Here is a 228,346-nt window from a genome sequence, read left to right on the forward strand (position 1 = left end):
GTCCATCGAGATGCGCGACACCGACGAGGACGTCTTCCGCGCCGCGGAGGAGCTCGGCATCGACCTCTCCCGCCGTCCGAACGAGGGCGCGATGAGCGTCGACGAGGTCTGAGAACTCAAGGGGAAAACAGTTGCTTGACGTCAACTTCTTCGACGAGCTTCGCATCGGTCTGGCGACCGCCGACGACATCCGCCAGTGGTCGCACGGCGAGGTGAAGAAGCCGGAGACGATCAACTACCGGACCCTGAAGCCGGAGAAGGACGGGCTCTTCTGCGAGAAGATCTTCGGTCCTACCCGCGACTGGGAGTGCTACTGCGGCAAGTACAAGCGCGTCCGGTTCAAGGGCATCATCTGTGAGCGCTGCGGCGTCGAGGTGACCCGCGCCAAGGTGCGCCGTGAGCGGATGGGCCACATCGAGCTGGCCGCGCCCGTCACGCACATCTGGTACTTCAAGGGCGTCCCGTCCCGGCTCGGCTACCTGCTGGACCTGGCCCCGAAGGATCTCGAGAAGATCATCTACTTCGCGGCCTACATGATCACCAGCGTGGACGCCGAGCGGCGCGACCGCGACCTGCCGACGCTGGAGGCCCACATCTCCGTGGAGCGCCAGCAGATCGAGCAGGCCCGCGACGCGCAGGTCGAGGCCCGCCAGCAGAAGCTGGAGGGCGACCTGGCGGAGCTGGAGGAGGCCGGCGCGAAGGCCGACCAGAAGCGCAAGGTGCGCGACGGCGCCGAGCGGGAGATGAAGCAGCTGCGCGACCGCGCGCAGCGCGAACTCGACCGCCTCGACGAGGTCTGGAGCCGCTTCAAGAACCTCAAGGTCCAGGACCTCGAGGGCGACGAGCTGCTCTACCGCGAGATGCGCGACCGCTTCGGCAAGTACTTCGAGGGCGGCATGGGCGCCGCGGCCATCCAGGCGCGGCTGCAGAACTTCGACCTCGACGCCGAGGCCGAGAAGCTGCGCGACATCATCCGCACCGGCAAGGGCCAGAAGAAGGCCCGCGCCCTCAAGCGGCTGAAGGTCGTCTCGGCGTTCCTCAACACCCGCAACAGCCCGCTCGGCATGGTGCTGGACTGCATCCCGGTCATCCCGCCGGACCTGCGTCCCATGGTCCAGCTGGACGGCGGCCGGTTCGCCACGTCCGACCTGAACGACCTGTACCGCCGGGTGATCAACCGCAACAACCGGCTCAAGCGCCTGCTCGACCTCGGCGCGCCCGAGATCATCGTCAACAACGAGAAGCGGATGCTGCAGGAGGCCGTCGACGCGCTGTTCGACAACGGCCGCCGCGGCCGCCCGGTCACCGGGCCCGGCAACCGTCCGCTGAAGTCGCTGTCCGACATGCTCAAGGGCAAGCAGGGCCGGTTCCGGCAGAACCTGCTGGGCAAGCGCGTCGACTACTCCGGCCGCTCGGTCATCGTCGTCGGCCCGCAGCTGAAGCTGCACCAGTGCGGCCTGCCCAAGCAGATGGCGCTGGAGCTGTTCAAGCCGTTCGTCATGAAGCGGCTGGTCGACCTCAACCACGCGCAGAACATCAAGTCCGCCAAGCGGATGGTCGAGCGGGCCCGCCCGGTCGTGTGGGACGTGCTGGAAGAGGTCATCACCGAGCACCCGGTGCTGCTGAACCGGGCGCCGACCCTGCACCGGCTCGGCATCCAGGCGTTCGAGCCGCAGCTGGTCGAGGGCAAGGCCATCCAGATCCACCCGCTGGTCTGCACCGCGTTCAACGCGGACTTCGACGGCGACCAGATGGCGGTGCACCTGCCGCTGTCCGCCGAGGCGCAGGCCGAGGCGCGGATCCTGATGCTGTCCACCAACAACATCCTGAAGCCGTCGGACGGCAAGCCCGTCACCATGCCCACCCAGGACATGGTCATCGGCCTGTACTGGCTGACGACGCAGAAGGACGGCGCCACGGGCGAGGGCCGCGCGTTCGGCTCGATCGGCGAGGCGATCATGGCCTACGACCGGCACGAGCTGGACCTGCAGGCCAAGATCCAGATCCGGCTCAAGGACGTCCCGCCGCCGCGCGGCTGGAAGGCGCCCGAGGGCTACGAGCCCGGCCAGCCCTACCGGCTGGAGACGACGCTCGGCCGCGCCATGTTCAACGAGACGCTGCCGGACGACTTCCCGTTCGTGGACGACGAGATCGGCAAGAAGCAGCTCTCGGCGATCGTCAACGAGCTGGCGGAGACCTACCCGAAGGTGGCCGTCGCCAACGCGCTCGACGCGCTCAAGAGCACCGGGTTCCACTGGGCGACCAGGTCCGGTGTCACGATCGCGATCGACGACGTCATCACGCCGCCCAACAAGGCGGAGATCCTGGGCGGTTACGAGCAGCGCGCCGAGAAGGTGCAGCGGGAGTTCAACCGCGGCCTGATCACCGACGACGAGCGCAAGCAGGAGCTCATCGAGATCTGGAACAAGGCCACCGCGGACGTCGCGGTGGACATGGAGAAGGCGTTCCAGAAGGACAACCCGATCTGGATGATGATCCAGTCGGGCGCCCGAGGCAACCCGCTCCAGCTCCGCCAGATCGCCGGTATGCGCGGCCTGGTCTCCAACCCCAAGGGCGAGACCATTCCGCGTCCGATCAAGTCGTCCTTCCGCGAGGGCCTGTCGGTCGTCGAGTACTTCATCTCGACGCACGGCGCCCGCAAGGGCCTGGCCGACACCGCGCTGCGCACCGCCGACTCGGGTTACCTGACCCGGCGCCTGGTGGACGTCGCGCAGGACGTCATCGTCCGCGAGGAGGACTGCGGCACCGACCGCACGATCCCCTTCGAGGTCGCCGACCGCCTGCAGGACGGCACCCTGGTCAAGCTCGCCACCTCGGAGACGAGCCTGGTCGGCCGCACCATCGCCGAGGACGTCGTGGTCGACGGGACGGTCATCTTCCCGGCCGACACCGACCTGTCGGACGCGGTCGTGACGCGCCTGGTCGAGGCCGGGGTCGAGAAGGTCCGCACCCGCAGCGCCCTGGTCTGCGAGGCCAAGATCGGTGTCTGCGCCGCCTGCTACGGCCGCTCGCTGGCCACCGGCAAGCGGGTGGACGTCGGCGAGGCCGTCGGCATCATCGCCGCGCAGTCCATCGGTGAGCCCGGCACGCAGCTGACGATGCGCACCTTCCACACCGGCGGTGTGGCGGGCGGCGACATCACGCACGGTCTGCCGCGTGTCCAGGAGCTGTTCGAGGCCCGCATCCCCAAGGGTGTGGCCCCGATCAGCGAGGTCGCCGGCCGCGTCAAGATCGACGAGACGGAGAAGGCCCGCAAGGTCGTCATCGTCCCGGACGACGGCTCCGACGAGATCGCCTACCCGGTGCCGATGCGGTCCCGCCTCCTGGTCAAGGAGGGCGAGCCCGTGGGCGTCGGCCAGCAGCTCATCGCGGGTGCGATCAACCCGCACGAGGTGCTGCGCATCCTCGGCCCCCGCGCGGTGCAGCTGCACCTCGTCCAGGAGGTCCAGGAGGTCTACCGGTCGCAGGGCGTGTCGATCCACGACAAGCACATCGAGATCATCGTGCGCCAGATGCTGAAGCGGGTGAACATCCTGGAGTCGGGCGACACCGACCTGCTCCCGGGTGACCTCGTCGAGCGTCCGATCTTCGAGGAGACGAACCGGAACGTCGTGGCCGAGGGCGGCACGCCCGCCGCCGGCCGCCCCGTCCTGATGGGCATCACCAAGGCCTCGCTCGCGACCGAGTCGTGGCTGTCGGCGGCGTCCTTCCAGGAGACGACCCGGGTGCTCACCGAGGCCGCGATGCACGCCAAGAGCGACCCGCTGCTCGGCCTCAAGGAGAACGTCATCATCGGTAAGCTCATCCCGGCCGGTACCGGCATGCCGCAGTACCGCAACGTCCGGGTCGAGCCGACCGAGGAGGCGAAGGCGGCGGTGTACTCCGTCGGCTCCTACGACGACGGCGCCGAGTACGCCTTCGGCCAGGGCTCCGGCGAGGCCGTCCCGCTGGAGGAGTACGACTTCGGCCAGTACAACCGGTAAGCAGTACAACCGGTAAGCAGTACGACCGGTAAGCAGTACGACCGGTAAGCAGTACGACCGGTAAGGGCACAGAGGGCACGCACGGAAGGCCGCCTCCCGCACCACGCGGGGGGCGGCCTTCCGCATGTCCGGCACGAGCGGGATTCCGCATGTCCGGGACGAGCGGGATCAGGTGATCGACGCCAGGTCGGCGATGACCTCGGATGCGGTGACCTCGTCCAGCTCGGCGAACCGGTGCTGGGAGCCGGTGTTCCAGTGCAGGAAGTCGCCGGGCTCGTCGGCGAGCCACACCGTGCGGAGATTCTGGTCCTCGTTGCCGTCGGCCCAGCCGACCTGGATCCCGGGATCGAGTTCGACCACGACATGCAGGCCGCCAGGGACGGCACGGGAGATCCAACGTTCGGTGCCGTTGTCCATGGGGGTGCCGCGCCGCCAGCCGCGCCGCTCCAGCCCGACCACCTTGCCCCAGGGGGCGGTGAGGCCCTCGAACCGCGCGAGCCGGACGTCCTGCCGCTCCTCTTCGGTGAGCCGGTGGACGTCCCTGCCGAGCTGCGGGAAAGGCTGCATGATCTCGTAGTCGGCGAAGACCTCCGACCAGGCGGCGAGCGCGTCGCCGAGCGCCAGGGGATGCGCCACCCCGACCCGGGCGCCGTCCGGCAGGACGAAATCGCCGTCGTCGACATCGGCGAAGGATCGGTCCTCCGCAAGCCGGAACGCGATGACTGGGACGTTCGTCTCCGTGTCCGCGCTGGGTTCCGCGAGCCAGAGGAGGCGTCGAGTGATGTGCCACATCAGCGGGTGGTCGACCAGCAGCGTGCGGAACTCGGCCGGCGCCCACCGGCGGCCGGTCACCATCGCCAGCTCCAGCCGCCGGACCTGGTTCGGCATGGTCGCCCGGACGTCCTTCTTGAACTGCGTGAATGCGGCGTAGGCGGCGGGGGCGAGGTCCGGGTCGTCCTTCGCGCCGGGCTTGGGGAGCGCGGCGCGGCGGCGGCCGTCCTCGTCCGACACGACCGGTTTGAGCTGCTCGTCGAACCCGACCACGAAGCGCCGGGGACCGTAGTCGAGCGTCATGCCCCCGTCCGCGTCGAGGCCGATACCGGGGACGAGCCTGTCGGCGAGCTGCTCGCCGCTCAGCCCGAGCCGCGCGGCGACCTCCTGGATCTTCTCCTCGGCCCGCTTCTTGATCGCCTTGAACGGGGCCCGGTGCGAGATGCCGTCGAGCAGCATCAGCGAGGTCTCGGTGCCGATCATCGCCAGCACGTCCAGGCCCTTGACCGCCTTGTGGTGGCCGTTCTCGCCCGGCCAGGCGCGGATGGCGGGGGTGAGGCGCCGCGCGGCCTCGTCGTCGCCGAACCACCCGACGGCCGTCAGCGCCCACGCGTCCTCGGCCCGTTCACCGAACCGGCGCCACCGCTCGAACAGCGCCCAGGCGAACACGGTCAGCGAATCGGCGTCGCACGCGTCCCGCACGGCTTCCAGGCCGGGGTGGGGGTCGTCCGGCGGCGACATCGCCAGGATCGTGAGCAGATGCCGGACGGCGGTGACCGGCAGCGCGCGTCCGCCGTCCGCCAGCCGCACCCGGGGCAGGACGGCCGGGTCGGCGAACGGCCCGATCTCCGGGATCTTCCGCGGGACGAGCTGCTCGGGGTCGTGGTCGAGCGTCATGTCCAGTGCCGCGCCCGCTTCGGGACGCTGGTCGCGGGCGATCTCGACCACGGTGTCGCGTCCCAGGTCCCGGGCGAGGAAGGTCAGGGCGTACTCGGCCGCGTCACGCCGCTTGCCCGGCTTGCCGAACGCGGCCGGGAGCAGCAGCCGCACCGCCTGGGGGCCGTGCCTCCGCAGCCACGCCTCCGCGTGCTCTTTGCCGGTCCTGCCGCGCAGCAGCCAGCCGGCGACCAGTTCGGCGACCGGCTCGGCGGCATACGGGACGACCACGTGCCCGCAGCTCCCGGGCTTGCTCCGGGCGCCCTTCACGACGGCGGTCAGCGCGTCCAGGCCGAACCGCTCGGCCAGAACCGGCACCCACCTTTCGGGCTCCTGGTAGGTGTCGTAGCCGTCCTTCCGCAAAGCCCAGCCGGCGACGAGGTGCCGGACCTGCTCGGCGGGACCGAAGCAGAGCAAGGCCACCTGTTCGAAGCCCCTGAGCCGGCCCGTTTCGAAATCGGCGATCCGCTGGTCCCACGGCCCGCGCACCTCGCCGTCGTGACTCCACCCATAGGGGACGGGGAGCGCCAACTCGCAAAGGGTGTCGCGCCCGTCCTCGGCCCAGACGATCGACGGTTCGGGCGCGGACAGCCCCGTGATGACCACCGGCTCCGGCCGCTCCCGCTTGCGGGCCCACGGCGGGTCCACCAGGACGACCGGCAGGTCCGCGGGGTCGGCGTCGGCAATCGTGTCGAGCCCTGCCGCGATCTTTTCGACCGCCGTCCGGACCTCTTCAGGAAGCATCGGCAGGGCCGCCTTGACCATGTCGAGATTGCCGCGCACGTGCTCGTCGAGCAGCTCCGCGACCCCTGCCGTGTTCGCTTCTGCGGCCAACTCCCGCACCGCCCGGACCGGGAACCGCTTCATCGCCTTCATCAGCTCACCGCTGACGTGCGGGTTGGAACGCCTCTGGAGCAGCGCGCGGAAGGCCTCATCGGACGGCAGGACGCCCAGCACGTCCAGCAGCGCGTCCCGCCGCTGCGAGGAGTCGAGGTACTCGTCCAGCGCGGGGACCAGGAGCGGAACGGCGGCCGGCCCGAGACCGTCGGCGAGCGCGTGCAGGTTCTCCGGCTCGTAGCAGTCGGCTGCGGTCAGCCAAGCCCGGGCGCCGAGCAGCTCAAGGTGTGCGGACGTCCCCAGGCACCGGAGGAGCACATGACGGGGGACCCCGTCAGGGTGCCGGCACAGCTCGCTCACCCAGTCGTCGCGCGTCGGGACCAGGTAGGCGGTCAGGAGCCGCTGCCGGACCGAGACCCGCCGCTCGGCGAGCCTCTCGACGGCCTCGGCGTACTGCTCCTCGGTCACGGCGGCCAGCAGGGAGCGCACGCGCAGCGCTCCGTCCGGCAGGCCTCGGACAGGGCGCACGCCCGGCGCGACCGCGCGCACGATCCTGCCCCGCCGTCCGTCCAGCATCTCCCCGTCCGGGCTCGACTCCAGTCCCCATCGGTCGGCGAGCGCGCACGCGGCGAACGCGACGCCGTGCTCGAAGGCCCACGCGTCCACGTACCGCTGGTGCTCGCGCCCCCAGACCGACTCGCCCGCCGTGATCAGCGACAGGACGGCCGCGCCGCACGGGTCGGGCTCCCCGCCGAGATGGGCCCGCGCCGCGGCGGCGAGCTCCGGCGCGGTTCCCGGGTCGCCCAGGGTCCGCTCGATCTCGTCCCGCGCCTCGTCCACCGCCCGCGCGACGGCCTTGCTCGCCGCCGCATCGAGCGTGATCCCCGGACCTGGCGCCCCATCGCGCCGCGGATGCAGACCGCCGCGCCAGCGCTCCGGCATGATCAGGACATCTTCGTCGGGGAGAGCCGCATGCGGCTTGTCGATCACGGCTGCCTTGTCGATCATGGCCGCGACGCTAACAGCGACGCCCGACACCGGCGGTGCGCTCAAGCGGTTCGCCGGCGCGAGCCGACCGCAGGGATGACGCCGAGGACAGCGAGGACGACCCCGACCGCCGCAGCCGCACACCCGGCGATCCTTCCCCGGCGATGAAGGCATCGGGTACCCAGGCCAGCAGCGGTCGCAGCTGACCCGGGCCGCCCAGCGGCACGCGAGCGAGAAGGGGGGAGCACCCGCCGCCACCCAACCGCCGGTCACTGCGAGGTGGACCAGCGCGGCGGCGGACCAGCGCCTCCATCCGGGTCAGGGCCGACGCCCGGATCCAGGCCCGGATCCAGGCCCGGATCCAGGCCCGGATCCAGGCCCGGATCCAGGCCCGGGTCCAGGCCCGGGTCTAGTGCGGGGTCCAGGCCGGGGTCCAGGGCGGGCCCCAGGGCGGGGGTCCAGGCCGGGCCCCAGGGCGGGGGTCCAGGCCGGGGTCCAGGCCGGGCCCCAGGGCGGGGGTCCAGGCCGGGGTCCAGGCCGGGCCCCAGGGCGGGGGTCCAGGCCGGGGTCCAGGGCGGGGGTCCAGGCCGGGATCCAGCGCCGGAGGCCCATCGCACGGGTCCTGGCGGAGGCGCTGGCCGAGTTCCTCCCCCTGGACGCATGCCCAGGCGGGCGCCGCGACGGCGGCGGCCGGTGCGGGGGGCCTGGACGACCTAGTTCCGCCCCGGCGTGCCTGCCCGCCGAGCCAGCGCGCCAGCCGCGCGGTGGTGCGGGCAGCGTCCCCACCGGACGGGCGCGGGCGCCGGCGAGCGACGCGCCGGGCCGAGTCCCGGGTCGCCAAGGCCTTCGCCGGGCGCGCACTCGACGCCCCGGCCCTCGCCGAGGTAGACGCCGCGACCGCCCGCGCGCCGCGCGCCGAGATCGCCTAGGCCGTCCACAACGGCAAGGAGTGCGAGGATGCCGAGGCAGACCGGGACCCGGGGCCAACTGCCGTCCGATTCGCCGCCGTCACCGAAGGGCTCGCGACGAAGCTTTGCCCGCGACCCGGACGCGCTGGACGGCGCCCGTACGCCCAACCACGCCGCGGCGAGCCTGGACCCGGGGGCCGACCGCCGTCCGCCCTGCCCCGTCTGCTTCGCCGCCGTCTGCTTCGCCACCGTCGTCGACGGGCTCGCGACGAAGCTTTGCCCGCGACCCGGACGCGCTGGACGGCGCCCGTACGCCCGACCTCGCCACGGCGGTCAGCGCCGTGTTGGTCAGCGCCGCGTCGGTCAGCGTCGCGTTGGACCTCGTAACCGATCTGGCCACCGTCTTCACCGGCGAGTGCCGGCGGTACGCCGACCGCCGACCGGCGCGCGGCCTATGCGGGGGCTCCGCTTTCCTCCGCCCTCGCCGCGGCGGTGCCGTGCCGGTGCTGCGGGCCGAGGAGGCGCAGCATGTCCAGCGGCTCGGTGCCGCCGGGCGGCGGGGTGAAGATCCGCAGGCGCTGGTCCGCCGCGGGTGTCGCCAGCAGTTCGCAGTCGAACTCGATCCTGCCGAGCTCGGGATGCAGCAGCCGCCACGGGTGCGACCTGCGCACCGCGACCTCGTGCCGGTCCCAGAGCGCCGCGAACTCCTCGCTGGCCGCGCGGAGCCGGGTGACCAGCGCGCGGGACGCGGCGTCGTTTCCGCGGCGGGCCACCGCGGCGCGCAGGTCGGCGACGAGCTGCCGGGCCTGCTCCTCGCGATCCTCGTCCGCGAAGTGGCCTCGGACGTCCGGCTCGGTGAACCAGCGCAGCACGACGTTGCGGTCCTCGGCCGCTACCGTGCACACGCATCCGAACAGCGCCTGCGCCATGTCGTTCTGCGCCAGCAGGTCGCCGAGATCGCTCAGGACCTGGACCGGCACGTTCTCCAGTCGGTCGAGCAGGTACAGCAGGCTCGGCCGCAGGTACTCCCCGGCGCGCGCTCCCTCCGGGGGACGGTGCCCCGCGAGCAGGTACAGGTGGTCCCGCTCGTCGGTCGTCAGCCGCAGCGCGTGCGTCAGCGCGGCCAGGATCTGGACCGAGGGTTGCGGGCTCCTGGCCTGTTCGAGCCGCATGTAGTAGTCGACCGACATCCCGGCGAGCGCCGCGACCTCCTCGCGGCGCAGGCCCGGCGTGCGCCGCCTCGTCCCCTCGACCAGCCCGACGTCCCGTGGAGTCAGCCGCCCCCGCGCCTGGCGCAGGAAATCGGCGAGGTCGTCGCGGTGCATCCCCATATCGGCAGTGATACCACTGTTCGTCCACCACATCCTCGGACCGTTGATCCTAGGGAAACCGCTCCGTTCCTCCGCCGCCGGGACGAAGGCACGCTTCAAGGCGCGGCCATCCGGCATGTCGAACGAGGAAGAGCGGTGATCACGCGATGAAGGCGGTGCGGTTCCACGAGTACGGCGGGATCGATGTCCTGCGGGTGGAGGAGGTGGAGCGTCCGGTGCCCGGTCCCGACCAGGTTCTGGTCGAGGTCCGCGCGGCGGGGATCCAGCCCGGCGAGGCCATGATCCGCTCGGGCGGGCTGCATGAGCGCTGGCCGGCGACCTTCCCTTCCGGACAGGGCAGCGACCTTGCCGGAGTCATCGTGGAGGTCGGATCGCATGTGCGCGGCTTCGCGGTGGGCGATGAGGTCCTCGGCTTCACCCACGACAGGGCGAGCCACGCGGAGTTCGTCGCGGTGGACGACGTCCGCTTGACCCCGCGTCCGAAGGGCCTGTCTTGGGACGTGGCCGGATCGCTGCACGTGGCCGGTGCCACCGCCTACGCCTGCGTATTCGCCGTCGACCCCGGCCCCTCCGACACGGTCGTGGTCTCCGGCGCGGCCGGCGGCGTCGGCTCCCTCGCCGTCCAGCTAGCGCGGCGGCGCGGTGCCACGGTGATCGGCCTGGCGAGCGAACCGAACCACGCGTGGCTGAAGGAGCACGGCGTCATCCCGGTCGAGTACGGGGACGGCGTGGCCGAACGAATCCGGCAGGCCAGCGGCGGGAACGTCGACGCGTTCATCGACACGTTCGGGATCGGCTACGTCGAACTGGCGGTGGAACTGGGCGTGCGGCCCGAGCGGATCAACACGATCCGCGACTGGGCGACAGCGGCCAAGGTCGGCGCGCAGACCGTCGGAGAAAGCGGCGCGGCGTGCGCGGTCGTCCTGGGCGAACTGGCCCGGCTGGCCGCCCGCGGTGAACTTGAGGTGCCGATAGCCCGCGTCTACCCCCTGGACCAGGTGCAGGACGCCTTCCGCGAGTTGGAGCAACGCCGCACCCACGGCAAGATCGTCCTGCGCCCCTGAGTAATCAGGTCAAAGGGTGAAAGCGCTAGGACGGCGGGACCGGATGGCCTGGCAGCCCTATGATCGAGCGGATCAGAGCCGCAGGAGCCGCGACATGGGCGATGAGCGCTTCGAGTTTGGCGATGACCGACAGGGATCGACAGCACGAGGACAGTCAGGCTGCTCCATGTGCCGATGAACTGGGCAAAGCAGTGCGTGAGCGGCGCCTAGAGCTTGGGATGACTCTGCTGGAACCGGCGTGCCGGGACGCATGATGCCGTCCGCCCTATCGCGATGTGAGGCGGTCGGTGCAGAGCCCGTCCTCCGACTTGTCGACCGATTGGCGCATGCCTTGGACACCACCGTTGCGGTGCCCTCCGTCCCGGATATGGCGTGAAGCCCCTTGATGCGGCTGGCGGCGGCCCGAAGGACTTGGCCGCCGCCGCGCGGGATGACGCTGGTTCTCGCCAAGTGGTGAGAGAGATTCAGCGTCTGGCGATGAGACTCGCAGACGGGGAGCCCGACGTCCGTGAACTGGCGGCCGCCCATCTCGGGGACCTGCTAATCGGCGCGTGCAAGACCGGCCGGGACGCGTCCTCGATAGTGCTCCCGCTCATGGAAGCGCTCGTAAGAGAGAACGATTCGCTGGTCCAAGAGGAGATCGCCCATTCCTTGGGACATCTCGTCGAGTACGGCACCGTCCCCCAAGCCCTCGTGGAGCCCCTCCAGGAGTGCTTGCCAGGCCTCTCCAGAGAAGCCGCCGCCTACCTCGCCGACCTTCTCGAAGCCGCCCGCTGGGATGTCTAATCAGACTAGCCGTTTCAGAAATGTGGATCCCTTTCGCAAGGTGTGGCAGCTCACCAAAGTGGACGTGCACATCTGGTCTCTGAGAAGGTCGCCGACCACCTTGGCGGCACCATCGGTGCCGTCACACAGATGCAGCCAGCAGCGCCGTCCGAGCCGGGCGCCGTGGTAGGCCCATGCGCTGCCCGACACCGGCAGCGCGCTCACCGCGATGCTGACCTCCTCGGTCCCATCCCCGTAGACCTGCAGAAGCGGGACGGGCGCGGGCCGGTAGAGCTTCACGAATCTCCAGCCCCGGCTTGAGCGCCAGCCCCGCGCGCCGAGCGCCAGCCCCGGCTTGAGCACCAGCCCCGCGCGCCGTGGGCCCGCCCCGCGGTCTGAGGTTCAGCCCTGGGGCCTGCCCAGCCTCGCGGCCTTCTGAGGCCAGTCCTGAGGCCTGACGCAGCCAAGGGGCCCTTAGCGCCAGCGCGAGCAACTCCAGGTAGGGGCACGCGCTCTTCCGCCCCCGCCGCGTTCGCTCCCGTCACAGGAAGTGCTCAAGGTGCGCATTCAGTAGTTCGCCCAAGTGGCCTACCTCCTCCACCAGCAGCGGCGTCTCCCACCCGACGGCGAGTGATGAGACGAGGTCCCCCACCTGCCCTTGGCCGCAATACCCGGGTTGAGTGGCCGGGTGGGGATGCTGGGTAGGGCCCATGGGGTAGGGCCCATCGGGTAGGGCCCATCGGGTAGGGCCCATCGGGTAGGGCCCATCGGGTAGGGCCCATCGGGTAGGGCCCATCGGGTAGGGCCCATCGGGTAGGGACACCGGATGGGGACACCGGATGGGGACACCGGGTGGGGACACCGGGTGGGGTGGCGCTGCGTACGGGGCCGCCCCTCCAAAATCAAGGGCGCCTTCGGCGTCGCTTCGCGATGGGACTTCGTCCCACCCTCGACTTCGGAGCCTCTGCGGCCCCTGGTGCAGGTTTCGTCGGGCAGGCTCCGCCTGCCCCGCCCGACGCGCCACCCCACTCCTCCAAGAGCCACTTCACCGACAAGGGAATCCGCTCTCCAAAGCAAGGCAGCCCATAAAGTAAACCCGCCCATCAAAGGAACCTCGCCCGCTTGAGGGAGTCGGCTCGGCGCGAGGGCGACCCCTGGTACAGGTTGAGCAGCGCACTGGCAGCCAGGAAGTGCATCGGTGGTCCGGAAACCCACCGGCGATCAAGAACAGGGTGCAATTCATGCCAGGGCGTGCACGGCCTAGGTCAGAGGCGGTGCCCGACAGTGCCCCAAGGTGCCGGGTCTCGACATAGAAAGAGTTGGTTCGCTAGGAAAAACCAGCCCATCAGGGGGATAACTGCTGGCAGAGGTCAACGGCTGGCGCAGGCTAACCACCAGGCACTTCTCGATGGGTAAGCGATCCGAGTCGGGTGCAGCCGCCAACTGACAGGCGCCATCTGCCGGTCCGCTGAAGCAGGAGGAGTCACCGTTAAGGGTGCGGGTCGCCTGCTGACAGCGAACTCGCCAATTATCTGGAGAAATCCTGAACGTAGGTTCCATGCGACATGGCGAAGCCGCTGACCAGATTGGTCCCCTTGATGGCATTCGCAAAGTTGGTGAACTGGGCGTTACGGGGGATATGTCTGACTCTTCTGGTAACGCGAAATATGATTCCAGTCCCAAGCTGCACCTATCTCTGCGGTGACAGTAATCAGTCTCCAATCCCGCACTAGTTCGTCCACCAGTTCGATATACTCTGTGTATGTGTTCGGTCACGGATATGGATCTCGGTGTGGCGTCCACCCAGGAGTTGGTGGACGCCGCCGCCGCGATCGCCGCCGAACTCGCCACCCGCCCCGCTCCCGAATCCCCAGCGGCCTGCATGGAACTCGCCGAGACGCTAGCCGCCGCCTCCGACGCCCATGAGGCCGCGCTGGCCGGGTTCGTCGCCCGTGTGGACGCGGCGGGTGAGACGCGCCGGTGGGGGTTGCCGTCCACGCAGGCGTGGCTGCGGTCGCGGCTGGGCATGCGCGACGCGCGCGCCAAGGAGCGCGTCACCCTAGCCCGCCACCGCCACCGGCTCCCTGTGGTCGCCGAGCTCCTGGCCAGAGGCGAGTTGTCCTACGGCTACGCCACCACGGTCGCCGACGCCGTCGCCCGACTGGACGATGACGACTGCGCGAAGGCCGAGACGCTGCTGCTGGACATGATCGGCCAGGGGTTCTCGCCCGGGAAGGTGGCGGCGTTGGGCCGCCGCATCCGGGAGGTGATCGCCGAACGCGACGGACACGAGACGGCCCCCGTGGACGTGCAGCGCGGCTACGAGCGGTCTTGGATCGACTCCACCCGCTCGCTGGAGGGCGGCCGCTACATCAAGGGCTGGCTGAACGCCGAGGACGCCGCCGTCTGGGACGGCACCCTCGCACCCCTGGCAAAGCCGGCCGGGCCCGACGACCACCGCGACCTGCCCGAGCGCACCGCCGCCGCACTGTCGAGCGTGCTGTCGGGCGGGCACAAGGCCACCAAGGTCACCGTCATCTGCGACCTGGACACCCTCACCGGCGGCCACGCACCCGCCCGCCTCACCGACGGCACACCGATCCCCGCGCCCCAGGCCCGCCGCATCGCGCTGGCCGCCGGGGTCTCACCCCTGCTGCTGGGCACCGGGAACACGCCTCTGTACCTGGGGCACAAGGTCCGGTTCGCCACCGCCGCCCAGCGCCAGGTTCTGGAGACGCTGTATCCCACGTGCGCGGTGCAGGGCTGCGAGGTGCCCGGGACGCTGTGCGAGGTCGACCACGTCAACGGATGGGCCCTCGGCAACAGCCCCACCGACATCGACAAACTCGCCCTGTGCTGCGGATGGCACAACCGCTACAAACACACCAACCTCCAACACATCCACACCACCCACGACCCCGCCACCGGCCGCTACACCTACCGACTCCACCCACCCGGCACACCAACCAACCACCCACAAAACACCAACCCACCAACAGCCGAGCCACCAACAGCCGAGCCACCAACAGCCGAGCCACGAACAGCCGAGCCATGGACGGCCGAGCCATGGACAGCCGAGCCATGGATGGTCGAGCCTTCGACGGAGGAGCCGCGACCAAGCGAGCGGCGAATAGCTGAGCCGCAGACCGCCGAGCCGCGAGCCACCGCGCCGGGGTCGGTCGAGCCGCGAGCCACCGAGGCGCGGACCACCGAGGCGCGGACCGCCGAGCCGCGGACCGTCGAGGCGCGGACCGTCGAGGCGCGGACCGTCGAGGCGCGGACCGTCGAGGCGCGGACCGTCGAGCTGCGGACCGCCGAGCTGCGAGCCACCGCGCCGGGGTCGGTCGAGGCGCGGACCGTCGAGGCGCGGACCGTCGAGGCGCGGACCGTCGAGGCGCGGACCGTCGAGGCGCGGACCGTCGAGGCGCGGACCGTCGAGGCGCGGACCGCCGAGCCGCGGACCGCCGAGCCGCGGACCACCGAGCCGCAGACAGTCGAGCCGCGAACACCCCACCCACGAACCGAGCTGCAAACAACCGAGCCACCCAACACCATCCACTGGGCCGCTTAGATGGTCGTTTCGTTTGGTGTGCTTGATGGTGCTTCGTCGTAACGATGATGGAGCGCTCAGGGCAGGGGAGTTTGTGGAAGTCGTTTCAGCGGGCGGTGCCACCTGCGCCGACGCCTCCGCAGGGTGATGGGCGGAGCCACGCTGCTGATCGAGAGGTGTTGGTGGAGAGGGTGTTCGGGCCCCCCACCGGTTGTGCCTAGCGGTAGGTCCCTTCGGTGTTGGCGCCTCCTGGTAGAGCCTCTGCCGGCGCTTCGCCGAATGGAGAAGCGCCCCGGGCGCGAAGCGAATTGCACCGAGTCATGCAGGACCAACTTGGCACCCCCAGGGGAACCGGACTGTTGCGGTGCGCGATCGACCCAGGAAGTGTCCGCGCCGCGAAGGGGAGGAAGTCGCCAGGTCCCGATTCCTGTCGATCGCGGTAGGGGTAGCTGCGGCCGTCACCGCCGACCCCCGCACGTCAACTCCACCGCTGACGGCCGGCCCGGCCTCTCTGTCGCTACTGGCCGTTCCGGTCCTCCTCAGAATCCGAGATGCCTGCACATCGTGTCGGCTCACAGCCTGAAGGCTCCGGTACGGCCAGTCCCTCCGCCAGTCCCTCGGCCTGTGCCTCCATAGCGGCCCAACCAGCGCTCCTTAGCTCATGGCCGAGGGCGGCACGCCCGCCGCTGGCCGACCTGTTCTGATGGGCATCACCGCGCCGGCATCCCGGACGCAAGGGTTTCCTTCGCCAACTCCGGAACGGAAGCCAACGAGACGGCACTGCTGCTGGCTGACTACGCGCGCGGCGCATCGAAGCCCTACTCGCCGAGCGGACTGGATTGTTCGGCGGATGCCCGACGCCTCCTCTCACTCGCGCCGACCAGGGCGTTGGCAGGCACTTGGAGCGCGCACTGGGCGCTGCTGGCTTTGGACGACCTCGTGCGGACGACGGGCCGTCCGGGCGGCCCCGCTGCAGGTCGGCCCGCGTGCCGGGCCGACTCTGCATCCCGGCACGTCCAGCCAATTTCAGTTGGAGGTCTTCGCGGCCAATAGACCGCGACAGCTACTGGGGCGGAACCGCTGGTGCGCACCATCCCGCCGATCCCTGACAACGCGAACCGCGCGGTCGCCGTTCTTGCGGGGTGCATGGTGGCAGGGGCTCCGACTCCCCACACCTGCGCAGCTGGCTACGTTCACGCCGCAGCGTGTTAGGCATCTCCCGCCCATCCAGCGGCTCAAGCATTCCGGTGGAGTTGACGTCATTCGCGCGGCCAGCCCGGTCGTGGGCTGGCCGATCTGACGAGCTCCGCCGCCGGAGTCCCTGTAATTGCGGCCGATCTGGGGATGCGACGCCGACAGTTGGGTGGGTGCCGTTCATGGGGAGCCGGCCACGTGAGAGTAGGCGGCCGGATGGGCCGAGCTGCTCGTGGAGCTGCGGGTGTTTGCGGTGCTCATGGCTGGGCTCGCGCGATAGCGTCGTTGGGTGATGAAGGTTCAGGGCCGGGCGGGGGCGGCGCGTGGCGAGTCGGAGGGGTGACCTGGCCGCGGCTGTCCGGGATGTGGTGGCTGCGCATATGCCGGGCTATCGCGTTGACTCCGTGGTGTTGCTGGGGGAGGGCGAGGACAACGTCGCCTTTCAGGTCAATGACGAGTTGATCGTCCGGTTCGGTAAGGAGTCCGATCCTGCGGAGCGGGCTGGGCGCGTTCGCGATGAGGGTCGCCTTCTTGCCGCCGTTGCGGATGTGTCGCCGCTGGCTGTGCCCAAGCCCACCTTCACGGTCGTCGAGCAGGGGTGCCTGGCCTATTTCAAGCTGCCTGGCCTTCCGTTGATCGACGCGGATCCGCGACAACGGGCGGTCCACATCGACTCGGTCGCCGCCGAGCTCGGGGGGTTCCTCGGGGCGCTGCATGCTGTTCCGGTCGGCCGGATGGTGGACCTGGCGGATACCGACGACGAGCCGATGACCGTGTGGCTGGAGGAGACCGCGCAGATCTACGCCACGATCATCGAGACGGTGCCGCCGGTGCACCGTCCCGCGGTGGAGGCGTTCCTCGACACCTCGCCCCCGGACGGCCCGCGTGAGCTGGTGTTCTCCCACAACGACCTGGGAATCGAGCACGTCCTCATCGACCCGGACGCGTGGGTCGTGACCGGGGTCATCGACTGGAGCGACGCCGCGATCACCGACCCGGCCCGTGACTTCGGTCTGCTCTACCGCGATCTCGGGCCCGCCGCTCTTGACCGGGCCCTGGACGCGTATCTGCCCGGCGTCGGCGTCGGGGAGATCAAGCTGCGCTCAGGCTTCTACGCCAGGTGCGGCGTACTGGAGGACATGGCCTACGGGCTTGAGACCGGCTTCAGCGCGTACCTCGGCAAGTCCCTGGCCGCACTGGAGTGGCTCTTTCCAGAAGGCGATCGCCACTAGACGAGCAGGCATGATCACGCAGGCCGCAGGGTGTCCGACGTGTCTGGCTAGGGGAGCCAGCGGCCGTCGCGCATCAGGTCGCGGTCGGAGAGTTCGTTCTCCTCGCGCCATGCCTGGACGCGGCGCGGGGTGACGCGGAACCAGCGGTACGGCGTGGTCAGGGTGCGCGGGTCGAAGCCGGTGCGCTCGGCGAAGCGGTCGCCCTGCTCCTGGGGCAGCGCGTCCGTGTCGAGCACCTCGACCGTGCCCTCGATCATGACCACGTCGCGGGTGAGGCCCAGTCCCAGCCGGGTGGATCGGGTGGCGGCCAGGTTCCTGCCGGTCGGGCTGTCCGCCCGCGTGGAGAGCAGCGGCGCCTCGCCGTCCCAATCGAAGGACAGCGGGACCAGGTAGGGCGCACCGTCCGGCGACGCGCTGGCCACCCAGACGTCGACGTCGTGGGTGAGCCGGTGCTCGGTGTCGCGGCGTCGCTCGGCGCGCGTGCGGGACGGGGCGCTCATCGCTCCCTCGGCGGAGGATCGGACGGTGCCTCTCGCCCTACTTCGGGCTGGACGCCCGGGGCTCGCATCAGTTCCTCGGTGACTGGAAGAGCGGGTCGAGGAAGGCGTCGACCTGGGCGCGGTCGTAACCGCGCATCACGACCACGAAGGCCGGCGGCTCGATCTCGGGCGGGCTTTCGGTGCCGGCCAGTTCGGCGAGCTTGCGGAAGAACGCCTCGACCTGGAGGCGGTGGTAGCCGCGCATCTTCAGGCGGAACGGCAGCGGAGAGCCGGACTCGAACGCCTTCAGTAGACCCACTCGCTCAGGTCCGAACTCTTGCCATGTCATGGCGGCAAGTTAGCAGCAGGCGGAGACAGGGCCCGTCGAATTGAACGGCGACAGGGACGCGCCGGGAGCACGGTGGGGACGGGTTCGCGTCCGGTCCATAGGGATGTATTCGTGCTGGTGAGGGGACAATGGGGGTGTGGGTCGGTGGGTCCTGCACGTTGATCTGGACCAGTTCATCGCGGCCGTCGAGGTGCTTCGCCGTCCGGAGCTTCGCGGGCGGCCGGTGGTCGTCGGCGGCGACGGCGATCCCACGAAGCGGGGCGTGGTCAGCACGGCCTCGTATGAGGCGCGCGAGTACGGCGTCCAGTCCGGCCTTCCGCTGCGCACGGCGGCGCGCCGCTGCCCGGACGCCGTGTTCCTGCCCGTCGACCGGGAGCTCTACGAGTCCGTCTCGGAGCGGGTCATGGCGACGTTGCGCGGCCTCGGCCTCGTGGTCGAGGTCCTCGGGTGGGACGAGGCGTTCCTGGCGGTCGACGGCGACGATCCAGAGGCGACGGCCAGGGAGATCCGGGATCGGGTCCGGGCGGCGACGGGGCTCGAATGCACGGTGGGCATCGGGGAGAACAAGCTCCAGGCGAAGCTGGCAACGGGGTTCGGCAAACCGGCCGGGGTCTTCCGGCTCACCGGGGCGACCTGGTTCGAGGTGCTCGGCGACCGGCCGGTCGACGCACTGTGGGGTATCGGGGCCAAGACCGCCAAGCGGTTGAAGGCGTTCGGCATCGCCACGGTGGCCGACCTCGCGGCGGCGGATCCCGACGTCCTGGCCGGGGAGATCGGCCCCACGACCGGGCCGTGGCTGGTGCGGCTCGCACAGGGACGGGACGGCTCACAGGTGAGCGACGCACCGTACGTCCCGCGTTCGTGCGGGCGGGAGACGACGTACCAGCAGGATCTGGACGACTGGGAGGACGTGCGCCGGGAGGTCGTCCGGCTGGCGCGGCGGGTCGCCGACGATGTGGCCGCGGACGGCAGGGACGTCGCCCGCGTCGTCGTCAAGGTCAGGTACGCGCCGTTCATCACCCAGACCCACGGCCGGACGCTGGAGACGCCGACGATCGAGCCGTCCCGTATCGAGGAGGGCGCCCTCGCCGCGCTCGCCCGCTTCACCGGGCGGCGTCCTGTGCGGTTGCTGGGGGTGCGCGCCGAGTTCGTCCGCTGACCTGGGCCGATTCCTGGAAGATGGTCGTCGTTTTTTACTCTTTTGTCGGGTTTTGGGGTGAAGGGGGCCGGGGAGGAACGCTCTCGTTGCTTGAAGGACGCGACGGGGAGAGAAGCTGATGAAGAGGGTCATGACCGGTGCACTGATCGCCGCTGTGGTCGGAATCGGGGGACTGGGCAGCGCGGCCGCCGCCCAGGCGTCCCATTCCGGGGACCAGAACACGCGCCAGGGCTGCCGCACCTACTCCAGCGTTGAGCAGTGCGGCCAGCCGAAGCTGAACGAGAAGCAGCGCGCGTGCGTGGACTCGGCGGTCCAGCAGGGCATGACCGAACGCCGCGCCACGGTGGAGTGCCACGCGTTCGCATAGCCCCAGGGCACGCGGCACGCCGATGGGACCGGTGAGCCGAGTGACCCAATGCGCTGGGGCCGGTGCGCTGGAGGGGGTCCAGTGCGCTGGGGGGATCCGGCGCTATGAGGGGCCCGTCTCGCATGGGACGGGCCCCTCGTCATGCCCCTCGTCATGCCCCTCGTCATGTGAGGGACGCTCAGCGCGGCGGCTCCGCGTCGGTCCACTCGGTGATCTCGAACGCCCGGTAGGCGGCCGTCTCTCCGGGCCTGTGGAAGCGGTCGGGCATGTCCTGCGCCCTCAGCGCGCGCGGCTTGCCGTCGTCTCCCGGGGGCAGCGGCCGGCTGCCGTGCGGCGGCGTGGCCACGAGGTCGCGGATGGCCAGCAGGGAACCGGTGGCGGGGTCGACGATGAACTGGCGCCGGTAGGTTCCGAGCTGCTTGGGGGCGGTGAACATGCCGAGGGGCGTGGTGGTCTTCAGCGGGAGCGACACCACCGTTCCGACGCGGCCGAGCGGATCGGTCGTCCGGCCCTCGGGCTTGACGCCTGGCATGTCGGACAGCATCCGGAAGACCGCTGCCCGCACCTTGGGCGGCGCCGGTTCGGTGGACAGCAGCTCCCCGGCGACATCGCTGAGAGCCCGAACACGCTCCTGCCCCCGCAAGGCGCGGATCGGCTCCTCCTTCTCACCGTCCGTTGAGACCGCGTGCCAATGCCCCTTGAGGCCCAGCAAGACCTTCTTCAGTGCCTCCGGCTCCGTGGGCAGCGCGGCGATCTGTCCCGGTGTCATGCCGTAGAACCGTTCGACGGACGCCGGCCACGGGGCTCCCCCGCCCGTCTTCGGGGACATGTCCAGGTTGACCTGTCCGCCTCCCCCCTCGGGATTCGGCACGTGGACCCAGGACGGTGACCCTGCCGCCTGCCACTTCTGCTTGTCCTGCGGGGTGACGGGGAGACCCTGGAGATCGAAGTGGGTGCCGCGGCGCAGACCGGTCCGGTCTGTCCACATCTCGTTCCCCTGCCTCGAATCGACCTTGTAGTGGTTCTCGGCGCTCTTGCCGACCGCGTAGATCTCGCCCATGACGGTCTTGGTGTGCCAGTACTTCCCCGCCGGCGCCTTCGCGGCGTTGGTCGCGGCCACCAGGAGCACGTTGCCGTTCAGGGGGACGGTGTTCTCCACGCGGGGCTTGCCGGTCGGGTCGCCGTCCCCCGTGGAGACCACGACGGCCACGGTCCCGGCGGCGACGGCGACCGTGGCGGCCGCGCTCACCAGCTGGATCCGCATACGGCGTCGGTTGCGGGGGCGGGGGCGGGGCCGGGGGCGGGGGCGGGGCCGCGGACGAGCTCCGCCGCCGTCCTGCCAGTCAATGCGCTGGGCGAGCCGCTCCGGGGGCTCCTCCACCGCGAGACCGGTCCGCATCTGCCGCAGGGCATCGATTTCGTCCATGCTCTACTCCTCGGAGAGGGCGTGTGTGGGGAGGGCCTTGCGCAGCTTGGCGCGGCTTCGGTGGATCTTGGCCTTGACGGTGCCGAGGGGCAGGCCGAGCGCCACCGCGATCTCGGCGTAGGACATCTCGCCCCACGCCAGCAGCAGGACGGCGTTGCGGTCCTGCGCGCCCAGCGAGGCCAGCGCCCGTGCCAGGCCGGGTCCGCACGCCGCCGCGGAGGCGCGCTCGCTCGCCCTGTCGGCGACACCGTCCTCGGCGGGGTCGGCGCCGGTCCGGGCGAACGCCCGGTACATGCGGGTCTCGTGGCGGTGGTGCTTGGCGATCAGATTGCTGGCGATGCCCCACAGCCAGGCGCCGAACTCGGCGCGGCCGTCGAACCTGTCGCGGCGCCGGAACGCGGTCGAGAACGCCTCGGAGACCACGTCGTCGGCCATGGCGGTCCCGAGCCGCCGCCTGGCGTAGGCGTGGAGCCGCGGCGCGTGCCGGCGGAACAGCTCACCGAACGCCTCGGGTTCGTCCAGCGAGGCGGCGACGAGCGCCGCGTCGTCGAGCTCGTCGCGGGCGTGGCTCAACACGGCCATGGGCGTCTCTTCATAGAGGGCGTCTCCGTGTCTGGGGGAGTGCTGACATCCCCTCTATCCCGAAGCCCGCGCCGCGGTTGCGTCTCCCGACGATCTTTTAGGCGCGCCCCGGCCGACCGAGCCCTGTCAGCCGAGCCCTGTCAGCCAAGCCCTGGCAGACAGGGCCCCTCCCGGCCGAGGTCCCTGTCAGGCGAGAGGGAGGGGACGGCGGGGGACCGGGGACGACTGGAGGATCGACGTCGTCGTCTTCGCGTACGGGGTGAAGCGGTCGAGGATCGGTTCGAGTTCCTCGACGGCGCGCAGGTGCGCGATGAAGTAGAAGCAGTCGTCACCCGTGATGCGATGGCATTCGACGATCTGCGGGATCTCGTCTGCGATCTTTGGGATGCGGCTCAGCTCACGCGGGCTCGGGCTCACCCGGACGAGGACGGCGATCGGGAAGCCGAGCGCGACGGGGTCGACGGTGGCGTGGTAGCCCGTGATGACGCCGGTGTCCTCCAGGCGCTGGACGCGCTCGGCGACGGCCGGGGCGGACAGGGCGACGCGGCGGCCCAGTTCGGCGAGGGACGCCCGGCCGTCCCGCTGCAGCTCCGTGAGGATCCGTAGGTCGATCGGGTCGAGCGGTTTGGGTTCGTAGGCGCGGCCCGGTCGGCCCCTTCGGTTCGCCATTCCTCCAACTTACGGACCGGCCGACGATACGACCATGCGCTTTCCGCCCTGGTCGTACTTTGTCGGAAGTGCGGTCTTCCACTACCTGGGTCCCTCGTTCGCCGTGCTGCTGTTCCCCCGCATCGGCCCTCTGGGCGTTGCCGGGATCAGGATCTGGAGCGCCGCCCTCGTCTTCGCTGTCTGGCGCAGACCCTGGCAGACGCTCACGCGCCACACCTGGCGGACGATGCTGGTGTGGGGCGCTGTGCTCGCGGCGATGAACTCGTCCTTCTATATGGCGATCGCACGGTTGCCCCTGGCGACCGTGGCGGCGATCGAGTTCCTGCCCGTCGTCGTCCTGGCCGCCCTAGGTATAAGGACAAGACGCAACATCGCCGCTCTCGTCGCGGCGGTCGGCGGCGTGTACGTCCTGACGGAGGTGCGGATAGAAGGGGAGCCGCTCGGGTTCGTCTTCGCTTTCACCAATGCCGCACTGTTCGCGCTGTACATCGTCGTCGCCCACAAGGCCGCCCAGTCGGGGGGTGGGGGGATCGACGGGTTGGCCATGGCGATGGTCGTCGCGAGTGTGCTCGTCCTTCCCATTGGCGGCGTGCAGGCCGTGCCCGCACTGGGCGATCCGGTTGCGCTCGCGGCGGGGGTCGGTGTCGGGATCTCCTCGTCCGTCATCCCGTACGTCTGCGACCAGCTTGCGATGGCGCGGCTCAGTCGCGCCACCTACGCGCTGATGGTGTCGCTGCTTCCGGCGACCGCCGCCGTGACCGGACTGGTGGTGCTGCGGCAGGCGCCCGCCCCGGCGGAGATCGCCGGAGTGGGGTTGGTGATCGCCGGGGTGGCGGTGCACCGTGGAGACCGTTGAAAGGAGAACCCCCATGGAACAGGTACGTCTCGGAAAGACCGGTGTGAAGGTCTCGCGGATCTGCCTCGGCATGATGAGCTACGGCGACCCGGCGGTTCGGCCGTGGGCCCTGGACGAGGACGCCGCGGAGCCGATCGTCCGGCGGGCGGTGGAGGGCGGCGTGACGTTCTTCGACACCGCCGACGTGTACTCGATGGGCGTCAGTGAGGAGATCACCGGACGGCTCCTGCCGAAGCTGTTCCCCCGCAGGGACGACTACGTGCTGGCGACCAAGGTGTGCCTCCCCATGGGAGACGGCCCGAACGACAAGGGCCTGTCGCGCAAGCACATCATGGCGAGCATCGACGCCTCCCTCGCCCGGCTCGGCACCGACTACGTCGACCTCTACCAGATCCACCGCTGGGACTACGGGACGCCCATCGAGGAGACCATGGAGGCCCTGCACGACGTCGTGAAGGCGGGCAAGGCGCGGTACATCGGAGCGTCCAGCATGTACGCCTGGCAGTTCGCCAAGGCGCAGCACGTCGCCGACAAGCACGGCTGGACGAAGTTCGTCTCCATGCAGAACCACTACAAATAGTACTTCACTTCATGCAGGTTTGATCAGACTTGATCCCGACCACGCAGAGTCATCGCGGTCGGAACGCCCCCCGACGAGTTGAACAGCCCCAGGGCCCGCACTTGGAGCGCCAACCTAGTGTGATGTGCGCCACTTTAGGGCGCCAGACAGCCGTACGTCAGCAGTCACCACCGGACACCACCGGACGCCAGCGGTTACTCACGGACAACCCCACACAGTCCGGAAGGCCCGCAGGCCCGGATTTGTCGAGGTTTGGTCGGCACCTGGACGTGGCAATCTTGATCACGGAGTCGCGCGAGCGTCTTCGTGACAGGCGAGTGGCACGCCGGGTCGGCACCGGCACCGAGACCTCGTGAGGGGACCTCAGACAAACAGGCAGCCGTACAACACGACATCACTTACGCACGGGCAGTTGCCCGCCGGGGTGGGCTCCCGGCACCGGAGATAGGCGCCAGGCGGAAGGCGTTCCGCTGAACAAGCCTCACACACCGATCGCCCTTACCAACTTCTCTCAGATACGCCACTCGCCGAAAGCATCTGACCACCGGGTTGGCGTCAGCATGCCCGCAGTCAGGTGCCCACGGTCGCGGAGCACACCGCGCACTCCTTCCACCGAGAGAAGGAGCGACCAGGGTTGGAACCCAGTCCGGAAGCCATCGCATGGGGCAAGCGCCAGGCCGAGCGTTCCCCGCGCTGGACAGACGCCAAATGGCGTCAGGTCGGGACGATCTTCGGAGTTGCGCTGTCCCCGGAAGGAGTCCTCACCGAGCAGGACCAGGCCGCCAACGGCCAGGACGACGAGACCCTGTGGGACGCGGCATGAGCGGCCCGCAGATGCCCGACCTACCGCCCGAGCTGGCGGCCGCCGTCCAGCGCGCGGCGATGCCCGACTTCGACCGCTGGCACCAGATGATCCGGTCCGCCGGAGGGTGCGAGCAGCCCGTACGCCTACGCGGCGAGCGGATCACGCTGGACGGTGAGACCGGCGAGTTGATCGAGTCCTACTCGACCGCCGACGAGCCGACCGGCTTCTTGATCACCGCGTGCGGCAACCGCCGCGCGTCCCGCTGCGCCGCGTGCGCCGAGGTCTACCGGGACGACACCTACCACCTGATCATCTCCGGACTGACCGGGGGCAAGGGCGTCCCCGAGGCGGTCAGCGACCATCCCCGCGTGTTCCTCACCCTCACCGCCCCCTCGTTCGGTGCCGTCCACGCCCACCGGGCCAAGGTCGGGAAGACCCAGCCGTGCCGACCCCGCCGAGACGACCCCGTGTGTGAGCACGGCCGCCCCGAAGGGTGCCTGGCGCGGCACCAGGCCGACGACCCGCAGGTAGGGCAACCGATCTGCGTCGACTGCTACGACTACCGTGCCGCCGTGCTGTGGAACGCCCATGCCCCCGAGCTGTGGCGACGCCTCACCCTCACCGTCCCCCGGCTGATCACGGCCGAGCTGGGCATTACCCACAAGGCCCTCCGCGAGCAGGCCCGCGTGTCGTATGCCCGCGTGATCGAGTACCAGCGACGCGGCCTCATTCACTTCCACGCCGTCGTCCGCTTGGACGGGCCAGACGGCCCCGACCAGCCCCCGCCCCCATGGGCCACCGCCGAACTCCTTGAGCGGACGCTGCGCACCGCCGCCGCACAGGTCGAGGTACCGGCCCCGCATCGGGAGGGGACGGGCCCGCCGCTCCTCTTGCGGTGGGGCCGTCAACTCGACACTCAGGCCATCCAGGTAGCCGCCGAGTTGGACGGGATCGCAGACAAGCACGTAGCCCGCTACATCGCCAAGTACGCCACCAAGGGCGCCGAAGACTCCGGCACCGTAGACCGCCCCATCCGCTTCGCAACCCAGATCAATTCGCTGAAGGTGTCCGAACACGCCCGCCGCATGATCTGGACGTGCTTCGCCCTTGCCGACCTGCCCGAGTACCACGACCTACGGCTACGCAACTGGGCCCACATGCTTGGCTACGGCGGGCACTTCTCCTCCAAGTCCCGCCGCTACTCAGTGACCCTCTCCGAGCTACGCCAGGCCCGAGCCGACCACGCCACCCAGGCAGCCCGTCAGGCCGAAGGCCGACCCGAGCCCGACCCGAACCGCGCCACGGTGACCACCGGCCAGTGGGAGTACCTCGGAAGCGGCCTCATGCACGGCGAACACTTCTGGGCCGAGCAAGCCCGCAACCGCATCCAGGAGGCAAGAGCCATCCGCCGAGGGCTCACCGAGCGTGACGAGGAGCGGAAGGCGAGCTAGCCCAGACCCCCCGACGTCGAGGAGTTTCATTACAGGGTCAAGGCGGCCCTACGGGCCGCGCACGGGGCCGGGCACAGGTGCCGCTGGCCGGTTCCGTACTTGCGCGGGGACCCCTCGCGGGGCCTCGCGACGGGCCATTGCGGGCAGGCAGGTGCTGCCCGTCCGCCGGTCGAGGCTACGAGGCCCCGCCCCCGCGCAAGTCCGGAACCGTCCAGCTTCAACTGCGGCATAGCCGATGCTCAGGGACTGACCTCGTCACAGGTGGGCGCGGGGCCGGGTGCGGGGTTGGGCCCGCCCACCGCAGGGCGGGACCGTGGACGGCCGCCGCGCCTTGCGCGTGCGGCCTTGGGGGCCGTTCGCGGCGCGGCCCCGACCACCGCCCCGCCCCACCGTGGACGGCCCGCCCGTGCCGCACCGCGCAAGCCGAGGCAGGCCCCGCGCGAAGGCTTGTCGCACAGGTGCCGGGCAGCGGCTTCCAGGCCGGGCGCCGCTTGAGACGGAATTGCCGCAACGGCGCCGGCTGACTCCCTTCGGTCGCCCCTACGGGGTGGCCTACGGCCATCGACCGGCCCCGACCCTGTCAGCGCGCAAGGGAAGCCGCGGCCCTCACGTCGTCACCGGCCGGGCGGACGAGCCAGGAACTTGCGTTGGGGCCATGGCCAGGTCGACGGATTCTCGATCGCTTCCCGCAGTTCACGAGGGTTGGCCGCTTCCACCAGCCGTGGCCCGTTCGACGAGGGGACCATGGCCCACCATGCCCCCGTGGCCCGTCCGTACCAGGTGACTACTTCGGCCGACGAGTGCCTACCCATCGGCCTGCGCGGCGAGCTTGCCCTTAACCGCCACCACCACATCGGCCATGTGCGCGTCGTCGGCCGGAGCGATGGCGCCACCGCCACCGAAGACGAACCACAACTCACCACCGCAGACCGCCCGCTGATCACAGCGCACGGCCACCGGTTCCCCGAAGGAAGCCGGGACCGCCAGCAGTGGGAGAGACTCGGCCACCTCCACCGCGTACCCGTGGGACTTGAGCGCCCGCGCCAGCGCCCAGACACGCAGCCGCCGCGCCTCCGTCACCTCAGTTGCCTCCGTTGCCATGGACCGTCCTTTCAACGAGCGCCGGGGGATGGACCGGAGCGGCGGCGGCAGACACGATCTCGGTTGACCGGCGCCGCACGCCGCGTTTCCATGGCTCTGAGCTTGTCTTTCGCGCTGGATCTCCTAGAGGCACCAGACAGGGGGCCAGGGAGGGGCCAGACTTGAGGGAGAGAGGGGGCCAGCGTGGGCGATGCGAAACGCAAGCGGTTCGGGGCGTACCTCGCACGGATGCGCCGAGACGCGGGCAAGAGCCAGCGGCAGTTAGCGGAGGCGCTTTGCCGCATCTCTGGCACTGCGTCAGTGACGCGCCACGAGATCAGCCGATGGGAGCGAGGCGAGCGCGTTCCCGATGTGTGGCTCCCCGCCCTGGGGACGGCCCTCAGCGTGCCGCACGACACCCTTGAACGAGCAGCAGCCCACGCGCGAGGTGAGGACATCGGCACCGAGATGCGTAGTCCGGCCGAGGCACTCGCTTACTTCCTGCCCGACAGTGTCGACCTTGGGCCCTTGGAGAGCAGCGCAGGCCGCCGGGTCGGAGCCACCACAGCCGCCGCTCTCGCCGACCGTGCGCACGGCCTACGGCTCGCCGACGACGTGATAGCAGGTGGTGACCTACTCGCCCCCGCGCTCAGGGAGTTGGACGGAGCCGTCCGGCTTTACCGCGAGACCACGCATTCCGAGGACACCGGCCGCTCGCTTCTCAGCAGCATCGGAGAGATAGCCCAGATCACGGGATGGATCGCCAGCGACGCAGGCGAGCACGACCAGGCCGCACGCGCCTACCGGCTCGGAGTCTCGGCCGCCCGAGAGGCCGGAGACCTCGCCCTTGTGGGCAACCTCGCCGGGAGTCTGGCCTATCAACTCTCCAACACCGACCACGAGGACGACGGCGTCAGTCTCGCCCATGCTGCGCTAGAGGAGGCAGGGCCGGACGCGCCAGCCAAGGCCCGCGCGCTCTACCTTGACCGCGTCGCATGGGCACATGCCAAGGCAGGTGACGCCCAACCAGCGATGCGCGCTCTCGTGGAGGCCCACGAGGCGATGGCTAGCGAGGACTCGCAGGAGTCGCCCGAGTGGGCGTATTGGGTCTCTCCGGAGGAACTCGACGTGATGGACGCCCGCGTCTACACGGAACTTCGCAAGCCGCTGCGCGCCGTGCCTCTCCTGCAAGAGGTGCTCGGACGGTACGACTCGACACACACTCGTGAGTTGGCGCTGTACCTCTCATGGCTCGCCGTGGCCTTGGTGGACGCGAACGAGCCCGAGGAGGCCGCCAGGACCGCCCGCCGGATGCTCGACCTCTCGGCCGACTTCGCGAGCGACAGGACAGCCCAACGGAACCGTGTCGTCCTCACCAAGCTAGAGCCGTACGGCGACGTTCCCGAGGTCCGCGAAGTGCTGAACACCTACGCCGCCTGACACGAGTCGAGCCCCGCGCCGATGATGACGCGGGGCCCGCTCTCAGGCGTCGACGGACCGTCAGTCCTCGCGCCAGACCGGGTCGAGTAGGTCAGGGTCGAACTTCTTGTTGCCCTTGCCAGCCGGGTACATGATCACCGCGTGCAGGGCCGACCGTATATAGGTCCGCTTCACCGAGATCGGGAACCCGCCCTCCGTCTCTGGCAGGTACCAACGGCGCCGCACCTCGGAGGCGCTCGTCTCCTGTTGCGCCGCTTTCGCCGCCACGGCGGCCTCATGCTTGTTCTTCCCCGCGCGGAGGCCGCTGATCTGCTGTTCCAGCCCAGGGACCAGCTTGAAGAACAGATCGTTGGTGATCTGCCGCGCGTTCCACTGCCGGGTCAGCTCCGCCAACTGCTCCTCCACCTCCTTGAGATCGGACTCCTTGGGCCACGCCGCGTCGTCAGCGCCAGAGGAGAACGACGCCTCTTCGAGCTTCGCCAACACCGCCTCTGAGACGAACATGTCCACCAGGTCACCGCGCCGGGAGACGCCACCGCAGCCACCTTCGGAGCGGCTCAGGCAGGTGTAGGTGTGTCGCCCATCCTTCTGCGGGTTGGCGCGAAGAGGCGTGTTGCAGAGCGTCCCGTCCGGGAGTCGCCGCCCGCAGCGCAGGATGCCCGACAGTAGATAGGTGTGGTCCCGGTAGTCCGTAGGGTGCGGACGTCCGATCTTCATGTCACGTCCGACGAAGTGTCCCTTGCGGCTCTCGAAGACCGCCCGGACGGCCGACCACTGCTCAGGGTCAACGATCGGTTCCCACTGACCTTGAACGGGTGCGCCGTCCGCCCCGCGAACCAACTCGCCGTGGATCTCCCGCCATCCGCAGATGCGGGGACTGCACATCGCGACCTTGAGGGACCGGACGCTCCACTCGTTGCCGCGCGCCGTCTTCACTCCTCTGTCCTGCCAGTCCCTGACGATCGAGTGCACAGACCGGCCGCTCAGGAAGTCCTTGACTGCCTGGGCCAGTAGTTCGGCCTCACGCGGGTCGAGGCTCAGCCGGTCTTCCTTCCAGCCGAAGGGACGAGGCCCGCCGACCGGACGCCCCTCCTCCGCACGAGCCCGATGCGACCGCCGCATACGACGCTGCATCTTGCGCACCTCCATCTTGGAGATGACCGCTCCGAACAGACCCATGCTCTCTACGTCTTCGCTGTAGAGGTCCTTCGGCCCGCGCTGGTCCGCGAAGACTCGGTTGTCCTGATAGGTGAACGCCTCCACGAAGCGCTCGTAGTCGCCAGGCCGACGCGCCAGACGATCCTCAGCGAGGATCACCACACCTTCTATATAGGTGCCGTCCGGGAGACGGCCCGTCCGCAGCGCGGTCAACATCGCCTCGAAGTCGTCGCGGACCACCTCGAACTTGGCCGCCGACTTGTCGTTGTCCGTGAACTCGTGGACCACCGTCCAGCCGTAGCGCGCCGCCGTCTCCCGGTTGGCCTTGTGCTGATCCTTGACGCCGTGGGAATCCCGCCGGATGTCGGCAGAGATACGCGCGTAGGAGACGACCGGGATCAGGGAGCCGGACGAGGACATGTACTACCTCCGCAGTAGTTCCCGCATGAAGTGAACCACTACAACCTCATCTATAGAGAAGAGGAGCGGGAGATGATCCCGCTCTGCGTGGACCAGGGGGTCGGCGTCATCCCGTGGAGCCCGCTCGCGCGGGGGATGCTCGCGGGGAACCGGGAGAGGGGCGGCGAGCGCAAGACCGTCCGGTCCCAGAACGACTCCTTCGGCGACAGCCTGTACACGGAATCGGACTTCGACGTCGTCGACGCCGTCCGCGAGGTCGCGTCGGGACGGGGTGTCCCGCCGGCGCAGGCGGCGCTCGCTTGGCTGCTCGCCAAGCCGGGGGTGACCGCGCCGATCGTGGGAGCGACAAAACTCACTCACGTGGACGATGCGATCGCCGCGGCGGACCTCCGGCTGGAGGAGAAGGAGATAGAGCGGATGGAAGCCCCGTACCGCCCCCACGGGGTTATCGGGCATTCCTGACGATCCCGGCGGAGGACGCCTCCGGGGCGGAACGCGCCGGGGGCGTCCCGCGTCTATCAGGGGTGGTGATTTGCGATACCACCGGCGATCGGGGCAGGCTGGGGGCGAGAACGCCCACGCATGGCAAGACCGCCACGTGGGGACATGGGTGACAAGGTTCGGAGGCCGCGTTATGCGCCGCGCGCCTCCGGACTTCCGGGAGCTGAGGAGCCCCGGGACGACGGCGCTGAAGGAGCCCGACGATGACCGAGAACGACGGCACGCAGGGACCGCAGCGGCCGATGCCGGAGGAGGAGGGGCAGCCCAGGCCGCCGGAGGGCCAGGAGCCCCCCGCCCGGCCGCTGGGAGACCGCACCGTGGTGTTCGGTGCTCCGCAGTTGGGTGGCCGTCCCCCGGCTCAGCCGGCGCAGCCCCGCGACGAGGAACGGCAGGCGCCGCCTCCGCCGCCCCCCACGATGGTCGAGCAGCCGATGCAGCAGTTCGGCGAGCAGCCCCCGCCCCCGCCCCCCTTCGGAACTCCGCAGGACCAGCAGCCCCAGTACGGCCAGCCCGCCGGGCAGATGCCCTACGGCGCGCCCCCCGGGCCTGGCGGATTCCCGCCCCCGCAGGAGCAGCCCCAGTACGAGCAGCCCCAGTACGGCCAGCCGCAGTATGGCCAGCAGCCGGAACAGCCCTCGTACGGCCAGCAGCCTGAGCAGCCGCAGTACGGACAGCAGCCCCCGCAGCAGCAGACCGGGTACCCGCAGCAGCCGATGCACGGTGCGCCGCAGGAGCAGCCCCAGTACGAGCAGCCCCAGTACGGCCAGCCTGAGTACGGACAGCCTGAGTACGGTCAGCCCCAGTACGGCGGGTTCGCGTCGCCCGAGGCCGGCGCGCCCGGCGAGCAGGCGCCGCAGGCCGAGCAGCAGGAGTCCGCGGCGGACCGGACGATGATCGTCCCCGGTCCGGCCGCCGGCGAGCCCGAGCAGCAGCAGCGCCCCGTGGTGGACGACCAGGCGACGCTGCACTGGTCGCCCGGCACCGACATCCCGGTCGCGACCGGACCCGAGCGCAAGCACGACGCCCCGGCCGAGCCGTGGCAGGCCCCGACCCCGCCGTCCACGCCGGAGCCCTGGACGCCCGAGCCGGGCCAGCCCGGCGCCGGTCAGCCCCAGCCCGGTGCAGGTCAGCAGGGCGGTCAGCAGGGGCAGGCCGACCACGAGCGGACCATGATGGTGCCGCCGCCCGACTCCGGTTACGGCGCGGGTTCGCAGCAGACCGGTCCCTCGGTGGACGACCTGTACCGCCCGCCCGGCGAGAGCAACGTGGAGGACGCGCGCCCGACCGAGGCGTTCGACCCGTCCGCCGCCTCCCAGGGCCGGCACGCCGCCGAGTCGTCCGGGATGGCCGAGCACACCCGGCTCGACATCGGCCAGCAGCAGTGGGGCCAGCAGCAGGGGCAGCAGCAGGGCCAGCAGTTCGGCCAGCAGCCCGGCTTCGGTCAGCCCGAGCAGCAGCAGGGCTACGGCGAGCAGCAGGGCTTCGGCCAGCCCGCCGGCCAGGGCGAGCAGCAGGGCTACGGCCAGCAGCAGTACGGCGGCCAGCAGGGCGAGCAGCAGCAGTTCGGCCAGCAGGCGTACGGCCAGCAGCAGGAGTTCGGTCAGCAGGCCCAGCAGGGCTACGGCCAGCAGTTCGGCCAGCCCGGCGGCGAGCAGCAGCAGGGCCAGCAGTTCGGCCAGCCGCAGGCATACGGCCAGCCAGGCCAGCCCGGCCAGCACCCGCAGTACGGACAGCAGGGCCAATACGGTCAGCCGTCCACCTACGGGGCCGAAGAGGGCAAGGGCAACAAGAACACCCTCCTGCTGGTCGGCGGCGCCGTCGCCGCCGTGGTGATCATCGTGGTGCTGGTGGTCGCTTTCGTCCTGTAGGACGCGACACGCCCAGAACGCGAGACGGCCGGGAACGCACAAAAGCTGCTCCACGACTTCCCCAAGTGCGGGGATGTGGGTAACAATGCAGCAGAGGCGCCCCCGGCCGTCGCATACCCCGGCTCTTGCGATCGCGTGCGAAGCCAGGTTCGAGCGAAGCGAGAACCTGATCGCGCAGCGAGCCGCAAGGCGAGCCGGAGCGATGCCAGCGATCGCAGCAGTGCTCGACGATGGAGGGCCGCCAGGCCCGAAGAAGGAGAGCGCTGCGATGAGCACGCCTCCCTTCCCCGCTTTGCACTTTGGCTGAGTGGTCGGTAACCTCTTCACTTGTGCCCGCTGTGTGCGGGCCGCTATGCGTGCGCGTCGGCGAGGCCGGGAGGCCAGCCCCAGCGCCGCATCTACTCCCCGGCTTGATTCGGCCCAGTTAAGGGCCGGGCGGTCTGTGTCGGTTTCGCGCGGTTGTATTTCCGTGGGGTGGCGACACGCCCGACCGCGTGGGTCGGAGAGGTCGGGAAACCGGCAGGTCACAGCCTCACCTGAGGTGGTGATTGCAGCAATAGGACTTACCGGCTCGGTACGAGGAAGACGGAGACGCGGTGCCCACGATCCAGCAGCTGGTCCGCAAGGGCCGCCAGGACAAGGTGACCAAGAACAAGACGCCCGCGCTCAAGGGCAGCCCCCAGCGCCGGGGCGTCTGCACGCGCGTCTACACGACGACGCCAAAGAAGCCGAACTCCGCGCTCCGGAAGGTCGCCCGTGTCCGGCTGACCAGCGGGATCGAGGTCACGGCCTACATCCCCGGCGTCGGCCACAACCTGCAGGAGCACTCGATCGTGCTCGTGCGCGGCGGCCGTGTGAAGGACCTCCCCGGCGTTCGGTACAAGATCATTCGCGGTTCCCTCGACACCCAGGGCGTCCGGAACCGCAAGCAAGGGCGCAGCCACTACGGCGCGAAGAAGGAGAAGAGCTGATGCCGCGCAAGGGCCCCGCTGGCAAGCGCCAGCTGATCGCTGACCCGGTGTACAACTCGCCGCTGGTCACCGCGCTCATCAACAAGGTTCTCCTGGACGGCAAGCGCTCCATCGCGCAGAGCATCGTGTACGACGCCCTGGAGGGCGCCCGCGAGAAGACGGGCAACGACCCGGTCGTCACGCTGAAGCGCGCGCTCGACAACGTCAAGCCCACGCTGGAGGTCCGCAGCCGCCGCGTCGGTGGCGCGACCTACCAGGTCCCCGTCGAGGTGCGGCCGGCCCGCAGCACGACCCTCGCCCTGCGCTGGCTGGTGCTCTACGCCCGGCAGCGCCGTGAGAAGACCATGACCGAGCGGCTGATGAACGAGCTGCTCGACGCGAGCAACGGTCTCGGCGCGTCTGTCAAGAAGCGCGAGGACACGCACAAGATGGCGGAGTCCAACAAGGCCTTCGCCCACTACCGCTGGTAATCCCGGCGGATCTGCAACGACGAGAGACGACGCGAGGACGACAGTGGCTACCAAAACCGGTGTAGACCTGGCCAAGGTCCGCAACATCGGGATCATGGCCCATATCGACGCGGGCAAGACCACGACGACCGAGCGCATCCTGTACTACACGGGGATGAGCTACAAGATCGGCGAGGTGCACGACGGCGCCGCCACCATGGACTGGATGGAGCAGGAGCAGGAGCGGGGGATCACCATCACCTCCGCCGCCACCACCTGCGAATGGCCCGTCGACGACGTCAAGCACACGATCAACATCATCGACACCCCCGGCCACGTCGACTTCACCATCGAGGTGGAGCGCAACCTGCGGGTGCTCGACGGTGCGGTCGCGGTCTTCGACGGCGTCGCCGGTGTGGAGCCCCAGTCCGAGACCGTGTGGCGCCAGGCCGACCGGTACGGCGTGCCGCGCATGTGCTTCGTCAACAAGCTCGACCGGGTCGGCGCGGAGTTCCACCGCTGCGTCGACATGATCGAGAACCGGCTCAGCGCGACGCCGCTGGTGCTGCAGCTCCCGATCGGCGCCGAGGCCGACTTCAAGGGCGTCGTCGACCTCGTCCGTATGAAGGCCCTCGTGTGGAACGAGGAGGCCAAGCTCGGCGAGATGTACGACGTCGTCGACATCCCCGAGTCGCACGCCGAGACGGCCCGCGAGTGGCACGACAAGCTCGTCGAGACCCTCGCGGAGAACGACGACGAGATCATGGAGCTGTACCTGGAGGGCGAGGAGCCCACCGTGGAGCAGCTGCACGACGGCATCCGCCGCGCGACGATCGCCGCGAAGCTCACCCCGGTGACCTGCGGCACGGCCTTCAAGAACAAGGGCGTGCAGCCGCTGCTGGACGCGATCGTCCGCTACCTGCCCTCGCCGCTGGACGTGGAGGCCATCGAGGGCCACGCGGTCCGCGACGAGGAGAAGGTCCTCACCCGCAAGCCGAGCGAGGACGAGCCGTTCTCCGCGCTGGCGTTCAAGATCGCGAGCGACCCGCACCTGGGCAAGCTCACCTTCGTGCGCGTCTACTCCGGGGTGATGGAGTCGGGCGCGAACGTGATGAACTCCGTCAAGGAGCGCAAGGAGCGCATCGGCAAGATCTACCGGATGCACGCCAACAAGCGCACCGAGATCGAGCGCGCGGGCGCCGGCGACATCGTCGCGGTGATGGGTCTCAAGCAGACCACCACCGGTGAGACGCTGTCCGACGACAAGAACCCGATCGTGCTGGAGTCGATGAACTTCCCGGCGCCGGTCATCCACGTCGCGATCGAGCCGAAGACCAAGGCCGACCAGCAGAAGCTGGGCACCGCGATCCAGCGGCTGGCCGAGGAGGACCCGTCCTTCCAGGTCCGCACCGAAGAGGACACGGGCCAGACCGTCATCTCCGGCATGGGCGAGCTCCACCTGGAGATCCTCGTCGACCGGATGAAGCGGGAGTTCAAGGTCGACGCCAACGTCGGCAAGCCGCAGGTGGCCTACCGGGAGACGATCACCCGCAAGGTCGAGAAGGTCGAGTACACCCACAAGAAGCAGACGGGTGGCTCCGGCCAGTTCGGCCGCGTGATCATCGACCTGGAGCCGCTGGGCGGCGGGTCCGACGGGTACGAGTTCGAGAACAAGGTCACCGGTGGCCGCATCCCGCGGGAGTACATCCCGTCGGTCGACGCGGGCTGCCAGGAGGCCGCAGAGTTCGGTGTCCTCGCCGGCTACCCGATGGTGGGCGTCAAGGTCACCCTGCAGGACGGCGCCTACCACGAGGTCGACTCCTCGGAGATGGCGTTCAAGGTCGCCGGTTCCATGGCGTTCAAGGAGGCCGCCCGCAAGGCGTCCCCCACGCTGCTGGAGCCGATGATGTCCGTCGAGGTCACCACGCCCGAAGAGAACATGGGCGACGTGATCGGCGACCTCAACAGCCGCCGCGGCCAGGTCCAGTCCATGGACGAGCGGCATGGCATGCGCGTCATCAAGGCGCTCGTGCCTCTGTCCGAGATGTTCGGCTACGTGGGTGATCTGCGCAGCAAGACCCAGGGCCGGGCTGTCTTCACCATGCAGTTCGACTCCTACGCCGAGGTTCCCGGGAACGTCGCGCAGGAGATCATCGCCAAGGCGCGGGGCGAGTAGTACCGGGCCTGCCCACAGATCACCAAGGACGTACATCGAAGCGGTCGTCTAGGCGGCCGAGGATCGCAACAAGGAGCAACCAGTGGCGAAGGCCAAGTTCGAGCGGACGAAGCCGCACGTGAACATCGGCACCATTGGACACATCGACCACGGTAAGACCACGCTTACCGCGGCGATCACCAAGGTGCTCCACGACAAGTACCCGGACCTCAACCCCTTCACGCCGTTCGAGGACATCGACAAGGCGCCGGAGGAGCGCGAGCGCGGTATCACCATCTCGATCGCGCACGTCGAGTACCAGACCGAGGCGCGGCACTACGCGCACGTCGACTGCCCGGGTCACGCGGACTACATCAAGAACATGATCACCGGTGCGGCGCAGATGGACGGCGCCATCCTGGTGGTCGCCGCCACCGACGGCCCGATGCCGCAGACCAAGGAGCACGTGCTCCTGGCCCGCCAGGTCGGCGTCCCCTACATCGTCGTGGCGCTGAACAAGTGCGACATGGTGGACGACGAGGAGATCCTGGAGCTCGTCGAGCTCGAGGTCCGCGAGCTGCTGTCGGAGTACGAGTTCCCGGGCGACGACGTCCCGGTCGTGCGCGTGTCCGCCTTCCAGGCGCTGCAGGGCGACGAGAAGTGGTCCGAGTCGATCGTCGAGCTGATGGCCGCCGTCGACGAGAACGTGCCGGAGCCGGTGCGTGACACCGAGAAGCCGTTCCTGATGCCGATCGAGGACGTCTTCTCGATCACCGGCCGCGGCACCGTCGTGACCGGCCGCATCGAGCGCGGTGTCGTGAACGTCAACGAGACCGTCGACATCATCGGCATCAAGCCGGAGTCCACCTCGACCACCGTCACCGGTGTCGAGATGTTCCGCAAGCTCCTCGACCAGGGCCAGGCGGGCGACAACGTCGGCCTGCTCCTGCGCGGCATCAAGCGCGAGGAGGTCGAGCGCGGCCAGTGTGTCATCAAGCCGGGCACGAACACCCCGCACACCGAGTTCGAGGCGCAGGTCTACATCCTGTCCAAGGACGAGGGCGGCCGGCACACGCCGTTCTTCAACAACTACCGTCCGCAGTTCTACTTCCGGACCACGGACGTCACCGGCGTGGTGAACCTCCCCGAGGGCACCGAGATGGTCATGCCGGGCGACAACACCGAGATGCGCGTCGAGCTGATCCAGCCCGTCGCCATGGAGGAGGGCCTGAAGTTCGCCATCCGTGAGGGTGGCCGGACGGTCGGCGCCGGTCGCGTCACCAAGGTCATCAAGTAACACCCCTCGTCACGCGGCGGCCCGGTTCGCGGGCAACCCCAACCGGGCCGCCGCGTCACGAACAGTGAAGTAAACAGCGGCACTACAGCAAAGGACACCGAGGCCACCATGGCGGGACAGAAGATCCGCATCCGGCTCAAGGCCTACGACCACGAGGTCATCGACACCTCCGCGAAGAAGATCGTTGAGACGGTGACGCGGACGGGCGCCAAGGTCGCGGGCCCGGTGCCGCTGCCGACCGAGAAGAACGTGTACTGCGTCATCCGCTCGCCGCACAAGTACAAGGACAGCCGCGAGCACTTCGAGATGCGCACGCACAAGCGGTTGATCGACATCATCGACCCGACGCCCAAGACGGTCGACTCGCTGATGCGACTCGACCTTCCGGCCGGCGTTGACATCGAGATCAAGCTCTAAGGGACGCACCGAGAGATGAGTACGCAGAGGAAGGGCGTCCTGGGCGAGAAGCTCGGCATGACCCAGGTCTTCGACGATGAGGGCCGGATCGTTCCGGTGACCGTCGTCCAGGCCGGGCCGTGTGTCGTCACCCAGCTCAAGAGCCAGGAGAAGGACGGCTACAGCGCCGTCCAGATCGGGTTCGGGCAGATCGACCCGCGCAAGGTGAACAAGCCGAGCACGGGTCACTTCGAGAAGGCCGGCGTCACGCCGCGCCGCTACCTCGTCGAACTGCGGGCCGACGACACCACCGGGTACGAACTCGGCCAGGAGATCACCGCCAGCGTCTTCGAGGCCGGCCAGAAGATCGACGTTACCGGCACGAGCAAGGGCAAGGGCACCGCCGGTGTCATGAAGCGCCACGGCTTCAAGGGCCTCGGCGCCTCGCACGGCACCCAGCGCAAGCACCGCTCGCCGGGTTCGATCGGCGGCTGCGCGACCCCTGGTCGCGTCTTCAAGGGCCTCCGCATGGCGGGACGGCACGGCAACGCCCGTACCACCGTGCAGAACCTGACCGTCCACGCCATCGACGCGGAGAAGAACCTGCTGCTCATCAAGGGCGCGGTTCCCGGTCCCAACGGCGGCGTGGTGCTGGTCCGCGACGCAGTGAAGGGAGCGGGCAAGTGACTTCCAAGCTCGACATCGACCTGCCCGCCGAGGTCTTCGACGCGAAGACCAGCGTGCCGCTGATCCACCAGGTCGTGGTGGCGCAGCTGGCCGCGGCGCGCCAGGGCACGCACGCCACCAAGACCCGGGGCGACGTCTCCGGCGGTGGCAAGAAGCCGTACCGGCAGAAGGGCACCGGCCGCGCCCGCCAGGGCTCGACCCGCGCGCCCCAGTTCGCCGGCGGCGGCGTCGTGCACGGCCCGCAGCCGCGGGACTACTCGCAGCGGACGCCCAAGAAGATGAAGGCCGCCGCGCTGCGCGGCGCCCTGTCCGACCGCGCCCGGTTCGGCCGGGTGCACGTGGTCGACAACCTCATCGAGGGCGACACCCCGAAGACGAAGACGGCGCTGAAGGCGCTGCGCGACGTCACGGGCGCCAAGCGGGTCCTGCTGGTCCTGGACCGCGAGGACGACGTGACCTGGAAGAGCCTGCGCAACGAGCCGAGCGTGCACGTGATCGTCTCCGACCAGCTCAACACCTACGACGTGCTGGTGAACGACGACGTCGTCTTCACGAAGACGGCGTACGACGAGTTCATCTCGCGCGCGAAGAAGAAGTAAGGAGGGTCGCACATGAACAAGATCGCTGACCCCCGCGACATCATCATCGCGCCGGTCGTCTCGGAGAAGAGCTACGGGCTGCTGGACGAGAACAAGTACACGTTCGTCGTCCGCCCGGACGCCAACAAGACGCAGATCAAGCAGGCCGTCGAGTCGGTGTTCGGCGTCAAGGTGACGAGCGTGAACACGCTCAACCGGCAGGGCAAGCGCAAGCGCACGCGGTTCGGCTACGGCAAGCGCAAGGACACCAAGCGCGCCATCGTCAGCCTCGCCGAGGGCGAGCGGATCGACATCTTCGGCGGCCCGGCCTAAGCAGGCCGGTCGTCCCGAAGACTGACAAGGGATGAACGAAAAAGATGGGCATCCGTAATTACAAGCCGACGACTCCGGGTCGTCGCGGGTCCAGCGTGGCCGACTTCGTCGAGGTCACGCGCCGCGAGCCCGAGAAGTCGCTGCTGCGTCCGCTCCCCAAGAAGGGCGGCCGCAACAACCACGGCCGCATCACGACCCGGCACCAGGGCGGCGGGCACAAGCGCGCGTACCGCGTGATCGACTTCCGTCGGCACGACAAGGACGGCGTCCCGGCCAAGGTCGCGCACATCGAGTACGACCCGAACCGCACCGCGCGGATCGCGCTGCTGCACTACGTGGACGGCGAGAAGCGCTACATCCTCGCCCCGCGCGGTCTGCGCCAGGGCGACCGGGTGGAGAACGGGCCGGGCGCGGACATCAAGCCGGGCAACTGCCTGCCGCTGCGCAACATCCCGACCGGTACGGTCGTGCACGCCATCGAGCTCCGCCCCGGCGGCGGCGCCAAGATCGCCCGCAGTGCGGGCGCTGGCGTCCAGCTGCTGGCCAAGGAGGGCAAGTACGCCACGCTGCGCATGCCCTCCGGGGAGATGCGGATGGTGGACGTGCGCTGCCGCGCGACGGTCGGCGAGGTCGGCAACGCCGAGCAGTCGAACATCAACTGGGGCAAGGCCGGCCGCATGCGGTGGAAGGGCAAGCGCCCGACCGTCCGCGGCGTGGCCATGAACCCGATCGACCACCCGCACGGTGGTGGTGAGGGCAAGACCTCCGGTGGCCGGCACCCGGTGAACCCGGCCGGTAAGAAGGAAGGCCGCACTCGCCAGGCGAACAAGTCGAGCGACCGGCTGATCGTCCGTCGTCGCAGCAAGAAGAAGCGGTAGGAGTCGCTCGTCATGCCACGTAGCCTGAAGAAGGGCCCGTTCGTGGACGACCACCTCATGAAGAAGGTGGACGCGCAGAACGAGAAGGGCACCAAGAACGTCATCAAGACGTGGTCGCGGCGCTCCATGATCGTGCCGGACATGATCGGTCACACGATCGCCGTGCACGACGGCCGCAAGCACGTCCCGGTGTTCGTCACCGACGCGATGGTGGGACACAAGCTCGGCGAGTTCGCGCCGACGCGCACGTTCCGCAGCCACGTCAAGGAAGACCGCCGCAGCCGCCGAGGCTGAGCAGGCAGAGCAGTTAGCACGTAGGAGAGAGGGAACAGCGATGGAAGCCAGGGCCCAGGCGCGGTTCATCCGCGTCACGCCCAGGAAGGCCCGCCGCGTGGTGGACCTCATCCGCGGCCTGCCTGCCGCGGAGGCTCAGGCGGTGCTGCGGTTCGCCCCCCAGGCAGCGAGTGAGCCGGTGGGCAAGGTGCTGGCGAGTGCCATCGCCAACGCCGAGCACAACTTCAAGCTCGACTCGGGCACGCTCGTCGTCAGCCGTGCGTGGGTGGACGAGGGGCCGACGCTCAAGCGTTTCCGCCCCCGCGCCCAGGGCCGGGCTTACCGCATCAACAAGCGCACGAGCCACATCACCGTGGTCGTGGAGTCGCGCGAGGAAGCCTCGAGCGGGGCGTCCGGCGGCGGTAAGAAGACGAGGAGGGCCCGGTAGTGGGTCAGAAGATCAACCCGCACGGGTTCCGGCTCGGCATCACCACCGACCACAAGTCCGTGTGGTTCGCCGACAAGCTCTACAAGGACTACGTCAAGGAAGACGTCCAGATCCGGCGCATGCTGCAGAAGGGCATGGACCGGGCGGGCATCTCCAAGGTGGAGATCGAGCGGACCCGTGACCGCGTAGAGGTCAACATCCACACCGCCCGGCCGGGCATCGTCATCGGCCGCCGCGGCGCGGAGGCCGAGCGCCTGCGCGGCGACCTGGAGAAGCTGACCGGCAAGCAGGTCCGGCTGAACATCCTCGAGGTCAAGAACCCCGAGATCGACGCGCAGCTCGTCGCGCAGGGCGTGGCCGAGCAGCTGTCCAGCCGCGTCGCGTTCCGCCGCGCCATGCGCAAGGCGATCCAGTCCGCGATGAAGTCCGGCGCCAAGGGCATCAAGGTCCAGTGCGGCGGCCGTCTCGGCGGCGCCGAGATGTCGCGGTCGGAGTTCTACCGCGAGGGCCAGGTCCCGCTGCACACGCTGCGCGCCGACATCGACTACGGGTTCTACGAGGCCCGTACGACGTTCGGCCGCATCGGCGTCAAGGTGTGGATCTACAAGGGCGAGGCCGCGGCGACGCGCGCCGAGCGCGAGCAGAAGGCCGCGCAGCAGCGCGCCACCGGTGGCGGCGGCGGTGGCCGTGAGCGCCGCGGTGGCGACCGCCGTGGCGGTGGCCGCGGTGGCCGTGGCGGCCGTGGCGGTGCCGGCGGCGGTGGCGGCCGCGGCGGCGAGCAGAAGCAGCAGCAGGGTTCCGAGCAGCCGGCGCCGACGGCCGAGGCTGCTCCGCAGGGTGAGGGGAGCTGAATAACCGATGCTGATCCCTCGCAAGGTCAAGCACCGCAAGCAGCACCACCCGAAGCGCCGCGGCATGGCCAAGGGCGGCACGAGGGTGACGTTCGGCGAGTACGGCATCCAGGCCGTCGAGAGCGCGTACGTGACCAACCGGCAGATCGAGGCCGCGCGTATCGCCATGACCCGCCACATCAAGCGCGGCGGCAAGGTCTGGATCAACATCTTCCCGGACCGGCCGCTGACCAAGAAGCCCGCCGAGACCCGCATGGGCTCCGGAAAGGGCTCCGTGGAGTGGTGGGTGGCGAACGTCAAGCCGGGCCGCGTGCTGTTCGAGATCTCCTACCCGAACGAGGAGATCGCCCGGGAGGCGCTCACCCGCGCGATCCACAAGCTGCCCATGAAGTGCAAGATTGTTAAGCGAGAGGTGGGTGAGTCCTGATGGCCAAGGGTCTTACCGCCGACGAGCTGCGGACCGAGCCCGAGGACGTCCTGGTCACCAAGCTCAAGGAGGCCAAGGAGGAGCTGTTCAACCTCCGCTTCCAGGCCGCCACCGGCCAGCTTGAAAGCCACGGGCGGCTGCGCACCGTGAAGCGCGAGATCGCCCGCATCTACACCGTGATGCGGGAGCGCGAGCTCGGCATCGTCACGGTCGAGGACGCCGCGGAGGGCAACGAATGACCGAGCAGCAGACCGAGCAGCGGAGCAGCCGCAAGATCCTTGAGGGTCTCGTGGTCAGCGACAAGATGGACAAGACCGTGGTCGTGTCCGTCGAGGACCGCGTGAAGCACCCCAAGTACCACAAGGTGATCCGCCGCACGAAGAACTACAAGGCGCACGACGAGGCCAACGAGTGCGGCGTCGGCGACCGCGTCCGTCTCATGGAGACCCGCCCGCTGTCCGCCACCAAGCGGTGGCGCGTGGTGGAGATCCTCGAGAAGGCCAAGTAGGGCCCCTGGGCCCGTGGGACGCAGTCCCGCCATTGACCACAGTCTGGTTCCACCAGGCTCGGCCCCGGAGAAGCCGGCGCCGAGAACCGGTGTGACGAACAGGAGTTAGACGTGATCCAGCAGGAGTCGCGACTCAAGGTCGCCGACAACACGGGTGCGAAGGAGATCCTTTGCATCCGGGTTCTCGGCGGCTCGGGTCGGCGCTACGCGGGAGTCGGCGACATCATCGTCGCGACGGTGAAGGACGCCCTTCCCGGCGCCGGCGTGAAGAAGGGTGACGTCGTCAAGGCGGTCGTCGTGCGCACCCGCAAGGAGCGCCGGCGCCCGGACGGCTCCTACATCCGCTTCGACGAGAACGCCGCCGTCCTGATCAAGGACGGCGGCGACCCCCGCGGCACCCGTATCTTCGGCCCGGTGGGCCGCGAACTGCGCGAGAAGAAGTTCATGCGCATCATCTCGCTCGCGCCGGAGGTGCTCTGATGAAGATCCGCAAGGGCGACGAGGTCATCGTCATCGCCGGCAAGGACAAGGGCGCGACGGGCAAGGTCCTGCGCGTCATCCCCCGCGAGGAGCGGGTCGTCGTCGAGGGCGTCAACCTCATCACCAAGAACATCAAGGCCGACCAGCAGCGTGCCGGCAAGGAGAGCGGTCGCGTCACGGTCGAGGCGCCGCTGCACGTCAGCAACGTCGCGATCGTCGAGGACGGCAAGCCGGCCCGGGTCGGTTACCGCACGAACGACGACGGCACGAAGGTTCGGATCTCGCGCCGTAGCGGTAAGGAGATCTGAGACCGATGACCGAGACCACCGAGCGTCCCGTCCCGGCGCCGAGGCTGAAGCTGCGCTACCGCGAGGAGATCGCGGGCAAGATGCGCGAGCAGTTCGGCTACGACAACGTCATGCAGATCCCCTCGCTGACCAAGATCGTGGTCAACATGGGGGTCGGCGACGCGGCCAAGGACGCCAAGCTGATCGAGGGTGCCGTCCGCGACCTGGCGGCGATCACCGGGCAGAAGCCCGCCGTGAACCGGGCCCGCAAGTCCATCGCGCAGTTCAAGCTGCGCGAGGGCATGCCGATCGGCGCGCACGCCACGCTGCGCGGCGACCGGATGTGGGAGTTCCTGGACCGCCTGCTCGCCACGGCGCTGCCCCGCATCCGCGACTTCCGCGGGCTGTCGCCGAAGCAGTTCGACGGCAACGGCAACTACACCTTCGGGCTGACCGAGCAGGTCATGTTCCACGAGGTCGACCCCGACAAGATCGACCGCTCGCGGGGCATGGACATCACGGTCGTGACGTCCGCGAAGACCGATGACGAGGGCCGGGCGCTGCTCAAGCTCCTGGGCTTCCCCTTCAAGGAGAGCTGAGCATGGCGAAGAAGTCGATGATCGCCAAGGCGGCGCGGAAGCCGAAGTTCGGCGTGCGCGCGTACACTCGGTGCTCGCGCTGCGGGCGTCCGCGCTCCGTCTACCGGAAGTTCGGCCTGTGCCGCGTTTGCTTCCGGGAGATGGCCCACCGCGGCGAGCTGCCTGGCATCACGAAGTCCAGCTGGTGACCGCGTCCCCGGAGCGCCGCTCCGGGGGCGGCGGAAGCCGGCCTGTAATGACCAACCGGGCGCCTGAGAGGGCGCCCACGACCGCGCCAAAGGTCCACGGGCCGCATCAACCCGAGGAAACCGTGGCGAGGGAGGGCCAGTAGGCCATGACGATGACCGACCCGATCGCAGACATGCTGACGCGTCTGCGCAACGCGAATTCGGCGTACCACGACTCCGTGGCCATGCCGTACTCGAAGATCAAGGCGCACATCGCCGAGATCCTCCAGCAGGAGGGGTACATCTCGGGCTGGACCGTGGAGGACGCCGAGGTCGGCAAGAAGCTCGTGATCGAGCTGAAGTTCGGCCCGACCCGCGAGCGTTCGATCGCCGGCATCAAGCGCGTCTCGAAGCCGGGTCTGCGCGTGTACGCGAAGAAGGACAACCTGCCGAAGGTCCTGGGCGGACTGGGCGTCGCGATCATCTCGACGTCCTCCGGTCTCATGACGGACCGCCAGGCGGGCAAGCGCGGAGTGGGCGGGGAAGTCCTCGCCTACGTTTGGTGAGGGGAGGGCACTTTAAATGTCTCGTATCGGACGTCTCCCCATCTCCGTCCCCAGCGGTGTCGAGGTGAAGCTCGAGGGCCGCGAGGTCACCGTCAAGGGGCCGAAGGGCACGCTCTCGCACACCGTCGCCGAGCCCATCGAGGTCAGCCAGGAGGACGGCAAGCTCGTCGTCTCCCGGCCCAATGACGTCAACAAGGTGCGCGGCCTGCACGGGCTCACCCGGACGCTGATCAACAACATGGTCGTCGGGGTCACCGAGGGCTACAAGAAGACCCTGGTCATCCAGGGCGTCGGCTACCGGGTGGTGGCCAAGGGCAAGAACGTAGAGTTCTCGCTCGGCTACAGCCACCCGATCCCGTTCGAGGCGCCGGAGGGCATCACCTTCACGGTGGAGCGGCCGACGCAGCTCGTCGTCGAGGGCATCGACAAGCAGCTCGTCGGTGAGATCGCCGCCCGCATCCGCAAGCTGCGCAAGCCCGACCCGTACAAGGGCAAGGGCGTGCGCTACGAGGGCGAGCAGATCCGCCGCAAGGTCGGAAAGGCTGGTAAGTAGTCATGGCAGGCACCAAGACCCTGGCCGGCAAGGCCACGAGCGGTCGCCAGCTTGCTCGCAAGCGTCGGCACCTGCGGGTCCGCAAGAAGGTCGTGGGCAGCGCCGCGCGGCCGCGCCTGGTCGTGACCCGCTCCAGCCGGCACGTGTTCGTCCAGGTCATCGACGACGAGAAGGGCCACACGCTGGCCAGCGCGTCGACGATGGAAGCGGACCTGCGCGCCGACTCCGGCGACAAGACGGCCAAGTCCCGCAAGGTCGGCGAGCTCGTCGCCGAGCGGGCCAAGCAGGCCGGCGTCCACGCGGTCGTGTTCGACCGCGGCGGCAACAAGTACCACGGTCGCATCGCCGCGGTCGCGGACGGTGCGCGTGAGGGGGGCCTCGAGCTCTGATGGCCCTTTACAAGGTGAACGAGAGGAACCACTGATGGCAGCGCAGAGGCGTGGTGGCGGTCAGGGTGGCGACCGTCGCGACCGCCGCGACGACCGCCGCGGTGGCGCCGACAAGGGCCAGTCGTACATCGAGAAGGTCGTGGCGATCAACCGTGTCGCCAAGGTCGTCAAGGGCGGGCGTCGCTTCAGCTTCACCGCCCTGGTGATCGTCGGTGACGGCAACGGCACCGTCGGCGTCGGCTACGGCAAGGCCAAGGAGGTGCCCGCGGCGATCGCCAAGGGCGTCGAAGAGGCCAAGAAGCACTTCTTCAAGGTGCCGCGGATCCAGGGCACCATCCCGCACCTGGTGCAGGCGCGCGACGCGGCGGGCGAGGTCCTGCTGCGCCCGGCCAGCCCCGGTACCGGCGTCATCGCCGGTGGTCCGGTGCGCGCGGTGCTGGAGTGCGCCGGCATCCACGACGTGCTGAGCAAGTCGCTGGGCAGCGACAACGCGATCAACATCGTGCACGCCACGATCGCGGGTCTGAAGTCGCTGAAGCGTCCGGAGGAGATCGCGGCCAAGCGCGGCCTGCCGATCGAGGACGTCGCCCCGGCGGCCATGCTGCGCGCGCGCGCCGCGGGCAGCGAGCCGAGGGCGGAGGTCGCGTCGTCATGACGAACCTGAAGATCACGCAGACCAAGTCCGTGATCAGCGAGAAGCAGAACCAGCGTGACACGCTGCGCACCCTGGGCCTGAAGAAGATCGGGCAGAGCGTGGTCCGCGAGGACCGCCCCGAGGTGCTCGGCATGATCCGGACGGTGGCGCACCTGGTCACCGTCGAGGAGGTCGACTGACATGGCGGCTGATCTCGGTAAGGACTCCGCCGCGGAGACCGAGGGCACCCCGCTCAAGGTGCACGACCTGCGTCCGGCCCCCGGCGCCAACAAGGCCAAGACCCGCAAGGGCCGCGGCGAGGCGTCCAAGGGCAAGACCGCCGGCCGCGGCACCAAGGGCACGAAGGCCCGCAGCACGGTCCCCGTCGGGTTCGAGGGCGGCCAGATGCCCCTGATCCGCCGGGTGCCGAAGCTCAAGGGCTTCAAGAACCCGAACCGGGTCGAGTTCCAGGTCGTGAACCTGGACAAGCTCGCCGCGCTCTACCCCGAGGGCGGCGAGGTCACGGCCGAGGACCTGGCGGCCAAGGGCGCGGTGCGCCGCGGCCGTCCGGTCAAGATCCTCGGTACCGGCGACATCTCCGTGGCGGTCCAGGTGAAGGCGCACGCCTTCTCCGGCGCCGCCAAGGAGAAGATCGCCGCCGCCGGCGGATCCGCCGACGAGCTGTAAGGAAACACCTCTGATGCCGGGGCCGTGCCCGCGTGAGGTCCGGGGCCTTGAGGCCGCCGGGCCCGGCGGGGCGGCCCCGGTGTCATCTGCTGTTAGAGTCACACGAGCGAAGGTGCCCTGCGTGAGATTGCGCACTCTGCCGTCACACCGGGTATTCTCCGCCCGAACTCATGGACCTGAAACCGCCCCCTCGGCGGCCATGAACCCGCCAGTCGCGCAGGAGGAATGGTGCTGACCGCGTTCGCTCGGGCTTTCCGTACGCCTGACCTGCGTAAGAAAATCCTTTTCACGTTGTTCATGATCGTGGTGTTCCGGATCGGATCGATCCTGCCCACGCCGAACGTGAACGTGAAGGTGCTGAGGGAGACCGCCAACGCGGCCAAGGACAGCAACAACCTCTACGGCCTGGTCGACCTGTTCAGCGGCGGCGCGCTGCTGAAGCTCTCGGTCTTCGCGCTCGGCATCATGCCGTACATCACGGCCAGCATCATCTTGCAGCTGCTGACGGTGGTGATCCCGCGGCTGGAGGCCCTGAAGAAGGAGGGCCAGGCCGGCACGACGAAGATCACCCAGTACACGCGGTACCTGACGGTCGGGTTGGCGATCCTGCAGGCGACGGGCATCGTCGCGATGGCGAGCACCGGTCAGCTGTTCCAGGGCATCTCCGGCAGCGGCGACATCCTGTACGACACGGGCATTTTCCCGATCATCACCATGGTGATCATCATGGTGGCGGGCACGACCGTCATCATGTGGCTGGGCGAGCTGGTCACCGACCGCGGCGTCGGCAACGGCATGTCCATCCTGATCTTCACCCAGGTGGTGGCGGTCTTCCCCGCCCAGTTCTGGAGCATCTACAAGAGCAAGGGCGGCTTCGTCTTCGCGATCGTGGTCCTGGTGGGCCTGGCGATCATGGCCGGCGTGGTGTTCGTCGAGCAGGCGCAGCGGCGCATCCCGGTCCAGTACGCCAAGCGCATGGTGGGCCGCCGCATGTACGGCGGCACTTCGACCTACATCCCGCTGAAGGTCAACCAGGCCGGCATCATCCCGATCATCTTCGCCTCGTCGCTGCTCTACCTGCCGGTTCTGGCCACCCAGTTGTGGCCGAACACCAAGTGGCTGCAAAAGGTCCAGCCGTATCTCCAGCAGGACAACGCCTGGCACATGGGGATCTTCTTCGTCTTCATCATCTTCTTCACGTACTTCTACGTCGCGATCACCTTCAACCCCACTGAAGTGGCCGACAACATGAAGAAGTATGGTGGATTCATCCCAGGTATCCGTCCTGGTCGGCCGACCGCCGAGTACCTCGACTTCGTGCTGACCCGGATCACCACACCCGGTGCGCTCTACCTGGGGCTCGTGTCCCTCATCCCGATGGTCGCCTTCGCACTCATGAAGGCGAGTTCGGACTTCCCGTTCGGCGGCACGAGCATCCTCATCGTCGTCGGCGTCGGACTGGATACCGTGAAGCAGATCGAGAGTCAGCTCCAGCAGCGCAACTACGAGGGCTTCCTCCGGTAGTGCGTATCGTCCTGGTGGGCCCCCCGGGTGCGGGCAAGGGGACGCAGGCCCAGTTCATCGCATCTCACCTGTCCGTCCCGAAGATCTCGACAGGTGACATCTTCCGCGCGAACGTCAGCGGCGGGACGCCGCTCGGCCGGCAGGCCAAGCAGTACATGGACCGCGGTGACCTCGTCCCCGACGAGGTCACCATCGCGATGGTGCGCGACCGCCTCGGCGAGGACGACGCCCGCGACGGCTTCCTGCTGGACGGGTTTCCGCGCAACGTCCCGCAGGCCGAGACGCTGAAGAAGATCCTCGCCGAGTGGGACACCCGCCTCGACATCGTCCTCGAACTCGTCGTCGACGAGGACGAGGTCGTCCGGCGGCTGTCGGGCCGGCGCACGTGCGACAAGTGCGGCCGGATCTGGCACGTCGACTTCGACGACAAGCAGGACGACATCTGCGACGACTGCGGCGGGCACCTGTTCCAGCGGGACGACGACAAGGAAGAGGTCGTCATGCACCGCCTGGAGGTGTACCGGCACGACACGGCTCCGCTGGTGCAGTTCTACGCCGACGAGAACATCCTCGTCGGCATCGACGCCACGGGCCCGGTCGAAGAGGTCACCAAACGCGCCCTCACCGCGCTGCGTCCGCTGGAGAAGTAGAGCCACCGGAAGGCAGTGCCGCCGGAAAGCAGTGCCGCCGAAAGATGGTTGCCGCCGTAAGGCGGTGCCACCCGGACGGCAGGGTCGCCGGGAAGCAGGGCCACTGGAGAAGTGACGGGTCCGTCGACGAGTGCGGCGGGCCCGGCGGACGGACGCCGGCGCGGACGCGGGGATCCCGCGTCCGCGCGGCCGTTCCGGAACCGGGCGGCCGTCCCGGAACCGAAACGACCGGCCCGATACCGGAGCGGCCGGCTCGGTACGAGAAGCGACTGGCCCGATACCGGGGCGACCGGCCCGGTGCGGGGACGGGTGCAAGGGGAGAGATGTTCAAACGGCGCAGGCTCACGATCCAGATGAAGACCGCGGAGCAGATCGAGCTGATGCGCGCGGCGGGGCTGCTCGTCGGCCGGACGCTGGAGCTGCTGCGCGAGGCCGCCAAGCCCGGCATGAGCACGCTGGACCTGGACGCGCTCGCCGAGGAGCACATCCGCGACAACGGCGGCGTCCCCTCGTTCAAGGGCTACCACGGCTTCACCGGGACGATCTGCGCGTCGGTCAACGAGGAGATCGTGCACGGCATCCCGCGGGCCGACAAGATCCTCCGCGAGGGCGACGTGCTGTCCATCGACTGCGGCGCGATCGTGGAGGGCTGGCACGGTGACGCGGCCGTCACGGTCCCGCTCGGGGAGATCACCGACGAGCAGCGGCGGCTGCTGGAGGTCACCGAGGAGTCCCTGTGGCGCGGTCTCGCGGCCGGACGCGCGGGGGCCCACCTGACGGACATCTCCCACGCGATCGAGGCTCACATCCGCTCTCAGGGCGCCTACGGGATCGTCGAGGGCTACGGCGGGCACGGCATCGGCACCGAGATGCACATGGACCCGCTCATCCCCAACCACGGGGCGCCCGGCCACGGGCCCGTCCTGGAGCCCGGGATGTGCTTCGCGGTGGAGCCGATGGTGAACCTCGGCACCAAGGACACCGCCGAACTCGACGACGGCTGGACGGTCGTGACGACCGACGGCCGCACCTCGGCGCACTTCGAGCACACGTTCGCGGTAACGCCGGACGGCCCCCGCGTCCTGACCGCGCTCGACGAGGGCCGCGAGTGGTTCGCGAAGCTCGGATCCGCGCCGCAGAATGGATAGAGGGCCCATCAGGACCCGAGGCCACGGCCCGGCCGACAGCCGCGGCCTGGAGCAAGGACGCGGTCTGAGCAAGGACGCGGCCTGGAGCAAGGACGCGGTCTGAGCAAGGACGCGGCCTGGAGCAAGGACGCGGTCTGAGCAAGGACGCGGTCTGAGCAAGGACGCGGTCTGAGCAAGGGCGCGGTCTGAGCGAGGGCGCGGTCTGAGCGAAAGGCACGGCCTGATCGAGAGACGCGGTCTGGTCGGAAGGCGCAGTATGGCCGTAGGACGCGGTATGGATGGAGAGGGCAGGCCCTTCCGACGGGGCAGGTCCTGAGGAGCGGAGGAACGATGGCGCCGAACCCTGAGATCCGGGCGTCGGACGCCGACCGCGACCGGGTGGCCGCGAGCCTGCGCGAGCACTGCGCCGAGGGCCGGATCACGATGGACGAGCTGCAGGAGCGGCTGGACGCGGTCTACGCGGCGAAGACGCTCGGGCAGCTCCAGGAGGTCACCTCCGACCTGCCGGAAGAGGACCTCTACCAGCTCCCGGTGCCGGCGCGGAGCAAGGGCACCGCGTCGCCGGCGCGGCCGCCCTCCGGCGACCTCGAAACGCGGCGCATGCGGGCGATGTGGGGCGCCTGGGCCGCGGTCAGCGCGATCAACCTCACCGTCTGGCTGATCATCCTGGTGACCACGGGCGCGGTCTACCCGTGGTGGATCTGGGTGGTGGGCCCCTGGGGCGCCGTCCTGCTGATGCGCACGATCTTCGGCGGCCGCCAGGGCGGCTGCTAGACCCCGCCCCCCGCCCAGTCCACCGCCGGCGCTCAGTGCGTGGGCGGCCGGGTCACTCCACGTCCATCAGGGGCCGGTAGTTGCCGGTCGGGGCGAAATGGGTGGTGGCGGTGCCGTCCTCGCCTATGAGGTGGAGGGCGAACCCGGCGGGCTCGCCGGTGACGGCCGCGCGGCCCTGCTTGGTGAGGTCGAGGAACAGCTGCCGGTAGGTGCTCGGGCAGGTGGTGCTGACCCGTCCCGCCAGCGATCCGACCGACGCCCGGTGGACGTGCCCGGAGATCACCCGCACGACCTGCGGATGGCGGGCGATCACGGCGGCGAACCCGGCGGGGTCGACGAACCGCAGGTCGTCGATGAACCGCATCCCGATGGGGTACGGCGGGTGGTGGGTGGCGACCACGGTCGGCGTGTCGGGTGCGGCGCTCAGCGCCTCGTCCAGCCAGGCGAGCCGCTCCTCGCTCATGTGCCCGTGGGAATGGCCGTCGACGGTGGTGTCGCAGCACACGAGCCGCACCCCGGCCACGTCGACGGCGTACTGGAGGGGCGCCCGCGGGCCGGTCCCGGTCGCCGCGACCGCCGGATGGTCGGCGAAGGCCCGGCGCAGCTCGTCGCGGTCGTCGTGGTTGCCGCACATCGGGTACACGGCCATCGGCAGCGGCGACAGCAGCGCGTGCAGCCGGGCGTACTCGGCGGGCCGGCCGCCGTCGGCGAGGTCGCCGGTGAGGACGACGGCGTCGGGCCGCGCGGGCAGCGACAGCAGGCTCGACACGGCGGCCCGCAGCGCGCGGACCGGCCCGGAGTCGTCGTCCACCCCGCCGTCGCGTCCGGCCGCCAGGTGGATGTCGCTGAGCTGCGCGATGATCGCCATCAATCCCCTCCCCGTTGCCCAAGCACATCACGGAACCGCACGCTCCGGGCGGCCCGGGGCGAGCGGGGCGCCGGGACGATCTTCGCGTCCTGGCGCCCGTACTGTCGACTCGCCTCCCTGGCGGACCAGGTGCCCCCTGAGGAACCGTTACGCCTCAGGCGGCCTCCTCGCGCGGGAGACGCCCCTCACACCCTCGCGTCAGGCGAGTTGCCTGTGGGGGGCGACCCCCACACCCCCGCGTCAGGCGAGTTGCCTGTGGGGGGGCGACCCCCCACACCCCCGCGTCAGGCGACGTGCGGAATGACCAGGGAAAGAGCCGAGGTGACCTCTTCGGGAGCGGGTGCGACGTCCGGGACGACGTCGCGGAGGGCCAGCCAGCCGTTGATGGCCTGCACGGTCGGCTTCGCCTCGATGAGCTGCGGGTCGTCGAGCCCGTACCAGGCGGCGACCTTGGACCACCGCCACAGCCGGTGGCCCGCGGTGGACATCTCCGAGGACGGGAAGCCGGTGGCGCCGCGCGCCCCGGTGATCGCGTGCCGGACGGAGTCGAGCGAGCGGCCGACCCGCTCGGCGATGTCGCGGATGGTCAGCAGCGGGTCGGCCTCCACCCGCAGGACGTGCACGCCGGGCGCGCTCTCCTCGACGTGCCCGACCACTTCCATGATCGACGCGGCGAGGGTGGGGCCCGTCCAGTTGCAGGAGGCGTTGCCCAGACGGTCCGCCGAGCGGAGCTCGTCGCTTGGATGGCGGTGGGTGGGGGCTGGAGGACGGGCCGCCGAGCGGAGCTCGTCGCTTGGATGGCGGTGGGTGGGGGCTGGAGGACGGTCGGCGTGGTGCGGCTCGCTGATGATGGAGACCGTGACCGCGCCGTGGGTGCGGTCGAACAGCGGGTCGAGCTCGTCCTCGTAGAGGGGACGGCTGAGGATCAGCGCGAAGTCATAGCTCGGCATGCTGACCCTCCTCGTACGTCTCTCTCCTGGAAAGGTACAACGCGGACGCGATGTATGCTTGACTCGGGAGCAGTCTCCGGACACGTGTCATGCGTCGATTTCGCATTGGACGGCCGGTTGACGTAGACTCCCTTGTCGGTCCGTCGACGGCCGCCCATCTCCCCTTTGGCGCTTCCGCGCCGCGGTGCGGGTTGCGGCCGATTCTCCCCTGGAGAGCCGGGCCGCGTCCAATGAGCCGATCAGCGAAGCGCGGAGGACATGCCCAAGAAAGAAGGGGCCATCGAGATCGAGGGCACCGTCATCGAGTCGCTGCCCAACGCCATGTTCAGGGTGGAGCTCGACAACGGGCACAAGGTGCTCGCCCACATCAGCGGCAAGATGCGGATGCACTACATCCGGATCCTGCCGGACGACCGCGTCGTTGTGGAGCTGAGCCCCTACGACCTCACGCGCGGTCGGATCGTCTACCGCTACAAGTAAATCCCACTGGGGTTGCCTTCCCCGTGCGTGGCGGCGCGGGGGTGACCCTTATCTCTAGGAGACCCAGTGAAGGTCAAGCCGAGCGTCAAGAAGATCTGCAACAAGTGCCGCGTCATCCGCCGGCACGGCCGGGTCATGGTCATCTGCTCCGACCCGCGCCACAAGCAGCGTCAGGGCTGACGCTCAACAACCAGCAAGCGCATCGCAGCCTTCACACGGCCGTACGCGTCGGGTTCCGGAAGACCGGGATCCGGCCGTACGGCACCGTCGTGTGGAGGAGCACCCCCGGACCTCCGGAGGCCGGGGCCGCCACCCGGGCAGGGTGTGTGCGGACGCGGTGTGTCCATACCTCCGGACGAATGAAGGGAACTGCCCACGATGGCACGCCTCCTCGGCGTCGACCTCCCGCGCGAAAAGCGCCTCGAGGTCGCTCTCACCTACATCTTCGGCATCGGCCGGACGCGGGCGCTGGAGACCCTCTCGGGTACCGGCATCAGCGGCGACCTGCGGGTGCACCAGCTCGGCGACGACGAGCTGGTCAAGCTCCGCGACTGGATCGAGGCGAACTACAAGATCGAGGGTGATCTTCGCCGCGAGGTCCAGGCGGACATCCGCCGCAAGATCGAGATCGGGTGCTACCAGGGCATCCGGCACCGCCGCGGGCTTCCGGTGCACGGTCAGCGCACGCAGACCAACGCGCGCACCCGCAAGGGCAAGAAGAAGACCGTGGCCGGCAAGAAGAAGGCCGGCAAGAAGTAGTCCGGAGTCGGTCCTCCGGATCGATGACCTCAAGAGTAGAGAGAGCACATGCCTCCTAAGAGCCGTGTCGGCGCCAAGAAGGTGCGCCGCAAGGAAAAGAAGAACGTCGCTCACGGGCACGCCCACATCAAGAGCACGTTCAACAACACGATCGTTTCGATCACCGACCCCAACGGCAACGTGATCTCCTGGGCCTCCTCGGGCCACGTCGGGTTCAAGGGCTCGCGCAAGTCCACCCCGTTCGCCGCGCAGCAGGCCGCCGAGGCCGCCGCCCGGCGCGCGATGGAGCACGGCATGCGCAAGGTCGACGTCTTCGTGAAGGGCCCGGGCTCGGGCCGCGAGACCGCCATCCGGTCGCTGCAGGCGACCGGCCTGGAGGTGGGCTCGATCCAGGACGTCACGCCCGTTCCGCACAACGGCTGCCGCCCGCCGAAGCGTCGCCGGGTCTGAGGCAGGGGGAGATCTAGAACAATGGCTCGTTACACCGGTGCGGACTGCAAGCTCTGCCGCCGCGAGAAGATGAAGCTGTTCCTCAAGGGCAGCAAGTGCGAGGGCCCGAAGTGCCCGATCGAGATCCGTCCCTACCCGCCGGGTGAGCACGGTCGCGGTCGGCCCAAGGAGACCGAGTACCTGCTGCAGCTTCGTGAGAAGCAGAAGGCGCGGCGCATCTACGGCGTGCTGGAGCGGCAGTTCCACAACTACTACGTCGAGGCGAACCGCCAGCAGGGCAAGACGGGTGACAACCTGCTCACGCTGCTGGAGCGCCGGCTCGACAACGTCGTCTACCGGGCCGGCTTCGCCAAGTCCCGCGACATGGCCCGCCAGCTCATCCGGCACGGCCACATCCGGGTCAACGGCAAGAAGGTCAACATCCCGTCGGCCCTCGTCAGCGAGGCCGACATCATCGACGTCAAGCCGAAGTCGATGGAGATGACGCCGTTCCAGGTCGCCAAGGCCGAGGTCGGCGAGCGCCAGGTCCCGGCGTGGCTCGGGGTCGACGGCGAGAAGATGCGGATCCTCGTGCACTCGCTGCCCGTCCGCCAGCAGATCGACGCTCCCGTCCAGGAGCAGCTGATCGTCGAGCTCTACTCCAAGTAGGGGCTCAGCGCCGCCGGGGTCCCGTGGGGCCGGTCCCTGTGGGATCCCCGGCGGATCGGGGAAGAATCCAGAACGCGGTAGTCAAATAGCGGGCACCGCGGAAAGAAGGCACCACCATGCTCATCGCTCAGCGTCCGACTCTCACCGAAGAGCAGGTCGACGAGTACCGGTCGCGGTTCACCATCGAGCCGCTGGAGCCGGGCTTCGGCTACACGATCGGCAACTCGCTGCGTCGTACCCTGCTCTCCTCGATTCCCGGTGCGGCCGTCACCAGCATCCGGATCGAAGGCGTCCTGCACGAGTTCTCCACCGTGCCCGGGGTGAAGGAGGACGTCACCGACATCATCCTGAACCTCAAGGAGCTCGTCGTCTCGTCCGAGCACGACGAGCCGGTCGTCATGTACCTGCGCAAGCAGGGCCCGGGCGAGGTGACCGCGGCCGACATCGCGCCGCCGGCGGGCGTCGAGGTCCACAACCCCGACCTCCACATCGCCACGCTGAACAACAAGGCCAAGCTGGAGATGGAGCTGACGGTCGAGCGCGGCCGCGGCTACGTCTCCGCCGCGCAGAACAAGCAGCCGGGCCAGGAGATCGGCCGGATCCCGATCGACTCCATCTACTCGCCCGTGCTCAAGGTCACCTACAAGGTCGAGGCCACCCGAGTCGAGCAGCGCACCGACTTCGACCGCCTCATCCTGGACGTGGAGACCAAGCAGGCGATGCTGCCGCGCGACGCGGTCGCCTCCGCCGGCAAGACCCTCGTCGAGCTGTTCGGGCTGGCCCGGGAGCTCAACGTCGAGGCCGAGGGCATCGACATGGGCCCGTCCCCGACGGACGCCGCGCTCGCCGCGGACCTGGCCCTGCCGATCGAGGAGCTGAACCTCACCGTCCGCTCCTACAACTGCCTGAAGCGCGAGGGCATCCACTCGGTGGGCGAGCTCGTCGCCCGCAGCGAGCAGGACCTGCTCGACATCCGCAACTTCGGCGCCAAGTCGATCGAAGAGGTCAAGCAGAAGCTCAACGACATGGGCCTGTCGCTGAAGGACTCCCCGCCCGGGTTCGACCCGAGCGCGGCGGCCGACAACTACGGCGACGACGACCAGAGCTACGCCGAGACCGAGCAGTACTAGAACCCGATTCCGGCGGCCGGGGGGCCACGCTCCCCGGCCGGCCCGGAACCAGCTGACACCGGTACCTGATACGGCCGGTGCAGGAAGGAAACGACATGCCCCAGCCCACCAAGGGCGCCCGCCTCGGCGGCGGTGCCGCGCACCAGCGCCTGATCCTGGCGAACCTGGCCACGGCGCTGTTCGAGCACGGCCGCATCACCACCACCGAGGCCAAGGCCCGGCGGGTGCGTCCGCTGGCGGAGAAGCTGATCACCAAGGCGAAGAAGGGCGACCTGCACAACCGTCGCCTGGTCGCCAGGACGATCCGCGACAAGGGCGTCCTGCACGAGCTCTTCACCGAGATCGCGCCGCGCTTCGAGAACCGTCCCGGCGGCTACACCCGCATCACCAAGATCGGGCCGCGCAAGGGCGACAACGCCCCGATGGCCGTGATCGAGCTGGTGCAGGAGCAGCTGGCGGCGTCCACCGGCGGGGCCGCTCCCGCGGCGGCGCCGAAGGCCGAGGAGACCGAGTCCAAGACGGAGGCGGACGACACCACGGCCGCCACTGCCAAGGACGAGGCGGCCGACGAGGCCGCCGACACCAAGGACGAGGGCGACAAGGAGTAAATCCGCCGTCCGACCTTGGGGAGCGTTTGCTCGACATTCGCGAGGGCCCGCCGTTTCCATCGGGACGGCGGGCCCGAACTTTGCCAGACTTGATCGCATGGTCATGTCAGGGGGGCGACGATTCACCGGGGAGCGTGTCAGGGGAGTGCCCGATGAACGCGGCGCCTCGGGAGGGATGATCGGACGTTGCAGAAGGACGACTCGGCTGACATGACCGCACTGGTACGACTCCGGCTCGACATCTCCTACGACGGGTCGGACTTCGCGGGCTGGGCGAGGCAGCCGAACCAGCGGACCGTCCAGGGCGTCATCGAGGACGCGCTGGCGCGGATGCTGCGTCTGGACCCGCCGCCCATGCTCACCGTCGCCGGCCGCACCGACGCCGGCGTCCACGCCCGCGGGCAGGTCGCCCACCTCGTCGTCCCCGTCGCCGCCTACTCGGCGATCAACGGGACGATGCCGCGCCGCCTCGCCGGGCTGCTGCCCCCGGACGTGCGGGTGTGGCGCGTGTCGATCGCGCCGGAGGGGTTCGACGCGCGGTTCTCGGCGCTGTCCCGCCGCTACGTGTACCGGGTGTGCGACAACCCCTTCGGGGTGGAGCCGCTGCGCCGCCACGACGTGCTGTGGCATCCCCGCCCGCTGAACCTCGACCGGATGAACGAGGCGGCCCGCAGGCTGGTGGGCGAGAACGACTTCGCCGCGTACTGCCGCAGGCGGGAGGGCGCGACGACGATCCGGGAGCTGCTGCGCTACGAGTGGACGCGCGACGACCGCGACCCGCACCTCGCGCTCGCCACCGTGGAGGCCGACGCGTTCTGCCACTCGATGGTCCGGGCGCTCGTCGGCGCTCTGCTGATGGTGGGGGACGGGCGGCGCGAGGTCGACTGGCCCGCGCAGGTGCTCGCGGCCCGCGTCCGCGACTCCGGCGTCAACGTGGCGCCCGCGCACGGCCTGTCCCTGGAGGAGATCCGCTATCCCGGCGACGAGAGCCTGGCCCGGCGCGCGCAGGAGACCCGCCGCGTCCGAACGCTGAACGCGACGGCCGCCGCGTCCGCCGACCAACCCGCCACCACCGGCGCCGCCCCCCGCCAGGACAGCTGACCAGGCAGGACAGCTGACCGGGCAGGACGGCGGACCGGGCGGGGTGGCCGATCAGGTGGGACGGCTGGGCCGCTCGGCCGGGGGTCAGCCTCGGGTTCGGGCCACGATCGGGCGTAGGTCGTGGTCCAGGAAGAGTTGCGCCGCCTTCTTGATCACCGGGTCGCCGGGCTTGGCCTTCTTGCCGTTCGCCCACTGGACGTAGGCGTAGGCGACGTACCGGCCGCGGACGGTCGCCGCCGCGTACCCGCCGGCCTGGTCGATGTCGGGGGACCGCTTGCCCGCCATGCCGCGGAACCACTCGTACCGGGCCGGGTCGCCCGCCTTGCTCACGGCGATCGCGGCGGCCTTCGTCGGCATCACCGCGATCCCGGAGGTGACGGCGAGCTTGGTCTCCGGGTCGATGTAGGTGGCGCGGACGATCTTGCGGCACTGCTCCTTGCGGAGGGCGGCGAGCATGGAGCCGCGGGCGGCGTAGGTGACGTCCCGGTTGAGGGACCAGCGGTCCCGGAGGTAGGTCCGGTCGCCGAACTTGAGCTGCTCGTTCGGGAAGACGTCGTGGAACGCCAGGTCGGCGGTGTCGGTCTTCTCGTTGGTGATGTCGACGGGGCCGGCGGGCGGCTTGCTCGGCGATGCGGCCGGGGGCGAAGGCGCGGGGGTGGTCCGAACCGCCGCCGGGGCCTCGGCGGGCTTGCCGCCCTTGCCGTCCTTGCCGTCCGATCCCGACCCGCCGACGAGGAACAGGCCGCCGACCGCGGCGAGGATGACCGCCGCGACGCCGCCGATCAGCACAGGGCGGCCCTTGGTGCTGCCGCCCCGGCCGGTGGCGGGCGTGCCTTGCGGGGGATTCCCGGGGGGCGGGACGTCGGCCGGGGTTCCGGCCTCGGTGTGGTAGACCGGCCCGCTCACCTGGGGCTGGTCGGCGCCCGCCGCGCCGGCCCCGACAGGCTCGGCGTGCGGGAACGGGCCGCTGCCGGTGGGCGGGACGACGCCCGGCGGCAGGATGGCGTCCGGGACGAGCACGGGCGCTAGCGACGCGGCGTCCTCCGCCTCCTTGGCCTTCTCGAACGCCGACCGCTGCGCGGGGATGTCCGTCGCAGTGTCGGTCACGGCGCTGTCGGTCACGGCGCTGTCGGTCACGGTGGTGTTGTCCACGGCGGCCTCTGTCTCTGGTGTGCCGACCGCCGCGGCCTCGGCCCGTGGGGCCTCCTCCTGCCGGGCTTCTTCCTGCGACGCCCCGCCCTTGGGAACGGCGTCCTTGGGAGCGGCGGCGTCCTTGGGGGCTTCGCCCTTGGACGCGCCGAACGCGGGCGGGACGGGCTGGAAGCCCTCGGGGTCGGTGTCGTCGGGGGAGATCGGCGGCTTGACGATCGGTTCGGCGGGGACGGCGCCGCGGGAGTCGACGCGCGGTACCCCCGTCCCGGCGACGAGCGTCCCGGGCGGCGCCGAGGCGGCCTCGGGAACGGCGGGGGCAGGGGCGGGGGAGACCTCGGGAGCGAAGACGTCCGCCTCGTCCTCGACCACCGGGGCCGACAGCGGCTGCGGCGCCGCCGGCGCCTGCTCGGCCGGCGGTGCGGTGTCCGCGGACTCGGCGGCCCACCAGGGGGCCTCCAGTCCGAAGGCGGGGAGCTTGAGGGGGGCGGTCTCGCCGCCCTGCTCGCCGTGCTCCCGTGCGTCTCTAGGTCCAGACATAAGCAGTGAGGGTATTCATGGGGGTCACTTCTGGAGGGGCTTGCCTTCGGTCTCCCGGTAGTGCAAGGCCAGCGCCAGGTTGCTGCCCTTGACCATCTGCGTGCCGAAGACCCGGACGGCGGCATGGTACTTGGTGGGGATCTTCTTGCCGTCCGGCCGCTGCACCCAGGTCATGATGACGTAGTGGCCGCGCGCCTGCGAGGTGCCGAGCGCCTCGCCCTTGCCGTTGTTCTTGGTGATGCCCTTGCCGGGGAGCGCCACCAGGAACGCGTCCTTGGCGGCGGCGGCCTTGACGGCCTTCTTGGCCGCGGCCTCGGTCTGCAGGTTGAAGACGCCGACCGTGCCGATGAGGGAGCCGTTGCTGAGCGCGTAGGTGGCCCGGAGCGCCTGCGTGCAGCGCCCCTTCTTGAGGGCCTTCGCCAGGGTCGTGCCGCCGACGACGGTGCAGGTCTTCTTGCCGTTGACGGCCGTCCGCACGTACTTGCGGCCGCCCGCCTTGAACGTCGCCTTGCCGAAGACCTCCTTGAGGGTCAGCGGCGCGGGGTCGGTGGTGCGGCTCTGCAGCTTCACCGGGGCCAGGACGGGCTGCGTCGGGCTCGGCGTCGGCTGCGGCTGCTTGGACGCGGCCTGCGTCGGCGTCGTCTTCGGCTTGTCGTCGCCCTTCAGCATCGACGACAGCCCGACGCCGCCGCCGATGAGGAGGATGCCGGCGACCGCCGCGCCGCCGATGATCAGCGGCAGGTTGCGGCGGCGCTCGGGGCGCCCGGACGGGCCGGACGGCCCGGGCGGCATGCCCTCGTAGGAGCCGAAGCCTCCGTCGCCCGGCGCGTTCTCGCCGTAGGCGCCGCCGGCGACCGGCTCGTCGCCCCACGCGGGCGGCTGGTCGGACCAGGCGGCGGTCTGCTCGCCGGGCGCCTCGCCGCCGGGCGCTTCGCCGACGGGCGCGCCGCCGCCGAAGCCGCCACCCCCGTAGGGGGCGCCGCCGAACGCGTCGTTGCCCGACGGGGACCCGCCGAAAGCTTCACTGCCGAACGCGTCGCCGCCGGATGAGGAGCCGCCGAACACGTCACCGCCGCCCGGCGTCGTGCCGGGCCCGCTGTCGCGTGGCGCGAAAGGGGCTTCGTCGTTGTCGTGGCCGTACGGCGGCGCTTCGGCTCCGGGTCCGTACGGCGCGTGCGGCGACTGCCGAGGGGGCCAGTCGCCGGGTTTGCCTTGATCGCCCGGATAACCCATGGGTTGGACCTTACCGTTCCTCGTTCAGGGCTCTGGACCTTCGCGACACCCACCATGACATGGGGGCGAACCGGACGCCGGTGATTTGCCGAAGGTCACATCCCCGCCGAGCCGGGGCGGTCACTTCCAGCCGAAGTCCTGCGTCCACAGCGGCCCGCCGGGTCCGGAGGCCATGCCCACGCCGATGGCGCGCAGCCCGCAGTTCAGGATGTTGGCCCGATGGCCGGGGCTGTCCATCCAGCCCTTCACGACGGCCGAGGCGGTCGGGTAGCCCTTGGCGATGTTCTCCGCCCCGGGGCTGCTGTACCCGGCGTCCTCCATCCGCTTCCACGGGCTGTCGCCGTTGCGGGACGTGTGGTCGAAGTAGTTGTTGGCCGCCATGTCCGCCGAGTGCCTGCGGGCCGCGGTGACGAGCCGCGAGTCGATGCGCAGCGCCTTGCAGCCGTGCTTGGCGCGTTCGGCGTTGGTGAGCGACACCACGCTCGTCTCGGCCCCGGACGAGCCGCCGGAACCACCGGAACCGCCGGAACCGCCGCCCGAGTTCGTGCCGCCGCCCGGAGTCGACGGGGCGTCCGAGTCGGCGGGCTTCTTGGACTTGGACGGCGAGGCCGACGCGCTCTTCGGCGGGTGGATCACCTTCAGCGGCGGCGTCTGCTCCTCGGCGGTCGGCGCCGGCGACGCGCCGGCCCGGCCGCCGCGGCCCGAACCCGTCCCGGACCCGGAGCCGTTGCCGGTCGCGGCGAGCGGGTCGCTCTGCGGGCCGGTCGGGACCTCGACGGACGGGTCGCGCTCGGGCGCGGACGCGGACGTGTTCTCCGACCGCAGCTGGGGCAGGACGAGCCGGTCGATCGCGACGCCGACGCCGATGGCGAGGGCGGACGCGGTGGCAGCCACGACGATCCCCCGCGCGCCCTTCTTCTTGGGACGCCTTCCGCGCGACGAACGGCCGCTCCAGAACGCGTCACCGTCACTCGGCCGCCGCTCCCCGGGCGGAGGCCCCGAGCGGCGCCGCGGGCCACTGGCGACGAGCTCGTCACGGTAAGGGGGGACCCCGGGACGCGGCGGGACGTCACGCGAGCCGGAGGCATCACGGGGCGCGGAGGCGTCACGCGGTGCGGGGCCGGGCTGCCCGGCACGGCCGGACCGGCGGCGTCCGGCGGAATCTCTGCGGGGAGTAGTCAGCGGGGGCTCCCGGGTGCGGGCCGGCGTGAGCCGGCGTGGACCGGTCGCCCGGCACCATATCCCGAGATCGACCCTCTGTTACGAAAATGATTCCAGAAAGACCGAAACCACTACAAAGTGTGATCACTAGAGTGCTGAACGTTTCCCATTCGGCACTGCCGCCGCGCACGCCACGGTCCATACCGGGCAGCGCAGACCGGGCCCAGCCGGCAGGCGGGGTGTGGCTTGCAGCGGGTATTCGCGGGCGGGCATTGTCTTCGCGTTCACCGGCGAACGCGCCCAGCGCCGCCATCGCCGTCGCCGCTGCCACCGGCGCTAGCTCTGGCTGCCCCGGTCGTGCGTGCCCTTGCGGGTGATGTGCATGCTCTCGTTCGGCAGCATGCTGGTCCTGCGGGACTGTCGTGTATGCCGGTTTCGCGGCGCGTCGCGCATATCGTCTGCAGGTCCGTCGCGTCTGTCGGCCCGTAGGGCTCGCCGTGTATAGCGGTCCGCGCTAGTCCGGCGTGCGTGGCAGTTGCGTAGCCGGTTGTGGGCTGACGGGGGCGCGCCGGCTTGTTCTGGAAGCCTCGCATCCTGGCCTGTTGTGCATGGCTGCCATTGATACGTACATACCGGTCATACGGCATACTGGTGGTGTACTGGGCGCGCGGCCGGTGGCGCCATGGCGGCTCGTTTTGACCCGTGTGCGCGCGGCCGAGTATCCTGCGTATTTGTTGTGTGCGTCGACGCCTGCTCAATGCAGGTGGGAGGCGACGCGACGACGTGTCGGTGTGTCCCCATCATGTGCGTCCTTGTGGCCGCGTGCGGGCCCCGGCATCCCGGAGCGCCAGGTCGGATGATCCTCTGATCGGCGCGAGCAGGATTCCGCTGCCAGGTGGCACCCGTCCTCCGGACGGGTGGAGGATCGAAACCGCTGAGAGTCGACGAGAAACGAAGGCTTACGACCGTGCGCACGTACACCCCTAAGCCCGCTGACGTCCAGCGTCAGTGGTACGTCATCGACGCGACCGATGTCGTGCTGGGCCGTCTCGCCAGTCAGGTCGCACAGCTGCTTCGGGGTAAGCACAAGCCGATCTACGCCCCGCACCTCGACACCGGTGACTTCGTCGTCATCGTGAACGCCGACAAGGTGGCGCTGTCCGGCAACAAGCTGGACCAGAAGCGCGCCTACCGGCACTCGGGCTACCCGGGCGGTCTGCGTTCGGTGAGCTACGCCGACCTGCTGGCCAAGCACCCCGAGCGGGCCGTCGAGAAGGCGATCAAGGGCATGCTGCCCAAGAACTCCCTCGGCCGGAAGATGTTCGGCAAGGTGAAGGTCTACGCCGGGCCGGAGCACCCGCACCAGGCGCAGAAGCCGGTCCCGTTCGAGATCACCCAGATCAGCCAGATCAAGAAGTGACTCCCGCGCACGAGCCGATCGTGCGCAGCCAAGCAGAGGCCGCCGGGGCACCCGTCGTACGGGCCAGCCGCCCTGGCTAGAACACCCCAAGGAGAACCGTGGACGAGACCACCGGCGCCGAGCAGGCCGCCGAACTCGACTCGTACGAGGACGCGCCGTCCGAGTACAGCACCGAGACCCCCGAGGCCGCCGGCGAGGGCTTCCTCGGCCAGCCGGTCGCGACCGGCCCCGCGGCCGGCACCGGCCGCCGCAAGCAGGCCATCGCGCGGGTCCGCATCGTCCCCGGCACCGGCCAGTGGAAGATCAACGGCCGCACCCTGGACCAGTACTTCCCGAACAAGGTCCACCAGCAGATCGTGAACGAGCCGTTCGTGCTGCTGAGCCTGGAGGGCCAGTTCGACGTGCTCGCGCGCGTGAACGGCGGCGGCACCACCGGCCAGGCCGGTGCGCTGCGCCTCGGCATCTCCCGCGCGCTGCAGTTCGCGAACATCGAGCACCGCCCGGCGCTGAAGAAGGCCGGCTTCCTCACCCGCGACGCGCGGGTGCCGGAGCGCAAGAAGGCCGGTCTCAAGAAGGCCCGCAAGGCTCCGCAGTACAGCAAGCGTTGATCGACGGCACGAGCCGTCGCACCCCGTGGCTTTTTCGTGCCCGGCCCGCATGGCCGGCGCACCGGGTGCGGCGGCTCGTCCGCTTTTCCGGGTGATCTCTCCTTCTCTCTGATCGGGAGTTGAACTGTGGCTCGTCTGTTCGGGACCGACGGCGTGCGCGGGCTCGCCAACCGCGACCTGACCGCCCCGCTCGCCATGGACCTGTCCGTCGCGGCGGCGAGGGTCCTGGGCGAGCAGGGCGCGTTCAAGGGGCACCGGCCGGTGGCGGTGGTCGGCCGCGACCCGCGCGCCTCGGGCGAGTTCCTGGAGGCCGCCGTCGTGGCGGGCCTCGCGAGCGCCGGGGTCGACGTGCTGCGGCTCGGCGTCCTGCCGACGCCCGCGGTGGCGCATCTGACCCACGCGCTGGACGCCGACCTCGGCGTGATGCTGTCGGCGTCGCACAACCCCGCCCCCGACAACGGGATCAAGTTCTTCGACCGCAGCGGGTACAAGCTCCCCGACGAGCTGGAGGACCGCGTCGAGGCGCGGCTCGGCGAGGCGTGGGACCTGCCGACCGGGGCGGGCGTCGGCCGCGTCCGGGAGGCGCACGGCGCGGTCGAGCAGTACGTCGCGCACCTGCTGACCACGGTCCCGGTGTCGCTGGACGGCCTGCGCGTCGTCGTCGACTGCGCGAACGGCGCGTCCAGCGACGTCGCCCCGGAGGCGCTGCGCCGCGCGGGCGCCGAGGTCATCACGATCGGCACGGCCCCCGACGGGTTGAACATCAACTCCGGCTGCGGCTCCACGCACCTGGAGGCGCTGCAGAAGGCCGTCCGCGAGCACGGCGCGGACGCGGGCATCGCCAACGACGGCGACGCCGACCGCTGCCTGGCGGTGACCGCGTCGGGCGAGGTCGTGGACGGCGACCAGATCATGGCGATCCTGGCCCTGGACCTGCGGGAGGCCAGCGCCCTCGCCCAGGACACCGTGGTCGCGACCGTGATGTCGAACCTCGGCTTCAAGCTGGCCATGCAGGAGGCGGGGATCACCGTCGTGGAGACGGCGGTCGGCGACCGGTACGTCCTGGAGGCGATGAAGGAGGGCGGCTTCGGCTTCGGCGGCGAGCAGTCCGGCCACGTCATCATGCTGGACCACGCCACGACGGGGGACGGCGTCCTCACCGGCCTGCACCTGCTCGCCGCGATGGTCCGCCGCGGGCGCCCGCTGGACGAGCTGGCCAAGGTCATGACGCGGCTGCCGCAGGTCCTCATCAACGTCAAGGACGTCGACAAGAACCGCGCGAAGACCTCCCCCGAGCTGGCCGCGGCCGTCGCCGCCGCCGAGGCCGACCTCGGCGACACCGGCCGCGTCCTGATCCGCCCGAGCGGCACCGAGCCGATGGTCCGCGTGATGGTGGAGGCGGCGTCCGAGACGCAGGCCCAGTCGGTGGCCGAGCACCTCGCCGGCGTGGTGCGCACGGCCCTCGGCTGACCCTGCCGCCCGCTCGCGCCGTTCCCGGCCTCGCGACCGGGAGCGGCTAGCGCTCGTCGATCTCCAGCCGGCCGACCTTGAGGTGCTTGATCTCGACGGTCCCGGCCTGGAGATGGCCGATGACGGCCCGCTTCACGGCGAGCTTGCCGATCGCGACCGCGCCGACCGCCACCGCGCCGACGGCCATCGCCCCGAGCGCCAGGGAGCCGAACCCGTTCCCGGCCCGCAGCGTGAGCCCGGTCGCGGACGCGCCGGTCACCTCGGCCCCGGTCGCCCGCGCGCCCACGCCCCGCTCCGTCCGCACCCGCGGCCGCTCCTGCGCCGTGCCCTCGGCATCCGCCCCCTGGTCAACGTTCCTGGCGGCGTCACTGTCGCGCGATTCGCTCATGGGACGAGCTTACGGCCGGCTCAGCAGCGGCCGAGGAAATCCTGGAGCGCGTCGTGGTCGGAGCGCGTCACCGGCAGCTCGTACTCCTTCGCGACCGCGATGTACTTGATCGCGTAGACGCACTGGAACCCCTTCTGCGGCTTCCACTCGCCCGGGCCGGAGTCGCTCTTCTGCCGGTTGGGCACGCCCCAGACGGCGAGCAGGTTGTCGTGGTCGTTGGCGAACTGCTCGCGCTTGTCCTCGCTCCAGCGGGAGGCGCCCATCCGCCAGGCGAGGGCGAGCGGGTAGACGTGGTCGATCTGCACCTCGGCGGCGTCCTTCTTCTCGAAGGTGATCTGCTTGCCGCTGTAGGGGTCGTCCAACCGGCCGGAGAGCACGATGCACTTGCCCTTCTTCTCGACCTTCTCCAGGTCGCGGGCGAGGACGTCGTTGCGCTGGTCGCAGCCGTTGTGGTCGGTGTCCTTCCACCGCGTCCCGAACTTGTCGCGCCGGTAGCCTCCGCTGTCCCCGGTGGACGCGATCCGCAGTCCGGACAGGTTCTTGCGTGCCTTGGCCGCGTCGCCGGACGCGGGCTTGGTCGAGCCGGACGAGGGGGACCCCGTCTCCGAGAGCCCCACGTCGCCCTCGCAGCCCGCCGTCGCCAGCGGAACGGCGAGCGCGAGGCCCGCCACGGCCGCCCGCGCAGTCCTCGTGCGCCCGGTCCTGGCGCGCCCGGTGCTGGTGTGCCCGGTCCTCGTGCGCCCGGCGCTCGTGCGCGCCGCTTCCGTCGGCTCTGCCTCTGTCAGCTCGGCTTTCGGCAGCTCGGCTTTCGTCAGCTCGGCCTCCGTCGGCCCGGCCTTGGTCAGCCCGGCCTTAGTGAGCATGGCCCTCGTCCACGCGGCCTTCGTCAGCACCGGCGCCTGTGTCATGCCTTCACCGTCCTGGGGGGTTTTCTGCGGGTTTTTGCCATCTTGAAGGCAAATAACCGATCAAACCTCACGACCAGGCGTTCTGCCACATCGACGCGTCGTTTACGGCACGATTGCCCCGTGCTGCATCTGAGAGCGATCGTTCCGGCCGAGCGCACCGACGCCGTCTGCAAGGTGCTGGCGGCCTGTGCCGGGGCCACCAACGTCGTCGTGATCCCAGGCGCCGCCCGCTCCCCGCAGGGCGACCTCGTGACCGCCGACATCGCCCGCGAGGCGGCCAACGAGGTGCTGGACGCGCTGCGCGCCCTCGACGTCGACCGGGACGGGTCGATCGCGCTCGACAAGGTCGACCTGACGCTGTCCGACCACGCCGAAGTGGCCAAGGACCTCGCGCCGGGGCACGGCGACGACGCGGTCGTCTGGGAGGAACTCGACCGGCAGGTCAGCGAGGGAACCGCGCTGACCTGGTCCTTCGTGGCCTTCCTCGTGCTGGCCACGCAGCTCGCCGCGATCGCGGCGCTGATCGACTCGCCGGTGCTGGTGGTCGGCGCCATGGTCCTCGGGCCGGAGTTCGCCGCGATCGCGGCGATCTGCTTCGGGCTCGTCCGGCTCCAGCCCGGACGCATCGTGCAAGCGGTGCGGGCGCTGGCCGTCGGGTTCACCGTGGCGGTCGCGATCACGTACGTGTGCGCGCTGGCCGCCCGGTGGACCGGCGTGATCGAGCTGGACCGGCTGCCCGACAAGCGCCCGCTCACCGCGTTCATCTACAGCCCGGACCGCTGGTCGTTCATCGTCGCGCTGCTCGCGGGCGCGGCGGGCGTGCTGTCGCTCACCGCCGGCAAGTCGTCGGCGCTGGTCGGGGTCTTCATCTCGGTCACCACCGTGCCCGCGGCCGGGAACCTCGCGGTCGCGATGGCGCTCAAGCACGGCAGCGAGATCACCGGCTCGCTGCTCCAGCTGGGCGTCAACATCGCCGGAATGATCATCGCGGGGACGGTGACGCTGCTCGTCCAGCGGGGCCTGTGGGCCGTCGTGCTGCGCCACCGCGGCCGGAGGACCGCCGCGCGGGGAACTTAGGTCGGCGCCGCGTCGGACCAAAGGCTGCCCCTGATCGCCCTTTAGGGTGACGTGCCGCGGCGGGCCAGCCACTAGGTTCGACGGTATGCCCATCATCGCCACCCAGGGCCTGACGATGAGGTTCCCCCGGGTGACCGCCTTGGACGACCTCTCCGTGGCCGTAGAGCCCGGCGTCGTCGGCCTCGTCGGCGCCAACGGCGCCGGCAAGTCGACGCTCATCAAGATCCTCCTCGGACTGCTGCCGCCCACCTCGGGGACCGCGACCGTCCTCGGCCTCGACATCGCCCGCGAGGGCCTGCGGATCCGGGAGAGCGTCGGGTTCATGCCCGAGTACGACTGCCTGCCGCCGGACGTGTCCGCGACCGAGTTCGTCGTGCACATGGCCCGCATGTGCGGGCTGCCGCCGACCGCGGCCCGCGAACGCGCCGCCGACACGCTCCGGCACGTCGGGCTGTACGAGGAGCGGTACCGTCCCATCGGCGGCTACTCGACGGGGATGCGCCAGCGGGTGAAGCTCGCGCAGGCCCTCGTCCACGACCCGAAGCTCGTCTTCCTGGACGAGCCCACCAACGGCCTCGACCCGGCCGGGCGCGACGAGATGCTCGAACTGATCCGCCGGATCGGCGCCGACTTCGGGATCAGCGTCCTCGTCACCTCGCACCTGCTCGGCGAGCTGGAGCGCGTCTGCGACCACGTCGTCATCATCGACGGCGGGAAGCTGCTGCGCTCCCAGGCCGTCGAGGCGTACACGACCGAGAGCGGCGTCCTCACCGTCGAGGTCGACGAGGGGCGCGACGCGCTCGGGCAGCACCTCTACGACCAGGGGGTGGCGGTCCGCCCGGAGGGCCGGTTCCTCGTCGTCGACATCGCCGGCGAGCAGACCTACGACCTGGTCCGCGACGGCGTCGCCGAACTCGGGCTGCGGCTGGTCCGGATGGAGCAGCGCCGCCACCACATCGAAGAGGTCTTCCAGACGCCGCCCGCGCCGCAGGGCCCGCCCGGAGACGCGCAGCCCCCGGGCGTGCAGCCGGGAGACGTGCAGCAGGGAGCGCCGCGATGAGCACCAGCACGATCCACGACATCGGCTACCGGCACTACGACGGGCGCCGCAACGGCCGCGCCTACGTCCTGCGGTCGCTGTACGTGCACAACCTGCGCGCCGCGTACGGCCTCGGCCGCCCCGCGCGGGCGAAGGTGATGCCGTTCCTGCTGGCGGCGATCATGCTGCTGCCGGCCGCCGGGTCGGTCGCGGCGTTCGCGTTCACCAAGCAGGAGGACGCGCTGTTCCGCTACGCGTCCTACGCCGTCATCATGCAGGTCATCGTGGCGATCTTCCTGGCCACGCAGGCGCCGGTGCTGGCGTCCCGGGAGGTCCGCTTCCACGTCATCCCGCTGTACTTCTCGCGCCCGGTCGGCCATCTCGACTTCGTGCTGGCGAAGGGCGCGGCGATGGCGACCGCGCTGTTCGCGCTGATGGCGGTGCCCGTCACCGTCCTGTACGCCGGCGGACTGATCTCCAAGATGCCGGACCCCGGCGAGCAGGTGCTGAAGTACCTCGGCGCCCTCGTCGGCTGCGTGCTGTTCGCGCTCGTCCTGGCGGCCATCGGGATGGTCGTCGCGGCGTTCACCCCGCGGCGCGGGTTCGGGGTCGCCGCGGTCATCGCCGTCTACATGATCAGCGCGGCGTTCGTCGGCGCCGTCCAGGGGATCGCCGAGGCGCAGACGAACTTCACACTCCAGGGCTGGGCGGGCCTGTTCACCCCGTTCAACCTGGTGGACATCGTCCAGGTGCGGCTGCTCGGCGCGCAGTCGTCGTCGGCCGGGGTGCCGTCCGGCATCGCCGGCGGGGTGGTCGCGCTCGCGCTGTGCGTTCTGATCATCGTCGGCTCGATCGCGGTCCTGTACCGCCGGTTCCGTAAGGCGGGCCTCTCCTAATGAGCGGAGCGACCCGGGGGGTGTGGGGGATCGTCCCCCCTCGAAGGAGCACACTATGAGCGAGCTCATCCTGGAGAACGTCTCCCGGTGGTACGGGAACGTCGTGGCCGTGAACGGCGTGTCGATGAAGGTCGGGCCGGGCGTCACCGGTCTCCTCGGGCCGAACGGGGCCGGCAAGTCGACGCTCATCCACATGATGGGCGGGTTCCTCGCGCCGTCGTCCGGATCCGTCACGCTGGACGGGACGCCCATCTGGCGCAACCCCGGCGCCTACCGCAGCCTCGGCCTGGTGCCGGAGCGAGAGTCGGCCTACGACTTCCTCACCGGCGAGCAGTTCATCCTCGCGATGGCCAAACTGCACAAGCTGCCCGACCCCCGCGCCGCCGCCCGCCGCGCCATCGGCCTCGTGGAGATGGACTACGCGGCCGGGCGTCCGATCGGCAACTACTCCAAGGGCATGAAGCAGCGCATCAAGATGGCGTCGGCGCTGGTGCACGACCCGCCCGTGCTGCTGCTGGACGAGCCGTTCAACGGCATGGACCCGCGGCAGCGGCTCCAGCTGATGGACCTCATCCAGCGGATGGCCGCCGAGGGCCGCACGATCCTGTTCTCCTCGCACATCCTGGAGGAGGTGGAGCGGCTCGCCAGCCACATCGAGGTGATCGTGGCGGGCCGGCACGCGGCGTCCGGCGACTTCCGCAAGATCCGGCGGCTGATGACCGACCGGCCGCACATCTTCCTCGTCCGCTCGTCCGACGACCGGCGGCTCGCCGCCGCGGTCATCGCCGACGGCTCGGCCCGCAGCGTCCAGCTCACCGAGAAGGGCCTGCAGGTGGAGGCGGTCGACTTCCAGCGCTTCACCTGGCTGCTCCCGCAGGTCTCCCGGGACGCCGACGTGCGCCTCTGGGAGGTCTCCCCGGCCGACGAGTCCCTCGAAAGCGTCTTCTCCTACCTGGTGGCCCGATGAATGGCACGATCGCGATGATCACGTTCCGGGCGATGCTCGGACGCAAGCGCGCGCTGCTCCTGCTGGGGCTGCCGCTGCTCCTGCTGGTGCTGGCGGTGGCCCTGAGCGTGACCGGCAACGACGACCTGGACGTCTCCGCGGGCGTGCTGCAGAAGTTCGGCCTGGCGACGCTGCTGCCGCTGCTCGCGCTGATCGCCGGCACCGGCGTGATCGGCCCGGAGATCGACGACGGCCAGATCATGTACGTGCTGACCAAGCCGATCCCGCGCGAGGTGATCGTGCTGACGAAGCTGGTCGTGGCGATCGTCCTGGTGACGGTGTTCGCCACGGTGCCGACGCTGCTGGCGGGGCTCATCCTCACCGGGACGACCGCGCAGCTGACCCCGGCGTTCGCGATCGGGGTGCTGGTCGGCGGCGTCGTCTACAGCTCGGTGTTCGTCGCGCTGGCCGTCGCCAGCCGCAACGCCGTCACGATCGGCCTGCTGTACGCGCTGGTGTGGGAGTCGCTGCTCGGCAACTTCGCGCCGGGCGCCAAGTCGGCGTCCATCCAGCAGTGGTGCCTGTCGGTGACGGACGCGCTCACCGAGGCGTCCCCGGTCAGGTCCACCGTCGACCTGCCCGTGGCGATCGGGCTGCTGGTCGCGGTGACGCTCGTCGCGACGTTCCTCGCCACCTTCCGGCTCCGCTCCCTCCCGGTCGCCAGCGCCGACTAGCGGGGGAGGAGGCCGCGGTCCATGGCGACGACGACGGCGTGCGTGCGGTCGCCGACGTCCAGCTTGGCGAAGACGCGGAGCAAATGCGTCTTGACGGTGGCCTCCGCGATGACGAGCCGCCGCCCGATCTCGGCGTTGGACAGGCCGTCGGCGACCGCCCGGAGCACCTCGACCTCCCGGGCGGTCAGCGCGGCCGGCTCGGGGCGGCGCATCCGCGCGACGAGCTTCTCCGCCACCCGGGGCGCGAGGACGGTCTCACCGCGCGCCGCTGCGCGGATCGCCTCGACCAACTGGTCGCGGGTGGTGTCCTTGAGCAGGTAGCCGACGGCGCCGGCCTCGATCGCGCGCTCGATCTCGGTGTCGGTGTCGTAGGTGGTGAGGACGAGGACGCGGGTCCCGAACCGGCCGATCTCGGCGGTGGCGGCGACGCCGTCCAGCACGGGCATCCGCAGGTCGAGCAGCGCGACGTCGGGCCGGAGCCGTTCGGCCAGGGCGATCCCCGCGCGGCCGTCGCCGGCCTCGCCGACGATCTCGATGCCGGGCTCGCCGGCCAGCAGCGCGCCTAGGCCCGCGCGCATGACCGTGTGGTCGTCCACCAGGATGATCCGGAGTCTCCGGTGGGCCGGTGCGGGATTCGCGGTCATCTCACGCCCTCGCGGGGATCATGGCGAGGATCCGGGTGCCCTCGCCGGGGGAGCTGGTCACGGTGAGCTCGCCGCCGAGTTCGGCGAGGCGGCGGCGCATGCCGTCGAGTCCGAAGCCGTGCGATCCGGCGACCGTGAAGCCGCGGCCGTCGTCGGTGATCTCCAGCTCGACGCCGTGCGGGTGCCGTTCGAGCACGACGCCGACCGTGGACGCGCCGGCGTGCTTGCGGACGTTGGCGAGCGACTCCTGCGTGCAGCGCAGCAGCGCGATCCGGGTCGTCTGGTCGCACTCGACGTCGGGCAGCTCGGCGTGGACGGTGAGCCCGGTGTCCTCGGCGAACCGGTCGAGGGCGCGGCGCAGCGTCCGGGCGATCGACGCGGAGGCGACGTCCCGCGTATCCGGTCCGTGCGCCTCCGACCCGGACCGCGAATCGAACTGCGCTCCCGAACTGACGAGGACGCGCGCCTCGGCGAGGTTCTCCCGCGCCGTCTGCTCGATCGACAGGAGTTGCCGGCCGGTCAGGTCCAGGTCGGAGCGCAGGCCGGTGCGGGCCGCCTCCGCCAGGACGACGATGGACGCGAACCCCTGCGCGAGCGTGTCGTGGATCTCGCGGGCGATCCGTTCGCGCTCGGCGGTGGCGCCCTGCCGCCGCTGCGCCTCGGCGAGGCGGCGCTCGGCGTCGGCCAGGTCGGCTTCGAGGAGCCGGGCGCGCTCGTCCTGCTGCCCGACCACCCGGTACATCCACAGCCCGAGCAGGACGCCCGCCGCGTACCCGATGAGCGCGGCGACCGAGTTGCCGGTGGGCGGCTCGCCGTCCGGGGCGTGCCGGACGGCGTCCCCGGCGACCGCCGCCGCGGCGGCGGCGCCGCTGAGCAGCACCGCGCGCCGCGGGCTCCCCGCGAAGATCCAGAAGTGCGGGAGCGACGCGATGAGCAGGGACGCGGCGCCGCCCATCAGGAAGGAGACGCCGCCGATCCCCGCGATCAGCACGCCCAGGAACGTGTTCCGGCGGACCACCGGATTCCCGGGGAACGTCTCCGTGATCGGGTAGCACAGCCCGAGCACCGACAGCAGCGCCAGCGTCGGGGCCCTGGTGGAGTCCGGCTGGTCCGCCACCGCCAGGGCGGGGGGAACCAGTCCGAACACGATCCAGGCGGCCGCGTACCACCTGCGCAGCGCCCGCACCTGGGGACGTTCGCCGGGCTGCACCATGACGATCAGCCTATGTTCTGCGGCACCGGCGTGGCCGCGCGGTCCGGGGCCCGCCGCGGGCGGCGCGACGGCCACCAGCACCGGTCGCCGAGCAGCAGCATCACCGCGGGCAGGACCGTGACGCGGATGACGGCGGCGTCGAGCAGCACCGCCACCGCCAGGGCGAAGCCCATCTGCTTCAGCTCCATGATGTGGACGGTGGCGAAGCCGGCGAACACCGTCACCATGACGAACGCGGCGCTGGTCACCACGCTCGCCGAGCCGCCGACGCCGTCCAGCACCGCCTGCCGGGTCGGGACGCCGCGCAGCGCCGCCTCCCGGATCCGGCTGATCACGAACACCTGGTAGTCCATCGACAGGCCGAACAGGATCACCAGCAGGAAGAGCGGGACGCGGGAGCCGACCGAGCCGGTGGAGGTGAAGCCGAGCAGGCCCTCCGCCCACGTCCCCTGGAACACCAGGGTGAGCAGGCCGAGGGAGGCGCCGGCCGACAGCAGGTTCAGCACCACGCCGATCAGGCCGAGGACCACCGAGCGGAACGCCCACACCGTCATCGCGAACGTCACCAGCAGCAGCGCTCCGATGACGAACGGCAGCTTGCTCTCCTGGTGCTCGGGATAGTCGGCGTAGCGGGCCACGTCCCCGGTCACGGCGGTCTCCACGCCGAGCCGTCCGACGGTCTCCGGGACGTACTCGCCGCGCATCCGCTCCAGGGAGCGCCGCGCCTCGTCGGTGCTCACGTGGTGCGGCACCGCGAGTTCGAGCAGGTGGATCCGCCCGTCCGGCGAGGTGCGCAGCTCGGACGTCCCGGCGAGCAGGGGATCGCCCTCGGCCCTTTCCGCCAGGGCGCGCAGGGCGGCGGTCACCTCGTCGGCGCGTGCGGCGTCGGCCTTGACGACGACCTGGTGCATGGCCTTGAGCTCGGGGAAGGCCGCGTTCAGCCGGTCGTAGGTCCGCATCGCCGGGATCTCGCGCGGGTGGCTGTCGCGGCCCATGTCCGTGAGGTCGATGCTCAGCAGCGGCGCGGTCAGCGCAAGCATGGCGGTCAGGGCCACGGCCAGCGTCGCGGCCGGGTGCCTTCCGGTGGGGCGCAGCATCGCCCGGGTGATCCGGCCGCCGCCGGTCCGCGGCGGCTTCGGGGTCCGGCCGCGCCGGACGGCCCGCCGCTCCGCCCATCCGCCGAGCTTCGCCAGCACCGCCGGGAGGACGGTCAGCGAGCTGACGACGGCGATCAGCGTGACCACGATCGCCGCCGTCGCGATCGAGGAGAAGATCACGTCGTCGGCCAGGTAGAGGGTCGCGCTGGATGCGGCGACCGCCAGCCCGGACACCACCACCGAGCGCCCGGACGTCGCCGCGGCGACCTCCACGGCCGCCCGCGCGGTCAGCCGGCCGTCCGCGCGGGCCCGCTCCTCCCGCTCCCGCTTGAGGTAGAAGAGGGTGTAGTCGACGCCGACCGCCATGCCGATCAGAAGGATGACGCTGGCGCCGACCCCGGCGTCCGGGAAGACGTGCGAGGCGAGCATCGACAGGCCGATCGCCGCCGCGATCGAGGTCAGCGCGAGCACCACCGGCACGACCGCCACCGCGAACGAGCCGAACACCACCAGCAGCGTGATCAGCGTGATCGGCAACGCGATCACCTCGGTGCGGGCCAGGTCGTCGTCGCGAAGCTTCTCGACGCCCTTGCTGATGGACGGGCCGCCCGTCTCCTCCACCCGCACGTCCGGGTGCGCGGCCCGCACAGCCGCGGTCTGGGCCAGCAACGGCTCGACGTGCTTCTTGCCCTGGAGTTCGGGGCCCTTCAACGTCACGTCGACGCGGACGGCCGAGCCGTCCTTCGACCGCACGGGCGCGGACACCGACGCGACCTCGGGCAGCCGCCGCATGCGCGCGGCGGCGTCCTGGGCCGCCGCGTCGGCCGCCGCGCCCCTGCCGATGACCAGCACGCGCTCGACGGGCCTCTGCTGGAGCCCGCCCTCGGCGGCGATCGCCTCCCCCCGTCCGGCCTCGCCGATCCGGAAGTCCTCGGTCGTGGCCGCGTGCCCGCCGGCCGCGACGCCGATGCCGAGGCACAGCACCACGAACAGCAGCCAGGCGGCGATGCCGCGCCAGGGGTGCCCGGCGCTCCACCGGGCCATGCGTACGAGAAGATCAGTCATACCGACGATGCTGGCCGCGGCACCCCTGCGCGCATGAGCCTCGACCGGTTGAACCCGCCGTCCACCGATCGGTGGACGGCGGCGGCGTGCGGCCGACGAGCTCGGGCTGTGAGGCGGGTCAGGCGGTGAGGCGGATCAGGTCGGCGAGCATCTCGGACGCGGTGACCGGGTCGAGCGCGCCGAAGGGATGCTGCTTCCCGGAGTAGCGGCCGGTCATCAGCATGACCCGCTCGATCTTCTGCTCCGCGTACTCGTCGGGTTCGATGACGCGGATGCCGGGCTCGAACGCGACCATCACGTGCCGGTCGTCCGGGGTGATCAGGTTGACCTGGCGGCGGAACCCGCCGGTCTCCTTTTCGCCGAGCTCCCAGCCGCGGGACGTCATGCCCATGAGCCTGCCGAAATGGACGGTGTGCCCCTCGAACCGGGCCAGCCTGCCGGTGTCGCGCTCGTCGTCCTCCAGCTCGTGGACCGGGCGTCCGAGCTGCGGGAACGGCTGGAGGATCTCGTAGTCGGCGAAGACCGGGGCCCACGCCGCGACGGTCTCCTCGCCGAGGAGCACCGGGTGCGGGAGCGTCACGCGGGCGTCCTGCGGGAGGACGTACTCGTCGTCGTGGACGTCGGCGAGCGTGCCGTCCTCGGCGACCCGGAACGCGGCGCCGTCCGCCGTCTCCGCTCCGTCTGCCCCCACCCCGTGCGCCGACCAGACCAGGCGGCGCGCGATGTGGCGCATCAGCGGGTGCCCGGCGAAGACCGAGCGGAACTCCTCCGCCGTCCAGGAGCGCCCGGCCGCCATCGCCTTCTCCAGCCGATTGATCTGGTCGGCGGCGACCGTCCGGGCCTCCTTCTTCAGGTCGGCGAACCGCTTGTAGGCGAGCGGCGCGAGGGTCTCGTCGTCCTTGACGCCCGGCTTCGGCAGGGTCTTGCGGGGCTTTCCGTCCTGGTCGGTCACGAACGGCTTGAGCTGCTCGTCGAAGCCGACGACGAAGCGGCGCGGGCCGTAGTCGAGCGTCATCGAGCCCTCGGCGTCCAGGCCGAGGTCGGGGACGATCCGGTCCGCGAGCTGTTCGGAGGTGAGCCCGCGCTCCCGGGCGATGGCGTTCAGCCGGCCCTGCGCATGGCGGCGCATGTGCTTGTGGTCGGCGCCCCGGCGGGCGAGGCGGTCCAGATGGCGCAGCCTGCCGTCGGCGGGCGCGTCGATCGCCATGAGGACGTCGAGCGCCGTCAGCCCCTTGAACGTCCAGGTGTAGTAGTTGTCCCAGCGCGCCATCCGCTCGGCGAGCCGGGCGGCGGTCGCGGCGTCGCCGAGCCGCCGCAGGGCGTACTGCACGCCCGGCGACGCCCACAGGCCGTGGCGGGGTTCGTTGAGGCACAGGGCCCAGGCGAACTCGGCGAGCGAGCCGGGATCGCACAGCTCGATGACCTGCTCGCACCCCGGGTACGGGTCCTCCGGAGTGGAGATCAGCAGCATCGTCGCGAAGTTGCGGACGGCCGTCACCGGCAGTGCCCGGTCGCGACCCCGAAGCAGGAGCCGGGGGAGCTTGCGGACGGTCTCCTCGTCCCATTCCGGCAGGTCGTCGGGGTACTGGTCCAGCGGGTCGGTGCGCAGCGCCTCGATCGCCGCGACCGCCTCCTCGCCGTACCCGCGCGCCGCCTCCACAAGGCAGCCGCTGCCGTGCTCGCGGGCGATCAGCGCGAGGCCCTGCTCGGCCTTCGCGCGCTTGGGACCGGGCTTGCGCAGCGCCTCCGGGACGACGAACGGAGCCGCGGCGGGCCCGTGCCAGGCGAACCAGAGCCGCGCGGCCTCGTCGACCCGGCCGAGCGCGCCGATCATGAGCTGCGCCGTGGCGTCGTCCAGGAACGGGACGAGCCCCGCCGCGCCGGAGGGGTGCGCCTTGGCCGCGTGCAGGATCAGCCGGTGGGCGGCGAGGCCGCGCCGGGCCGCGAAGTGCTTGTGCTGGAGCTGGTACACCCAGCCGGCCCAGTCGTCGTGGTAGCGCTCGTCGGCGAGCAGTTCGTCCGCGAGGTCGCCGGGCCCGTCCATCACCAGCCGGTAGTACCGGCGGGCACGCTCGCCGCCCCGCCGGTCGCCCAGTGCGGCGCCGCCGCGGAAGTAATCGGCCACCGCCGCCCAGCCGGTGTCCGCGGGCAGCGGCGCGTAGGCCGCCATGTAGCTGTCGGAGAGCTTCAGCCACTCCTCGCGGAGGCCGGGAGGCCAGGATTCGGCGGCCGGCGTCTTGGGCCGCTTCAGCCCCTTCAGGACGACCGGTTCCGTGCCGCGGGGCTTCCGGCGGGTCCACGGCGGTTCGAGGAGCAGGCGGGGCAGGTCGCTCGCGGGGGCGTCCTCAACGCGGGGGGTGTCGGTCATGGCTCCAGTCTCATGGCGGGCACGGACAGTATCGATCTTGAGACGCCCCGTCCGGAGCCGCGGTTCGCCCGGCTTCGCGCCGGGGCCGGTTCACAATCACTGTGACGCGTGTTACAACGGGCAAGAGGATCTTGTAACGATCCATCAGGGAGTGTGCTCATGTCAGTTTCGCGCCGTCAGCTCCTCGCCAGGACGGGTGCGGTGGGGGCGGGGATCGCCTTCACCGGGTCCGTGGAGCAGCTGTTCGCCGGGGCCGCGTCCGCCGCCCCGACCGGCGGCCACGACGGGTACGGGCCCCTAGTGCCCGATCCGAGGGGGCTGCTGGACCTGCCGCGCGGGTTCCGCTACACGGTCCTGTCCCGCGAGGGCGAGCCGCTGCGGTCGGGAGAGGGGGCAGTACCGAGCCACTGCGACGGGATGGCAGCCTTCCCCGGGCGCCGGGGCCGGACGTGGCTCGTCCGCAACCACGAGAACCGGCCGGACGCCGCGCACCGGGTACCGGCCGTCGAGGGCGTCACCTACGACCCGGGCGGCCTCGGCGGCTGCACCGCGCTGGAGGTCGACGCGGCCGGGCGCGTGCACACCGAGCGCGTCGCCATCGCCGGGACGGCCGTGAACTGCGCGGGCGGCCCCACCCCGTGGAACACCTGGCTGACCTGTGAGGAGACCGAGGACAAGGCCGGGACCGGGAACTACACCAAGGACCACGGGTTCATCTTCGAAGTCGACCCGTACGACCAGGGCCGCACCGTCCCCGAGCCGCTGACCGCGATGGGGCGCTTCCAGCACGAGGCGATCGCCGTCGACCCGCGCGACGGCACCGTCTACGAGACCGAGGACGCCTTCGAGAAGCCGTTCGGGCTGTTCTACCGGTTCCTGCCGGAGCGGCCGCGCGGCGGTTTCGGCAGCCTGCGGGCCGGCGGCCGGCTGGAGGCGCTGTGCGTCCCCGGCGTCCCGGACCTGTCGGTCGTGCAGGAGCCCGGCACCATGTTCGACCACGTCGAGTGGAAGAAGGTGCCCGACCCGCTGGCGGCGCAGACCCCGATCCGGTTCCAGGACTTCGGGTCAGGCGGCATCACCCACGCCCAGAAGCTGGAGGGCTGCTACTGGGGCGGCGACCGCGTCTACTTCGTGTCGAGCTTCGCGAAGACGAAGGACGGCTCCCGCGCCGACCACTTCGGGCAGGTGTGGTCCTACGAGCCGCGCCACCGCCGGCTCACCCTCGTCATCGTGTTCGGCCCGGACACCGACCTCGAGAAGCCCGGCGAGTCGCCCGACAACATCTGCCTGGCCCCGCAGGGCGGCCTGATGGTGTGCGAGGACGGCAACGGCGCCCAGCACGTCTTCGGCGTCTCCCGCCGCCGCACGGTCTACCCGATGGCCCGCAACCGCCAGAACATCGGCACCGAGACCGAACCGGAGTGGGGCGAGTTCGCCGGCGTCACGTTCTCCCCCGACAACCGCACAATGTACGTGAACGTCTACACCCCAGGCACGACCTTCGCCGTAACAGGCCCCTGGCGCCGCTGACCCCAGCCACCACCGCCACCACGCAACAACCTCAATGGTGGCGATCGCGTCCGAAGGCAGGTTCGAGCTTGCGAGAACCTGATCGCGCAGCGAGCCGCAAGGCGAGTCGGAGCGATGCCAGCGATCGCCTGATTTCTCGACGATGGAGGGCCGTCAGGCCCGAAGGAGGAGAGGAATCAGATCCGACGGAGTCGGATCCGGTGAACACAGTGCTGCTTGTCCTTGTGGAGGACGAGGGTGGCGCGGGCGCGGGTCGGCAGGATGTTGGAGACGAGGTTGATCTCGTTGACGTCCCGCCACACGCGCTGCGCGAAGGCGGCGGTCTCGTCCTCGTCCAGTTCGTGGGCGTACTTGTGGAAGTAGGAGCGCGGGTCGGTGAAGGCGGTGCGGCGAAGGGCGAAGAGCCGGTCGATGTACCACTGCCGGATGTCCTCGACCCGCGCATCCACATAGATCGAGAAGTCGAAGAAGTCGGACACGCCCAGGGTGCCGGGCGGCGGCGCCTGCAGCACGTTCAGGCCCTCGACGATCAGGATGTCGGGGCGCCGGACGGTCTGGACCGCGTCCGGGACGATGTCGTACTCCAGGTGCGAGTACACCGGGATCGACGCCTCCGCCGCGCCCGACTTGATCGCCGAGACGAACCGGACGAGGGCGCGGCGGTCGTAGGACTCGGGGAACCCCTTGCGGTCCATGATCCCGCGCTCGGCCAGAACGGCGTTCGGGTAAAGGAAGCTGTCGGTCGTGACCAACTCCACGCTCGGGTGCTCCGGCCAGCGCGCGAGGAGCGTGCGCAGCAGGCGCGAGGTGGTGGACTTGCCGACCGCCACGCTGCCCGCCACCCCGAGGATGAACGGGGTGGGCTCCACCGGGCCGCCGAGGAAGCCGCTGACGGTGTCGCGCAGCCGCCCGTCCGACAGGAAGAACAGGTTGAGCAGCCGGGACAGCGGCAGGTACACCTCCTCGACCTCGGTGATGTCGATCGGGTCGCGCAGGCCCCGCAGGGCGTCCAGCTCACCGGGGGTGAGCGGGAGCGGGGTGTTCTCGCGAAGGCCGCGCCAGGCCTCACGGGAGAGTTCCACGTAGGGGCTCGGCACGCTGTCCCATCCGCTCGTCATGGCTGAACAGTAACCGGGCTGCGTGCCGGTCACCGGGTTTCCACCGGTCGTCCACGCTAGCGTCATGCTTCCGCGGCCCTCGCAGGTAGGTCCGGTGCGAGACACCGAATAGAGTTGCCGCCATGTGCGGAATCGTGGGGTACGTAGGCGGGCGTCCGGCCCTCGACGTGGTCGTCGACGGCCTGGCGCGGCTGGAATACCGCGGCTACGACTCGGCCGGCGTGGCCGTCCTGGCCGACGGGAAGCTGGCGACGGCCAAGCGCGCGGGAAAGCTCGTGAACCTGCGCAACGCCCTGGCGGAGGAGCCCCCGCCCGCCGGGACGCTCGGCATGGGGCACACGCGGTGGGCGACGCACGGGCCGCCGAACGACCGCAACGCCCATCCGCACGTCGACTGCACCGGCTCGGTCGCGGTGATCCACAACGGCATCATCGAGAACTTCGCGGAGCTGCGGGCGGAGCTGGAGGAGGGCGGGCACGGGCTCGGGTCCGACACCGACACCGAGGCCGTCGCCCATCTGCTGGAGGACGAGCTGAAGGGCGGCGGCGACCTCGCGGACGCGATGCGCCGCGTCTGCGGCCGACTGGAGGGCGCGTTCACGCTGGTCGCGACGCACACCGGCTCCCCGGGCCTGGTGGTCGGGGCGCGCCGCAACTCCCCGCTCGTCGTCGGCGTCGGGGACGGCGAGAACTTCCTCGCCAGCGACGTGGCCGCGTTCATCGAGCACACCCGCGACGCGATCGAGCTGGGCCAGGACCAGGTCGTCGAGCTGCGCGCCGAGGGCGTCACGGTCACCGACTTCGACGGGCGCCCCGCCGAGGTGAAGGAGTACCACGTCGACTGGGACGTGTCCGCCGCGGAAAAAGGCGGCTACGACTACTTCATGCTCAAGGAGATCGCCGAGCAGCCGCGCGCCGTCGCCGACACGCTGCTCGGCCGGATCGGCGCCGACGGGCGCCTGCACCTGGACGAGATGCGCATCCCGGACCAGGAGCTGCGCGAGGTCGACAAGATCATCATCGTCGCGTGCGGGACGTCGTACCACGCCGGGCTGATCGCCAAGTACGCGATCGAGCACTGGGCGGGGCTGCCCTGCGAGGTCGAGCTGGCCAGCGAGTTCCGGTACCGCGACCCGATCCTGTCCCCGACGACGCTGGTCATCGCGATCTCCCAGTCGGGCGAGACGATGGACGCGCTGATGGCCGTCCGGCACGCCCGGGAGCAGAAGGCCAAGCTGCTCGGCATCTGCAACGTCAACGGCTCCACGCTGCCCCGCGAGTGCGACGGCGTCCTCTACACGCACGCCGGGCCGGAGATCGCGGTCGCGTCCACCAAGGCGTTCCTCACCCAGCTCGTCGCCGTCTACCTGATCGCGCTCTACATCGCTCAGGTGCGCGGCACCAAGTGGGGCGACGAGGTCTTCGCCATGGTCCAGCTCCTCGAGCGGATGCCGGAGAAGGTGGAGAAGGTCCTGGAGACCATGGAGCCGGTGCGCGAGCTGGCCCGCTCGCTGGCCGGCGAGCGGTGCGTGCTGTTCCTCGGCCGCCACGTGGGCTTCCCGGTCGCCCTGGAGGGCGCGCTCAAGCTCAAGGAGCTGGCGTACATGCACGCCGAGGGCTTCGCCGCCGGCGAGCTGAAGCACGGCCCGATCGCCCTGATCGAGGAGGGCCTGCCCGTCGTGGTCGTCGTGCCGCCGCGGGCGCGGGACGTCCTGCACGACAAGATCGTGTCGAACATCCAGGAGATCAGGGCCCGCGGCGCCCGGACGATCGTGATCGCCGAGGAGGGCGACGAGTCGGTCGAGCCGTACGCGGACACGCTGATCAGCGTCCCGGCCGTCCCGACGCTGCTCCAGCCGCTGGTCACGACCGTCCCGCTGCAGGTGTTCGCGTGCGAGCTGGCCACCGCCAAGGGCCACGACGTCGACCAGCCGCGCAACCTCGCCAAGTCCGTCACCGTCGAGTAGCCCGACCCCGGGGGGACACCCGGATTCTGAGAAGAATCCGGATTCTTCCGAACCGTCCCGCGACGGGCCGCGTCTCATCGGAATCGGGACCGGCCCGGCGACGGGAGGTGGCGGGTGGCGGGAGACGGCGGCCTTGCGATCGAGGCGCGCGGCGTGGTGCGGCGCTTCGGGCCGGTGGAGGCGCTGCGCGGCCTCGACATCACCGTCCCGTACGGGCAGGTCACGGCGCTCGTCGGGGCCAACGGGGCGGGCAAGACGACCCTGCTGCTGATCCTGGCGACGCTGCTCGCGCCCGACGCGGGCACGGTGCGGATCGCGGGGCACGACGCGCTCGCCCGTCCCGCCGAGGCGCGTGACGCGCTCGGCTGGATGCCGGACACCTTCGGCGTCTACGACCAGCTCACGGTGGACGAGTACCTGGGCTTCTTCGCCGACGCCTACGGGCTGCCCAAGCAGGAGCGCCCGCGGCGGATCAGGGCGCTGCTCAGCCTCGTCCACCTGGACGACCACCTCGGGCGCCCCGTCCACGCCCTCTCGCGCGGGCAGAAGCAGCGGCTCGGGATGGCGCGGGCCCTCGTGCACCGGCCCCGCGTCCTGCTGCTGGACGAGCCCGCGTCCGGCCTCGACCCGCGCTCCCGCATCGAGCTGCGCGACCTGCTGCGGTCCCTCGCGGCCGACGGGGTCGCGGTGCTCGTGTCCAGCCACATCCTCAGCGAGCTGGAGGAGATCGCCGACCGGGTCGTGCTCGTCGACCACGGACGGACGGCCGGCGACCATGCGATGGCAGAGATCACCGGCGCCTCGGCACGGGTCCGGTGGCGGATCCGCTCCCTCGCCCCGGAGGCGCTGGTGTCGGCGCTCGCCCGCGAGCTGGAGGAGCTGCCGTGGGTGCAGGCGGCCGACGTGGCGGGAGGCGCCGAGGTCGGCCCGCTGACCGAGGGCGAGGCGGCCGGGCTGCTGGCCAGGCTCGTCGCCGCCGGCGTGCCCGTCAGCGGCCTCGCGCCCGCCGGCAGCGCGCTTGAATCGGCCTACCTGGCGATGACCGAGAACCGGAGGTGAGCGCCTTGACCGCGCGCGGAATCGGCCTGGTGGCACGGCAGGAGATCAGGACCCGGCTGCGGACCGGCCGCTGGAAGGTCCTGCTCCTCGTCTGGTGCCTGGTCGTCAACGGGCTCGGGCTGCTGTTCCGGGTGGCGCTGGAGTACGGCGACACCTCCTCCTTCGGCGAGCCCGGCGTCCCCATGTTCGGCGGGGTCCTGCTCGGGGTGCTGGTGCTGACGCTGCTCGTCACCCCGGCGCTCGGCGGCCAGTCGGTCAACGGGGACCGCGAGCGCGGAACGCTCGCGACGCTGCAGGTCACCCGGCTCACCCCCGGCGACATCGCGCTCGGCAAGCTCGCCGCCGCCTGGGGGACGGGCCTGGTCACCCTCGTGCTGACCCTGCCGAGCCTGCTCCTGCCGGTCGCCGAGGGCGCCATCGGCGTGGGACGGGCCCTGGTCGTCCTGCTCGTGACGGCGCTGCTGATCGGCGTGGTCTGCGCGGTGTCGCAGGCCTGGTCGGCGCTGCTGGCCCGCAGCGTCACCTCGATCCTGCTGTCGTACCTGACGGTGTTCGCCCTGCTGGTCGGGACGCCGCTGCTGTTCACGCTGGCGGTCCCGCTCACGTCCGAGCACGTCCCCGACCGGTACGGCGGGTACAGCGAGGACCACACCGAGCGCGTCTGGTGGCTGCTGGCCCCGAACCCGGTCGTCGCGCTCGCCGACGCGGCGCCGCGGCTGCCCGAGCGCCGCGTCCTCGTCGGCGACGTAGTGCTCAGCCGCGCGCCGGAGTCCGACCCGCTCGGATCGATCAGCCGCACCGTGCGCGAAGTCCGCGCCGGGGACGACGACCACGGGTCGGACCGCGAGGACGGGGCCGCGGTGTGGCCCTGGGGGCTGGCCTTCGACCTGGCCCTCGCGGCGGGCGCGGTGTGGATCACGGCCTCCCGCCTGCGGACGCCCCTGCACCGGGTCCCCCGAGGCGTCCGCGTGGCCTGACGGACGCCTGTGGGGGCCGTCAGGTCGATGTGTGGCGGATAGGCGTTTCTCGCGCCGTGAGCGATTTCACAATGCGATCATCTTCTGGGAATGCGGTAAGCGGGAGCGGAGTACCGCGGGAAATCATGCGGCCTCCTACTGGGCGGCGCGAATCCGCTCCCGCTCAACGCAATTCTCAGGCCGGTTGGAAATCTCGCCGGACTTGCAAGTTGCAGTGACTGTTTCAGCGGGTGTCGAAACGACCGTCCTTGGCGCGCTCGGTGAACGTGCGCCATTCATCGGGCCGGAACGACAGGATCGTCGCGGTGTCCTCGGTGTCGCGCACGCATATGGCGTCCCCGCCGCGACGCGCGACCTCGACGCAGCCGTTGCTGGCGCCGCATCGGGCGCTCTTTCTCCATCGGGCGTGCGGTGTCCCCTGGAAACTCATTCCGGCTCCCTGCATCGAAAGTTGCATTTGCCGCGGCCGCGCTGCCGGTGCATCAAGCACACGGTAACAAGATCGCAAAAAACGCCTGATCACGTCCGGGTGGCGCGGTACCCGTGTGTCAGGCGTGCCGAGGTAGTTCCAGAGTTGCGGTTGTGAGGGCGACGAGCCGGGTCGGCGCGGTGGACCCGGCTCGTGCGGCGTGGCCCCGCACGCCTTGGCGGACGGGGCCGGACGGCGCCTCGCGCCGGGTCAGCGGCCCAGGTCGAAATCACCCTTCTTCGCTCGTTCGACGAATTCCCGCCATTCCGTCTGGGAGAAGGACAGGATCGGACTCTGCGTGCCGTACTTGGCGTCGCGGGCCCCGATAAACCGGGACGAATCGGTTAGCGTGCCGATCTCGACGCATGTATTGCTCGCCCCGCAGTGGGCGCTTCTCCTCCATTGTGGTACAGGAGTAGCAAAAAGGGACACTCGGTGCCTTTCGCAAGGATTGAGCCCTTAGCGGACCGTCACCACGCGTCCCTGGCCTCGGCGATGCGCCGTCGCGATTGCACGGGATCCAGTGCCTGCCGGGACAGGCTCGAATAGGCGAGCCGGTACATATAGGTGACGGCTTCTTCCGCCAAGTGGCTGATCGTCAGTGATTCCGTGTGAACGATATCAGGAAAATTGATGTCGTGCACCGAGGAGAATTCCAGGAGGATAAACGATTCGGCCAACACCGAGTGTGGTACGTCCAAGGGCAGGATCTGCAGGGTCACGTTCGGGCGCTCGGTCATCTGGTACAGATGTTCGAGCTGCTCCCGCATGACCTTCTGATCGCCGATGCGGCGTCGCAGAACCGCCTCGTCGATAACCGCCGACAGTTCCAGGGGAGTGGGTCCGTAGAGCAGTTCGCGCCGCCGCATTCGCACGTCCAGCCGGCGGTCGAGTTCCTGCGGAGGCAGGGTGGCCAGGTCGCTCCATCCGCCGATGACATTCCGGGCATAGCTCTCAGATTGCAACAGTCCGGGAATAACAGTGCTGCCCCATTCCCTGGCCGCCGTCGCCTCGGACTCCAGTGCGATGAAGTCCGCGAGTTCGCTCGGCAGGTCGCGGTAGTCCTCCCACCAACCCCGCTGGGCGGCGTCGTGCGCCAGGGCGATCAGGTCGTCGTGCCGGGCGCCGTCGATCTCGTACAGCTCCAGCAGTCGCCGCACATCGCCGATCTTCGCGCCGGTCCGCGCGTTCTCGATCCGGCTCACCTTGGCGGTCGACCAGGCGAGCCGTTCGGCGACCTCGTCTCCGGTGAGGCCCTTGGCCTCGCGCAACCTCCGGAGCTCGGCGGCCAGGCGCCGTTGACGGACGGAGGGACCACGGGAAGTGCTCATTGCTCGGGCCTCTCCAGTCCCGGCGGACTGATCTGGGCGCATTCTGCCGCACCGGGGGGCCGCGGCGCGAATACATCGGACCGGATGCCCAAGATTCTACGACTGAAGATTCTTTTGCGCACATGACACCGAAAGTTGCGGTGCAAGTTGTGATCGGACGGCTCCGGGGTTGCGGAGGGTCCCCACGTGGCACTCTAAGTGTGTGATCGACTTGGGGAGTCGCGGATGAGGTACGCGCACGAGGTCGGCAAGGTGCGGGCGGCCGAGCAGGCCCTCATGGCCCGGCTCCCCGACGGCGCCCTGATGCAGCGCGCCGCCGCCGGGCTCGCCTCGGTCTGCGCGCGCCTCCTGCCCGCCGTGTACGGGGCCCGCGTAGTCCTCCTGGTGGGCGGCGGCGACAACGGCGGCGACGCCCTCTACGCCGGAGCCCGCCTCGCCCGGCGCGGCGCCCGCGTCCAGGCCGTGCAGGCCGGATCCAAGATCCACCAGGGCGGGCTGGCCGACCTGCGCGCCGCCGGCGGCCGCCTCCTGGACTCCGCGCCCGCCGAATCCGCCCTTGTCGAGTCCGCCATCGCCGGCGCCGACCTGATCATCGACGGCCTGACCGGCATCGGCGGGACCGGCGGGCTCCGCGAGCCCCACGCCCGGTACGCCGCGCTCGCCTCCGAGGCCGCCGGGCTCGTGATCGCCTGCGACGTCCCGAGCGGCGTGGACGCGAGCACCGGCCGCGTCGAGGGCGCCGCCGTCCACGCCGACGTCACCGTCACCTTCGGCACGCACAAGCCAGGCCTGCTCGTCGACCCCGGCGCGGCCCATTGCGGCGTGGTCGAGCTGGTCGACATCGGCCTCGGCCCCGACCTGCCCGACCCCGACGTCGTCGCGGCCCGGCCCGCCGACATCGCCCCGCCCGAGCCCCGCCCCGAGTCCGACAAGTACCGCCGCGGCGTCGTCGGCATCATCGCCGGCGGCGACCAGTTCACCGGCGCGGCCGTCCTCAGCACCGGCGGCGCGGTCCGCGGCGGCGCCGGAATGGTCCGCTTCGCCTCGGTCGCCCGCCCGGTCGAGCTCGTCCGGCAGCGCTGGCCCGAGGTCGTCACCACGGTCGTCGAGCCCGGACGCCACGACGCGAAGATCCTGGAGCGCATCGGACGCGTCCAGTCCTGGGTGGTCGGCCCCGGCCTCGGCACCGGCGACGCCGCCGAGTCGCTGCTGGAGGCCGTCCTCGGCACCGACCTGCCCGTGCTCGTGGACGCCGACGGCCTCACCGTCCTCGCCCGCCGCCGCGACCTGCTGCGCCGCGCCGCCCCGACCGTCCTCACCCCGCACGCGGGCGAGCTGTCCCGGCTCATCGCCGCCGGCCGCGAGGACATCGAGGCCGCCCGCCTCGACCACGTCCGCCGCGCCGCCGCCGAGCTCTCCGCGATCGTCCTGCTGAAGGGCTCCACGACCCTGGTCGCCGAGCAGGACCGCCCCGTCCGCGTGAACCCGACCGGCACCCCGCGCCTCGCCGCCGCCGGCACGGGCGACGTCCTGTCCGGCCTGATCGGCGCCCTGCTCGCCGGCGGCATGCCCGCCCTCGACGCCGCCGCCGGCGGCGCCTACCTCCACGGCCTCGCCGCCCGCCTGGCCTCCGCCCCCACCCCAGGCCCCGAAGCCCCGATCAGCGCCCAAGACGTCATCGACGCCCTCCCTCACGCTTTCCGCGGTCTGGGTTAGCCCCTTCCCTGGCCACCCGCTGAACCCTGGGGTGGGCATTTGCGTCTTATTGGGCGAGGGAGCGCCGGGGGAGCGCTTGCGAGGGGCCGTTCTGGCCGTGACCTGGGCGATAAGGCCCAGGCATGGGCGCGGGGACGGCAGACTGGGTGACCATGAGGGTTCCTGCGGAGGCACGGGTCGATCTCGGCGCCATCGGCCACAACATCGGGGTGCTGCGCGAGCGCGCGCGGGGCGCCGAGGTGATGGCCATGGTGAAGGCCGAGGCGTACGGGCACGGGCTGGTGGAGGCCGCCCGCGCCGCGCTCGCCGGCGGCGCGTCCTGGTTGGGCGTCGCGAAGCTGGCCGAGGCGCTGCGCCTGCGGGACGCGGGCCTCACCGTCCGCACGCTGGTCTGCGTGGGCGTCCCCGGCGAACCGTACGAGGAGGCCGTCGCGCAGGACGTCGACCTGACCGTGGGGGCGGTCTGGCTGCTGGACGAGGTCGTCCAGGCGGCGGAACGGGCCGGGCGCGAGGCGCGGATCCATCTCAAGGCCGACACGGGCATGTCGCGCGGGGGCGCGCGGGGCGACGACTGGGAGGCGCTGGTCGACGCGGCGCTCAAGGCCGAGGCCACGGGCCACGTGCGGGTGGCCGGGGTCATGTCGCACTTCGCCTGCGCGGACGAGCCCGGCCATCCCTCGATCGCGGCGCAGATCGGCGCGTTCACCGAGATGGTGGCGCACGCGGAGAAGGCCGGGGCGCGCTTCGAGGTGCGGCACCTGTCGAACTCGGCGGCGGCGCTGACCCTGCCGGAGGCGCGGTTCGACCTCGTCCGGCCCGGCATCGCGACGTACGGGCTGACGCCGGTACCGGCGCTCGGCGGGTTCGGGCTGCGCCCCGCGATGACGCTCGTGGCGGACGCGGCGCTGGTCAAGCGGGTCCCAGCAGGCAGCGGGGTGTCGTACGGTCACACGTACCACACCGAGCGGGAGACCACGCTGGCCGTGGTGCCCGTGGGCTATGGGGACGGGATCCCGCGGCACGGCTCCAACGTGCTGGAGGTCCTCGCGGCCGGGCGCCGCAGGACGATCGCCGGACGGGTCTGCATGGACCAGTTCGTCATCGACGTCGGCGACGACCGGCTCGCGGCCGGAGACGAGATCATCCTGTTCGGCCCGGGCGACCGGGGCGAGCCGACCGCGCAGGAGTGGGCGGAGGCGCTGGGGACGATCTCGTATGAGATCGTCACCCGCATCGGGGCCCGGGTACCGAGGGCGTACCCGGGGGCGCTGTAGGGGGCGCGGGAATGGACAGCAGGAGAAGGCGCAGGATCGGCGTCGCCGGCATCGTCGCGGGTGTCGGCGCGGCGGGCGTGGGCGCGGCGGTCGGGCTGCGGCACCTCGCCGTAGGCCGGGTGCGGCTGCGGCCGGACCCGGACGCCGCCGAGCCCTTCGGGCAGCTGCGCGGGCGGGAGATGACCGTCGCCGCCGACGACGGCGTCCCGCTGCACGTGGAGGTGGACGGCCCCGACGACGCCGACCTCACCCTCGTGTTCTGCCACGGCTACACCCTCAACCAGGACTCGTGGCACTACCAGCGCCGCGACCTGCAGGGGTCGCTGCGGCTGGTGTTCTGGGACCAGCGCAGCCACGGCCGTTCCGGACGCGGGCGCCCCGGGGACGCGACGATCGAGCAGACCGGCGACGACCTGCGCGCGGTCCTGGACGCGGCCGCCGGCCCGGACCGCCGGGTCGTCCTCGTGGGGCACTCCATGGGCGGTATGTCGATCATGGCGCTGGCGGAGAAGCACCCGGAGCTGTTCGGGTCGCAGGTCGTGGGCGTGGCGCTGGTGAACACCTCTTGCGGCGACCTGGCGGAGATGACGCTGGGGCTGCCGATGGTGCTGGCGAAGGCCGTCCGGCCGCTGGCCCCGGGGACGCTGCGGGGTCTCGGCCGCCGCGCCGAGCTGGTCGACAAGGCCCGCGGGCTGGGCGCCGACCTGGCGTTCGTCGTCACGCGGAAGATGGCGTTCGCCGACAAGTACGTCAGCCCGTCCGTCGTGGCCTTCCTGGAGGAGATGATCAGGCGGACCCCGATCGACGTGATCGCGGAGTTCTACCCGGCGCTGATGGCGCACGACAAGATCGGCTGCACGGACGTGATCGGCCGGGTCCCGGTGCTGGTGGTGGCGGGCGGCCGGGACCGGCTGACCCCCGCCGAGCACGCCCGCCGCATCGCCGACGCGCTGCCGGACGCGGAGCTGGTAGAGGTGGAGGAGGCCGGGCACGTGCTGCCGCTGGAGTACCCGGGCGTGGTGACGGGGGGCCTGCGCCGGCTGGTCGAGCGGGTCCGTCCCGTGTACGAGGAAGAGGAGCGCACCGCGTGAACGCCGTCACCCTCACCGTCCCGACCGCCGAGGACATGCATGAGCTCGGGCTGCGCCTGGCCGGGGTGCTCCGGGCGGGCGACCTGCTCGTGATGACAGGGCACCTCGGCGCGGGTAAGACGACGCTCACGCAGGGCATCGGCGAGGGGCTGAAGGTGCGCGGCCCGATCACCTCGCCCACGTTCGTCATAGCGCGGGTGCACCCGTCGCTGGCGGGCGGTCCGTCGCTGGTGCACGTGGACGCCTACCGGCTGGGCGGTTTCGCCGAGCTGGACGATCTCGATCTCGACGCGTCGATCGCGGAATCGGTGACGATCGTGGAATGGGGAGAAGGCCTCGCCGAGGGCCTCGCCGAGGACCGGCTGGAAGTGATCATTTCTCGCGGCGACGGGGCCGGCGAGGAGCGCGAAGTAAGGATCGTCGGGGTCGGTGAGCGCTGGTCCGACCTGGATCTCGGGCCTGGATGATGCTGGACTGGCAACTTCTACGGATTTTGCCGGCCCGACTGGTCCTTTTTTTGGCTTGATGTCGTACTCTTTGCCGCAACAAGCCTCACCTTCACGACATATCGATTTCCAACGGGAGTGGGAACCGGTGAGTGGTAGCCATCGCAGCGGGAATCCCCGCGACAGCTACCGCGATTCGGGCGGTGGCCAGGGAGCAGGCGGCGGCTACCGGCCGGACGGCGGTGGATTCGGTGCGGGCGGAGACGCGTACGAGCGGTACTCCTCGGGCCGCCCGGGCAGCGGCCCGTACCAGCGGGAGACCGGCCCGTACGAGACCGGCAGCGGCGGCTACCGCGCGGACAGCGGCGGGTACCGCACCGAGAGCGGTGGATACCGGACCGAGAGCGGCGGGTACCGCACCGACAGCGGCGGGTACCGGACGGGCAGCGGCTCCCACCGCGGCGGGAGCGGCGGCTACCGCACCGGCAGCCACCGGGTGGCGCGCGAACGCCGCGCCGGGCGGCGCTGGGCCGTCGTCCTCGGCGGGGCCGTCGCCGGCGTCGCCGTCTGCGGGCTCGCGGTCTTCGCCGTCCTGAGCGGCGTCGGCGCGAGCGGCGAGCGGAGCACCGGCCAGGTCGTCGGCAGCGGCGCCACCGACAACTCCCCGATGTCCAAGGGGGAGCGCACCGCCGTCCCCGACTCCTGCACGATCGTCGGCGACGACCTGATCAACCGGCTGGCGCCCGACTCCGAGCGCACCGAGGCCGACAACTACCAGGGCGACGACCAGCAGAACCAGTGCGTGTGGGGCGCCTACGCGGGCGAGAAGAGGCGCCAGCTCACCATCGAGCTGCGCGCGATCGCCGGTGCCGCCGGGACGTCGCCCACGGACGCGGCCCGCAAGACGTTCGTGACCGAGCGGACCGCCGACGAGTCCGGCAAGGCGCTGCTGGCCGGGCAGAAGCTCACCGACAAGATCCGGCTCACCGGCGTCGGCGACGAGGGGTACATCGTCTACAGCGTGGACGACAACCAGGGCTCCGGCGAGGCCATCGGCAACGTCCGGGTCGCCAACGTCCTCGTCACCGTCCACTACTCGGGCTCGGACAAGAGCGGCCCGCTGTCCTCCGACGCCGCCACCGGCGGCGCCACCGAGGTCACCAAGGCCGTGGTGACCGCCCTAGGCCAGCGCTGAGGGGCACCTGGGCCCGCGTTGAGCGGCCCTGCCCCGGCGTCGGGCCGGGCAGAGCCGAGCGACTCCCGGCCGGCGGCCGGTAGGCTTACAACCCGTGCTGGTCTTGGCTTTCGATACCGCGACCGCCGCGATCACCGTGGCGCTGTACGAGTGGACCCCGGGCGAGGGCGCGGTGCAGCGCGGCCTCGCGGAGGCCGTCGACCGGCGGCGCCACACCGAGCTGCTCACCCCGTCCATCGCGGAGGTGATGGCGGAGGCGGGGGCGGCGCCCGGCGACCTGAGCGCGATCGCCGTCGGCGTGGGCCCGGGGCCGTACACGGGGCTGCGCGTCGGGCTGGTCACCGCGCGCGCGATGGGCGAGGCCCTCAGCGCCCCCGTGCACGGCGTCTGCACGCTCGACATCATCGCCTGGGCCACCCGGCGGGACGGGCCGTTCGCGGTCGCCACCGATGCCCGCCGCAAGGAGGTCTACTGGGCGCGGTACGACTCGGCGCGCTTCCGCGCGACCGATCCCGCCGTGGGCCCGGCGGCGGACGTCCTGGAGGGCGCGCCCGAGGCGCTGCCCGTCGTGGGCGAGGGCGCGGCCCTGTACCCGGAGGTCCTCGGGAGCGCGGAGCACGAGCCGCTGCTGCCCACCGCGAGCGCCCTCGCCGAGCTGGTCATCGCAAGGCTGTCGGGCCTGAAGGGGCCGGAGCTGCTGCCGCCGGAGCCCCTCTACCTGCGCCGGCCGGACGCCAAGGAGCCGGGACCCCGCAAGAAGGTGACGCCGGCGTGAGCGATGTCGTCCTGCGGCCCATGACCGGCGCGGACCTTCCGGCGGTCCACCGGCTGGACCGGGTGCTGTTCCCGGAGGACACCTGGAGCGAGGAGATGCTCGCCGCCGAGCTCGCCGACCAGCCCCGCACCCGGCACTACATCGTCGCGGAGGCGCCCGACGGCGAGATCGTCGGCTACGCGGGCCTCGCCGCGGCGGGCGGGCAGGCCGACGTGCAGACCATCGGGGTGCGCCCGGACCGGCGCAAGGGCGGCATCGGCGCGGCGCTGCTCACCGCGCTGCTGGAGGAGGCCGTCCGGCGGGGGAGCGAGTCGGTGTTCCTGGAGGTCCGCGCCGACAACGACGCCGCCCACCGCCTCTACGAGCGGTTCGGTTTCGAGCGGGTCGGCATCCGCAAGCGCTACTACCAGCCCTCGGACGTGGACGCGATCGTCATGTGCCGCAAACTCCGCGACCGTCCGCCCATGGGCTTCAACAGGGCCGGATGACCAGGAGCGGCGGAAGGCGCCCCGGCGACGACCGGACGGACGGGACGCTCGCGAAGACAGCGCCCAACGGGGAGACAGGGCCCACCGGGGAGACAGGGCCTCAAGGGGAGACAGGGCTTAACGGGGAGACAGGGAGACTCACGTGATTCGGGACGAGCCACTGGTGCTCGGGATCGAGACCTCCTGCGACGAGACCGGGGTCGGGATCGTGCGCGGGCACACGCTGCTGGCGGACGCGATAGCCTCCAGCGTCGACCAGCACGCCCGGTTCGGCGGCGTCGTGCCGGAGGTCGCGTCGCGGGCGCACCTGGAGGCGATGGGGCCGACCGTCGAGCGCGCGCTGGCGGACGCCGGCGTGGCGTTCACCGACGTGGACGCGTTCGCGGTCACCGCCGGTCCGGGGCTGCCGGGCGCGCTGATGGTCGGCGTCGCCGCCGCCAAGGCGTACGCGCTGTCGCTCGGCAAGCCGCTGTACGGCGTCAACCACCTGGCCGCGCACGTGTGCGTCGACCAGCTCGAACACGGCCCGCTGCCGAAGCCGTGCGTGGCGATGCTGGTGTCGGGCGGCCACTCCTCCCTGCTGCTGGTGCCGGACGTGGCGGGCGACGTCCGCTCCCTGGGCAGCACGGTGGACGACGCGGCGGGCGAGGCGTTCGACAAGGTCGCCCGCGTCCTCGACCTCGGGTTCCCCGGCGGCCCGGTCATCGACCGCATGGCCCGCGAGGGCGACCCGGCCGCGATCGCGTTCCCGCGCGGCAAGTACAACGACGGCACCTACGACTTCTCGTTCTCGGGCCTGAAGACGGCCGTCGCGCGCTGGGTGGAGGCCAAGGAGCGCGCGGGCGAGCCCGTCCCGGTCGCCGACGTCGCGGCGTCCTTCCAGGAGGCCGTCGTGGACGTCCTGACGCAGAAGGCGCTGAAGGTCTGCAAGGACAACGGCGTCCCCGACCTGCTGATAGGCGGGGGCGTCGCGGCCAACTCGCGGCTGCGCGCCCTCGCCGCGGAGCGCTGCGCGGCCGCCGGAGTCCGCCTGCGCGTCCCGCGCCCGAAGCTGTGCACCGACAACGGCGCCATGGTCGCCGCCCTGGGCTCCGAGCTGGTCGCCTCCGGCATCGCCCCGTCCGACCTGGAACTCCCCGCCGACTCCAGCCTCCCGATCGAGGCCGTCACCCTCCCCTGAGCAAGCCGTCACCCAACGCTGAGCGCGCCACCCCCAGCACGGTGCCGGCCCCACTGTGGTGCCGGTCCCGGCGTCGCGCCGGCCTCGGCGCACCGCCGACCGCGGCCCGGGGCCGGCCTCAGCCTCGTGTTGGCCTCAATACTGTCTCTGGCTCAGCAGATGCTGGTCCAACGTCGGCCCTGGGCCGAGGTACTGCCCTTCGCAGCGCCGCCTTCGGCGCGGTGCTGGTCTCGACCCTGGGCTGGCCTCGGCGGAGTGGCTCCCTTGATCGTGTCTGCCTCAGTGCCGCGGCGGACATGCTGCCGGGTTCAGCACTGGGCCAGGAGACCGTCGAGGTAGTCCTCGTAGAGGGGGATCTGGGGTTCGTCGATCATGCGGTTGTCGTCCTCGGGGAGCAGGTCGAGGACGCTGCGCACGTCCCAGTACGGGTCGTGTGCGTGGCCGCCGGAGACCTGGTCGAAGGAGCGCAGGAAGCGGTCGGCGACGGACGGGGCGTAGCGCAGTGCCAGGCCGCGGCGCATGCAGGCGATGTCGACGGCGACGGGGCCGGATGAGGCGTCCGACCAGTCGACGATGCCGGTGAGCCTGCCGTAGGACCACAGGGTGTTGTCGGCGTGGTAGTCGCGGTGGATGAACCGGGCGGGCGCCTCCGGGGCGGGCCGGGCGGCGACCTCGAAGGCGCGTTCCCACAGCTCGGGGCGGATCGCGTGCTTGGGCGGGAGCCGCACGTCGAGCCGGTTGTGCGGGACGTACGGCGGCATGGTGGACGCGCCGTTCAGCTCGTGCACCTCCAGCAGCGCGGCGGCCAGCTGGATCAGGTACTCGGGCAGGTCGTCGCGGGAGGGCCGCGGCGGGTGGCCCCTGAGCCGGGTGATCAGCAGGGCGGGGACGTCGCAGTAGGCGCCCGACGGGTCGGCGGCGACCAGGGACGGGGTGGGGATCCTGCTGGCGGCGAGCAGCGCGAGCGCCGCGATCTCGCGTTCGGGGGAGAACTCGGCGTCGCCGTAGCCGCGGCGGGCGGGGGCCGCTTCGCGGGAGGTCCAGCGGCGCAGGACGAGGTGGTGGGCCTCGCCGGAGCGGCTCTCGACGAGGAGGGCGTGGTTGGCGTGGGCGGTGCCGGCGAGGGGCCGCACCATGCGGACCTCGGCGCCCTTGCCGAGGCAGTCCTCCACCCAGCGCAGGGTGGTGTGCCCGGGCGGGACGCCGGTCGGCAGGCAGGGAGCCGGTGTGTGGGTCACCTGATCCATGAAAACGGATTCCGATGGGTATTGGGAGTGATTTTGCGAAGACGGAAAGTAACAAAACGCACGTCATCGGGGTGACATGAGGGAAGCATCTCCGGTCATCCCGGCGGTTCACCGGACGAACGCGGCGAATACCGGGAGGTAGGGGATGCCGGGTGGGGCCCGCGCCGGCCCCACCCGGACACTCGTCAGTCCTTGGCCTCGCGGCGGGGACGCAGCAGCGCCTCGGCGAGCGCGAGCATCGTCTCCTCCAGGGTGGACAGCCGTTTCAGCACGTCCTCATGCACCGCGTTGACCTGCTTGGACACATCGTCGTGGACGCCGTCCACCTTCCGGCCGACCTCGTCCTCCACGTGGGAGAAGCGCTTGGCGAACTCGGCCTGCGCCGCGTCGGCGCGCCGGGCGGCATCGTCCTGCATGCTCTCCACCCGCCGCGCGAACTCCGCCTGGACGCCGCCGACCTGCCGCGCGACGTCCTCCTGCATGTGGCCGACCTGCTTGGCGACGTCCTCGTGGATGGTGCCGACCTGCCGCGTGACGTCGTCGTGGATGTCGCCGATCCGCTTGCCGAAGTCGTGGTGGACGCCGCTGACCTGACGCGACATCTCGTTGTGCACCGACTCGACCTGCTTGGCCACGTCGACGTGCACGGACTCGACGCGGCGGGAGACGAGGTCGACCTGCGCGGTGAACTCCTCCAGCGCGCCGTCGACCCGCTTGGCGACCTCGTCGTGGATGCCCTCGATGCGCTTGCGGACGTCGTCGTGCACGTCCTCGAACCGGCGGGAGAACTCGTCCATGCGCTTGGCGACGTCGCTGTAGGCGGTCTCGGCGATCTGCGCCATGGTCGCCTTGACCTCGTCGCGGTCCGGCCGGGCGCGCAGCTCCTCGACCAGCGGGTCGACGGCCTCGGCGAGGTGCTTCTCCAGCGCGTCGAACCGGTCGCCGTACTCGGCGTCCGGGCGCTGCGCGAGGTCGGTCAGCGCCCGGTGCACCTCGGCGATGCCCAGCGCGGCGGGGAGCCGGCTGATCCGCTCGCCGACCCCGTCGATGCGGCCGTCGACCCCTTCGAACCGGCCGTCGAGGCCCTCCAGCTTGCCCGACAGCCCTTCGAGGCGGCCGTCGACGCCGTCCAGCCGGCCGTCGATGCCGTCGAGGCGGCCGCCGACGCCCTCGACCCGGCCGCTGACCGCCTCCAGGCCCTGCTCCGTGCGGTCGGCCATCTCGCCGAGCGCCTGGTCGACCCGCGCCGTGACCCCGTTGATCGAGTGTTCGAGCCGCTCGGACCGGTGGCCGAGTTCCGCGAGCGACTTGTCGAGCCGGTTGAAGCGGACGGACGCGGCCTCCATGCTGCCCTGGAGCTTGTCCAGCCGCTTGGTCATGTCGTCCATGCGCCGCGACGCCTGCTGCGTGGCGTCGGTGATCTGCTGCGCCGAGTCGAGGACGGCCTGGATGCGGGTCAGGCCCTCGTCGACGTTCTCGGCCACCACGCCGACGTCGGCCCACAGCGCGGGCAGCTCGGCCACGGGTTTGACCCGCTCGCCGAAGGCCTCGATGTGCTCGGCCAGGCCCTCGGCCCATTCAGGGGGCTTGCCGGACAGTTCGTCGACCTGCCCGCGGACGCTCTCGATCTGCCCGGTCAGCCCGTTGAGCTCCCGCTCGCGGACCTCGCGGAGCAGCCACTCCATGCCTTCCAGACGCTGGCGAATCTCGTCCAGGACCTGACCCTGTGAGCGCTGTTCATAGACGTGGTCCTGCGCCGCACGGGCGAGCAACTCCCGCATCCGGTCCGAAACCGGTTGACCCCCCGTCTGCAGGAAGTTGTGATTCGTTTCCACCCGATGCTCCTTCGTGTGCCGGCGCGACGAAATGACGCACGGCAAATGAATCTCTGGAGTGGCCACTGTAGTGCGTGTAGAGCGCGCCTAAAACGGGTAGTAGAGAAAGTTGCGAGTTCTGCGGGATGCGCCTGTTATCCGGCTAGGGCGACTAGTTGGAAATAGCTGATTGCGTGGCGAGTTTCCCGTTTTGTGGCTATCGCTCTTTTCATGGGGATAGCTGGGGTGGACGGCGCCGGGCGGCGCGGGACGGGTCCGGCGTTCTGGGGCGGCGTTCTGTCCGTACATCTCGCCCAACATCGTCAGTTCGCGAACCCGCGATCGGCTACACCTTGCCCGACGTGCGTACTGCGGGCGTGACGCGGCGGGTCCGGATCCGCGCTTTTTCGGGACGGCTTCGAGGGCGCCGATGGCCCTGCCGCTGAACCTGCCTTGGCGTTTCGGGGCCGCTCGGGCACGGCGCACCGATTTCCAGGGCCGCGCCATGCCCTTGCCGGGTGGCCGCAATCCCTGGTGCACGCAATGCCGGAAAGCGCCGATGATTTGCACCGCCGTGGCGCGTCGCCCTGCCCCGCTTGGTGTTGCGCCGCCGGGTGGAAGATCTTTGGGAAGGGTTGCCGGGCGGCGCCCGTCCCCGGCGGGTCAGGCCGCGTTCCCGAGGGGCAGACCGCGTGTCCGGCGGGTCAGGCTCCGGCGACGGGGTGCGTCAGCAGTGCGACGGGGTCGCGTCCCACACGGGTCACCACGAGGGTCAGCTCCGCGGCGCCCCGCCCCGCGCGGCGCCCGCCGAACCCGAGGTCGCGGCGGAGCCGGTCCACGTCGACGGCGGAACCGCGCTTCTTGACGGTCAGCACGCCGACCTCGCGGCGGCGCAGCTCGGCGCGCAGCCGCTTCACGGAGAAGGGCAGCACGTCCTCTATCTCGTAGGCGGAGGCGAAGGGCGTCGGACGGAGTTCGTCGGACGTGACGTACGCGATGCGAGGGTCCGCCAGGCCGCCGCCGACCAGATCCGCGACCTCGCCGACCAGGTGGGCCCGGATCACGGCGCCGTCAGGCTCGTACAGGTACCGGCCCCATGCACGCACGTCCGGCTCGCCCGCACCGCTGGAGGTCAGCGTCCAGACCCGGGGCTCTGTCTCGGGCAGGGGCTCGGTCTCGGGGAAACGGGTGTCGGACGAGAGGAGAGTGGCCCGCCGGCCCGCGTCGCCTGCCAGCCCGCCCAGCCATAGGGCGGCCTCCTTCACGTCGCCGCCGACCGAGATCCACTCGGCCTCGGCGTCGTCCGGTACGGCCTCATGGGGGATGCCGGGTGCGACCTTCAGGCAGGCGGCGGGCACCTGCCGGGCCATCTCCAGGACGACGTCGAACGGCGGTTCGTACGAGCGGGGATCGAAGACCCGGCCGCGCGCCGTGCGCCGGCCAGGGTCCGCGAAGACCGCGTCGAAGCCGGAAGGATCCTCCTTGGTCGCGTCCCCGACCCGCACGGAGGCGAGACCGTCCAGTCCGAGAGCGGCCACGTTGGCGCGGGCAACCTCGGCCGTCAGCGGGTCCAGCTCCACGCCTTCCCCGATGAGGCCCGCGCGCGCTCGGGCGATGAGGTCGGCCCCTATCCCGCACCCCAGTTCCAGCACGCGCTCCCCGGGCAGCCGGTCCGCGAACCGTGCGGCACGGTAGGCCGCCACGCTCGCGCGCGTGGACTGCTCAAGCCCCGCCTGCGTGAAGTACATACGGTCGGCGTCGGCCCCGAACTTGGCGCGGGCCCGCGCCCGCAACCGCACCTGGGTCAGCGCGGCGGCCACGAGCGAGGGGTCGTCGTGCCGTTCGCGCAGCCGCGACGCCGTGGCGAGCAGACCGTCCTCGCTCACGTCCGCCTCGGCCGCCTCCTTGAGGAGCGCCTGGCTGGAGGGGGTGCGCAGGGCCCGGAACGACGCGATGTCCATAGGGTGGAAGTTAGCGGCAGGAAGCGGAACCCCGGGCCTGGTGAACGTCCGGAGACGGCCGGTCGGCGGGTTCGTGTCCGTGTTGACGGGGTAACGGGCACGGAATAGTCTCACGACTGGCACTCTCAAGGGTAGAGTGCCAACCACAGCGACGAAGGTCGGTCTGGCACCCGCGACGGCAGGCCGGTCCAGGGTCGCCTCTTCTGTCACATGTGCTGGTCGGTCATCCATGGCCGGCCGAGGACCAATCGAAGGGGAGGTCAGATCGTGACGACCGCCACCAAGGTTGTTCTCAAGCCGCTTGAGGACCGCATCGTCGTCCAGCCGCTTGAGGCCGAGACCACCACCGCGTCGGGCCTGGTGATTCCGGACACCGCCAAGGAGAAGCCCCAGGAGGGCACCGTCCTTGCCGTTGGCCCGGGTCGCGTCGACGACAAGGGCGAGCGCGTCCCGGTCGACGTCAAGGTCGGCGAGGTCGTGCTCTACAGCAAGTACGGCGGCACCGAGGTCAAGTACAACGGCGAGGAGTACCTCGTCCTCTCGGCCCGCGACGTGCTCGCGGTCATCGAGAAGTAATCACCGAGACGTGATGCACCCGCCCCGGTCGGCGCCGCCTTCGGGCGGCCCGCCGGGGCGGATCGCGTGAAAGAGGAGTATCCGCATGGCGAAGATCCTGGAGTTCGAGGAGGACGCTCGCCGGGCTCTTGAGCGCGGCGTCAACGCTCTCGCGGACGCCGTCAAGGTGACGATCGGCCCGCGCGGCCGCAACGTCGTCATCGACAAGAAGTTCGGCGCGCCGACGATCACCAACGACGGCGTCACCATCGCCCGCGAGGTGGAGCTGGAGGACCCCTACGAGAACCTCGGGGCCCAGCTCGCCAAGGAAGTGGCGACCAAGACCAACGACATCGCGGGTGACGGCACCACCACGGCGACCGTCCTCGCGCAGGCGCTGGTCCGGGAGGGCACCCGCAACGTGGCGGCCGGCGCGTCGCCGCTCGCCCTCAAGCGCGGCATCGACGCGGCCGCCCAGTACGTGTCCGACCAGCTGCTGAAGTCGGCCCGCGAGGTCGAGGAGAAGGGCGAGATCGCGCACGTCGCGACCATCTCGGCCCAGGACCCGCAGATCGGCGAGCTGATCGCCGAGGCGTTCGAGAAGGTCGGCAAGGACGGCGTCATCACCGTCGAGGAGGCCCACACCATGGGCCTCGAGCTGGAGTTCACCGAGGGCCTCCAGTTCGACAAGGGCTACCTGTCGCCGCACATGGTCACCGACCACGAGCGCATGGAGGCCGTCCTGGAGGACGCCTACGTGCTCATCGTGGACGGCAAGATCTCCAACGTGCAGGAGTTCCTGCCGCTGGCGGAGAAGGTCGCGCAGACCAAGAAGCCGCTGCTCGTGGTGGCCGAGGACGTCGAGGGCGAGGCCCTGGCGCTGCTCGTCGCCAACAAGATCCGCGGCACCTTCCTGTCCGTCGCGGTCAAGGCGCCCGGCTTCGGCGACCGCCGCAAGGCGATGCTCGGCGACATGGCCACCCTGACCGGCGGCCAGGTCGTCAGCGAGGCCATCGGCCTCAAGCTCGACTCGATCGGGCTGGAGGACCTCGGCCGCGCCCGCCGGATCACCGTCACCAAGGACGCCACCACCATCGTCGACGGCGAGGGCTCGGCGGACGAGGTGACCGCCCGGATCAACCAGATCAAGGTCGAGATCGAGAACAGCGACTCCGACTGGGACCGGGAGAAGCTGCAGGAGCGCCTGGCCAAGCTGGCCGGCGGGGTCTGCGTGCTGCGCGTCGGCGCCGCCACCGAGGTGGAGCTGAAGGAGAAGAAGCACCGCCTCGAGGACGCCATCTCGGCGACCCGCGCGGCGATCGAGGAGGGCATCGTCTCCGGCGGCGGCAGCGCCCTGGTGCACGTCGCCAAGGAGGGCTTCGGCGCCCTCGGCCTGTCCGGCGACGAGGCCACCGGCGCCGAGGCGGTCCGCCGCGCGCTGCCCGAGCCGCTGCGCTGGATCTCCGAGAACGCCGGCCAGGAGGGCTACGTCGTCGTCTCCAAGGTGCAGGAGCTGCAGGCCGGGCACGGCTACAACGCCGCCACCGGCGAGTACGGCGACCTGATCGCCCAGGGCGTCATCGACCCGGTGAAGGTCACCCGCTCGGCGGTCACCAACGCCGCCTCCATCGCGGGCATGCTGCTCACCACCGAGGTGCTCGTGGTCGACAAGCCGGAGGAGGCCGAGGAGGCCGCCGGCGGCGGTCACGGCCACGGTCACGGCCACGGCCACTGAGAACGGCCGACCGACGGGCTCGTCCCGTCCGGGAAGCGTAGGCGAGACCCCCGCCCCTCCAGGCGGGGGTCTCGCTGCGTTTCCGGCGGGTGGGCCGTCCACGGCCTGAGTCATCCCGACGGACGGGTCGCGTTCTCACCGGAGAGAGCGCGTTCCCGGCGGGAAAGCGCGCGACGCGCGGCAGCGGAGTGACCACGACGCGTAATAACTCCAGGTTCGCTCCCGCACTGTGACCATTCCGTTGTAGAGGACAGTGGAGACACGCCCGGGGGTGCTGGGCATCATGCTTGACGTGACCGAGGGATGCTTCGCCGGGACCATGACCGCGCGCGCTGCCGAACCCTCGAGCGGGCCCGCCCCTCCGGCTCCCGGCGGTCTCGGCCGCGGGACGCGGGCGCTGCGCGCCGCCGACGCCGGCGACGGCGACCTCAAGGAGCTGACCCATCTCGCCGTGCAGGGCGACCCGGGCGCCATCGAGGTCCTCATCGCCGAGGTGCGTCCCATGATCGTCCGGTACTGCCGGGCCCGGCTCGGCCGGGTCTCCGGGCAGTACCACATCGCCGACGACGTGGCCCAGGAGGTCTGTATCGCCGTCCTGTCGGCCCTGCCCCGCTACCGGGACATGGGCCGGCCGTTCGCCTCCTTCGTCTTCGGCATCGCCGCGCACAAGATCGCGGACGCGCTGCGCAGCGCGGTCCGCGCCGCCGTGCCCACCGAGGACCTGCCGGACGGTCCGGACGACCGTCCCGGGCCCGAGGAGACGGTGGTCCGCTACATCGAGGCGCAGCGTGCCCGCGACCTGCTCACGCGGCTGCCCGAGCACCAGCGCGAGCTCGTGCTGCTGCGGGTCGTCGCGGGGCTGTCGGCGGAGGAGACCGGTAATGTGCTGGGCATGTCGGCGGGGGCGGTACGGGTCGCGCAGCACCGGGCTCTGGCCCGGCTCCGGGCGATGGCCAGAGAGGAGTCGATCGCTTGACGGAGCGCGGCCCCCACACCGGCCTGCGGGGCGCCCCGGATCCGGACGAGCCTTCGAGCCCCGGCGACGCCCCGGCCCCGGCCCCGGCGTCCCGCCCGGTCGCCGCCCCGCCCGTGGACCTGTCCGCGGTGCGCCGTACCGACGCGATCATCGAGTCGCTGGCGGCGCGGGGCGCTGCCGGTACCGCGGCCCCCACTGAGGGCCCCACTGAGGGCCCCGCTGAGGGCTCCGCCGAGGGCCCCGACGAGGCTCTCCGCGCCGATCAGCCCGGCGGTCGGCCCGACGACGAGCGCGACCCGGCGGACGAGGGGCGGGCCGACGACCGCGACCCCGCGGTGCGGCTCCTGCGCGCGCTGATCGTCGACGTCGACGACCCGACCTGCGAAGCCCCTGACCAGAGCTGCGACGCCCCCGGCCCGCCCGCCCCCTCGGGGCCCGGCCCGCGCCGCCGCGGGCCGCGCACCATCGTGGCCCTGGGCGTGGCCGGCGCCGTCCTCGCCAGCAGCGGCGTCGCGGCCGCCGGCGGCGGCGTCGCCGAGCGCACCACCGCCTCCCCGGCGCCGAGCGCGTCCGGCGTGGCGGAGGACGCCGACCGGACCGCCGACTCCGAGGCCGGCGTCCTCGAACGCCCGCAGACGCCCGTGCGTCCCGCGCCGGACGCCGGACGCCCCGCGCAGCGCACGCCGTCCGACGACCCTGGCCCGGGCCGTGGGGACTACCGGCAGTTCAAGCGGCGCGGTGAGAACGGCGTCCCGAGGCTGATTCCCCGGCGCCCCCCGCACCGGCAGGAGGCCCCGATGATGTTCACGGACCCGGCCGACAAGCCCGAGACGCAGTCCGCCGACGACCCCCTGCTCCGCCTGGACGACCTGCGCCGGATAGCCCGCAAGCGGGCCCTCGACTACCAGAACCGCTCCATCGAGGACTGAGAGACCCCCTCGGCACGCACTCCGCGCGAACCGGCGGGGTCAGTTCTCGTCGCGGCCCTCTTCGCTGTCGATCACGCCGTCGACGTAGCCGCGGGCGTACTCCCAGCTGACGTAGTCGACGGGATCGGGGGAGAGGGCGGGCTCGTGCACGCGGGGAAGGCCCTCGTCCAGGAGGTGGCGCAGGTTGCCGTGCAGCAGCTCCCAGTCGATGTAGTGCAGCTTGCCGCAGTCGCCGCAGTCGACCGTGAGGCCGCGCACTCCGAGCGGCTCCAGCAGGGCCCGGAAGACCTCCAGGTCGGCGAGGTCGGCCAGCACGTCCTCCCGCTCCGTCACGCTGAGCGGAGCGGTCTCGTCGCTCGGGTCGCCGAGCGCCGCCGCGGGATCCTCCGGGTCTCCGGCGAACGGGTCGAGCGGAGCATCGTCGTGCACACCCCCACGCTACTGCGCGACGCCCCGTGAGGTGCACCCCCGCTCCTCTCCGAGTGCGAACGGTCGCGAAGCGTAAGGACGGTCAGGGGAATGGGAAGGACCGCCCGGCGTGTTGGGAGATGTCACCAAGACCACGTGACCGCCGCGGGCAAAGCCCGTCCCGCCGCGGGCTCAGGCCCCTACCATGGGGACAGGGTCCTTGTGACCTGGCCCGACGTCGCCACCATTACGGGAAGGTTGTCATGAACCCCGCCGCCGCGCCCGACAAGTTCCTCCCGCAGGGCCTGACCTTCGACGACGTGCTCCTGCTGCCGGGCTACTCCGACCTGCAGCCGGGCGAGGCCGACACCACGACCCGGCTGACCCGCGAGATCTCGCTGCGGATCCCGCTGCTCTCGGCGGCGATGGACACCGTCACCGAGGCCCGCACCGCGGTCGCGATGGCGCGCCAGGGCGGCATCGGCGTGCTGCACCGCAACATGTCGATCGAGGAGCAGGCCGCGGAGGCCGACCGGGTCAAGCGCTCCGAGGCCGGGATGATCACCAACCCGGTGACCTGCCTGCCCGACGCCACGCTCGCCGACGTCGAGGCGCTGTGCGCCCGCTACCGGATCTCCGGCGTGCCGGTCACCGACGTGCGCGGTGTGCTGGTCGGCATCGTGACCAACCGGGACATGCGCTTCGAGACCGACCTGTCCCGTCCCGTCCGCGAGGTCATGACGGCGATGCCGCTCATCACCGCCCCGGTGGACGTCTCCCGCGAGGACGCGTTCCGCCTGCTCGCGGGCAACAAGGTGGAGAAGCTCCCCCTCGTCGACGCCGACGGCCGCCTCAAGGGCCTGATCACCACCAAGGACTTCACCAAGAGCGAGCAGTACCCCGACTCCACCAAGGACGCCGACGGCCGCCTGCTCGTCGCCGCGGCCGTGGGCGTCGGCGAGGACGCGCTGCGCCGCGCCCGCGCCCTCATCGAGGCCGGCACCGACGTCATCATCGTGGACACGGCGCACGGCCACTCCAAGGGCGTCGCCGACACGATCGCCGCGATCAAGGGCAACTCGTCCGTCCAGGTCGTCGGCGGCAACGTCGCCACCGCGGCGGGCGCCCAGGTCCTGGTGGACGCGGGCGCCGACGCGATCAAGGTCGGCGTGGGCCCCGGCTCCATCTGCACCACCCGCATCGTCGCGGGCGTCGGCGTCCCGCAGATCACCGCGATCTTCGAGGCGTCCCGCGCGGCGAAGGAGGCCGGCGTCCCGGTGATCGGGGACGGCGGCCTGCAGTACTCGGGCGACATCGCCAAGGCCCTGGTCGCGGGCGCCGACACCGTGATGCTCGGCAGCCTGCTCGCCGGCGTCGAGGAGTCCCCGGGCGAGCTGATCTTCGTCCACGGCAAGCAGTACAAGTCCTACCGCGGCATGGGCTCGCTCGGCGCGATGCGCAACCGCGAGCGCGGCGCCTCGTACTCCAAGGACCGCTACGCCCAGGCCGACGTCAACGCCGAGGAGAAGCTGATCCCGGAGGGCGTCGAGGGCCAGGTCCCCTACCGCGGGCCCCTCGCCAACGTCGCGCACCAGCTCGTCGGCGGGCTCCACCAGTCGATGTGGTACGCGGGCACCCGCACCATCCCCGAGCTCCAGGAGCGCGGCCAGCTCATGCGCATCAGCGTCGCGGGCCTGCGCGAGAGCCACCCGCACGACATCCAGATGACGGTGGAGGCCCCCAACTACCAGGGCCGCTGACCTGACGTAAGCTCTTCCGGGGCTTGGTCCCGCGAACCGCGGGAAGACCGGATCACGTGGAGGAAGGGCGCAGTGGCTGCTGAGGTGGAGATCGGCCGTGGCAAGAGCGGCCGCCGGGCGTACGCCTTCGACGACATCGGCATCGTGCCGTCCCGCCGGACGCGCGATCCCGAGGAGGTCAGCGTCGCCTGGCAGATCGACGCCTACCGGTTCGAGATGCCGCTGGTCGTCGCGCCGATGGACAGCGTCGTCAGCCCCGCCACCGCGATCGCCGTCGGACGGCTCGGCGGGCTCGCCGTGCTCGACCTCGAAGGGCTCTGGACGCGCTACGAGAGCCCCGAGCCGCTGCTCGCCGAGATCGCCTCGCTGGACGACGTCCGCGCCACCCAGCGGCTCCAGGAGATCTACTCCGAGCCGATCAAGGAAGAGCTGATCGGCCGCCGGATCGAGGAGGTCCGCGAGGCGGGCGTCACCGTCGCGGCGCGGCTGTCGCCGCAGCGCACCGCCCAGTTCCACAAGGCCGTCATCGACGCGGGCGTCGACCTGTTCGTGATCCGCGGGACGACCGTGTCCGCCGAGCACGTGTCCGGGCGCGCGGAGCCGCTGAACCTCAAGCAGTTCATCTACGACCTCGACGTCCCCGTGATCGTCGGCGGCTGCTCCACCTACACCGCGGCGCTGCACCTGATGCGCACCGGCGCGGCCGGCGTGCTGGTCGGGTTCGGCGGCGGCTCCGGGCACACGACGCGGACCGTCCTCGGCGTCGCCGTCCCGATGGCCACCGCGGTCGCCGACGTGGCCGCCGCCCGCCGCGACTACATGGACGAGTCCGGCGGCCGCTACGTGCACGTGATCGCCGACGGCGGCATGGTCAACAGCGGCGACATCGCCAAGGCGTTCGCCTGCGGCTCCGACGCCGTGATGGTCGGCTCCCCGTTCGCCCGCTCCACCGAGGCGCCCGGACGCGGCTACCACTGGGGCAGCGAGGCCCACCACGGCGACGTCCCCCGCGGCACCCGCATCGAGATCGGGACGATCGGGACGATGGAGCAGATCCTGCACGGCCCGTCCCACGTCGCCGACGGCTCCATGAACCTGATCGGCGCGCTGCGCCGCTCGATGGCCACCGCCGGGTACACGGAGCTGAAGGAGTTCCAGCGGGTCCAGGTCGTCGTGGCCCCCGGCCAGTCCACGGACTGAGCCTGTCCAGGGGCTGAGCCGGCGGCGGACTGAGCCGGCCGCCGACTGAGAGACACCCCACCCCCGTTTGATCGCATCTCGGGGTGAACCGGTCCTTACTCTTGGGTAGGAACCCGTTCTGAAACCGAACCGCTGTGGGGGGATGCGCGATGACGGGATCACCGGTGACGGGTCTTGGAAGCTCTCGGCTCGGCCCGGCCGAGCGGGCGGCGGCCCTTGACCGCATGGCCCGCGAGGAGTTCGACGTCGTCGTGGTCGGTGGCGGCATCGTCGGCGCGGGCGCGGCGCTCGACGCGGCCACCCGCGGCCTGTCGGTCGCGGTGGTCGAGGCCCGCGACTACGCGTCCGGGACGTCGTCGCGGTCCTCGAAGCTGATCCACGGCGGGCTGCGCTACCTGGAGCAGTACAACTTCGACCTCGTCCGGGAGGCGCTGACCGAGCGCGCGCTGCTGCTCCAGCAGATCGCGCCGCACCTGGTGAAGCCCGTCCCGTTCCTGCTGCCGACGACGCACCGCGTGTGGGAGCGCGCGTACCTAGGTGCGGGTGTAGCGCTCTACGACGCCCTCTCCTTCCAGATGGGCAGCACGCGCGGCGTCCCGCACCACCGGCACCTGACGCGCCGCGGCGCGCTGCGCCTCGCGCCGTCCCTGCGCAAGGACGCCTTCACCGGCGCGATCCAGTACTGGGACGCGCAGGTCGACGACGCCCGCTACGTCCTGACCGTCCTGCGGACGGCGGCGGAGTACGGCGCCCAGATCGCTTCGCGCACCCAGTGCCTCGGGTTCCTGCGCGAGGGGGAGCGCGTCACCGGCCTGCGCATCCGCGACCTTGAGGGCGGCGCCACCAGCGAGGTCCGCGCGAAGCAGGTCGTCAACGCGACCGGCGTGTGGACGGACGACATCCAGGAGCTCGTCGGCGGACGCGGCCAGATCCACGTGAAGGCGTCCAAGGGCATCCACCTGGTCGTGCCGAAGGACCGCATCCACTCCTCGACGGGGCTCATCCTGCGCACCGAGAAGTCGGTGCTCTTCGTGATCCCCTGGGGCCGGCACTGGATCATCGGTACCACCGACACCGCCTGGGATCTCGACAGGGCCCACCCCGCCGCGTCCAAGGCCGACATCGACTACGTGCTGGACCATGTCAACTCCGTCCTGGCGACGCCGCTCACGCACGACGACGTGGAGGGCGTCTACGCGGGCCTGCGTCCCCTCCTCACCGGCGAGACCGAGGAGACGTCGAAGCTCTCCCGCGAGCACGTGGTCGCGCACCCCGTCCCGGGCCTCGTCCTTGTGGCGGGCGGCAAGTACACGACCTACCGGGTCATGGCCAAGGACGCCATCGACGCGGTCGCCCACGGCCTCGACGGCAAGGTCGCCCAGTCCTGCACCGACCGGATCCCGCTCGTCGGCGGCGACGGCTTCCAGGCCATGTGGAACGCCCGCCACCGCCTCGCCGCGCGCTCCGGCCTGCACGTCGCCCGCATCGAGCACCTCCTGCGCCGCTACGGGACGCTCCTGGACGACCTGCTCGAACTCATCGCCGACAAGCCCGACCTCGCCAAGCCGCTGAGCGGCGCCGACGACTACCTGCGCGCCGAGGTCGTCTACGCCGCCACCCACGAGGGCGCCCGGCACCTCAACGACGTCCTCGCCCGCCGGACCCGCATCTCCATCGAGACCTGGGACCGCGGCGTCGGCGTCGCCCAGGAGGCCGCCGACCTGCTGGCCCCCGTCCTCGGCTGGTCCAAGAAGCAGCGCGACAGGGAGATCGAGTACTACCGCAAGCGCGTCGAGGCGGAGCGCGCCTCCCAGACGCAGGAGGGCGACCAGGAGGCCGACGCCCACCGCCGCGGCGCCCCCGACATCGTCCCCGTCGCCACGCCCTGACCCTGCCGCCACGCCCTGACCCCGTCGCCTCTGGCCTGGCGCTCAGCGTTCGAGTCGGCCTCGCATGAGGGCCCTGCCGGTGCTGTACAGCTCGGCGGGGACCCGGACGGGGTCGAGGAGGTGCTGGAAGGCCAGGCCGAAGTCGAGGGCCATGGTGAGGGTGGCGCGGTCGTCCGGAGCGATGCCGTCGGGGGCGGTGTCGTCGGGGGCGGCGTCGTCGGCGGGTTGGAGTTCCCGCGCGAGTTCGGCGCGGCGTTCGGCGTACCAGTCGGCGATGCGCCACCCGGCGGCGTAGTCGCGCATGCCGTAGAGCCAGAACTCGACCAGGAGTAAGGCGAGGCGGCGTGAGGCCTCGCCCGGATCGCGGCGGGACGTGCGGCCGGTGGGGTCGGTGTCCTCGGCCTCCTCGGCGGCGGCGCGGAGTTCCTCGCAGACGCCGGTTCGGGTGCGGGCGCTGGTGATGCGCTCCATCAAGGCGAGCAGCATGTCGGTCTTGCCGGCGAAGTTGGAGTAGACGGCGCCCTTGGTGAGGCCGGCGGCCGCGGCGATGTCGTCGAGCGAGGCGCCGTGGATGCCGCGTTCGGCCCAGAGGCGCTCGGCGGCGGCGAGCAGGGCGGCGCGGGTCTGCTCCCGCCGGTCCCGGCGCGGCCGGGGGCGGCCGGGGTCACCCTCGGGTGTGCGGCCGCGGGCGTGCGTCATCGCTGTCCTCCCCTGGACGGCGCCGCGCCCTCGGGCGGCGCTGAGATTCTCCACCTGCTTTCGGGATACACCGGGCGGACACGGTCAGTCCTCGACTTGCACAACTCCGGCCTGCTTGGAACGGTCCGTTCGGCGAGGTTTGTCAGTCGCGGTCGGAGAAACCGGGATCGCCCGGGGGAGTCGGCGGGACCTAGTGGGGCATATCACTGCAAGTAGCGCATTACTTGCGGGTAGCCAAACTGGACGGGTGGTCATACCCTGCCTGCATGGCATCCCCGACGGTCCCTGCCGAAGGCGCGGCAGACCCTGCCGAAGGCGCGACGAACTCTGCCGAAGGCGTGAAGGACTCTGCCGAAGGCGCGAAGACCACTGCCGAAGGCGTGAAGAACTCCGCTGACGGCGCGGCGAACGCCGCCGAAGACGCGAAGACCTCTGCCGACGACACCGCGAGCACGGCCGATGGCACGGCGAGCACTGTCGAAGGCGCGAAGGAGTCCGCCGATGGCGCGGCGGGCTCTGCCAAGAGCGCGGCGGAGCACAGCCTCCCCCAGGCCCTGATCGACCGGCTGGTCTCGCATGTCGTCTCGGACGGCGCCGAGACCGCGACGATCCCCACCCCCTTCACCGGTGAGCCGCTGGCGACCGTTCCGTTGTCGAGTCCCGATGACGTCCGGGCCGCCTACGAGCGGGCGCGCAAGGCGCAGCGGGCCTGGGCGGCGCTGCCGGCGGGCGAGCGGGTCAAGCCCTTCCTGCGGCTCGCGGACGCCCTGGTCGACCGGCGCGAGGAGATCCTCGACGTCATCCAGCTGGAGACCGGCAAGGCGCGCCGCCACGCCATGGAGGAGTTCCTCGATGTGGCGCTGTGCTCGCTCTACTACGCCCGGCGGGCCCCGCGGCTGCTGAAGCCGCGCCGCCGCCAGGGGATGATGCCCGGGGTGACCCGCGTCCAGGAGCTGCGGCACCCGAAGGGCGTCGTCGCGCTGATCGCGCCGTGGAACTACCCGTTCGCGCTCGGGGCCAGCGACATCGCGCCGGCGCTGATGGCGGGCAACGCGGTCATCCACAAGCCGGACACCCAGACCTGCCTGTCCAGCCTGTGGGTCCTCGACCTGCTGGTGTCGCTCGGGCTGCCCAAGGACCTGTGGCAGATCGTCGTCGGGGAGCCGTCCGAGATCGGCGACCCGCTGGTGGACAACGCCGACTACGTCTCGTTCACCGGCTCCACGCGCGGCGGCAAGGCGATCGCGGAGAAGGTGGCGCCGCGCCTGGTCGCCTACTCGCTGGAGCTCGGCGGCAAGAACCCGATGATCGTCATGCCGGACGCCGACGTCGAGCGCGCCGCGCGCGGCGCCGTCCGCGCGTGCTTCACCAACGCCGGGCAGCTGTGCATCTCGATCGAGCGGATGTACGTGCACGAGGACGTCTACGACCGCTTCGTCCCGAGGTTCGTCGAGCTGGTCAAGGGCATGAAGCTCGGCACCGGCCTGAACTTCGAGGCCGAGATGGGCTCGCTGACCCACAAGCGCCAGCTGGACGCGGTTTCCGCGCACGTCGACCAGGCCGTCAAGGAGGGCGCGACCGTCCTCGCCGGCGGGAAGGCCCGTCCGGACGTCGGTCCGCTGTTCTACGAGCCGACGGTCCTCGCGGACGTCAACGGCGACATGGACCTGTGCGCGGACGAGACGTTCGGCCCCGTCGTCTCCGTCTACAAGTACCGGGACGAGGACGAGGTCGTCGCCCGCGCCAACGACACGTCCTACGGGCTGAACGCGTCGGTGTGGACGAAGAACGCGGCGCGGGGCCGCCGCATCGCCGCCCGCATCCAGGCGGGGACGGTCAACATCAACGACGGCTACGGCGCCGCGTACGCCTCGTACGACTCCCCGATGGGCGGGATGAAGCAGTCCGGTGTGGGACGCCGCCACGGGTCCGAGGGGCTGCTGAAGTTCACCGAGGTCCAGACCGTCGCGAGCCAGCACTTCATGGACCTGGAGCCGCCGGGCGCCATCGGCTACGACAAGTTCGCCGACTACATGGCCACCGGCATCAAGCTCATGAAGAAGCTGCGGATCAAGTAGGGAACGCCTGTGAAGCATGACTTCGACGTGCTCGTCGTCGGGTCGGGGTTCGGCGGCAGCGTCTCGGCGCTGCGGCTGACCGAGAAGGGCTACCGGGTCGGGGTCATCGAGGCGGGCCGCCGCTTCGACACGAACCCGGCCGGGGCGCCGGGGTCCCGGTATCCGGAGCTGCCGAAGACGAACTGGCGCGTCGCCCGCTACCTGTGGGCGCCCGCGCTCGGCCTGACCGGCATCCAGCGGATGCACCTCATCCGCGGCGCGAAGTCGAGCCGCGTGATGGTGCTGGCGGGCGCGGGCGTCGGCGGCGGGTCCCTCAACTACGCCAACACGCTGTACGTCCCGCCGGAGCCGTTCTTCAAGGACCGGCAGTGGGCGCACATCACCGACTGGCGGGACGAGCTGGCGCCGTACTACGAGCAGGCGAAGCGCATGCTCGGCGTCGTCCAGAACCCGACGACGACGGCGGCCGACAAGGTCATGAAGCGGGTCGCCGACCGGATGGGCAAGGGCGAGACGTTCGTGAAGACGCCCGTCGGCGTCTACTTCGGGCGCGGCGCCGGGATCGAGAGCGCCGACCCGTACTTCGGCGGCGAGGGCCCGCGCCGGCGCGGCTGCCTGGAGTGCGGCGAGTGCATGACGGGCTGCCGCCACGGCTCGAAGAACATGCTGACGGAGAACTACCTGTACCTGGCCGAGAAGGCGGGCGCCCGGGTGATGCCGCTCAGCCGCGTCACCGCGGTGCGGCCGCGCCCCGGGGGCGGCTACGAGGTCGACATCGTCCGGACCGGCTCGTTCGGCCGCAACCGCAAGACGCTCACCGCCGAGCAGGTCGTCTTCGCCGCGGGCACCTACGGGACGCAGAAGCTCCTGCACAAGCTGAAGTCGACCGGGCTGCTGCCGCGGCTGTCCGACCGGCTCGGCGCCCTGACCCGCACCAACTCCGAGGCGATCCTGGGCGGCGGGCGCCGGGGCGGCAAGCCGGGCCCGGACTTCTCCGAGGGCGTGGCGATCACGTCCTCGTTCCACCCGACGCCGGAGACCCACATCGAGCCCGTCCGGTACGGCCGGGGCTCGAACCTGCTCGCGAGCCTGCAGACCCTCCTGGTGGACGGCGACCGGCCGGGGGAGCGGCACAGGCCGCGGATCCTGAAGTTCGCCCGCGAGGTGGTGCGCCGGCCTGGCGACCTCGTCCAGCTCTTCGACGTCCGGCGCTGGTCGCAGCGGACCGTCATCGCGCTGGTCATGCAGACCCGCGACAACTCGATCACGCTGAGCCCGAAGAAGGGCCCGTTCGGGTGGGACGTCCGCGCGTCCGCCGGGCACGGCGAGCCGAACCCGACCTGGATCCCCGAGGGGCACGAGGCGACCCGCCTGATCGCCGAGGAGATCGGCGGCATCCCGGGCGGCGCCTGGGGCGACCTGTTCGACATCCCGATGACCGCGCACTTCCTCGGCGGCTGCGCGATCGGCGACTCCGCCGAGACGGGCGTGATCGACCCCTACCACCGCGTCTACGGGCATCCCGGCCTGCACGTCGTGGACGGCTCCGCCGTGTCGGCCAACCTGGGCGTCAACCCGTCCCTCACCATCACGGCCCAGGCCGAGCGCGCCATGTCGTTCTGGCCGAACCGCGCGGAGAAGGACCCGCGCCCCGCCCTGGGCGACGCCTACCGCCGCCTCGCCCCGGTCGCCCCGAAGAACCCCGTCGTCCCGGCCGACGCCCCCGCGGCCCTGAAACTCCCGATAGTCGACATCAACTGACCCGTTCGGTGGCCGCCCCGGCGGAAACCGAGGAGCCCGGCGCCGGAGCGGAAAGCTCCGGCGCCGGGCTCGCTGGTCAGACGGGGTACGGAATCAGACGCCGTCGAGAATCAGACGCCGTCGGGGATCAGGCGCGGTAGGCGGCCCACTGGTTCTTCATGCGCGTGGACTGGCCCGGCGTGAACTCGTACATGCAGGAGTCGTAGCTGTAGTCCATGAAGTTGTGGATGGGGTCGGCGCCGGGCGCGGAGCAGGTGTCGCGGCCGGTCGGGCAGCCCGAGGCCGGGCTCTGCTCGGCGGGCGTGTCGGAGACGCTGTCGCCGGAGCCGCTGCACCCGCCCTGGAACGTGTGGTAGAGGCCCATCCAGTGGCCGACCTCGTGGGTTCCGGTGTCGCCCTCGTTGTAGTTGCCGATCGAGCCGCCCGGCAGGCTCTGGTAGTGGACGACGACGCCGTCCATCGACGGCTGGGAGCGGTAGCTGCTCGGGAACGTGGCCCAGCCGAGGAGGCTGCTGCCGAGGTCGGCGGTGTAGAAGTTGAGGTCCTGCGCGTTGCCGGTGTGCAGCGCGGACTTCATCTTCCTCTCGTTGCCCTCGGGGTCGGAGAACCAGGCCGCGTTCTGCGTCCGCCTGATCTCGGCCAGAGTGAACGTGACGCCGCTGCCGGCGTAGGCGTTGTTGAGGACGGTGAGCTGCTTGTTCAGGACCGAGTCGGACACGTTGCCCGCGCTGCCGTAGACGACCTGGAAGTGCACCCGGACGGTGATGGCCGCCGCGGTGCTCGCCTTCCTCAGCTTGCCGACGCGGTTCTGGAAGTCCTTCTCCATCGAGGCGACCTGGGCCGCTCCGGGCTGGTTCCGCTCGGTGGCGTGGGCTCCGGCGCGGACGCGGGCCTGCGCGGGCTGGTCGGCGCAGACGGTGGACGAGGCGTGCCCGGCGGAAGGGGCGGCGAGTGTGGCGGGTGCGGCGGGGGCGTACGCCGTGAAGGCGGCGGCCATGCCGAGTGCGGCGGCGATTCCGGCGCGTTTCATGGAACTCCTTGGGGGTGCGGCGCGAGCGGGGGAGCGCGCGCGAGGGGAGCGGAGTCATCGCTGGAACCAGGGTGAATGCGAACAAACAACGCGTCTTTAGCAAACTTGAACGAACACGGATGCGTAATGCTGAATACGGCGCCGTAGCGCGGCGGCGTAGCGTGGCCCCATGGATGTGGAGGCCGAGGCGGCACGCATCATGGCCGAGCTGCGAGCACAGGCGGACCCGGTGCGGGCCGAGGGGGAGAAGCGCTACCTGAAGAGCGAGTTCGCCCATATCGGCGTCCCCGTTCCCGCGCTGCGCAAGGTCGCGGTGTCGGCGGTCAAGGCCAAGCCGACACGGGAGGAACTGGTCGCCCTCGCTGCGGCGCTCTGGGACGTCACCGACGAAGGCCGCCCGGTGCACGAGGCCCGCATGGCCGCCATCGAGGTGCTCATGAAGCGGGTGGCGTTGCTGGAGCCGCGCGACGTGAGCCTGGCCGAACGGCTCATCCGCGACTCGGCGAGCTGGGTGTACGTCGACCAGCTCGCGGAGAAGGTCGTCGGCGCCCTGGTCTTCCGCCACCCGGACCTGGCGGCGGTGCTCGACGCGTGGGTCGCCGACCCCTGCATGTGGGTGCGGCGCACGGCGATGCTGGCGCTCATGGCGGGTGTGCGGGCGGGAGATCCCGACCTCGCCCGCATCGACCGCTACGGGGACGCGCTGATCGCCGAACGCGAGTTCTTCATCCGCAAGGTCATCGGCTGGGTGCTCCGCGAACTGTCCAAGAAGGACCCCGACTGGGTGGCCGCCTGGGTCGAGCCCCGCCTCGACACCATCTCAGGCGTGACCCTACGCGAGGCCGTCCGCCACCTACCCCCCGAAGTAGCGACCCACCTCAAGACCACCGCCAAGAACAAGACCGCCACCAGGCGCAGGGCCGAGCCCCGACCCATGGCCGCAACGGAAAGCCCGGCCAAGACGGAAGACAAAGCCGAGCCCGAGCCCAAGGCCAGAGCTGCCCGAGGCTGAGCCGGCGGGGTGGGTCAGGCGCGGTAGGCCGTCCACACCTTGTGGATGCGGGCGCCCTGGCCGGCGGTGAAGGAGTTCATGCAGGTGTCGTAGCTGTAGTCCATGTAGTTGTGGATCGGGTCGTCGCCGGGCGTGGGGCAGGTGTCCTTGTAGGCCGGGCAGCCGTTGGTGGGGTCGCGCTCGGCGGGGGTGTCGGAGACGCGGTCGCCCTGGCCGCTGCAGCCGTCCTGGAACGTGTGGTACAGCCCCAGCCAGTGCCCCACCTCGTGGGTCGCGCTGAACCCCTTGTTGAAGTTGTGGATGGAGCCCCCCGGCATGCTGGCGTAGTGGATGGTGACGCCGTCCATCTCGGGGTCGGACTTGTACCTCCAGGGGAAGGTCGACCAGCCGAGCAGGTCGCCGCCGATGTAGGTGCTGTAGAGGTTCAGGTCGGCCTTGCCGCCCCTGTGCAGCTTCGGCTTGTAGGTGTCCTCGTAGCGTTCCGGGTCGCCGAACCAGGCCGCGTTGTCGGTGCGGCTCACGGCCTTGAGCGTGAAGGAGACGTGCGTGTCAGCGCCTCCGTTGCGTCCGCCGTAGGACGCGTTCATCGTGTTGATCTGGCGCTGGATCATCGCGAGGGACACGTTGCCCTTGGCGCCGGCGTGGATCACATGGAAGTAGACCGGAATGGTGATCCGGGCCCCCCGGCGCAGGTTGGCGGCCTTCCCGGACCCCTGCTCGCCCTGGCCGAGATCGTCGAGGATCCGGTTCAGGCGCGCTTCGACGGCCGCGGCCTCGGCGGGGCTCAGGTCCAGATCGTCGCGGACATGGCCGTCCGTCCGGTGCCGCGCGTCGGCGTGCCGCTCGGCCGAGCGGTTCGCGGCGAGGGGCTGCGCGCAGTCGCCGCCCCGGCGTTCGTGCCACGGGCTCGCGGACGGCCCGGAAGGCGCGGCGGGGACGAGGGCGGCGAGCAGAGCGGCGGCGGCGAGCAGCTTCACGGCACTCCTAGGGACGTCGCTCGCGGCCGGGGGCCGGGCGAGCGCGGCGTTCCGGCGAGCACGGCGCACCCCCGCAGGCCGACTTCCGAGGTGACCGGGCTCGCGAGGAGACCAGGCCCCGAGCAGTGCGGGCTTCTGGGAGAGCAACGCTTCGCCGAATACAGGACGTCATCAACTGATAGCAGAACGCGGTCATCGTGTATGTGTGATCAAGGTAAATCGATGCTGACCGTTATCGGTCAGTTGCCGCCTGTAACGATCGGCTCCGGGGTGCGGCGCATCGGCGCAGGCAGGGGCCCGTAGACTGGGAGACCCTTCCGGCCGGGCGAAAGGCGTAGTTGGTGGCCGCAGACCAGTCCTTTGACACCGTCCTCGTCGTCGACTTCGGCGCGCAGTACGCGCAGCTGATCGCACGACGGGTCCGCGAGTGCCATGTTTTCAGCGAGATCGTGCCGTCCACCATGCCGGCGGCGGAGATGCTCGCCAAGCGGCCGAAGGCGATCATCCTCTCGGGCGGCCCGGCGTCGGTGTATGCCGAGGGCGCCCCGGTCGTGCCGGAGGGCCTGTTCGACATCGGCGTCCCCACGCTCGGCATCTGCTACGGCCACCAGGTGATGGCGCAGGCCCTCGGCGGGACGGTCGAGAACTCCGACGTCGCCGAGTACGGCGGCGCCACCGTCGCCGTCACGTCCCCGGGCATGCTGTTCGCGGGCCTGCCGCACGAGCAGGCGGTGTGGATGTCGCACCGCGACTTCGTGAGCAGCGCCCCCTCCGGCTTCACCGTGACGGCCAGCACGGACGTCACCCCGGTCGCGGGCATGGAGGACCTGGAGCGCGGCTTCTTCGGCGTCCAGTTCCACCCCGAGGTCCTGCACACCCAGCACGGCATGGAGATCCTGCGGCGCTTCCTCTACGAGGGCGCCGGATGCCGGCCGAACTGGACGATGGTGAACATCGCGGACGAGTCCATCGAGGCCGTCCGGCAGCAGGTCGGCGAGAAGCGGGTCATCTGCGCGCTGTCGGGCGGGGTCGACTCCGCCGTCGCCGCCGCGCTCGTCCAGCGCGCCATCGGCGACCAGCTGACCTGCGTGTTCGTCGACCACGGCCTGCTGCGCAAGGGCGAGCCCGAGCAGGTCGAGAAGGACTTCGTCGCGGCCACCGGCGTGAACCTGCACGTCGTGGACGCCCAGGAGCGCTTCCTGTCCGCCCTCGACGGCGTCACCGACCCGGAGGAGAAGCGCAAGATCATCGGCCGCGAGTTCATCCGGGTGTTCGAGGAGGCGGCCCGCGAGATCGTCCACGGCGGGTCCGGGGCCGCCGGGGAGCCGGCCGAACCGGTCGAGTTCCTCGTCCAGGGGACCCTCTACCCGGACGTGGTCGAATCGGGCGGCGGCACCGGCGCGGCCAACATCAAGTCGCACCACAACGTCGGCGGCCTTCCCGAAGACCTCCAGTTCAAGCTGGTCGAGCCGCTGCGGACGCTGTTCAAGGACGAGGTCCGCGCGCTCGGCGAGCAGCTCGGCCTGCCGGCCGAGATCGTCTGGCGGCAGCCGTTCCCCGGCCCCGGCCTCGGCATCCGCATCATCGGCGCCGTCACGCGCGACCGCCTGGACATCCTCCGCGACGCCGACGCCATCGCCCGCGAGGAGCTCACCCGCGCCGGCCTCGACCGCGACATCTGGCAGTTCCCGGTCGTCCTGCTCGCGGACGTGCGGTCCGTGGGCGTGCAGGGCGACAGCCGCACGTACGGGCACCCGATCGTGCTGCGTCCGGTGACCAGCGAGGACGCGATGACCGCCGACTGGGCGCGGCTCCCCTACGAGGTCCTGCAGCGGATCTCCACCCGCATCACCAACGAGGTCCGCGAGATCAACCGCGTCACCGTCGACATCACGTCCAAGCCCCCGGGCACCATCGAGTGGGAGTAGGCAGGATTTCAAAGTCCCGGCCCACTCCGCTCGTCTGGCGGCTGTGTTAATACAGACCCGGCCCACTTCGCTCGCCTGGCGGCTCGCTGCGTGACCGTGCCTGGGCGAACGCGGCATCGCTTCGCGATCTGCCCGGTTCCGCTCGCCTCCGGCTTCGCTGCACCGGCCAGGTCACGCGTTCGCGCGCGTGGCCGAGGCCACTTCGAGACAGGGCCTAGACCCGGCCGCGTAGGCACGGCCGTCCAGACCCGGCCGCATAGGCACGGCAAAGGCCCGGACGGATCCGTCCGGGCCTTTCGCTTTCACCGACAGCGCCGGCCGTGCCGCCAGGCCGTGCCGCCGCCGTCAGACGTGCCGCCAGGCCGCGCCGTCAGACGGTGGCGGGGGCCAGGGCGGCCTCGGCGTCCAGCGTCGCGGCGGCCGCGTTCACCACGGCGGCGATCCGCAGCGCCTCCTGGACGAGCTCGCGCGACAGGCCCGCCTCGCGGACGACCTTCTCGTGCGACTCCAGGCACCGCCCGCAGCCGTTGATCGCCGACACGGCGAGGCACCACAGCTCGAAGTCGACCTTGTCGACGCCGGGCTTCCCGATGATCGACATCCGCAGCCGGGCCGGGAGGGTCGCGTACGTCTCGTCCCCGATCAGGTGGGTGGCGCGGTAGTACACGTTGTTCATCGCCATGATCGACGCGGCGCCCTTGGCCGCCTCGAACGCCTCGGCGGACAGGTTGTCGCCCGCCTCCTCGGCGAGCTCCCGGATGACCACGGTGCTGCGCGTGGCGAGGGCGCAGGCGAGGACCGTCCCCCACAGCTGCTGGTCGGTGAGCTGGGAGGTCGAGGTCAGCGAGCCCAGGTTGAGCTTGGTGTCCTTGGCGTAGCCCGGGAGGGCGCCCTTCAGCGCGTCAACGCTCATGATCATGCGTCCTTTCGTGCGGACGGCCGGCCGCGGTTCGCGCGGCCGGCCGCCGTCGGTCGTGCTGGGACTCCGCGGGTTCGGACCCGGTGAGAGGCTCAGGCGCCCGCGAGCAGCTTGGTCGCGTCGAGCGTCTCCTCGCCCTTGTTCCAGTTGCAGGGGCACAGCTCGTCGCTCTGCAGCGCGTCCAGCACCCGCAGGACCTCCTTGACGTTCCGGCCGACGGAACCGGCGGTCACCATGGCGAACTGGATCTCGTTGTTCGGGTCCACGATGAACGTCGCGCGCTGGGCGACGCCGTCCTCGGTGAGGATGCCGAGCTCCTCGGACAGCTCGCGCTTGAGGTCGGACATCATCGGGAACGGGATCTCCCGCAGGTCCGGGTGGTCCTTGCGCCACGCGTAGTGGACGAACTCGTTGTCGACCGACGCGCCCAGCACCTGAGCGTCGCGGTCGGCGAAGTCCTCGTTGAGGCGGCCGAACTCGGCGATCTCGGTGGGACAGACGAAGGTGAAGTCCTTCGGCCAGAAAAAGACCACGCGCCACTTGCCCTCGTAGGACTTGTGGTTGATCGTCTCGAACGCGTTGTCGGCGTCCAGCGAGACGCAGGCGGTGAGCTCGTACTCGGGGAACTTGTCACCGACAGTAAGCAACGCATGCTCCTTCGACATGAGAAAGGGTCGCCTCCGCATGAGGAGGCGCAGGAAGGCCGCGGGCTTCCCGCCTCGGCGGCCGTGTCACTCAGAGTGCCGTGAGCCGTTTCGCAAGAGAAATCGATCTGTCGCAAGTGATCGATAGGAACTTCTTATCAATAGCTCGCTCGCCTGCCCTGACCTGCGGCGCAATGACCGGGTGGCGTGGAAACCAAGCCGACTACTAGATGTAAATCACATCGACTCGCCCAAAACGGGCTTCACGCTCGGTGACGAGCCAGTGTAGGGCGTCGAGCCCGCACAATACGCATCGAGTGACCTATCCCTCAAAGCAGGTCATTCTCTCGGGGGTGGGCGGCGGCGTGGGTGGCGAGGGCTTCGGCGGCGTCGGCGAACATGTCGGCCAGGCCGGGCAGGGTGGTCTGGAGTTCGCCGTCCAGCCAGGCGATGAGGTTCTCGTTCCAGCCGGCGACCAGCATGGTGGCGACGAACTGCACCCGCGCGTCGGCGTCGGGCGGGATGTCGTAGAACGTCCGGGCGTACTCGATGACCCGGCGGGTGTAGTCGCGGCGCGCGGCGGCCTGGCGCTCGCGCAGGACGGGACTGGCGGTCGCCTCGACCAGCATCACGCGGACCTTCCGGGGGTCCGCGCGGCCCGTCTCCAGGGCGGCCACGGCGGCGGAGCGGACGGTCGTGCGCAGGCCGGCGTCCGGCCCCGCGGCGGCGACGCCCTGGGCGGCGGCCTCGGCGATCTCCATGACGATCCGGTCGTGGACCTCGGTCAGCAGCGCGTCCAGGTCGGCGAAGTTCTCGTAGAAGTAGCGCGGGTTGAGGCCGGCGCGAGCGCAGACGGCGCGCAGGGACGTGCCCCGGACGCCTTCCGCCGCGAGCAGGTCGAGGGCCGCCTCCAGGAGTGCGGCGCGGCGGTCGGCGCGGCGGCGGTCGGCGGTGACGCCGCCGTACGGGCGAGGGCTCACCTCCCAATCTTGACACAGGCGTTTCCAGAATCTACCTTTCTGGCAACACGCGTATCCAGATGGGGAGGCCCCCATGCCCCGGACCAGCGAAGCCGACTCCCCGAAGCGCGAGCCCGTGAACGGCGGGCCGCAGGCCGATCGGGCGGACATGGCGCGCATCTTCGCGCCGCTCATGCACGAGCACGACTACGTCATCGACCAGATCGACGGGGAGCTCCCGTCCGATCTCACCGGCACGCTGTACCGGATCGGCCCGGGCAAGTGGGAGGTCGGGCGCACGCTGATGCACCACCTCTTCGACGGCGACGGGATGGTCTCGCAGTTCGCCTTCGACGGCCGGTCCGTGCGGTTCCGCAACCGCTATGTCCGGACGCCGCAGTTCAAGCACGGCATGGTCTCCAGCGCCCCCAGCCATCCGGGGGTCGGAACGCCGCTCCCCGGCGGATTCTGGGCCAACTTCGTGAAGGGGAAGGGGCCGGCGAACGTCGCCAACACCGGCGTGGCGCTGCACGCCGACCGGCTGCTGGCCCTGTGGGAGGGCGGTCCGCCGCACCGCCTCGACCCCGACACCCTGGAGACGCTCGGCGCCTACGACTTCGACGGGCGGCTGCGCGGCGCGCTCAAGGCGTTCTCCGCCCACCCGAAGTGGGATCCGGTGACGGGCGAGATGTTCAACTTCGGGCAGGACTTCACCCCGCTGCCGTCCCTCAACTGCTGGAAGGTCGACCGGCACGGCAGGCTGCGGCGGCTGGCCAGAGTCCGGATGCTGAACATGCCGTGGAACCACGATGTGGCGCTGACGAGCGAGCACATGGTGTTCGTCCTGGACCCGTACATGGTCGACCTGCGCACCATGTTCGGCGGCGGCGCGTCGGTGTTCGACGCGATCCGGCACCGTCCCGAGAAGGGGACGCGGTTCGTGCTGGTGCCGCGCAACGGCGGCCCGGCGCGGATCGTGGAGCACGAGTCGCTCGTGCACGTCCACGTGGCGAACGCCTTCGAGGACGGCACCGACACCGTCGTCGACCTGGTGCTCTTCGACGACTTCGAGGCGATCAGGCGGGACCTGTCCGAGTTCCGCACGCGCTTCACCGACCTGCCGTCCAGCAGGCTCATGCGCTACCGGATCACCCCGGCGGGACGCGTGATCGAGACGCAGCTGTCAGACACGCCCGGCGAGTTCCCCCAGTACGACTGGCGCCTCTCCACGCGCCGCCACCGCTACACCTACATGACGGGACGGACGGGCCCGAGCGGCGAGTACGACACCATCCTGAAGGTCGACAACGACACCGGACATACGCAGGCGCATGAGGCCGGCCCGGACACCTATGTGGGCGAGCCCATCTTCGTGCCCCGCGCGCCGGATTCCGCCGAGGACGACGGGTGGCTCCTAACCGTGGTGTATCTCGCCGCAGAGCACCGTTCGCGGCTCACCATCCTGGACGCCCGGGACCTCGCCCCCGTCGCGAACCTCCACCTCCCGCACCACCTCCCGTTCGGCTTCCACGGCACCTTCACCTCACGAGTCGCCGATCCCGGCGCCCCGATTCCGCACCCCGACCGCCTCCCCATCCACTGAGGGGCCCCGTCGTGTTAACGCTGTGGCGAATGCCACCCCGCCTCGACCTGGGACGTGTCACGGTGCGTGATCGCGGTTGGGTAATCTCTCGGTCAGGATGGCGATCAGCAGACCGACGGTGGCCCAGTTGCGGGCCTTCCTGGCATTGGCGGAATACCTGCATTTCCGCGACGCCGCCGCCGCGCTCCGCATGAGCCAGCCCGCCCTGTCCGGAGCCGTGGCGGCGCTTGAGGAGAGCCTCGAAACGCGCCTCGTCGAGCGGACGACGCGCAAGGTCCTGCTGACGCCCGCGGGGGAGCGGGTCGCGCGGCGCGCCGAGACCGTCCTGGCGGAACTCGACCGGCTGGTCGAGGAGGTCAAGGCCGTCCGTGGGCCGCTCGTGGGGCCGCTCCGCGTGGGGGTCATCCCGACCGTCGCGCCGTACCTGCTGCCCGTCGTCCTGCCGCGGCTCGCCAAGGAGTTCCCCGACCTGGAACTGTCCGTGCACGAGGAGCAGACGAGTCACATCGCCGCGGAACTGCTCGCCGGGCGCCTGGACGTGGTGCTGCTGGCGCTCCCCGTGCCGGCGGCGGGCGTGACGGAGCTGCCGCTGTACGACGAGGACTTCGTGCTCGTCGCGCCCGCGGGATTCGACCTGGACGCCACCGAGGTGGAGCGGGAAGCGCTGAACGACCTCGACGTCATCCTCCTGAACGAGGGCCACTGCCTGCGCGACCAGGCGCTCGACGTCTGCAGGGAGGTGGGCGCGCGCGCCGCGGCGGCCACGTACGCGACGAGCCTGGCGACGCTGGTCCAGCTCGTGTCAGGCGGGCTCGGGGTGACGCTCGTCCCCGAGACGGCGTTGCACGTGGAGACCCGCCGGGCGCCGAACCTCGGCGTGCACCGGTTCGCGGCACCGGCGCCCTTCCGCCGTGTCGGTCTCGGCTTCCGGTCGACGTCGCCGCGGGCCGACGAGTTCGAGGCCCTCGCCGCGAGCATCCGCACCGCCGTCGCCGACTCGGGCGTCGCCCCCGGCATCCGTCCCGCCTGATCTGTTCCGCCTGATCTGTTCCGGCTGATCTGTTCCGTCCGGTGTCTGCCCGCCTGGAACTCGGGGCGCCGGGGGCGGTGGGCGGCTGATCCGGGGATTAAGGCGCGGGTCAAGTGGTGGCCAGGCGGGGTCAAGTCTGCGTCAGGGGACGTCCTCGCAATAGCGATGCGCGTTCGTGCGGCGGCGTGGCGTCACCATGCTCGTGGGGCGAGGAGGAGGCCCCATGTCCCCGAAGGTCAGCGTCGTCGTGCCTTTCCACAACACCGAGGAGTACTTCCGGGAGTGCCTGGAGTCGCTGGCCGGCCAGACGCTGGGCGACCTCGAAGTGATCATGGTGGACGACGGTTCCACCGACAACGGCGCCGTGATCGCCAAGGACATGTGCGGCCGCGACCCCCGGTTCCGGCTGTTCACGCGGGAGAACGAGGGGCCGGGGCCGGCCCGCAACGCCGGGGTGCGGCAGGCGAGGGGCGAGTACCTGGCGTTCGCCGACGCCGACGACGTCGTGGAGCGCGAGGCCTACGCACGGCTGGTCGCGTCCCTTGAGCGGACCGGGTCCGACATGGCGTGCGGGAACGTCCAGCGGATGGACGACGACCGGACCTGGCAGTCGTTCCTGCACGACGGCCTGTTCACGGAGCCCCGGTCGAAGACGCATGTGTCGTCCATGCCGATGCTGATGCGCGACCGGACGCCGTGGAACAAGGTGTACCGCCGCTCGTTCTGGACCCGGACGGGTCTGGAGTTCCCTCCGGGCTACTACGAGGACCCCCCGGTCACGGCGCGCGCGCACGCGCTGGCCCGCTCCGTGGACGTCCTGAGCGAGACCGTCTACTTCTGGCGCAGGCGCCCTGGGTCCATCACAGAGGACCGCTACGACTGGGACAACTTCAGCCAGCGCATGCGCTCCGCGCGGGCCGTGCGGGACGGTCTGGCCGACTACGCGCCGCACCTCCTGAACGCCTACGACGAGCACGTCCTCATCCCCATCGAACTCCGCGTCCTGTTCGAGGCCCTCCCCAGGACGCAGGACGAGCACCGCGGGGAACTCCTCGCCATCGGGGCGGCCCTGGCCAGGCAGGTGAGCCCGCGCGTCCTGAAGCGGCAGCCCGCGATGACCCGCCTCCAGATGCACCTGCTGTGCCGGCGGATGATGCCGGAACTGCTGGAGGTGCTGCGCTACGTCCAGCTGCGCAAGGCGGCGGACGCGCCGCGGGTGCGGCGCGGCCTGCGCCACCGCTGGTACGCGCAGTTCCCGTTCTTCGAGGACGAGGAGCGGGGCGTCCCGAACCACGTGTACGACGTGACCGACGAGCTCAGACCGGTCGCGGTGATCGACCGGGCCACCTGGGCGGACGGCCGGCTCCGCCTGGAGGGCCACGCCTACATCCGCCATCTGGACTCCTCCAGCGAGGACGGGTCCCGCATCCGGCTCTGGCTGCTGGCGTCCGACAAGCGGGGCCTCGTGCGCGTCCCGGTCAGGAGGGTCCGCAGGCCGGACGTGACCGCCGGGTCGCGGCAGTCGAACGTGACCTACGACTGGTCCGGGTTCGTCGCGGAGATCGACCCGTCCTCGCTGCGGACGTTCGGCCGCTGGCGGGACGTCGACTGGGTGCCGTGCGTCGAGATCGTCAACCGGGGGCTGCGGCGCCGGTCGACGTTCACCGGCCCGCGCCTCACCGGGCGGCAGTGGCCGCGGGAGCGGGAGTGCGCGCCGGGCGTGCTCGTCCAGGGAGTCGCCGGCCGGCACCGGTTCATGATCCAGGTGCGCCGCACGCCGGCGGCGGTCGTCGGCTGCCATCTGGAGGGCGGCGAGCTGTGGCTGGACGGCTGGAGCCGCGTCCCGCTCGGGGACGAGCCGCACGTCACCGCCGCACCGAGGGCGGGGCGGGGCAAGGTGCTCGGGGCGGTCGAGCCGGTCGGCTCCGAAGGGTTCCGGGCGCGGCTGCCGGTCGCCGGGCTGGTCCGGCGCCCGGGCGACTGGGAGGTCACCCTCTCGGACGGGATCCGCCCCTACCTGGACGAGGATCCGGCGGGCGCGGCGTTCCCCGTCCCCGGCGGGGAACTGGAGATCGCCAGGACCCGGCGCAGCGCCCTGCGGATCGTCGTGCGCGGCCGCGTGCTCGCCGTCGAGGAGGTGTCGTGGTCGCCTGACGGGGCGCTCCACCTGGCGGGCACCTGCGCGGACCGGATCGGGCGGCCGGACTCGCTGACCCTCAGGCGGCGTCGGTCGAGCGAGGAGCACGTCGTCGGGCTGCACTGGGAGGACGACCGGTTCACCGCGGTGTTCTCGCCCGCGCGCATGCCGGTGTTCGGGCTGTCCCGCCCGCTGGTCTCCGGCCGCTGGGACGTCGTCGCCACTGTCGGGGGGCAGGAGCAGCCGGTGGTCGTCCGGCGCCACACCCTCCGCGACCTGCCCGAGCCGTTCGAGGCGGGGCTGCACCGGATCACGGTCCGGGCCCAGAAGAGCGATCAGTTGCAGTTGCGCGTGGAGACGGCCCTGGACGACGACGAGCGCGGAGCCTACGCGCAGAGCCGCATACGGTCCGGGCACTATCGGCGCCACCTGAACCTGCCCGTCCGTGAACTGGCCGTGTTCGACGCGTACCGGGGACGCCAGTACTCGTGCAATCCGCGCGGCATCTACGACGAGCTCCGGCGGCGCGACACCGACCTGGAATGCGTGTGGGTCACCGAGAACGGGCAGTTCGGCAAGCCGGCGGGCGCCCGGACCGTCCTCACCGGGACGCGGGAGCACTACGAGGCGCTCGCCCGCGCGCGCTACATCTTCGGCAACTGGTCGCAGCAGGAGTGGTTCACCAAGCGCGAGGACCAGACCTACGTGCAGTGCTGGCATGGGACGCCGCTGAAGAAGCTCGGATACGACGTCAAGCGGATGCCCTACAAGCGCACCGAAGGCGTGGACTGGATGGAGTACGACGTCCCACAGTGGGACCTCCTGCTCGCCCAGAACGCGTTCTCCGTGCCGCTGTTCCGGCGCGCGTTCGGCTACGCCGGGGAGGTCCTCCAAAGCGGCTACCCCCGCAACGACGTGCTGAGCAGTCCGCACCGCGACGAGATCGCGGCGGCGGTGCGGCGGCGGCTCGGCATCCCGGAGGGCAAGCGGGTCGTCCTGTACGCGCCGACTTGGCGGGACGACTTCCACCACGCGATCGGCAAGCGCGCGTTCCGGCTCGAATTCGAGATCGACAGGTTCCGCGCCGCGCTGGGCCGCGACCACGTCCTGCTCCTGCGGACGCACTACCTCGTCACCGACCGCCCGAGGCTGCGGCCCGGCGACTGCGTCATGGACGTGTCCGTCTACCCCGACATCTCGGAGCTGTTCCTCATCAGCGACGTGCTCGTCACCGACTACTCGTCGTCCATGTTCGACTTCGCCGTCACCGGCCGCCCGATGGTGTTCTTCACCTACGACCTGGAGCGCTACCGCGACCACGTGCGCGGCTTCTACTTCGACTTCGACGCCGAGGCCCCGGGGCCGCTGCTCGCCACCACGCAGGAGGTCGTCGAGGCGCTCGGCGAGCCCGCCGCGCTGGAGACGGGGTTCCGGGACGCGCGCGCCGCCTTCGCCGCCCGGTACTGCCCGCACGACGACGGCCATGCCGCCGCGCGCGTGCTCGACCGGGTCCTCCGCTGAGCCCGCCGGACCCGTCGGCCGCCTCGTCGCGCATCCCCGAAAGCCCGCCGAATCCCCAAAAGCCGCCGAATCCCCAAAAGTCACCGGATCCCCGAAAGCCCAGTACGGAGCCGCTCGTGTCCCCGCAGATCAGCATCGTCGTCCCCATCCGCAACACCGGCGGCCGCCTGGCGGAGTGCCTGGAGTCGATCGCGGGGCAGACGCTGCGCGACATCCAGGTGCTCATGGTGGACGAGCCCATGGGGGAGGAAAGGGCGGGCGACGGCGGAACCGGCAAGGACGCGGCGCTCGCCAAGGAGTTCGCAGGACGCGACGACCGCTTCGCGGTCCTGAAGCCCGGTCCCGGCACGGCGGCGATGGACGCCGGCATCGAGCAGGCGAAGGGCCGCTACCTCGCCTTCGCCGACGGTGAGGACGCGGTGCCGCCCTACGCCTACGAACTGCTCGTCAGGACGCTGGACACCACCGGCTCGGATCTCGCGGGCGGCAACGTCATGTGCCTGGACGAGGACCAGGTGTGGCAGTCACCGCTCCACAGGGACTCCTACGCGGAGACCATGAAGTCGACGCACGTGACCCGCCACCCTGCCCTCCTGCAAGACAGGACGGTGTGGAACAAGGTCTACCGGCGCTCGTTCTGGGACGCGCACGGCCTTGAGTTCGGATCCGGCCGGGACATGCTCATCGCGGTGCAGGGCCACCTGCTGGCCTCCGTCGTGGACGTGCTGGACGCGACCGTCTACTTCTGGCGGGACCGTCCAGGGACGGCCATGCGCACCCGCCCCGACCCGGCCGACATCACCCAGCGGATGGCGAACCTCGCGAAGGCGCGGGAACTCGTCCGCACGCACGCGCCGGACCTTCTGGCCGTCCACGACATGTACGCGCTCGACCTGGACGTGCGCGAACTCATGCTGGCCCTGCCCGCCGCCACGTGGGAGGAGCGCGAACGCCTGGTCGAGCTGGGCGCGGAGGTCGTCGCGGAGGCCGGGCGCCGGGCCACCGTCGGCCTTGAGGCGATCAGACGGCTGGAGACGTACCTGCTCGGCGCGTGCATGCTGCCCGAGCTACTGGAGGTGCTGCGCTTCGAGGAGAGGGGGCTGCGGGACGTCCCGCTCGTGTCCCGGGGCCGACTCCGGCAGCGCTGGTACGCCCGCTACCCCTTCTTCGACGACCCGGACACGGGCATCCCGGAGGACGTGTACGACGTCACCGACGAGCTGGTGCTGTGGGCGGACGTCGACCGTGTGGAGTGGGACGTCGACACCCTCATCGTGGAGGGGCACGCCCACTTCGACCGGTTCGGGGTCGCGTCGGTGACCGATTCCCGGATCCGCGTCTGGATGCGCGACGTGCGGACCGGCAAGGAGATCCGGCTGCCGGTGGAGCGCAGGTACGTCCCGGAGGTCACGGCACGCGCCGGCCGGGCGAACGTCTCCCTCGACTGGTCGGGGTTCACCGTCCGGGTGGAGCCCGAATACCTGCTGGACGGCGACGAATGGCGGACGGCCACCTACGAGCTGTTCGCGGAGGTGACGACGGCCGGGCGCAGGGCGGTCCAGCGGCTGACCGCGACGGCGCCGGCCGTGCGGTGGACGGCGGCGCGGCAGGTGGACGAGCACGTGGCCGTCCAGCCGGCGGCGGGCGACGACGACGTGTTCGTCGTCCACGTCAAGCGGGCCAAAGCCGTCCTCACCGGGCTGCGCCGCGAAGGCGACGTGCTGGTGCTGTCCGGCTGGACGCGGCGCGCGCTCGGCGCCGGGGCCGCGATGGTCGCGGTCCGCAGGCACGGGGGAGCCGAGGTCCGCGGCGAGGTGACGCTGCGGCAGGCGGCCGTCCTGCGGATGGCGGAGGGCACCGGATTCGACTTCACGGCGAGGCTGCCGCTGGAGTACCTCGCGTCCGTCCCGGGCGGCGAGCCGCACGGCCCGCACCTGCGCGACGCCATCGACTGGGACATCCGGTTGACGGGCGACGGCGGCCCGCTCCGCCTCACCGTGGCGAGCAACGTCAGGCCCGCTCGGTTCGCCTTCCCGGAGGGGGAGGGGCGCGGCCGGGAGTTCGCCATCAGCCGCACCGCGTTCGGGAACCTGCGCGGGGTCGAGCGCAGCATCCGCCCGGTCGTCACGGACGCCGAGTGGGACGCCGGCGGCCTGCTCACGCTGACCGGCGACTTCGCCGACGCCGAGGACCGCCCCGACCACTTCGTCCTGCGGCGGCGCCTTTCCGGCGACGAACACCGCATCCCTGTCACGTGGGAGGACGGCAACGCCGGGAAGAGCGATGCGACCGCGAAGGACAGCGCCAGCGGGAAGGGTGCCCGGTTCACCGCGACCTTCACGCCCGCAGCGATGCCGGTGTTCGGAACGGACCTGCCCCTGAGCAGCGGCACCTGGGACCTGGTAGCACGCACGAGTTCCGGAGAGGTGGCTCTCGTCGTCGAACGTGAGGCCATCCCCGACCTGCCCGACCGGCATCGCGTCGGTACGCACGAATTCGAGGTCGGCGTCCACCAGATCGACGCGTTGATGCTGTTCAGCCGTCCGGCCTTGGAGGACGACGAGCGCGGCGGCCACGCACAGGTCCTTCTCTTCCAGAGGGACTATCCCGTCTACCTGCGGAGCCCCCTGGCCGATATCGCGGTCTTCAGCAGCTACGACGGCAACCAGTACAGCTGCAGCCCCAGGGCCGTCTATGAGGAGCTCGTCCGCCGCGACACCGATCTGGAATGCGTGTGGATCTCCCGGGACGACCAGTTCGCGGTGGGCGGCAAGGCGGAGACGGTTTTGGCCGGCAGCCGCGAGCACTTCCGCGTCCTCGCGCGCGCTCGGTACATCGTCACCAACCAGGCGATGCCGGCCTGGTTCCTCAAGCGGGAGGGGCAGACCTACCTCCAGACCTGGCACGGCACCCCGCTGAAGCGCATCGCCTACGACCTGAGGGACATGCCGTACCAGCGCATCGAACCGCTGGACTGGATGGAACGGGAGGTGCCGCGATGGGATCTCCTGCTGTCCCCCAGCCCCTACGCCACACAGGTCATGCGGCGGGCCTTCCGGTACGAGGGCGAGGTCCTGGAGGCCGGGTTCCCGCGCAACGACATCCTCAGCACGCCCGAGTGGGAGCGCATCGGGGCCCACGTCCGGAAGCGCCTGGGGATCCCCCAGAGCAAGAAGGTCGTCCTCTACGCGCCGACATGGCGGGACGACCGGTACCACGGTGGGGGCAGACACGGCTTCTCCATGGAACTGGACCTGGACACCATGCGGCAGGCCCTCGGCGACGACCACGTGCTCCTCCTCAGGACGCACCACCTCATCACCGACCGGGACCGCAGGCTCACAAACCGCATCGCCGCGGACCGGCGCGCCGGGAGCGACTCGGGTCCCTTCATCATCGACGTGTCCCGATACCCCGACATCGCCGAGCTGTACATGGCGGCCGACGTGCTCGTCACGGACTACTCGTCCGCCATGTTCGACTACGCGATCCTGGGGCGACCCATCGTCCTCTACACCTACGACCTGGACTGGTACCGCGACCACCTGCGCGGCTTCTACTTCGACCTGGAGGCCGAAGCGCCCGGCCCGGTCGTGCGGACGTCCGCGGACGTCGCCGAGGCCGTCAGGGCGGCGCCCGCCGGCGAGCAGCGCTACGCGGACGCCTACGACCGCTTCTTCGTGAAGTACTGCCCACACGACGACGGCCAGGCGGCGTCCCGAGTGGTGGACCGCATCTTCGGCAAAGCCTGAACCCCCGCCTCAGCTCTTCGGTGAGCACGTAGCCGGGGCCTGCCGCTCAGCCAGGGCGGCGGGCCCGTGCGAACAGTCGCACGCCCGGCCACGAGGCGGTCGGCAGCCGCCGTTCCAGCGCGGCTGACAGGCGCAGCGCCTCGTTGGCGAGCGGGTGCAGCGGCGCCAGATCCTCGCGCCGCGCAGTCCGGTTCCTGAGGAGCCGCAGGAGCGGCCGGTGCAGGACGCCCCTGCTCCACACGCGCTCCAGCACCAACCCGGCGCCCTCCAGCAGATCGACCAGGGCGCGGCGGCCGTAGCGGCGGACGCGTCCGAGGGCCACGTCGTGCGCCGACCAGAGAGCCATGTCGCAGGACACCGACACCAGCGCCGTCCCGCCCGGCCGCAGCACCCGCGCGACCTCCGCGGCCGCACGCGCGTCGTCCTCCACATGCTCCAGCACGTCCAGCACCAGGGCCAGGTCGTACTCGGATGCCGGAAGCGGCAGGTAGCGCGCGTCGCCCTCGTAGGCCTCGACGCCGTGGGCGCGGGCCAGCGCGACGGCGGCCGGGCTCAGGTCGATCGCGGTGGCGCTCCAGCCGTGGTCGGCCAGTACGCGGCAGCACGCACTGGACGCGGCGCCGATGTCGACGGCCGCCCCGGGCACGCTGAACCGCAGCAGTTCCGCGGACAGGATCGCCCGGCGCTCGCGGTACCACCAGTTGTCGTTCTCGATCCGCGCGATCCGCTGGAGCTCGGTGGTGTCCACGGAACAAGCCGACCGCACCGGCGCCGGCCCGTTCCATCGACGCCGCCGCCCGCGCACGGATCGTTGACGCCGCCTTGACCCCGCCCCGGACGTGAACCCCGGACGTGAACCCCGGTCGGGGTCCCGCGAGGTCAGCGCTTCTTGCGGCGGCGCAGGAGGAAGCGGATGAACAGGATGAGCACCACCAGGCCACCGACGGCGGGAACGGCCCGCTTGGCGATCGACGGGCCGACGAACTCCAGCAGGTCGATCGCGTCGTCACTGTCGTCCCTGGCGCCCGCGCGCTCGGTCTCCCCGCGCCCACCGGCCACGTGCAGCGAGGGGCGCTGCGAGGGCTCGGCCTTGACCGGGCCGGGCTTTTCAGTGGTCTCCTCCGGCGTCGCAGAGGCCACGCCGGTCTCGGCCTCCAGCTCCGGCTTGGCGGCCTCCGCGGCGCTCTCTGAGGCCGCGCCGGGGCTCTCCGATACCTCACCGGACGTCTCCGCGGGCGCCACGGCGGCGACGGCGGGCGTCTCGGCGGTGGCCTCGGCGGGCTTCTCGGGCGGAGTCTCGGCGGGCTTCTCAACGGGGACGGCCGGGGCGGGCGCCTCGAGCTCGGCGGCCAGCTGCGTCGCGAACCGGGAAATGATCTTGGAGCCGACCTCGGACAGGATGTTGCGGCCGAACTGCGCCGGCCGGCCCGTCACGTTCAGCTTGGTGTGGACGGACACGCGGGTGATGCCGTCCTCCTCGTGCAGCCTCGCCTGCACGGTCGCCGCCGCCGTCCCGGACCCGCGGGCCTCCTTGGCGGACGCCTCCATCGTGACGACGCGGGACGACTCGTCCGCGGAGACGATCCGCGCGGTGCCGCGGTAGGTGATGGTCATCGCGCCGACCTTCACCTTCATCCGGCCCGAGTACTCCTCGCCCTCGACGGAGTCGAGCGTCGCGCCCGGCATGCAGGCCGCGACGCGCTCCACGTCGAGCAGCACCGACCAGGCCTGATCCACCGGCACGGGGACGGTGAAATCGTGGTCCAGCTCCATGATCAGTGTCCTTATCGTCCGGAGACCTTGCCCGTGACCTTACGGTGGTCGCCCGTCGCGTCGCCAGTGGGGTCATACCCCCCACGCTCCAGGCAACTCGGTACCTCGCAGCCCGGCGAACATGCGGGACGGCGAACAGGCGGGTAGGTGGACATGCGGCCGGGCAACGGGGCGACGGTGCCCGGCCGCATGTCCATGCCGCGCGGGCGGATCAGCCCGCGGCGGCCGCCAGCGCGCGCGCCGTCAGCACCGTGGCCAGATGCGCCCGGTACTCCGACGACCCGTGCAGATCGGTGGGCGGCTCCGTGCCCGCCGCCGCCTGTGCGGCGGCGGTCCGGAACGTGTCCTCCGACACCGACCCGCCTCTGACGGCGGTCTCCACCGCGCTCGCCCTGACCGGGGTCGGTCCCATGTTGGTCAGTGCGATGCGCGCCTCCTCGACGCCGTCGCCGTTGCGGCGGACGGCGCACGCGATACCGACGATCGCCCATGCCTGCGCCGTCCGGTGGAACTTCTCGTAGTGCACGCCCCAACCCGCGCCCAGCTTCGGCACGCGCACGCCCACGAGCAGCTCGTCCGGCTCCATCGCCGACGTCATCCAGTCGACGAAGAACTCCGACGCGGGGATCTCCCTCTCACCGCGCGCGGACCGGACGAGGAGCACCGCGTCCAAGGCGAGCGCGACCGCGGGCAGGTCGCCCGCCGGGTCCGCGTGGGCGAGCGACCCGCCGAAGGTGCCGCGGTGCCGGACCGCCGGGTCGGCGACGGTCTCCGTCGCCTCCACGATCAGCGGGACGTGCTCGCGCACCAGCGGGTCGCGCAGCACCTGGTGGTGCGTCGCCATGGCGCCGATGAACACCGAGTCGCCCTCGTCGCGGATCTCCCGCAGCGCGTCGATCCGGTCCAGGTCGATCAGCGCGTCGGGGTAGGCGAGCCGGAGCCGCAGCAGCGGCATCAGGCTCTGCCCGCCCGCCAGCACCTTGGCGTCCTCGCCCGCGTCGGCCAGCGCCTGGACGGCGTCGTCCAACGAGGCGGGACGGACGTAGTCGAACGTCGCGGGGATCACTGGTCACCTCCGGCCGAGCCGAGTCCGCCGCCCGCGCCCGGTTCCGCGGCGGCGGGTTTCTCCTCCGCGCGCATCGCGCGCCACACGCGTTCGGGCGTGCACGGCATCGGCACGTCGTGCACGCCGTACGGGCGCAGCGCGTCCACGATCGCGTTGACGACCGCCGGCGTGGAGGCGATCGTGCCGGCCTCGCCGACGCCCTTCACGCCCATCGGGTTGGACGTCGCGGGCGTCTCGGTGCGGTCGGTCGTGAACGACGGGAGGTCCGCGGCCGACGGGACGAGGTAGTCGGCCATCGTGGTCGTCGTCAGGTTCCCGTCCGCGTCGTAGACGGCCTCCTCGTAGAGGGCCTGGGCGATGCCCTGCGCGAGCCCGCCGTGGACCTGCCCCTCGACGATGAGCGGGTTGACGACCTTGCCGACGTCGTCCACGGCCACGTACTTGCGGAGCTTCACCATCCCGGTCTCGGTGTCGACCTCGGCTGCGCACAGGTGCGTGCCGTGCGGGTAGGAGAAGTTCTCCGGGTCGAACGTGGCGTCGGAGTCCAGGGACGGTTCCAGACCGTCCGGCAGGTCGTGCGCGGCGAACGCTGCCAGCGCGACCTCCTGGATCGTCTTGCCCTCCTCCTGGACGCCCCGGACGCTGAACCGTCCGCCGCTGAACTCCAGGTCCTGTTCGGACGCCTCCAGCAGGTGCGCCGCCACCTTGCGGGCCTTCTCCACCACCTTTTCGCAAGCGGAGAACAACGCGACGCCCCCGACAGCCAGGGAACGGGAGCCGTAGGTGTCCATCCCCTTGGGAGAGACCGCGGTGTCGCCGTGCAGGACCTTCACGTCCTCGAACGGCACGCCGAGCCGGTCCGCGGTGATCTGCGCCCAGGCCGTCGCGTGGCCCTGCCCGTGCGGAGACGAGCCGGTGACCACCTCGACCTTGCCGGACGGCAGTACGCGCACCGACGCGTGCTCCCACCCGCCGGCCCCGTACGACAGCGAACCGAGGACCCGGGATGGGGCGAGACCGCACATCTCCGTGAACGTGGACACCCCGATGCCCAACTGCACCGGATCGCGCCGTTCCCGCCTGTCCGCCTGCTCCGCGCGGAGCTTGTCGTACTCGAACAGCTCCAGCGCCTTCTCGGTCGCCGCCTCGTAGTTCCCCGTGTCGTAGGTGAGGCCCGCGATCGTCTCGTACGGGAACTCCTCGTGCTCGATCCAGTTGCGTCTCCGCACCTCGATGGGGTCGACGCCCAGTTCGTTGGCCAGCTCGTCCATCATCCGTTCGATGGCGTAGGTGGCCTCAGGGCGGCCCGCGCCCCGGTAGGCGTCCGTGGGCGTCTTGGTCGTGAAGACCCCCGTGCAGGTGAACGACAGCGCGTCCATCTTGTAGATGCCGTTGAACATGAACGCGCCCAGCAGCGGGATGCCGGGCGTGACCAGCATCAGGTACGCGCCCATGTCGGCCAGCAGTTCGACCTTCAGGCCGCGGATCCGGCCGTCGCGCTCGGCGGCGAGCGTGAGCCGCTGGATCTGGTCGCGGCCGTGGTGGACGGTCATGTTGCCCTCGCTGCGGGTCTCCGTCCACTTGACCGGACGGCCGAGCCTGCGGGCCAGCAGCAGCGCGAGGACCTCCTCCCCGTACACCTGCAGCTTGGAGCCGAAGCCGCCGCCGACGTCGGGGGCGACGACCCGGATCCGGTGCTCGGGGATCCCGGTGACCGTGGCCAGCATCAGCCGCAGGATGTGCGGGATCTGCGTGGCCGAGTACAGCGTGAACTCGTCGCCCTCGGGGACGCACAGCACCGACCGCGGTTCCATCGCCGTCGGGATGAGCCTCTGCTGGACGTAGCGGCGCTCCAGCACGACCGGGGCGTCCCTCATCGCGGCGTCGAGATCCCCGTTCTCGAACACCCACGTGTAGGACTTGTTCGTCCCCAGGCCCTCGTGCACCAGATCGGCGCCGTCGGCTATGGCCGCCTCCATGTCCACCACGGCGGGCAGCGGCTCGTAGTCGACGTCGATCTCCTCCAGGGCGTCGACGGCCGCGGCCTTGTCCCGTGCCACGACGCAAGCGACGGGCTCGCCGACGTAGCGGACCTCGTCCACCGCCATGGGCGGATGGTCCGGATGCTTCATGTCCTCGGTCACGACCCACGCGCACGGCAGCGAACCCTGCTCCGCGGCGAAGTCCTGGCCGCTGAACGCGGCGACGACCCCGGGACGCTCCTTCGCGGGCGCGGTGTCGACGCGGGTGATCCGGGCGTGCGCGAACGGGCTGCGCAGGAACGCCACGTACAGCGTGCCCGCGGGCGTCATGTTGTCGGTCCACTTGGTCCGGCCGGTGATGAGCCGGGCGTCCTCGGACCGCTTGCGCGGGGTGCCGACCTCCTGCACGGTCACGGCGTCACCTCCTGCCGGCCGGGCTCGCGCATCTCGCTCGCCGCCCGCCGCACGGCCTTGACGATGTTCTGGTAGCCCGTGCACCTGCACAGGTTCCCTTCCAGCCCCTCCCGGACCTCGTCCTCGGACGGGTCGGGGTTCTCCCGCAGCAGGTCGAGCGACGCCATGATCATGCCGGGCGTGCAGTAGCCGCACTGGAGCGCGTGCTCCTCGTGGAAGGCCTGCTGCATCGGGTGCGTGGTGCCGTCGACGCCGAGCCCCTCGACGGTCGTCACGTCGTGGCCGTCCGCCTGGACGGCGAGCACGGAGCAGCTCTTCACGCTCATCCCGTCCATCAGGACGGTGCAGGCTCCGCAGTTGCTGGTGTCGCACCCGACCGGGGTCCCGACCTTCCCCAGCCGTTCGCGCAGATATTGGACGAGAAGGAGGCGCGGCTCGACGTCGTCTTCGTACGTCGCTCCGTCGACCTCGACACGGATACGTGGCATGCGGTTTCTCCCAGGGACGTCTCGGGGTGGACAGTGAGAGACGTCCCTGGGCGGGGCACGCTGATCCGGCCACGTCATCGGGGCCACCTCCGTGGAAGGCGACCCTACGAACCTAATCCGGGGTTGAATGCCGTACTAGTCCCCGACGTCTCTTATTTACCGACGTCTGGGGGACTGATGGCCGCTAGTGCACGCGGAGCAGAACCGGCCAGGTCTTCGGCCCGACGATCCCGTCGTCGGAGACGCCGCCCCACCGCTGCACCGCCCTGACGGCCGACTCGGTGGTGTCGTCGAACTTCCCGGTCATGCTCACCTCGGGGTGGCTGCGCGCGAGCAGCAGCCCCTGCAGGCTCTCCACGTGCTCCCCGTGGTCGCCCTTGCTCAGCTGCGGCAGCTTCTTCACCATGTCCTCCGTCCAGTTGCCCCCGCCGTACGCGGGCCGTCCGTAACCGGCGATGACGCCGGAGTCCCTGACGCGGCGCCTCACCGAGTCGCTCGTGTTGCCCTCGATCGTCTGCAGCCGCCCGCCGCCGAGGACCTTCTCGACGACGCCGACATGGTCGATCGCGCCGATGCTGTTGGTGGCGCCCCAGTCGAAGAACACGATGTCGCCGGGCTTCGCCTGGTTGACGCTCGCGGTCGTCCCGCTGTGCCAGCGTCCGGCCTTCTGGAAGTCCTGCGCGTGCCACACGGTGTAGGCGCGGTCCCCGCCCGGCAGGACGGCGCTCGCGTTCCCGCTGTGGCGCGCCCAGTAGGTGATGGCCATGTCGCACCAGGACGCCCTGAGGAACTCGTTCCCGTGCCTGGCCGCGTACTCCCGCGTGATCGTGTTAGGGCGGCCCGACATCCCGAGCGACTTGCGGGCCGCGGCGATCATCCCGGCGGCGCTCATGCCGTACCGCCCAGGTCCGCGCCGTCCTGGCCTGTGCCGTCCGAGCCTGTGCCTGCTGTGCCTGGACCTGTGCCTGCCGAGTCTGCGCCGTCCACGCCGGCCAGGCCCTCCCCGCGGAAGATCCCTTCGGCGTCGGGCTCGCCGTACAGCTCCCGGAGGATCTGCTCCTCGTCGGGTTCGGTGGCCCGGTGGACGTCGGGGTTCACGTCCACCTCGTCCATGTGGGTCGCTTCCGCGGTGTCTGTTCTGGTCTGGGGGGTCACGTTGCTTCTCCGCAGCGTTGGACTGTCCGATCGGCCGGGAGCCTCCGTTCTGTGGGCGGCTCCTGGCCGACCGTAATAGGAACATCCACACTTTCTCCGGTTTTTGCCTAAAAACACGCATTAGCTCGCTTTCCACCCCCCACCAGCCAAGACGCCGGCCCCACCCCACCCCGACCGCCCAGCCACCCCCAAGCCGGCCACCCCGACCTCCCGCCCCCACCCACCCGACCCGCCCCCATAGGCGGCCACCCGCCAACTCCAAGGCGGTCGCCTAACCGCCCCAAGACAGCCGACTCATCAGCCCAAGGCGGTCGCCCCATCGCCCCGTCGCCCGCCTACCGGCCGGTCCTTACGGGCTGGGGGAGGGCGAGCCGCCCTTCCGGGCACCGCTTGGGAACGTTCCATTTTCGAGGCGGGGAAGCGGGCCAGTGAGCACGGGCGAATGGCCCGGCAGGGCGGGCAGGGAGTTCTGATCAGGGGATATCTGGCGTTTCCGGGGTACGAGCCGCCTATGTTCTTCTTTTCCTCTTCCCGGCTGGGATGCCTGGGGTCGTTGCTCGTGACCCTGGTACTCACCTGGGCCGTGTACGTGTTCCTCAGCCGCTGAGCCCGCGGCGCGGACGGGGGTTCGCGGATGGGGCGAGGGTTCGCGGAAGGACGGACAGGCACTCGGCGGGCGATTCCGGCCGACTCTGCGTGATCAGCTTGACAAGCTTCGGTTACCGAGTGTCTCCTTGTGTGCGTGACGAAGCGCGCGCAGACAGACAGCCCCGTGGCCCTTGGCCGCGTGGCCAGCGCGCTGTGTCCTTCGTGTTGTCGCTGACCCGGTTCTGGGCGATCGGCGCTCCTGCCGACGGTCCCCGTTCCCGCTGACGATCCGTCTCCGGCCGACACACCTGCACGAAGGACTCTTCCCGTGGACCTTTCCGTGGTTCCCGATCTCACCATGCGCGGCCAGGACGATCCGCACGCCCGCGTGATCGCCCTCCGTCCCGCGACCGTCGGGCAGCTCGCCGCCCGCGTCCGCGCACTCGCCGGACGTCCGGGCGAGTGGTGGCGGCTCGTCCGGTTCGACCCCGACGCGCCGGTGCACGTCCCGCTCGACGGCGAGATCTGGCTGACCACCTGGCCGCCCGGCCATGGCAGAACGATCCGGGCCCAGGTCAGCACGCTGATCGCGGGCGAACTGGCGGAGGTGGTGATCACCGCGCGCGGCGTCACCGAGCGCCCGCTGCGGGCCAACCGGGTCCGGGTGCACGGCGGCGCTCACGGTGTCCCCGGCGGTGTCCCTGGCGGCGAGGAGCCCTATGAGGGTTCGCCTGAGCTGACGAATCCGGGGCCGGCGTTCGCGGTCAGCTTGCACGCCGCTGCAGCACGTCCTTCGGGCCTCCCGCCCAGGTGACGACGAGTTTCCCCGAGCGCAGGACGGCCTGTCCGTCGATCCGGTCGTGCGAGCCGTTCGCGCAGCTCAGCTTGATCCGGCCCTTCGCGTCGACGGTGCCGGTGCAGAAACCCGGCGAGTTGAGGGCGGCGGCGCCCCGGAACAAGAAGAGGGCCACGCGCTGGGAGCCGGAACCCGCCGTCCAGGTGCCGTCCAGCGCCGACTTCTTCTCCACTCCGGGCCGCACCCCGTTCAGCGGCGGCGGCGTCGGACGCGCCGTGGGGGACGCTGAGGGGCGGGAGGAGGCGGGCTCTCCGGAGTCGCTGCAGCCGGCCAGCGAGGCGGCGAGAAGCGCGGTGAGCAGCGCGCCGGGGAGCAGGCTCAGCGCGGGCACGGCCTGCCGCATGGGTCCTCCAGAAGATGAAGACGCGCGGCGGGCCCCGGGGGATTAGGCCCGCCGCGCGTGAACCGGGGGTCGGCGCGGGACGGCCCGGCCGTCCCGCGGAAGATCCACACCAATAGAAACCCGTGGGTTTTTCACGTCAAGATGCTCGGGGACGTCCGGCCGCATCCGGTCAGAAGGTCAACCCGTGGAGGCGCGTAGGGGTCCGGGCCGCCGGGACGGGACCGCGAGCCGGTCGCGCCAGGTCAGCCGGGGGCGTCGGCCAGGTACGGGGAGGCGGCCTCGCGGCCGACGAGGGGAAGCAGCGCGAAGTAGGTGAGGGACGGCAGCAGCGACGGCAGTTCCTCCGCCTCGCCCGTCTCCATCTGGACGTGGATCGCGCTGTAGATGCCGCCCACGATCGCGTCCACGACCGGGATCGGGACGGGCGGCAGGGACGGGTCGGTGAAGAAGACGCGGAACCGGGTGAGGTTGTCGATGCGCGCCTGCCTGACCTGCGGGCCCGCCGCGTTCACCTCGACCAGCGACGCCCGCGCGAACCGGGGCTCCCGGGCGAGGGCGGCGAGCAGCGTGCGGAGCCCGGCGTGGATCCCGTCCGGCCACGTCGGGGCGGCCTCGTAGGCCTCGGTCATGCGGCGGAGAAGGATGTCCATGCCGCGCTGGTAGGCGGCGAGGAAGCACTCGTCGAGGTCGGAGAAGTGCGCGTAGAACGTCTTCTTCGTGACGCCCGCGCCCTCGGTGACCCGGCTGATCGTCGTGTGCGCGTAGCCCCGCTCCGAGACGACGTGGACGAACGCGTCGATCAGCCGCTCACGCTGGATCCCGGCGACGGTCTCGGGGGAGAGGCCGTGCCGGCCCGGCTTGATGGCGCGCCCCGGGTCCAGCGCGGACCGGGAGCCGGGCAGCATGTCCGCGCAACCCGCCTCCGGTGTGCCGGCCTTCCCCGCCATCGACCCTCGCTTCGTCACCTGCCGTCGGGATCACACTACTTGGCGTTCCCGGCGCGAGGGGAAGCCCCGGGCGCTGCGGCACGGGTCACAGCCCCACGTCAGCGCAGGTGCCGGCGGCGCGAGCGGGTCAGCACCCGGACCGTCCCGACGAGCCCGAGCCCGATCAGCACGACCGGGATCATGGCCGTCAGCGGCAGGACGTCCCCGTCCGTCAGCCCGTCCGCGAGGAACAGCCCCGCCAGGAAGAGGAAGAACAGCCCCGTCACGGGCCCTGCCGGATCGAACCGGAACCGCTTCTGACCGGTCATCTTCCCGCCCGCCCCCATCCCGCTGGATGCTGTGTCTCTGAACGCTGTGGCTCCGAACCCGTGTCTCTGAACCTGGTGTCTCTGAGATCTGTGTCTCTGAGGTCGGTGTCTCTGAGGTCGGTATCGATCGCGTAGATGTCGTCGGCATGGGTGGCGCCGGGATCGTCGCGGGCGGCCCGCCGCTGTTCAGACACGGTGCACGTCCACGTCCCCGAGCTTCCCGCGGATCCGCAGGACGATCACTGGCGGGTTCGCGGTGGACGCGCCCTCCGGTTCCAGGGTCTGCACGACCTTGGCGGCGGGCCCGCTCGTCGTCCTGTGGTCGACCCGCACGTCGCCGAGCCCGATCCGCGCGTCCACCAGCACCCGGGCGGTGGGCGGCACCGTGACCTCCAGCCCGCCGACCCCGACCTCGGCGTCGATCGTGACCCGCTGGCCGGCCACGACCGGCAGAGCGGAGAGGTCCAGGTCGCCCTGCCCGATGCCCACCTTGTACAGGCGGCCGATCTGCGAGGTGTCGGTGGGACGCCAGTTGACCTCGCCGTACTCGGCGTTGCGCGGGACGTCGCCCGCGACCGAGGTGGTCAGCATGGCGAGGGTCAGCACGGTCCCGGCCGCCGCGAGGCCGCGGGTGCGGAACCAGCCGCCGACGACCAGGCCGAGCCCGATGACGGCGAGCGCGGGCGCCATGACGATCAGCCAGGAGTCCGGCGCCGGGTAGGCCCGGGCCACCGGGATCATCGCCGCGCCGGCGGCCATGGCGGCGAGCATCGTGATCGCCGCCACCGGCGACGTCCCGCCTCCGCAGCCGTGCTGGGCGGGCGCCTTGGTCGCGGAGCCCGCGGGCGCGGTGCCGAAGGGGGCGGTGCCGAAGGGGGCGGTGCCGAAGGGGGCGGTGCCGAAGGGGGCGGTGGCCGCGGGCGTCTCCGCCCACGCGGCCGAGTACGCGGCGAGGTCGATCATGCCGTCGGGCAGGCCGCTCGCCCCGGGCCCGGAGGGCCCGTGCCCGCCGAGAGGCCCGTCCTTGCTTAGGGAGACGCCGCCGACGGTGGCGGGCTCCGGCCGGGCCCACGCGGCGGAGGGCTCCGGCGGATACCCCGTGATCCGTTCGGGGGTGGAGCGCGCCACGGCCACGAGGTCCACGCCCCGCGAGTGCGCGACCAGCAGCACCAGCCCGAACACCACGAGGAACGCGATCGCGTCGGTGAGGACCCCGCCGAACAGGCTGAACGTGACGCCGACGCACAGCAGCGCGCCGAGGATCGTGAGGACGGCCTGCCCGTCGAACCACCGCTTGAGCATCTGCTCGGCGATCGACGACTCGTCCGGGCTCGCCGGCATCAGCAGCGCCGCCGCGATGTAGAGGAAGACCCCCTGCCCGTGCGCGAGGACGAGGATCGCGAACCCGACGCGGAACACGACCGGGTCGATGCCGGTGTAGCGGCCGAGCCCGGTGCACACACCGGCCAGCACCTTCCGCTCGGCGTCACGCGCAAGCCGCCGGTAACCGTCCGCGGCCTGCTTCCCGACGCTCTGCTTCCCGACGCCCTGCTCGCCGTCGCGCGCCTCGCCGCGGCCCTCGCTGTGCCGCTCGCCGTGTCCAACGCCGTCCTCAACGCCGTTGCCCACGCCATTGCCCACGCTGTCGTGAACGCCCTGGCCCACGCCGTGTCCGCTCTCGCTCGCGTCGCCGCCAGGCCCGCGCAGGTCCTCTTTCCGACCCTCTTCCTCGCCCATGCCAGCCATGGTCGCGCGCCACCGGCGACGGACGGTATCGGGGACGCCCCTGACTCTCCCCCGAGATTGGAACCAGGGTCACGCTGGGCTCAGGGTTCGTGCGCGCTTCCGGGCCGCCACCGACAGTTCACTGTGGCGGCGGTCGAGGGGGCTGACGCTCGATCAAGCAGACTCGGGCGGGATCGGAAACCCGTACCGCTGCGAGATCTCACGCAGCGCCCGAGCGCAAGCAGACTGCACGGGCGCATAGTCTGCGTACTGGAGTTTCACACTGGCGAACGGCTCCCCGCAGGGCCCGCGCTGTTCGGTCTGGCCGTGCCAACCGCACTCGCCGCGCCGTCCGGCCGTGTCGCTCCCGTGGTTGGCCGGGTCGAACGGCTTGACCCAGATCACGTGCCCGTCACTCGCCATTGCCGCATGCTACGAACCGGCATACGTGACGCGCTGGCGGTCGGCCGACACCGGACCGCCGCACCGACAGGACGGCCATTCGCAAGATCGCGGCAAGCGCCGGCCAGGTGCGGCGGGCACTCGCGCGAGACGGGTCGAGCAACTCGCCGCGCCTCCGGTCAGGCGAACCGCGCAACACCGCTCCAGGCCCGACGGTGAGAGGCCGGCGCTAGACCCATTTTGGATCAATGCCTGGTTTCGACCCTGAGGCGGTACCAGGGCTGGTCCCTGATGCGGATTATGTCCGGGCGTGTGACCATCGATGACGTGGGAGAACCTTGGGAAGGGCGGCGGTGAAGCAGGGGACGGCGGAACGGCCGGCGGGGCCACCGGGGCCGGTGGACACGGCGCCTGCCACGCCCGCCCGATTGGAGCGGGCGGCCGAAGGGCGGCTCATCGCCGGAGTGAGCCGGGGCCTGGCCTCGCATCTCGGCGTGGACGTGTTCCTCATCCGCGGCGCGTTCGTGCTGCTCACGGTCGCGAGCGGGCTCGGCCTCGCCGCCTACGCCGCGTTCTGGATCCTCGTGCCCGCCCAGGAGAAGGCCCCGGCCGAGGCAGGGCGGCGGCGCGGACGGGACTGGGGCCAGTTGCTCGCCTACGCGGCCGTCGCGATGGGGCTCGCCGCGCTGCCGTGGGGAGCGGCGGGGGTCGTCCGGTGGGCGCTGTGGCCGTTCATCGTCGGCGGCGTCGGCGCCGCGATCCTCTGGCAGCAGGCCGACCGCGACCAGCGGCAGCGCTGGACGCTGCCGCTGCGCCAGCGGTGGCTGCGCAGCCTGCTCGGACTGCTCCTCGTCGTCGGCGGCATCGGCGGGTTCGTGGCGCAGAAGGTGGAGGCCGACCAGGCGCGGTCCGTCCTCATCGCCACGCTGATCATCCTGACCGGGGTCGCGGTGATCGTGACGCCGTGGGTGGTGCGGCTCTGGCAGGACCTCGACGCGGAGCGGCACGAGCGCATCCGGTCGCAGGAGCGCGCCGAGCTCGCCGCGCACATCCACGACTCGGTGCTGCACACGCTGACGCTCATCCAGCGGAACGCGCACGACACCCGCGAGGTGCAGCGGCTCGCCCGCTCCCAGGAGCGGACGCTGCGGACATGGCTCTACCAGCCGCGCGCCGACCCCGACCGGACGTTCGCCGCCGCGATCAGGGAGACGGCGGGCGAGGTCGAGGACGACCACGGCGTGCCGATCGAGGTCGTCTGCGTGGGCGACACGGCGCTGGACGAGCGGCTCGGCGCCGCGCTGCAGGCCGCGCGGGAGGCGATGGTGAACGCCGCCAAGTACGCGGAGGCGCCGTCGGTGTCGGTGTACGCGGAGGTGGAGGGCGACGAGATCGCCGTCTTCGTCCGCGACCGGGGCAAGGGATTCGATCTCGACCAGGTCCCGGCGGACCGGATGGGCGTGCGGGGGTCCATCATCGGACGTATGGAGCGCAACGGCGGGAAGGCCACCGTCCGCACCGCGCCGGGCGAGGGCACCGAGGTGCGCCTGGAGATCAAGAAGTCATGAGCGCGGCCGCCGGGGCGTCCTCCCGGGGCACGCGGCATGAGCGGCGGCCGACCGGGGATTCCGGTGGCCGCCGCCCACGGAGGAGCGGGACATGAGTGAGGCGTTGAAGAGGGTCGTGCTGGTCGACGACCACCAGATGTTCCGGACCGGTGTGAAGGCGGAGCTGGGCGGCGGCGTCGAGATCGTCGGCGAGGCGGGCGACGTCGACGAGGCGGTCGCGGTGATCCGCGGGACGCAGCCGGACGTGGTGCTGCTGGACGTCCACCTGCCCGGCGGCGGGGGCATCGAGGTGCTGCGGCGGCTGCACGGGGCCGTTACGTCCAAGTTCCTCGCGCTGTCGGTGTCGGACGCGGCAGAGGACGTGATCGGCGTCGTCCGGGGCGGGGCCCGCGGCTACGTCACCAAGACGATCTCCGGCCCCGAGCTGACGGACGCGATCGGCCGGGTCGCCGAGGGGGACGCGGTGTTCTCGCCGCGGCTGGCCGGGTTCGTCCTGGACGCGTTCGCCGCCACGGACGCCCCGGCCGTCGACCCGGAACTGGACCAGATCACCCAGCGGGAGCGCGACGTGCTGCGGCTGATCGCGCGCGGCTACGCCTACAAGGAGATCGCCAAGGAGCTGTTCATCTCGGTGAAGACGGTGGAGACGCACGTCAGCAGCGTCCTGCGGAAACTCCAGCTCTCGAACCGGCACGAGCTGTCGCGCTGGGCCGCCGCCCGCCGCCTCGTCTAGTCGGGCGTATGAGGCCTATCCTCTTGCCCGGACCGGCCCGGAGGTAAACGTTTTCTCTGCGGTTGTGAGCGAATCGTAATTCCCGATTCCCGTACATCATGATCACGAGCACCGTCCGGTATGGGACAGTCGCTCTTCATGACATACCCTCCCTCCGGGCCCCCGCAGCCGGGCCCCCAGGCGCCCTACCCGCCTCCTCCGCCGATGCCGGGCGATCACGGCCCCGGGTCGCCCTACGGCTCGAACACCGAGAAGACCAACGGCCTGGCGATCGCCGCGCTCGTGACCGGCCTCATCCCGTGCGTCAGCCTCGTCGGCCTCGTCCTCGGGATCATCTCCCTCAGCCAGATATCGAAGAAGGGCGGCAAGGGCCGCGGGCTCGCGATCGCCGGGATCGCGCTGGCCTGCCTGTGGATCGTGCTCAGCATCGTCGGGTACGCCCTGCGCGGCGGCGGCTCGTCCGATGACGGGGCCACTCCCAAGCCGACCGCGACCAAGCCCAAGGAGGTCGACGCCCAGAAGATGAAGCTCGGCGACTGCATCAACGACAACTCGGGCGCCACCACCAGCACCGCGACCGAGGCCCCCGTCGAGGTCGAGAGCGTCAAGATCGTCCCCTGCGCCGGCCCGCACGACGGCGAGGTGACGGCCGTCTTCAAGCTGAAGGGCTTCGTCATGCCGCCCGAGGCGCGGCTCCAGCAGCTCGCCTCGACCGGCTGCAAGCTCCGCACGCAGGCGCGGATCAACCGCGACCCGGCCGCACGGGGCATCGCGAGCTCCTACTACTACCCCACGGCCGACTCGTGGAAGTCCGGTGACCGCACCGTCACCTGCGTCGCCGTGGCCGCCACCGACGGCAAGAAGCTCACCCGACCCCTGCACCGCTGACGTCCCCGGCGCTCGCTGGGCGGCCGGCCCGCCGCCCGGTCCCGCCAACGCCGACTCCAGGCTCGACCCGAGCCCAGTCTGCCTCCCGCTCTCAGCTCTCCAGCTCTCCCGCTGCCGCGAGCCTGACACTCCTCCGAGCGGCGCACTCTCCCCGCGCCAGGGTCTTGCGCGAGACACCTCCACCGCCGACGTAGCCCCGTCCAGCAGGCCCTACTCGGCGACGCTCCTCCGAGCCCGGCACTTCCCGAGCCCCTGCTCAGCGTCCGATGGTGCTCAGCGTCCGCAATGTGCTCACCGTTCGGAATATGCCCAGCGTCCGATGGCGCTCACTGATGCGACGCACGCATGGCGTCAACGACCATCTCGGCGATGTGCTCCACCGTCGACACTCCCGCTCCCATCGTCGGGCTGTCGCCGCTGCACACCGCGATGAGGAAGTCGTGGTCATGCCCGGTGATGCGGCCGATGCTGTTGATCGCCCAGCCGTGCCCCTGGTGGCGGACCGGCGTCCAGCCGTTCTTCAACGCCACCTTCTCGCCCGGACGCGCAGCCGCGCTGATGCCCCACGCCTGCTCGTCCAGCACGGAACCCATCAAGCCCAGGACGTACCGGCGGGCGCGCGGCTCCAGCGGACTCGCGTCCGATGCCAGGTTCGTCAACAAGCGCACCTGGTCGGCCGGGCTGGTCAGGGACGAACCCCACGAGGTGTGAAACGGCTTAGTGTGCCTCAGGCCGAAGGCTTTGTTCGTGTCCGCGACGCCAGGACCGTCCCCCGCCGCGGAGTACAGGGCGTTCGCCGCCGAGTTGTCGCTCTGCCGGATCATCGTCCCGGCCAAGGCCCGTTCGCCACCGGTCAGGCCTCGGCCGTCGCGCTGCCGTTGCAGCAGGAGGCTGGACAGGATGTCCACCTTCATGATGCTGGCGCTGACGAACCGGCCCTTCTCGTTCTCGCCGAACGACATGCCCGTCCGCAGATCCGTCACCATCACCCCCGCCTTGCCCGGACGTTTCTGGATATAGGCGTCTACGGCCCGGCGCAGTGTCACGGAGTCGAACGGGCGCGCGGCGAGCTGGACCGCGTTCACCTCCCGCCCACCTGCCGAAGGCTCGCCGGACTTAACGACACCGCCGCTTGCGTGCCGCGTCCCGTCCGCCGTGACCCAGTAGGCGGTCGAACCCGCCCCGATACCCGCCGCGAGAGCGAGCACAATGAGATAACGCCGCATCGATTCCCCCGAATGTCGTGCGACCCAGAACTGACGTAAAGCGTGAACTTGGAGTGCGCCTCGAACAGGTGTGCCTGCCCGACCCGCGTGCCCGGTCCGACACGCGCGGCTGAACCGGACACAAGCCCTGACCTGACGCGCCCGGCCCCCGTACGCGCAGACCTGCCGCGCGTACGCGAACCAGCGCACGTACCTGATCCGGCGCGCCGCCCCAGGCAGGACGTGCGTGCCGGCCTGGCGCGTGCCGGATCTGCCGTGCATGCAGAATCCGGGCGCTTACCTACTGCTGGCCCGCGCGCCTGATCCGGTGCATGCGCCTGGACGGCGAAGTGCCTGGATCAGCGCGCTTACCTGCTCCGACCTATGTGCGCGCCCGACGAAGGTGCACGCCTGGCTCGGCGGGAGTGCCTGGCTCGGCGCGCGCCCGGATCGGGACGCGTACTCCTGCCGGCACACCTGCCTGAACCGGTGCGTGGACCTGGCGGACGCGCGCGCCCGGTTCGGCAGCGCGACCCCGCCGAGTCCGCGCGTGTCTCGGCCGGCGCACGTGCCTGTTCCGACCTACGCGCACCTGACCCGAGCCGCGCATGCCGGGACGCCATGCGCGAGCCCTGTTCGGCATGCGTGCCCAGAACGGCTCGTGCCCCGATCCGGCATGCGTGCCTTGCTTGGCGCGCGTGCCCGCCCGGCCCGCATGTCTCGCCCGTTGCACGCGCTGCTCCAAACCCGCGCCTGCTCCCAAACCACGCGTGCCTGGACGGCACGCGCCTCACGTGACGCGCATGCCTGGACGGCATGCGTGCCTGGCGCAACGCACCTGCCTGGACCGGCGCGTGCCCCGATCCGGCACGCGTTCCTGGCTTGGTGTGCGGGCCGATTCAGGTGCGCGCGCCAAGCCGGTCGGCGTACCTGGTCCGAACTGGGCGTGCCTCTGGACGGCATGCATGCCTGGCGCGGCCTGCGCGCCTGGACCGGTGTGTGTCCGATCCGCTCGCGTGCCTGACCTGGTGCGCGTGCCATTCCGGTCCGCGTGCCTCGGCCAGAGCAGGCTTGGTCCGACCTGTGCGCCTGGGTGGCGTACGTGCCTGACCTGGTGCGCGTGGTGATCCGGCCTGTTTGCCTGACCTGGCGGTGCCTGGCCCCGGCTCAGCGCGCGTGCCCGACCGTGCGCGTGCCCGACCGGTGTGCGTGCCCGACCGGTGTGCGTGCCTGACCGGTGTGCGTGCCTGACCGGTGTGCGTGCCCGACCGGTGTGCGTGCCCGGTCGGGCCTGTGCGCCTGGGGGGCGTGCGTGCCTGACCTGGTACGCGTGTCAATCCGCGTGCGCGCCTGGCCTTGCCTTGCGTCCGGCCCCTCGATCCGTACGGGCGTCCGGATTGGGGTGCGTCTGGTGCCGCATGGGCGTACGTGCCTGGATTGGTACGCGGCCCGATGCGGCGTGCATGCCTTGAGCGGCGTGCGCGCTTGGTCCGGCTTGCGTGCCAGGACTGGAGGCGTGCCAGACCTCAAGCGGTGTGCGTGCCTGAGGCGGGCGGGACGACCTTGACCGGCCGGACCGCCTTGACTGGCGTGCGGGGCTCGACCGGCGTGCGCGGCTGCCTGCGGGCGGGCCTTAGAGGGCGCCCGGAAGGCGGGCCGGGCAGCCCGGCTCGCAGCGCTCGGAATGCCGTGCCACCCGGCGCGCGTACGTGCCGAGGCGGCGGCGCAGGACGGCGGTCGTGAACGGCCCGGTGCCCGGGAATCCGTCCACCTCGCCGCGCCAGCGGATCAGCGTGCCGGCGAAGTGCGGCTCCAGCGTGATGTCCGCGCGGAGGCGCCGCTCCGGGTGTCCGGCGAGCGCGATGTACCCGTAGTGCCGCGGCGGATCCCACGCCACGACCTCCTCGCGCCAGGACCGGACGTATCGGACGGCCCCGAGCCCGTTCGGGTGCTCATCGCCGGCGGACTCCCGCCGCACCCTGGTCCAGAAACCGCCCCACTCGTCCCAGGCCTCCGGTACGCACAGGTGCTTGAAGATCACCTCAGGCGCGGCGGCGGATGTGGCGGTGGCCTCGATCTCACGCGGCATGACGACCCCCCGAGTTCTGTCACATGGGGGTACATGCCCGCTCGGAGGCTGATTACAGCTCGTAATGGAGTGTATTTGCTAAGTGACCGAGACTTGGGCGGCGTGACCTGATCGGCGTGTCTTCGAGACGCCTTGAATCAGGCTGTGTCGACGACCTGGAACGACTCGGCGAGGCGCCCCTCGGGGAGCCCCGCGGCGGCGGCGTTGGCGCTGAGCCAGCCGCGCAGCATCTCCGGAAGCTCGTCCCCCATGTGCGCGGTCTGGCTGGCGTGCGCCCGCAGCGCGCTGACCTTGCGGTCGAACCGGTCGGTGATGTCGACGTAGTGGTTGACGACGGGGCCGCCGCTGATCCACACCTCCCGCGCCGTCCACGCCTCCAGGCCCTCGTCGGCGAGCAGCTCCGGGAACGCGTAGGGGTTGCGGGCGTCGGGGTAGACGGCGTCGAGCGCGGCCGAGCCGACCGCCCGGTGGTCGGGGTGGCTCGGATAGATCCGCTCGTAGTTCCGCTCGGGGGACGGCATCAGCACCCGGTCCGGCCGCACCTGCCGGATCACGCGGGCGATGTCGCGGCGCAGATCGAAGGTCGCCTCGACCCGCCCGTCCGGGTAGCCGAGGAACCGGACGTCGCTGACCCCGACGCACTTGGCCGCCGCGCGTTGCTCCTCGCGGCGCAGCGCGGCCATCTCCTCGCGCGAGACCTCGTCGTCGAAGCCGCCCGCGTCGCCGTCGGTGACCATGAGGTAGACGACCTCGATGCCGCGGTCCGTCCAGCCCGCCACCGTCCCGGCCGCGCCGAAGTCGACGTCGTCCGGGTGCGCCATCACGGCAAGGATTCGCTGCAGTTCGCTGTCGTCCAGAACATTGGTCACAGTTCAACCATAAGGTCGGCGAACGGTTTCGGGTACACCCGGAGATCGCGCTTTCAGCGAACGTTCCGGGTGCCCGGATACGGACGCGACCGCCCACCGCGCAGCCCTCGAAGGCCGACGGCGTCAGAGGCGAGCCCCGTCCCAACAGGCCCTGCCCGAACACGCCCAGGCTGAACGTGCCTGTCTGAACCTGACCCAGCCCCAACGTGCGGCCTGTCAGAACAGGGTCCTGTCAGAAACGAAGGTCTGCTCCAACGGGCGCTTGTCGAGACGGGAGACCCTGTCGGAACGGGCCTGCCCGAACGTGCGGCCTGCCCGAACGCGCGGCCTGCCCGAACGTGCTCCCCGCTCGAACGCGCGGCACGGCCGAACGCGTGGCCCGCCCGAGCGTGCGGTGTGTCAGAAGGTGAGCAGGGCCGACAGGAGGCGCTCCTGGAACGCCGCCACGTCGCTGCCGATGGCCACCTTCACCGGACGGCGGGTGTCGTCGGCGGGCAGTGAGCGGGCGTCCCACACCGTCGTGCCGCGCGTCAGTTCGCCTCGGAGTTCCACCCGGACCGGGCGCTGGACGTACTCGCCGAGTTCGGGGTCGACGACGAGCATCGCGGCGAGGGCGTCGTGGATGACCGCGCCCCGGCGCTTCAGGGTGGGCGTGTAGGCGTCCGCGTAGAACTCAAGGATGTTCGCGGCGAACCGGGCGACCGTGGTGTCGTGCGCGGCGAGCCGGTCCAGCCAGTCGTCGTGGACGGCGGTCGGGTGCGTGGCGTCCAGCGGCACCAGGACGATCGGCCAGTCCGCGGCGAACACGAGGTCGGCGGCCTCGGGGTCGTGCCAGATGTTCGCCTCTGCGTGCGTGGTGATGTTGCCGGGGTGGTCGAACGCGCCGCCCATCACGACGACCTCGCGGATCAGCGACGGCAGTTCCTCGTCCAGCAGCAGCGCCGCGCCCAGGTTGGTCAGCGGACCGGTCGCGAGCAGGGTCAGCTCGCCGGGCATCGCGCGGGCCAGCCGGACGATCTGCGCCGGAGCGGGTTCGGCGACCGGGCGTCCCGCGGGCTCGGGAAGGTGCGTGTCGCCGAGGCCGTCCGTGCCGTGCCAGTCCAGCGCGTAGTGGACGTCCTGCGCCATCGGCCGTGCGGCGCCGACCGCGACCGGCACCCCCTGCCCGTCCGCGCCCTGCCCGTCCGCGCCCTGCCCGGGCCCGTCCGCGCCGGCCACCGGGATGCCCGCGGCCTCCAGGACGCGCAGCGTGTTGAGCGCGCCGGTCATGGGGTCGATGTTTCCGTGGACGGTGCCGACCGCCGTCAGCTCGGCCTTCCCCGCCTGGACCAGCGAGGCCAGATAGAGCAGCGTCATCGCGTCGTCGATGCCGGTGTCGCAGTCGTAGAGGATCTTGGGTGGCTTCGTCACGGATGCAACCTATGCGGGTGCGGGCCGTCCGGGCACCCCGATATCGCATGATCAACGATTGGGTCTGGGATGGGGCCGTTCGCCGGGGTAGAGCTGAGACATGCGCAAACTCATCAACGCCCCGGCGGACGTGGTGTCCGACGCGCTGCGCGGACTGGCCGCCGCGCACCCGTCGCTGAAGGTCGATCCAGAGAACGGGACCGTCGTCCGAGGAGACGCCCCGCGAACCGGGAAGGTCGCCCTGGTGTCGGGCGGCGGATCCGGTCACGAGCCGCTGCACGCCGGGTTCGTCGGATACGGGATGCTGGACGCGGCCTGCTGCGGGGAGGTGTTCACCTCTCCCGTCCCCGACCAGATCATCGCCGCGACGATGGCGGTCAACGGCGGCGCCGGCGTCCTCCACCTGGTGAAAAACTACACGGGCGACGTCATGAACTTCCAGATGGCCGCCGAGCTGGCCGAGGACGAGGACATCGAGGTCGTCTCCGTCATCGTCGACGACGACGTCGCGGTGGAGGACAGCACGTTCACCGCCGGGCGGCGCGGCACCGGCGCCACGCTGTTCGCGGAGAAGATCGCCGGGGCGCTCGCCGAGGAGGGCGCGCCCCTCGCGGACGTCGCGGCGGTGGCTCGGGAGGTGAACGAGCGCAGCAGGTCGTTCGGCGTCGCGCTGTCGTCCTGCACGGTCCCGGCCGCCGGGACCCCGACGTTCGAGCTGGGCGAGGACGAGATGGAGCTCGGCATCGGCATCCACGGCGAGCCCGGCCGCGAGCGCGTCAAGGTCGGCACCGCCGTGGAGATCGTCGACGCCTCGCTCAGCGCCATCGACGCGGACATGCCGCTGTCCGGCTCCGAGGTGCTCGTGCTGGTCAACGGGATGGGCGGTACCCCGCTGATCGAGCAGTACGTCGCCTACGCGGCGGCGGCCGAGTGGCTGGAGGCGCACGGCGCCACCGTCGTGCGCCGCCTGGTCGGGCCCTATGTGACCAGCCTGGAGATGGCGGGCTGCATGATCAGCGTATGCCGGGTGACGCCCGACCTGACCCGCCTCTGGGACGCGCCCGTCGAGACCCCCGGGCTCCGGTGGGGCCGATGAACACGGCATCGAGCGGTGCCGGATCGAGCGGTGCCGGATCAAGTGGTGCCGGATCAAGTGGTGCTGGATCGATGAGCGCGGGGGACTTCGCGTCCTGGATCCGGCAGGCGGCCGAACGGGTGTCCGCCGACGCCGATCGGTTGACCCGTCTGGACGCGGCGATCGGCGACGGCGACCACGGTCTCAACCTCGACCGGGGCTTCCGCGCCGCCGTGGAGGCGCTGCCCGAGGACGTTCCGCCGGGCAAGGTGCTGATCGCCGCCGGACGGGCCATCGTCTCGAAGACGGGCGGCGCGTCCGGCCCCCTCTACGGGACGGCGTTGCGCCGTGCCGGCAAGGCGTTCGGCGACGCCGCCGAGGTGGACGCCGTCGCGCTGGGCGACGCGCTTCGGGCCGCACTTGAGGGCGTCCAGGACCTCGGGAAGGCCGTCGAGGGCGACAAGACGATGGTCGACGCGCTGGCTCCGGCGGTCGCGGCGTACGAGGCGGCGCTGGCGGACGGCTCCGAGCTGGCCGGATGCGCGCGGGCCGCCGCCGAGGCCGCCGCGAAGGGCGCGGACGCCACCGTCCCGATGCGGGCGCGTAAGGGCCGGGCCAGCTACCTGGGCGAGCGCAGCGAGGGACACATGGACCCCGGCGCCTCGTCCACCGCTCTGCTGCTCCAGGCCCTGGCCGATGTCGCAGGGGAGGGGTGACATGGTCGGGATCGTCATCATCTCCCACAGCCGGACGCTGGCCGAGGGCGTCGCCGAGGTCGCCCGCGCCATGGGCGTCGGCAAGGCCGTGGTCGAACCCGCGGGCGGCGACTCCGAAGGGCGGCTCGGGACGAGCATCGACCTAGTCGAGCAGGCGGTCGCCGCGGCCAACGACGGTGAGGGGGTCGTGTTGCTCGCCGACCTCGGCAGTTCCGTGCTGACCGCCAAGATGCTCATCGAGGACGCCGACGGCGACGACGTGCTGCTCGCGGACGCCCCACTGGTCGAGGGCGCGGTCGCCGCCGCGTCCATGGCCGCGACCGGCGCGGACCTCGCCGCCGTCCACGCCGCGGCCGAATCAGCCCGCGACCACCGCAAAACCAGCTGAACCACCCCGTGGTCGGGCCGGACCTGATCGGCACCGGCCCGACTACGGCGGCTCGTTCCAGACTGCGCAGTCCAGATCTTGGCCGTTCGCTTCAGGCCCTGTGCTTCAGGCCCTGTGCTTCAGGCCCTGTGCTTCAGGCCCTGTGCTTCAGGTCGTGCGGTCCAGAGTGCGGGGCGCTTCACGCTGGGCGGTGAGGGCTTCGATTCAGGCGGCGTAGTCCGGGGTGTCGGGTGCCGCGCGGGGCGTGGTGGGTCAGTTCGTGTTGCGGTTCAGCGCATGACGACGGTTCAGCACGACGTGCGGTTTCAGGGCGTGCCGACTCAGGGTGTGCCGACTCAGGGCGTGCCGACCAGGGTGTGGCGGGGTCAGGGTGTGGCGTCGGGGCCTTCGAGGAGCGTGCCGAGGACTGAGGCGACGCCCGCGGTGGGGTCGCCTCTGACTTCGTAGACGCGTGTCTCCCCGGCTGCCCCGTACTCCTCCGCCCCGTCGCCGGAGACCGTTATCCGGTAGGCGGGCAGGTCGGCGCCGATCTCGCCCCGCTCGCCGCGGGCGTGCGCCGCGGCGAGGGCGTCCACCGCATGCCGGACGCGGTCCGCTTGGCCGGCGGGGAGGGTCTCGGTGTCGTACTGCGCGACGACGGTGCTGTAGCCGGTGAAACCGCCGGTGCTCTCGATCGTCACGCGCATGCCGCGCACCTCCCCGTCGACTCGTCTGCTCTCCGCTCTCTACCCGCTCGCCGCGAATCCCTACTCGCCGCACGGATTCATCGCCGAACGGCCCCACGCGCTGGACGACCCGACCTGTCGAGCGTCCACACACCGGGCGTCCGCTTGCCGAGCGTCCGCCTACCGAGCGTCCGCCTATGGAGCCGCTACTTGCTGAATGTGCTGCGCAGCTCGTCCAGTCCGCTCCGGAGGATGTCGTCGTCCTCCAGTGAGCCGCCCTGGGCCAGCTTCTCCGCGGAGACGGCCTGGTACTCGGGCATCTGCATCGTCCCGCAGCAGCGCGACCTGTCCTGGCCGGCGAGCAGGCTCGCCGAGTTCTCGTCGTGCGGCTGGACCTCGGTGACGTCCTGCCCGTCCCCGGTGTAGGCGGCCTCGGTCATCGCCATCTGCCCGCTCATCAGGTCGCGCAGCGGCGTCGCCGCCGTCGTGATCTCCCGGACGGCGAACCGGTTGCGGATGAACGTCCGGTAGATGGCCGGGTCGCCGCGGTTCGCCGAGGCCTGGAGCATCTGGTTCGCCACGTCCACGTACCGGGCCCCGGTCGCGGGCGACGCGACGATCGCGTCGAACACCAGCTTGCACAGCGTGGACGCCGTCTCGATCAGCACGACCGCCGCGTCCTTCGTGCGCTGCTGCCGGCTGAGCTCGAAGGTGTAGACGTCCGCGAGGATGTCGTAGATCGCGCCGGTGAACACCTGCGAGATCGCGTGCACCTCGTTGCCGACCTCGCTGAGCTTGAGGTCGTTGTCGGCGTTGCGGAGCCCGGACGGCATGCCGAGGGCCTTGCCGAACTGCTCGGCCAGCTCCGTCAGGAACGACTTGTCGTGCAGGTTCGCCTTGGTGAGCGCGACGAGCGCGTCCGCCTGGTCCGGTTGCGCCAGGGCCAGGAAGATCGCCGTGATGTCGCCGAACGCCTCGTGCAAGCCGCCGGTCTGCGGCGGGTTGTCCGCCGACAGCCAGCCCGGCTTGAGGCCGTCCAGGATCGCGTGGCCCGTCTCGTGCGCGACGATGTCGAAGGACTGGCACGTGAACAGCACGTTCGACGGCGGCTGCCCTTGCGGCGTGAAGAAGAGGAACTTCAGTGCCTTGGCAGTCCGCGTGTAGAAGGCGTTCGCGCCCTCGCCGGCGTGCGGGAACACGGTGATGCGCTCGGTGTCGCCCCCGACGTTCCATGCGAACGGGATCGGGACCCCGCCGTTGTGCCGCTCGTACATGGCCATCGTCTCCCGGACGACGGCGAACGTGTGCGCGCAGTCGAACTGCGGGGTTCCGGGCGTGAAGACGAAGTCGCCGTTGATGTTGCGCGCGACCGGGGTGACGCCCTGCAACTCGGTCTGGACGCGCAGGTCCGTCGGTCCGTTCAGCACGACGGTCGGGATGAAGGTCAACCGGGCGCCGAGCGCGGTGACGGACGGGTCCTGCTTGTAGACCAGGAACCGGTGCCCGGGCTGCGCGGGAACCGGAATCGGCACCGGGCGCGGGACGGGACGCGGAAGCGGCTGGGCCGCCACCTGCGCGACCTGGGAGGCCCGTCCGGGCCACTGCGCGGGCACGACGATCTCGGTGGTCTCGGCGTCCCGTTGCGTCTGGAGTTCTTGCTGGTGGATCTTCATCAAAGCCACCTTCCCCCTGTGACAGTGCGCGAGCCCCTGTGACTCTGCGCTGCTGCGTGCGGACATGCGGGGTTGCAGTACGGGGCCTTGCATTCCGGGTTCGGACCGAGTCGGCGGTCCGACCGGTGTCCGCTCCACTTCCAACGTCTGCCGGGCAGTGAGATCGAGTCAACCCGCTGTGCTCAAAAGGCACCCCATCTGTCCACATGCTGCCTTCGGGTCCTTGATCAAGCTCACCGGAGGTATCGGCCGGACGCGGAGTCGGGCCCGTCCGCCAGGGGGGCCGGGCGAGGTCCGGACCGGGGACCGGGCGGGAGCTGAGGCGCTCGCGGTCGGCGGACGCGCCGAAAACGTCCGCGCAGCGCCGTAGACTCGCACGTGATGTCGAAGACCGAAGCTCACCCCTTGCTCGACGGCCTCAATCCGCAGCAGCGCGCCGCCGTCGTGCACTCCGGCGGCCCCCTGCTGATCGTGGCCGGCGCAGGCTCGGGCAAGACCCGGGTGCTCACCCACCGCATCGCCCACCTGCTCGGCGAGCGGGAGGTGCACCCTGGCCAGATCCTGGCGATCACCTTCACCAACAAGGCCGCCGCCGAGATGAAGGAGCGGGTGGACGCCCTCGTCGGGCCGCGCTCGCGCGCCATGTGGGTGATGACGTTCCACTCCGCGTGCGTCCGGATCCTGCGCCGCGAGGCCAAGCGCCTCGGCTTCCCCACGAGCTTCTCGATCTACGACCAGGCCGACGCGAACCGGCTGATGGCGCTCGTCTGCCGCGAGCTCGACCTCGATCCCAAGCGCTACCCGCCGAAGTCGTTCAGCGCCCAGGTCTCCAACCTGAAGAACGAGCTGATCGACTACGAGACCTTCAAGGCGCGGGCGTCCACGCACATGGAGCAGACGCTCGCCGAGGCCTACGAGATGTACCAGGCGCGGCTGCAGCAGGCCGGCGCCATGGACTTCGACGACCTGATCATGATGACGGTCAACCTGCTGCAGGTGTTCCCGGAGGCCGCCGAGCACTACCGGCGCCGGTTCCGGCACGTCCTGGTGGACGAGTACCAGGACACCAACCACGCGCAGTACGAGCTCGTCCGGGAGCTGACCGCGCCCGTCGAGGGCGTCGGGGCCGCCGAGCTCTGCGTCGTCGGCGACGCCGACCAGTCGATCTACGCGTTCCGCGGGGCGACCATCCGCAACATCCTGGAGTTCGAGCGCGACTACCCGGACGCGACGACGATCCTGCTGGAGCAGAACTACCGCTCCACGCAGACGATCCTGTCCGCGGCCAACGCCGTCATCGAGCGCAACGCCGACCGCAAGCCCAAGAAGCTCTGGTCCGACCAGGGCGAGGGCCACAAGATCATCGGCTATGTGGCCGACAACGAGCACGACGAGGCCGCGTTCGTCGCCCGCGAGGTCGACAAGCTCACCGACGACGGCGTGGCCCGTCCCGGTGACGTCGCCGTCTTCTACCGCACCAACGCGCAGTCCCGCGTTTTCGAAGAGGTGTTCATCCGGGTCGGGCTGCCGTACAAGGTCGTCGGCGGCGTCCGGTTCTACGAGCGCAAGGAGATCCGCGACGCGCTCGCCTACCTGCGCTGCCTCGCCAACCCCGAGGACACCGTCTCCCTGCGCCGCATCCTGAACGTCCCCAAGCGGGGCATCGGCGACCGCGCCGAGGCCTGCGTCGAGGCGTACGCGTCCCGCGAGCGCATCTCGTTCTGGCAGGCACTCCGGACGCCCGAGGACGTTCCCGGCATGGCGACCCGCTCGATCAACGCCGTCCGCGACTTCGTCGTCCTGCTGGACGAGCTGCGCGCCGCCGCCGAGTCGCTCACCCCCGCCGACCTGATCGCCGAGGTGCTGAAGGCCAGCGGCTACCTCGCCGAGCTCCAGGCGTCCAAGGACCCGCAGGACGAGACCCGCGTCGAGAACCTCCAGGAACTCGAGGCCGTCGCCCGCGAGTTCGAGGAGCGCCTCGACGGCGAGTCCGCCGAGGGCCGCCTTCCCGAATTCCTGGAACAGGTCGCCCTGGTCGCCGACGCCGACTCCATTCCCGGAGGTGCGAAGGGCGGCCCGGTCCCGCCGGGCGAGCAGCCCGAAGAGAGCGAGCACGGCGTCGTCACCCTGATGACCCTGCACACCGCGAAGGGCCTCGAATTCCCCGTCGTCTTCCTCACCGGCATGGAGGACGGGGTCTTCCCCCATTTGCGCGCCATGAGCAATCCCAAGGAACTCGAAGAGGAACGCCGCCTCGCCTACGTCGGCATCACGCGCGCCCGGCAACGCCTCTACGTCTCGCGGGCCACGATGCGCAGTTCATGGGGAGCGCCGCAGGTCAACCCGCCGTCCCGCTTCCTCGGCGAGGTGCCGAGATCCCTCGTCGAGTGGGAGCGCGAGGCATCGTCCACGTCCGGCTCCGCGATGTCGCGAATGGCGGAACGCCCGGGGACCCGCTCGCCAGGGAACCGCCCCGTCCCGTCCTTGTCACCGGGCGACAAGGTCACCCACGACGCCTTCGGCCTGGGCACCGTCGTCTCCGTCTACGACAAGGGCGAAAAGGCCAGCGTCGACTTCGGCGGCGACTACGGCGTCCGCACCCTCGTCCTACGCTTCGCCACCATAGAAAAACTCTGACCCCTCAACCTGCGCCGGCGGCGGACGTGTCGGGTTTGCCTCGTCGGGATGTGGAGGCCTGCGTAGGGCGCTTCGCCGATCCCATGGCGGCGATCGTCGTTCTGGGGTTGCGCGGTCAAGGACCGGTGTCGGTTGCACGGGTGTATCGGGCGGCGAGGGTGCGCAGGTGGTCGGCGAGTTCGGGGTTCGCCCTCTCGTCGATCCGGAAGTCGGCGCCCAGCATGCCGAGGTAGAGGGCGAGCATGGACGGATTGTCGGAGCCGACCTCCACGATGCACGTGTCGTCATCGGCTGGTTCGACCGTGATACCGGCGGGGAGTCGAGGCGCGATCTCGGTGGCCGGCGCGTTCACCACGACCCGCGCTCTGTAGGCCCACATCGCCTGGGCGAGGCCGGATGAGATGCGGGCCGCGACGTCCTCGTCCGGCATCTCCCGAGGCGTGAATCGGGGACCGGCGGGCGGGCGCAGGAGGATGCGGTCGACGCGGAAGGTCCGCCAGTCGTCCCGCTCCAAGTCCCACGCGAGGAGGTACCAACGGCGGCCGGAGGCGACGAGGCGGTGGGGTTCGGTCACGCGGGGCCGTCGTGAGTGCGGTAGTCGAAGCGCAGGCGCTCGTTGTCGCGGCAGGCGGCGGCGATCGCGGTCAGCACGGTCGCGTCCACGGGCGGCTCCGAGCCTGGCAGCGCGACCGTCGTCGAGGCGAGCGTGCCGACACGGTGGCGCAGGCGTGACGGCAGGAGACGCTCCAGCTTGGCGAGCGCGCGGACGGAGCTTTCCTCGATGCCGGAGACCGCGCCGCTCGCTGCTGTCCGAAGCCCGATCGCCACCGCGACCGCCTCGTCGTCATCGAACAGCAGCGGCGGCAGGACCGCAGCCGGGCCGAACCGGTAGCCACCGCCGACACCCGGTGACGCGTCGACCGGATACCCGAGTTCGCGCAGTCGCTCCATGTCGTTGCGAACGGTCCGGGTGGAGACGTCGAGGCGTTCCGCCAGCTCAGGCCCTGTCCAGTCGCGCCGGGCCTGGAGGAGCGACAGCAGCCGGAGCAGTCGGACCGAGGTTCGCGTCATTTCTCCATGATGCCGTGCATTGCGGAACAATCTGGTCCGCAATGACCTTTAGCGTGCTTGCCATGACGAACGACATCCATCCATTCCGCATCGATATCCCGGCGACCGAGCTGGAGGACATGCGAGCCCGAGTGTCCGCGACGCGCTGGCCATCGACCGCGGGGGCGGACGACTGGAGCCGCGGCGTCCCGGTCGGGTACCTGAAAGAACTCGCCGGATACTGGGCCGCCGAGTTCGACTGGCGGGCGCAGGAAGCGGCCCTGAACGAGATCCCGCAGTTCAAGGCAGTGATCGACGGCCAGACGATTCACTTCTTCCACGCGCGGTCGCCGGAGCCGGACGCACTGCCGATCGTCCTCACGCACGGCTGGCCCAGTTCACCGATCGAGTTCATGAAGATCGTCCGGCCGTTGACCGATCCCCGTTCCCACGGCGGCGATCCCAAGGATGCCTTCCATGTCGTCCTGCCCTCCCTACCGGGCTACGGGTTCTCCAATCCGATCGGTGACGCGGGCTTCGACCTGTTCGGCGTCGCACGAGCGTGGGCGGAACTGATGCGCCGACTCGGCTACGAGCGGTACGTCGCGCAGGGGACGGATGTCGGCTCGGGCGTCGCCGGAATGCTGCCGATGGTCGACCCGGGGCATGTCGCCGGCGTCCACCTGTCCGGAACGGGCGCGGCCCCGCCGTTCGGCCCTCCCCTTGAGCCGGACCGCTTCTCTGGTGCCGATCGAGCGCGCGCACAAAAGTTCAACAGCTTCAGGGAAGAAGGGGTCGGCTATCTGGCATTGCAGTCGACTCGTCCGCAGACCGTGGCGTACTCCCTGAACGACTCGCCGGTCGGTCAACTGGCCTGGATCGTGGAGAAGTTCCACGAGTGGACGGACCCGGCGATCGAGCTGCCCGATGCGGCCGTGGATCGAGACCAGCTGCTCACCAACGTGAGCCTTTTCTGGTTCACAGGCTCCGGGGCCTCCTCCGCCCACGCCGTCTACGAGGGCATGCAGGCATGGAAGGCGTTCGCTGCAGCGCAGAGCGGCCCCTCGCCGAAGCCGGACGTTCCCGTCGGTGTGGCCGTCTTCGCTGCCGACAGCACCATTCGCTCCCTCATGGACCCAGACGGCGATATCAAGCACTGGTCGGAATACGACCAAGGTGGTCACTTCGCAGCCATGGAAGTTCCGGAGCTACTTGTGGGCGACATTGGGCTCTTCAGTCGATCTCTTAGGTAAGAGTTAGTGCTGGTGGCGGGCTGGCCCGGTGGCGGGTGGCAAGTCGGTGGGGCGGTTCGGTGGCGCTTGGAGAAGGAAGCCCACCACCAAGGATCACTACCGGTATTTCGCGGTCGGAGGTGGCCCAGCGCAGGCCAGCCCTGGTAGAGGTGGCCCTGGGCGCCGTCGGTTTCGAGGTAGGCGCGGATGTGGTCGGCGACCCAGGGGGTCGGCCTGTCATGGATCTCCTCGCCGGGTGCGGTCATCGCTCGCTCCCGGTGCCGGCGCGGCGGGACGTGGCCGTCCGCCAGAAGACGGGGATGAGGACGGCTCCGACGGCCACGTGGGTGAGGGCCAGCACCGCTTTGCTTCCACCGGAGGCCTGTACGCCGATGATGGGCAGGAACGACAGCGCGAGCAGGATCAGGGCGGCGGTGGTCCAGATCCGGGCCGCGAGTGGCGTTATCCGCTCCAGCGCGGCGAGCGTGGCCCAGCCGAGCAGCGATGGGGCCAGTGCGAAGACGCCGATGGCGGCCGCTCCCAGGTCTTGCGGCTCCTGGCCCTTCTGCTGGACGACCAGGTCGTGGCCCAGCAGCGGCTCCCCGATCGCCCAGACGGCCAGTGCGGCCGCGACCGCACCCGCCACGGCGAGTGCCCGCGCACGTCGCGGACTTCCGAGGTCGGCGCGGCCGCCCGTGCTCAGTTGCGTCATCAAACTCTCCTTCAGCTGCTTGATGGTTAAGTTTCTGAAGTTTTCTGGGGCAGGCCGGGAGCGTAGCACTTACTTCAGGAGCTAAACAATTAAGCGACTTAAGTGACGGCTATGCTGGCCGCATGAGTCTCGATGCCGACGCCGCCGCCGAGACCGGCGCAGGTTCCGACGGGGATGCGGTCGTCGCGGAGTTGAGCGCCCTGGTCTTCGAGGTCACCGGGCGGCTGCGGGCCCAGTTCAACGCCGCCGCGGCGGAACTCGGCCTTCCTCCGGCCCAGGCGCTCGTCCTGACCAACCTGTCCGGACCCGCCCCGATGCGTCAGCTCGCCGACTGGCTGTCGTGCGAGCCGTCGAACGTCACCGGCATCGTCGACGGACTGGAGGGCCGCGGTCTTGTGACGCGCCGGCCCGCGCCGGGTGACCGCCGCGTCAAGCACGTGGTGCTCACCGAGGCGGGTGAGCGCAAACGCCGGGAGTTGCGCTCCAGCGCCCACGCGCTGGCCACGACGTTTTTTGAAATGCCCGCCCCCGACCAGAAGCACCTCCGTGACCTGCTGGCACGCGTCCTGACCGGCCCTCCGGCAAGCGCGGATGCCGAATCCGGCTGAGGCGCGGAGCCTTCGTCACCTCGAAGGCGGGACGTGCCCTTGCGGCCTGGTGCGGAAGGTGCGGCGGTAGGCGCCCGGTGTCGTGCCCAGGGTGTTGAGGAAGCGTCTGCGGAGGTTGGTGGCGGAGGAGAGCCCGGTGCGCCTGGCGATGGCGTCCAAGGGAAGGTCGGAGGACTCCAGCAGGTCTTGTGCCGCGGCGATGCGCTGGGTGAGCAGCCACTGCCCCGGGCTGGTTCCGAGTTGCTCGGCGAACCGGCGGGCGAGGGTGCGCGTGGAGACGCCCGCGTGTGCGGCCATGCTCTCGATGGTCACCGGTTCGCTGAGCCGCCCGGCGATCCAGTCCAGCAGGGGCGCCAGCGTGCCGTCGATCTGGGCGGGGCGTGGCGGTGCCGAGTACTGAAGCTGGCCGCCCTCGCGGTGGGGCGGCATGACCATGGTCCGTGCGACGTGGGCGGCGTAGCGGGCGCCCTGGTCGCTGCGGATGAGGTGCATGCACAGGTCGATGCCGGCTCCGGCTCCGGCGCTGGTGGCGACGTCGCCGTGGTCCACGTACAGGACGTCCGGGTCGACCTGGACGTGCGGGAAGCTTGTGGCGAGCTCGTTCGCCAGGCCCCAGTGGGTGGTCGCCTTCCGTCCGTCCAGGAGGCCGGCGTGCGCCAAGGCGAAGGCGCCGGAGCAGATGCTGACCACTCGGGTGCCGCGGGAGTGCGCGCGGCGTAGGGCTTGGACGACCGCGTGGGACGGCGGTCTGTCGGCGGGCAGCCAACCCGGGACGATCACGGTGTCGGCCGCCTCGAGCGCGTCCAGCCCGTCGGTCACGATCATGTCGTATCCGGCCAGCGTGGCTACGGGGCCGGGGTGCTCCGTGCACACGCCGAAGGTGTACCGGACCGGAAGCCCGGCCCGCTCGATGCCGAACATCTGAGCCGCGCAGCCGAGTTCGAAAGTCGATTGGGGTGGACGTACGACTGCCGCCACGCGATGCATGGCATGAAAGTACCGCAACATGTCTTTCCTGACACTCGGCCGGATGCGGTGCCGGTCGCCAGGCTTGTCCCATGACTACGGAACGTCCTATGGCTGCCGAACGCCCCATGACTTCGGAACGCCCCGTGAGCGCGGAAAGCCCTGTGGCTGCGGAGGACGGTGCGTCCGGCTATGTGTGGTCCACCGTTCAGGACGCCCCAGTCCGTGAGCTCTTCCCGGGCATCCGGCTGCGGCCGCTGTGGAAGGGGGACAACGGCGCGAAGGCCTTCGTCCTGCAGATGGACCCGAACACCTGCTGGGAAGGGGTCGACGTCCACGATCCGGGCTCTGAGGAGGTCTTCGTGGTCTCCGGAACCTTCAACGACGGCGACCGGGACTACCCGGCCGGCTCGTTCATCCATGCTCCCGCGGGCTCTTCCCACGTCCCGCAGACGTCGACCGGCTGCACCCTGTTCCTCTTCTATCCGGAAGGCTGAAAGCCCGGCCGAGGTCAGGGGCGGATGGCGCCCACCAGCCACACGGAACCGCGGATGTGGACGCCGGCCGGCGTCTCGTAGGCCGCGAGTGCTGCTTGGAGTTCCTGGCGGACGCGGGTGATGACGGGCTGGTCCACGTCTTGGAGGTTGTAGCGGACCGGGCCCTGGCTGAGGATGAAGTCCGCGGCGTCGCCGGTGTCGCGGCCGTAGTCCATCGGTGCCTGGACGGGACCCACGTTCACGTCCGTCAGGCCTGCTTGGTGCAGCACTTCGCGGATCCGGGCGGGTTCGGACAGCGAGCCCATGCCCCGGGCCGCGGGTGAGGGGCGGCGCATCAGCGGCGCCAGCGCGGCGGTGGCCTTGGCGTACTCGCTGTCCGGGCCACCGGCCTGCGGAACGAGGAACGCCATTCGGCCGCCGGGCCGCAGCGCGCGGGCGATGTTGGCGAACGCCGCGGCGGGGTCGGAGAAGAACATGACGCCGCCGCGGCTGACGACGACATCGAAGGCGCCTTCCTCGAAGGGATGGGCCTCCGCGTCGGCCTGATCGAACCGCGCGTTGACGATGCCCTGCTCGGCGGCGTCGGCGCGGGCGCGGACCAGCATGGGTTCGGAGATGTCGATGCCGACCGCCTGCGCCGCCCGGCGCGCGGCCAGCAGGGTGAGCTGGCCGGTGCCGCATCCGATGTCCAGGACGGTCTCGTCTTCGCCGATCGCGGCGAGATCCAAGAGCGGCTGGTTGAAGCCGCCCATCATCGCGTCGTAGCGCGGGGCGTTGTCGGCCCAGGCCGTCCCCTCCCATCCGTTCCACGCTTCGGACTGCTGGACGTTGATGACCGAGTTCATCCCATCTCCTTTGCTGTGGGTGTGGGGGTGGGCGGCTGATGCGGGTGCGTCGGTGCGGCGCAGCGTGAACCAGAAGGTGGGCACCGGGTTCGTGCCAGGTGTGACGTCCACCAGTTCCCAGCCGGGGAAGCGGGCGCGCAGTTCGTCGGCGGTGACGCCGGAGATCGGGTCGTCGAACGCCTCGGGGCCGTAGCCGAACATCAGCAGCAGCGCGCCGGGGGCGGCGCGGCCGGTCAGGCCGGTGGCGTAGGCGTCGCGGCGGTGCGGTGGGATCCCGCAGTAGCAGCTCAGGTCGAAGAACAGGTCGTAGGGGCCGGGCACGTCCAGTTCTTCGAGCCGGGTGGCGTCTCCATGCAGCAGCCGGACCGCCGTTCCTGCCGTGGCGGCCTTGGCCCGGGCCTGGTCGACCGCTCGGCCGATCAGGTCGACGGCGGTGACGTCCCAGCCGTGCCGGGCCAGATAGACGGCGTTGGTCCCGGTGCCGCAGCCGAGTTCCAGGGCACGGCCGGGCGGCAGCGCGTTGTCTCCCAGCGCGTTGTCTCCCTCCACCAGGGCGACGAGCTCTGGCGGGGTCACACCGCCGTCCCAAGGCGGTCTGCCGGCGCGGTAGTAGGCCTCCAGTTCCCTTCGGACGGCCTCCTCCTGCTCGCGTTCCGCGCCGACCCCCTGTGCGTCCGCTCTCTGCGCGATGTCTGGCTTTTCCACGGCGTCTCCCACGTCATCCACGGCGCCTCCAAGTCATCCGTGGCTCTTTTCAAGTTTTTAGAGTTGAACTCTAGTGAAGAACTTTAGAGATATACTCCGGCCATGGAGACCGTCAAGCGGCCGGACAAGCGGGCCGAGCGTTCGCGGCGCACCCGGGGGAAGGTCATCGAGGCGGCGCGGGAGTTGTTCGTCGCGCAGGGCTACGGGGCGACGAGCCTGCAAGAGGTCGCCGACCGGGCGGGGGTGGCCGTCCAGACGGTGTACTTCGTCTTCGGCAACAAGCGCGCGCTGTTCAAGGACGTCGTGGACACGTCCATCGCCGGGGACGCCGAGCCGGTCGCCACCATGGAGCGGGAGTGGTTCCGCGCCGCCTGCGCCGAGCCCACCGCGGCCGGTCAGTTGCGCGCGCACGTGCACGGCACCGGCGAGATCCTCGGCCGGGTCGCCCCGATCCTGCCGATGATCGCGGCCGCCGGCGCCGCCGACCCGCAGATCGCCGCGCAATGGCCCGACGACCCCGACCCGCGCTACACCGTGCACCGCGCCGCTGCCGAAGCACTGGTCGCCAAGCCCGACGCCCGGCCCGGCGTCTCCGCCGAGATGGCGGCCGACCTGCTGTTCGGCCTGCTCAGCCCGCAGTTGTACCTGCTCTTCGTCCAGGACCGCGGCTGGACGCCGGACGCCTGGGAGGAGTGGGCCCGCACCACCTTGGCCGCTCAGCTATGCGGCTGAGCGCAGTTGAGCACGGCTGAACCCGGCTGAACCCGGCTGAGCGAATACCCGGGGCGCCCGCGGGGCGCGTGAGTGATCAGGTCGGCGCGGACGGCTCGCGGATCGTGGACGACTTACGGATCAGGCCGCGCATCCGCTCCTGCCTGCCGCCGGACGACCTTACGGCGCCGAGTGTGCTTCGGCGGCGCGCCGTCGGGGCGGTGCAGGGTTGGGTACGTGCTGGCCCGGTCGCAACTGGCGTACAGGTGGACGAGGGACTCGGTCTCCGTCCCGACGATGGCGCTCAACTCCTCGCGCCGGTCAAAGGAGCCGAGTGCGACGGGGAAGCCGTCGGTTCCGTAGAAGGCGTGGCAGAGGCCCGCAAGACGAAGTGTGCGTCGCGCACCCCAGGCGCCGAGGAGAGCGTGCACTCGGTGGAGGTGCTCCAAGAGGGTGCCGCCGGGATGCTGGATCAGGTCGGCGCGTTTGGCACGCAGCAGTTCGGCGGCCTCTGCCTCGCTGGCCACGCGGTCGTTCTGCTCCGTCGTCACGGCCGCTCCTTCGCCGGAGGTCCTCCCGACAGGCTGCTAGCCGAAGACGACGCTCGTCAATCGGTGATTTTGGTTCGCCTCACCCAAGGCTGAGCTTGGAGTCGCGGAGGTGGAGCCGGAGAAAGACCCCGTAAAGACACCTCGACCGGCCATTGGTCGTTCTGGGCGTTAGTGGGGGTATTGGTGCGCCTGATTGTCGAATAGGCGCATTGTCGTAGGTTGCGGCGATTCATTCGGTCCATCGTTCCCACACGAGCGCTACGGGGGTTCCAGCATGGGGTTCGTCACCACTCGCGACGGCAACGAGATCTTCTACAAGGACTGGGGCAGCGGGCCTCCCGTCGTCTTCATCCACGGGTGGCCGCTCAACGCCGACGCGTGGGAGGACCAGATGAAGCTGGTGGCCGACAACGGCTACCGCGGCATCGCCCACGACCGCCGGGGACACGGACGCTCCAGCCAGCCGTTCGACGGCTACGACTTCGACACCTTCGCCGACGACCTCAACGACCTGGTCAACGAACTCGACCTGCGCGACGCCACGCTGGTCGCGCACTCGATGGGCGGCGGTGAGCTGGCCCGCTACATCGGACGCCACGGCACCGGGCGGGTTCGCAAGGCCGTCCTGCTGTCGGCGATCACGCCGTCCATGCTCCAGACCGAGGACAACCCCGAGGGCGTGCCCCAGCAGGCGCTGGAGGACATCAAGAAGGGCCTCCTGCACGAGCGCTCGCAGTTCTGGAAGGACGCCTCGGAGGGGTTCTTCTCCGCGAACCGTCCGGGCAACAAGGTCACCCAGGGCAACCGTGACGCGTTCTGGTTCATGGGCATGCACGAGAGCCTCCAGGCCGGCGTGAAGTGCGTGGACGCCTTCGGCTTCACCGACTTCCACGAGGATCTGCACAAGTTCGACGTGCCCACCCTGATCGTGCACGGCGACGACGACCAGATCGTCCCGATCGATGCCACCGCCCGCAAGGCGGCCGAGATCGTTCCGGACGCCGTCCTGAAGGTGTACGAGGGGTCCTCGCACGGCATCGCGATGGTGCCGGGCGACAAGGAGAGGTTCAACGCCGACCTGCTCGACTTCCTGAACGGCTGAGCCTGCCTTAACGACTGAGCCTGCCTGAACGGCTGACCCTGGCGGGGCGCCCGCTCACGCGGGGTGGTGGGTGCCCGGGGTGTGGCCGAAGGCCCGGCGGAAGACGTCGATGAAGCTGCTGGCGGACGACCAGCCGCAGCGGTGGGCCACGGTGGTCACCGGCGTGTCCTCGGCCAGGAGCACCAGCGCGTGGTACAGGCGCAGCTGGGTGCGCCACTGCGGGAACGTCATCCCGAGGTCGGCCCTGAAGAGCCGGGACAGGGTCCGCTCGCTCGCACCGACCTCCCGGCCCAGCTCGGCGAGCGTGCGGTTGTCGGCGGGATCGGCGTGCAGGATCGCGCACAGCGCCTTGAGGCGCGGGACGGTCGGGGCGGGCAGATGCAGCGGCTGCTGGGACGAGACCCGCAGTTGGTCCAGCAGTACAGCCCGCAGCCGGGCGCGGGCGGGGGTGTCGTCGTCCGGGTCGCGGGTGTAGGCGAGGATCAGCTCCCGCAGCAGCGGGCTGACGCCGAGCACCGCCGGCTCGTCCAGCCCGAGCGGGTTGTCGGCGGCGGGGAGGCCGACCAGGTGCAGTTCGAGCTCGCCGTGGGCCTGGTGGGAGTGGACGGCCCCGGCCGGGATCCAGATGGCGCGGTCGGCGGGCGCCACCCATGAGCCCGCGCCGGTGGTGACGGCCACCACGCCGCGTCCGGCGTAGGCGATCTGGTGGTCGTCGTGGCGGTGGGCGTCGATGGCGGCGCCCGGCGCCAGCGAGCGCGCTCGGGTCGGTGCGACCGGTTGATGGCGGGTTTCCTGCATTGGTTGGCAGATTATCGGAAGCCCGACATGGTCCCCGCGCGTGAGCATGAGGGACGTGTCAACGAGAAGGTCGGTCTTCCTGCTGTCCGCCGGGCACGCCTGCGTGGACGTCTACCAGGGTTCGGTGACGGCGCTCGTCCCGTTCTTCGTCGCCGAGCGCGCCTACACCTACGCCGCGGCCTCCGGCATCGTCCTCGCCGCGTCGCTGCTGTCGTCGGTGGCGCAGCCGCTGTTCGGCGCGCTCACCGACAGGTGGGCGATGCCCTGGCTGCTGCCGCTGAGCACGCTTCTCGGGGGAGTGGGGATCGCCCTGAGCGGTCTCAGCGGCGACTACGCGCTCACCCTGGCCTTCGTGGCGGTCTCCGGGGTCGGGGTCGCCGCGTACCATCCCGAGTCCGCACGGGTCGCGCGGAAGGCCAGCAGAGGCAGCCATACCGCGATGAGCTGGTTCTCCGTCGGCGGCAACCTGGGGTTCGCGCTCGCGCCCCTCCTGGTCGCGGCGGTCGTCGCGACCGGCGGCCTGCGGTGCACGCCGTTCCTGGTGGTGCCCGCGCTCGCGGGCAGCGTCCTGTGCCTGCCCGTCCTGCGCGCCCTTGAGGGGACGGCTTCCGGCGGGCGCGCGGCCACGAACGCCGGGGTCGACGACCGGCGGTCCTTCGTCAGGCTGTCGCTGGCCGTGATCTGCCGGTCGGTCGTGTTCGTCGGGCTGAGCACCTTCATCTCGTTCTACGCGCGGGAGCGCACCGGAGGGGGAGTGGCGGCGGGCACCGCGGCGCTGTTCGTCCTGTACCTGGGGGGCGCGGTGGGCACCGTGCTCGGCGGTTCCCTGGCCGCCCGCTGGGACCGGGTCACCGTCGTGCGCAGGTCGTACCTGCTGACCGCCGCCGCCGTCGCGGGCGTCGTGTTCGTGCCCGGCCCGGCGCTCTACCTGTTCGTGGCGCTGACCTCCGCGGGCCTTTACATCCCGTTCTCGCTGCAGGTCACGCTGGGCCAGGACTACCTGCCCACGCGCGTCGGCACCGCCGCCGGTGTCACCCTCGGTCTGACGGTCAGCGTCGGCGGCCTCGCCAGCCCCGTCCTCGGCGCCGTCGCCGACGCCTCCTCGCTGCGCGTGGCGCTCACCCCGCTGATCGCGCTGCCCGCGCTGGCCTGGCTGCTGTTCCGCACGCTGCCCGAACCCGCCGTCCCGTCGCCGGCCGCCGAGCCGCGGCCGGTTCCGGAGGGCGCGCGGTGATCAGGTCGGCCGGCGGCGGAGGAGGTTCGCCGGGAGGGTGTGCAGGACGAGATGGTCGTCCTGGTTGAGGAGTTCGGCGCGGGTGAGCACGATGCCCCGGTCCGGCTTGGAGCGGGACGGGCGGGCCTCCAGGACGGCGACGCGCAGGCGGAGGGTGTCGCCGGGACGGACGGGAGCGGGCCAGCGCAGCTCGTCCACGCCCGGGGACGCGAGGCTCGCGACCCGGGACAGGAAGTGGTCGGCGAACAGCCGCATCATGATCGAGCCGGTGTGCCAGCCGCTGGCGATGATGCCCTTGAACGGGCCGGACGCGGCGAAGTCCGGGTCCACGTGGATGGGCTGCGGGTCGAAGCGGCGGGCGAACTCGATGATCTCCGCCTCGTCCGGGGTGACGTGCCCGTACTCGTAGGTCGTGCCGGCGGTGTAGTCCTCGAAGTAGCGGTCGTCGATGGGGGCGGTGAAGTCGTCACCGAGGGCGCGCGTACTGATCGTCATGGGACCAGGATCGCCCAGCGGCGTCCGGCCCATCTAGGCGGCTCCGCGCGGGGGCGGAACGTGCCGTCGCCATTCCTCCCAGAGCTCGGCGTGCAGCCTGTAGAGGCCGTAGGGGGTGTCGCCGGACGGTTCCCTGAAGCGGGTGCCCTGGTCCACGGGCATCGACGCGAGCCTGACGGGGAAGAAGGCGGCCTGGCGCTCGCGTTCCCCGGACCGCACCTGGAGCAGCCAGAAGCCGTGGTGGGCGTCCGCGGAGATCTCGATGATCTCCGTCCACGCGAACCGGCGGCGGCCGTGGCCCGCGACGAGGGTGAGGCCCTCCGCGTCCAGGATCATGCGTGTCCGCAGCATGGCGACGGCACCGAGTGCGAGCGCGAAGCACGCGATCCCGGCGGCGAGCGCCGGGGTACCCGCGCCGCCGCGGGCCTTCTGGACCGCCACGACGCCGAAGAGGGCGGCGATGGCGCCTCCGGCGAGGATCATGGCGAGGTGCCGGGGGCAGCGCAGCGTGCGCGGCTTGCTCATCGGGGCATTATTCATTCTCGCCGGGTGCCGCGGGGAAGCGGGATCCCGTGGCCAGGGAGGTCAGGAAGGCGTCCAGGAGCGCGGTCTGGCGGCCGGGCGGGTACGCGTCGGGGGCGAACAGCGCGTGCACGACGATGCCGTGCGCGAAGGCGGCGGCGGACGCGACGGTGTCGTCCACGTCGGTCGCGGCGGGCAGCTCGCCGCGTTCGACGGCGGTGGCGACGTACGGGCGGAGCCGGGCGCGCCAGTTGTCGTAGCGGCGCCGCTGGCGCTCGCCTAGCTCGGGGTCGGCGAGCGCCACGTCCCATGAGCCGACCCAGACGCGGTTCATGGCCGACGCGGCGGGAGTCAGCGGCAGGACGTCCAGAAGGGCGGCGCGCAGGGACGCCAGGCCGGGCGGTGCCTGGCGGAGTGGCCGGCTCGCGGTGCGCTCCTCGGCGAGGTCCAGGGCGTAGGCGACCAGGGCCCTCTTGTTCGGGAAGTAGTGCGTGAGCAGGCCGGTGGACGCGTCCATCTCCGCCGCGACGGCGCGCAGGGTCAGGCCGGTGAAGCCGCGGGCGGCGAGGACGCGCCAGACGGCCTCGGACACGTCCCGGCGCCGGGCGTCGTGATCACCTCGGGCGGGCATTCCCGTAGAGTACATAACAAACGTTCGGTACGTACCCTCCGGGAGGCTCCATGTTCGCTCGCACGCTCGCCGAGGGCGCTGAACTGCGCCCGTTCGAGCCATGGCAGGCGGCCGAGTTCGCCGAGCACGCGGACCGGGTCCGCAAGGACATCGAGCAGTACATCCCGTGGGCCCGGACCGTGGTGGACGAGAAGTCGGCCCGCGCGTTCCTCCGGGCCTACGCCGAGAGGCAGGCCAGGGACGAGGGCCGCATGTACGGCATCTGGGTGGACGGCGTCCTCCAGGGCGGCACGGTCTTCCGGACGTTCGACGCCGCGCAGGGCGTCTGCGAGGTGGGCGTGTGGCTCGCCGTCGAGGCGCGGGGACGCGGGCTGATCACCGAGGCCGTCCGCGTCATGATCGACTGGGCGGTCGGTGTGCGGGGGATGCACCGGGTGGAGTGGCTGTGCGACCCGCGCAACGCCGCCAGCGCGGCCGTGGCCGAACGGCTCGGGATGACCTGCGAGGGCGTCCTGCGGCAGGCCTTCGTGCTGGACGGCGAGCGGCGGGACGTCCAGGTGTGGGCGGTCCTCGCCGACGAGTGGGCGGCCCCCTGATCCGGCGCTCCCGGTAGGGTAATGGATGATCTTATTTTTACTCCTTACCCCCGGGAGTGTCCGTGCACGCAGAGCAGGTCCTCTTGCTGCTGGCCGCCGCCGTCGCCGCGGGCTGGGTCGACGCCGTGGTCGGCGGGGGAGGCCTGATCCAGCTGCCCGCGCTGCTGCTGCTGAACCCGGGGCAGCCGGTCGCGGCCGCGCTCGCCACCAACAAGCTGGGGTCGATCGCGGGCACCACCTCGGCGGCCGTCGCCTACGCGCGCAAGGCCAAGCCCGACGTCCGGGTCGCCGTCCCGGCGGGCCTGCTCGCGGTGGCCTGCGCCGCCGGCGGGGCCCTCTGCGCGGCGGCGATCTCCTCGGACGTGCTGAAGCCCCTCATCATGGTCGTCCTGCTGGCGGTGGCCGCGATCGTGGTGCTCAGGCCGGATCTCGGCCGGGTCCCGCGGCTGGCGCTGCGGACCCGCCGCCGGGTCGCCGCCGCCGTCCTCGTCCCGGGCGTCGCGATCGCCTTCTACGACGGGCTCCTCGGGCCGGGCACGGGGACGTTCCTGGTGATCGCCTTCACCGCGCTGCTCGGCATGGACTTCGTCGACGCCTCCGCCACCTCGAAGATCATCAACGCGGGCACCAACCTGGGCGCGCTCGCCGTGTTCGCGGTGCAGGGGCACGTCCTGTGGGCCGTCGGGCTCGGCATGGCGGCCTGCAACATCGTCGGCGCGCAGCTCGGCGCGCACATGGCGATCAGCCGCGGCGCCGGTTTCGTCCGGGCCGTCCTGCTCTGTGTCGTCACCGCGCTCGTGCTGAAGCTCGGCTACGAGCAGTTCGGCTAGGAGTCCCCGCTGGTAGGGAGGCCCTGCTAGGGGGTCGGGAGCGGGCGCTCCAGTGCGGAGAGGCTCAGCAGGACGAGCGACGCCGTCCAGCCCAGGGGCGCCGGGCCCGCGGGCTTGCCGGTCGCACCGACCTTTTCCGGCAGGACGCCCATGGACGTGCGGTGAGCGGAGAGCCAGCCGAGCCGGTCATGGGCCTCGCCCGTCCGGCCCGACGCGGCCGCGCTCAGCCCGAACAGCGCGGTCTCCGGCGTCCACGCGACGACGGGGTCGCCGGACCAGCGCTCGCCCGGCAGGACGCCCCCGTTCGGCAGCGCCTGCTTGCGCGCGGCGTCCGCGACCGCTGCGGTCACGCCCGCGTCGGCCGGCGCGAACGGCGGCGCGATGAACGTCACCGAGGTGTCCATCAGCCCGCCGGGCACGGGTGAGCGCGGGTAGCCGTAGGGGGCGAACTGCCGGGCCACCGCGTCCGATACCCGCTGTGCGGCGTGCCGCCACTGCGCCGCCCTCTCGCCGTCGCCGCGCATCCGCGCGAGGTCGGTCGCCGCGCGCAGCCCGGCCAGCACCGGCCCGACCACGCCGAGCGTCGGGCGGCGCGGGTCCTGCTCGTGCCGGTGGCCGCGCTCCCAGTAGTCGGACGAGGCGGGCGGGAGCCCCTCGGCGTCCAGGGAGCGCGCCAGGTGGTCGGCGGCGCGCCGCACCATCGGCCACAGCACGGGGAGTTCGTTCTGGTCGGCCGCCTGGACGCGGTAGAACCACGTCGACCACAGCACCCAGCCGAGCGAGTCGAGTTGCGGGGCCCGCCCGTCCGCGACGGCCGTGCCGTCGGGGTTGTACCGCGCGGCCCACATCCCGTCGTCGTGCTGCGCGCGGGCGAGGAAGCGCAGGATGCGGCGCGCCTCGGACGGATGCCCGGTCGCGGCGAACGCGGCGACGGCGAACGCGGAGTCGCGGGGCCAGCAGTACCGCCACTTCGAGTACCAGGACGCGAGGGACGCGCCGTTCGGGCGGGTGAGGAGCCGGAGATCGAGCAGGGCGCGCGTCGCCATGTCGCGGTAGGCGCCCCCCTGGCCGCCCTCCGGGACGGTGCCCTGCGCCAGCCACGCGCTGTCGGACCGGACCGCCCGGGCCACCCGCGGGTCGGAGGCGTCCACGGTGATCGGTGTCTCGCCACCGGACGGGACGAGCCGGATCCGGCCGTCCGCGAGCCTGACCACCGAGCTGCCCGGCAGGTAGGAGGCCCCCTCGGCCTGGTCGGGGGACAGCGGGACGCCCGCGAACGGCCATCCGCCGCCGCCGACGAGCCCGGGGCTCGCCCAGCCGGGGTCGGGCGGCTCGGGGACGGTGGCTCCGCCGGTCGCCACGAGGGCCGCCACGATGAGCAGGCCCGCGGTGCGCCGCACCTTACGGACCCCCGAGCGGCCGCGCGGCACGATCCGCCTGCGCAGCACGATCCGCCTGCGCGGAGCGGTGGGCCCGCCCGCGGGCGGAGGCACGGCCGGCGATGCGGATGACGATGCAGATGGCGATGCAGATGGCGATGCGGACGGTGTTGCGGATGGCTGCGCCGACGGCGGTGCGGACGTGGCGGACGTGATGGGGACCGGTGCCGCTACGGACGTGTCCCGTTCCTCCGCCATTGCCATGCGTTCGCCCCCTGTCCGCCTGGCCGTCTCGCCGAATTAGTACATCAAACTACGTCAATCGGTTCATCCTCCTCACGGGCCACTCGTGCCCTCCCTTGAGGATGAGCACACCTCCCGCCCGGCGAGCCGTCACGGCAAGGGGAAGTCTCGGTGACTTGTGGACCCGGCGGCGTCACCATGAAGACGGGTTGACTAGGCTGCATCGACGGAGCGGACCGCAGAGTGCCGGCCGCACGGACACCCGTGTAACCCCCACTCGTGTGGTCGCACATTCGGCTGTCGATCCGTAAAAGGACGCCTCGTGGACCTGTTCGAACATCAGGCGAAGGAACTCTTCGCCGAGTACGGGGTACCGGTGCCCACCGGCAAGGTCGCCCATACTCCCCAGGAAGCCCGGGCCATCGCGGCGGAGCTGTTCGCCGCGGGGAGCTCGAAGGTCGTCGTCAAGGCCCAGGTGAAGACCGGGGGCCGCGGCAAGGCCGGCGGCGTGAAGCTCGCCGACTCCGCCGACGAGGCCGAGCAGCTCGCCACCCAGATCCTCGGCATGGACATCAAGGGCCACACGGTCCACAAGGTCCTGGTCGAGGAGGGCAGCGCGATCGCGCAGGAGTACTACTTCTCGTTCCTGCTCGACCGCGCCAACCGGACCTTCCTCTCCATCTGCTCCGTCGAGGGCGGCGTGGAGATCGAGGAGGTGCCGCACGACCGGCTGGCGATGGTGCCCGTCTCCCCGCTGGAGGGCATCGACCGGGCCAAGGCCCGGGAGATCGCCGAGAAGGGCCGCCTCCCGCAGGAGGCCCTCGACGGCGCCGCCGAGCTGATCGAGCGGCTGTGGGCCGTGTTCACCGACGAGGACGCCTCCCTCGTCGAGGTGAACCCGATGATCCTCACCGCCGACGGCCAGGTGAAGGCCCTCGACGGCAAGGTCTCCCTGGACGACAACGCCTCGTTCCGCCAGGACGACCACGAGAAGCTCGAGGACAAGGCCGCGGCCGACCCCCTGGAGGCGGCGGCCAAGGCCAAGGACCTCAACTACGTCAAGCTGGACGGCAGCGTCGGCATCATCGGCAACGGCGCCGGCCTGGTCATGTCCACCCTCGACGTGGTCGCCTACGCGGGCGAGGAGTTCGGGGGCCAGAAGCCCGCGAACTTCCTCGACATCGGCGGCGGCGCCTCCGCCGAGGTGATGGCGAACGGGCTGGAGATCGTCCTGTCCGACGCCGACGTCAAGTCCGTCTTCGTCAACGTCTTCGGCGGCATCACCGCCTGCGACGCCGTCGCCAACGGCATCGTCTCGGCCTACAAGCTCCTGGCCGACCGCGGCGAGGCCGTCGACCGCCCGCTCGTCGTCCGGCTGGACGGCAACAACGCCGAACTCGGGCGCAAGATCCTCACCGACGCGGCGCTGCCCGGCGTCCAGCAGGTCGACACCATGGACGACGCGGCCAAGCGCGCCGCCGAACTCGCAGCGGCAGGTGCATGACAATGGCCATCTGGCTCACCGAGAACAGCAAGATCATCGTCCAGGGCATCACGGGCTCCGAGGGCACCAAGCACGGCCGCCGGATGCTCGCCTCCGGCGCCCAGGTCGTCGGCGGCGTGAACGCCCGCAAGGCCGGCCAGACGGTCGACTTCGACGGCACGACCCTCCCGGTGTTCGGCACCGTCAAGGAGGCCATGCAGGAGACCGGCGCGGACGTCTCCGTCGTCTTCGTCCCGCCGAAGTTCACCAAGGACGCCGTGGTCGAGGCGATCGACGCCGAGATCCCGCTCTGCGTCGTCATCACCGAGGGCATCCCGGTGCACGACACCGCCTACTTCTGGGCGTACGCGGAGTCCAAGGGGAACAAGACCCGCATCATCGGGCCGAACTGCCCCGGCATCGCGTCCCCCGGCAAGTCGAACGCCGGCATCATCCCGGCCGACATCACCACGCCCGGCCGCATCGGGCTCGTGTCCAAGTCGGGCACGCTGACCTACCAGATGATGTACGAGCTGCGCGACATCGGCTTCTCCACCTGCGTCGGCATCGGCGGCGACCCCGTCATCGGGACGACCCACATCGACGCGCTCCAGGCGTTCCAGGACGACCCGGAGACCGACGCCATCGTGATGATCGGTGAGATCGGGGGCGACGCCGAGGAGCGCGCCGCCGCCTACATCGAGCAGCACGTGACCAAGCCGGTCGTCGGCTACGTCGCCGGGTTCACCGCCCCCGAGGGCAAGACCATGGGCCACGCCGGCGCCATCGTGTCCGGCTCCGCCGGCACCGCGCAGGCGAAGAAGGAGGCCCTGGAGAAGGTCGGCGTCCGGGTCGGCAAGACCCCGAGCGAGACCGCCGTCCTGATGCGGGAGATCATGCAGAAGCTCTGACCCCCCGGGACCAGGCTGAGAACGCCGGACCATCCGAAAGACGCCCGAGCCGCCCGCGGCCCGGGCGTCTTTCGCGTCCCGGAGCGCAGCGGCGCGCTGGGGCGGGGGCGCGCTGAGACAGGGGGCGATGACAAAGGCGACACGCCGGGCGGGCGGGCCTTGCGGGGACGGGGGCGGTGCCAGCATGGACCGGTGAGCGACAAGACCCCCGGGCAGCGTGCGAAGCGGGAGCCGTCGAAGGCCGCGTCTCCGAAGGCCGCGTCTCCGAAGGCGGTGCCTTCCAAGGCGGCGTCCTCCAAGGGTGCGCCGAAGGCCGCGCCGGAGAGCGGAGCGGGGCATGCCGCCGGGCCGCCGCGCGCGGACTCCGGGCGCGGACGGTCCGCGGCCGCCGCCCCCGCCAGGCCGCTGTACGTGACGGGCCTCGTGGCGGCGCTGTGGTGCATCGGCATCGGGCTCGCCGTGCTCATGACGATCACGCTGATCGGCTGGATCGCCGCGCCGAAGACCGCGCTCGGCCACGGCATGGCCGGGGTGTTCCGGACGGCCGTGAACTTCTGGCTGGTCTCGCACCACGCGGGCTTCTCCTACGGGCACGGGCGGTTCGGGCTCCTTCCGCTCGGCGTGCTCGTCCTGCCCGGGGTGCTGCTGTACCGGGGCGGCGGCTGGATGATCCGGGTGACCGGGCTGCCGCGCCGGCAGCGGATCGCGGTCGTGCAGGTGGCGGTCGCGCTGGCCGCGCCTTACGCGGCCCTGGCCGGGCTCCTCGCGCTCGCGGCGTCGACCAAGGAGGTCAGGCCGTCGGCGTGGCAGGCGCTCGTCGGATGCTTCCTCGTCGCCGTCACCGCGGGCGGGCTCGGGGCGGCGCGGGCGGTCGTGGCGGCGGAGGCCCAGGGGCGGCGGGTCCGCTCCGGGCTGGGCGCGCTGCTGCGGCTGCTGCCCGACCGGCCGCGGTCCCTGATGATCGGCGTGGCGGGGTCGCTGAGCGTGCTGCTCGCGTCGGGCGCGCTGCTCGTGGCCGGGTCCCTCGCCACGCACATGTCGGACGCCGACGACCTCTACGACATGCTCGCCCCCGGCGTCGTCGGCGGCGTCCTGCTGCTGCTGATCGAGCTCGCCTTCCTGCCGAACGCGGCGATCTGGGGCATGGCGTACGCGGTCGGGCCCGGGTTCTCCGTCGGCGCCGGGACGAGCGTCTCCCCGACCGGGGTGTTCCTGGACGCCGTGCCCGCGTTCCCGCCGCTCGCGGCCCTGCCCCAGCCGGGCCCGGCGCCCGCGATCTCGCTGCTCGCGCTGGCGGCGCCGTTCGTCGCGGGCGCGGTCGGCGGCGTCCTGACGATCCGGTCGCTGCCGAGCCCGGTGTCGGAGGGCGCGCCGCTGTGGGGGTTCGTGTCCGGTGCCCTGACCGGGGCCGTCGCGGCGCTGCTGAGCGCGCTGGCCGGAGGTCCGCTGGGCGGCGGGCGGATGGCGACCGTGGGCCCGTCCGCCTGGCAGGTCGGGCTGATGGCCGCCCTCGAGGTGGGGATCTCGGCCGCGATCGCCGCGTGGGTGGCGAACTGGATGGTGCTGCGGCGCCCGGCGCGCGTCCCGTCCAAGAAAACGAGGTCCCGGAAGGCGAGATCAGGGAAGGCGGGGGCTGAGACGGCAGGGGCTGAGCCAGGGCCTGGGAGGCGGGCGTCCAAGAAGGCTTCTGCCGCGATGCCGGCTTCCGGGAAGGGCGCGCCGAAGAAGCCGGCCAAGCAGAAGCCTGCCAAGCCCAAGAAGCAGGCGCGGGGGGTGCCCGAGCCGGTCGTTCCGCTGTCCGCGCCCGTTCCCGGGGACTACGACCCGCACGCGGAGAACCCGCCCAGGCCGGCGCCGAGGGCCCCGCACGCACCGGATCCGCTGGAGTTCGAGGAGGCCGAGCCCGTCCTCGCGCCCCGGCGCTCCCGCCGCCGGACCGACCCCCTGCCCGACCTCATCGAGGACGTCCCCCCGCCGCCGGGCGACGGCACGGTCGTCGTCGAGGGGCATCTGGCCGACGAGCCCGACGAGCCCGACGAGTCCGGCGCGCGGGACGGCCTCGGCGCACACGAGGAGCCGGAGCCCGAGGAGAGGCGGCGCCCCGTCCCGCCGCCCCGCGAGGACTCCGGCCGCACCGAGAACCGGGGCGGCGCCATCTACGTCCTGCGCGACGAGACCGACCAGGAGGGCTGACCCGGCTCTGGATCCTCAGACCGGGCGGTTCCGCAGGGGCCGGGTCAGAGGAGGCGGGTCAGAGGAGGTCGCCGTACTTGTCCATGCTGCCGGCGGGCAGGTCGAGCTTCTCCTCGATCTTGGGGTAGTACTTCTCGCGGCACGCCTGCTTGTCGGTGGTGGTGTTGGACGCGCTGACGCAGCTCTGGTAGCCGCTCAGCTCCGTCCACAGGAACGCCGTGAGGGAGACCGACAGCAGCGAGAACGCCAGCCCGAGCGACCCGAGCACGATGCCGGGGACGGCGCCGGGGGCGGGGGACTGCGTGCGGCGCGCGTTCCGGCGGGCCTTGATGCCGACGACGAGTGCGGCGACGCCGAGCACCAGGCCGAGCGGGTAGAAGAAGAACGCGGTCAGCAGGGCGACGCCGCCGAGCCACAGGGCCCGCCAGCCGGTGCCCCGCCGGCCCTCCCGCGGCCCCGCGGGCGGCTGCCCCCCGGGCCGCGCCTCCGGGCGGTCTTCGGGCTGGGCCGGATGGTCCGGCTGCTCGCTCACGTTCTTCTCCTCCTGGCCCGTGCGCATGTCGTTTCCCTGCGGTCTGCCGTGCGGTCCGGGTCCGTACGGTCTGGTTCGTGCGGTCCCGGTTCGTGCGGTCCGGGTTCGTGCGGTCCCGGTTCGTATGGTCCGGGTTCGTGTCGTCTTGTGTGGTCTGGTTCGTGTGGTCTGGGGTGAAGCGGCGCCGACGTCGCCCGATAGGCTTCGTGGTGTCCCAGCAACGTCCACCGGGGAGTCATGGTGTCCGCCCGGCTCGTCGTCCTCGTCTCCGGCGCGGGGACCAACCTACAAGCGCTGCTCGACGCGTGCGCGGATCCAGCCTACGGGGCGAAAGTGGTGGCCGTGGGGGCGGACCGCCCCGATATCGGGGGAACCGAGCGCGCCGAACGCGCGGGTGTGCCCACTTTCACCCTTCGCATACCGGATTTCGCGTCCCGGGACGACTGGGACGCGGCGCTCGCCGAGGCGGTCGCGAAGTACGAGCCGGACCTCGTGGTGTCCGCCGGCTTCATGAAGATCCTCGGCCCGCACTTCCTGGCGCGCTTCGGCGGCCGGACGGTCAACACCCATCCCGCGCTGCTGCCGTCGTTCCCCGGCGCGCACGCCGTACGGGACGCCCTGGCGTACGGGGTGAAGGTCACGGGCTGTACGGTTCACTTCGTCGACGAAGGCGTGGACACCGGACCCGTCATCGCCCAGGAGACCGTTCCCGTGGGCTGGCATGACGACGAAGACTCCCTGCACGAGCGGATCAAGCAGGTGGAGCGCCGCCTCCTCGTCGACGTCGTCGGACGGCTGGCCCGCGACGGATGGACCGCGCGGGGCAGGCGGGTCTCGATGAAGTGCAGGACCTGCGGGGACGCGCCCGACGGCGCTTCGCCCGCCACTGCCTCGTCCGGCAGCGGTTCGTCTGACAGCTGTTCGGTTGACAGCGGTTCGTCTGACAGGGGTTCGTCCGATCAAGAGGGGAGCTCGGCCGGTGAGTCGGGTGGCGATTAAGCGCGCGCTGATCAGCGTGTACGACAAGTCCAGGCTGGAGGAGCTGGCCCGCGGCCTGCACGAGGCGGGAGTGGAGATCGTCTCGACCGGGTCGACGGCGGGCCGGATCTCCGCGGCCGGCGTCCCGGTGATGAAGGTGGAGAAGCTCACCGGGTTCCCCGAGTGCCTGGACGGGCGGGTCAAGACCCTGCACCCGAAGGTGCACGCGGGCCTGCTCGCCGACCGGCGCAAGGAGGACCACCTCCAGCAGCTCGACGACCTGGCCGTGGAGCCGTTCGACCTGGTGGTCGCGAACCTGTACCCGTTCGCCGACACGGTGGACTCGGGCGCGACGCCGGACGAGTGCGTCGAGCAGATCGACATCGGCGGCCCCACGATGGTCCGCGCCGCCGCGAAGAACCACGCGAGCGTCTCCGTCGTGGTGGACCCGTCCGGCTACGGGACGGTCCTGGACGCCGTGCGGGCCGGCGGGTTCACCCTGGACGAGCGCCGCCGCCTCGCCGCGCGGGCGTTCGCGCACACCGCGTCCTACGACGTGGCCGTGGCCTCCTGGTTCGCGAGCGCCTACGCGCCCGACGAGACCGCCGCCGAGACGCGGTGGCCCGACTTCCTCGGCGCCACGTGGGAGCGCTCGAACACCCTGCGGTACGGCGAGAACCCGCACCAGCGGGCCGCCCTGTACCGCTCGCCGGGCGAGACGGGCCTCGCGGGGGCCGAGCAGCTCTACGGCAAGGAGATGTCCTACAACAACTACGTCGACACCGACGCCGCGCGCCGCGCCGCCTACGACTTCACCGAGCCGTGCGTCGCGATCATCAAGCACGCCAACCCGTGCGGCATCGCGGTCGGCGCGGACATCGCCGAGGCGCACCGCAAGGCGCACGCCTGCGACCCGGTGTCGGCCTACGGCGGGGTGATCGCGGCGAACCGGCCGGTCACCGCGGACATGGCCCGCCAGGTCACCGAGAGCTTCGCCGAGGTGCTGGTCGCCCCGTCCTTCGAGGACGAGGCCGTGACGGTCCTCAAGGACCGGTTCAAGAACATCCGCCTGCTGGTCTGCCCGGACGCCCCTGTGGGCGACACCGAGTACCGGCGCATCGACGGCGGCATGCTGCTGCAGGGCGTCGACCGCGTGGACGCCGACGGCGACGACCCGTCCGCCTGGGAGCTGAAGACCGGCGCCGCCGCGGACGAGGCGACCCTGCGCGACCTGGTCTTCGCCTGGCGGGCCATCCGCTCGGTGAAGTCCAACGCGATCCTGCTGGCCGCGGACGGCGCCACCGTGGGCGTCGGCATGGGCCAGGTCAACCGGGTCGACTCCGCCAAGCTCGCCGTCGCGCGGGCCGGGCAGGAGCGCGCCGCGTCGTCCGTGGGCGCGTCCGACGCGTTCTTCCCCTTCCCGGACGGCCTGGAGGTGCTGGCCGAGGCGGGCGTCCGCGCGATCGTCGAGCCGGGCGGGTCCGTCAACGACGACAAGGTGATCGCCGCGGCGGAGAAGGCGGGCATCACCCTCTACTTCACCGGCGTCAGGCACTTCTTCCACTGACGGCTCGCCAGGCGCGCCGCTCCTGCGGGCGCGCCGTACTGCGGACGCGGGGGCGGCCCCCGGCTCGTGATCCACGGCCGGGGACCGCCCCCGCCGGCATGTCCGAAGCCCTCTCGTCCCGCGCGGCCGCGGGACGCCGCGTCCTCGGCTCCCCAGCGGCGGGTCAGCCCCGGCGCCCGTCCCGTCGCTGTTCAACGAGGTTGTCCGTTTGCGACCTATTTTTCGATGCGGGACCGCGCACCGGCGCCGGGCGGGTAGCCTCGCACTGCCGCGCCCCCCTTGACCCTCCCTTGACCCCGGCGCGGGCGTTCCGTGTTGGAGGCGGGATGGATTTCCTGATGTCCCTGATGCTCGGCGTCGTCTACCAGGCCGACTCGCTGCTGATGGAGTCCCGGCAGGTGATCGGGATCGTGGCCGCGTTCCTGGCCGCGGTGCTCGCCGCCCAGTTCGGCTGGCACGGCACCGACCGCGTCATCGGCTGGCGCCAGCGCTCCGAGGACTGAGCGCTCCGAGCCCTGACCGCTCGAAGGGCCGAGCGCATGTGAGGGGCGGCCGGGGCCGCGCGTCCCTCAGCGCAGTCTCGCCCGCAGGGCCCGCTCGGCGGCGGGCCACTCGTCGTCCGTCATCGCGTAGGCGGCGGTGTCGCGGATCGAGCCGTCCGCGCGGATCCGGTGCTTGCGGTGGACGCCCTCGAACGACGCCCCGAGCCGCTCGATCGCCGCACGCGACCGCTCGTTGCGGACGTGCGTGTGCCACCCGACCCGGATCGCCCCCAGGTCGCCGAACGCGCGGCCCATCAGGAGCAGTTTCGCCTCGGTGTTGAGGCCCGTCCGGTGCCACCGCGCCCCGAGCCAGGTGTGGCCGATGCACAGGCCGCGGTGGGACGGGGAGATCTCGTAGTAGGAGGTCATCCCGGCGACCTCGCCGGTCACCGCGTCGATCTGGACCCAGGGCAGGCGCAGCCCGCGCTCGCAGGCCGCCAGCGCCGTGTCGACCAGTGCGCGCATGTCCGCGGCGCTCGCCGGCTGACGCTCGTTCATCCAGGTCCACAGTCCGGGGTCCTTGGACGCCTCGAACAGGCCGCCGGAGTGCTCGGCGGCCAGCGGCTCCAGCCGCACGTACCGCCCGGTCAGGACGGGTCGCTCGAACCATGCGCCGCTCAACCGTTCGTCGCTCATGCCGAGCACGCTAGGAGCCCGGGGGCGGACTCCGGCAGAGCCACTTGGCGCCGTTATCCGCAAGCCACTCGCGCGGGCGCTCCCCGGGAAGTCCCTGGGCGGCCGTTCGCGGGCGGCCGGTTAGCATGGGTTCCTACGCGACTGGCGCGGTCAAGGTGGATCACCACCGGGGAGCGAACGACAGTCCGGACACCGCGCGCCTGGGTGGACGGGACCCCTTCCGGCCGGGCATTGCGCCCGGGGCCCGGTCCCGGCCGACATCCACGCGGAGGAACGCATGACGGCACAGATTCTGGACGGCAAGGCCACGGCCGCCGAGATCCGCTCGAACCTCAAGGTCCGCGTCGAGGCGCTCCGCGACCGCGGCGTGTCCGTCGGGCTCGGCACCGTCCTGGTCGGCGACGACCCCGGCAGCCACTCCTACGTGAACATGAAGCACCGCGACTGCGCCGAGGTCGGCATCGAGAGCATCCGCCGCGACCTGCCCGCCACCGCGTCCCAGGACGAGGTGGAGCGCGCCGTCGCCGAGCTGAACGCCGACCCCGCCTGCACCGGCTACATCGTCCAGCTGCCGCTCCCGAAGGGCCTGGACGAGCAGCGCGTGCTGGAGCGCATCGACCCCGCCAAGGACGCCGACGGCCTGCACCCGACGAACCTCGGCCGGCTCGTCCTGATGCAGCCGGGCCCGCTGCCGTGCACGCCGAAGGGCATCGTCGAGCTGCTGCGCCGCTTCGACGTCCCGCTGAGGGGCGCCGAGGTCACGGTCGTCGGCCGCGGCATCACCGTCGGACGCTCCCTCGGCCTGCTGCTGACCCGCCGCAGCGAGAACGCGACCGTCACCCTCTGCCACACCGCGACCCGCGACCTCGCCGAGCACACCCGCAAGGCCGACATCGTCGTCGCCGCCGCGGGCGTTCCCGGCCTCATCACCGCCGACATGGTCAAGCCCGGCGCCGCCGTCCTCGACGTGGGCGTCTCCCGGGTGGACGGCAAGCTCGCCGGCGACGTCGCCGCAGACGTCCGCGAAGTCGCGGGCTGGGTCGCGCCCAACCCCGGCGGCGTCGGCCCGATGACCCGCGCGATGCTGCTCGCGAACGTCGTCGAGGCCGCCGAGCAGACCCGCTGACCGACCGCCGTCCCGAGACGACGCGCCGCGGGGGCCGCCACCCAGCACCAGGTGGCGGCCCCCGCTCACGCAGCCCTGGCCGCGCCGTCACATACGCGGCCTTATGGGGGGCTCAGCGATCGCCCTCTGGTTTGCGCTGCCGGGGAGGGCGACCGCAGGTCTCACATCAGCTGGCCCTCCGTCCCGCGGCCGTGCTGTGCGCCGGACGGCCCGGCGCATGGGTGTGGCCCGTCGTGCCCGGCCGGCGCGTCTCGGTGGTGCCGCGCACCCCGGGGACGCGCCCGTCCATCGGCGGACGTCCCTGCTGGGGGACGTGCACCGGTGGCAGCGGTCGGACGAGGCCCATCGCGATGACCTCGTTGGCGAGCCGAGTGCGCCGGTTCGCGCCCTCGGGGATCCGGAACTTCTGATAGAGGCGCAGCAGATGCTGCTTGACCGCGGCCTCGGTGACGACCAGCTCGCCGGCGATGTCGCGTGCGGTGGCCGGAGCCACGAACGCCTCGTCGGACAGGGCGGGCCGGCACAGCGAGGTCAGCACGTCGACCTCGCGGCGGGTGAGCTCGGGTGCGACGGCGCGCCGCAGTTCGACGTCCGGGTCGACCTCCTCACGGGGGATGCCCCCCAACCGGCAGCGCGCCGTGCCGAAGCTCACGACGTCACCGTCCTCCAGTACACGGCGTGCGATCGGCCGGCCGTTGACGCGCGTCCCGTTGCGGGACAGGCCCATGTCCACCACGTAGACGTACGGGCCACGTCGGACGATCTCTGCGTGCAATCGGGACACACTCGGGTCGTCGAGGCGGATGTCCACTCCTCTCCCTCTCCCGACCGTCGTCACGTCGGGGCGCAGCGGCATCACCAGCCCGCTGTCCTCGATCCGCATGAACGGCCCCTCCACGGCAGTCCTCCCAGCTAGTTAGCGACCCCTGTCTGCCGGGTTACCCGGGCGCCGTGCCGTCACACCCTCCTACTGGCGAGTAGGACCGGTGGCGCAAGGGATTGCGGGCTCTCGGCCATCACCTGGAGCACATAGGACCCATCCGCATTCCGGCGGTGGCGCGCGACGGCGGGTGCGCGATGTCGTGCCGGGACCCGAATGCCTATACCGTGAGGGCCATGAGCACCCAGGTGCATCGGCGCAGGCGCAAGGCGCCGCGTCGGAGGGGCGCCGCCCCGCACTGGCTCGCGCGGCTGCCGTACCTCCTCGTGCTCAGCGGCGTCGGCGCGGGACTCACGCTGTGCGCGTTCAACTACTTCCGCAAGGGCTCGGGCCTGATGGCCGCCGCGCTGCTCATCGGCGCGCTCGCCCGGCTGCTGCTGCCCGAGTCGCAGCTCGGCCCGCTCGCCGTCCGCAGCCGGTCGGTCGACTGCTGGACGCTCGTGATCCTCGGCGAGATGGTCGCGTTCGTCTCGCTGAGCGTCCCGCCGATGAACAAGACCGGGCTCGTGCTCGCCGGGGCGTTCGGCGTCCTGATCGCCCTCACGATGCTGGTGCGCGGTGTGCGGCTCCTCCTCGCCGGGCGCTCCTCCCGGACGGGTGAAGGGCCGCCGGGCTAGCGCGTCCGCGCAGGTGGGGGCGAGGGCGGGGGTCGCCGTGGCAAGGCCAGGTCTAGACCTCATGACCGCCTCGGCTAGCCTAGCCAGTTGAGCCTTACAAGGACTGCTGGCCAGGTGTAGGAAAGGGACAGCACAAGCATGCCCAAGATCAAAGTAGCGGGCCCGGTCGTCGAACTCGACGGCGACGAAATGACGCGGATCATCTGGAAATTCATCAAGGACCAGTTGATCCTGCCCTACCTCGATGTGGACCTGAAGTACTACGACCTGGGGATCGAGCACCGTGACGCCACGGACGACCAGGTCACCGTCGACGCCGCCAACGCCATCCTGGAGCACGGCGTGGGCGTCAAGTGCGCGACCATCACCCCCGACGAGGCACGCGTCGAGGAGTTCGGCCTGAAGAAGATGTGGCGGTCCCCGAACGGGACGATCCGCAACATCCTGGGCGGCGTGATCTTCCGCGAGCCGATCGTTGTCTCCAACATCCCCCGCCTGGTCCCCGGTTGGACGAAGCCGATCATCATCGGCCGCCACGCCCACGGCGACCAGTACAAGGCCACCGACTTCGTCGTGCCCGGCCCCGGCAAGGTGACGATCACCTACACCCCCGAGAACGAGGGTGAGCCGATGGAGTTCGAGATCGCGAACTTCCCCGGCGGCGGCGTGGCCATGGGCATGTACAACTTCGACGACTCGATCCGCGACTTCGCCCGGACGAGCATGCGGTACGCGCTCAACCGCGAGATGCCGCTGTACATGTCGACGAAGAACACGATCCTCAAGGCCTACGACGGCCGGTTCAAGGACCTCTTCCAGGAGATCTACGAGACCGAGTTCAAGGCCGAGTTCGAGTCCAAGGGCCTCACCTACGAGCACCGCCTCATCGACGACATGGTCGCCGCGGCGCTCAAGTGGGAGGGCGGGTTCGTCTGGGCCGCCAAGAACTACGACGGCGACGTCCAGTCCGACACCCTCGCGCAGGGCTTCGGCTCCCTCGGCCTCATGACCTCGGTCCTCATGACCCCGGACGGCAGGACCGTCGAGGCGGAGGCCGCGCACGGCACGGTGACCCGGCACTACCGGCAGCACCAGCAGGGCAAGCCGACGTCGACCAACCCGATCGCGTCGATCTTCGCCTGGACGCGCGGGCTGGAGCACCGCGGCAAGCTCGACGGCCAGCCCGAGGTCATCGACTTCGCCCGCAAGCTGGAGCAGGTCTGCATCGAGACCGTCGAGAGCGGCCAGATGACCAAGGACCTCGCCCTGCTCGTCGGCGGCGAGACCCCCTGGCTGACCACGCAGGGCTTCCTGGAGGCGCTCGACACCAACCTCCAGAAGAAGATCAACTCCTGATCGAGCCTCCCCAGCGGAGTCGACCTGCGCAGGCGGTCGACTTCGCGCAGGCGGTCGAGGGCCGTCCCGGATCCGTCCGGGGCGGCCTTCCGCCTTCCCGGGACCGCATCCAGCCTTTCCGGACGGCGTTCCGCCTGTTCGGGGCCCCTGTGGCATGCCGGGAGGTGCACCTGGACGGTCGCGGGTAGGACGTGCGCGATAGCCTGGCACCGCAACTATCTCGACGGCGAGAGAACCCGCGCCAGCCGGCGCATGCGGGCGGCCTCTCGGGCGGTCGGGTTCCCAAGGATGGCCGCCTGAGCCCCGTCAGGTCACAGCAGGAGAAGGACGCATGACTCGCACCCCAGTCACCGTTACCGTTACCGGCGCCGCGGGCCAGATCGGCTACGCGCTGCTGTTCCGCATCGCGTCCGGGCACCTCCTCGGCGCGGACGTGCCCGTACGCCTGCGCCTGCTGGAGATTCCGCAGGCGGTGAAGGCCGCCGAGGGCACCGCGATGGAACTGGACGACTGCGCGTTCCCGCTGCTGTCCGGCATCGACATCTTCGACGACGCCGGGCGCGCCTTCGAGGGGACGAACGTCGCGCTGCTGGTCGGCGCCCGCCCGCGCACGAAGGGCATGGAGCGCGGCGACCTGCTGGAGGCCAACGGCGGCATCTTCAAGCCGCAGGGCGAGGCGATCAACGCCGGCGCCGCCGACGACGTCAAGGTCCTGGTGGTCGGCAACCCCGCGAACACCAACGCGCTGATCGCGCAGCAGCACGCCCCGGACGTCCCGGCCGAGCGGTTCACCGCGATGACGCGCCTCGACCACAACCGCGCGCTGGCGCAGCTGTCGAAGAAGGCGGGCGTCTCGGTCGCCGACATCCGGAAGATGACGATCTGGGGCAACCACTCCGCCACGCAGTACCCGGACCTGTTCCACGCCGAGATCGCCGGCAAGAACGCCGCCGAGACGGTGAACGACCAGAACTGGCTGGAGAACGACTTCATCCCGACCGTCGCCAAGCGCGGCGCCGCGATCATCGAGGCGCGGGGCGCGTCGTCGGCGGCGTCGGCCGCGTCCGCCGCGATCGACCACGTGCACACCTGGGTGAACGGCACCGCCGACGGCAACTGGACGTCCATGGCGGTCGTGTCGGACGGCTCCTACGGCGTCCCGGAGGGCCTGATCTCGTCCTTCCCGGTCACCACCAAGGACGGCGAGTGGGAGATCGTCCAGGGCCTGGAGATCGACGACTTCTCCCGCGCCCGGATCGACGCCTCGGTGAACGAGCTGTCGGAGGAGCGCGACGCCGTCCGCAAGCTCGGCCTCATCTGACCCGCTCCCTCTGCTTCATCCGCTTCACGGACGAGCCCCGGACCGCCCAGGCCCGGGGCTCGTCCCACGCGCACCCGCCAAGCCGGACCGCGGGCGCAAGGGGAAAGGGAGGGGTGTGCGCCCCGGGGCGCGTCCTCCGTGGGTCGGTGTGCTCAGCGGGCGGCGGCGGGTGCAAATGATCTGAAGGCGTCGGTATCGGTCGCTAGGGTGTGATCGCTCGGAAAGTGATCGGGGGAGGCGTGCCGGTGGCCGAACAGGCGTTCCAGGTGGATCTGCGGGGCGTGGTGGATCTGCTGAGCCGCCATCTCTACGCCAGCCCGCGGGTCTATCTGCGGGAGCTGCTGCAGAACGCGGTGGACGCGATCACGGCGCGCGGCGCGGGGGGCCGCGTCGAGATCGAGACGGGCGGCGGCGTGCTGCGCGTGCACGACGACGGCGTCGGCCTGACCGAGGACGAGGTCCACACGCTGCTGGCGACGATCGGGCGGTCGTCCAAGCGGGACGAGCTCGGGTTCGCGCGCCACGACTTCCTCGGCCAGTTCGGGATCGGGCTGCTGTCGGCGTTCCTCGTCGCGGACGAGATCGAGGTCGTGACGCGGTCCGCGCGCGGCGGCGGCGCGGTCCGGTGGACGGGGCGCTCCGAGGGCAGCTACCAGGTCGAACCAGGCGAGCGGGACGAGCCGGGCACGACGGTGACGCTGCGGGCCCGGCCGGGGTCGGCGGAGCTGCTGAGCCCGCCGGTCGTCGCCGAGCTGGCCGCCACGTACGGGTCGCTCCTGCCGGTCGAGCTGGTCGTGGACGGCGTCGCCGTCACCGGCGACGGGCCCCCGTGGCGCGCGTCCTACCGCGACCCCGCCGACCGCAGGCGGGCGCTGGACCGCTACTGCGAGGACGTCTACGGGTACACCCCGTTCGACGTGGTCGATCTCGACGTGCCGGAGGCGGGGCTGACGGGCGTCGCGTTCGTCCTGCCCGAGCCGGTGGCGCCGTCCGCGCGCTCCGCGCACCGCGTCTACCTGAAGCGGATGCTGCTGGCCGAGCACGTCGAGGGCCTCCTGCCCGACTGGGCGTTCTTCGCGCGCTGCGTCGTGGACGCGGGGGAGCTGCGCCCGACCGCGAGCCGCGAGGCCCTCTACGAGGACGAGCTGCTGGAGTCGACGCGGCACGGCCTCGGCGAGGTGCTGCGGCAGTGGCTGGTGAAGCTCGCCGAGACCGACCCGGCGCGGCTGCGGGCGTTCCTGCGGCTGCACCAGCTCGGCGTCAAGGCGATGGCCCTGCACGACGACGACATGCTGCGGATAGTCGACCGGTGGCTGGAGTACGAGACGTCCTCCGGGCCGATGACTCTGCACGAGTTCCGCCGCCGCCACCCGGACGGCCGCTTCACCGCGAGCGTGGACGAGTTCCGGCGGCTGTCGGCGGTCGCGGGCGCCCAGGGCGTGGGCCTGGTCAACGGCGGCTACGTCCACGACACCGAGATCATCGAGCGGCTGCCCGACCTGGACCCCGACATCCGGCTCACCCGGCTGGACGCGGCGGAGCTGACCACCACGTTCGGCGTCCTCGACCCGGCGACCGAGCTGGCGCTGCGGCCCTTCCTCGCGGCGGCGCAGCGGGCGGTGGAGCGGCTCGGCTGCGAGGTGGTCGTCCGCGACTTCGATCCCGCGTCGCTGCCCGCGCTGTACCTGACGAGCCGGGACGCGCAGTTCCGCGAGGAGCTGGAGCGCGCGAAGGAGGAGGCGGGCGAGCTGTGGGCGGACGTGCTCGGCGCGGTCAACGCCTCCGCCGGCATCGACCGCCCCCAGCTCGTGCTGAACCACCGCAACCCGCTGGCGCGGCGCGTCACGGCGCTCGGCGACGGCGGGCCGGTCGAGCCCGCGGTCCAGGCCCTGTACGGGCAGGCGCTGCTGCTCGGCCACCATCCGCTGCGTCCCGCCGACACGGCGGTCCTGAACCGTTCCTTCATCGGCCTGCTGGAGTGGGCCGTCCACTCCCCGGAAGGTCCCGATGAGCACTGAGGACGTCTATGCGCTCATGGCGCGGTCGCAGGAGCTGCCCTACGGGGAGGCCCGCACCGTCCTGGTCGAGGACGCGCTGCGCCGCGCGGAGGCGGCCGGCGACGAGGTGCTGGCGTTCCACGTGCGGATCAGGCTGACCGACGCCTACCGGTACGGCGGCGAGCCCGCGAAGGCGTTCGCGACGTTCGGCCGCACGCTGGCCGACCACGACCGCGACCCCGTCCGGTTCGACGAGACGCACAACCTGCTGTGGCAGATGAAGGCGGCGGTCAGCTCCCTGACCCTGTTCCCGGAGATCCCGCTGGACCGCGCCTTCGCCGTCCTGGACGACATGGAGCGCCGCTACAAGACGGGCGGCCACAGCCTCCAGGCGGTGTACCACTACCGCAACGTGGTGGCGCGGCACATCGGCGACGGTTCGGCCGACGAGTGGTTCGTGAAGTGGCGCACGGCCGAGCGCGACGAGCTGTCCGACTGCGAGGGCTGCGACCCGACCGGAATGGTCCGCCACCTGGTCGAGGCCGGGCGGCACAAGGAGGCGTTCCAGATCGCCGCGCCCGTGCTGAGCGCGCAGCTGCGCTGCAACGAGCAGCCGCAGTCGATCCGGACGGCGATGCTGCCGGTCTACCTGCGCACGGGCCGCCTGGAGAAGGCCGCCGACGCGCACCGCCGCGCCTACCGGGTGCACCGGGCCCGCCTCGCCGACCTCGGCGACATCGCCGACCACCTGGAGTTCTGCGCGGTCACCGGCAACGAGGCGCGCGGCCTGGAGATCCTCCAGCGGCACATCGGATGGCTCGACCGGGCCCCGTCCACGCACGCCGACATGAACTTCTCCGCCGCGGCGGCCCTCGTGCTGGGGCGGGTCGAGGCGGCCGGCCACGGCGCCGCGACCGTCCGCCGCCCGGCGGTGGGCGACCGCCCGGCCGCGGACGTGCCCGTGCCCGAGCTCCGCGCCGAGCTGGCCGAACGCGCGACGGCGCTGGCGGACCGGTTCGACGCCCGCAACGGCACGTCCCACCAGGGCGACGAGGTGCGGGCCACGCTGGCGGCCGAGCCGGTCGTCGACTTCCTGCCGCTGGCCCCCCACCACCGCCGTCCCGTCCCCGCCCCCGCGCGGCGGACCGACCCCGCCTCCGAGCCGCGGAGCGACGCCGCCCCCGAGCCGCGGAGCGACGCCGTGCCCGAGCCGCGGGACGGCTCCGCCTCTTCCGAGGACGTCTCCGACCTCGCGTCGGTGGACGATCTCGACGAGCTGCTCGAACGGGTGGACCGGTGCCGCCGGGAGGAGGACCTGCCCGGCATGCTGGCGGCCTACCGGCGGTTCGACGCCGTCGCCGAGACCACCGAGCCGACGCCCCTCCAGAGGGCCCGCCGCATCGACGGCCGGGGCGTCGAATTCGCCATCGACGGGAACGTCCAGGACGCGGTCGAGTGCTGGGAGGAAGCGGCCCGGCTCTACGCCGGGCTGGGCGACGAGACGGGCCGGCACCGCGTGCTCGGCCGCCTCGGCGCCGCCCGCGTCGACCTCGGCGACGAGGGCGGCCTGGAGCAGGTGATCGCGTCGGCCGAGCACCTCGCCGCGCACCCGGGGGAGGCGGGCGACGCCCAGGTCGCGCTGCTCCGCCTCGCCACCGTGCAGGTCAGGTTCGAGCGCCCGGCCGAGGCCCTCGCCACGCTCGACAGGGTCGACCTCGACGACGCGCCGGAGTTCGCCGGAGAACTGTGGTTCCAGCGGGGGCAGGTGCTTCTGCGGACCGGTGACACCGAGGCCGCGGAGGAGGCGCTGCGCCGCTCCCTTGAGGCGTCGCGCGCCTCGGACCGGCCGGAGACGCTCGCCGCGCCCGCCCTGGCGCTCGCCGGCGTCCTGGCCCGGCGGGAGGGCGGGCCGGACGAGGAGGCGTTCGCCCTGTTCGACGAGGCGCTCGCCGTCCTGCGCGGCCCCTCGCCGCTGCGCGCGGCCGTGCACACCGACCGCGGCCTGACCTTCCTCGCCGCCGACCGCCCCGCGGACGCCGTCGCCGACCTCGTGGAGGCCATCGCGGCCTGGACGGCCGAGGGCATGCACGAGCAGGCCGTCCACATCCGCACGGACCTCGCCAACGCGTACCTGCGCACGGGCCGCCACCTGGAGGCCGCCGAGGTGGCCGAGGAGGCGCTGCCCGGCCTGGACGGCGAGAGCGCCTGGAACTGCCGCCTGATCCTCGCGCACGCGCAGAAGGAGATGGGCGAGGAGGACGCCGCCGCGACGTTCGCCGACCTCGCCGAGGAGGCCGCGCGGGACGGCCGCCCCGACGCCGCCGCGCACTTCCTGGAGGAGGCCGCGGGCGTCCTGTCCGCCCTCGACAAGGACGCCCTGGCCGCCGCCCGGTTCGCCGAGGCCGCCGAGGCCTGCGAGAAGGCGGGCGACCCCTACGGGCTGGTCCGGACGCGCCGCCGCGCCGCGATGTGCCTGCTGTGGAGCGGCGACCGCGAGGAGGCCGTCACCGCCATGGAGACGGCCCGTGCGGCCCTGGCCGGGCTGCCGCCGGACAACGAGCCCGCCCGCGTCTGGGAGACCGCCCTCGTCTCCTTCGACCAGGCCCGCCTCCTCGCCCAGGTGGGCCGCCTGCCCGAGGCCGCCGCCCACGCCTCCGCCGCCGCGGACGGCTTCACGACCCTCGACGAGACCGACGCCGCCGAAGAGGCCACCCGCCTCCACAACGACATCAAGGCGGCCATCGAGTAGCAGGGCCCCGGCTGCCCGGTCGGGCTCCTTGGTCAGGCGCCTGGTCAGGCTCCTTGGCCAGGCGCCTGGTCAGGCTCCTTGGCCAGGCGCCTGGTCAGGCGACGCGGTGGGCGCCCTGGGAAGGGATGGCCTCCAGGAAGTCGGGGGGCGTCCAGCCGCGCCTGGTGTAGGCGTCGGTGATCGCGTCGCGGACCTTCGGGGCCCGTGCGGCGGGGGCGAGGACGATGACGGAGCCGCCGAAGCCGCCGCCCACCATGCGGCCGCCCCGGGCGCCCGCGCGCAGCGCGGCGTCGACGGTGGCGTCGGCCTCGGGCCAGGAGATCTCGAACTGGTCGCGCAGGGACAGGTGCGAGGCGTTCAGCATGGCGCCGAGCTCCGGGAGGGCCCCGGCGCGCAGCAGCCCCACGGCGGCCTCGACGCGGTGGTTCTCGGTCACGACGTGCTGGACGCGGCGGCGCAGGACGGGGTCGCGCAGCGACGCGAGGGCGGCGGCGAGGTCCTTGACGTCGCGCAGGGCGTCCACGCCGAGGAGGGACGCGGCCTCCTCGCACTCCGCGCGGCGGCGGCCGTAGTCGCCGCCGGTCAGCGCGTGCGAGGCCCGCGTGTCGACCACCAGCAGGACCATGCCCGCGGCCGCCGGATCGAACGGGACCTGCGACGACAGCCCGCTGCGGCAGTCGAGCATCAGCGCGTGGCCGGGCGTGCACAGCAGCGAGGCCGACTGGTCCATGAGGCCGCACGGCATGCCGACCTGCTCGTTCTCGGCGCGCTGCGCGAGCCGGGCCAGGGCGGGCCGGTCGATCTCGACGCCGTGCAGGTCGCACAGGGCCAGCGCGGTCGCGCACTCCAGGGCCGCGGACGAGGAGAGGCCCGCGCCCTGCGGGAGGTCGGAGTCGATCAGCAGGGACGCGCCGCCCGTCCCGTGCTCGCGCAGCACGCGCGCGACGCCGACCGGGTAGGCGGCCCACTGCCGGTCGGCGGGCCAGTGCTCGGAGGCGACCGTTCCGCCGTCCACGGGCGCGGTGACGGCGGTGGCGGCCTGCAGCGACCGCACCTCCACCACGCCGTCGTCGCGGCGGGCGGCGGCGACCGAGACGCCGCGCGGAAGCGCGAACGGCAGGACGAAGCCGTCGTTGTAGTCGGTGTGCTCGCCGATCAGGTTGACCCGTCCGGGGGCGCGCCACACGCCCTCGGGGGCCCGCCCGAACGCCTCGGCGAAGCTCGCGCTCAGCGTCTCGGTCATCGGGGTCTGGGTCATCGGGGTCTCGGTCATCGGGAGCGCAGGAACGTCCACGCGTCGTCGACCATGGTGCGCAGGTCGCGCTCGGGCTTCCACCCGAGCCGCGTCTGGATCTTCTCCGACGAGGCGACCAGCACGGCGGGGTCGCCGGCGCGGCGCGGCGCCGCCTCGGTCGGGATGTCGCGGCCGGTGACCTCGCGGCAGACCTCGACGACCTCGCGGACGGAGCTGCCGGTGCCGCTGCCCAGGTTGAAGATCTCGTGGCTTCCCGGCTCGCAGGCCTCCAGCGCGAGCAGGTGGGCGCGGCCGAGGTCGGTCACGTGGATGTAGTCGCGGACGCAGGTGCCGTCCGGCGTCGGGTAGTCGTCGCCGAACATCTTCACGGTCTGGCCGTTCCCCTGCGCGATCTTCAGCACGTTCGGGATGAGGTGGGTCTCGACCGCGTGCCGCTCGCCGAGCCGCCCGTAGGCGCCGGCCACGTTGAAGTACCGCAGCGACACCCCGCCGATGCCGTGCAGCCGCGCGTACTCGGTGAGCGCCGTGTCGATCGCGAGCTTGGACGCCCCGTAGGGGTTGGTCGGACGGGTCGGGTCGGTCTCCAGGATCGGCGTCGACTCCGGCTCGCCGTAGGTCGCGGCGGTCGAGGAGAACACGATGCGGGGGACGCCCGCGACGCGCATCGCCTCCAGCAGGGCGAGGGACTCGCCGAGGTTCTTGTCCCAGTACAGGCCGGGCTTCTGCACGGACTCCCCGACGAGCGACTTGGCCGCGAAGTGCAGCACGGCGTCGAACCCGGCGCCGCCGAGCACCTCCGCCGCCGTGTCGCGCATCGTGCCGCGCACCAGCCGGGCGCCCTCGGGCACCGCGTCCTCGTGTCCGGTGGACAGGTCGTCGAGCACGACGACCTCGTGCCCCGCCTCCAGGAGCAGAGCGGAGACGACGCTGCCGACATAGCCGGCGCCTCCGGTGACGAGCAGCTTCACTGACGGACCTCCACGACGAGACTCCGGCTGGTTCACGACTATCAGGGACGATCCGGACGGCGGGGGCCGTCCAGGCTGGTGCGTCCAGGCTATGGGGTCCGCCCAGGCTATCCGGAACGCCGAACGGGGAAGGCTGAACCCATGGACCGGACGCCGTCCCGGCCGCCCGTGGGGCCCGCGGGCGCGCTCGCCCGCCCTCTGGTGTGGCTGCTGTCGAGTTCCACCCAGCTCGTCGTGCGGCTCTCGGGCGGCGACCCGGGCGCGCTCCGCGAGGAGATCACCGCGGAGCGGATGCGGGCGCTGGTGGCGCAGAACACCCAGCTCACCGCCGACGAGCGGGCGCTGATCGGGGAGGTGTTCGCGGCGGGGGAGCGGCCGCTGCGCGAGGTCCTCGTCCCGCGCACCGAGGTGGAGTTCCTGGACGCCTCGCTCCCGCTGACCGCCGCCGCGCGGATCGCCGCGGCCACCCCGCACTCGCGCTTCCCCGTCTGCCGCGACTCGCACGACGAGGTGATCGGCTTCGTGCACATCCGCGACCTGCTGGCCCCCGTCCTGCCCACCCTCCCGGACGCCCCCGCCCCGCCCGACGGCCACGGCCCGCCCGGTGGGCTCGCTCCGCCGGGCGGATCTGCTCCGCCTGACGGGCAGGCTTCGCGTGACGGGCGCGCTTCGTCTGGGGGGCGCCTGCCGGGGGTGCGAGGCGCGGGTTCGGTGGGGGAGCTGGTGCGGCCGGTGAAGTTCCTGCCGGCCTCGAAGCGGGTGCTCCCGGCGCTGTCGGAGATGCGCCGCGAGGGCTGCCACCTGGCGATCGTCATGGACGAGTACGGCGGCGTCGCCGGCATCGTCACGCTGGAGGACCTCGTGGAGGAACTCATCGGTGACATCCGCGACGAATATGATGTACAGGACGCGCAGGCACGGCGCCTGCACGGCGGGGTGGTCGAGGTCGACGGCCTGCTCAACCTGGACGACTTCGCCGCAGAGACCGGCATCCGGCTGCCGGCCGGGCCGTACGAGACGGTCGCCGGGCACATCATGGCGGTGCTGCGCCGGGTGCCCGCCGAGGGCGACTCGGTGGAGGCCGGCGGGCGCCGGCTCGCGGTGGCCCGGATGGAGGGCCGGCGGGTGGCGCGCGTGCGCGTCATGCCGCGGGCGACGCCGCAGGCCCTACCGGTGCCGCCCGGCACGCCGTCCGCGACCCCGCGGACGGTGATCGGCGACGCCGCCGCCGGCTCCGGCACCCGGCAGGCCGCCGGCGGCGAAACCTCCGGTGACACCTGAGAGAATCGGTCCGTGCACATGCCCGAAGCGCCCAGCCCCGAAGCGTCCGCCGGAACGGCCGCGGCACCGCCGCGCGTGCTGTCCGGCATCCAGCCCACCGCCGACTCGTTCCACCTCGGCAACTACCTGGGGGCGCTCCGGCAGTGGGTCTCGATGCAGGACACCCATGACGCCTTCTACTGCGTGGTCGACCTGCACGCGATCACCGTCGAGCACGACCCCGCGCTGCTGCGCCGCCGCACCAAGGTCGCCGTCGCCCAGCTCCTCGCGATGGGCCTCGACCCCGAGCGCGCCACGGTGTTCGTGCAGAGCCACGTCCCCGAGCACGCCGAACTGGCCTGGGTGCTCGGCTGCCTCACCGGGTTCGGCGAGGCCCAGCGGATGACCCAGTTCAAGGACAAGTCGTCCAAGCAGGGCACGAGCGGGACGACCGTCGGCCTGTTCACCTACCCGGTCCTCCAGGCCGCCGACATCCTGCTCTACTCGCCCGACCCCACCGTCGAGGCCGGCCGGGCGCTGCGCGTCCCCGTCGGCGAGGACCAGCGGCAGCACCTGGAGCTGACCCGCACCCTCGCGCAGCGGTTCAACCACCGCTTCGGCGAGACGTTCGTGCCGCCCGAGGCGCACATCCCCGCGGGCGCCGCGAAGATCACCGACCTGCAGGAGCCGGACGCCAAGATGAGCAAGTCGGCGTCCTCGCCGCAGGGCATCATCGACGTGCTGGAGGAGCCCGGCCCGATGCGCAAGAAGATCATGCGCGCGGTCACCGACACCGGCACCGAGGTCGTCTACGACGAGGAGAAGAAGGCCGGCGTCACCAACCTCCTGCGGATCTTCTCCGCGCTGGAGGGGACCTCGATCCCGGACCTCGAGGCCCGCTACGCGGGCTCCGGGTACGGGCAGTTCAAGAAGGACCTCGCACAGGTCGTCCTCGACACGTTCACCCCGATCAGGGAGCGCACGCTCAAGCTGCTGGACGACGAGGAGCGGCTCGACCAGGTGCTCGCCCTCGGCGCCGAGCGCGCCTCCAGGGTCGCCACCGCGACGATGGAGACCGTGCGCGAACGGGTGGGATTCGTGGGACGTGGTCGCTGACGGTCCCGCTCCCGACGCCGCGGAGGGCCCCGGGGAGGCGCCCTCCGCCGGCGGCGGCGTGATCCCCGCCGGCGGCACGCGCATGATCGGGGTGGCCATCCCGATCCCCGACCCGCACGGCGCGTTCCTCCAGGCCCGGCGCGCCTCGTTCGGCGATCCGCTCGCCTACTCGATCCCGGCGCACATCACGCTGCTGCCGCCGACCGAGATCGGCGAGTCCGACCTCGACGCCGTCGAGGAGCACCTGCGCGGCGTCGCGAGCACCGAGACCCCCTTCCCGATCAGGCTGCGCGGCAGCGGAACGTTCCGGCCGGTGTCGCCGGTCGTGTTCGTGGCGCTCGCCGAGGGGATCGGCGGGTGCGAGCGGGTCCAGGCGAAGGTCCTGTCGGGGCCGCTCGCCCGGCCGCTGCCGTTCCCGTACCACCCGCACGTCACCATCGCCCACCACCTCTCCGACAGCGTCATGGACCAGGCGTTCAAGGAGCTCGCCGGCTACAGCGCCGACTTCGAGGCGTGGGGCTTCTCCCTGTACGAGCACGGGGAGGACGGCGTGTGGCGCCCGCAGTGCGACTTCATCTTCGGGGACGGCGCCGTCCCGTCGCCGGGTGGTTCCCAAGGCGGCTCACCGCCTGCGTGAACCGGGGCGGACGGCGCTTTGCCCATGTGATGCGGTGGAAGACGCTGCGTTGACCGATCGATTACCGTCTGCGGCATCGAGTGGCCCCGGTTGGGTACGTTGCGTGCATGCGGCAGGCGATCGGCAGGGTCCAGCGGCGGAGCGAGTCCCTGTTCGGCGACGGGAAGGCCGCGCTGCGCCGTTCCCGGGAGCGCTCGCGGGGGTTCGACCACCTGGTGCGCGCGTTCGAGCGGTACCAGGAGCGCCGCGGCGACCGGCTCGCGGCCGCCCTCACCAGCTACGCGTTCCTGTCGTTCTTCCCGCTGATGGCGCTGGCGTACGCGCTGCTCGGCTATCTCGTCGGGGTCAGCGACGAGGCCCGCGACTACTTCGTCCGGGCGATCAACTCGCAGCTGCCGGGGCTCGCCGGCCAGCTGGACGTCGAGCAGATCGCCCAGTCCAAGACCGCCGTCGGCGTCCTCGGCCTGGTCGCGCTGCTGGTCACCGGGATCGGCTGGGTGCAGGTGCTGCGCGAGTCCCTGCGCGACATCTGGGGCAACGAGCCGGGCGGCGGCGGCAACTTCTTCCTGAAGCGGCTGTGGGACGGCGCCGTGCTGGCGTTCCTCGGCCTGATCCTGGTCTGCGGCATGGCGGTCACGACGGTCACGACGTCCGCCACCCACACCGTCCTCGGGTGGCTCGGGCTGGAGGACGTCCCCGGCGCCGGCACCGGGCTGCGGCTGCTGTCGCTGACCTGCGCGATCTTCTTCGACACCGTGGTCTTCCTGGCGCTGTTCTCGCGGCTGTCGGGGACCCGGGCGCCCTGGCGGCGGATCATCCGGGGCGCGCTGTTCGGCGCGGTCGGCTTCGAGATCCTCAAGCAGATCGCGGCGTTCCTGATCGGGCGGACGACGCAGAACCCCGTCTACGGCACGTTCGCCGTGCTGGTCGGGCTGATGGTGTGGATCAACATCGCGACCCGGTTCGCGCTGTTCGTCGCCGCCTGGACGGCGACGCGCCGCGTCATCCTCGCCGCGGACGCCACCAATCCGGAGAACAGCGCCGACCTCGCGGAGGTCGAGGAGCTCCAGGAACGCGCCGGCGAGAAGCCGGTCCAGGCCCAGAAGCCGGTCCAGGCGTAGCGGAGCTCACGGCCGCGTCAGGACGGCCGCGTCAGGACGGCGGCGTCAGGACGGGACGGTCGTGCGGGACCAGAAGGCGTCGTCGGCGTACTGGTCCTCGGCCAGGGTCCGGATCTCGGTGATCTTCCCGTCCCGGATGCGGAACAGGTCGACCGAGCGGCCGTCCAGGACCTGTCCGGGCCGCTCGGCGCAGGTCTGCACGAGGGCCGCGCCGTACTCGTCGTTGGCCATGATCGAGTAGGGCTCGGCGCGGAACGTCCCGCCGGACAGCTCGAACAGCCGGACGTAGAAGCCCAGGACCTCCTCGGGTGTCCGGTACTCGCCGCAGATGGGCCCGCGCCCCGGGACGCGGTGCACGACGTCGTCGGCCAGGAGCCCGCGGATGAGGTCCATGTCGCCCTTGGCGAAGGCCGTGTAGCCGTCCTTCAGCAGCGTCACGTTCGGATGCTCGTCGAAGCCCGGCGGTGCCGGTGAGGGGGCGGGTGCGCCGGGCACGGGGACGTACAAGTCGGACATGGCGCGTTTCCTCCCCCGAGGCGCCGTTCCGCCGTCCCGCGGCGGTGACGAGATCACCGGCGCCACCGCGAGCGTATGCCCCCCGGACACGAGGGTGCCAGCGCCGTGGGAAGGGGTGGGAGAAGCTTTACCGGCCGCTGCGGTAGCGGGCCGCCTCCAGCCGCCGCCTGCGGCGCAGCACCACGAACAGCGCCGTGATCGCGAGCAGCGCGCCCACCGCGCCGCCGCCGACCAGCAGCCACATGCGCGAGGAGTCGTCGGAGGCGAGGGGCGCGTCGGGCAGCACGCCCGAGCCGCCGTCCTTGCGGGTCTTCTCCAGGTCGCCCGGCGGGACGAGCGTGCCCACCGGCTGCACCTTGCCGCGGGCGGCGAAGCCCCAGTTCAGCAGCTTGGCCGCGTACGCCGACGGCGGCATGTCCGCCCGCATCAGCGAGATCACGATCGTGTGGCCGCCGCGGCGCGCCTCGGCGACGAACGTCTGCTGGGCGGCGATCGTGTAGCCGTTCTTGCCGCCGAGCATCCCGGGGTAGGCCAGCCGCTCGCCCGGGAGCATGTGGTTGTGCGTGTGGATCGGGTACCCGCCGACCTTCTTGCCCTTCTTGCGCTCCTTCTTCGTCGGGGGCGCCGGGAACTGGAAGTCGATCGCCTGCATGTAGGCGCGGTACTCGGGGTTCTTCATGCCCTCGCGCAGGATGAGCGCGAGGTCGTAGGCCGAGGTGTGCTGCGTCCGGACGTCGAGCCCGAGGTCCTTGTCCAGCCCGTTCGGGGACCCGGCGAGGGTGTCGCGCGCGTTGATCCGCCTGGCCTCGGCGTTCATGTCGGCGAGGGTCCTGCGCATCCCGCCGGCGGCCTCCGACAGCGTGACCGCCGCGTCGTTGGCGGACATCATCAGCAGCGCGTGGAACAGGTCGGAGACCTTGTACTGCATCTTCGGCGTCAGGCCGACCTTGGTGCCCTCGGTGTCGCACGCCTTCTGGGACGGCCGGACGAGCCGGTTCGGGTCCAGTTTGGGGACGAGCGTCAGCGCGGTGAGGGTCTTGAGGGTGCTGGCGGGCAGGTAGTGCCCGTGCGGGTCCTTGGCGGCGAGGACCTGGCCGGTGTCGGCGTCCGCGATCAGGTACGAGGCCGCCTTGATCTTCGGCGGGGCGGGGACGCCCGGGGCCGTGTTCGCGATGATCCCCCGGCTCGCGAGCCGGGGCCCGCCGACCGTCTCGCCTGCCGGCGCCGCGGTGGGCGCCGCGGCGAGCGGTCCCTCGGCGGGCGTCCGCCCGGCGGGGACGCCGGCGGGGGCGGCCGCGAAGGCGGGGGCCGCCGCGAGCGAGGCGGCCGTGACCGGCACGGTGATGACCGTCAGGGCGCGGCGGACGCCGGCCGGCCCTCGTCGCTGTCGTGACAAGCTCCCGACGCTCCTCAATCCCGTGGGAGCGCGATCGCTCCCGGCGCGCAGGCGCCCAACGCCCATGACTCCCCCCGAAGACTAGGCGACCTATCCGGCGAAGAGGTACCCGATCACGAAACCGGCAAGCGGGGGACGGATGCGACCGACGCGACGGATGTGACACAAGTTGCAGACAGGACGTACGACACAGCCGTCCCATAACGTTACATATGGGACACCTTGGATCGGTTACGATCCGTCATCGACAGGATTTTCAGACGGGCCGACGGTATTTTGGACGGGCTGACTAGTTCGATCTAGTGGTGCGCACACCAAGATCGATGACCGAAAAGTAGGACCTCCGCCCGCCGGCGACCGTCCGCATGAGTCAATTGATCCGCAAAGGGCAGGACGCCCGGCAGGGGGCGGGCACGGACGCCATCATGGAACGAACACGTGACCTGGACCGGCGTTTGTCCAGGCTTAGGGACCCGCTGGCTGAATTGCGCCACGTGCCACGCAACGACCTGCAAGGATTGTGGACGGAGGTTGGCCGTGGCCATTGACTTCAACGCATCGCACGGGGCGACGCTGGGCGTCGAGTGGGAGATCCAACTCGTCGATGCGGAGACCAGGCACCTGCGGCAGGACGCACGCGAGGTGCTCGCCGCCCTGCCGTCGCTCAGCGAGGACGGCGACATCCCCCGCGTCCGGCACGAGCTGATGGAGTCCACGGTCGAGGTCGTGACCGGGATCAGCGACACCGTGGGAGAGGCCAAGGCCGACCTCTCCGGCACCCTCGCCGCCCTGCGCGCCGCCGCGGCCGACCGCGGCCTCGCGCTGGCCTGCACGGGCACCCACCCGATCAGCGACTGGCGGGAGGCCGTGATGGCGCCCATGGGGCGCTACGCGAAGCTCGTCGAGGAGATGCAGTGGCTGGCCCGGCGCATCCAGACGTTCGGCGTTCACGTCCACGTCGGCATCTCCGACGGCGCCAAGGTCATCCCCATCGTCAACGCGCTCTCGTCCTACCTTCCGCACTTCCTCGCGCTCACCGCCTCCAGCCCGTTCTGGAGCGGCAGCGACACCGGCCTCGCGTCCTGCCGGGCGGTCGTGTTCGGCCAGATGCCCACGGCCGGGCCGCCCCACCTTCTAGACGACTGGGCGGCCTTCGAGGATTACATGGACACGTTGATGCGTTCCGGAACGATAAGGAGCATCAAAGAGGTCTGGTGGGACATCCGGCCGCATCCCGACTTCGGCACCGTCGAGATCAGGATGTTCGACGGGATCCCCACGCTGCGTGAGGTGGGCATGGCCGCCGCTCTGTGCCAGAGCCTCGTCACGCTGTTCGAGCAGCAGCTGGACCGCGGGTACACCCTGCCGCGGCCGGCCGCCTGGGTGGTGCGCGACAACAAGTGGCGCGCCACGAGGTACGGGCTCGACGCGATCGTCATCACCGACGACACTGGGAACACCGCTCCGCTCCGCGACGACCTCTACGAGCTGATCAGGGAGCTGGAGCCGGTCGCCGACCGGCTCGGCTGCGCCGAGGAGCTCAAGGTCGCCGGCGAGGTGCTGGAGTACGGGGCCCCGTACGAGCGCCAGCGCGCGATCCGCGCCGCCGGCGGGACCCTGGAGAACGTCGTCGACGCGGCGATCGCCGAGCTCGCGGAGGACAGGTTCGTCACACTGGGGGAGGTCGCACATGCCGGAGCCTGAGGGACCGGACCGCACCGGGGACCCCGCGCGCACCGACCCCGCGACCGCACCCGCCGCGCGCGACGCCGCTTCCGAGCACGCCGCGGCCTCCAAGCACGACCCGGCTTCGAAGCACGAGACGCCCTCGAAGAACGACCTGTCCTCGACGGACGATCCTTCGAAGGACGACACGGTTTCAGAGAACGACGCGGCCGCGAAGAACGACACGGCCGCTGAGCAGGACACGGTTTCCAAGAACATCACCCGGCGGGCGCCGTTCGGCTCCGCCATCGCGCAGGGGGCGCACATGACACATCCGGGACCCGGGGTGATGCCCGGCCTTGAACCACCCACCGCCCCGGGGCCGGACGGTCCCGAGGGCCGTGCGGACCTGGGCGCCGCCTCCGGCGCCGCCGGCGCGAACGGGCTGGCGCCCGGCGTGCCCGAGGCTCTCGGCTCCGAGGGAGCCGTGCGGCGGCAGGACGCCTCCGCCGCGGCGGCCGGCGCCCACGCGGCGACCGGCGTCCCCGCGGTGGCCGGCGTCCCCGCGGTGGCCGGCGTCCCGGCGGTTCTCGGCGGGGCCGTGCTGCAACCGCAGCTCGACGCGTTCCTCGCCGCGCACGAGGCGGAGCTGATCGCGTTCCGCCGCGACCTGCACATGCACCCCGAGCTCGGCTACTCCGAGCACCGCACCACCCGCAGGCTCGCCGAGCGGCTCCGCGCGGCCGGGCTGGAGCCGGTGATCCTGCCGAAGGGCACCGGGCTGTTCTGCGACATCGGCCCCGCCGACGGCACGACCGTGGCGCTGCGGGCCGACATCGACGCGCTCCCGCTCCAGGACGAGAAGGAGGGCGTCGCCTACCGGTCGACCGTCCCCGGCGTCGCGCACGCGTGCGGCCACGACGTCCACACCACGATGGTGCTGGGCGCGGGCCTGTTCCTGGCCCAGCAGGCGGAGGCGGGGCTGCTGCCCGGCCGGGTCCGGCTGCTGTTCCAGCCCGCCGAGGAGACGCCGGGCGGCGCGCTCGACGTGATGGCCGCGGGCGGCATCGCGGGCGTCGACCGCGCGTTCGCGCTGCACTGCGACCCCCGCATCGAGGTCGGCCAGCTCGGCCTGCGCACCGGTCCGATCACCGCCGCCTGCGACAAGGTCTACGTGAAGGTCACCGGGCCCGGCGGGCACACCGCCCGGCCGCACCTGACCGCCGACCTCGTCTACGCGCTCGCAAAGATCGTCACCGAGCTGCCGTCCGCGCTGTCGCGGCGCGTCGACCCGCGCTCCAGCCTGTCGCTGGTGTGGGGGCGCGTGTCGGCCGGGTCCGTCGCCAACGCCATCCCCGACGACGGGATCGCCGAGGGCACCGTCCGCTGCCTGGACGACGAGGCGTGGCACCGGGCTCCCGAGATGATGAAGGCGCTGCTCCAGTCGGTCGCCGCCGCCTACGACGTGGAGGCGTCGCTGGAGTACGTCCGGGGCGTCCCGCCGACCGTCAACGAGGCGGCCAGCGTGCAGATGTTCCGCGACGCCGCCGCCCAGGTCATGGATGAGGACGGCGTCGTGCCGACCCCGCAGAGCCTCGGCGGCGAGGACTTCGGCTGGTACCTGGAGTCGATCCCGGGCGCCCTCGCCCGGCTCGGCGTCCGCACCCCGGGCTCGCCCGGCGAGTACGACCTTCACCGCGGCGACTTCGACGTCGACGAGCGGTGCATCGCCGTCGGCATGAAGGTGCTGAGCGCCACCGCGCTGACCGCGCTGTGGGACGGCGGACGTCCCGGCGACGCCGAGCCGGTCGAGGGGGCCGCGCTGGCCTAGCCCCCGCCGGTCGGGCTGCGGTCATCACCGTGGGTGATCAAGCGGCTCGTCCCCTTCCGATCTCCGGGTACCCGCGCACGAGGGCTCCGCGTGCCGGTCAGCGCCGCCCATGGCCGCGCTGACCTGTGGCGATATGCCTACGCATTGGTAACGGACCTGTTGCGAAACCGTGCAAGCGGGAAGTTTGCGGTCAATCGCGAGGTAGCGTCCGATCGATTTCGGTGACCGGACCGGGTCGCCAGACCGTGGGTGGGACGGAAGGAGCGCTACCTTGCGCCGAGGACTGAAGATTACGCTCGTCACCGTGACGGGTGCGGCGCTGACGCTCAGCGCTTCCGCGTGCGGTGGCAAGAAGGCCGACAGCGGCGACGGCGGTGGAGACGGCAAGAAGACCCTCAAGATCGGTCTCGCCTTCGACATCGGCGGCCGCGGTGACCAGTCCTTCAACGACTCGGCCGCCGCGGGCCTCGACAAGGCCAAGAAGGACCTCGACGTCAAGACCGAGGAGATCTCCGCCAAGCCCGACGAGCCCGACGCCGACAAGGAGTCGCGCCTGCGGCTGCTGGCCAACAAGGGCTACAACCCGATCATCGGCGTCGGCTTCGCCTACACGACCTCGATCAACAAGGTCGCCAAGGACTTCCCGAACACCAAGTTCCTCGTCGTCGACGCCGACCAGTGCAAGGTCGAGGGCGCGAATGTCAGCGGGGCCTGCTTCTCCGAGGAGCAGGGGTCCTACCTGGTCGGCGCCGCGGCCGCGCTGAAGTCCAAGACCGGCACGATCGGGTTCATCGGCGGCGTCAACGTCCCGCTGATCACCAAGTTCTTCGCCGGCTACCAGGCGGGCGCGAAGAAGGCCAAGCCGGGCATCAAGGTGCTGCCGGCCAAGTACCTCACGCAGCCCCCGAACTTCAACGGCTTCAAGGACGCCGGTCTCGGCAACGAGGCGGCCAAGGGCCAGCTCGACCAGAACGCCGACGTGATCTACCACGCGGCGGGCGGCGCGGGCATCGGCGTCATCAAGACCGTCGGCGCGGCCAAGAAGTGGGCGATCGGCGTCGACTCCGACCAGTACAACCAGCCCGCGGTCGCCGGGGTGAAGGACCAGATCCTCACCTCCATGGAGAAGCACGTCGACGTCGCGGTGTACGACTTCGTCGAGAGCGTCGCCAACGGCTCCTTCAAGGCCGGCACCAAGCAGTACAACCTCAGCAACGACGGCATCGGCTACGCCACCTCCGGCGGCCACGTCGACGACATCAAGGCCAAGCTGGACGAGCTGAAGGCCGACATCATCAGCGGCAAGATCACGGTTCCGACCAAGGCCTGACGCCTAGGCCAGGGCACGGGGGATCTCTCCCGTACGGCGACGTGCAGGACCGGTTCTCTTCCGGCCGGAACCGCGCACCGGGCGCCCCCTCCACGGGTGGCGCCCGGTGCGGCGGCACGTCCCCCGGTCCACGTCTTCTTCACGTTCTAGGCAGGAGGAGGGGCACTCGTGCCTGACCAGGTGCCGGCCGTGCGGCTGACATCGATCACCAAGCGGTTCCCCGGAGTGGTGGCCAACCGCGACATCAACCTCACCATCGAGCGCGGCGAGGTGCACGCGCTCTGCGGTGAGAACGGCGCCGGCAAGTCCACGCTGATGAAGATCCTCTACGGGATGCAGCGGCCGGACGAGGGCACCGTCGAGGTCGACGGCGAGCAGGTCTCCTTCCGGACGCCGGCGGACGCGATCGCCCGCGGCGTCGGCATGGTGCACCAGCACTTCAAGCTGGCCGACAACCTCACCGTCCTGGAGAACGTGATCCTCGGCGCCGAGCCCCGCGCCAAGGGCCGGCGGCGCGGCCGCATCGACTTCGCCGCCGCCCGCGCGAAGATCAAGGAGATGTCGCAGGCGTACGGGCTGCGCGTCGACCCGGACGTGCTGGTCGAGACGCTCGGCGTCGGCGAGCGGCAGCGCGTGGAGATCCTCAAGGTGCTCTACCGCGGCGCCCGCGTGCTCATCCTCGACGAGCCGACCGCGGTGCTCGTCCCGCACGAGGTCGAGGAGCTGTTCGGCAACCTGCGGGAGCTGCGCGCCGAGGGCCTGACCGTGCTGTTCATCTCCCACAAGCTGGACGAGGTGCTGACCGTCGCCGACTCGATCTCGGTGATCCGGCGCGGCACGACGGTCGCGACCAGGCTCGACCCGCGGGAGGTGACGTCCCGGCGGCTGGCCGAGCTGATGGTCGGGTCCGAGCTGCCCACCCCCGAGCTGCGCGAGTCGACCGTCACCGAGGACGTCCAGCTGGACGTCGCCGGGCTGACCGTCCTGACCCCCGAGGGCCGTCCGGTCGTGAACAACGTGTCGCTGCGCATCCGCCGCGGCGAGATCGTCGGGCTGGCCGGCGTCGAGGGCAACGGGCAGACCGAGCTCATCGAGGCGATCATGGGGATCCGGGGCGCCGACGCCGGGACCATCGGCTACGGCGGCGACGACATCACCCATTGGGCGACGCGGCGGCGCCGCGAGGCCGGCATCGCCTACATCCCCGAGGACCGGCACCGGCACGGGCTCATCCTGGAGGGGACTCTCTGGGAGAACCGCATGCTGGGCCACCAGACCCAGCGCCCGAACGTGCGCGGCCCGTGGGTCGACCGGCGCGGCGCACGCCGCGACACCACCCGGATCGTCCAGTCCTACGACGTGCGGACGCCGGGGATCGACGTGCCCGCCGCGGCACTGTCGGGCGGCAACCAGCAGAAGCTCATCGTCGGGCGGGAGATGTCCGGCGACCCGCGCCTGCTGATCGCGGCGCATCCGACGCGCGGCATCGACGTCGGCGCCCAGGCCGCCATCTGGGAGCACCTGCGGCAGGCCCGCGCGGACGGGCTGGCCGTGCTGCTGATCAGCGCCGATCTTGAGGAACTCATCGGTATGTCCGACACCCTGCACGTGATCTTCCGGGGGGAGTTGGTCGCGGAGGTCGATCCGCGGACCGTCACCCCCGAGGAGCTCGGCTCCGCCATGACCGGCGCCGGAGCGCCCGCATGAGCGACGAGCGCAAGGACCTGGACCCGGCGGGCGAGGAGCCCGCGGACGGCGCGGACGCGGCACCGCCGAGCGGAGAGCCCGCGCCCGGCGAGCCCCCCGCCGTGAAGAAGCCCGAGGACACCGCCGCGGAGCGGCCTGGGGGCACTGCCGGGAAGCAGTCCGCCGACGTTCCCGCGCCGCGGAAGGGCGACGCATCCGAGCCCGGGCCGTCGGCCGCGAAGCCGTCCGAGCCTTCCGGGCCGGTGGAGTCGGAGACGGTGCCGTCGTGGAAGGCGATGCTGCGCGGCCTCGGCCCGCGCGGCCTCGGTCTGAAGATCGGCGCGCCGGTGCTGGCGCTGCTGATCTCCCTCGGCATCACGATGATCCTGCTGCGGATCACCGGCGCCGACCCGGTCAGCTCGATCCAGAGCATGATCGACTACGGCACCACCGAGAACTCGATCGTCGACATCCTCAACCGCGCCACCCGCTACTACCTGTCGGCCGTGGCCGTGGCCATCGGCTTCCGGATGGCGCTGCTGAACATCGGCGTGGACGGCCAGTACCGGCTCGCCGCGTTCCTCGCCGCCGCGCTCGGCGGCGCGCTGGCGCTGCCCGCCCCGTTCGGCCAGATGCTGACGATCATCGCGGCGATGGTGGTCGGCGGGCTGTGGGCGGCGATCGCGGGCGTGCTGAAGGTGACCCGCGGGGTCAGCGAGGTGCTGTCCACGATCATGCTGAACGCGATCGCGACCGGGCTGATCGCCTACCTGCTGAACGACAAGCGGCTCGCCGAGGTCCGGCCGGGCAGCAACAACGTCGCGACGCCGCGGATCCCGGAGTCGGGACGGGTCGGCGGCCTGAACGGGTTCCTGTCCTCGATCGGCATCGACCTGCCCGGCGACGTCTACGGGCTGCTGCCGCTGGCGATCCTGGTCGGCGTCGTGTTCTGGGTCGTGATCAACCACACGCGGTTCGGGTTCGACCTGAAGGTGTCGGGGCTGTCGCCGTCGGCCGCGCAGGCCAGCGGCGTCAACGCCCGCCGCATGATCGTCTACACGATGATCGCGTCCGGTGTGGTGGCGGGCCTGATCGGCATGCCGGAGCTGCTCGGCGCGTCCTACGAGTACTCGCTGAACTTCCCGGCCGGGCTCGGCTTCACCGGCATCACGGTCGCGCTGCTCGGCCGCAACCATCCGGCCGGCATCGCGCTCGCCGCGCTGCTGTTCGCGTTCCTCGACCAGACCTCCGACGTCCTCCAGGAGGTCGACGTTCCGAAGGAGATCGTCGGGGTCATGCAGGGCGTGGTCGTGCTGACCGTCGTCATCGTGTACGAGCTCGTCCGGCGCTGGGAGATCCGGCTGCAGCAGCGGGCCGTCGCCGCCGAGCTGGCCACCGGCCACGACCTGGCCCGCGAGGCCGCTGGGAGTGCCTCATGAGCACCGCGACCGAGACGGCCACCGCCAGGAAGGCCGTGAACGGCAAGCGCCGGCTGCGCTGGCCGCACTACCTGCTCATCGCGTCCGGCCTGCTGGTGCTGCTGTCGCTGGTCCGGGTGATCGACGACGCCGACCCGGTGACCTCCAGCGGGACGGTCAGCGCCGCGCTGCGCCTCGCCGTGCCGATCTTCCTGGCCGGGCTCGGCGGGCTGTGGTCCGAGCGGTCCGGCGTGATCAACATCGGGCTCGAGGGCATGATGATCCTCGGCACCTGGACGGGCGCGTGGGCCGGCTACCAGTGGGGCCCGTGGATCGGCGTCCTCGCCGGGATCATCGGCGGCGCGCTCGGCGGGCTGCTGCACGCGATCGCCACCGTGTCGTTCGGCGTCGACCACATCGTCTCCGGTGTCGCGATCAACATCCTCGGGCTGGGGCTCACGCAGTTCCTGGCCGGTCTGATCTTCGACAAGGGGGAGGCGAAGGCGCTCGGCGGCGGGCCCCGGCAGTCGCCCCCGGTCGATCCGGTCCAGACGCTGACGCTGCCGGTGCTGTCCGGCGGCAAGATCGGCGGCTGGGAGAGCCCCGACTGGCTCGGCTCGCTGGAGAAGCACCACTGGTTCCTGGTGTCGGACCTCGCGGGCATCGTGCGCGGCCTGACCAGCGACATGTCGCTGCTGACGCTCGTGGCGCTGCTGCTCCTCCCGGCCAGTTTCTTCGTGCTGTGGCGGACGGCGTTCGGGCTGCGCATCCGCTCGTGCGGCGAGGACCCGTACGCGGCCGAGTCGCTCGGCGTGCAGGTCTACCGGATGAAGTACGCGGCCACCATGATCTCGGGCGGTTTCGCGGGCCTGGCGGGCGCTTTCCTCGTCACGGTCGCCGCGCCGTTCTACCAGGACGGCCAGACCAACGGCCGCGGGTTCATCGGCCTCGCCGCGATGATCTTCGGCAACTGGCGTCCGGGCGGCCTCGCCGCCGGCTCGCTGCTGTTCGGCTACACCGACGCGATGAACGTGCGCGGCGGCGGCGAGTCGGTGCACGCACTCCTGCTGTTCGTGGCCATCCTGCTGATCGGCGTGGCCGTCTGGCAGGGCGTGCGCGCGAACCGGCTGCTCCCGCAGGCGGCGCTGGACGTCGCGCACCGCCGCGACATGCGGGCCGCCGTCCTCGGCGCCGTGCTGTCGCTGGTCGCGGCCGCCGCGCTGCTCACCTGGTTCCTGCTGAGCGACCTCGTCCCCGGCGAGCTGGTCTCCTTCACGCCGCACCTGACGACCCTGCTCGTCCTGGCCCTGGCCAGCCAGCGCCTCCGCATGCCCGCCGCCGATGGTCTGCGGTATAGGCGCGGTGAGGCACGATAACTCTCATGGAGATTGATTGGCCTGCTCTGCGCGTTGCCGCGCGGGAGGCGATGGCTCGTGCTTACTGCCCGTACTCCGGGTTTCCGGTCGGGGCCGCCGCGCTGGTGGACGACGGCCGGATCATCACGGGGTGCAACGTGGAGAACGCCTCGTACGGCGTCGGCCTGTGCGCGGAGTGCTCCGTCGTGTCGGCGCTGCACGGGCCCGGCAAGTCCGAGCGGCCCCGGCTGGTCGCCATGGCGGTGGTCGACCGGCACGGGAACCCGCTGATGCCGTGCGGGCGCTGCCGGCAGCTGCTGTGGGAGCACGGCGGCGCCCCGATGCTGCTGGAGACGACGCGCGGCATCCTGCCCATGTCGGACGTCCTGCCGGACGCGTTCGGTCCCGACGACCTCGTGGACCGGGCCTGACCGGCACGTCCCGCCAGACAACGCCGGTCGGCGCATCCCGCCGGCCGGCCGCACACCCCAGCCAGACCGACTCAGCCTGACCGGCACAGAGAGGATCTCGTGGACGCCATCGATGTCATCCGCGCCAAGCGGGACGGCGGGACGCTGACCCCCGAGCAGATCGACTGGGCGGTCGACGCCTACACCCGGGGCGCGATCGCCGAGGAGCAGATGTCGGCGCTGGCGATGGCGATCCTGCTCAACGGCATGTCGCGGGCCGAGGTGGCCCGCTGGACCGAGGCCATGATCCGCTCCGGCGAGCGGATGGACTGGTCGGCACTGGACCGTCCGACCACCGACAAGCACTCCACCGGCGGCGTCGGCGACAAGATCACCCTGCCGCTGGCGCCGCTGGTGGCGGCGTGCGGCGCGGCCGTCCCGCAGCTGTCGGGGCGGGGCCTCGGCCACACCGGCGGGACGCTCGACAAGCTGGAGTCGATCCCGGGCTGGCGGGCGTCGCTGTCGAACGCGGAGATGCTGGACGTGCTGCGCTCGGCGGGCGCGGTCATCTGCGCGGCGGGCAGCGGCCTGGCGCCGGCCGACCGCAAGCTCTACGCGCTGCGCGACGTGACCGGCACGGTGGAGTCGATCCCGCTGATCGCCTCCTCGATCATGTCCAAGAAGATCGCCGAGGGCACGGGCGCGCTGGTGCTGGACGTCAAGGTCGGCTCGGGCGCGTTCATGAAGACGGTCGACAACGCCCGCGAGCTGGCCGAGACGATGGTCGCGATCGGCTCCGACCACGGGCTGCGCACGGTCGCCCTGCTCACCGCCATGGACCGTCCGCTCGGCAACGCGGTCGGCAACGCCGTCGAGGTGGCCGAGTCGGTCGAGGTGCTCGCCGGGGGAGGGCCGTCCGACGTGGTCGAGCTGACCCTGACGCTGGCGCGGGAGATGCTCGACGCCGCCGGGATCTCGGGCAAGGACCCGGCCGACGCGCTGCGCGACGGCTCCGCCATGGACGTCTGGCGCCGGATGATCACCGCGCAGGGCGGCGACCCCGACGCGCCGCTGCCGGCCGCCCGCGAGACCCATGTGGTCACGGCCCCCTCCTCGGGCGTCCTGACCAGGCTCGACGCCTACGGGGTCGGGGTGGCGGCCTGGCGCCTCGGCGCCGGCCGGGCCCGCAAGGAGGACCCGGTGTCGTTCGGCGCGGGCGTCATCTGCCACGCCAAGCCGGGCGACACGGTCGAGGAGGGGCGGCCGCTGCTGACGCTGCACGCCGACGACGAGGCCGGGTTCGGCCGCGCGCTGGAGGCGCTGGACGGCGCCTATGACATCGAGGCAGGCGGCGCCGTGTCCGCGCACCCCCTGGTCATCGATCGGATCGCGGGACCCGACCGGTTTGTTAATAATCACCGTTGACGGGCGTTGTGTCCGCTCTGGAAGCTGATCAGGTTTCTCTCAGCAGCCAAGGAGCGGACGTTGCGACTCTCACTCCTGCCCGTGGCGGCGCTCGCGGGCGCGGTCGGCCTCGTGGCCGGCATGGTGCCCGCGTACGCCGACGCGGGACGTCCCCACATCGTGGTGAAGGACGGCAAGACGCAGCCCACGTTCTCGTTCAAGGACGCCATTCGCGAGAAGGTGTTCGTCGAGACGACCGTGGACAGCGACCGGGACGGCAAACGCGACCGCGTCTCCGTCTACGTCACCCGCCCCAAGGAGACGAGCGGCGGCCTCAAGGTCGCCTCCATCCTTGAGGGCAGCCCCTACTACGCCGGCACGCAGGACCCGCCATACCACCCGGCCGACGTGACCGACTACCCGCGCCTCGCGCCGTGGACGCCGCCGCCCGGCCCGCCCGGTCCGACGAGCTACTCCCGCGTCTACTACGACAACTACTTCGTGTCCCGCGGCTACGCCGTCCTCGCCGCCGACACCCTCGGCACGGGCGACTCCGACGGCTGCCCGACCGCCGTCGGCCCGAACGAGACGCAGGGCATGAAGTCGGTCATCGAGTGGCTCACCGGCAAGGCGACCGCGTACGACGCCCAGGGCAACAAGGTCGACGCCGGGTGGTCGACCGGGAACGTCGCCATGGCCGGCAAGTCCTACGACGGCACGCTGCCCCTCGCGACCGCCGCGACCCGTGTGCCCGGCCTCAAGACGGTCGTGTCCATCTCGGGCGTGTCCAACTGGTACGACGAGTACCGCGCCAACGGCGGCGTCGTCGCGCCGGACGGCTGGGAGGGCGAGGACCTCGACCTGCACGCCAAGGCCGTGCTGACCCGCCACGACCTCGAGGTCTGCGCGCCTGTCATGCACGAACTCGAGAAGAAGATGGACCGGGTCACCGGCGACTACAACCGGACCTGGGACGAGCGGAACTTCGCCAAGTCCGCGCCCCGGTTCAAGGCCAGCGTGTTCATGACCAGCGGCCTCGCCGACTGGAACGTCAAGCCGATCCAGATGTCCCTCCTGTGGGACGGGCTGAAGAAGGCCGGCGTCGACCGGAAGCTCTGGATCCACCAGGCCGCGCACGACGAGCCCCTGGACGTCCGCCAGAGCGTGTGGCTCGAAACGCTGAACCTGTGGTTCGCGCATGAGCTCTACAACGTCCGGAACGACATCATGCGCCGGCCCAAGGTCGACCTTGAGCGCACACCGGGCCAGTGGGAGACGCACAAGGACTGGCCGGACGCCTCGGCCCGTCCCGTTCCCCTCGGCCTGTCGGCGAAGGGCCTCGGCCGGCGCGGCCACGGCACCCAGCAGCTGGTGGACGACCCGTCCCGCAAGGCCGAGGACCTGGCCGCGAACCCGGACGCGGCGGACCCCAACCGCCTGATCTACCTCACGCCGAAGCTGACCAAGGCCATGAAGCTCAGCGGCACGGCGCGGATCAAGCTGCGCGCCTCCGTCGACGGCCGCTCGCCGTACCTGTCGGCCCTCCTGGTCGACTACGGCTCCGACGAGCGCGTCTCCGGCTTCGTCCGGACGCCCGACACCTGGTGCTACGGGGATTCCATCCCGGGTGACGAGGGCTGCCGCCCCGTCCGGAAGTACACCACCGCCGTCACCCCGTTCAAGATCGTGACGCGCGGCTGGACGGACGTCCGCAACCGCGAGTCGATCTGGCGGAGCACCCCGGTGAAGGCCGGCAAGGAGTACACGTTCAGCTGGCCCATGCAGCCGTACGACTACGTCTTCAAGCCCGGCCACCGGATCGGCCTCATGGTGCTGGCCACCGACCACGCCTACACGCTCCGCTACCCGGCGGGGACCAAGGTCAAGGTCGACCTGGACGGCAGCACCCTGACCCTCCCCCTCACCAACGGCTGACCCGGGCACGGCATCACCCCGTGCCCGCGCCTCTCGTGGGTGACTGTTGAAGGGCGGCGCCCGGAACGCCGAATCGGCGTTCCGGGCGCTCGCCTTTGAAAGGCCACCGTTCTCGGCTTCCGCGTCGGCTGACGCTGCCCGCGGATTCCGCTACGGCTGCTTCGACTCCCAGTACTTCCAGCCTTCCTTGGTGGTCGGAATGTTGCCGTAGAAGGCGTCCAGGAACTTGTCCTTGCAGTTGCCCTGGGTGCGCCACTTCTCGAACAGCACCTTGTAGCCGATCACGCGGTAGCGGATGTGCCCGTACCGGTTCTTGCTGATCTGGTGCTCGTACCAATGGCCCACGGTCACGTTGTTGCTCTTGGTCGCCGACTTGGACACGTTGGCCTTGACCGTGGCCCACACCGCGCCGATGGACGCCTCCGCGCCGGCCTCCAGCGTCGCCGACTTGGTGTACGAACGCTCGACCTTGCCGGTGACCTTGCCGCCCTTGCCGTCCACGAAGTGCGTGCCGGGCACCCAGTAGCTGACCGTCTTCTTCGACTTGACCTTGTAGTAGACGTCGGGCGGGCACGCCTTCGCCGGCGTGACCGGGGCGGCCGGCGACGCGGGGGCGGCCATCGCCGGCGTGGCGCTCACGGCGAGCGCCGCCATCGTCGCCAGGCCGAGTCCTATCGTGCGGAACCGGGTCATCTGCACTCCTCCACATGCTCGACGCGAAAGCCGAAGTGCCGTCGCGCCACCTGCCGCAACGTGCGGCATCGAGCAGTCAAGCCGTCATGATCAGCGGTCCGCACGCGTTCGAGCGTTCGGGATGGACCCGAACGCGATCGGTCTGCCACACTCTGCGCGTGAATGACCGCGAAGCCGAACTGGACCCTTTCGCGCTGACCACCGAAGAACAGTTCGTCGTGGCGTTACGAAGGCTCCGGGAACGCAGCGGCCTGACCTTCAAGGAAATCGAGCGGCGCACTTCCGCCCAGGGCCGTTTCCCGCTGCCGTCGTCCACTCTGGCCACGGCCCTGCACCGGAAGACCGTGCCCCGCCGCGAACTCGTGGCCGCGCTCGTCGAGGTCTGCGGCGGCGACGTGACCCGGTGGCTCTCCGCCCGAGAACGCCTCCTCCACCCGATGCCCCCCGAACCGTCCGCCCCGCCCGTCCAGGCCGAGAACCCCTCCGCGCCAAGGGACCACCTGGGGCCAAGGGACGACGAGGTCCCAGGGAGCGACGCGGCGGTGAGCGGCGATGCGACGCCGTTGGACGATGCTGCGCCCTTGGATGACGCTGCGCCCTTGGATGACGCGGCGTCGTTGGAGGACGCGGTGCCGGCGGAAGGTGCGGCGCGGCCCCGTCGGCGGCCGAGGCAGGGCATCCCCGTCGGCACCGTCGTCGTCACCGCCGTGGTCACCGCGGTCGTGACGGCCGCCGCGACCGCCGCCGGGATCGTCCTCACCCGCCCGTCCCAGCGCACCGACGCCAAGACCGCACCGGATGCCGCCCCCGCCCTCCCTCCATCGGGATCGACGCTCCGGCTCGGGGGGTTCTGCCTGTCCGAACGCCGGAACGACAGGTCCGGACTCGTGTTCCTCGCACGCTGCGCCGACAGCTTCCCGTCGCGCAAGCTCACACAGGACGGGACGTTCTGGCGCGTCACCACCCAGCACCCTGAATTCGGCGCCGGCTGCATGGGGGTCGTGGACGCCTCGTTCGAACCCGGCGCGCCCCTGTCCGACGACACCTGCGACCATGGCCAACCGGACCGCTTCACCCTCCGGACGCTGGCCGGAGGCATCCAGCTACGCCCCCAGGACCGTGATCTCTGCGTCGGCGTGAGGGGAGTGCCCGCCCTCCGTGCCCCGGTCCTCCAACTGCCCTGCGACGATCGCGCCCCCGGCCAGCTCTTCACCACCGCCGACCGCTAGCGCCGAGGCAAGCGGCTCTGCACAGACGCCGGCATCCGGCGGATCTGCCTGGCCGCGTCCGCCGGGCCGCCCGGCAGGAGTCCGGATCCGCTACCTTTCCCCAGATGACGCAGCGGCCGCGCCGGTACTCCTACGTGGGCCCGCCCGAGTTCCTCGCGACGGCACGACCGGGCACGGAAGGACGGCGGATCGCGTCCCCGGACGATCTCGCCACCTGGCTCGCCGCGTGCGACGAGGACGAGTCGACGGAGCCGTTCACCTTCGTCGTCGACCTGGACGGCTTCCTGCGCCTCTCTCCCCGGCGCGGCGAGCACGTCGTCTGCGCGGGAGGCATGCCCGTCCTGAGCGCCGGTGAGATCAGCTTCGCCCGACACGGCGGCCGGTGGTCGGTGGCGGGAGTCAGCAACCAGTCGACCGGCTACTGCCCCGATCCGGACTCCTGGCCCGCCGTCGGCGGTGCGCTCGACCGGGCCGGACTGGACCACCCGGGCCGCTTCACCGACCCGATGGTCTTCCGCCGCTGCCCCGAGTGCCGGGAACGCAACCTGGTCAAGGAGGCCCATTTCTTCTGCGCCCTCTGCGACGCCGAACTCCCGCGCACCTGGAACATGGACCCCGCCGACCGCTGAGGGGCCGGGGCTCATCCGGAGGGGCCGGACGGCTCCGGGGTGGTGTCGGCCGCGCGGGAGCGGGGGGGAGGTGGCCGCGACGTACTGGGCGCGGCCGAGCATGAGGAGGGCGGCGGCGACGCCCGTCCAGCCGAGGGCGATCAGGCGCGGGTCGCCCTGGTGGAGCCCGTAGAGGCCGAAGCAGAGCAACTCGCCCAATATGAGCAGCCATGTGCCGCGGGAGATCCCGGTCGGCCGGGGCGTGCGGTAAGCGGTCCACACCGAGGGGGCGACCTGGAGCACGAACGAGGCGGTGAGGAGCGCGCCGATTCCGGCGCGGCCGGTCGCCGCCCCGAACTCCGACAGCGTGAAGTAGATGATCCATCCGGCGTTGCCGACGCTGGTCAGGGCCGCCCACGACCAGGACACCCCGGTCGTGTCCCCGGCTCGCAGGACCCGGGCGAGCTGCGGCAGGAACGCATCGTCGACGACCGGCCGCTGCCGCTCTCGCCGTAGCCGTTCCGGCAGGGGCCGGCGCCGCGTGCGGGCCGGGTCGGGCCACGGCGGTGTGACGGCATTCACGCCAACCTTTCCGGGATTTGTGAGGGCGGGAGCCTCTCCGGGCGACGAAAAAAGGATCACCGAACCAAACGGCCGCGGGTCTCATCAAATACGGGCATAAGGGGGCACGGGCTCACGGGCTGAAAGTCGAGTAGGCCGCCGTGTCGATATGGAGAGAACATGCGACTCGGAAAGGCGACCGTTCTCGGTCTCGTGGTCGGCGCGGCGACGTTCGGAATGGCCGCGCCCGCGATGGCCGACCCGGGGGACGTCATCGTGAAGCCGGCGCAGGCCCGTCCCGGCGACAAGGTCACGGTGGTGGGGAAGAAGTGCCAGGTCGACGGCGAGGCGGGGTCGCTGGCCTTCGTCGGGGGCGCGGTGCCGCTGAACGGATCCGAGGAGGTCGACGGCCGGGCCGGTCTCGCGACCATCAAGAAGGACACCTTCCCCGGCACCTACACGGTGCTGGTCAGGTGCGGCGCGTACAGGGCGACCGGCGAGGTCCGCGTCGTGGACGGCAAGGCGCGTCCGATGGGGCAGCCCACCCCGACCGGCGGGGCGGCGACGGGTCTCGGCGGCGGGACGGGCGGCTCGAACACCGCGCTTCTGGCCGGCGGGGGCGTCCTGCTGCTGGGCGGGATCGGCGCCGGCGCCATTGCCGTCCGCCGTCGTAATGGCGCGGCCGCGTAATAGCGCGCCTTTCTGAAAGGGCCGCGTGGTTGTGGCGTCGGCCTTTCCGTAAGAGCAGAATCGGCGATTCTCGGCGGATGGAAGGAACAATGCGGGGAAAGGGTGGCCGGTGGGGCCTCTGGGGGTTGGCGGCGGTCCTGTCCGCCGCCGGCCTCGCCGCGCTCGTCCTCGGGCTGGGCGGCCCGGCCGGTCCGCCGAGCCCGCCCGCGTGGGCCGCGACCACCCGGCCGGTCGACCGGCACGGGCCGGTGCTCGACCCGTCCCCGCCCGTCCGGGTGGACGTCCCGTCCATCGGCGTGCGGGCGCCGCTGGCCCGCCTGGGTCTTGAGGCCGACGGCTCTGTGCAGGTGCCCCCGGCGGACCGGCCTGGGGAGGCCGGCTGGTACGCGGGCGGGCCCACGCCAGGCGAACGCGGCGCCGCGGTCATCCTGGGCCATGTCGACACCGCGAAGGGGGCCGCGGTGTTCTACGACCTGGGCCGGCTGAGGCCCGGGCACCGCGTCGAGGTGAGCCGCGCGGACGGACGGGTGGCCGTGTTCACCGTCGAGTCCGTGGAGCGTGTCCCGAAGGGCCGGTTCCCCACCGGTCGCGTCTACGGGCCGCTCGACCATCCAGGGCTCCGCCTCGTCACCTGCGGCGGCTCGTTCGACCGGGGCAAGCGCAGCTACACCGACAACGTCATCGTCTACGCCGCCGAGACTGCGGTCCGGTAACGGCCTGCCCGGCCTGGGAGGCCAGGCGGCGGGCGACCGGGTCCCCAACACCGCGAGCGCACGAAACGCGCTGCCCCTACAACGTCCGGTTGAGCGAGGGGACGGACGGTTGTTTGATCCGGCGGCCCGCCAGCCGCTTTGATCTCTCTCGGCCGCCGGGGGCGGCCGACATGAGGGCGGCCGGCGGGAGGGGCGCGGTGAGGGTGCGCATGGGGGAGGGGCGGTCGCTCGGGCGGCCGTTCGGGTGGCTCTGGGCGGCCTACGCGGTCAGCGCGGTCGGGACGTGGCTCGCCTTCGACGCCTTCCCGCTGATCGCGATCACCGTGCTGGACGCCGGGCCGGCCCGGGTGTCGGCGCTGGCCGCCGCCGGCCTGCTCGTGGGGGCGGCGGTGGCGGTGCCGCTCGGGCCCTGGGTGGAGTTCCGCCGCAAGCGGCCCGTGATGATCGCGATGGACCTGGTCCGGTGCGCGGCGCTGCTGAGCCTGCCCGCCGCGTTCCTGCTCGGCGGGCTCGGCTTCGTCCAGCTGCTGGTGGTGTCGGTCGTGGTCGCCGCGGCCGACATCGCCTTCACCGCGGCGAGCGGCGCCTGCCTGAAGGCGCTCGTCCGGCCGGAGGACCTGGTCGTCGCTAACGGGCGGCTGGAGTCCACGAACTGGACCGCGCTCATGCTCGGGCCGCCGCTCGGCGGCGCCGCGATCGGGCTGTTCGGGCCGCTGGTGACCGTGACGGCCAACGCGGCCAGTTTCGTGCTGTCGGCGGCCGGGATCCGCGCGATCGGCGGGACGGAGCCGCGCCCCGCCCACGCCCCGGAGACGGGCGCCCGGCTCCGGGCGGGGGACCTGTTCGAAGGGTGGCGCCACATCCTCACCAGCCCGGCGCTGCGCCCGCTGTTCCTCAACCAGATCCTGGTCGCCGGGCTGATCATGGCGACGGCGCCGGTGCTGGCCGTGCTGATGCTGGGCCGCCTCGGCTTCGCGCCGTGGCAGTACGCACTGGCGTTCGCCGCCCCCTGCGTTGGCGGTCTCGTCGGCTCGCGGCTGGCCGGACGGCTCGCCGCGCGGTTCGGGCGTCCGAGGACCATGCTCGTCTTCGGGACGCTGCGCGCGTGCTGGCTGCCCGGACTGGCCTTCGTCCGTCCGGGCGCCGCCGGGCTGGTGCTCGTCATCGCCGTCGAACTCGGGCTGATCACGTGCATGGGGGTGTTCAACCCGCTGCAGGCCGCCTACCGGCTGGAGCACACGCCGTCCGACCGTGTCGCCCGGGTGCTGTCGGCGTGGTCGGTGACCAGCAAGCTCACGATCGCGGGCATGACCGCCCTGTGGGGGCTGCTCGCCGGCCTCACCGGCCCCCGCACCGCCGTCGCGATCGCCGGCGTCCTGTCCCTGGCGACCCCCGCCCTGCTGCTCCGGGCACGCCGCGCGCTATCCGGCCCGGACGTCTTGACGCAGGTCAGCCCCAGTGCGAGCGTGAAAAGTGAGGGGGAAGGGGGACCCATCAATGATAGAGATCAAGAGCATCGAGAAGCCGGACGATCGGCGGGACTTCCCCAGGGGGCACCTGGAGATCGCCAACCTCAGCGGCCTCGTCTTCGGGAAGGCGACGTTCGAGCCCGGATGGCGCTGGACGGAGTCGGTGAAGGACATCGCGGGCACCGACCTTTGCGAGGTGCACCACAACGGCTACGTCGTCCAGGGACGGATGCGCATCCTCACGAATGACGGCGTGGAGCAGGAGGTCGGCCCCGGCGACGTGTTCGTCGTCACGCCCGGCCATGACGCCTGGGTCGTCGGGGACGAGGCCTGCGTCATGTACGACTTCGCCGGAGGCATCGGCGAGTACGCGAAGGCCTAGCGCTGACTGTTCGGCATCCTGAGGCGGGGGCACCGGCGCGTGCCCCCGCCTCCTGACGTCAGCTCCCGCCCCATGGCGTCAGGAGGACGCGGGGTCGGGCTCGGCGGGCCGGTGCCGCCGGTAGTGGCGGGCGACGCGGACGCGGTTGCCGCAGCGAGCCGCCGAGCACCAGCGGCGGCGGGGGTGGGCGGGCAGGAAGAGCATCACGCAGTCGTCGGCCTCGCACTCCCGGACCTTGGTGACCGCCGGGTCGGCGAGGAGCTCGGCGGCGGCCTCGGCAAGCCAGGCCGCCGGGCGGAGTGAGGGCGGGCCGGTGCGGCGGCGGGCCGCGCGCAGCGACCGCCCGTCCCAGTCCAGTTCGGTGACGGCGGGTGCGGCGCGCTGCGCCCGGTTGAGCGCCTCCAGGTCGCCGGCCGATGGCGGCTCGCCGCGGCGGACGCGGTCGAGGGCCCGGGCCGTGTGCTCCCGGACGTCCCGGACCGCGGCCAGCGACTCGGCCAGCGACTCGGCCGCCGGTTCCGTGGCGGCGAACGTCCGGGCCTCCTCGGACCGGTCGGCCTGCAGACGCAGCCAGACCCGCAGGTCATCGGGCGTGGACAGCAGGTCGGCGCCCACCGGTCGCGTGTTGACCAGGTCCAGGGCCGGCGGCTCACCGATCAGCGGGCTCGGGTCGCTCATGCTCTAACGGTACATCGCCGGGTTGACCCGTTAGGTGGTTGACGACTATATCTAATGCATCTATCCGGAAAGAAGGCGTTAGATATGCTCACCATCGCTCGTACCGTCCACCGCCACGTCGACGTCGGCGGCGTCCGCGTCTTCTACCGCGAGTCCCTCCCGGAGCGGGAGGACGCGCCCGTCCTGCTGCTGCTGCACGGCTTACCGTCCGCGTCGCACCAGTTCCGGCGGCTCATCGACGTCCTCGGCGCGCGCTACCGCCTGATCGCTCCGGACTACCCAGGCTTCGGCCACACGCGGGCGCCGGACGGCTTCACCTACTCCTTCGACGGCCTCGCCGACGTCATGGAGGGGTTCGTCGAGCGGCTCGGGCTCACCCGCTTCGCCATGTACGTGTTCGACTTCGGGGCGCCGGTCGGGTTCCGGCTGGCCGAGCGGCTGCCCGAGCGCATCGCGGGGCTGGTCGTCCAGAACGGCAACGCCTACGCCGAGGGCCTGTCGGACGGCGCCCGCGACTTCATCGCCCTGCGTCCCGGAGAGCCGGGCGCGGAGGAGACCGTCCGCGGCCTGCTGACCCCGGAGGGCACCCGGAGCCAGTACGAGACGGGCGTCGCCGACCCGGAGGCGCTCGCACCGGACGGCTGGACCCTCGACCAGCACTTCCTCGACCTTCCGGGCCGCAAGGAGGCCCAGGTCGCGCTGGCCTTCGACTACCACTCCAACGTCGAGAGCTACGACCGCTGGCAGGCCTGGCTGCGCCGGCACACGCCGCCCGTCCTCATCGTCTGGGGAGCCGACGACCCGTTCTTCCCCGCGCCCGGCGCCCGCGCCTACCTGCGGGACGTCCCGGACGCCGAACTCCACCTGTTCGACACCGGCCACTTCGCCCTCGAGACCCACCTCCGCGAGATCGCGCCGCTCGTCGCCGCGTTCCTCGACCGCGTCCGGGCGTAGCGGGGCGGCAGGGCCGCAGGTCGCGGGGGTCGTGCGCGGGCGCCGGGTTGGCGAGAGTTGACGACGCCCGAGGGGGCGGGGACGGGTAGGTTCGAGAAATGAACGTTCGGCCGACTCTTGAGGACATCCGCCGCGCGCCGAAGGTGCTGCTGCACGACCACCTGGACGGCGGGGTGCGGCCCGCGACCGTCGTCGACCTGGCGCGGGAGACCGGGTACGGGGACCTGCCCACCACCGACCCGGACGCCCTGCGGACGTGGTTCGAGGAGGCGTCCAACTCCGGATCGCTCGAACGGTACCTGGAGACGTTCTCGCACACCGTCGGGGTGATGCAGACCGTCGAGGCGCTCACCAGGGTCGCGTACGAGTGCGCCGAGGACCTCGCGAAGGACGGGATCGTCTACGCCGAGGTCCGGTACGCGCCCGAGCAGCATCTGCGGAACGGGCTGTCGCTGGAGCAGGTCGTGGAGGCCGTCCTGGACGGCTTCGCCCGGGGCCGCGAGGACTTCGGGATCCGCGTCGGGACGCTCGTCACCGCCATGCGGCACCAGGCGCGCAGCATGGAGATCGCGGAGCTGGCCGTCCGGTACCGGGACCTCGGCGTCGTCGGGTTCGACATCGCCGGCGCCGAGGCCGGGTACCCCCCGACCCGGCACCTGGACGCGTTCGAGTACCTGCAGCGCGAGAACGCGCACTTCACCATCCACGCGGGCGAGGGGTTCGGGCTGCCGTCGATCTGGCAGGCGATCCAGTGGTGCGGCGCCGACCGGCTCGGGCACGGCGTCCGCATCATCGACGACATCGAGGTGGAGAACGGCGAGGCGCGGCTCGGCCGGCTCGCGGACTACGTGCGGGACAAGCGGATCCCGCTGGAGATGTGCCCGACCTCCAACATCCAGACCGGCGCGGCGAAGTCGATCGCCGAGCACCCGATCGGGCTGCTGCGGCGGCTGAGCTTCCGCGTCACGGTCAACACCGACAACCGGCTGATGAGCGGCACGACGCTGTCGGAGGAGTTCGCCAAGCTCGTCGACGCGTTCGGCTACGGATGGGACGACCTGCAGTGGTTCACGGTGAACGCGATGAAGTCGGCGTTCGCGCCGTTCAACGAGCGGCTCGAACTGATCAACGGCGTCATCAAGCCCGGTTTCGCGCAGCTCAAGTGGAGCGGCGCCCGGCCCCTGGCATGATCGGGCCATGACCATTCGCTCCACCGGCGGGCGTGTCGCCGCGTACGCGTGGCTGGTGTTCGCCGCCCTCAACCTCGTCGACCTGTTCTTCGGCATCACCGGTGACCCCGACTACTCGCTGACGACGGTGACGATCGCGTTCCTGCTGCTGCTCGGCTGCGGGATCGCCTACGCGGTCGGGCTGCGGCCGGTGATCGTCGGCGACGACGCCGGGATCACGGTCCGCAACCCGCTCCGGGACGTCCGGGTGCCGTGGGGCGCGGTCCGCCGGATCGAGGGCAAGAACGCGGTGACGGTCGTGTTCGCCGGCCCGGACGGGACGGACCTGGAGACGCGGGCCTGGGTGCTCCAGACCTCGCCGCGTGCGCAGGCCAAGGCGGAGGCCCGCGCCGAGAAGGAGGCCCGCAAGGGCAAGGGGCAGGGCCTGGACCTCCGGGGCCGCACGCCGACCGCGTACGCCGCGCAGCAGCTGAACGAGATGAAGGACCGGCAGCGCCCCAAGGCCCGGTCGGGCGCGCCCGACAGGGCGGCCAAGGCCAAGGCCGAGGAGGAGGGGCCCGCCAGGGGGACGGTCAAGTGGTCCGTTCCCGCGGTGGCCTCGCTGGCCGTCCCGCTGGCGGTGCTCGTCGCGCTCCTGATCACGGGCGCCGTCACCTGACCGGTCTGATCAGGCGAGGGCCGCGGAGACGTCCGCGCGGAGGGCCTCCAGGTCGGAGGCGGCGCGCGCGCGGACAGCGGCGACGTCCTCGTCCACCGGGATGACGACCTCCAGGTAGCACTTCAGCTTCGGCTCCGTCCCCGAGGGGCGGATGACCACCCGCGACCCTCCGGCGAGCCGGAACCGCAGCCCGTCGGTGGGCGGCAGGCCCCCGGTGGGCCGGGCGAGGTCGTCGAACGACTCGACGCGCCGCCCGCCCAGCTCGCGCGGGGGATCGGCGCGCAGCCGGGTCATCGCCGCGGTGATCAGCGAGAGGTCGTCCACCCGGACCGACAGCTGGGACGTCGCGTGCAACCCGTACCGGCGTGCCTGCGCGTCCAGCAGGTCGAGCAGTGTGCGGCCGTCGCGCTTGGCGTCCGCCGCGAGCGCGGCGACGGCGAGCGCGGCGCCGATCCCGTCCTTGTCGTTGACGAGGACGCCCCGGTCGTCGCCGACGCTGTATCCGAGCGCCTCTTCATACCCGAACACCAACCGCTGGCCCATGTCCCCGGCCTTCATGATCCATTTGAAGCCGGTGAGCGACTCGGCGAACCGCACGCGGTGCGCGGCGGCGATCGAGCGCAGCAGCGACGACGACACGATCGTCGTCACGACCAGGCGGTCATCGCCCGAGGTGTGCCGCAGCACGTGCTCGGCCAGCAGCCCGCCGACCTCGTCCCCGGTCAGCGCCCGCCACCCGGACGGGCCCGGGACGGCGACGGCGCAGCGGTCCGCGTCCGGGTCGTTCGCGATCACCAGGTCGGCGCCGCGGGCCTCGGCGAGCGCCAGCGCCAGGTCGAGCGCGCCCGGTTCCTCCGGGTTCGGGAACTCGACGGTCGGGAAGTCCGGGTCGGGCTCGGCCTGCTCGGGCACGACGATCGGCGCCGGGAACCCGGCGCGGTCGAACGCGGCGAGCAGGACGTCCCGGCCCACCCCGTGCATGGGCGTGTAGACGATCGACACGTCCCGGTCGCCGCCGAGGCGCAGGGACGACACCGCGTCCAGGTAGAGGCCGGCGCCCTCGTGGACGGGCCAGCCCGCACCGAGCGGCAGTTCGTCCACGCGGCCGACGGCGTCGATCGCGGCGGAGATCTCCGCGTCCGTCGGCGGGACGATCTGCGCCCCGTCCGCCCAGTACACCTTGTAGCCGTTGTCGCGCGGCGGGTTGTGGCTGGCCGTGACCATGACGCCCGCCACGATGTCGTCGAACGCCCGGGTGAAATGGGCGAGCACGGGCGTCGGGACGGGGTCGGCGAACACCTCGGGGCGCAGCCCCGCGCCGCTGAGCACGGCCGCCGTGTCGTCGGCGAACCGGCGGGACCCGTGCCGCGCGTCGAAACCGATGATCACCCGGCCGCCGGCGGGCAGCCGGGCGGCGAGGCCGGCGGCGGCGCGCATGACCGTCACCCGGTTCATCCGGTTCGGCCCGGCGCCGAGCTCGCCGCGCAGGCCGGCCGTCCCGAACTCCAGCCGCGCTCCGAACCGGTCGGCGAGGGCCGCGTCGTCGCCGGCGTCCAGGATCGCCCGCAGCTCGGCGCGCGTCCCGGGGTCGGGGTCCTGTTCGAGCCACTCCTCGGCCCGCGCCCGCAGGTCGCTCACAGCTTCGCCAGGACGGTCGCGAGCAGCGTGCCCATGCGTCCGGCCGACGCGCGTCCCGCCGCGAGGACCTCCTCGTGGTCGAGAGGCTCGTCCGACAGCCCGGCCGCGATGTTGGTGACCAGCGAGATGCCGAGCACCTCCGCGCCGCCCTGGCGGGCCGCGATCGTCTCCAGCACCGTCGACATGCCGATCATGTCGGCGCCCAGCGTGCGCAGCATGCGGATCTCGGCGGGCGTCTCGTAGGTCGGGCCGCGGAACGCCGCGTAGACGCCCTCCGACAGCGTCGGGTCGACCTCCTTGGCCAGGGCCCGCAGGCGTCCCGAGTACGCCTCGGTCAGGTCGAGGAACGTCGCGCCGGTCAGCGGGTTCGCGCCGGACAGGTTCAGGTGGTCGGAGATCAGCACCGGGTCGCCCACCCGCTGGTGCTCGGGGCGCAGCCCGCCCGCCGCGTTCGTGAGCACCATCGTCTTCACGCCCGCGGCGAGCGCCGTCCGGACGCCGTGCACGACGGCCTCGACGCCGCGGCCCTCGTAGAGGTGCGTCCGGCCGAGGAACACCAGCGCGTGGCGCCCGGCGATCTCCACGACGCGGATCCGCCCGGCGTGGCCCTCCACGGCGGGCGGCGCGAAACCGGGCAGCTCGGTCACGGTCAGCTCGGCGACGGGCTCGCCCAGCCTGTCGGCCGCCGGGACCCAGCCGGACCCCATGACGAGTGCGACGTCGAAGGAGTCGATGGACGTGCGGGCGCGCAGCTCGTCCGCCGCGTCCCGTGCCAGTGCAAAAGCGTCGTTGCTCACGCCGCCGACACTACCGCCGCCCCGGCACGGCCCCGCCGGGTCAGTCGCCCAGCGACTTGCAGGGACGTGTGCGCAGGTCCTTGACGTAGTCGTCGGGCGCGCCGGCCTTCTCCGCGGCGTCGGCGAGGATGCCGAGGTAGCGCGCGGACGGCAGCCCGCCCTCGTAGTCGTCCAGGACGTACAGCCAGCACAGCGCGTCGCCGTCGAGCGTCTGCACCCGCACCCTGATCTTGCGGTAGACGCCGAGCGCGGCCCCCTCCCAGGCGTCGAGTTCCTTCTCGTCCCAGGCGGGCACGTCGTACATGACGACGAAGACCTGTTCGGAGTCGTCCTCGACGACCGTCGCGAGGGCCCCGTCCCAGCCCTTGTCCTGCCCCCCGAAGGTCAGGCGCCACCCGGCGAGCCAGCCGGTGCCGCGCATGGGCGAGTGGGGAGCCCGGCCGGCCATCTGCTCGGGGTCCATGTTGGAGGCGTACGCCGCGTACAGAGCCACGTTGGCAGGCTACGCCAACTAGGCCTCGGGGGTGTGGGGGTCGTCCCCCACAGGGAACACGTAGGCCTCGGGGGTGTGGGGGTCGTCCCCTACGGGAACGCGCC

Annotated in this window: 209 protein-coding genes, 2 pseudogenes and 1 riboswitch; of the genes and pseudogenes, 137 read left to right on the forward strand and 74 right to left on the reverse strand. The window is 71.4% G+C overall.

What is annotated here, in order from left to right; translation table 11 throughout:
• The first annotated feature begins 131 nt into the window (after positions 1-131).
• The gene (locus AB0C21_RS22445; RefSeq protein WP_149259611.1) at positions 132-4,004 is read left to right on the forward strand and encodes a DNA-directed RNA polymerase subunit beta'; all 3,873 of its coding nucleotides are present in this window, start codon (positions 132-134) and stop codon (positions 4,002-4,004) included.
• Between the two features lie 168 nt (positions 4,005-4,172).
• Here AB0C21_RS22445 and AB0C21_RS22450 read toward each other — a convergent pair whose 3' ends face one another.
• The gene (locus AB0C21_RS22450; RefSeq protein WP_500206644.1) at positions 4,173-7,556 is read right to left on the reverse strand and encodes a DUF4132 domain-containing protein; all 3,384 of its coding nucleotides are present in this window, start codon (positions 7,554-7,556) and stop codon (positions 4,173-4,175) included.
• Positions 7,557-8,302: 746 nt separating this feature from the next.
• Between AB0C21_RS22450 and AB0C21_RS22455 the strand changes: the two genes are divergently transcribed.
• On the forward strand, positions 8,303-8,464 hold the full coding sequence (locus tag AB0C21_RS22455) for a hypothetical protein (protein ID WP_500206646.1): 162 nt from the start codon (positions 8,303-8,305) through the stop codon (positions 8,462-8,464).
• Positions 8,465-8,895: 431 nt separating this feature from the next.
• Here AB0C21_RS22455 and AB0C21_RS22460 read toward each other — a convergent pair whose 3' ends face one another.
• Positions 8,896-9,774, reverse strand: a complete 879-nt coding sequence (locus AB0C21_RS22460; RefSeq protein WP_500206648.1) for a helix-turn-helix transcriptional regulator — start codon at positions 9,772-9,774, stop codon at positions 8,896-8,898.
• A gap of 146 nt (positions 9,775-9,920) precedes the next feature.
• Here AB0C21_RS22460 and AB0C21_RS22465 point away from each other — a divergent pair, with 146 nt between their 5' ends.
• Together AB0C21_RS22465 and AB0C21_RS22470 are read left to right on the forward strand one after the other, a co-directional pair.
• Positions 9,921-10,838, forward strand: a complete 918-nt coding sequence (locus AB0C21_RS22465; RefSeq protein ID WP_500206650.1) for an NADP-dependent oxidoreductase — start codon at positions 9,921-9,923, stop codon at positions 10,836-10,838.
• A gap of 372 nt (positions 10,839-11,210) precedes the next feature.
• Positions 11,211-11,624 carry a hypothetical protein gene (locus AB0C21_RS22470; RefSeq protein ID WP_500206652.1) on the forward strand — a complete coding sequence of 138 codons (414 nt, stop codon included), beginning with the start codon at positions 11,211-11,213 and terminating at the stop codon, positions 11,622-11,624.
• Here the strand turns inward: AB0C21_RS22470 and AB0C21_RS22475 are convergent, their stop codons facing one another.
• A complete protein-coding gene (locus tag AB0C21_RS22475; protein ID WP_500206653.1) occupies positions 11,625-11,903 on the reverse strand; it encodes a hypothetical protein in 279 nt (92 codons plus the stop codon).
• Between the two features lie 1,480 nt (positions 11,904-13,383).
• On the opposite strand from AB0C21_RS22475, the gene AB0C21_RS22480 reads away from it, so the two are divergent.
• Both AB0C21_RS22480 and AB0C21_RS22485 read left to right on the forward strand, forming a co-directional pair.
• Positions 13,384-15,174, forward strand: coding sequence for an HNH endonuclease signature motif containing protein (locus AB0C21_RS22480; protein ID WP_500206655.1), 1,791 nt, complete (start codon positions 13,384-13,386; stop codon positions 15,172-15,174).
• A gap of 1,577 nt (positions 15,175-16,751) precedes the next feature.
• On the forward strand, positions 16,752-17,579 hold the full coding sequence (locus AB0C21_RS22485; RefSeq protein ID WP_500206657.1) for a phosphotransferase: 828 nt from the start codon (positions 16,752-16,754) through the stop codon (positions 17,577-17,579).
• A 47-nt stretch (positions 17,580-17,626) separates the two neighbouring features.
• Here AB0C21_RS22485 and AB0C21_RS22490 read toward each other — a convergent pair whose 3' ends face one another.
• Together AB0C21_RS22490 and AB0C21_RS22495 are read right to left on the reverse strand one after the other, a co-directional pair.
• Entirely contained in the window at positions 17,627-18,079 is a 453-nt protein-coding gene (locus AB0C21_RS22490) for a pyridoxamine 5'-phosphate oxidase family protein (RefSeq protein ID WP_500206658.1), read from the reverse strand.
• Positions 18,080-18,146: 67 nt separating this feature from the next.
• Positions 18,147-18,407, reverse strand: coding sequence for a DivIVA domain-containing protein (locus AB0C21_RS22495; protein WP_500206659.1), 261 nt, complete (start codon positions 18,405-18,407; stop codon positions 18,147-18,149).
• Positions 18,408-18,543: 136 nt separating this feature from the next.
• Between AB0C21_RS22495 and AB0C21_RS22500 the strand changes: the two genes are divergently transcribed.
• Positions 18,544-19,566, forward strand: a complete 1,023-nt coding sequence (locus tag AB0C21_RS22500) for a DNA polymerase IV (protein WP_500206661.1) — start codon at positions 18,544-18,546, stop codon at positions 19,564-19,566.
• A gap of 118 nt (positions 19,567-19,684) precedes the next feature.
• Positions 19,685-19,933, forward strand: a complete 249-nt coding sequence (locus AB0C21_RS22505; protein ID WP_500206662.1) for a hypothetical protein — start codon at positions 19,685-19,687, stop codon at positions 19,931-19,933.
• 178 nt (positions 19,934-20,111) lie between these two features.
• Here AB0C21_RS22505 and AB0C21_RS22510 read toward each other — a convergent pair whose 3' ends face one another.
• The 3 genes from AB0C21_RS22510 to AB0C21_RS22520 all read right to left on the reverse strand — a co-directional run bounded on the left by AB0C21_RS22510 (position 20,112) and on the right by AB0C21_RS22520 (position 22,610).
• A complete protein-coding gene (locus AB0C21_RS22510) occupies positions 20,112-21,359 on the reverse strand; it encodes a CU044_5270 family protein (protein ID WP_500206663.1) in 1,248 nt (415 codons plus the stop codon).
• A 3-nt stretch (positions 21,360-21,362) separates the two neighbouring features.
• Positions 21,363-21,941 carry an RNA polymerase sigma factor gene (locus tag AB0C21_RS22515; protein ID WP_500206665.1) on the reverse strand — a complete coding sequence of 193 codons (579 nt, stop codon included), beginning with the start codon at positions 21,939-21,941 and terminating at the stop codon, positions 21,363-21,365.
• Between the two features lie 186 nt (positions 21,942-22,127).
• A complete protein-coding gene (locus tag AB0C21_RS22520) occupies positions 22,128-22,610 on the reverse strand; it encodes an Lrp/AsnC family transcriptional regulator (protein WP_149258909.1) in 483 nt (160 codons plus the stop codon).
• A gap of 34 nt (positions 22,611-22,644) precedes the next feature.
• Between AB0C21_RS22520 and AB0C21_RS22525 the strand changes: the two genes are divergently transcribed.
• From AB0C21_RS22525 to AB0C21_RS22540, 4 genes and pseudogenes are all read left to right on the forward strand, one after another.
• Complete coding sequence (locus AB0C21_RS22525) at positions 22,645-23,466, forward strand: EamA family transporter (protein ID WP_500206666.1); 822 nt, start codon at positions 22,645-22,647, stop codon at positions 23,464-23,466.
• A 13-nt stretch (positions 23,467-23,479) separates the two neighbouring features.
• A pseudogene (locus AB0C21_RS22530) lies at positions 23,480-24,040 on the forward strand (aldo/keto reductase); the annotation flags it as partial.
• Between the two features lie 640 nt (positions 24,041-24,680).
• The gene (locus tag AB0C21_RS22535; protein ID WP_500206667.1) at positions 24,681-24,869 is read left to right on the forward strand and encodes a hypothetical protein; all 189 of its coding nucleotides are present in this window, start codon (positions 24,681-24,683) and stop codon (positions 24,867-24,869) included.
• On the forward strand, positions 24,866-26,302 hold the full coding sequence (locus tag AB0C21_RS22540) for a replication initiator (protein ID WP_500206668.1): 1,437 nt from the start codon (positions 24,866-24,868) through the stop codon (positions 26,300-26,302). The genes AB0C21_RS22535 and AB0C21_RS22540 overlap by 4 nt, the downstream gene beginning before the upstream one ends.
• Positions 26,303-27,106: 804 nt before the next feature.
• Here AB0C21_RS22540 and AB0C21_RS22545 read toward each other — a convergent pair.
• Positions 27,107-27,403: a hypothetical protein gene (locus AB0C21_RS22545; RefSeq protein ID WP_500206670.1), complete on the reverse strand. Its 297-nt coding sequence runs from the start codon at positions 27,401-27,403 to the stop codon at positions 27,107-27,109.
• Positions 27,404-27,586: 183 nt separating this feature from the next.
• Here AB0C21_RS22545 and AB0C21_RS22550 point away from each other — a divergent pair, with 183 nt between their 5' ends.
• Positions 27,587-28,822, forward strand: a complete 1,236-nt coding sequence (locus tag AB0C21_RS22550; RefSeq protein WP_500206671.1) for a helix-turn-helix domain-containing protein — start codon at positions 27,587-27,589, stop codon at positions 28,820-28,822.
• A gap of 60 nt (positions 28,823-28,882) precedes the next feature.
• Here the strand turns inward: AB0C21_RS22550 and AB0C21_RS22555 are convergent, their stop codons facing one another.
• A complete protein-coding gene (locus tag AB0C21_RS22555; protein ID WP_500206672.1) occupies positions 28,883-30,400 on the reverse strand; it encodes a recombinase family protein in 1,518 nt (505 codons plus the stop codon).
• A 30-nt stretch (positions 30,401-30,430) separates the two neighbouring features.
• Between AB0C21_RS22555 and AB0C21_RS22560 the strand changes: the two genes are divergently transcribed.
• The 31 genes from AB0C21_RS22560 to AB0C21_RS22710 all read left to right on the forward strand — a co-directional run bounded on the left by AB0C21_RS22560 (position 30,431) and on the right by AB0C21_RS22710 (position 51,478).
• The gene (locus AB0C21_RS22560; RefSeq protein WP_500206674.1) at positions 30,431-30,862 is read left to right on the forward strand and encodes an aldo/keto reductase; all 432 of its coding nucleotides are present in this window, start codon (positions 30,431-30,433) and stop codon (positions 30,860-30,862) included.
• A gap of 242 nt (positions 30,863-31,104) precedes the next feature.
• On the forward strand, positions 31,105-32,769 hold the full coding sequence (locus AB0C21_RS22565) for a hypothetical protein (protein WP_500206675.1): 1,665 nt from the start codon (positions 31,105-31,107) through the stop codon (positions 32,767-32,769).
• A gap of 596 nt (positions 32,770-33,365) precedes the next feature.
• Positions 33,366-33,740, forward strand: coding sequence for a 30S ribosomal protein S12 (rpsL, locus tag AB0C21_RS22570; protein WP_021597495.1), 375 nt, complete (start codon positions 33,366-33,368; stop codon positions 33,738-33,740).
• Entirely contained in the window at positions 33,740-34,210 is a 471-nt protein-coding gene (gene rpsG, locus AB0C21_RS22575; protein ID WP_067806994.1) for a 30S ribosomal protein S7, read from the forward strand. The genes rpsL and rpsG overlap by 1 nt, the downstream gene beginning before the upstream one ends.
• A gap of 43 nt (positions 34,211-34,253) precedes the next feature.
• Positions 34,254-36,365, forward strand: coding sequence for an elongation factor G (gene fusA / locus AB0C21_RS22580; protein ID WP_149258913.1), 2,112 nt, complete (start codon positions 34,254-34,256; stop codon positions 36,363-36,365).
• An 82-nt stretch (positions 36,366-36,447) separates the two neighbouring features.
• Positions 36,448-37,641 carry an elongation factor Tu gene (gene tuf / locus AB0C21_RS22585; protein WP_149258914.1) on the forward strand — a complete coding sequence of 398 codons (1,194 nt, stop codon included), beginning with the start codon at positions 36,448-36,450 and terminating at the stop codon, positions 37,639-37,641.
• A 108-nt stretch (positions 37,642-37,749) separates the two neighbouring features.
• On the forward strand, positions 37,750-38,058 hold the full coding sequence (gene rpsJ, locus AB0C21_RS22590) for a 30S ribosomal protein S10 (protein ID WP_018657599.1): 309 nt from the start codon (positions 37,750-37,752) through the stop codon (positions 38,056-38,058).
• A 15-nt stretch (positions 38,059-38,073) separates the two neighbouring features.
• On the forward strand, positions 38,074-38,724 hold the full coding sequence (gene rplC / locus AB0C21_RS22595; RefSeq protein WP_173394920.1) for a 50S ribosomal protein L3: 651 nt from the start codon (positions 38,074-38,076) through the stop codon (positions 38,722-38,724).
• Entirely contained in the window at positions 38,721-39,323 is a 603-nt protein-coding gene (gene rplD, locus AB0C21_RS22600; protein WP_500206677.1) for a 50S ribosomal protein L4, read from the forward strand. Before rplC ends, rplD begins: the two co-directional genes overlap by 4 nt.
• Positions 39,324-39,335: 12 nt before the next feature.
• Complete coding sequence (gene rplW, locus AB0C21_RS22605) at positions 39,336-39,635, forward strand: 50S ribosomal protein L23 (protein WP_149258917.1); 300 nt, start codon at positions 39,336-39,338, stop codon at positions 39,633-39,635.
• Positions 39,636-39,679: 44 nt separating this feature from the next.
• Positions 39,680-40,513: a 50S ribosomal protein L2 gene (rplB, locus tag AB0C21_RS22610; RefSeq protein WP_149258918.1), complete on the forward strand. Its 834-nt coding sequence runs from the start codon at positions 39,680-39,682 to the stop codon at positions 40,511-40,513.
• Between the two features lie 12 nt (positions 40,514-40,525).
• Complete coding sequence (gene rpsS / locus AB0C21_RS22615) at positions 40,526-40,807, forward strand: 30S ribosomal protein S19 (RefSeq protein WP_131876403.1); 282 nt, start codon at positions 40,526-40,528, stop codon at positions 40,805-40,807.
• A gap of 40 nt (positions 40,808-40,847) precedes the next feature.
• On the forward strand, positions 40,848-41,234 hold the full coding sequence (gene rplV / locus AB0C21_RS22620) for a 50S ribosomal protein L22 (protein WP_141580633.1): 387 nt from the start codon (positions 40,848-40,850) through the stop codon (positions 41,232-41,234).
• The gene (rpsC, locus tag AB0C21_RS22625; protein ID WP_500206681.1) at positions 41,234-42,085 is read left to right on the forward strand and encodes a 30S ribosomal protein S3; all 852 of its coding nucleotides are present in this window, start codon (positions 41,234-41,236) and stop codon (positions 42,083-42,085) included. The genes rplV and rpsC overlap by 1 nt, the downstream gene beginning before the upstream one ends.
• A gap of 7 nt (positions 42,086-42,092) precedes the next feature.
• On the forward strand, positions 42,093-42,512 hold the full coding sequence (gene rplP / locus AB0C21_RS22630; RefSeq protein WP_149258920.1) for a 50S ribosomal protein L16: 420 nt from the start codon (positions 42,093-42,095) through the stop codon (positions 42,510-42,512).
• Complete coding sequence (gene rpmC, locus AB0C21_RS22635; protein WP_149258921.1) at positions 42,512-42,751, forward strand: 50S ribosomal protein L29; 240 nt, start codon at positions 42,512-42,514, stop codon at positions 42,749-42,751. Before rplP ends, rpmC begins: the two co-directional genes overlap by 1 nt.
• Positions 42,748-43,020: a 30S ribosomal protein S17 gene (rpsQ, locus tag AB0C21_RS22640; RefSeq protein ID WP_089314941.1), complete on the forward strand. Its 273-nt coding sequence runs from the start codon at positions 42,748-42,750 to the stop codon at positions 43,018-43,020. Before rpmC ends, rpsQ begins: the two co-directional genes overlap by 4 nt.
• A 111-nt stretch (positions 43,021-43,131) precedes the next feature.
• Complete coding sequence (gene rplN / locus AB0C21_RS22645) at positions 43,132-43,500, forward strand: 50S ribosomal protein L14 (RefSeq protein ID WP_021596728.1); 369 nt, start codon at positions 43,132-43,134, stop codon at positions 43,498-43,500.
• The gene (gene rplX, locus AB0C21_RS22650; protein WP_141580642.1) at positions 43,500-43,808 is read left to right on the forward strand and encodes a 50S ribosomal protein L24; all 309 of its coding nucleotides are present in this window, start codon (positions 43,500-43,502) and stop codon (positions 43,806-43,808) included. The genes rplN and rplX overlap by 1 nt, the downstream gene beginning before the upstream one ends.
• 5 nt (positions 43,809-43,813) lie before the next feature.
• Positions 43,814-44,386, forward strand: coding sequence for a 50S ribosomal protein L5 (gene rplE / locus AB0C21_RS22655; protein ID WP_149258922.1), 573 nt, complete (start codon positions 43,814-43,816; stop codon positions 44,384-44,386).
• A gap of 2 nt (positions 44,387-44,388) precedes the next feature.
• Entirely contained in the window at positions 44,389-44,574 is a 186-nt protein-coding gene (locus AB0C21_RS22660; RefSeq protein WP_131963156.1) for a type Z 30S ribosomal protein S14, read from the forward strand.
• 146 nt (positions 44,575-44,720) lie between these two features.
• Positions 44,721-45,119 (forward strand): 30S ribosomal protein S8, encoded by a 399-nt coding sequence (rpsH, locus tag AB0C21_RS22665; RefSeq protein ID WP_021596724.1) that lies wholly within the window; start codon positions 44,721-44,723, stop codon positions 45,117-45,119.
• A gap of 16 nt (positions 45,120-45,135) precedes the next feature.
• Positions 45,136-45,672 (forward strand): 50S ribosomal protein L6, encoded by a 537-nt coding sequence (gene rplF, locus AB0C21_RS22670; protein ID WP_500206684.1) that lies wholly within the window; start codon positions 45,136-45,138, stop codon positions 45,670-45,672.
• Between the two features lie 2 nt (positions 45,673-45,674).
• The gene (rplR, locus tag AB0C21_RS22675; RefSeq protein ID WP_500206685.1) at positions 45,675-46,061 is read left to right on the forward strand and encodes a 50S ribosomal protein L18; all 387 of its coding nucleotides are present in this window, start codon (positions 45,675-45,677) and stop codon (positions 46,059-46,061) included.
• Positions 46,062-46,095: 34 nt separating this feature from the next.
• Positions 46,096-46,716 carry a 30S ribosomal protein S5 gene (gene rpsE, locus AB0C21_RS22680; protein WP_372505490.1) on the forward strand — a complete coding sequence of 207 codons (621 nt, stop codon included), beginning with the start codon at positions 46,096-46,098 and terminating at the stop codon, positions 46,714-46,716.
• Entirely contained in the window at positions 46,713-46,895 is a 183-nt protein-coding gene (rpmD, locus tag AB0C21_RS22685) for a 50S ribosomal protein L30 (protein ID WP_089324452.1), read from the forward strand. Before rpsE ends, rpmD begins: the two co-directional genes overlap by 4 nt.
• Position 46,896: 1 nt before the next feature.
• Complete coding sequence (gene rplO / locus AB0C21_RS22690) at positions 46,897-47,382, forward strand: 50S ribosomal protein L15 (protein WP_149258924.1); 486 nt, start codon at positions 46,897-46,899, stop codon at positions 47,380-47,382.
• A 297-nt stretch (positions 47,383-47,679) separates the two neighbouring features.
• Positions 47,680-48,906 (forward strand): preprotein translocase subunit SecY, encoded by a 1,227-nt coding sequence (gene secY, locus AB0C21_RS22695; RefSeq protein WP_500206954.1) that lies wholly within the window; start codon positions 47,680-47,682, stop codon positions 48,904-48,906.
• Positions 48,906-49,556, forward strand: a complete 651-nt coding sequence (locus AB0C21_RS22700; protein ID WP_149258925.1) for an adenylate kinase — start codon at positions 48,906-48,908, stop codon at positions 49,554-49,556. The genes secY and AB0C21_RS22700 overlap by 1 nt, the downstream gene beginning before the upstream one ends.
• Before the next feature lie 323 nt (positions 49,557-49,879).
• Positions 49,880-50,704 carry a type I methionyl aminopeptidase gene (gene map / locus AB0C21_RS22705; RefSeq protein ID WP_500206688.1) on the forward strand — a complete coding sequence of 275 codons (825 nt, stop codon included), beginning with the start codon at positions 49,880-49,882 and terminating at the stop codon, positions 50,702-50,704.
• 330 nt (positions 50,705-51,034) lie between these two features.
• On the forward strand, positions 51,035-51,478 hold the full coding sequence (locus tag AB0C21_RS22710; protein WP_149258927.1) for a DUF1707 SHOCT-like domain-containing protein: 444 nt from the start codon (positions 51,035-51,037) through the stop codon (positions 51,476-51,478).
• A 52-nt stretch (positions 51,479-51,530) separates the two neighbouring features.
• Here the strand turns inward: AB0C21_RS22710 and AB0C21_RS22715 are convergent, their stop codons facing one another.
• Together AB0C21_RS22715 and AB0C21_RS22720 are read right to left on the reverse strand one after the other, a co-directional pair.
• Positions 51,531-52,346, reverse strand: coding sequence for a phosphodiesterase (locus AB0C21_RS22715; RefSeq protein ID WP_500206690.1), 816 nt, complete (start codon positions 52,344-52,346; stop codon positions 51,531-51,533).
• A 284-nt stretch (positions 52,347-52,630) separates the two neighbouring features.
• Positions 52,631-53,296, reverse strand: coding sequence for a hypothetical protein (locus tag AB0C21_RS22720; protein WP_500206691.1), 666 nt, complete (start codon positions 53,294-53,296; stop codon positions 52,631-52,633).
• Between the two features lie 258 nt (positions 53,297-53,554).
• On the opposite strand from AB0C21_RS22720, the gene infA reads away from it, so the two are divergent.
• From infA to truA, 8 genes are all read left to right on the forward strand, one after another.
• The gene (gene infA / locus AB0C21_RS22725; protein WP_018657567.1) at positions 53,555-53,776 is read left to right on the forward strand and encodes a translation initiation factor IF-1; all 222 of its coding nucleotides are present in this window, start codon (positions 53,555-53,557) and stop codon (positions 53,774-53,776) included.
• 66 nt (positions 53,777-53,842) lie between these two features.
• Entirely contained in the window at positions 53,843-53,956 is a 114-nt protein-coding gene (gene rpmJ / locus AB0C21_RS22730; RefSeq protein ID WP_021596712.1) for a 50S ribosomal protein L36, read from the forward strand.
• A 198-nt stretch (positions 53,957-54,154) separates the two neighbouring features.
• On the forward strand, positions 54,155-54,535 hold the full coding sequence (gene rpsM / locus AB0C21_RS22735; protein ID WP_149258930.1) for a 30S ribosomal protein S13: 381 nt from the start codon (positions 54,155-54,157) through the stop codon (positions 54,533-54,535).
• A gap of 48 nt (positions 54,536-54,583) precedes the next feature.
• Positions 54,584-54,985 (forward strand): 30S ribosomal protein S11, encoded by a 402-nt coding sequence (gene rpsK / locus AB0C21_RS22740; RefSeq protein WP_021596710.1) that lies wholly within the window; start codon positions 54,584-54,586, stop codon positions 54,983-54,985.
• A gap of 21 nt (positions 54,986-55,006) precedes the next feature.
• Positions 55,007-55,633, forward strand: coding sequence for a 30S ribosomal protein S4 (gene rpsD, locus AB0C21_RS22745; protein ID WP_149258931.1), 627 nt, complete (start codon positions 55,007-55,009; stop codon positions 55,631-55,633).
• A 116-nt stretch (positions 55,634-55,749) separates the two neighbouring features.
• The gene (locus AB0C21_RS22750) at positions 55,750-56,763 is read left to right on the forward strand and encodes a DNA-directed RNA polymerase subunit alpha (RefSeq protein ID WP_131741171.1); all 1,014 of its coding nucleotides are present in this window, start codon (positions 55,750-55,752) and stop codon (positions 56,761-56,763) included.
• 95 nt (positions 56,764-56,858) lie between these two features.
• Entirely contained in the window at positions 56,859-57,371 is a 513-nt protein-coding gene (rplQ, locus tag AB0C21_RS22755; protein ID WP_500206694.1) for a 50S ribosomal protein L17, read from the forward strand.
• Positions 57,372-57,581: 210 nt separating this feature from the next.
• The gene (gene truA / locus AB0C21_RS22760; protein WP_500206695.1) at positions 57,582-58,472 is read left to right on the forward strand and encodes a tRNA pseudouridine(38-40) synthase TruA; all 891 of its coding nucleotides are present in this window, start codon (positions 57,582-57,584) and stop codon (positions 58,470-58,472) included.
• An 84-nt stretch (positions 58,473-58,556) separates the two neighbouring features.
• On the opposite strand, the gene AB0C21_RS22765 is transcribed toward truA, so the two are convergent.
• The 3 genes from AB0C21_RS22765 to AB0C21_RS22775 form a co-directional block, all read right to left on the reverse strand.
• Entirely contained in the window at positions 58,557-60,161 is a 1,605-nt protein-coding gene (locus AB0C21_RS22765) for a hypothetical protein (RefSeq protein ID WP_500206696.1), read from the reverse strand.
• 24 nt (positions 60,162-60,185) lie between these two features.
• Entirely contained in the window at positions 60,186-61,394 is a 1,209-nt protein-coding gene (locus tag AB0C21_RS22770; protein WP_500206698.1) for a hypothetical protein, read from the reverse strand.
• Between the two features lie 120 nt (positions 61,395-61,514).
• A complete protein-coding gene (locus AB0C21_RS22775; RefSeq protein WP_500206700.1) occupies positions 61,515-62,288 on the reverse strand; it encodes a CAP domain-containing protein in 774 nt (257 codons plus the stop codon).
• 1,234 nt (positions 62,289-63,522) lie between these two features.
• Here AB0C21_RS22775 and rplM point away from each other — a divergent pair.
• The 3 genes from rplM to glmM all read left to right on the forward strand — a co-directional run bounded on the left by rplM (position 63,523) and on the right by glmM (position 66,053).
• On the forward strand, positions 63,523-63,975 hold the full coding sequence (gene rplM / locus AB0C21_RS22780; protein ID WP_149258937.1) for a 50S ribosomal protein L13: 453 nt from the start codon (positions 63,523-63,525) through the stop codon (positions 63,973-63,975).
• Positions 63,976-64,073: 98 nt separating this feature from the next.
• Positions 64,074-64,583, forward strand: a complete 510-nt coding sequence (gene rpsI / locus AB0C21_RS22785; RefSeq protein WP_149258938.1) for a 30S ribosomal protein S9 — start codon at positions 64,074-64,076, stop codon at positions 64,581-64,583.
• A gap of 126 nt (positions 64,584-64,709) precedes the next feature.
• The gene (glmM, locus tag AB0C21_RS22790; protein WP_500206702.1) at positions 64,710-66,053 is read left to right on the forward strand and encodes a phosphoglucosamine mutase; all 1,344 of its coding nucleotides are present in this window, start codon (positions 64,710-64,712) and stop codon (positions 66,051-66,053) included.
• Positions 66,054-66,099: 46 nt separating this feature from the next.
• On the opposite strand, the gene AB0C21_RS22795 is transcribed toward glmM, so the two are convergent.
• Both AB0C21_RS22795 and AB0C21_RS22800 read right to left on the reverse strand, forming a co-directional pair.
• Positions 66,100-66,441, reverse strand: coding sequence for a hypothetical protein (locus AB0C21_RS22795; protein ID WP_500206704.1), 342 nt, complete (start codon positions 66,439-66,441; stop codon positions 66,100-66,102).
• A gap of 20 nt (positions 66,442-66,461) precedes the next feature.
• Positions 66,462-67,349 carry an HNH endonuclease family protein gene (locus tag AB0C21_RS22800; RefSeq protein WP_500206706.1) on the reverse strand — a complete coding sequence of 296 codons (888 nt, stop codon included), beginning with the start codon at positions 67,347-67,349 and terminating at the stop codon, positions 66,462-66,464.
• 120 nt (positions 67,350-67,469) lie between these two features.
• Here AB0C21_RS22800 and AB0C21_RS22805 point away from each other — a divergent pair, with 120 nt between their 5' ends.
• From AB0C21_RS22805 to AB0C21_RS22825, 5 genes are all read left to right on the forward strand, one after another.
• Positions 67,470-68,426, forward strand: a complete 957-nt coding sequence (locus tag AB0C21_RS22805; RefSeq protein ID WP_500206707.1) for a DUF389 domain-containing protein — start codon at positions 67,470-67,472, stop codon at positions 68,424-68,426.
• Positions 68,427-68,511: 85 nt separating this feature from the next.
• Positions 68,512-69,486, forward strand: coding sequence for an ABC transporter ATP-binding protein (locus AB0C21_RS22810; protein ID WP_500206709.1), 975 nt, complete (start codon positions 68,512-68,514; stop codon positions 69,484-69,486).
• The gene (locus tag AB0C21_RS22815) at positions 69,483-70,361 is read left to right on the forward strand and encodes an ABC transporter permease (protein WP_500206711.1); all 879 of its coding nucleotides are present in this window, start codon (positions 69,483-69,485) and stop codon (positions 70,359-70,361) included. The genes AB0C21_RS22810 and AB0C21_RS22815 overlap by 4 nt, the downstream gene beginning before the upstream one ends.
• Positions 70,362-70,416: 55 nt before the next feature.
• The gene (locus tag AB0C21_RS22820) at positions 70,417-71,328 is read left to right on the forward strand and encodes an ABC transporter ATP-binding protein (RefSeq protein ID WP_149258944.1); all 912 of its coding nucleotides are present in this window, start codon (positions 70,417-70,419) and stop codon (positions 71,326-71,328) included.
• Complete coding sequence (locus AB0C21_RS22825) at positions 71,325-72,041, forward strand: ABC transporter permease (protein WP_500206713.1); 717 nt, start codon at positions 71,325-71,327, stop codon at positions 72,039-72,041. Before AB0C21_RS22820 ends, AB0C21_RS22825 begins: the two co-directional genes overlap by 4 nt.
• Here AB0C21_RS22825 and AB0C21_RS22830 read toward each other — a convergent pair.
• The 4 genes from AB0C21_RS22830 to AB0C21_RS22845 form a co-directional block, all read right to left on the reverse strand.
• A complete protein-coding gene (locus AB0C21_RS22830) occupies positions 72,038-72,685 on the reverse strand; it encodes a response regulator (protein WP_500206715.1) in 648 nt (215 codons plus the stop codon). The two genes, AB0C21_RS22825 and AB0C21_RS22830, sit on opposite strands and share 4 nt — an antisense overlap.
• 1 nt (position 72,686) lies before the next feature.
• Positions 72,687-73,898, reverse strand: a complete 1,212-nt coding sequence (locus tag AB0C21_RS22835; RefSeq protein ID WP_500206716.1) for a sensor histidine kinase — start codon at positions 73,896-73,898, stop codon at positions 72,687-72,689.
• Between the two features lie 5 nt (positions 73,899-73,903).
• A complete protein-coding gene (locus AB0C21_RS22840) occupies positions 73,904-76,060 on the reverse strand; it encodes an MMPL family transporter (RefSeq protein ID WP_500206718.1) in 2,157 nt (718 codons plus the stop codon).
• Between the two features lie 118 nt (positions 76,061-76,178).
• Complete coding sequence (locus AB0C21_RS22845) at positions 76,179-78,428, reverse strand: DUF4132 domain-containing protein (protein ID WP_500206720.1); 2,250 nt, start codon at positions 78,426-78,428, stop codon at positions 76,179-76,181.
• 159 nt (positions 78,429-78,587) lie between these two features.
• Here AB0C21_RS22845 and AB0C21_RS22850 point away from each other — a divergent pair, with 159 nt between their 5' ends.
• Complete coding sequence (locus AB0C21_RS22850) at positions 78,588-79,958, forward strand: alkaline phosphatase PhoX (protein WP_500206722.1); 1,371 nt, start codon at positions 78,588-78,590, stop codon at positions 79,956-79,958.
• 176 nt (positions 79,959-80,134) lie between these two features.
• On the opposite strand, the gene coaA is transcribed toward AB0C21_RS22850, so the two are convergent.
• Positions 80,135-81,076, reverse strand: a complete 942-nt coding sequence (gene coaA, locus AB0C21_RS22855) for a type I pantothenate kinase (protein ID WP_500206723.1) — start codon at positions 81,074-81,076, stop codon at positions 80,135-80,137.
• A 122-nt stretch (positions 81,077-81,198) separates the two neighbouring features.
• Between coaA and glmS the strand changes: the two genes are divergently transcribed.
• The 3 genes from glmS to AB0C21_RS22870 all read left to right on the forward strand — a co-directional run bounded on the left by glmS (position 81,199) and on the right by AB0C21_RS22870 (position 85,079).
• Positions 81,199-83,043, forward strand: coding sequence for a glutamine--fructose-6-phosphate transaminase (isomerizing) (gene glmS / locus AB0C21_RS22860; protein WP_500206725.1), 1,845 nt, complete (start codon positions 81,199-81,201; stop codon positions 83,041-83,043).
• Positions 83,044-83,157: 114 nt separating this feature from the next.
• Positions 83,158-84,102: an ABC transporter ATP-binding protein gene (locus tag AB0C21_RS22865; protein ID WP_500206727.1), complete on the forward strand. Its 945-nt coding sequence runs from the start codon at positions 83,158-83,160 to the stop codon at positions 84,100-84,102.
• Positions 84,103-84,107: 5 nt separating this feature from the next.
• A complete protein-coding gene (locus AB0C21_RS22870; protein ID WP_500206729.1) occupies positions 84,108-85,079 on the forward strand; it encodes an ABC transporter permease in 972 nt (323 codons plus the stop codon).
• A 223-nt stretch (positions 85,080-85,302) separates the two neighbouring features.
• On the opposite strand, the gene AB0C21_RS22875 is transcribed toward AB0C21_RS22870, so the two are convergent.
• The 3 genes from AB0C21_RS22875 to AB0C21_RS22885 form a co-directional block, all read right to left on the reverse strand.
• Positions 85,303-85,509 (reverse strand): DUF397 domain-containing protein, encoded by a 207-nt coding sequence (locus tag AB0C21_RS22875; RefSeq protein ID WP_500206730.1) that lies wholly within the window; start codon positions 85,507-85,509, stop codon positions 85,303-85,305.
• A 249-nt stretch (positions 85,510-85,758) separates the two neighbouring features.
• Positions 85,759-85,980 carry a DUF397 domain-containing protein gene (locus AB0C21_RS22880; protein ID WP_500206732.1) on the reverse strand — a complete coding sequence of 74 codons (222 nt, stop codon included), beginning with the start codon at positions 85,978-85,980 and terminating at the stop codon, positions 85,759-85,761.
• Positions 85,981-86,018: 38 nt separating this feature from the next.
• Complete coding sequence (locus AB0C21_RS22885; RefSeq protein WP_500206733.1) at positions 86,019-86,879, reverse strand: helix-turn-helix domain-containing protein; 861 nt, start codon at positions 86,877-86,879, stop codon at positions 86,019-86,021.
• 225 nt (positions 86,880-87,104) lie between these two features.
• Here AB0C21_RS22885 and AB0C21_RS22890 point away from each other — a divergent pair, with 225 nt between their 5' ends.
• The 8 genes from AB0C21_RS22890 to tsaD all read left to right on the forward strand — a co-directional run bounded on the left by AB0C21_RS22890 (position 87,105) and on the right by tsaD (position 95,044).
• Positions 87,105-88,595: an NAD(P)H-hydrate dehydratase gene (locus AB0C21_RS22890; protein WP_500206734.1), complete on the forward strand. Its 1,491-nt coding sequence runs from the start codon at positions 87,105-87,107 to the stop codon at positions 88,593-88,595.
• Between the two features lie 152 nt (positions 88,596-88,747).
• Complete coding sequence (gene alr / locus AB0C21_RS22895; RefSeq protein WP_500206736.1) at positions 88,748-89,869, forward strand: alanine racemase; 1,122 nt, start codon at positions 88,748-88,750, stop codon at positions 89,867-89,869.
• Between the two features lie 11 nt (positions 89,870-89,880).
• Positions 89,881-90,960: an alpha/beta fold hydrolase gene (locus AB0C21_RS22900; RefSeq protein ID WP_500206738.1), complete on the forward strand. Its 1,080-nt coding sequence runs from the start codon at positions 89,881-89,883 to the stop codon at positions 90,958-90,960.
• Positions 90,957-91,427: a tRNA (adenosine(37)-N6)-threonylcarbamoyltransferase complex ATPase subunit type 1 TsaE gene (tsaE, locus tag AB0C21_RS22905; protein WP_500206739.1), complete on the forward strand. Its 471-nt coding sequence runs from the start codon at positions 90,957-90,959 to the stop codon at positions 91,425-91,427. Before AB0C21_RS22900 ends, tsaE begins: the two co-directional genes overlap by 4 nt.
• Positions 91,428-91,554: 127 nt before the next feature.
• Positions 91,555-92,601: a hypothetical protein gene (locus AB0C21_RS22910; protein WP_500206741.1), complete on the forward strand. Its 1,047-nt coding sequence runs from the start codon at positions 91,555-91,557 to the stop codon at positions 92,599-92,601.
• A gap of 94 nt (positions 92,602-92,695) precedes the next feature.
• Positions 92,696-93,376 (forward strand): tRNA (adenosine(37)-N6)-threonylcarbamoyltransferase complex dimerization subunit type 1 TsaB, encoded by a 681-nt coding sequence (gene tsaB / locus AB0C21_RS22915; protein ID WP_500206742.1) that lies wholly within the window; start codon positions 92,696-92,698, stop codon positions 93,374-93,376.
• On the forward strand, positions 93,373-93,864 hold the full coding sequence (rimI, locus tag AB0C21_RS22920) for a ribosomal protein S18-alanine N-acetyltransferase (RefSeq protein WP_500206744.1): 492 nt from the start codon (positions 93,373-93,375) through the stop codon (positions 93,862-93,864). Before tsaB ends, rimI begins: the two co-directional genes overlap by 4 nt.
• 142 nt (positions 93,865-94,006) lie before the next feature.
• The gene (tsaD, locus tag AB0C21_RS22925; protein WP_500206745.1) at positions 94,007-95,044 is read left to right on the forward strand and encodes a tRNA (adenosine(37)-N6)-threonylcarbamoyltransferase complex transferase subunit TsaD; all 1,038 of its coding nucleotides are present in this window, start codon (positions 94,007-94,009) and stop codon (positions 95,042-95,044) included.
• Positions 95,045-95,352: 308 nt separating this feature from the next.
• Here the strand turns inward: tsaD and AB0C21_RS22930 are convergent, their stop codons facing one another.
• The 3 genes from AB0C21_RS22930 to AB0C21_RS22940 all read right to left on the reverse strand — a co-directional run bounded on the left by AB0C21_RS22930 (position 95,353) and on the right by AB0C21_RS22940 (position 100,066).
• Complete coding sequence (locus AB0C21_RS22930; protein WP_500206747.1) at positions 95,353-96,291, reverse strand: aminoglycoside phosphotransferase family protein; 939 nt, start codon at positions 96,289-96,291, stop codon at positions 95,353-95,355.
• A gap of 185 nt (positions 96,292-96,476) precedes the next feature.
• Positions 96,477-98,126, reverse strand: coding sequence for a coiled-coil domain-containing protein (locus tag AB0C21_RS22935; RefSeq protein ID WP_149258964.1), 1,650 nt, complete (start codon positions 98,124-98,126; stop codon positions 96,477-96,479).
• Positions 98,127-98,809: 683 nt separating this feature from the next.
• Positions 98,810-100,066 carry a class I SAM-dependent methyltransferase gene (locus tag AB0C21_RS22940; RefSeq protein ID WP_500206748.1) on the reverse strand — a complete coding sequence of 419 codons (1,257 nt, stop codon included), beginning with the start codon at positions 100,064-100,066 and terminating at the stop codon, positions 98,810-98,812.
• Positions 100,067-100,333: 267 nt separating this feature from the next.
• On the opposite strand from AB0C21_RS22940, the gene groES reads away from it, so the two are divergent.
• From groES to AB0C21_RS22960, 4 genes are all read left to right on the forward strand, one after another.
• Entirely contained in the window at positions 100,334-100,642 is a 309-nt protein-coding gene (gene groES / locus AB0C21_RS22945) for a co-chaperone GroES (RefSeq protein ID WP_089324409.1), read from the forward strand.
• A gap of 85 nt (positions 100,643-100,727) precedes the next feature.
• Entirely contained in the window at positions 100,728-102,356 is a 1,629-nt protein-coding gene (groL, locus tag AB0C21_RS22950; RefSeq protein ID WP_149258966.1) for a chaperonin GroEL, read from the forward strand.
• Between the two features lie 292 nt (positions 102,357-102,648).
• On the forward strand, positions 102,649-103,332 hold the full coding sequence (locus tag AB0C21_RS22955) for a sigma-70 family RNA polymerase sigma factor (RefSeq protein ID WP_500206750.1): 684 nt from the start codon (positions 102,649-102,651) through the stop codon (positions 103,330-103,332).
• On the forward strand, positions 103,329-104,261 hold the full coding sequence (locus AB0C21_RS22960; RefSeq protein WP_500206752.1) for a hypothetical protein: 933 nt from the start codon (positions 103,329-103,331) through the stop codon (positions 104,259-104,261). Before AB0C21_RS22955 ends, AB0C21_RS22960 begins: the two co-directional genes overlap by 4 nt.
• A 39-nt stretch (positions 104,262-104,300) precedes the next feature.
• Here AB0C21_RS22960 and AB0C21_RS22965 read toward each other — a convergent pair whose 3' ends face one another.
• The gene (locus AB0C21_RS22965) at positions 104,301-104,690 is read right to left on the reverse strand and encodes a DUF5319 domain-containing protein (RefSeq protein ID WP_149258968.1); all 390 of its coding nucleotides are present in this window, start codon (positions 104,688-104,690) and stop codon (positions 104,301-104,303) included.
• A gap of 242 nt (positions 104,691-104,932) precedes the next feature.
• Between AB0C21_RS22965 and guaB the strand changes: the two genes are divergently transcribed.
• The 3 genes from guaB to AB0C21_RS22980 all read left to right on the forward strand — a co-directional run bounded on the left by guaB (position 104,933) and on the right by AB0C21_RS22980 (position 109,518).
• Positions 104,933-106,429 carry an IMP dehydrogenase gene (gene guaB, locus AB0C21_RS22970; RefSeq protein ID WP_500206754.1) on the forward strand — a complete coding sequence of 499 codons (1,497 nt, stop codon included), beginning with the start codon at positions 104,933-104,935 and terminating at the stop codon, positions 106,427-106,429.
• 84 nt (positions 106,430-106,513) lie between these two features.
• On the forward strand, positions 106,514-107,629 hold the full coding sequence (locus tag AB0C21_RS22975) for a GuaB3 family IMP dehydrogenase-related protein (RefSeq protein ID WP_149259529.1): 1,116 nt from the start codon (positions 106,514-106,516) through the stop codon (positions 107,627-107,629).
• Positions 107,630-107,778: 149 nt separating this feature from the next.
• Complete coding sequence (locus tag AB0C21_RS22980) at positions 107,779-109,518, forward strand: glycerol-3-phosphate dehydrogenase/oxidase (RefSeq protein WP_149258970.1); 1,740 nt, start codon at positions 107,779-107,781, stop codon at positions 109,516-109,518.
• A gap of 42 nt (positions 109,519-109,560) precedes the next feature.
• On the opposite strand, the gene AB0C21_RS22985 is transcribed toward AB0C21_RS22980, so the two are convergent.
• A complete protein-coding gene (locus AB0C21_RS22985) occupies positions 109,561-110,217 on the reverse strand; it encodes a TetR/AcrR family transcriptional regulator (RefSeq protein WP_500206755.1) in 657 nt (218 codons plus the stop codon).
• Positions 110,218-110,597: 380 nt separating this feature from the next.
• Here AB0C21_RS22985 and AB0C21_RS22990 point away from each other — a divergent pair, with 380 nt between their 5' ends.
• The gene (locus AB0C21_RS22990) at positions 110,598-112,295 is read left to right on the forward strand and encodes a succinic semialdehyde dehydrogenase (protein WP_500206757.1); all 1,698 of its coding nucleotides are present in this window, start codon (positions 110,598-110,600) and stop codon (positions 112,293-112,295) included.
• Between the two features lie 9 nt (positions 112,296-112,304).
• Positions 112,305-114,056: an FAD-dependent oxidoreductase gene (locus AB0C21_RS22995; protein WP_500206758.1), complete on the forward strand. Its 1,752-nt coding sequence runs from the start codon at positions 112,305-112,307 to the stop codon at positions 114,054-114,056.
• A gap of 127 nt (positions 114,057-114,183) precedes the next feature.
• On the opposite strand, the gene AB0C21_RS23000 is transcribed toward AB0C21_RS22995, so the two are convergent.
• Positions 114,184-115,086, reverse strand: coding sequence for a zinc metalloprotease (locus tag AB0C21_RS23000; protein WP_500206760.1), 903 nt, complete (start codon positions 115,084-115,086; stop codon positions 114,184-114,186).
• Positions 115,087-115,255: 169 nt separating this feature from the next.
• On the opposite strand from AB0C21_RS23000, the gene AB0C21_RS23005 reads away from it, so the two are divergent.
• Entirely contained in the window at positions 115,256-116,098 is an 843-nt protein-coding gene (locus tag AB0C21_RS23005; RefSeq protein WP_500206761.1) for a DNA alkylation repair protein, read from the forward strand.
• 14 nt (positions 116,099-116,112) lie between these two features.
• On the opposite strand, the gene AB0C21_RS23010 is transcribed toward AB0C21_RS23005, so the two are convergent.
• On the reverse strand, positions 116,113-117,075 hold the full coding sequence (locus AB0C21_RS23010; protein ID WP_500206763.1) for a zinc metalloprotease: 963 nt from the start codon (positions 117,073-117,075) through the stop codon (positions 116,113-116,115).
• 338 nt (positions 117,076-117,413) lie between these two features.
• Between AB0C21_RS23010 and guaA the strand changes: the two genes are divergently transcribed.
• Complete coding sequence (guaA, locus tag AB0C21_RS23015) at positions 117,414-119,003, forward strand: glutamine-hydrolyzing GMP synthase (RefSeq protein ID WP_500206765.1); 1,590 nt, start codon at positions 117,414-117,416, stop codon at positions 119,001-119,003.
• Positions 119,004-119,373: 370 nt separating this feature from the next.
• On the opposite strand, the gene ahpD is transcribed toward guaA, so the two are convergent.
• The 3 genes from ahpD to AB0C21_RS23030 all read right to left on the reverse strand — a co-directional run bounded on the left by ahpD (position 119,374) and on the right by AB0C21_RS23030 (position 121,546).
• Positions 119,374-119,916 (reverse strand): alkylhydroperoxidase, AhpD family, encoded by a 543-nt coding sequence (gene ahpD, locus AB0C21_RS23020; RefSeq protein WP_149258976.1) that lies wholly within the window; start codon positions 119,914-119,916, stop codon positions 119,374-119,376.
• Between the two features lie 98 nt (positions 119,917-120,014).
• Positions 120,015-120,569 (reverse strand): peroxiredoxin, encoded by a 555-nt coding sequence (locus tag AB0C21_RS23025; protein WP_500206767.1) that lies wholly within the window; start codon positions 120,567-120,569, stop codon positions 120,015-120,017.
• A gap of 326 nt (positions 120,570-120,895) precedes the next feature.
• On the reverse strand, positions 120,896-121,546 hold the full coding sequence (locus AB0C21_RS23030; protein WP_500206768.1) for a TetR/AcrR family transcriptional regulator: 651 nt from the start codon (positions 121,544-121,546) through the stop codon (positions 120,896-120,898).
• Between the two features lie 73 nt (positions 121,547-121,619).
• Between AB0C21_RS23030 and AB0C21_RS23035 the strand changes: the two genes are divergently transcribed.
• From AB0C21_RS23035 to AB0C21_RS23050, 4 genes are all read left to right on the forward strand, one after another.
• The gene (locus tag AB0C21_RS23035) at positions 121,620-123,128 is read left to right on the forward strand and encodes a carotenoid oxygenase family protein (RefSeq protein WP_500206770.1); all 1,509 of its coding nucleotides are present in this window, start codon (positions 121,620-121,622) and stop codon (positions 123,126-123,128) included.
• A gap of 97 nt (positions 123,129-123,225) precedes the next feature.
• A complete protein-coding gene (locus AB0C21_RS23040; protein ID WP_500206771.1) occupies positions 123,226-124,158 on the forward strand; it encodes a LysR substrate-binding domain-containing protein in 933 nt (310 codons plus the stop codon).
• 223 nt (positions 124,159-124,381) lie between these two features.
• Positions 124,382-127,816 (forward strand): bifunctional glycosyltransferase/CDP-glycerol:glycerophosphate glycerophosphotransferase, encoded by a 3,435-nt coding sequence (locus AB0C21_RS23045; protein WP_500206773.1) that lies wholly within the window; start codon positions 124,382-124,384, stop codon positions 127,814-127,816.
• Between the two features lie 116 nt (positions 127,817-127,932).
• A complete protein-coding gene (locus AB0C21_RS23050) occupies positions 127,933-131,568 on the forward strand; it encodes a bifunctional glycosyltransferase/CDP-glycerol:glycerophosphate glycerophosphotransferase (RefSeq protein ID WP_500206774.1) in 3,636 nt (1,211 codons plus the stop codon).
• A gap of 46 nt (positions 131,569-131,614) precedes the next feature.
• Here AB0C21_RS23050 and AB0C21_RS23055 read toward each other — a convergent pair whose 3' ends face one another.
• From AB0C21_RS23055 to AB0C21_RS23085, 7 genes are all read right to left on the reverse strand, one after another.
• Positions 131,615-132,316, reverse strand: coding sequence for a class I SAM-dependent methyltransferase (locus tag AB0C21_RS23055; RefSeq protein WP_500206775.1), 702 nt, complete (start codon positions 132,314-132,316; stop codon positions 131,615-131,617).
• A gap of 131 nt (positions 132,317-132,447) precedes the next feature.
• Complete coding sequence (locus AB0C21_RS23060; protein WP_500206776.1) at positions 132,448-133,341, reverse strand: SRPBCC family protein; 894 nt, start codon at positions 133,339-133,341, stop codon at positions 132,448-132,450.
• A gap of 211 nt (positions 133,342-133,552) precedes the next feature.
• Positions 133,553-134,407 carry an FAD binding domain-containing protein gene (locus AB0C21_RS23065; protein WP_500206778.1) on the reverse strand — a complete coding sequence of 285 codons (855 nt, stop codon included), beginning with the start codon at positions 134,405-134,407 and terminating at the stop codon, positions 133,553-133,555.
• A complete protein-coding gene (locus AB0C21_RS23070) occupies positions 134,404-136,803 on the reverse strand; it encodes a xanthine dehydrogenase family protein molybdopterin-binding subunit (RefSeq protein ID WP_500206780.1) in 2,400 nt (799 codons plus the stop codon). Before AB0C21_RS23070 ends, AB0C21_RS23065 begins: the two co-directional genes overlap by 4 nt.
• Complete coding sequence (locus tag AB0C21_RS23075; protein WP_149258987.1) at positions 136,800-137,291, reverse strand: (2Fe-2S)-binding protein; 492 nt, start codon at positions 137,289-137,291, stop codon at positions 136,800-136,802. The genes AB0C21_RS23070 and AB0C21_RS23075 overlap by 4 nt, the downstream gene beginning before the upstream one ends.
• Before the next feature lie 184 nt (positions 137,292-137,475).
• Entirely contained in the window at positions 137,476-138,183 is a 708-nt protein-coding gene (locus tag AB0C21_RS23080; protein ID WP_149258988.1) for a CHAP domain-containing protein, read from the reverse strand.
• Complete coding sequence (locus AB0C21_RS23085; protein ID WP_500206781.1) at positions 138,180-138,404, reverse strand: hypothetical protein; 225 nt, start codon at positions 138,402-138,404, stop codon at positions 138,180-138,182. Before AB0C21_RS23085 ends, AB0C21_RS23080 begins: the two co-directional genes overlap by 4 nt.
• A gap of 958 nt (positions 138,405-139,362) precedes the next feature.
• Between AB0C21_RS23085 and AB0C21_RS23090 the strand changes: the two genes are divergently transcribed.
• Positions 139,363-139,848: a cupin domain-containing protein gene (locus AB0C21_RS23090; protein ID WP_500206783.1), complete on the forward strand. Its 486-nt coding sequence runs from the start codon at positions 139,363-139,365 to the stop codon at positions 139,846-139,848.
• On the opposite strand, the gene AB0C21_RS23095 is transcribed toward AB0C21_RS23090, so the two are convergent.
• The 4 genes from AB0C21_RS23095 to AB0C21_RS23110 form a co-directional block, all read right to left on the reverse strand.
• The gene (locus AB0C21_RS23095; RefSeq protein WP_500206785.1) at positions 139,799-140,233 is read right to left on the reverse strand and encodes a hypothetical protein; all 435 of its coding nucleotides are present in this window, start codon (positions 140,231-140,233) and stop codon (positions 139,799-139,801) included. The two genes, AB0C21_RS23090 and AB0C21_RS23095, sit on opposite strands and share 50 nt — an antisense overlap.
• A 242-nt stretch (positions 140,234-140,475) precedes the next feature.
• Positions 140,476-141,180 (reverse strand): TetR/AcrR family transcriptional regulator, encoded by a 705-nt coding sequence (locus AB0C21_RS23100; protein ID WP_500206787.1) that lies wholly within the window; start codon positions 141,178-141,180, stop codon positions 140,476-140,478.
• A gap of 98 nt (positions 141,181-141,278) precedes the next feature.
• Positions 141,279-141,488 carry a hypothetical protein gene (locus AB0C21_RS23105; RefSeq protein ID WP_500206788.1) on the reverse strand — a complete coding sequence of 70 codons (210 nt, stop codon included), beginning with the start codon at positions 141,486-141,488 and terminating at the stop codon, positions 141,279-141,281.
• A gap of 186 nt (positions 141,489-141,674) precedes the next feature.
• Entirely contained in the window at positions 141,675-143,225 is a 1,551-nt protein-coding gene (locus AB0C21_RS23110) for a PspC domain-containing protein (protein ID WP_500206789.1), read from the reverse strand.
• 788 nt (positions 143,226-144,013) lie between these two features.
• Between AB0C21_RS23110 and AB0C21_RS23115 the strand changes: the two genes are divergently transcribed.
• The 3 genes from AB0C21_RS23115 to AB0C21_RS23125 all read left to right on the forward strand — a co-directional run bounded on the left by AB0C21_RS23115 (position 144,014) and on the right by AB0C21_RS23125 (position 146,804).
• The gene (locus AB0C21_RS23115) at positions 144,014-145,183 is read left to right on the forward strand and encodes an ATP-binding protein (RefSeq protein ID WP_500206791.1); all 1,170 of its coding nucleotides are present in this window, start codon (positions 144,014-144,016) and stop codon (positions 145,181-145,183) included.
• A 91-nt stretch (positions 145,184-145,274) separates the two neighbouring features.
• Complete coding sequence (locus tag AB0C21_RS23120; protein ID WP_149258996.1) at positions 145,275-145,916, forward strand: LuxR C-terminal-related transcriptional regulator; 642 nt, start codon at positions 145,275-145,277, stop codon at positions 145,914-145,916.
• A gap of 138 nt (positions 145,917-146,054) precedes the next feature.
• Positions 146,055-146,804 carry a DUF4190 domain-containing protein gene (locus tag AB0C21_RS23125; RefSeq protein ID WP_500206792.1) on the forward strand — a complete coding sequence of 250 codons (750 nt, stop codon included), beginning with the start codon at positions 146,055-146,057 and terminating at the stop codon, positions 146,802-146,804.
• Between the two features lie 326 nt (positions 146,805-147,130).
• Here the strand turns inward: AB0C21_RS23125 and AB0C21_RS23130 are convergent, their stop codons facing one another.
• The 4 genes from AB0C21_RS23130 to AB0C21_RS23145 form a co-directional block, all read right to left on the reverse strand.
• Entirely contained in the window at positions 147,131-147,889 is a 759-nt protein-coding gene (locus AB0C21_RS23130; protein ID WP_500206794.1) for a serine hydrolase, read from the reverse strand.
• Positions 147,890-149,642: 1,753 nt separating this feature from the next.
• The gene (locus AB0C21_RS23135; protein ID WP_500206796.1) at positions 149,643-150,098 is read right to left on the reverse strand and encodes an SRPBCC family protein; all 456 of its coding nucleotides are present in this window, start codon (positions 150,096-150,098) and stop codon (positions 149,643-149,645) included.
• 137 nt (positions 150,099-150,235) lie between these two features.
• Entirely contained in the window at positions 150,236-150,919 is a 684-nt protein-coding gene (locus AB0C21_RS23140) for a PIG-L deacetylase family protein (protein ID WP_500206955.1), read from the reverse strand.
• A gap of 447 nt (positions 150,920-151,366) precedes the next feature.
• Positions 151,367-152,377, reverse strand: a complete 1,011-nt coding sequence (locus tag AB0C21_RS23145) for a nucleoside hydrolase (RefSeq protein WP_500206797.1) — start codon at positions 152,375-152,377, stop codon at positions 151,367-151,369.
• Positions 152,378-152,477: 100 nt separating this feature from the next.
• On the opposite strand from AB0C21_RS23145, the gene dhaK reads away from it, so the two are divergent.
• From dhaK to dhaM, 3 genes are all read left to right on the forward strand, one after another.
• Positions 152,478-153,473, forward strand: coding sequence for a dihydroxyacetone kinase subunit DhaK (gene dhaK / locus AB0C21_RS23150; protein ID WP_500206800.1), 996 nt, complete (start codon positions 152,478-152,480; stop codon positions 153,471-153,473).
• 71 nt (positions 153,474-153,544) lie between these two features.
• On the forward strand, positions 153,545-154,168 hold the full coding sequence (gene dhaL / locus AB0C21_RS23155; RefSeq protein WP_500206801.1) for a dihydroxyacetone kinase subunit DhaL: 624 nt from the start codon (positions 153,545-153,547) through the stop codon (positions 154,166-154,168).
• Position 154,169: 1 nt separating this feature from the next.
• A complete protein-coding gene (gene dhaM / locus AB0C21_RS23160; protein ID WP_500206803.1) occupies positions 154,170-154,556 on the forward strand; it encodes a dihydroxyacetone kinase phosphoryl donor subunit DhaM in 387 nt (128 codons plus the stop codon).
• Positions 154,557-154,921: 365 nt separating this feature from the next.
• Here the strand turns inward: dhaM and AB0C21_RS23165 are convergent, their stop codons facing one another.
• Both AB0C21_RS23165 and AB0C21_RS23170 read right to left on the reverse strand, forming a co-directional pair.
• Positions 154,922-155,242, reverse strand: coding sequence for a protealysin inhibitor emfourin (locus tag AB0C21_RS23165; protein ID WP_149259004.1), 321 nt, complete (start codon positions 155,240-155,242; stop codon positions 154,922-154,924).
• Between the two features lie 185 nt (positions 155,243-155,427).
• A complete protein-coding gene (locus tag AB0C21_RS23170; RefSeq protein ID WP_500206805.1) occupies positions 155,428-156,894 on the reverse strand; it encodes a hypothetical protein in 1,467 nt (488 codons plus the stop codon).
• 381 nt (positions 156,895-157,275) lie between these two features.
• Between AB0C21_RS23170 and pcrA the strand changes: the two genes are divergently transcribed.
• Positions 157,276-159,531 (forward strand): DNA helicase PcrA, encoded by a 2,256-nt coding sequence (pcrA, locus tag AB0C21_RS23175; protein ID WP_200841834.1) that lies wholly within the window; start codon positions 157,276-157,278, stop codon positions 159,529-159,531.
• A 115-nt stretch (positions 159,532-159,646) separates the two neighbouring features.
• On the opposite strand, the pseudogene AB0C21_RS23180 reads toward pcrA, so the two are convergent.
• Positions 159,647-160,602 (reverse strand): annotated as a pseudogene (locus AB0C21_RS23180) (helix-turn-helix transcriptional regulator).
• A gap of 62 nt (positions 160,603-160,664) precedes the next feature.
• Here AB0C21_RS23180 and AB0C21_RS23185 point away from each other — a divergent pair.
• On the forward strand, positions 160,665-161,834 hold the full coding sequence (locus AB0C21_RS23185) for an epoxide hydrolase family protein (protein ID WP_500206808.1): 1,170 nt from the start codon (positions 160,665-160,667) through the stop codon (positions 161,832-161,834).
• A 241-nt stretch (positions 161,835-162,075) separates the two neighbouring features.
• On the opposite strand, the gene AB0C21_RS23190 is transcribed toward AB0C21_RS23185, so the two are convergent.
• Entirely contained in the window at positions 162,076-162,525 is a 450-nt protein-coding gene (locus tag AB0C21_RS23190; protein WP_500206809.1) for a DUF6069 family protein, read from the reverse strand.
• Between the two features lie 122 nt (positions 162,526-162,647).
• On the opposite strand from AB0C21_RS23190, the gene AB0C21_RS23195 reads away from it, so the two are divergent.
• Positions 162,648-163,133 carry a MarR family winged helix-turn-helix transcriptional regulator gene (locus AB0C21_RS23195; protein ID WP_500206811.1) on the forward strand — a complete coding sequence of 162 codons (486 nt, stop codon included), beginning with the start codon at positions 162,648-162,650 and terminating at the stop codon, positions 163,131-163,133.
• Between the two features lie 15 nt (positions 163,134-163,148).
• On the opposite strand, the gene AB0C21_RS23200 is transcribed toward AB0C21_RS23195, so the two are convergent.
• Positions 163,149-164,120, reverse strand: coding sequence for a GlxA family transcriptional regulator (locus AB0C21_RS23200; RefSeq protein WP_500206813.1), 972 nt, complete (start codon positions 164,118-164,120; stop codon positions 163,149-163,151).
• 89 nt (positions 164,121-164,209) lie between these two features.
• Here AB0C21_RS23200 and AB0C21_RS23205 point away from each other — a divergent pair, with 89 nt between their 5' ends.
• Entirely contained in the window at positions 164,210-164,596 is a 387-nt protein-coding gene (locus AB0C21_RS23205) for a cupin domain-containing protein (protein WP_500206815.1), read from the forward strand.
• Between the two features lie 14 nt (positions 164,597-164,610).
• Here the strand turns inward: AB0C21_RS23205 and AB0C21_RS23210 are convergent, their stop codons facing one another.
• A complete protein-coding gene (locus AB0C21_RS23210; protein WP_500206816.1) occupies positions 164,611-166,146 on the reverse strand; it encodes a methyltransferase domain-containing protein in 1,536 nt (511 codons plus the stop codon).
• Between the two features lie 102 nt (positions 166,147-166,248).
• Between AB0C21_RS23210 and AB0C21_RS23215 the strand changes: the two genes are divergently transcribed.
• Positions 166,249-166,878: a TetR/AcrR family transcriptional regulator gene (locus AB0C21_RS23215; RefSeq protein WP_500206818.1), complete on the forward strand. Its 630-nt coding sequence runs from the start codon at positions 166,249-166,251 to the stop codon at positions 166,876-166,878.
• Between the two features lie 113 nt (positions 166,879-166,991).
• Here the strand turns inward: AB0C21_RS23215 and AB0C21_RS23220 are convergent, their stop codons facing one another.
• Positions 166,992-167,408, reverse strand: a complete 417-nt coding sequence (locus AB0C21_RS23220) for a DUF6817 domain-containing protein (protein WP_500206820.1) — start codon at positions 167,406-167,408, stop codon at positions 166,992-166,994.
• A 274-nt stretch (positions 167,409-167,682) separates the two neighbouring features.
• Here AB0C21_RS23220 and AB0C21_RS23225 point away from each other — a divergent pair, with 274 nt between their 5' ends.
• Complete coding sequence (locus tag AB0C21_RS23225) at positions 167,683-168,510, forward strand: alpha/beta fold hydrolase (RefSeq protein ID WP_500206821.1); 828 nt, start codon at positions 167,683-167,685, stop codon at positions 168,508-168,510.
• A gap of 54 nt (positions 168,511-168,564) precedes the next feature.
• Here the strand turns inward: AB0C21_RS23225 and AB0C21_RS23230 are convergent, their stop codons facing one another.
• Positions 168,565-169,308 carry an AraC family transcriptional regulator gene (locus AB0C21_RS23230; protein WP_500206822.1) on the reverse strand — a complete coding sequence of 248 codons (744 nt, stop codon included), beginning with the start codon at positions 169,306-169,308 and terminating at the stop codon, positions 168,565-168,567.
• 55 nt (positions 169,309-169,363) lie between these two features.
• Here AB0C21_RS23230 and AB0C21_RS23235 point away from each other — a divergent pair, with 55 nt between their 5' ends.
• Positions 169,364-170,542, forward strand: a complete 1,179-nt coding sequence (locus AB0C21_RS23235) for an MFS transporter (protein WP_500206824.1) — start codon at positions 169,364-169,366, stop codon at positions 170,540-170,542.
• On the opposite strand, the gene AB0C21_RS23240 is transcribed toward AB0C21_RS23235, so the two are convergent.
• Genes AB0C21_RS23240 through AB0C21_RS23250 form a run of 3 tightly spaced genes read right to left on the reverse strand, consistent with a single transcriptional unit; the run spans position 170,543 to position 172,190 of the window.
• Positions 170,543-171,037 carry a MaoC family dehydratase gene (locus AB0C21_RS23240; protein ID WP_500206825.1) on the reverse strand — a complete coding sequence of 165 codons (495 nt, stop codon included), beginning with the start codon at positions 171,035-171,037 and terminating at the stop codon, positions 170,543-170,545.
• Between the two features lie 33 nt (positions 171,038-171,070).
• On the reverse strand, positions 171,071-171,562 hold the full coding sequence (locus AB0C21_RS23245) for a hypothetical protein (protein ID WP_500206827.1): 492 nt from the start codon (positions 171,560-171,562) through the stop codon (positions 171,071-171,073).
• Between the two features lie 7 nt (positions 171,563-171,569).
• Entirely contained in the window at positions 171,570-172,190 is a 621-nt protein-coding gene (locus AB0C21_RS23250) for a TetR/AcrR family transcriptional regulator (protein ID WP_500206829.1), read from the reverse strand.
• Between the two features lie 50 nt (positions 172,191-172,240).
• Here AB0C21_RS23250 and AB0C21_RS23255 point away from each other — a divergent pair, with 50 nt between their 5' ends.
• Together AB0C21_RS23255 and AB0C21_RS23260 are read left to right on the forward strand one after the other, a co-directional pair.
• Positions 172,241-172,786 carry a GNAT family N-acetyltransferase gene (locus AB0C21_RS23255; RefSeq protein WP_500206830.1) on the forward strand — a complete coding sequence of 182 codons (546 nt, stop codon included), beginning with the start codon at positions 172,241-172,243 and terminating at the stop codon, positions 172,784-172,786.
• Positions 172,787-172,848: 62 nt separating this feature from the next.
• Positions 172,849-173,616, forward strand: coding sequence for a sulfite exporter TauE/SafE family protein (locus tag AB0C21_RS23260; RefSeq protein WP_500206832.1), 768 nt, complete (start codon positions 172,849-172,851; stop codon positions 173,614-173,616).
• 26 nt (positions 173,617-173,642) lie between these two features.
• On the opposite strand, the gene AB0C21_RS23265 is transcribed toward AB0C21_RS23260, so the two are convergent.
• Complete coding sequence (locus AB0C21_RS23265) at positions 173,643-175,109, reverse strand: glycoside hydrolase family 15 protein (protein WP_500206834.1); 1,467 nt, start codon at positions 175,107-175,109, stop codon at positions 173,643-173,645.
• A 451-nt stretch (positions 175,110-175,560) separates the two neighbouring features.
• On the opposite strand from AB0C21_RS23265, the gene sucC reads away from it, so the two are divergent.
• From sucC to AB0C21_RS23280, 3 genes are all read left to right on the forward strand, one after another.
• Positions 175,561-176,742 (forward strand): ADP-forming succinate--CoA ligase subunit beta, encoded by a 1,182-nt coding sequence (sucC, locus tag AB0C21_RS23270; RefSeq protein ID WP_500206835.1) that lies wholly within the window; start codon positions 175,561-175,563, stop codon positions 176,740-176,742.
• Positions 176,743-176,744: 2 nt separating this feature from the next.
• Positions 176,745-177,632, forward strand: coding sequence for a succinate--CoA ligase subunit alpha (gene sucD / locus AB0C21_RS23275; RefSeq protein WP_149259026.1), 888 nt, complete (start codon positions 176,745-176,747; stop codon positions 177,630-177,632).
• Positions 177,633-177,824: 192 nt separating this feature from the next.
• The gene (locus AB0C21_RS23280; RefSeq protein ID WP_500206837.1) at positions 177,825-179,825 is read left to right on the forward strand and encodes a cell division protein PerM; all 2,001 of its coding nucleotides are present in this window, start codon (positions 177,825-177,827) and stop codon (positions 179,823-179,825) included.
• Positions 179,826-179,883: 58 nt separating this feature from the next.
• Here the strand turns inward: AB0C21_RS23280 and AB0C21_RS23285 are convergent, their stop codons facing one another.
• Positions 179,884-180,384 carry a DUF4190 domain-containing protein gene (locus tag AB0C21_RS23285; protein ID WP_500206839.1) on the reverse strand — a complete coding sequence of 167 codons (501 nt, stop codon included), beginning with the start codon at positions 180,382-180,384 and terminating at the stop codon, positions 179,884-179,886.
• 210 nt (positions 180,385-180,594) lie between these two features.
• On the opposite strand from AB0C21_RS23285, the gene purN reads away from it, so the two are divergent.
• The 3 genes from purN to AB0C21_RS23300 all read left to right on the forward strand — a co-directional run bounded on the left by purN (position 180,595) and on the right by AB0C21_RS23300 (position 183,405).
• Positions 180,595-181,356, forward strand: a complete 762-nt coding sequence (purN, locus tag AB0C21_RS23290; RefSeq protein ID WP_500206840.1) for a phosphoribosylglycinamide formyltransferase — start codon at positions 180,595-180,597, stop codon at positions 181,354-181,356.
• Positions 181,337-182,902: a bifunctional phosphoribosylaminoimidazolecarboxamide formyltransferase/IMP cyclohydrolase gene (gene purH / locus AB0C21_RS23295; RefSeq protein ID WP_500206842.1), complete on the forward strand. Its 1,566-nt coding sequence runs from the start codon at positions 181,337-181,339 to the stop codon at positions 182,900-182,902. Before purN ends, purH begins: the two co-directional genes overlap by 20 nt.
• A 326-nt stretch (positions 182,903-183,228) precedes the next feature.
• Complete coding sequence (locus AB0C21_RS23300; protein WP_500206843.1) at positions 183,229-183,405, forward strand: hypothetical protein; 177 nt, start codon at positions 183,229-183,231, stop codon at positions 183,403-183,405.
• Positions 183,406-183,471: 66 nt separating this feature from the next.
• Here AB0C21_RS23300 and AB0C21_RS23305 read toward each other — a convergent pair whose 3' ends face one another.
• On the reverse strand, positions 183,472-184,080 hold the full coding sequence (locus AB0C21_RS23305) for a GNAT family N-acetyltransferase (RefSeq protein ID WP_500206845.1): 609 nt from the start codon (positions 184,078-184,080) through the stop codon (positions 183,472-183,474).
• 127 nt (positions 184,081-184,207) lie between these two features.
• Positions 184,208-184,293, forward strand: a riboswitch (ZMP/ZTP riboswitch).
• A gap of 64 nt (positions 184,294-184,357) precedes the next feature.
• Here AB0C21_RS23305 and AB0C21_RS23310 point away from each other — a divergent pair.
• Complete coding sequence (locus AB0C21_RS23310) at positions 184,358-185,206, forward strand: bifunctional methylenetetrahydrofolate dehydrogenase/methenyltetrahydrofolate cyclohydrolase (protein WP_500206846.1); 849 nt, start codon at positions 184,358-184,360, stop codon at positions 185,204-185,206.
• Positions 185,207-185,372: 166 nt separating this feature from the next.
• Here the strand turns inward: AB0C21_RS23310 and AB0C21_RS23315 are convergent, their stop codons facing one another.
• Entirely contained in the window at positions 185,373-186,104 is a 732-nt protein-coding gene (locus AB0C21_RS23315; protein WP_149259031.1) for an FHA domain-containing protein, read from the reverse strand.
• A 218-nt stretch (positions 186,105-186,322) separates the two neighbouring features.
• Here AB0C21_RS23315 and AB0C21_RS23320 point away from each other — a divergent pair, with 218 nt between their 5' ends.
• From AB0C21_RS23320 to AB0C21_RS23340, 5 genes are all read left to right on the forward strand, one after another.
• Positions 186,323-186,763 carry a DUF3017 domain-containing protein gene (locus AB0C21_RS23320; RefSeq protein WP_500206848.1) on the forward strand — a complete coding sequence of 147 codons (441 nt, stop codon included), beginning with the start codon at positions 186,323-186,325 and terminating at the stop codon, positions 186,761-186,763.
• Between the two features lie 138 nt (positions 186,764-186,901).
• Complete coding sequence (locus AB0C21_RS23325) at positions 186,902-188,119, forward strand: NADP-dependent isocitrate dehydrogenase (protein ID WP_149259033.1); 1,218 nt, start codon at positions 186,902-186,904, stop codon at positions 188,117-188,119.
• A gap of 331 nt (positions 188,120-188,450) precedes the next feature.
• Positions 188,451-189,440, forward strand: a complete 990-nt coding sequence (locus AB0C21_RS23330; protein WP_500206850.1) for a malate dehydrogenase — start codon at positions 188,451-188,453, stop codon at positions 189,438-189,440.
• A gap of 245 nt (positions 189,441-189,685) precedes the next feature.
• The gene (locus tag AB0C21_RS23335) at positions 189,686-191,458 is read left to right on the forward strand and encodes an HSP90 family protein (RefSeq protein WP_500206852.1); all 1,773 of its coding nucleotides are present in this window, start codon (positions 189,686-189,688) and stop codon (positions 191,456-191,458) included.
• Positions 191,448-194,186, forward strand: a complete 2,739-nt coding sequence (locus tag AB0C21_RS23340; RefSeq protein WP_500206854.1) for a tetratricopeptide repeat protein — start codon at positions 191,448-191,450, stop codon at positions 194,184-194,186. Before AB0C21_RS23335 ends, AB0C21_RS23340 begins: the two co-directional genes overlap by 11 nt.
• A 94-nt stretch (positions 194,187-194,280) precedes the next feature.
• Here AB0C21_RS23340 and galK read toward each other — a convergent pair whose 3' ends face one another.
• Together galK and galE are read right to left on the reverse strand one after the other, a co-directional pair.
• A complete protein-coding gene (gene galK, locus AB0C21_RS23345) occupies positions 194,281-195,429 on the reverse strand; it encodes a galactokinase (RefSeq protein WP_500206956.1) in 1,149 nt (382 codons plus the stop codon).
• A gap of 26 nt (positions 195,430-195,455) precedes the next feature.
• Entirely contained in the window at positions 195,456-196,409 is a 954-nt protein-coding gene (galE, locus tag AB0C21_RS23350; RefSeq protein ID WP_500206855.1) for a UDP-glucose 4-epimerase GalE, read from the reverse strand.
• Between the two features lie 141 nt (positions 196,410-196,550).
• On the opposite strand from galE, the gene AB0C21_RS23355 reads away from it, so the two are divergent.
• The 4 genes from AB0C21_RS23355 to AB0C21_RS23370 all read left to right on the forward strand — a co-directional run bounded on the left by AB0C21_RS23355 (position 196,551) and on the right by AB0C21_RS23370 (position 200,543).
• Entirely contained in the window at positions 196,551-197,690 is a 1,140-nt protein-coding gene (locus AB0C21_RS23355; RefSeq protein ID WP_500206856.1) for a hemolysin family protein, read from the forward strand.
• Positions 197,691-197,708: 18 nt separating this feature from the next.
• Positions 197,709-198,785 (forward strand): tryptophan--tRNA ligase, encoded by a 1,077-nt coding sequence (trpS, locus tag AB0C21_RS23360; RefSeq protein WP_500206958.1) that lies wholly within the window; start codon positions 197,709-197,711, stop codon positions 198,783-198,785.
• A complete protein-coding gene (locus AB0C21_RS23365; protein WP_500206858.1) occupies positions 198,775-199,422 on the forward strand; it encodes a 2'-5' RNA ligase family protein in 648 nt (215 codons plus the stop codon). Before trpS ends, AB0C21_RS23365 begins: the two co-directional genes overlap by 11 nt.
• A gap of 107 nt (positions 199,423-199,529) precedes the next feature.
• Positions 199,530-200,543, forward strand: a complete 1,014-nt coding sequence (locus tag AB0C21_RS23370) for a YihY/virulence factor BrkB family protein (protein ID WP_500206860.1) — start codon at positions 199,530-199,532, stop codon at positions 200,541-200,543.
• Between the two features lie 45 nt (positions 200,544-200,588).
• Here AB0C21_RS23370 and AB0C21_RS23375 read toward each other — a convergent pair whose 3' ends face one another.
• Together AB0C21_RS23375 and AB0C21_RS23380 are read right to left on the reverse strand one after the other, a co-directional pair.
• Positions 200,589-201,059, reverse strand: a complete 471-nt coding sequence (locus AB0C21_RS23375; protein ID WP_500206862.1) for a nuclear transport factor 2 family protein — start codon at positions 201,057-201,059, stop codon at positions 200,589-200,591.
• Between the two features lie 127 nt (positions 201,060-201,186).
• Positions 201,187-202,455 carry a D-alanyl-D-alanine carboxypeptidase family protein gene (locus tag AB0C21_RS23380; protein WP_500206864.1) on the reverse strand — a complete coding sequence of 423 codons (1,269 nt, stop codon included), beginning with the start codon at positions 202,453-202,455 and terminating at the stop codon, positions 201,187-201,189.
• Positions 202,456-202,992: 537 nt separating this feature from the next.
• Here AB0C21_RS23380 and AB0C21_RS23385 point away from each other — a divergent pair.
• The 9 genes from AB0C21_RS23385 to AB0C21_RS23425 all read left to right on the forward strand — a co-directional run bounded on the left by AB0C21_RS23385 (position 202,993) and on the right by AB0C21_RS23425 (position 215,489).
• Entirely contained in the window at positions 202,993-204,159 is a 1,167-nt protein-coding gene (locus AB0C21_RS23385; protein WP_353821635.1) for a glutamate--cysteine ligase, read from the forward strand.
• 529 nt (positions 204,160-204,688) lie between these two features.
• Positions 204,689-205,951: an amidohydrolase gene (locus AB0C21_RS23390; protein WP_500206960.1), complete on the forward strand. Its 1,263-nt coding sequence runs from the start codon at positions 204,689-204,691 to the stop codon at positions 205,949-205,951.
• A gap of 271 nt (positions 205,952-206,222) precedes the next feature.
• Positions 206,223-207,281 carry a BMP family lipoprotein gene (locus tag AB0C21_RS23395; protein WP_500206866.1) on the forward strand — a complete coding sequence of 353 codons (1,059 nt, stop codon included), beginning with the start codon at positions 206,223-206,225 and terminating at the stop codon, positions 207,279-207,281.
• 168 nt (positions 207,282-207,449) lie between these two features.
• Complete coding sequence (locus AB0C21_RS23400) at positions 207,450-208,988, forward strand: ABC transporter ATP-binding protein (protein ID WP_500206868.1); 1,539 nt, start codon at positions 207,450-207,452, stop codon at positions 208,986-208,988.
• A complete protein-coding gene (locus tag AB0C21_RS23405) occupies positions 208,985-210,406 on the forward strand; it encodes an ABC transporter permease (protein ID WP_500206869.1) in 1,422 nt (473 codons plus the stop codon). The genes AB0C21_RS23400 and AB0C21_RS23405 overlap by 4 nt, the downstream gene beginning before the upstream one ends.
• The gene (locus tag AB0C21_RS23410; RefSeq protein WP_500206871.1) at positions 210,403-211,761 is read left to right on the forward strand and encodes an ABC transporter permease; all 1,359 of its coding nucleotides are present in this window, start codon (positions 210,403-210,405) and stop codon (positions 211,759-211,761) included. Before AB0C21_RS23405 ends, AB0C21_RS23410 begins: the two co-directional genes overlap by 4 nt.
• A 5-nt stretch (positions 211,762-211,766) precedes the next feature.
• Entirely contained in the window at positions 211,767-212,171 is a 405-nt protein-coding gene (locus AB0C21_RS23415; RefSeq protein ID WP_149259046.1) for a cytidine deaminase, read from the forward strand.
• A gap of 99 nt (positions 212,172-212,270) precedes the next feature.
• Positions 212,271-213,575: a thymidine phosphorylase gene (locus AB0C21_RS23420; RefSeq protein WP_500206873.1), complete on the forward strand. Its 1,305-nt coding sequence runs from the start codon at positions 212,271-212,273 to the stop codon at positions 213,573-213,575.
• A gap of 60 nt (positions 213,576-213,635) precedes the next feature.
• A complete protein-coding gene (locus AB0C21_RS23425) occupies positions 213,636-215,489 on the forward strand; it encodes a Xaa-Pro dipeptidyl-peptidase (RefSeq protein ID WP_500206874.1) in 1,854 nt (617 codons plus the stop codon).
• Positions 215,490-215,639: 150 nt separating this feature from the next.
• Here the strand turns inward: AB0C21_RS23425 and AB0C21_RS23430 are convergent, their stop codons facing one another.
• Positions 215,640-216,182 (reverse strand): hypothetical protein, encoded by a 543-nt coding sequence (locus tag AB0C21_RS23430; protein ID WP_500206875.1) that lies wholly within the window; start codon positions 216,180-216,182, stop codon positions 215,640-215,642.
• A gap of 14 nt (positions 216,183-216,196) precedes the next feature.
• Between AB0C21_RS23430 and AB0C21_RS23435 the strand changes: the two genes are divergently transcribed.
• The 6 genes from AB0C21_RS23435 (at position 216,197) to AB0C21_RS23460 (ending at position 221,834) form a co-directional block, all read left to right on the forward strand.
• The gene (locus AB0C21_RS23435) at positions 216,197-217,411 is read left to right on the forward strand and encodes a helix-turn-helix domain-containing protein (RefSeq protein ID WP_500206877.1); all 1,215 of its coding nucleotides are present in this window, start codon (positions 216,197-216,199) and stop codon (positions 217,409-217,411) included.
• A 104-nt stretch (positions 217,412-217,515) separates the two neighbouring features.
• Positions 217,516-218,040: a hypothetical protein gene (locus tag AB0C21_RS23440; protein WP_500206878.1), complete on the forward strand. Its 525-nt coding sequence runs from the start codon at positions 217,516-217,518 to the stop codon at positions 218,038-218,040.
• A 720-nt stretch (positions 218,041-218,760) separates the two neighbouring features.
• On the forward strand, positions 218,761-219,270 hold the full coding sequence (locus AB0C21_RS23445; RefSeq protein ID WP_500206880.1) for a hypothetical protein: 510 nt from the start codon (positions 218,761-218,763) through the stop codon (positions 219,268-219,270).
• Positions 219,271-219,359: 89 nt separating this feature from the next.
• A complete protein-coding gene (locus AB0C21_RS23450) occupies positions 219,360-219,983 on the forward strand; it encodes a class F sortase (RefSeq protein ID WP_500206882.1) in 624 nt (207 codons plus the stop codon).
• Between the two features lie 197 nt (positions 219,984-220,180).
• The gene (locus AB0C21_RS23455) at positions 220,181-221,701 is read left to right on the forward strand and encodes an MFS transporter (RefSeq protein WP_500206884.1); all 1,521 of its coding nucleotides are present in this window, start codon (positions 220,181-220,183) and stop codon (positions 221,699-221,701) included.
• Positions 221,682-221,834 carry a cupin domain-containing protein gene (locus AB0C21_RS23460; protein ID WP_235036750.1) on the forward strand — a complete coding sequence of 51 codons (153 nt, stop codon included), beginning with the start codon at positions 221,682-221,684 and terminating at the stop codon, positions 221,832-221,834. Before AB0C21_RS23455 ends, AB0C21_RS23460 begins: the two co-directional genes overlap by 20 nt.
• Before the next feature lie 78 nt (positions 221,835-221,912).
• Here AB0C21_RS23460 and AB0C21_RS23465 read toward each other — a convergent pair whose 3' ends face one another.
• Positions 221,913-222,512: a CGNR zinc finger domain-containing protein gene (locus AB0C21_RS23465; RefSeq protein WP_500206887.1), complete on the reverse strand. Its 600-nt coding sequence runs from the start codon at positions 222,510-222,512 to the stop codon at positions 221,913-221,915.
• 84 nt (positions 222,513-222,596) lie between these two features.
• On the opposite strand from AB0C21_RS23465, the gene AB0C21_RS23470 reads away from it, so the two are divergent.
• From AB0C21_RS23470 to AB0C21_RS23480, 3 genes are all read left to right on the forward strand, one after another.
• Positions 222,597-223,466 carry an alpha/beta fold hydrolase gene (locus tag AB0C21_RS23470; RefSeq protein ID WP_500206888.1) on the forward strand — a complete coding sequence of 290 codons (870 nt, stop codon included), beginning with the start codon at positions 222,597-222,599 and terminating at the stop codon, positions 223,464-223,466.
• A gap of 98 nt (positions 223,467-223,564) precedes the next feature.
• Complete coding sequence (locus AB0C21_RS23475; RefSeq protein WP_500206889.1) at positions 223,565-224,656, forward strand: adenosine deaminase; 1,092 nt, start codon at positions 223,565-223,567, stop codon at positions 224,654-224,656.
• A gap of 7 nt (positions 224,657-224,663) precedes the next feature.
• Complete coding sequence (locus AB0C21_RS23480; RefSeq protein ID WP_500206891.1) at positions 224,664-225,314, forward strand: PH domain-containing protein; 651 nt, start codon at positions 224,664-224,666, stop codon at positions 225,312-225,314.
• Positions 225,315-225,323: 9 nt separating this feature from the next.
• Here the strand turns inward: AB0C21_RS23480 and AB0C21_RS23485 are convergent, their stop codons facing one another.
• The 3 genes from AB0C21_RS23485 to AB0C21_RS23495 are packed head-to-tail and all read right to left on the reverse strand — an operon-like array spanning position 225,324 to position 228,242.
• Positions 225,324-226,952: a phospho-sugar mutase gene (locus tag AB0C21_RS23485; protein WP_500206893.1), complete on the reverse strand. Its 1,629-nt coding sequence runs from the start codon at positions 226,950-226,952 to the stop codon at positions 225,324-225,326.
• The gene (locus AB0C21_RS23490; RefSeq protein WP_149259063.1) at positions 226,949-227,749 is read right to left on the reverse strand and encodes a purine-nucleoside phosphorylase; all 801 of its coding nucleotides are present in this window, start codon (positions 227,747-227,749) and stop codon (positions 226,949-226,951) included. The genes AB0C21_RS23485 and AB0C21_RS23490 overlap by 4 nt, the downstream gene beginning before the upstream one ends.
• Positions 227,750-227,789: 40 nt before the next feature.
• Positions 227,790-228,242 carry a gamma-glutamylcyclotransferase family protein gene (locus AB0C21_RS23495; protein WP_141580950.1) on the reverse strand — a complete coding sequence of 151 codons (453 nt, stop codon included), beginning with the start codon at positions 228,240-228,242 and terminating at the stop codon, positions 227,790-227,792.
• Positions 228,243-228,346 lie beyond the last annotated feature (104 nt).

It is taken from the genome of Spirillospora sp. NPDC049024, assembly GCF_040649235.1.
Taxonomy (GTDB): Bacteria; Actinomycetota; Actinomycetes; order Streptosporangiales; family Streptosporangiaceae; genus Spirillospora.

Bases quoted from the DNA above. Each gene is read 5' to 3' on its own strand.
- AB0C21_RS22450 (WP_500206644.1), bottom strand. From the start codon at position 7,556: ATGATCGACAAGGCAGCCGTGATCGACAAGCCGCATGCGGCTCTCCCC.
- AB0C21_RS22460 (WP_500206648.1), bottom strand. From the start codon at position 9,774: ATGGGGATGCACCGCGACGACCTCGCCGATTTCCTGCGCCAGGCGCGG.
- AB0C21_RS22465 (WP_500206650.1), top strand. From the start codon at position 9,921: ATGAAGGCGGTGCGGTTCCACGAGTACGGCGGGATCGATGTCCTGCGG.
- AB0C21_RS22480 (WP_500206655.1), top strand. From the start codon at position 13,384: ATGGATCTCGGTGTGGCGTCCACCCAGGAGTTGGTGGACGCCGCCGCC.
- AB0C21_RS22490 (WP_500206658.1), bottom strand. From the start codon at position 18,079: ATGAGCGCCCCGTCCCGCACGCGCGCCGAGCGACGCCGCGACACCGAG.
- AB0C21_RS22495 (WP_500206659.1), bottom strand. From the start codon at position 18,407: ATGACATGGCAAGAGTTCGGACCTGAGCGAGTGGGTCTACTGAAGGCG.
- AB0C21_RS22505 (WP_500206662.1), top strand. From the start codon at position 19,685: ATGAAGAGGGTCATGACCGGTGCACTGATCGCCGCTGTGGTCGGAATC.
- AB0C21_RS22510 (WP_500206663.1), bottom strand. From the start codon at position 21,359: ATGGACGAAATCGATGCCCTGCGGCAGATGCGGACCGGTCTCGCGGTG.
- AB0C21_RS22515 (WP_500206665.1), bottom strand. From the start codon at position 21,941: ATGGCCGTGTTGAGCCACGCCCGCGACGAGCTCGACGACGCGGCGCTC.
- AB0C21_RS22520 (WP_149258909.1), bottom strand. From the start codon at position 22,610: ATGGCGAACCGAAGGGGCCGACCGGGCCGCGCCTACGAACCCAAACCG.
- AB0C21_RS22525 (WP_500206666.1), top strand. From the start codon at position 22,645: ATGCGCTTTCCGCCCTGGTCGTACTTTGTCGGAAGTGCGGTCTTCCAC.
- AB0C21_RS22540 (WP_500206668.1), top strand. From the start codon at position 24,866: ATGAGCGGCCCGCAGATGCCCGACCTACCGCCCGAGCTGGCGGCCGCC.
- AB0C21_RS22545 (WP_500206670.1), bottom strand. From the start codon at position 27,403: ATGGCAACGGAGGCAACTGAGGTGACGGAGGCGCGGCGGCTGCGTGTC.
- AB0C21_RS22555 (WP_500206672.1), bottom strand. From the start codon at position 30,400: ATGTCCTCGTCCGGCTCCCTGATCCCGGTCGTCTCCTACGCGCGTATC.
- AB0C21_RS22565 (WP_500206675.1), top strand. From the start codon at position 31,105: ATGACCGAGAACGACGGCACGCAGGGACCGCAGCGGCCGATGCCGGAG.
- rpsG (WP_067806994.1), top strand. From the start codon at position 33,740: ATGCCGCGCAAGGGCCCCGCTGGCAAGCGCCAGCTGATCGCTGACCCG.
- rpsJ (WP_018657599.1), top strand. From the start codon at position 37,750: ATGGCGGGACAGAAGATCCGCATCCGGCTCAAGGCCTACGACCACGAG.
- rplC (WP_173394920.1), top strand. From the start codon at position 38,074: ATGAGTACGCAGAGGAAGGGCGTCCTGGGCGAGAAGCTCGGCATGACC.
- rplW (WP_149258917.1), top strand. From the start codon at position 39,336: ATGAACAAGATCGCTGACCCCCGCGACATCATCATCGCGCCGGTCGTC.
- rplB (WP_149258918.1), top strand. From the start codon at position 39,680: ATGGGCATCCGTAATTACAAGCCGACGACTCCGGGTCGTCGCGGGTCC.
- rpsS (WP_131876403.1), top strand. From the start codon at position 40,526: ATGCCACGTAGCCTGAAGAAGGGCCCGTTCGTGGACGACCACCTCATG.
- rplV (WP_141580633.1), top strand. From the start codon at position 40,848: ATGGAAGCCAGGGCCCAGGCGCGGTTCATCCGCGTCACGCCCAGGAAG.
- rplP (WP_149258920.1), top strand. From the start codon at position 42,093: ATGCTGATCCCTCGCAAGGTCAAGCACCGCAAGCAGCACCACCCGAAG.
- rpmC (WP_149258921.1), top strand. From the start codon at position 42,512: ATGGCCAAGGGTCTTACCGCCGACGAGCTGCGGACCGAGCCCGAGGAC.
- rpsQ (WP_089314941.1), top strand. From the start codon at position 42,748: ATGACCGAGCAGCAGACCGAGCAGCGGAGCAGCCGCAAGATCCTTGAG.
- rplX (WP_141580642.1), top strand. From the start codon at position 43,500: ATGAAGATCCGCAAGGGCGACGAGGTCATCGTCATCGCCGGCAAGGAC.
- rplE (WP_149258922.1), top strand. From the start codon at position 43,814: ATGACCGAGACCACCGAGCGTCCCGTCCCGGCGCCGAGGCTGAAGCTG.
- AB0C21_RS22660 (WP_131963156.1), top strand. From the start codon at position 44,389: ATGGCGAAGAAGTCGATGATCGCCAAGGCGGCGCGGAAGCCGAAGTTC.
- rpsH (WP_021596724.1), top strand. From the start codon at position 44,721: ATGACGATGACCGACCCGATCGCAGACATGCTGACGCGTCTGCGCAAC.
- rplF (WP_500206684.1), top strand. From the start codon at position 45,136: ATGTCTCGTATCGGACGTCTCCCCATCTCCGTCCCCAGCGGTGTCGAG.
- rplR (WP_500206685.1), top strand. From the start codon at position 45,675: ATGGCAGGCACCAAGACCCTGGCCGGCAAGGCCACGAGCGGTCGCCAG.
- rpsE (WP_372505490.1), top strand. From the start codon at position 46,096: ATGGCAGCGCAGAGGCGTGGTGGCGGTCAGGGTGGCGACCGTCGCGAC.
- rpmD (WP_089324452.1), top strand. From the start codon at position 46,713: ATGACGAACCTGAAGATCACGCAGACCAAGTCCGTGATCAGCGAGAAG.
- rplO (WP_149258924.1), top strand. From the start codon at position 46,897: ATGGCGGCTGATCTCGGTAAGGACTCCGCCGCGGAGACCGAGGGCACC.
- secY (WP_500206954.1), top strand. From the start codon at position 47,680: ATGATCGTGGTGTTCCGGATCGGATCGATCCTGCCCACGCCGAACGTG.
- map (WP_500206688.1), top strand. From the start codon at position 49,880: ATGTTCAAACGGCGCAGGCTCACGATCCAGATGAAGACCGCGGAGCAG.
- AB0C21_RS22710 (WP_149258927.1), top strand. From the start codon at position 51,035: ATGGCGCCGAACCCTGAGATCCGGGCGTCGGACGCCGACCGCGACCGG.
- AB0C21_RS22715 (WP_500206690.1), bottom strand. From the start codon at position 52,346: ATGGCGATCATCGCGCAGCTCAGCGACATCCACCTGGCGGCCGGACGC.
- AB0C21_RS22720 (WP_500206691.1), bottom strand. From the start codon at position 53,296: ATGCCGAGCTATGACTTCGCGCTGATCCTCAGCCGTCCCCTCTACGAG.
- infA (WP_018657567.1), top strand. From the start codon at position 53,555: ATGCCCAAGAAAGAAGGGGCCATCGAGATCGAGGGCACCGTCATCGAG.
- rpsM (WP_149258930.1), top strand. From the start codon at position 54,155: ATGGCACGCCTCCTCGGCGTCGACCTCCCGCGCGAAAAGCGCCTCGAG.
- rpsK (WP_021596710.1), top strand. From the start codon at position 54,584: ATGCCTCCTAAGAGCCGTGTCGGCGCCAAGAAGGTGCGCCGCAAGGAA.
- rpsD (WP_149258931.1), top strand. From the start codon at position 55,007: ATGGCTCGTTACACCGGTGCGGACTGCAAGCTCTGCCGCCGCGAGAAG.
- AB0C21_RS22750 (WP_131741171.1), top strand. From the start codon at position 55,750: ATGCTCATCGCTCAGCGTCCGACTCTCACCGAAGAGCAGGTCGACGAG.
- rplQ (WP_500206694.1), top strand. From the start codon at position 56,859: ATGCCCCAGCCCACCAAGGGCGCCCGCCTCGGCGGCGGTGCCGCGCAC.
- truA (WP_500206695.1), top strand. From the start codon at position 57,582: ATGACCGCACTGGTACGACTCCGGCTCGACATCTCCTACGACGGGTCG.
- AB0C21_RS22765 (WP_500206696.1), bottom strand. From the start codon at position 60,161: ATGTCTGGACCTAGAGACGCACGGGAGCACGGCGAGCAGGGCGGCGAG.
- AB0C21_RS22770 (WP_500206698.1), bottom strand. From the start codon at position 61,394: ATGGGTTATCCGGGCGATCAAGGCAAACCCGGCGACTGGCCCCCTCGG.
- AB0C21_RS22795 (WP_500206704.1), bottom strand. From the start codon at position 66,441: ATGAGCGAATCGCGCGACAGTGACGCCGCCAGGAACGTTGACCAGGGG.
- AB0C21_RS22800 (WP_500206706.1), bottom strand. From the start codon at position 67,349: ATGACACAGGCGCCGGTGCTGACGAAGGCCGCGTGGACGAGGGCCATG.
- AB0C21_RS22810 (WP_500206709.1), top strand. From the start codon at position 68,512: ATGCCCATCATCGCCACCCAGGGCCTGACGATGAGGTTCCCCCGGGTG.
- AB0C21_RS22815 (WP_500206711.1), top strand. From the start codon at position 69,483: ATGAGCACCAGCACGATCCACGACATCGGCTACCGGCACTACGACGGG.
- AB0C21_RS22820 (WP_149258944.1), top strand. From the start codon at position 70,417: ATGAGCGAGCTCATCCTGGAGAACGTCTCCCGGTGGTACGGGAACGTC.
- AB0C21_RS22825 (WP_500206713.1), top strand. From the start codon at position 71,325: ATGAATGGCACGATCGCGATGATCACGTTCCGGGCGATGCTCGGACGC.
- AB0C21_RS22830 (WP_500206715.1), bottom strand. From the start codon at position 72,685: ATGACCGCGAATCCCGCACCGGCCCACCGGAGACTCCGGATCATCCTG.
- AB0C21_RS22835 (WP_500206716.1), bottom strand. From the start codon at position 73,898: ATGGTGCAGCCCGGCGAACGTCCCCAGGTGCGGGCGCTGCGCAGGTGG.
- AB0C21_RS22840 (WP_500206718.1), bottom strand. From the start codon at position 76,060: ATGACTGATCTTCTCGTACGCATGGCCCGGTGGAGCGCCGGGCACCCC.
- AB0C21_RS22845 (WP_500206720.1), bottom strand. From the start codon at position 78,428: ATGACCGACACCCCCCGCGTTGAGGACGCCCCCGCGAGCGACCTGCCC.
- AB0C21_RS22850 (WP_500206722.1), top strand. From the start codon at position 78,588: ATGTCAGTTTCGCGCCGTCAGCTCCTCGCCAGGACGGGTGCGGTGGGG.
- coaA (WP_500206723.1), bottom strand. From the start codon at position 81,076: ATGACGAGCGGATGGGACAGCGTGCCGAGCCCCTACGTGGAACTCTCC.
- glmS (WP_500206725.1), top strand. From the start codon at position 81,199: ATGTGCGGAATCGTGGGGTACGTAGGCGGGCGTCCGGCCCTCGACGTG.
- AB0C21_RS22875 (WP_500206730.1), bottom strand. From the start codon at position 85,509: ATGAGTTTCCAGGGGACACCGCACGCCCGATGGAGAAAGAGCGCCCGA.
- AB0C21_RS22885 (WP_500206733.1), bottom strand. From the start codon at position 86,879: ATGAGCACTTCCCGTGGTCCCTCCGTCCGTCAACGGCGCCTGGCCGCC.
- AB0C21_RS22890 (WP_500206734.1), top strand. From the start codon at position 87,105: ATGAGGTACGCGCACGAGGTCGGCAAGGTGCGGGCGGCCGAGCAGGCC.
- alr (WP_500206736.1), top strand. From the start codon at position 88,748: ATGAGGGTTCCTGCGGAGGCACGGGTCGATCTCGGCGCCATCGGCCAC.
- AB0C21_RS22900 (WP_500206738.1), top strand. From the start codon at position 89,881: ATGGACAGCAGGAGAAGGCGCAGGATCGGCGTCGCCGGCATCGTCGCG.
- AB0C21_RS22930 (WP_500206747.1), bottom strand. From the start codon at position 96,291: ATGGATCAGGTGACCCACACACCGGCTCCCTGCCTGCCGACCGGCGTC.
- AB0C21_RS22940 (WP_500206748.1), bottom strand. From the start codon at position 100,066: ATGGACATCGCGTCGTTCCGGGCCCTGCGCACCCCCTCCAGCCAGGCG.
- groL (WP_149258966.1), top strand. From the start codon at position 100,728: ATGGCGAAGATCCTGGAGTTCGAGGAGGACGCTCGCCGGGCTCTTGAG.
- guaB (WP_500206754.1), top strand. From the start codon at position 104,933: ATGAACCCCGCCGCCGCGCCCGACAAGTTCCTCCCGCAGGGCCTGACC.
- AB0C21_RS22980 (WP_149258970.1), top strand. From the start codon at position 107,779: ATGACGGGATCACCGGTGACGGGTCTTGGAAGCTCTCGGCTCGGCCCG.
- AB0C21_RS22985 (WP_500206755.1), bottom strand. From the start codon at position 110,217: ATGACGCACGCCCGCGGCCGCACACCCGAGGGTGACCCCGGCCGCCCC.
- AB0C21_RS23000 (WP_500206760.1), bottom strand. From the start codon at position 115,086: ATGAAACGCGCCGGAATCGCCGCCGCACTCGGCATGGCCGCCGCCTTC.
- AB0C21_RS23005 (WP_500206761.1), top strand. From the start codon at position 115,256: ATGGATGTGGAGGCCGAGGCGGCACGCATCATGGCCGAGCTGCGAGCA.
- ahpD (WP_149258976.1), bottom strand. From the start codon at position 119,916: ATGAGCGTTGACGCGCTGAAGGGCGCCCTCCCGGGCTACGCCAAGGAC.
- AB0C21_RS23035 (WP_500206770.1), top strand. From the start codon at position 121,620: ATGCCCCGGACCAGCGAAGCCGACTCCCCGAAGCGCGAGCCCGTGAAC.
- AB0C21_RS23040 (WP_500206771.1), top strand. From the start codon at position 123,226: ATGGCGATCAGCAGACCGACGGTGGCCCAGTTGCGGGCCTTCCTGGCA.
- AB0C21_RS23045 (WP_500206773.1), top strand. From the start codon at position 124,382: ATGTCCCCGAAGGTCAGCGTCGTCGTGCCTTTCCACAACACCGAGGAG.
- AB0C21_RS23060 (WP_500206776.1), bottom strand. From the start codon at position 133,341: ATGGAGCTGGACCACGATTTCACCGTCCCCGTGCCGGTGGATCAGGCC.
- AB0C21_RS23075 (WP_149258987.1), bottom strand. From the start codon at position 137,291: ATGCCACGTATCCGTGTCGAGGTCGACGGAGCGACGTACGAAGACGAC.
- AB0C21_RS23080 (WP_149258988.1), bottom strand. From the start codon at position 138,183: ATGAGCGCCGCCGGGATGATCGCCGCGGCCCGCAAGTCGCTCGGGATG.
- AB0C21_RS23085 (WP_500206781.1), bottom strand. From the start codon at position 138,404: ATGGACGAGGTGGACGTGAACCCCGACGTCCACCGGGCCACCGAACCC.
- AB0C21_RS23095 (WP_500206785.1), bottom strand. From the start codon at position 140,233: ATGCGGCAGGCCGTGCCCGCGCTGAGCCTGCTCCCCGGCGCGCTGCTC.
- AB0C21_RS23100 (WP_500206787.1), bottom strand. From the start codon at position 141,180: ATGGCGGGGAAGGCCGGCACACCGGAGGCGGGTTGCGCGGACATGCTG.
- AB0C21_RS23105 (WP_500206788.1), bottom strand. From the start codon at position 141,488: ATGACCGGTCAGAAGCGGTTCCGGTTCGATCCGGCAGGGCCCGTGACG.
- AB0C21_RS23110 (WP_500206789.1), bottom strand. From the start codon at position 143,225: ATGGGCGAGGAAGAGGGTCGGAAAGAGGACCTGCGCGGGCCTGGCGGC.
- AB0C21_RS23120 (WP_149258996.1), top strand. From the start codon at position 145,275: ATGAGTGAGGCGTTGAAGAGGGTCGTGCTGGTCGACGACCACCAGATG.
- AB0C21_RS23125 (WP_500206792.1), top strand. From the start codon at position 146,055: ATGACATACCCTCCCTCCGGGCCCCCGCAGCCGGGCCCCCAGGCGCCC.
- AB0C21_RS23135 (WP_500206796.1), bottom strand. From the start codon at position 150,098: ATGCCGCGTGAGATCGAGGCCACCGCCACATCCGCCGCCGCGCCTGAG.
- AB0C21_RS23140 (WP_500206955.1), bottom strand. From the start codon at position 150,919: ATGGCGCACCCGGACGACGTCGACTTCGGCGCGGCCGGGACGGTGGCG.
- dhaK (WP_500206800.1), top strand. From the start codon at position 152,478: ATGCGCAAACTCATCAACGCCCCGGCGGACGTGGTGTCCGACGCGCTG.
- dhaL (WP_500206801.1), top strand. From the start codon at position 153,545: ATGAGCGCGGGGGACTTCGCGTCCTGGATCCGGCAGGCGGCCGAACGG.
- dhaM (WP_500206803.1), top strand. From the start codon at position 154,170: ATGGTCGGGATCGTCATCATCTCCCACAGCCGGACGCTGGCCGAGGGC.
- AB0C21_RS23165 (WP_149259004.1), bottom strand. From the start codon at position 155,242: ATGCGCGTGACGATCGAGAGCACCGGCGGTTTCACCGGCTACAGCACC.
- AB0C21_RS23170 (WP_500206805.1), bottom strand. From the start codon at position 156,894: ATGAAGATCCACCAGCAAGAACTCCAGACGCAACGGGACGCCGAGACC.
- pcrA (WP_200841834.1), top strand. From the start codon at position 157,276: ATGTCGAAGACCGAAGCTCACCCCTTGCTCGACGGCCTCAATCCGCAG.
- AB0C21_RS23185 (WP_500206808.1), top strand. From the start codon at position 160,665: ATGACGAACGACATCCATCCATTCCGCATCGATATCCCGGCGACCGAG.
- AB0C21_RS23190 (WP_500206809.1), bottom strand. From the start codon at position 162,525: ATGACGCAACTGAGCACGGGCGGCCGCGCCGACCTCGGAAGTCCGCGA.
- AB0C21_RS23195 (WP_500206811.1), top strand. From the start codon at position 162,648: ATGAGTCTCGATGCCGACGCCGCCGCCGAGACCGGCGCAGGTTCCGAC.
- AB0C21_RS23200 (WP_500206813.1), bottom strand. From the start codon at position 164,120: ATGCATCGCGTGGCGGCAGTCGTACGTCCACCCCAATCGACTTTCGAA.
- AB0C21_RS23205 (WP_500206815.1), top strand. From the start codon at position 164,210: ATGGCTGCCGAACGCCCCATGACTTCGGAACGCCCCGTGAGCGCGGAA.
- AB0C21_RS23215 (WP_500206818.1), top strand. From the start codon at position 166,249: ATGGAGACCGTCAAGCGGCCGGACAAGCGGGCCGAGCGTTCGCGGCGC.
- AB0C21_RS23225 (WP_500206821.1), top strand. From the start codon at position 167,683: ATGGGGTTCGTCACCACTCGCGACGGCAACGAGATCTTCTACAAGGAC.
- AB0C21_RS23230 (WP_500206822.1), bottom strand. From the start codon at position 169,308: ATGCAGGAAACCCGCCATCAACCGGTCGCACCGACCCGAGCGCGCTCG.
- AB0C21_RS23240 (WP_500206825.1), bottom strand. From the start codon at position 171,037: ATGACGATCAGTACGCGCGCCCTCGGTGACGACTTCACCGCCCCCATC.
- AB0C21_RS23245 (WP_500206827.1), bottom strand. From the start codon at position 171,562: ATGAGCAAGCCGCGCACGCTGCGCTGCCCCCGGCACCTCGCCATGATC.
- AB0C21_RS23250 (WP_500206829.1), bottom strand. From the start codon at position 172,190: ATGCCCGCCCGAGGTGATCACGACGCCCGGCGCCGGGACGTGTCCGAG.
- AB0C21_RS23255 (WP_500206830.1), top strand. From the start codon at position 172,241: ATGTTCGCTCGCACGCTCGCCGAGGGCGCTGAACTGCGCCCGTTCGAG.
- sucD (WP_149259026.1), top strand. From the start codon at position 176,745: ATGGCCATCTGGCTCACCGAGAACAGCAAGATCATCGTCCAGGGCATC.
- AB0C21_RS23285 (WP_500206839.1), bottom strand. From the start codon at position 180,384: ATGCGCACGGGCCAGGAGGAGAAGAACGTGAGCGAGCAGCCGGACCAT.
- purN (WP_500206840.1), top strand. From the start codon at position 180,595: ATGGTGTCCGCCCGGCTCGTCGTCCTCGTCTCCGGCGCGGGGACCAAC.
- AB0C21_RS23300 (WP_500206843.1), top strand. From the start codon at position 183,229: ATGGATTTCCTGATGTCCCTGATGCTCGGCGTCGTCTACCAGGCCGAC.
- AB0C21_RS23305 (WP_500206845.1), bottom strand. From the start codon at position 184,080: ATGAGCGACGAACGGTTGAGCGGCGCATGGTTCGAGCGACCCGTCCTG.
- AB0C21_RS23310 (WP_500206846.1), top strand. From the start codon at position 184,358: ATGACGGCACAGATTCTGGACGGCAAGGCCACGGCCGCCGAGATCCGC.
- AB0C21_RS23320 (WP_500206848.1), top strand. From the start codon at position 186,323: ATGAGCACCCAGGTGCATCGGCGCAGGCGCAAGGCGCCGCGTCGGAGG.
- AB0C21_RS23325 (WP_149259033.1), top strand. From the start codon at position 186,902: ATGCCCAAGATCAAAGTAGCGGGCCCGGTCGTCGAACTCGACGGCGAC.
- AB0C21_RS23330 (WP_500206850.1), top strand. From the start codon at position 188,451: ATGACTCGCACCCCAGTCACCGTTACCGTTACCGGCGCCGCGGGCCAG.
- AB0C21_RS23340 (WP_500206854.1), top strand. From the start codon at position 191,448: ATGAGCACTGAGGACGTCTATGCGCTCATGGCGCGGTCGCAGGAGCTG.
- galK (WP_500206956.1), bottom strand. From the start codon at position 195,429: ATGACCGAGACGCTGAGCGCGAGCTTCGCCGAGGCGTTCGGGCGGGCC.
- AB0C21_RS23355 (WP_500206856.1), top strand. From the start codon at position 196,551: ATGGACCGGACGCCGTCCCGGCCGCCCGTGGGGCCCGCGGGCGCGCTC.
- trpS (WP_500206958.1), top strand. From the start codon at position 197,709: ATGCCCGAAGCGCCCAGCCCCGAAGCGTCCGCCGGAACGGCCGCGGCA.
- AB0C21_RS23370 (WP_500206860.1), top strand. From the start codon at position 199,530: ATGCGGCAGGCGATCGGCAGGGTCCAGCGGCGGAGCGAGTCCCTGTTC.
- AB0C21_RS23375 (WP_500206862.1), bottom strand. From the start codon at position 201,059: ATGTCCGACTTGTACGTCCCCGTGCCCGGCGCACCCGCCCCCTCACCG.
- AB0C21_RS23405 (WP_500206869.1), top strand. From the start codon at position 208,985: ATGAGCGACGAGCGCAAGGACCTGGACCCGGCGGGCGAGGAGCCCGCG.
- AB0C21_RS23410 (WP_500206871.1), top strand. From the start codon at position 210,403: ATGAGCACCGCGACCGAGACGGCCACCGCCAGGAAGGCCGTGAACGGC.
- AB0C21_RS23415 (WP_149259046.1), top strand. From the start codon at position 211,767: ATGGAGATTGATTGGCCTGCTCTGCGCGTTGCCGCGCGGGAGGCGATG.
- AB0C21_RS23430 (WP_500206875.1), bottom strand. From the start codon at position 216,182: ATGACCCGGTTCCGCACGATAGGACTCGGCCTGGCGACGATGGCGGCG.
- AB0C21_RS23435 (WP_500206877.1), top strand. From the start codon at position 216,197: ATGCTCGACGCGAAAGCCGAAGTGCCGTCGCGCCACCTGCCGCAACGT.
- AB0C21_RS23440 (WP_500206878.1), top strand. From the start codon at position 217,516: ATGACGCAGCGGCCGCGCCGGTACTCCTACGTGGGCCCGCCCGAGTTC.
- AB0C21_RS23445 (WP_500206880.1), top strand. From the start codon at position 218,761: ATGCGACTCGGAAAGGCGACCGTTCTCGGTCTCGTGGTCGGCGCGGCG.
- AB0C21_RS23450 (WP_500206882.1), top strand. From the start codon at position 219,360: ATGCGGGGAAAGGGTGGCCGGTGGGGCCTCTGGGGGTTGGCGGCGGTC.
- AB0C21_RS23460 (WP_235036750.1), top strand. From the start codon at position 221,682: ATGCGCATCCTCACGAATGACGGCGTGGAGCAGGAGGTCGGCCCCGGC.
- AB0C21_RS23465 (WP_500206887.1), bottom strand. From the start codon at position 222,512: ATGAGCGACCCGAGCCCGCTGATCGGTGAGCCGCCGGCCCTGGACCTG.
- AB0C21_RS23470 (WP_500206888.1), top strand. From the start codon at position 222,597: ATGCTCACCATCGCTCGTACCGTCCACCGCCACGTCGACGTCGGCGGC.
- AB0C21_RS23475 (WP_500206889.1), top strand. From the start codon at position 223,565: ATGAACGTTCGGCCGACTCTTGAGGACATCCGCCGCGCGCCGAAGGTG.
- AB0C21_RS23480 (WP_500206891.1), top strand. From the start codon at position 224,664: ATGACCATTCGCTCCACCGGCGGGCGTGTCGCCGCGTACGCGTGGCTG.